The 201,377-nt window shown below is 72.4% G+C and carries 183 protein-coding genes, 1 tRNA gene, 2 rRNA genes, 2 pseudogenes and 1 riboswitch (1 of these 189 running past the window's edge); of the genes and pseudogenes, 111 read left to right on the top strand and 77 right to left on the bottom strand.

The window, feature by feature from the left end; translation table 11 throughout:
• The 5 genes from AMA02S_RS31635 to AMA02S_RS40795 form a co-directional block, all read left to right on the top strand.
• Window positions 1-108, top strand: a 23S ribosomal RNA gene (locus AMA02S_RS31635); the annotation flags it as partial.
• A gap of 179 nt (window positions 109-287) precedes the next feature.
• Window positions 288-404 (top strand): 5S ribosomal RNA (rrf, locus tag AMA02S_RS31630).
• A gap of 387 nt (window positions 405-791) precedes the next feature.
• Window positions 792-1,550 (top strand): hypothetical protein, encoded by a 759-nt coding sequence (locus AMA02S_RS43050; protein ID WP_169806915.1) that lies wholly within the window; start codon window positions 792-794, stop codon window positions 1,548-1,550.
• A complete protein-coding gene (locus tag AMA02S_RS31625) occupies window positions 1,535-2,545 on the top strand; it encodes a hypothetical protein (RefSeq protein WP_245667915.1) in 1,011 nt (336 codons plus the stop codon). The genes AMA02S_RS43050 and AMA02S_RS31625 overlap by 16 nt, the downstream gene beginning before the upstream one ends.
• A gap of 49 nt (window positions 2,546-2,594) precedes the next feature.
• The gene (locus AMA02S_RS40795) at window positions 2,595-3,266 is read left to right on the top strand and encodes a DUF3500 domain-containing protein (RefSeq protein WP_169806920.1); all 672 of its coding nucleotides are present in this window, start codon (window positions 2,595-2,597) and stop codon (window positions 3,264-3,266) included.
• Here the strand turns inward: AMA02S_RS40795 and AMA02S_RS31615 are convergent.
• The gene (locus AMA02S_RS31615; protein WP_067465550.1) at window positions 3,245-3,976 is read right to left on the bottom strand and encodes a TioE family transcriptional regulator; all 732 of its coding nucleotides are present in this window, start codon (window positions 3,974-3,976) and stop codon (window positions 3,245-3,247) included. The two genes, AMA02S_RS40795 and AMA02S_RS31615, sit on opposite strands and share 22 nt — an antisense overlap.
• A gap of 58 nt (window positions 3,977-4,034) precedes the next feature.
• On the opposite strand from AMA02S_RS31615, the gene AMA02S_RS31610 reads away from it, so the two are divergent.
• Window positions 4,035-5,237: an erythromycin esterase family protein gene (locus AMA02S_RS31610; RefSeq protein ID WP_067465547.1), complete on the top strand. Its 1,203-nt coding sequence runs from the start codon at window positions 4,035-4,037 to the stop codon at window positions 5,235-5,237.
• Between the two features lie 112 nt (window positions 5,238-5,349).
• On the opposite strand, the gene AMA02S_RS31605 is transcribed toward AMA02S_RS31610, so the two are convergent.
• Both AMA02S_RS31605 and AMA02S_RS31600 read right to left on the bottom strand, forming a co-directional pair.
• Window positions 5,350-6,288: an MBL fold metallo-hydrolase gene (locus AMA02S_RS31605; protein WP_067465545.1), complete on the bottom strand. Its 939-nt coding sequence runs from the start codon at window positions 6,286-6,288 to the stop codon at window positions 5,350-5,352.
• An 86-nt stretch (window positions 6,289-6,374) separates the two neighbouring features.
• Window positions 6,375-7,718, bottom strand: coding sequence for a DUF1015 family protein (locus AMA02S_RS31600; protein ID WP_084265782.1), 1,344 nt, complete (start codon window positions 7,716-7,718; stop codon window positions 6,375-6,377).
• Between the two features lie 72 nt (window positions 7,719-7,790).
• Here AMA02S_RS31600 and AMA02S_RS31595 point away from each other — a divergent pair, with 72 nt between their 5' ends.
• Window positions 7,791-8,234 (top strand): tetratricopeptide repeat protein, encoded by a 444-nt coding sequence (locus tag AMA02S_RS31595; protein ID WP_067465542.1) that lies wholly within the window; start codon window positions 7,791-7,793, stop codon window positions 8,232-8,234.
• 67 nt (window positions 8,235-8,301) lie between these two features.
• Window positions 8,302-9,309 carry an HAD-IIA family hydrolase gene (locus tag AMA02S_RS31590; RefSeq protein WP_067465540.1) on the top strand — a complete coding sequence of 336 codons (1,008 nt, stop codon included), beginning with the start codon at window positions 8,302-8,304 and terminating at the stop codon, window positions 9,307-9,309.
• Here the strand turns inward: AMA02S_RS31590 and AMA02S_RS31585 are convergent, their stop codons facing one another.
• The gene (locus tag AMA02S_RS31585) at window positions 9,310-9,681 is read right to left on the bottom strand and encodes an SCP2 sterol-binding domain-containing protein (protein WP_369688416.1); all 372 of its coding nucleotides are present in this window, start codon (window positions 9,679-9,681) and stop codon (window positions 9,310-9,312) included.
• A gap of 85 nt (window positions 9,682-9,766) precedes the next feature.
• Between AMA02S_RS31585 and AMA02S_RS31580 the strand changes: the two genes are divergently transcribed.
• The 11 genes from AMA02S_RS31580 (at window position 9,767) to AMA02S_RS31530 (ending at window position 23,495) form a co-directional block, all read left to right on the top strand.
• Window positions 9,767-10,084: a hypothetical protein gene (locus AMA02S_RS31580; protein ID WP_067465538.1), complete on the top strand. Its 318-nt coding sequence runs from the start codon at window positions 9,767-9,769 to the stop codon at window positions 10,082-10,084.
• Entirely contained in the window at window positions 10,081-10,878 is a 798-nt protein-coding gene (locus AMA02S_RS31575) for a TlyA family RNA methyltransferase (protein ID WP_067465535.1), read from the top strand. Before AMA02S_RS31580 ends, AMA02S_RS31575 begins: the two co-directional genes overlap by 4 nt.
• A 100-nt stretch (window positions 10,879-10,978) precedes the next feature.
• Window positions 10,979-11,926, top strand: a complete 948-nt coding sequence (locus AMA02S_RS31570) for an NAD kinase (RefSeq protein WP_067465532.1) — start codon at window positions 10,979-10,981, stop codon at window positions 11,924-11,926.
• 58 nt (window positions 11,927-11,984) lie between these two features.
• Window positions 11,985-13,691 carry a DNA repair protein RecN gene (gene recN / locus AMA02S_RS31565; protein ID WP_067465749.1) on the top strand — a complete coding sequence of 569 codons (1,707 nt, stop codon included), beginning with the start codon at window positions 11,985-11,987 and terminating at the stop codon, window positions 13,689-13,691.
• Between the two features lie 112 nt (window positions 13,692-13,803).
• Window positions 13,804-15,042 (top strand): putative cytokinetic ring protein SteA, encoded by a 1,239-nt coding sequence (steA, locus tag AMA02S_RS31560; RefSeq protein ID WP_084265781.1) that lies wholly within the window; start codon window positions 13,804-13,806, stop codon window positions 15,040-15,042.
• Window positions 15,039-15,995, top strand: coding sequence for a copper transporter (locus AMA02S_RS31555; protein WP_067465529.1), 957 nt, complete (start codon window positions 15,039-15,041; stop codon window positions 15,993-15,995). Before steA ends, AMA02S_RS31555 begins: the two co-directional genes overlap by 4 nt.
• 4 nt (window positions 15,996-15,999) lie before the next feature.
• Window positions 16,000-17,049, top strand: coding sequence for a hypothetical protein (locus AMA02S_RS31550; RefSeq protein ID WP_245667914.1), 1,050 nt, complete (start codon window positions 16,000-16,002; stop codon window positions 17,047-17,049).
• A gap of 59 nt (window positions 17,050-17,108) precedes the next feature.
• Window positions 17,109-18,710: a murein biosynthesis integral membrane protein MurJ gene (gene murJ, locus AMA02S_RS31545; RefSeq protein WP_067465527.1), complete on the top strand. Its 1,602-nt coding sequence runs from the start codon at window positions 17,109-17,111 to the stop codon at window positions 18,708-18,710.
• Complete coding sequence (locus tag AMA02S_RS31540; protein WP_174551002.1) at window positions 18,703-19,941, top strand: glycosyltransferase family 4 protein; 1,239 nt, start codon at window positions 18,703-18,705, stop codon at window positions 19,939-19,941. Before murJ ends, AMA02S_RS31540 begins: the two co-directional genes overlap by 8 nt.
• A 271-nt stretch (window positions 19,942-20,212) precedes the next feature.
• Window positions 20,213-21,235, top strand: a complete 1,023-nt coding sequence (locus AMA02S_RS31535; protein ID WP_067465740.1) for a TerC family protein — start codon at window positions 20,213-20,215, stop codon at window positions 21,233-21,235.
• 61 nt (window positions 21,236-21,296) lie between these two features.
• Window positions 21,297-23,495, top strand: coding sequence for an acyl-CoA dehydrogenase family protein (locus tag AMA02S_RS31530; protein WP_067465524.1), 2,199 nt, complete (start codon window positions 21,297-21,299; stop codon window positions 23,493-23,495).
• 19 nt (window positions 23,496-23,514) lie between these two features.
• Here AMA02S_RS31530 and AMA02S_RS31525 read toward each other — a convergent pair whose 3' ends face one another.
• Entirely contained in the window at window positions 23,515-23,871 is a 357-nt protein-coding gene (locus AMA02S_RS31525; protein WP_067465522.1) for a hypothetical protein, read from the bottom strand.
• A gap of 89 nt (window positions 23,872-23,960) precedes the next feature.
• On the opposite strand from AMA02S_RS31525, the gene AMA02S_RS31520 reads away from it, so the two are divergent.
• Window positions 23,961-24,848: an AAA family ATPase gene (locus AMA02S_RS31520; RefSeq protein WP_067465519.1), complete on the top strand. Its 888-nt coding sequence runs from the start codon at window positions 23,961-23,963 to the stop codon at window positions 24,846-24,848.
• A 26-nt stretch (window positions 24,849-24,874) separates the two neighbouring features.
• Complete coding sequence (locus AMA02S_RS31515; protein WP_067465517.1) at window positions 24,875-26,272, top strand: VWA domain-containing protein; 1,398 nt, start codon at window positions 24,875-24,877, stop codon at window positions 26,270-26,272.
• Here the strand turns inward: AMA02S_RS31515 and AMA02S_RS31510 are convergent.
• Complete coding sequence (locus tag AMA02S_RS31510) at window positions 26,253-27,638, bottom strand: MFS transporter (protein WP_067465514.1); 1,386 nt, start codon at window positions 27,636-27,638, stop codon at window positions 26,253-26,255. The genes AMA02S_RS31515 and AMA02S_RS31510 overlap by 20 nt on opposite strands.
• A 110-nt stretch (window positions 27,639-27,748) precedes the next feature.
• Here AMA02S_RS31510 and AMA02S_RS31505 point away from each other — a divergent pair, with 110 nt between their 5' ends.
• Complete coding sequence (locus AMA02S_RS31505; RefSeq protein ID WP_067465737.1) at window positions 27,749-28,243, top strand: winged helix-turn-helix transcriptional regulator; 495 nt, start codon at window positions 27,749-27,751, stop codon at window positions 28,241-28,243.
• A gap of 17 nt (window positions 28,244-28,260) precedes the next feature.
• Here AMA02S_RS31505 and AMA02S_RS31500 read toward each other — a convergent pair whose 3' ends face one another.
• The 8 genes from AMA02S_RS31500 to AMA02S_RS31470 form a co-directional block, all read right to left on the bottom strand.
• A complete protein-coding gene (locus AMA02S_RS31500) occupies window positions 28,261-28,833 on the bottom strand; it encodes a TetR/AcrR family transcriptional regulator (RefSeq protein WP_084265780.1) in 573 nt (190 codons plus the stop codon).
• 88 nt (window positions 28,834-28,921) lie between these two features.
• On the bottom strand, window positions 28,922-29,257 hold the full coding sequence (locus AMA02S_RS31495; protein WP_067465509.1) for an SPW repeat protein: 336 nt from the start codon (window positions 29,255-29,257) through the stop codon (window positions 28,922-28,924).
• A gap of 197 nt (window positions 29,258-29,454) precedes the next feature.
• Window positions 29,455-30,258 carry a hypothetical protein gene (locus AMA02S_RS31490; protein WP_245667913.1) on the bottom strand — a complete coding sequence of 268 codons (804 nt, stop codon included), beginning with the start codon at window positions 30,256-30,258 and terminating at the stop codon, window positions 29,455-29,457.
• 24 nt (window positions 30,259-30,282) lie between these two features.
• Window positions 30,283-30,564: a hypothetical protein gene (locus AMA02S_RS42255; protein ID WP_157430922.1), complete on the bottom strand. Its 282-nt coding sequence runs from the start codon at window positions 30,562-30,564 to the stop codon at window positions 30,283-30,285.
• Entirely contained in the window at window positions 30,543-31,175 is a 633-nt protein-coding gene (locus tag AMA02S_RS31485; protein WP_218005181.1) for an MBL fold metallo-hydrolase, read from the bottom strand. Before AMA02S_RS31485 ends, AMA02S_RS42255 begins: the two co-directional genes overlap by 22 nt.
• The gene (locus AMA02S_RS31480; protein ID WP_067465504.1) at window positions 31,172-32,257 is read right to left on the bottom strand and encodes an S-(hydroxymethyl)mycothiol dehydrogenase; all 1,086 of its coding nucleotides are present in this window, start codon (window positions 32,255-32,257) and stop codon (window positions 31,172-31,174) included. The genes AMA02S_RS31485 and AMA02S_RS31480 overlap by 4 nt, the downstream gene beginning before the upstream one ends.
• Window positions 32,258-32,317: 60 nt before the next feature.
• Window positions 32,318-32,890 carry an ATP-binding protein gene (locus AMA02S_RS31475; RefSeq protein WP_067465502.1) on the bottom strand — a complete coding sequence of 191 codons (573 nt, stop codon included), beginning with the start codon at window positions 32,888-32,890 and terminating at the stop codon, window positions 32,318-32,320.
• Window positions 32,891-33,002: 112 nt separating this feature from the next.
• Window positions 33,003-33,668, bottom strand: coding sequence for an MBL fold metallo-hydrolase (locus tag AMA02S_RS31470; protein WP_067465499.1), 666 nt, complete (start codon window positions 33,666-33,668; stop codon window positions 33,003-33,005).
• Window positions 33,669-33,858: 190 nt separating this feature from the next.
• Between AMA02S_RS31470 and AMA02S_RS31465 the strand changes: the two genes are divergently transcribed.
• The 3 genes from AMA02S_RS31465 to AMA02S_RS31455 all read left to right on the top strand — a co-directional run bounded on the left by AMA02S_RS31465 (window position 33,859) and on the right by AMA02S_RS31455 (window position 38,968).
• Window positions 33,859-34,350: a hypothetical protein gene (locus AMA02S_RS31465; protein WP_157430921.1), complete on the top strand. Its 492-nt coding sequence runs from the start codon at window positions 33,859-33,861 to the stop codon at window positions 34,348-34,350.
• A gap of 4 nt (window positions 34,351-34,354) precedes the next feature.
• On the top strand, window positions 34,355-38,179 hold the full coding sequence (locus AMA02S_RS31460) for a tetratricopeptide repeat protein (RefSeq protein WP_067465495.1): 3,825 nt from the start codon (window positions 34,355-34,357) through the stop codon (window positions 38,177-38,179).
• A gap of 84 nt (window positions 38,180-38,263) precedes the next feature.
• Window positions 38,264-38,968: a Crp/Fnr family transcriptional regulator gene (locus AMA02S_RS31455; protein ID WP_067465493.1), complete on the top strand. Its 705-nt coding sequence runs from the start codon at window positions 38,264-38,266 to the stop codon at window positions 38,966-38,968.
• Window positions 38,969-38,990: 22 nt separating this feature from the next.
• Here the strand turns inward: AMA02S_RS31455 and AMA02S_RS31450 are convergent, their stop codons facing one another.
• Window positions 38,991-39,767: a maleylpyruvate isomerase family mycothiol-dependent enzyme gene (locus AMA02S_RS31450; protein ID WP_218005171.1), complete on the bottom strand. Its 777-nt coding sequence runs from the start codon at window positions 39,765-39,767 to the stop codon at window positions 38,991-38,993.
• Between the two features lie 107 nt (window positions 39,768-39,874).
• On the opposite strand from AMA02S_RS31450, the gene AMA02S_RS42250 reads away from it, so the two are divergent.
• The 4 genes from AMA02S_RS42250 to AMA02S_RS31435 all read left to right on the top strand — a co-directional run bounded on the left by AMA02S_RS42250 (window position 39,875) and on the right by AMA02S_RS31435 (window position 44,273).
• Window positions 39,875-40,078: an SbtR family transcriptional regulator gene (locus AMA02S_RS42250; RefSeq protein WP_157430920.1), complete on the top strand. Its 204-nt coding sequence runs from the start codon at window positions 39,875-39,877 to the stop codon at window positions 40,076-40,078.
• A 185-nt stretch (window positions 40,079-40,263) separates the two neighbouring features.
• Window positions 40,264-43,101 (top strand): excinuclease ABC subunit UvrA, encoded by a 2,838-nt coding sequence (uvrA, locus tag AMA02S_RS31445; protein ID WP_067465487.1) that lies wholly within the window; start codon window positions 40,264-40,266, stop codon window positions 43,099-43,101.
• 58 nt (window positions 43,102-43,159) lie between these two features.
• Complete coding sequence (locus AMA02S_RS31440; RefSeq protein ID WP_067465485.1) at window positions 43,160-43,579, top strand: Rieske (2Fe-2S) protein; 420 nt, start codon at window positions 43,160-43,162, stop codon at window positions 43,577-43,579.
• 100 nt (window positions 43,580-43,679) lie between these two features.
• Window positions 43,680-44,273: a Rieske (2Fe-2S) protein gene (locus tag AMA02S_RS31435; RefSeq protein WP_084265778.1), complete on the top strand. Its 594-nt coding sequence runs from the start codon at window positions 43,680-43,682 to the stop codon at window positions 44,271-44,273.
• Here the strand turns inward: AMA02S_RS31435 and AMA02S_RS31430 are convergent.
• Window positions 44,260-45,441, bottom strand: coding sequence for a mechanosensitive ion channel family protein (locus AMA02S_RS31430; RefSeq protein WP_067465482.1), 1,182 nt, complete (start codon window positions 45,439-45,441; stop codon window positions 44,260-44,262). The two genes, AMA02S_RS31435 and AMA02S_RS31430, sit on opposite strands and share 14 nt — an antisense overlap.
• Window positions 45,442-45,596: 155 nt before the next feature.
• On the opposite strand from AMA02S_RS31430, the gene uvrC reads away from it, so the two are divergent.
• From uvrC to whiA, 4 genes are read left to right on the top strand one after another with little or no spacing between them, the layout of a single operon-like run.
• Window positions 45,597-47,675 (top strand): excinuclease ABC subunit UvrC, encoded by a 2,079-nt coding sequence (uvrC, locus tag AMA02S_RS31425; RefSeq protein WP_067465479.1) that lies wholly within the window; start codon window positions 45,597-45,599, stop codon window positions 47,673-47,675.
• Entirely contained in the window at window positions 47,672-48,550 is an 879-nt protein-coding gene (gene rapZ / locus AMA02S_RS31420) for an RNase adapter RapZ (RefSeq protein WP_067465476.1), read from the top strand. Before uvrC ends, rapZ begins: the two co-directional genes overlap by 4 nt.
• 52 nt (window positions 48,551-48,602) lie before the next feature.
• Window positions 48,603-49,580, top strand: coding sequence for a gluconeogenesis factor YvcK family protein (locus AMA02S_RS31415; RefSeq protein WP_067465473.1), 978 nt, complete (start codon window positions 48,603-48,605; stop codon window positions 49,578-49,580).
• A gap of 60 nt (window positions 49,581-49,640) precedes the next feature.
• Window positions 49,641-50,621 (top strand): DNA-binding protein WhiA, encoded by a 981-nt coding sequence (whiA, locus tag AMA02S_RS31410; protein WP_021595674.1) that lies wholly within the window; start codon window positions 49,641-49,643, stop codon window positions 50,619-50,621.
• An 86-nt stretch (window positions 50,622-50,707) separates the two neighbouring features.
• Here whiA and AMA02S_RS31405 read toward each other — a convergent pair whose 3' ends face one another.
• Entirely contained in the window at window positions 50,708-52,546 is a 1,839-nt protein-coding gene (locus tag AMA02S_RS31405) for a heparinase II/III domain-containing protein (RefSeq protein WP_067465470.1), read from the bottom strand.
• Between the two features lie 305 nt (window positions 52,547-52,851).
• Between AMA02S_RS31405 and gap the strand changes: the two genes are divergently transcribed.
• The 5 genes from gap to AMA02S_RS31380 all read left to right on the top strand — a co-directional run bounded on the left by gap (window position 52,852) and on the right by AMA02S_RS31380 (window position 56,783).
• Complete coding sequence (gene gap, locus AMA02S_RS31400; protein WP_067465467.1) at window positions 52,852-53,856, top strand: type I glyceraldehyde-3-phosphate dehydrogenase; 1,005 nt, start codon at window positions 52,852-52,854, stop codon at window positions 53,854-53,856.
• A 74-nt stretch (window positions 53,857-53,930) separates the two neighbouring features.
• Window positions 53,931-55,118: a phosphoglycerate kinase gene (locus AMA02S_RS31395; protein ID WP_067465464.1), complete on the top strand. Its 1,188-nt coding sequence runs from the start codon at window positions 53,931-53,933 to the stop codon at window positions 55,116-55,118.
• Between the two features lie 3 nt (window positions 55,119-55,121).
• Window positions 55,122-55,916: a triose-phosphate isomerase gene (gene tpiA, locus AMA02S_RS31390; RefSeq protein WP_067465460.1), complete on the top strand. Its 795-nt coding sequence runs from the start codon at window positions 55,122-55,124 to the stop codon at window positions 55,914-55,916.
• Window positions 55,917-56,085: 169 nt separating this feature from the next.
• The gene (gene secG / locus AMA02S_RS31385; protein WP_067465457.1) at window positions 56,086-56,328 is read left to right on the top strand and encodes a preprotein translocase subunit SecG; all 243 of its coding nucleotides are present in this window, start codon (window positions 56,086-56,088) and stop codon (window positions 56,326-56,328) included.
• A gap of 80 nt (window positions 56,329-56,408) precedes the next feature.
• On the top strand, window positions 56,409-56,783 hold the full coding sequence (locus AMA02S_RS31380; RefSeq protein WP_067465454.1) for an RNA polymerase-binding protein RbpA: 375 nt from the start codon (window positions 56,409-56,411) through the stop codon (window positions 56,781-56,783).
• A gap of 67 nt (window positions 56,784-56,850) precedes the next feature.
• Here AMA02S_RS31380 and AMA02S_RS31375 read toward each other — a convergent pair whose 3' ends face one another.
• Window positions 56,851-57,831, bottom strand: coding sequence for an Lrp/AsnC family transcriptional regulator (locus AMA02S_RS31375; RefSeq protein WP_067465451.1), 981 nt, complete (start codon window positions 57,829-57,831; stop codon window positions 56,851-56,853).
• Between the two features lie 110 nt (window positions 57,832-57,941).
• Here AMA02S_RS31375 and AMA02S_RS31370 point away from each other — a divergent pair, with 110 nt between their 5' ends.
• From AMA02S_RS31370 to glyA, 4 genes and pseudogenes are all read left to right on the top strand, one after another.
• Entirely contained in the window at window positions 57,942-59,420 is a 1,479-nt protein-coding gene (locus AMA02S_RS31370; RefSeq protein WP_067465448.1) for an MFS transporter, read from the top strand.
• Between the two features lie 75 nt (window positions 59,421-59,495).
• Window positions 59,496-59,987, top strand: coding sequence for an Lrp/AsnC family transcriptional regulator (locus tag AMA02S_RS31365; RefSeq protein ID WP_067465445.1), 492 nt, complete (start codon window positions 59,496-59,498; stop codon window positions 59,985-59,987).
• 109 nt (window positions 59,988-60,096) lie between these two features.
• Window positions 60,097-60,912: pseudogene (locus AMA02S_RS45140) on the top strand (DMT family transporter); the annotation flags it as partial.
• A gap of 104 nt (window positions 60,913-61,016) precedes the next feature.
• Window positions 61,017-61,104, top strand: a riboswitch (ZMP/ZTP riboswitch).
• 56 nt (window positions 61,105-61,160) lie between these two features.
• On the top strand, window positions 61,161-62,432 hold the full coding sequence (glyA, locus tag AMA02S_RS31355; protein WP_067465440.1) for a serine hydroxymethyltransferase: 1,272 nt from the start codon (window positions 61,161-61,163) through the stop codon (window positions 62,430-62,432).
• Here the strand turns inward: glyA and AMA02S_RS31350 are convergent, their stop codons facing one another.
• The gene (locus tag AMA02S_RS31350; protein ID WP_067465437.1) at window positions 62,433-63,218 is read right to left on the bottom strand and encodes a class I SAM-dependent methyltransferase; all 786 of its coding nucleotides are present in this window, start codon (window positions 63,216-63,218) and stop codon (window positions 62,433-62,435) included.
• 119 nt (window positions 63,219-63,337) lie between these two features.
• Here AMA02S_RS31350 and AMA02S_RS31345 point away from each other — a divergent pair, with 119 nt between their 5' ends.
• The 3 genes from AMA02S_RS31345 (at window position 63,338) to AMA02S_RS31335 (ending at window position 65,893) form a co-directional block, all read left to right on the top strand.
• The gene (locus tag AMA02S_RS31345) at window positions 63,338-64,084 is read left to right on the top strand and encodes a carboxymuconolactone decarboxylase family protein (RefSeq protein WP_084265776.1); all 747 of its coding nucleotides are present in this window, start codon (window positions 63,338-63,340) and stop codon (window positions 64,082-64,084) included.
• A complete protein-coding gene (locus AMA02S_RS31340) occupies window positions 64,077-64,655 on the top strand; it encodes a GNAT family N-acetyltransferase (protein WP_067465434.1) in 579 nt (192 codons plus the stop codon). Before AMA02S_RS31345 ends, AMA02S_RS31340 begins: the two co-directional genes overlap by 8 nt.
• 137 nt (window positions 64,656-64,792) lie before the next feature.
• The gene (locus tag AMA02S_RS31335; RefSeq protein WP_067465431.1) at window positions 64,793-65,893 is read left to right on the top strand and encodes a hypothetical protein; all 1,101 of its coding nucleotides are present in this window, start codon (window positions 64,793-64,795) and stop codon (window positions 65,891-65,893) included.
• An 81-nt stretch (window positions 65,894-65,974) separates the two neighbouring features.
• Here the strand turns inward: AMA02S_RS31335 and AMA02S_RS31330 are convergent, their stop codons facing one another.
• Window positions 65,975-66,475: a MarR family winged helix-turn-helix transcriptional regulator gene (locus AMA02S_RS31330; protein WP_067465428.1), complete on the bottom strand. Its 501-nt coding sequence runs from the start codon at window positions 66,473-66,475 to the stop codon at window positions 65,975-65,977.
• Window positions 66,476-66,567: 92 nt separating this feature from the next.
• Between AMA02S_RS31330 and AMA02S_RS31325 the strand changes: the two genes are divergently transcribed.
• The gene (locus tag AMA02S_RS31325; protein ID WP_084265775.1) at window positions 66,568-67,662 is read left to right on the top strand and encodes an amidohydrolase family protein; all 1,095 of its coding nucleotides are present in this window, start codon (window positions 66,568-66,570) and stop codon (window positions 67,660-67,662) included.
• Here AMA02S_RS31325 and AMA02S_RS31320 read toward each other — a convergent pair.
• A complete protein-coding gene (locus AMA02S_RS31320) occupies window positions 67,651-68,415 on the bottom strand; it encodes a metallophosphoesterase (protein WP_067465425.1) in 765 nt (254 codons plus the stop codon). The genes AMA02S_RS31325 and AMA02S_RS31320 overlap by 12 nt on opposite strands.
• Window positions 68,416-68,590: 175 nt before the next feature.
• Between AMA02S_RS31320 and bioB the strand changes: the two genes are divergently transcribed.
• Window positions 68,591-69,727 carry a biotin synthase BioB gene (gene bioB, locus AMA02S_RS31315; RefSeq protein ID WP_067465422.1) on the top strand — a complete coding sequence of 379 codons (1,137 nt, stop codon included), beginning with the start codon at window positions 68,591-68,593 and terminating at the stop codon, window positions 69,725-69,727.
• On the opposite strand, the gene AMA02S_RS31310 is transcribed toward bioB, so the two are convergent.
• The gene (locus AMA02S_RS31310; protein ID WP_174551001.1) at window positions 69,724-71,211 is read right to left on the bottom strand and encodes a carotenoid oxygenase family protein; all 1,488 of its coding nucleotides are present in this window, start codon (window positions 71,209-71,211) and stop codon (window positions 69,724-69,726) included. The two genes, bioB and AMA02S_RS31310, sit on opposite strands and share 4 nt — an antisense overlap.
• Before the next feature lie 26 nt (window positions 71,212-71,237).
• Complete coding sequence (locus tag AMA02S_RS31305) at window positions 71,238-71,693, bottom strand: MarR family winged helix-turn-helix transcriptional regulator (protein ID WP_067465419.1); 456 nt, start codon at window positions 71,691-71,693, stop codon at window positions 71,238-71,240.
• Between the two features lie 57 nt (window positions 71,694-71,750).
• Here AMA02S_RS31305 and AMA02S_RS31300 point away from each other — a divergent pair, with 57 nt between their 5' ends.
• Window positions 71,751-73,259: an MDR family MFS transporter gene (locus AMA02S_RS31300; RefSeq protein WP_084265773.1), complete on the top strand. Its 1,509-nt coding sequence runs from the start codon at window positions 71,751-71,753 to the stop codon at window positions 73,257-73,259.
• A 40-nt stretch (window positions 73,260-73,299) separates the two neighbouring features.
• On the opposite strand, the gene AMA02S_RS31295 is transcribed toward AMA02S_RS31300, so the two are convergent.
• The 3 genes from AMA02S_RS31295 to AMA02S_RS31285 are packed head-to-tail and all read right to left on the bottom strand — an operon-like array spanning window position 73,300 to window position 75,677.
• The gene (locus AMA02S_RS31295; RefSeq protein ID WP_067465413.1) at window positions 73,300-73,983 is read right to left on the bottom strand and encodes a response regulator transcription factor; all 684 of its coding nucleotides are present in this window, start codon (window positions 73,981-73,983) and stop codon (window positions 73,300-73,302) included.
• Between the two features lie 41 nt (window positions 73,984-74,024).
• Window positions 74,025-74,453, bottom strand: a complete 429-nt coding sequence (locus AMA02S_RS31290) for a pyridoxamine 5'-phosphate oxidase family protein (protein WP_067465410.1) — start codon at window positions 74,451-74,453, stop codon at window positions 74,025-74,027.
• 60 nt (window positions 74,454-74,513) lie between these two features.
• Complete coding sequence (locus AMA02S_RS31285; RefSeq protein WP_084265772.1) at window positions 74,514-75,677, bottom strand: sensor histidine kinase; 1,164 nt, start codon at window positions 75,675-75,677, stop codon at window positions 74,514-74,516.
• Window positions 75,678-75,880: 203 nt separating this feature from the next.
• Here AMA02S_RS31285 and AMA02S_RS31280 point away from each other — a divergent pair, with 203 nt between their 5' ends.
• Window positions 75,881-77,446 (top strand): alpha/beta hydrolase, encoded by a 1,566-nt coding sequence (locus tag AMA02S_RS31280; protein ID WP_067465405.1) that lies wholly within the window; start codon window positions 75,881-75,883, stop codon window positions 77,444-77,446.
• Window positions 77,447-77,539: 93 nt separating this feature from the next.
• Here the strand turns inward: AMA02S_RS31280 and AMA02S_RS31275 are convergent, their stop codons facing one another.
• From AMA02S_RS31275 to tkt, 9 genes and pseudogenes are all read right to left on the bottom strand, one after another.
• Entirely contained in the window at window positions 77,540-78,736 is a 1,197-nt protein-coding gene (locus AMA02S_RS31275) for a L,D-transpeptidase (RefSeq protein ID WP_067465403.1), read from the bottom strand.
• 166 nt (window positions 78,737-78,902) lie between these two features.
• The gene (pgl, locus tag AMA02S_RS31270) at window positions 78,903-79,682 is read right to left on the bottom strand and encodes a 6-phosphogluconolactonase (protein ID WP_067465400.1); all 780 of its coding nucleotides are present in this window, start codon (window positions 79,680-79,682) and stop codon (window positions 78,903-78,905) included.
• 230 nt (window positions 79,683-79,912) lie between these two features.
• Window positions 79,913-80,824, bottom strand: a pseudogene (locus tag AMA02S_RS31265) (glucose-6-phosphate dehydrogenase assembly protein OpcA); the annotation flags it as partial.
• A gap of 2 nt (window positions 80,825-80,826) precedes the next feature.
• Window positions 80,827-82,353, bottom strand: coding sequence for a glucose-6-phosphate dehydrogenase (zwf, locus tag AMA02S_RS31260; protein WP_067465395.1), 1,527 nt, complete (start codon window positions 82,351-82,353; stop codon window positions 80,827-80,829).
• Window positions 82,354-82,555: 202 nt separating this feature from the next.
• The gene (locus AMA02S_RS31255; RefSeq protein ID WP_084265771.1) at window positions 82,556-84,205 is read right to left on the bottom strand and encodes a hypothetical protein; all 1,650 of its coding nucleotides are present in this window, start codon (window positions 84,203-84,205) and stop codon (window positions 82,556-82,558) included.
• Complete coding sequence (locus AMA02S_RS31250; RefSeq protein WP_067465392.1) at window positions 84,202-85,887, bottom strand: phosphoheptose isomerase; 1,686 nt, start codon at window positions 85,885-85,887, stop codon at window positions 84,202-84,204. The genes AMA02S_RS31255 and AMA02S_RS31250 overlap by 4 nt, the downstream gene beginning before the upstream one ends.
• A gap of 85 nt (window positions 85,888-85,972) precedes the next feature.
• The gene (locus tag AMA02S_RS31245) at window positions 85,973-87,628 is read right to left on the bottom strand and encodes a glucose-6-phosphate isomerase (RefSeq protein WP_067465389.1); all 1,656 of its coding nucleotides are present in this window, start codon (window positions 87,626-87,628) and stop codon (window positions 85,973-85,975) included.
• Entirely contained in the window at window positions 87,625-88,740 is a 1,116-nt protein-coding gene (gene tal / locus AMA02S_RS31240) for a transaldolase (protein WP_067465386.1), read from the bottom strand. Before tal ends, AMA02S_RS31245 begins: the two co-directional genes overlap by 4 nt.
• Before the next feature lie 124 nt (window positions 88,741-88,864).
• On the bottom strand, window positions 88,865-90,991 hold the full coding sequence (gene tkt / locus AMA02S_RS31235) for a transketolase (protein ID WP_067465383.1): 2,127 nt from the start codon (window positions 90,989-90,991) through the stop codon (window positions 88,865-88,867).
• 611 nt (window positions 90,992-91,602) lie between these two features.
• On the opposite strand from tkt, the gene AMA02S_RS31230 reads away from it, so the two are divergent.
• The 3 genes from AMA02S_RS31230 to AMA02S_RS31220 all read left to right on the top strand — a co-directional run bounded on the left by AMA02S_RS31230 (window position 91,603) and on the right by AMA02S_RS31220 (window position 94,949).
• A complete protein-coding gene (locus AMA02S_RS31230; protein ID WP_084265770.1) occupies window positions 91,603-92,610 on the top strand; it encodes a heme o synthase in 1,008 nt (335 codons plus the stop codon).
• A 92-nt stretch (window positions 92,611-92,702) separates the two neighbouring features.
• On the top strand, window positions 92,703-93,914 hold the full coding sequence (locus tag AMA02S_RS31225; protein WP_067465380.1) for a PrsW family intramembrane metalloprotease: 1,212 nt from the start codon (window positions 92,703-92,705) through the stop codon (window positions 93,912-93,914).
• A gap of 48 nt (window positions 93,915-93,962) precedes the next feature.
• Window positions 93,963-94,949 carry a COX15/CtaA family protein gene (locus tag AMA02S_RS31220; RefSeq protein WP_245667911.1) on the top strand — a complete coding sequence of 329 codons (987 nt, stop codon included), beginning with the start codon at window positions 93,963-93,965 and terminating at the stop codon, window positions 94,947-94,949.
• Between the two features lie 38 nt (window positions 94,950-94,987).
• On the opposite strand, the gene polX is transcribed toward AMA02S_RS31220, so the two are convergent.
• The 5 genes from polX to AMA02S_RS31195 form a co-directional block, all read right to left on the bottom strand.
• Window positions 94,988-96,709, bottom strand: a complete 1,722-nt coding sequence (gene polX, locus AMA02S_RS31215) for a DNA polymerase/3'-5' exonuclease PolX (RefSeq protein ID WP_067465374.1) — start codon at window positions 96,707-96,709, stop codon at window positions 94,988-94,990.
• A gap of 51 nt (window positions 96,710-96,760) precedes the next feature.
• Window positions 96,761-97,600 (bottom strand): proteasome subunit beta, encoded by an 840-nt coding sequence (gene prcB / locus AMA02S_RS31210; RefSeq protein ID WP_067465713.1) that lies wholly within the window; start codon window positions 97,598-97,600, stop codon window positions 96,761-96,763.
• Between the two features lie 84 nt (window positions 97,601-97,684).
• A complete protein-coding gene (locus tag AMA02S_RS31205) occupies window positions 97,685-98,623 on the bottom strand; it encodes an EamA family transporter (RefSeq protein WP_067465371.1) in 939 nt (312 codons plus the stop codon).
• Window positions 98,624-98,626: 3 nt separating this feature from the next.
• Complete coding sequence (locus tag AMA02S_RS31200; protein ID WP_067465368.1) at window positions 98,627-99,430, bottom strand: ABC transporter permease; 804 nt, start codon at window positions 99,428-99,430, stop codon at window positions 98,627-98,629.
• A complete protein-coding gene (locus tag AMA02S_RS31195) occupies window positions 99,427-100,353 on the bottom strand; it encodes an ABC transporter ATP-binding protein (RefSeq protein ID WP_067465366.1) in 927 nt (308 codons plus the stop codon). Before AMA02S_RS31195 ends, AMA02S_RS31200 begins: the two co-directional genes overlap by 4 nt.
• 162 nt (window positions 100,354-100,515) lie before the next feature.
• Between AMA02S_RS31195 and argF the strand changes: the two genes are divergently transcribed.
• The 12 genes from argF (at window position 100,516) to AMA02S_RS31135 (ending at window position 111,676) form a co-directional block, all read left to right on the top strand.
• A complete protein-coding gene (gene argF, locus AMA02S_RS31190) occupies window positions 100,516-101,517 on the top strand; it encodes an ornithine carbamoyltransferase (RefSeq protein ID WP_067465363.1) in 1,002 nt (333 codons plus the stop codon).
• Window positions 101,518-101,536: 19 nt separating this feature from the next.
• Window positions 101,537-102,472: a carbamate kinase gene (gene arcC / locus AMA02S_RS31185; RefSeq protein WP_067465360.1), complete on the top strand. Its 936-nt coding sequence runs from the start codon at window positions 101,537-101,539 to the stop codon at window positions 102,470-102,472.
• Complete coding sequence (locus tag AMA02S_RS31180; protein ID WP_218005170.1) at window positions 102,469-103,950, top strand: amino acid permease; 1,482 nt, start codon at window positions 102,469-102,471, stop codon at window positions 103,948-103,950. Before arcC ends, AMA02S_RS31180 begins: the two co-directional genes overlap by 4 nt.
• Complete coding sequence (locus AMA02S_RS31175) at window positions 103,943-104,920, top strand: universal stress protein (RefSeq protein WP_084265769.1); 978 nt, start codon at window positions 103,943-103,945, stop codon at window positions 104,918-104,920. The genes AMA02S_RS31180 and AMA02S_RS31175 overlap by 8 nt, the downstream gene beginning before the upstream one ends.
• 204 nt (window positions 104,921-105,124) lie before the next feature.
• Window positions 105,125-105,898: a helix-turn-helix transcriptional regulator gene (locus AMA02S_RS31170; RefSeq protein ID WP_439951617.1), complete on the top strand. Its 774-nt coding sequence runs from the start codon at window positions 105,125-105,127 to the stop codon at window positions 105,896-105,898.
• The gene (gene sufB / locus AMA02S_RS31165; RefSeq protein ID WP_067465357.1) at window positions 105,895-107,307 is read left to right on the top strand and encodes a Fe-S cluster assembly protein SufB; all 1,413 of its coding nucleotides are present in this window, start codon (window positions 105,895-105,897) and stop codon (window positions 107,305-107,307) included. Before AMA02S_RS31170 ends, sufB begins: the two co-directional genes overlap by 4 nt.
• Window positions 107,307-108,443, top strand: coding sequence for a Fe-S cluster assembly protein SufD (gene sufD, locus AMA02S_RS31160; RefSeq protein ID WP_067465354.1), 1,137 nt, complete (start codon window positions 107,307-107,309; stop codon window positions 108,441-108,443). The genes sufB and sufD overlap by 1 nt, the downstream gene beginning before the upstream one ends.
• Entirely contained in the window at window positions 108,440-108,757 is a 318-nt protein-coding gene (locus AMA02S_RS31155; protein WP_067465351.1) for a non-heme iron oxygenase ferredoxin subunit, read from the top strand. Before sufD ends, AMA02S_RS31155 begins: the two co-directional genes overlap by 4 nt.
• 15 nt (window positions 108,758-108,772) lie before the next feature.
• Window positions 108,773-109,537: a Fe-S cluster assembly ATPase SufC gene (sufC, locus tag AMA02S_RS31150; RefSeq protein ID WP_067465348.1), complete on the top strand. Its 765-nt coding sequence runs from the start codon at window positions 108,773-108,775 to the stop codon at window positions 109,535-109,537.
• A complete protein-coding gene (locus AMA02S_RS31145; RefSeq protein ID WP_067465345.1) occupies window positions 109,534-110,796 on the top strand; it encodes a cysteine desulfurase in 1,263 nt (420 codons plus the stop codon). The genes sufC and AMA02S_RS31145 overlap by 4 nt, the downstream gene beginning before the upstream one ends.
• A gap of 80 nt (window positions 110,797-110,876) precedes the next feature.
• Window positions 110,877-111,335: a Fe-S cluster assembly sulfur transfer protein SufU gene (gene sufU, locus AMA02S_RS31140; RefSeq protein ID WP_067465342.1), complete on the top strand. Its 459-nt coding sequence runs from the start codon at window positions 110,877-110,879 to the stop codon at window positions 111,333-111,335.
• Entirely contained in the window at window positions 111,332-111,676 is a 345-nt protein-coding gene (locus AMA02S_RS31135) for a metal-sulfur cluster assembly factor (protein ID WP_067465339.1), read from the top strand. The genes sufU and AMA02S_RS31135 overlap by 4 nt, the downstream gene beginning before the upstream one ends.
• Window positions 111,677-111,732: 56 nt before the next feature.
• Here the strand turns inward: AMA02S_RS31135 and AMA02S_RS31130 are convergent, their stop codons facing one another.
• Both AMA02S_RS31130 and AMA02S_RS31125 read right to left on the bottom strand, forming a co-directional pair.
• Window positions 111,733-112,185, bottom strand: coding sequence for a Uma2 family endonuclease (locus AMA02S_RS31130; RefSeq protein WP_218005169.1), 453 nt, complete (start codon window positions 112,183-112,185; stop codon window positions 111,733-111,735).
• Window positions 112,186-112,225: 40 nt separating this feature from the next.
• Window positions 112,226-112,801 (bottom strand): hypothetical protein, encoded by a 576-nt coding sequence (locus AMA02S_RS31125; RefSeq protein ID WP_067465333.1) that lies wholly within the window; start codon window positions 112,799-112,801, stop codon window positions 112,226-112,228.
• A gap of 133 nt (window positions 112,802-112,934) precedes the next feature.
• Between AMA02S_RS31125 and AMA02S_RS31120 the strand changes: the two genes are divergently transcribed.
• Window positions 112,935-114,110: a sensor histidine kinase gene (locus AMA02S_RS31120; RefSeq protein ID WP_067465330.1), complete on the top strand. Its 1,176-nt coding sequence runs from the start codon at window positions 112,935-112,937 to the stop codon at window positions 114,108-114,110.
• Complete coding sequence (locus tag AMA02S_RS31115; protein WP_067465327.1) at window positions 114,107-114,784, top strand: response regulator; 678 nt, start codon at window positions 114,107-114,109, stop codon at window positions 114,782-114,784. Before AMA02S_RS31120 ends, AMA02S_RS31115 begins: the two co-directional genes overlap by 4 nt.
• A 68-nt stretch (window positions 114,785-114,852) precedes the next feature.
• On the opposite strand, the gene AMA02S_RS31110 is transcribed toward AMA02S_RS31115, so the two are convergent.
• The gene (locus AMA02S_RS31110) at window positions 114,853-115,980 is read right to left on the bottom strand and encodes an EAL domain-containing protein (protein ID WP_245667910.1); all 1,128 of its coding nucleotides are present in this window, start codon (window positions 115,978-115,980) and stop codon (window positions 114,853-114,855) included.
• A gap of 117 nt (window positions 115,981-116,097) precedes the next feature.
• Entirely contained in the window at window positions 116,098-116,493 is a 396-nt protein-coding gene (locus tag AMA02S_RS31105) for an ABC transporter permease (RefSeq protein ID WP_067465324.1), read from the bottom strand.
• An 86-nt stretch (window positions 116,494-116,579) separates the two neighbouring features.
• Here AMA02S_RS31105 and AMA02S_RS31100 point away from each other — a divergent pair, with 86 nt between their 5' ends.
• The 3 genes from AMA02S_RS31100 to AMA02S_RS31090 are packed head-to-tail and all read left to right on the top strand — an operon-like array spanning window position 116,580 to window position 118,635.
• The gene (locus tag AMA02S_RS31100; RefSeq protein WP_245667909.1) at window positions 116,580-117,218 is read left to right on the top strand and encodes an AIM24 family protein; all 639 of its coding nucleotides are present in this window, start codon (window positions 116,580-116,582) and stop codon (window positions 117,216-117,218) included.
• Window positions 117,218-117,871 carry an AIM24 family protein gene (locus AMA02S_RS31095; RefSeq protein ID WP_067465318.1) on the top strand — a complete coding sequence of 218 codons (654 nt, stop codon included), beginning with the start codon at window positions 117,218-117,220 and terminating at the stop codon, window positions 117,869-117,871. Before AMA02S_RS31100 ends, AMA02S_RS31095 begins: the two co-directional genes overlap by 1 nt.
• A gap of 8 nt (window positions 117,872-117,879) precedes the next feature.
• A complete protein-coding gene (locus tag AMA02S_RS31090) occupies window positions 117,880-118,635 on the top strand; it encodes an AIM24 family protein (RefSeq protein ID WP_067465703.1) in 756 nt (251 codons plus the stop codon).
• Between the two features lie 75 nt (window positions 118,636-118,710).
• Here AMA02S_RS31090 and AMA02S_RS31085 read toward each other — a convergent pair whose 3' ends face one another.
• Window positions 118,711-119,481: a VOC family protein gene (locus AMA02S_RS31085; RefSeq protein ID WP_067465315.1), complete on the bottom strand. Its 771-nt coding sequence runs from the start codon at window positions 119,479-119,481 to the stop codon at window positions 118,711-118,713.
• Between the two features lie 285 nt (window positions 119,482-119,766).
• On the opposite strand from AMA02S_RS31085, the gene AMA02S_RS31080 reads away from it, so the two are divergent.
• The 3 genes from AMA02S_RS31080 to AMA02S_RS31070 all read left to right on the top strand — a co-directional run bounded on the left by AMA02S_RS31080 (window position 119,767) and on the right by AMA02S_RS31070 (window position 122,740).
• On the top strand, window positions 119,767-121,365 hold the full coding sequence (locus tag AMA02S_RS31080) for an ABC-F family ATP-binding cassette domain-containing protein (protein ID WP_067465312.1): 1,599 nt from the start codon (window positions 119,767-119,769) through the stop codon (window positions 121,363-121,365).
• 116 nt (window positions 121,366-121,481) lie between these two features.
• Window positions 121,482-121,694 carry a helix-turn-helix domain-containing protein gene (locus AMA02S_RS31075; protein ID WP_021596738.1) on the top strand — a complete coding sequence of 71 codons (213 nt, stop codon included), beginning with the start codon at window positions 121,482-121,484 and terminating at the stop codon, window positions 121,692-121,694.
• Between the two features lie 209 nt (window positions 121,695-121,903).
• Entirely contained in the window at window positions 121,904-122,740 is an 837-nt protein-coding gene (locus tag AMA02S_RS31070; RefSeq protein WP_084265766.1) for an enoyl-CoA hydratase/isomerase family protein, read from the top strand.
• 104 nt (window positions 122,741-122,844) lie between these two features.
• Here AMA02S_RS31070 and AMA02S_RS31065 read toward each other — a convergent pair whose 3' ends face one another.
• Window positions 122,845-124,767 carry a Xaa-Pro dipeptidyl-peptidase gene (locus AMA02S_RS31065; protein ID WP_245667908.1) on the bottom strand — a complete coding sequence of 641 codons (1,923 nt, stop codon included), beginning with the start codon at window positions 124,765-124,767 and terminating at the stop codon, window positions 122,845-122,847.
• Between the two features lie 267 nt (window positions 124,768-125,034).
• On the opposite strand from AMA02S_RS31065, the gene AMA02S_RS31060 reads away from it, so the two are divergent.
• Window positions 125,035-127,032: an ABC transporter ATP-binding protein gene (locus AMA02S_RS31060; protein ID WP_067465306.1), complete on the top strand. Its 1,998-nt coding sequence runs from the start codon at window positions 125,035-125,037 to the stop codon at window positions 127,030-127,032.
• On the opposite strand, the gene AMA02S_RS31055 is transcribed toward AMA02S_RS31060, so the two are convergent.
• Window positions 127,008-127,976 carry a sulfotransferase family protein gene (locus AMA02S_RS31055; RefSeq protein WP_067465303.1) on the bottom strand — a complete coding sequence of 323 codons (969 nt, stop codon included), beginning with the start codon at window positions 127,974-127,976 and terminating at the stop codon, window positions 127,008-127,010. The genes AMA02S_RS31060 and AMA02S_RS31055 overlap by 25 nt on opposite strands.
• A 486-nt stretch (window positions 127,977-128,462) precedes the next feature.
• Here AMA02S_RS31055 and AMA02S_RS31050 point away from each other — a divergent pair, with 486 nt between their 5' ends.
• Genes AMA02S_RS31050 through AMA02S_RS31040 form a run of 3 tightly spaced genes read left to right on the top strand, consistent with a single transcriptional unit; the run spans window position 128,463 to window position 131,535 of the window.
• Window positions 128,463-129,518 carry a S66 peptidase family protein gene (locus AMA02S_RS31050; RefSeq protein ID WP_245667907.1) on the top strand — a complete coding sequence of 352 codons (1,056 nt, stop codon included), beginning with the start codon at window positions 128,463-128,465 and terminating at the stop codon, window positions 129,516-129,518.
• Window positions 129,515-130,405 carry a DUF1444 domain-containing protein gene (locus tag AMA02S_RS31045; RefSeq protein WP_067465300.1) on the top strand — a complete coding sequence of 297 codons (891 nt, stop codon included), beginning with the start codon at window positions 129,515-129,517 and terminating at the stop codon, window positions 130,403-130,405. Before AMA02S_RS31050 ends, AMA02S_RS31045 begins: the two co-directional genes overlap by 4 nt.
• Window positions 130,406-130,410: 5 nt before the next feature.
• Window positions 130,411-131,535, top strand: coding sequence for a glycerate kinase (locus AMA02S_RS31040; RefSeq protein ID WP_067465297.1), 1,125 nt, complete (start codon window positions 130,411-130,413; stop codon window positions 131,533-131,535).
• Here the strand turns inward: AMA02S_RS31040 and yczE are convergent.
• Window positions 131,494-132,147 (bottom strand): membrane protein YczE, encoded by a 654-nt coding sequence (gene yczE, locus AMA02S_RS31035; protein ID WP_245667906.1) that lies wholly within the window; start codon window positions 132,145-132,147, stop codon window positions 131,494-131,496. The two genes, AMA02S_RS31040 and yczE, sit on opposite strands and share 42 nt — an antisense overlap.
• 93 nt (window positions 132,148-132,240) lie before the next feature.
• Between yczE and yczR the strand changes: the two genes are divergently transcribed.
• Window positions 132,241-133,713 (top strand): MocR-like transcription factor YczR, encoded by a 1,473-nt coding sequence (gene yczR / locus AMA02S_RS31030; protein WP_067465294.1) that lies wholly within the window; start codon window positions 132,241-132,243, stop codon window positions 133,711-133,713.
• A gap of 37 nt (window positions 133,714-133,750) precedes the next feature.
• Here the strand turns inward: yczR and AMA02S_RS31025 are convergent, their stop codons facing one another.
• From AMA02S_RS31025 to AMA02S_RS31015, 3 genes are all read right to left on the bottom strand, one after another.
• A complete protein-coding gene (locus AMA02S_RS31025; RefSeq protein ID WP_067465291.1) occupies window positions 133,751-134,185 on the bottom strand; it encodes a CBS domain-containing protein in 435 nt (144 codons plus the stop codon).
• Between the two features lie 399 nt (window positions 134,186-134,584).
• Window positions 134,585-137,017, bottom strand: coding sequence for a citryl-CoA lyase (locus AMA02S_RS40790; protein ID WP_084265765.1), 2,433 nt, complete (start codon window positions 137,015-137,017; stop codon window positions 134,585-134,587).
• 39 nt (window positions 137,018-137,056) lie between these two features.
• Window positions 137,057-137,662, bottom strand: a complete 606-nt coding sequence (locus AMA02S_RS31015; RefSeq protein ID WP_067465288.1) for a TetR-type transcription factor C-terminal domain-containing protein — start codon at window positions 137,660-137,662, stop codon at window positions 137,057-137,059.
• 225 nt (window positions 137,663-137,887) lie between these two features.
• Here AMA02S_RS31015 and AMA02S_RS31010 point away from each other — a divergent pair, with 225 nt between their 5' ends.
• The 6 genes from AMA02S_RS31010 (at window position 137,888) to tcuA (ending at window position 145,213) form a co-directional block, all read left to right on the top strand.
• Window positions 137,888-138,700 (top strand): MaoC family dehydratase, encoded by an 813-nt coding sequence (locus tag AMA02S_RS31010; RefSeq protein WP_067465285.1) that lies wholly within the window; start codon window positions 137,888-137,890, stop codon window positions 138,698-138,700.
• Window positions 138,697-139,551 (top strand): alpha/beta fold hydrolase, encoded by an 855-nt coding sequence (locus AMA02S_RS31005; RefSeq protein ID WP_218005168.1) that lies wholly within the window; start codon window positions 138,697-138,699, stop codon window positions 139,549-139,551. Before AMA02S_RS31010 ends, AMA02S_RS31005 begins: the two co-directional genes overlap by 4 nt.
• Window positions 139,552-139,567: 16 nt before the next feature.
• The gene (locus AMA02S_RS31000) at window positions 139,568-140,932 is read left to right on the top strand and encodes an MFS transporter (protein WP_067465283.1); all 1,365 of its coding nucleotides are present in this window, start codon (window positions 139,568-139,570) and stop codon (window positions 140,930-140,932) included.
• Window positions 140,929-142,419, top strand: coding sequence for an aldehyde dehydrogenase (locus AMA02S_RS30995; protein ID WP_067465280.1), 1,491 nt, complete (start codon window positions 140,929-140,931; stop codon window positions 142,417-142,419). The genes AMA02S_RS31000 and AMA02S_RS30995 overlap by 4 nt, the downstream gene beginning before the upstream one ends.
• A gap of 113 nt (window positions 142,420-142,532) precedes the next feature.
• Complete coding sequence (locus tag AMA02S_RS30990; RefSeq protein ID WP_169806919.1) at window positions 142,533-143,675, top strand: zinc-binding dehydrogenase; 1,143 nt, start codon at window positions 142,533-142,535, stop codon at window positions 143,673-143,675.
• Between the two features lie 38 nt (window positions 143,676-143,713).
• Complete coding sequence (gene tcuA, locus AMA02S_RS30985) at window positions 143,714-145,213, top strand: FAD-dependent tricarballylate dehydrogenase TcuA (RefSeq protein ID WP_067465277.1); 1,500 nt, start codon at window positions 143,714-143,716, stop codon at window positions 145,211-145,213.
• Window positions 145,214-145,269: 56 nt separating this feature from the next.
• Here the strand turns inward: tcuA and AMA02S_RS30980 are convergent, their stop codons facing one another.
• The 6 genes from AMA02S_RS30980 to AMA02S_RS30955 all read right to left on the bottom strand — a co-directional run bounded on the left by AMA02S_RS30980 (window position 145,270) and on the right by AMA02S_RS30955 (window position 151,407).
• On the bottom strand, window positions 145,270-146,895 hold the full coding sequence (locus tag AMA02S_RS30980; protein ID WP_067465274.1) for a phytoene desaturase family protein: 1,626 nt from the start codon (window positions 146,893-146,895) through the stop codon (window positions 145,270-145,272).
• A gap of 28 nt (window positions 146,896-146,923) precedes the next feature.
• On the bottom strand, window positions 146,924-148,684 hold the full coding sequence (locus AMA02S_RS30975) for an SDR family oxidoreductase (RefSeq protein ID WP_067465272.1): 1,761 nt from the start codon (window positions 148,682-148,684) through the stop codon (window positions 146,924-146,926).
• Between the two features lie 108 nt (window positions 148,685-148,792).
• A complete protein-coding gene (gene fdhD / locus AMA02S_RS30970) occupies window positions 148,793-149,605 on the bottom strand; it encodes a formate dehydrogenase accessory sulfurtransferase FdhD (RefSeq protein ID WP_067465269.1) in 813 nt (270 codons plus the stop codon).
• A 53-nt stretch (window positions 149,606-149,658) separates the two neighbouring features.
• Window positions 149,659-150,270, bottom strand: a complete 612-nt coding sequence (locus AMA02S_RS30965; protein ID WP_174551000.1) for a trimeric intracellular cation channel family protein — start codon at window positions 150,268-150,270, stop codon at window positions 149,659-149,661.
• Window positions 150,271-150,319: 49 nt separating this feature from the next.
• Entirely contained in the window at window positions 150,320-150,514 is a 195-nt protein-coding gene (locus tag AMA02S_RS30960) for a DUF3099 domain-containing protein (RefSeq protein WP_067465264.1), read from the bottom strand.
• 50 nt (window positions 150,515-150,564) lie between these two features.
• On the bottom strand, window positions 150,565-151,407 hold the full coding sequence (locus tag AMA02S_RS30955) for an NAD(P)H-binding protein (RefSeq protein WP_067465261.1): 843 nt from the start codon (window positions 151,405-151,407) through the stop codon (window positions 150,565-150,567).
• An 80-nt stretch (window positions 151,408-151,487) separates the two neighbouring features.
• On the opposite strand from AMA02S_RS30955, the gene AMA02S_RS30950 reads away from it, so the two are divergent.
• Window positions 151,488-152,426, top strand: coding sequence for an AraC family transcriptional regulator (locus tag AMA02S_RS30950; RefSeq protein WP_067465258.1), 939 nt, complete (start codon window positions 151,488-151,490; stop codon window positions 152,424-152,426).
• 27 nt (window positions 152,427-152,453) lie between these two features.
• Here AMA02S_RS30950 and AMA02S_RS30945 read toward each other — a convergent pair.
• A tRNA-Sec gene (locus AMA02S_RS30945) sits at window positions 152,454-152,549 on the bottom strand.
• A gap of 266 nt (window positions 152,550-152,815) precedes the next feature.
• Here AMA02S_RS30945 and selD point away from each other — a divergent pair.
• Complete coding sequence (gene selD, locus AMA02S_RS30940; RefSeq protein ID WP_067465254.1) at window positions 152,816-153,808, top strand: selenide, water dikinase SelD; 993 nt, start codon at window positions 152,816-152,818, stop codon at window positions 153,806-153,808.
• A gap of 71 nt (window positions 153,809-153,879) precedes the next feature.
• A complete protein-coding gene (locus AMA02S_RS30935) occupies window positions 153,880-154,149 on the top strand; it encodes a GlsB/YeaQ/YmgE family stress response membrane protein (protein ID WP_067465251.1) in 270 nt (89 codons plus the stop codon).
• Here the strand turns inward: AMA02S_RS30935 and AMA02S_RS30930 are convergent.
• Both AMA02S_RS30930 and AMA02S_RS42245 read right to left on the bottom strand, forming a co-directional pair.
• A complete protein-coding gene (locus AMA02S_RS30930; protein WP_067465248.1) occupies window positions 154,146-156,035 on the bottom strand; it encodes a propionyl-CoA synthetase in 1,890 nt (629 codons plus the stop codon). The two genes, AMA02S_RS30935 and AMA02S_RS30930, sit on opposite strands and share 4 nt — an antisense overlap.
• 84 nt (window positions 156,036-156,119) lie before the next feature.
• On the bottom strand, window positions 156,120-156,419 hold the full coding sequence (locus AMA02S_RS42245) for a hypothetical protein (RefSeq protein ID WP_157430917.1): 300 nt from the start codon (window positions 156,417-156,419) through the stop codon (window positions 156,120-156,122).
• 134 nt (window positions 156,420-156,553) lie between these two features.
• Between AMA02S_RS42245 and AMA02S_RS30925 the strand changes: the two genes are divergently transcribed.
• The 6 genes from AMA02S_RS30925 (at window position 156,554) to AMA02S_RS30900 (ending at window position 162,089) form a co-directional block, all read left to right on the top strand.
• Entirely contained in the window at window positions 156,554-158,248 is a 1,695-nt protein-coding gene (locus AMA02S_RS30925; protein WP_067465245.1) for a SelB domain-containing protein, read from the top strand.
• Between the two features lie 89 nt (window positions 158,249-158,337).
• Window positions 158,338-159,531, top strand: a complete 1,194-nt coding sequence (locus AMA02S_RS30920; protein ID WP_067465242.1) for an RtcB family protein — start codon at window positions 158,338-158,340, stop codon at window positions 159,529-159,531.
• Between the two features lie 265 nt (window positions 159,532-159,796).
• Window positions 159,797-160,600, top strand: a complete 804-nt coding sequence (locus tag AMA02S_RS30915) for an SAM-dependent methyltransferase (protein WP_067465239.1) — start codon at window positions 159,797-159,799, stop codon at window positions 160,598-160,600.
• Between the two features lie 181 nt (window positions 160,601-160,781).
• On the top strand, window positions 160,782-161,078 hold the full coding sequence (locus tag AMA02S_RS30910; RefSeq protein ID WP_157430916.1) for a hypothetical protein: 297 nt from the start codon (window positions 160,782-160,784) through the stop codon (window positions 161,076-161,078).
• A 10-nt stretch (window positions 161,079-161,088) separates the two neighbouring features.
• Window positions 161,089-161,421 (top strand): PadR family transcriptional regulator, encoded by a 333-nt coding sequence (locus tag AMA02S_RS30905; protein WP_067465233.1) that lies wholly within the window; start codon window positions 161,089-161,091, stop codon window positions 161,419-161,421.
• Window positions 161,418-162,089: a hypothetical protein gene (locus tag AMA02S_RS30900; RefSeq protein WP_067465230.1), complete on the top strand. Its 672-nt coding sequence runs from the start codon at window positions 161,418-161,420 to the stop codon at window positions 162,087-162,089. The genes AMA02S_RS30905 and AMA02S_RS30900 overlap by 4 nt, the downstream gene beginning before the upstream one ends.
• 5 nt (window positions 162,090-162,094) lie before the next feature.
• Here AMA02S_RS30900 and AMA02S_RS30895 read toward each other — a convergent pair whose 3' ends face one another.
• The 5 genes from AMA02S_RS30895 to AMA02S_RS30875 form a co-directional block, all read right to left on the bottom strand.
• A complete protein-coding gene (locus AMA02S_RS30895; protein ID WP_157430915.1) occupies window positions 162,095-162,802 on the bottom strand; it encodes a nucleotidyltransferase domain-containing protein in 708 nt (235 codons plus the stop codon).
• Window positions 162,803-163,115: 313 nt separating this feature from the next.
• On the bottom strand, window positions 163,116-163,802 hold the full coding sequence (locus AMA02S_RS30890) for a response regulator transcription factor (RefSeq protein WP_067465228.1): 687 nt from the start codon (window positions 163,800-163,802) through the stop codon (window positions 163,116-163,118).
• A 10-nt stretch (window positions 163,803-163,812) separates the two neighbouring features.
• Window positions 163,813-165,978 (bottom strand): MMPL family transporter, encoded by a 2,166-nt coding sequence (locus AMA02S_RS30885; protein ID WP_084265763.1) that lies wholly within the window; start codon window positions 165,976-165,978, stop codon window positions 163,813-163,815.
• 164 nt (window positions 165,979-166,142) lie between these two features.
• Window positions 166,143-167,660, bottom strand: a complete 1,518-nt coding sequence (locus AMA02S_RS30880; RefSeq protein ID WP_157430914.1) for a sensor histidine kinase — start codon at window positions 167,658-167,660, stop codon at window positions 166,143-166,145.
• A gap of 9 nt (window positions 167,661-167,669) precedes the next feature.
• The gene (locus tag AMA02S_RS30875) at window positions 167,670-168,476 is read right to left on the bottom strand and encodes an alpha/beta hydrolase (RefSeq protein WP_067465225.1); all 807 of its coding nucleotides are present in this window, start codon (window positions 168,474-168,476) and stop codon (window positions 167,670-167,672) included.
• Window positions 168,477-168,667: 191 nt separating this feature from the next.
• Between AMA02S_RS30875 and moaA the strand changes: the two genes are divergently transcribed.
• Genes moaA through AMA02S_RS45135 form a run of 3 tightly spaced genes read left to right on the top strand, consistent with a single transcriptional unit; the run spans window position 168,668 to window position 170,681 of the window.
• Window positions 168,668-169,657: a GTP 3',8-cyclase MoaA gene (moaA, locus tag AMA02S_RS30870; protein ID WP_067465681.1), complete on the top strand. Its 990-nt coding sequence runs from the start codon at window positions 168,668-168,670 to the stop codon at window positions 169,655-169,657.
• 6 nt (window positions 169,658-169,663) lie between these two features.
• Window positions 169,664-170,281: a molybdenum cofactor guanylyltransferase gene (gene mobA, locus AMA02S_RS30865; RefSeq protein WP_067465223.1), complete on the top strand. Its 618-nt coding sequence runs from the start codon at window positions 169,664-169,666 to the stop codon at window positions 170,279-170,281.
• 46 nt (window positions 170,282-170,327) lie between these two features.
• On the top strand, window positions 170,328-170,681 hold the full coding sequence (locus tag AMA02S_RS45135; RefSeq protein WP_084265761.1) for a DUF6457 domain-containing protein: 354 nt from the start codon (window positions 170,328-170,330) through the stop codon (window positions 170,679-170,681).
• 53 nt (window positions 170,682-170,734) lie between these two features.
• On the opposite strand, the gene AMA02S_RS30855 is transcribed toward AMA02S_RS45135, so the two are convergent.
• Window positions 170,735-170,965 carry a hypothetical protein gene (locus AMA02S_RS30855; protein ID WP_067465220.1) on the bottom strand — a complete coding sequence of 77 codons (231 nt, stop codon included), beginning with the start codon at window positions 170,963-170,965 and terminating at the stop codon, window positions 170,735-170,737.
• A gap of 64 nt (window positions 170,966-171,029) precedes the next feature.
• Here AMA02S_RS30855 and AMA02S_RS30850 point away from each other — a divergent pair, with 64 nt between their 5' ends.
• Complete coding sequence (locus AMA02S_RS30850; RefSeq protein ID WP_067465219.1) at window positions 171,030-172,466, top strand: DHA2 family efflux MFS transporter permease subunit; 1,437 nt, start codon at window positions 171,030-171,032, stop codon at window positions 172,464-172,466.
• On the opposite strand, the gene AMA02S_RS30845 is transcribed toward AMA02S_RS30850, so the two are convergent.
• Complete coding sequence (locus AMA02S_RS30845) at window positions 172,429-173,781, bottom strand: FAD-dependent oxidoreductase (protein ID WP_067465218.1); 1,353 nt, start codon at window positions 173,779-173,781, stop codon at window positions 172,429-172,431. The two genes, AMA02S_RS30850 and AMA02S_RS30845, sit on opposite strands and share 38 nt — an antisense overlap.
• Window positions 173,771-174,571, bottom strand: coding sequence for a tryptophan 2,3-dioxygenase (locus AMA02S_RS30840; protein ID WP_067465217.1), 801 nt, complete (start codon window positions 174,569-174,571; stop codon window positions 173,771-173,773). The genes AMA02S_RS30845 and AMA02S_RS30840 overlap by 11 nt, the downstream gene beginning before the upstream one ends.
• Window positions 174,572-174,684: 113 nt before the next feature.
• Between AMA02S_RS30840 and AMA02S_RS30835 the strand changes: the two genes are divergently transcribed.
• Window positions 174,685-175,809, top strand: a complete 1,125-nt coding sequence (locus AMA02S_RS30835; RefSeq protein ID WP_067465216.1) for an alpha/beta hydrolase — start codon at window positions 174,685-174,687, stop codon at window positions 175,807-175,809.
• On the opposite strand, the gene AMA02S_RS30830 is transcribed toward AMA02S_RS30835, so the two are convergent.
• A complete protein-coding gene (locus AMA02S_RS30830) occupies window positions 175,799-176,320 on the bottom strand; it encodes a MarR family transcriptional regulator (protein WP_067465214.1) in 522 nt (173 codons plus the stop codon). The two genes, AMA02S_RS30835 and AMA02S_RS30830, sit on opposite strands and share 11 nt — an antisense overlap.
• Before the next feature lie 89 nt (window positions 176,321-176,409).
• Between AMA02S_RS30830 and icmF the strand changes: the two genes are divergently transcribed.
• Both icmF and AMA02S_RS30820 read left to right on the top strand, forming a co-directional pair.
• Entirely contained in the window at window positions 176,410-179,628 is a 3,219-nt protein-coding gene (icmF, locus tag AMA02S_RS30825; RefSeq protein ID WP_067465678.1) for a fused isobutyryl-CoA mutase/GTPase IcmF, read from the top strand.
• Window positions 179,625-180,455 (top strand): helical backbone metal receptor, encoded by an 831-nt coding sequence (locus AMA02S_RS30820; RefSeq protein WP_067465212.1) that lies wholly within the window; start codon window positions 179,625-179,627, stop codon window positions 180,453-180,455. The genes icmF and AMA02S_RS30820 overlap by 4 nt, the downstream gene beginning before the upstream one ends.
• Before the next feature lie 25 nt (window positions 180,456-180,480).
• Here AMA02S_RS30820 and AMA02S_RS30815 read toward each other — a convergent pair whose 3' ends face one another.
• Together AMA02S_RS30815 and AMA02S_RS30810 are read right to left on the bottom strand one after the other, a co-directional pair.
• Window positions 180,481-181,632 (bottom strand): acyl-CoA dehydrogenase family protein, encoded by a 1,152-nt coding sequence (locus AMA02S_RS30815; RefSeq protein ID WP_067465209.1) that lies wholly within the window; start codon window positions 181,630-181,632, stop codon window positions 180,481-180,483.
• 520 nt (window positions 181,633-182,152) lie between these two features.
• Complete coding sequence (locus AMA02S_RS30810; RefSeq protein ID WP_281181938.1) at window positions 182,153-182,554, bottom strand: DUF3099 domain-containing protein; 402 nt, start codon at window positions 182,552-182,554, stop codon at window positions 182,153-182,155.
• Window positions 182,555-182,567: 13 nt separating this feature from the next.
• Between AMA02S_RS30810 and AMA02S_RS30805 the strand changes: the two genes are divergently transcribed.
• The gene (locus AMA02S_RS30805) at window positions 182,568-182,780 is read left to right on the top strand and encodes a dodecin (RefSeq protein ID WP_067465203.1); all 213 of its coding nucleotides are present in this window, start codon (window positions 182,568-182,570) and stop codon (window positions 182,778-182,780) included.
• A gap of 76 nt (window positions 182,781-182,856) precedes the next feature.
• Here the strand turns inward: AMA02S_RS30805 and AMA02S_RS30800 are convergent, their stop codons facing one another.
• Together AMA02S_RS30800 and AMA02S_RS30795 are read right to left on the bottom strand one after the other, a co-directional pair.
• Entirely contained in the window at window positions 182,857-184,230 is a 1,374-nt protein-coding gene (locus tag AMA02S_RS30800) for a metallopeptidase TldD-related protein (protein WP_067465676.1), read from the bottom strand.
• A 5-nt stretch (window positions 184,231-184,235) separates the two neighbouring features.
• Window positions 184,236-185,735, bottom strand: a complete 1,500-nt coding sequence (locus AMA02S_RS30795) for a TldD/PmbA family protein (protein WP_067465674.1) — start codon at window positions 185,733-185,735, stop codon at window positions 184,236-184,238.
• Window positions 185,736-185,878: 143 nt separating this feature from the next.
• Between AMA02S_RS30795 and AMA02S_RS30790 the strand changes: the two genes are divergently transcribed.
• Window positions 185,879-186,583 carry a beta-ketoacyl-ACP reductase gene (locus AMA02S_RS30790; RefSeq protein WP_067465200.1) on the top strand — a complete coding sequence of 235 codons (705 nt, stop codon included), beginning with the start codon at window positions 185,879-185,881 and terminating at the stop codon, window positions 186,581-186,583.
• A 4-nt stretch (window positions 186,584-186,587) separates the two neighbouring features.
• On the top strand, window positions 186,588-187,376 hold the full coding sequence (fabI, locus tag AMA02S_RS30785) for an enoyl-ACP reductase FabI (RefSeq protein ID WP_067465197.1): 789 nt from the start codon (window positions 186,588-186,590) through the stop codon (window positions 187,374-187,376).
• 310 nt (window positions 187,377-187,686) lie between these two features.
• Here the strand turns inward: fabI and AMA02S_RS30780 are convergent, their stop codons facing one another.
• The gene (locus AMA02S_RS30780; protein ID WP_245667904.1) at window positions 187,687-189,636 is read right to left on the bottom strand and encodes a helix-hairpin-helix domain-containing protein; all 1,950 of its coding nucleotides are present in this window, start codon (window positions 189,634-189,636) and stop codon (window positions 187,687-187,689) included.
• Between the two features lie 58 nt (window positions 189,637-189,694).
• Window positions 189,695-190,648 carry an aldo/keto reductase gene (locus tag AMA02S_RS30775; protein ID WP_067465194.1) on the bottom strand — a complete coding sequence of 318 codons (954 nt, stop codon included), beginning with the start codon at window positions 190,646-190,648 and terminating at the stop codon, window positions 189,695-189,697.
• 275 nt (window positions 190,649-190,923) lie between these two features.
• Here AMA02S_RS30775 and AMA02S_RS30770 point away from each other — a divergent pair, with 275 nt between their 5' ends.
• Entirely contained in the window at window positions 190,924-191,742 is an 819-nt protein-coding gene (locus AMA02S_RS30770; protein ID WP_067465191.1) for an undecaprenyl-diphosphate phosphatase, read from the top strand.
• Between the two features lie 60 nt (window positions 191,743-191,802).
• Here the strand turns inward: AMA02S_RS30770 and AMA02S_RS30765 are convergent, their stop codons facing one another.
• On the bottom strand, window positions 191,803-193,137 hold the full coding sequence (locus AMA02S_RS30765; protein WP_084265760.1) for a tetratricopeptide repeat protein: 1,335 nt from the start codon (window positions 193,135-193,137) through the stop codon (window positions 191,803-191,805).
• Window positions 193,138-193,388: 251 nt separating this feature from the next.
• Here AMA02S_RS30765 and AMA02S_RS30760 point away from each other — a divergent pair, with 251 nt between their 5' ends.
• Both AMA02S_RS30760 and AMA02S_RS30755 read left to right on the top strand, forming a co-directional pair.
• Window positions 193,389-193,616 (top strand): hypothetical protein, encoded by a 228-nt coding sequence (locus tag AMA02S_RS30760; protein WP_067465185.1) that lies wholly within the window; start codon window positions 193,389-193,391, stop codon window positions 193,614-193,616.
• Window positions 193,616-193,858: a hypothetical protein gene (locus tag AMA02S_RS30755; protein WP_067465182.1), complete on the top strand. Its 243-nt coding sequence runs from the start codon at window positions 193,616-193,618 to the stop codon at window positions 193,856-193,858. The genes AMA02S_RS30760 and AMA02S_RS30755 overlap by 1 nt, the downstream gene beginning before the upstream one ends.
• Window positions 193,859-193,946: 88 nt before the next feature.
• Here the strand turns inward: AMA02S_RS30755 and AMA02S_RS30750 are convergent, their stop codons facing one another.
• On the bottom strand, window positions 193,947-195,131 hold the full coding sequence (locus AMA02S_RS30750) for a serine hydrolase domain-containing protein (protein WP_084265759.1): 1,185 nt from the start codon (window positions 195,129-195,131) through the stop codon (window positions 193,947-193,949).
• A gap of 84 nt (window positions 195,132-195,215) precedes the next feature.
• Between AMA02S_RS30750 and AMA02S_RS30745 the strand changes: the two genes are divergently transcribed.
• The 6 genes from AMA02S_RS30745 to AMA02S_RS30720 form a co-directional block, all read left to right on the top strand.
• Window positions 195,216-195,569: a response regulator transcription factor gene (locus tag AMA02S_RS30745; protein WP_067465170.1), complete on the top strand. Its 354-nt coding sequence runs from the start codon at window positions 195,216-195,218 to the stop codon at window positions 195,567-195,569.
• 9 nt (window positions 195,570-195,578) lie between these two features.
• A complete protein-coding gene (locus tag AMA02S_RS30740; protein WP_067465167.1) occupies window positions 195,579-196,208 on the top strand; it encodes a TetR/AcrR family transcriptional regulator in 630 nt (209 codons plus the stop codon).
• Window positions 196,205-197,785 (top strand): AMP-binding protein, encoded by a 1,581-nt coding sequence (locus tag AMA02S_RS30735; protein ID WP_084265758.1) that lies wholly within the window; start codon window positions 196,205-196,207, stop codon window positions 197,783-197,785. The genes AMA02S_RS30740 and AMA02S_RS30735 overlap by 4 nt, the downstream gene beginning before the upstream one ends.
• Window positions 197,782-198,570 carry an enoyl-CoA hydratase/isomerase family protein gene (locus tag AMA02S_RS30730; RefSeq protein ID WP_067465164.1) on the top strand — a complete coding sequence of 263 codons (789 nt, stop codon included), beginning with the start codon at window positions 197,782-197,784 and terminating at the stop codon, window positions 198,568-198,570. Before AMA02S_RS30735 ends, AMA02S_RS30730 begins: the two co-directional genes overlap by 4 nt.
• A 168-nt stretch (window positions 198,571-198,738) precedes the next feature.
• Window positions 198,739-200,073: an amino acid permease gene (locus AMA02S_RS30725; protein WP_169806918.1), complete on the top strand. Its 1,335-nt coding sequence runs from the start codon at window positions 198,739-198,741 to the stop codon at window positions 200,071-200,073.
• A protein-coding gene (locus AMA02S_RS30720) for a CocE/NonD family hydrolase (protein ID WP_067465158.1) crosses the window boundary here: on the top strand, window positions 200,060-201,377 show its 5' portion. Its footprint extends 482 nt past the window's final position; only the first 1,318 of its 1,800 coding nucleotides appear in the window; the start codon lies at window positions 200,060-200,062; its stop codon lies off the right edge, out of view. The genes AMA02S_RS30725 and AMA02S_RS30720 overlap by 14 nt, the downstream gene beginning before the upstream one ends.

Below are 201,377 nucleotides of genomic sequence, written 5' to 3'. Positions count from 1 at the left end.
CCTTGGTGGGGTAAGGCCCCCGGTAGACGATCGGGTTGATAGGCTGGAGATGGAAGCGCGGTAACGTGTGGAGTCGACCGGTACTAATAGGCCGAGTGGCTTGAACACACGATACGTTCAACCCGAATCGCTGTGTGGTGTTCGCGTCCCTGTGTGGTTCCTGGAAAACAACCGGGAACCCGCGTTGATACTTTGATTCTTTGTTTTTTTGATGTGTGAATACCGAGCCTGGTCTCGGATGCCTGGGTTTGCCTGCCCCTTTGTTTGTGGGGGTGGTGCGTGAGGCGTTCGGTGGTTTTGGCGAGGGGGAAACACCCGGTCCCATCCCGAACCCGGAAGTTAAGCCTCTCAGCGCCGATGGTACTGCATGGGAGACTGTGTGGGAGAGTAGGACACCGCCGGACTTATATTGGTCGAGGGTCGCCCCGATTTATGGGGGCGGCCCTCGACGCATGTGTTGGACCTGCCAAAGTAGGCTGTAAGTGTCCAGGAACCACCATCAAGAACAGTGACGGACGTGATGAGCGCGGAAGACGACGGCCGCAGCGACGACAACCGCGGGCAGCGGGGCGACAACGGGGGGCGCAACAAGCCTGGCCGTCGTGACGGCAACGCTCGTGGCGGTCCAGGTGGCTCCGGAGCACGCAAGGGCGGTGGGCCTCGCGGGGCCGCGCCTCGTGGCAACGCATCCCAAGGGGGTCGTGGTCGGCCTGGGGGCGGAAGCTGGAAGGACCGAGACGCACGCGGTCAGCGTGATGAGCGGCGGCCGAGCCGTCCGTTCAAGCGTTCCGATGACCGCCGCACCGACTCCCGTGAGGGACGCCGGCCTGACGAGAATCGTGAGAGGCGCTCCGGTGGTCCCCGTACCGGTCAGGGCGGTCCGCGCACTGGTCAGGGCGGTCCCCGCACTGGTCAAGGTGGTCCCCGTACCGGTCAGGGTGGTCCGCGCGCCGGTCAGGGTGGGGAGCGTCGTGAAGGGCGCTTCAGCGGTTCTCGGGGTGGCCAAGGTGGTAGTAGTCGTTTCGGTAGCCCGCGCACCGGTCAGGGGGGCGGCGAGCGCCGTGACGGCCGTTCTGGGCCGCCACGCGAAGCGCGCGGCGGCGGAGGCCGTGAGGGACGCTATGGTGCACCGCGTGGTGAGCGTGGCGAACGCGGTCCGCGTCAAGAAGGAGGTTCCGGTGCGCCGCGTGGTGAGCGTGGCGAACGCCGTGAGGGTCGCTATGGCGCGCCGCGCACCGATCGAGGTGGCGAAGGGCGTGGCGGACGTCCCGGAGCTCAGGGTGGTGAGCGTCGCGAGGGGCGCTACGGCGCTCCACGTTCCGGTCAGGGTGGCCGAGGCGGTCAGGGTGAGCGTCGGTCCGGGGGACGGAAGTTCGAGGGGAAGCGGGAAGGGCGTCCTGGCGAGAGAGCTGGGGGGTTCAAGGGACGGGACGGGAAGCGTCCCCAGCAGGGTGGGCGTTCTTACGGACCTCCTCGCGACCGTGTCCGCTCGGACGAGCGTGAGCGGCCCGCGCCGAAGCATGATGACCCGCTGTTGCCCGACGAGGTGACGGGCGAGGAACTGGACGCCGACGCGCGTGTGGAGCTGCGCACGCTGCCGAAGGAACTGGCGACCAAGGTCGCCCGTCATCTCGTGATGGCCGGGCAACTCGCCGAAGAGGACCCGGAGAAGGCGTACAAGCACGCGCGTGCGGCGCGGCGGCTCGCGTCCCGGGTGGGGATCGTCCGGGAGGCGGCGGGGCTGGCCGCCTACCATGCGGGGGAGTGGGCGGAAGCGCTCGCCGAGCTGCGCGCCGCACGGCGGCTTAGCGCGGGCAGCGACTCCTACCTGCCGGTGATGGCGGACTGCGAACGCGGTCTCGGACGTCCTGAGCGTGCCCTGGAGCTGGTCAAGTCGCCGGAGGCGGCGAACCTGGACCCGATGGGCCGCGTTGAGCTGTGCATCGTCGAGTCGGGTGTGCGCCGCGACCTCGGCCAGTACGGGGCGGCGGTGGTGACGCTCCAGATTCCCGAGCTTCGCGACCGGCGGCTGCGACCATGGTCGGCGCGGCTGTTCTACGCCTACGCCGACACACTGGTGGAGGCCGGACGAGGGGAAGAGGCGTCCGACTGGTTCGCGCGAGCCGCGGCGGCCGACCGGGACGGCGAGACCGATGCCGCCGAGCGTTACGCCGAACTTGAGGGTTTGCACATCCTCGACACCGAGGACGCCGACGGCGGGAGCGCCACGGAAGAACCGGGTATCGTCCTCGAAACCACAGACGTGGACGAGGCGACCGGCGGTGAACCTGCGGACGAGCCGGTCGATGATTCTGCGGACAGGCCCGTTGACGAGGACGTCGACGAGCCCGCTGACGAGGACCCTGAGGAGCCCGTCGAGAAGCCCTCAGACGCGGCGCCTGAGATCGTCGCGGCCACTGCCATCGAGTTCAAGCCCGCCGAACACGAGGGGCCGGACGTTTCCGCGGAGGACGCGCCGGAGGCCCCGGCCGTGTTTCTGGAGCCGAAGCGGGCAGAGGATGAGGAGCCGCCCTCCGGATCTTGACGGGGGCGGCACATTCGCCGGTTGTGCGCCTTGGACGGAGGCGCCTGCCATGGCGGCCGAGACGGAGATGGCCGCGTGCCACCACCTCGGCGTGCACTGCTTCATCGTCGGCCCGCAGATGGTCCTCACCCCAACCTTCATCGGCGCCGAGCCCACCGAGGCCGACCGCGGTACCCACAAGGGCCTGCGCCTGTTCGACGAGCAGCGGACGGCCGGACTCGACCTGCGGCGCAGCTTGCACCCTGAACAGGCACGTCAAGCCGTTCTTTACACCTCGATCCGCCTACAGGACCTGCCCGCCGAACTCGCCGACCCGGTCAACGGCAGGCACCTGGGTGGCGCCGCCCAGGACAACCGGGTCATTCCCTACACGGGGCTACCGGCCAATCGAGCGGCATCTCGACGACACGCACATCGCCGTCCACACCATCGTGCGCACCCCCAACGGCGGCGACTACGGGCGCGACCTGCTGCGCCGACACCTCGCCCGCCACCATCCACAGCAACGCATCGGACGCTGACCCCTCGCCCGCCCCAGACCGCGTCACCGTGGTCCGATACGCACACCGCAGCGGAGCGATCCGCGACCGGCAGCCCGGTTTCTCACCGTGAGGGGATGGTCTCGTGGACGTTCGGCGGTGACCGCTACCGTTACCGCGCCGAAGCTCGACGACCCGCGGTTCGCCTGGTGGCCGACGTTCACTCGCGTCCGCTGAGGTAGGCGTCCAACTCGGCGGCGCCGGTCAGCATCGCGCGCCCGCGGGCGGACAGCCGGCCATGCCAGTCGCGCAGGGCGCCCTCCAGCGGCTCCAGCCCGCCGGCCGCCCGCACCTGGGCGATCAGCGGGGCGATCTGCTCCAGGAGGTAGCCGCCCCGCCTGAGCTGGTGGGCCAGCCGGGCGTCCCGCACGTCGGTCTCGTCGTAAACGCGGTACCCGGTCAGCGGGTCACGGCGCGGGCGCACCAGCCCTGCGCGCTCCCATTTGCGGAGCGTCGCGGGCTTGATGCCGAGCTTGCCTGCCAGCGGCCCGATGAACGTGCCACCGGTCCCCGGCCCCGAAGCCGGCTTGGACGTCGCGGTGGGCTCCAGGTCCCGGAGGGCGTTCTCCACGGCCTGGAGAGTCCGGCGGTCGTCGAGAAGTTGGGCGTGACTCTCGTCGATCAGGCGGAACGCCTGGTCGACCGCGTCCTGGTTCACCGCCTGCATGATCGAGGTCGCCGTCCGGTGGCCGTGGCCGGGCACGAGGGCGAGGAACGCGCGCAGAGCCTGCGCGTGCAGCGGGGTGTAGGTGCGGTAGCCGTGGGGTGTGCGACCGGCGGCCGGAAGGACGCCGTTCTCCTCGTAGTTCCTGATCGCCTGTGTGGACAGACCGTGCTCGCGTGCGAGGTCGACCGGCCTGAGCCGTCCACCGTTTTGAGAGTACCGTTCCATTGGCCTGCTGGTATCGCGGAAAAGTTTCAACCGAAGGTTCAACGATACCGTTCAAGGTATGGCTACTGACATCACCGACACCGTCCATGCCGTCGAGGTCAATGCCGTCATGAGGCTGCTTCCGGCCCGGCCACGGCTGCTCGCGCTGGGCGAGCCGACCCACTTCGAGGACACTCTGCTCGACCTGCGCAACGAGCTCTTCCGGCAGCTCGTCGAGCAGGAGGGCTATCGGACGATCGCGATCGAGAGCGACTGCCTGATGGGCCTGGTCGTGGACGACTACATCAACTCGGGCACGGGCACCCTGGATGAGGCCACGGAGCGCGGCTTCAGCCACGGGTTCGGCGCGTCCGCGGCCAACCGTGAGCTCGTGCGCTGGATGCGCGCCTACAACGACGACCGGCCCGCACCTGAGCGGGTGCACTTCGCCGGTTTCGACGGCCCGCTGGAGATCACCCACGCCGCGAGCCCTCGGCAAGCCCTCACCGCACTCCACGGCTACCTCGCGGCCTGGACGGACGCGCGCATGCTCCCCTGCGCCGCGGAAAGGCTCGACCACCTATGCGGCGCAGAAGACCCCTGGACGAATCCCGCCGCGATGATGGACCCGTCCCAGTCTGTGGGGCGGTCGGCCGAGGCAAGGGAGTTGCGGTTGCTTGCGGACGATCTGGTGGCGCTCCTTGATGCGCAGACGCCACACCTGACCGCAGCGTCCTCGCGGACGGACTGGGATCACGCGCGCCTGTCCGGGCGCACCGCAGTCGGCCTGCTGCGTTACCACTATTGGATGGCCGACACGTCCCCGGGCCGTATGACGTGGCTGTGCGCTCTGCGGGATTCGATGATGGCCGCCAATCTGCTAGCCGTCGCCGAGCGGGGCCCGGCGCTGGTACACGCCCAGAACGGGCATCTCCAGCGGGACAAGAGCAGGATCCAGATGGGCGGCCAGCCGGTGGAATGGTGGAGCGCTGGCGCGATCGTCAGCGCTCAGCTGGGCGAGGGGTACGCCTTTGTCGCCACGGCCCTCGGCACGATCCGTCACCGCGGCGTGGATGTCCCGCCCCCGGACACCATCGAAGGGCTCCTGTACGCGCTCCCCGAGGACCGATACGTCGTCGACTCTCGCCGACTGGCCGCTGTCATCGACGACATGCCGCCCGCTCCGCGCGTGTCCCCCTGGTTCGGCTACTCCCCACTGGAGCCGGCCCATGTGGCCAGCACCGACGGGATCGTGTTCCTCAAGGACGTTCCACAGAGCTGAGCTCTGTCTCGCAGCCCCGGCCCCTGGTGACCGTGCCTGGGCGAGTGTGACATCGCTTCGCGATCTGCCCGCGCGGCTGAGACCACTGCGAGGCACCCCAGGCGCCCGGTGGTCACGCGTGTCGGTCGAGGGCGTGCATGATCCCGGCGACGTTGCTCTCGGCGCTGTTGAGGATCTCGTACTTGGCGGCGAGTTCCGGATCGACGTCCTCGCGCGTGATGGCGTAGCGGTCCCTGGTGCGGTCGGTGACCATCGCGACGGCGTGGTCGAGGTCGAGGCCCCGGTCCCGGGCGTCCCGGACGGTGTCCACCCAGATCCGCAGCTCCTCCGCGGACCGTTCCAGGGTGTCACGCACCGTGGAGACAGGCCCGTAGTGTGCGAACAGGAGCCGCTGCGGTCCGAGCGACCGGAAGGTGTCGAGCGACCTCAGGGCGGTGTCCAAGTCGAAGTCCGGAGGCGGTGTCGCGGGACGGATGTCCGCGGTCTCGGGGATATAGATACCGGCGGCGTCGCCCACGTACAGGTCGCCGGTCAAGGAGTCAATCAGCCCGACGTGGTGCTTGGCGTGCCCGGGCGAGTAGTGCGACTCCAGCCGCCGTCCGCCGCCGAGGTCGATCACGCCGGTGTCCTCGACGGCGCGGATCCGGGTGGCCTCGGTCGGCTTCAGTTCGCCGAAGAGGCTGTCGAGGCTGTCGCCGTACACCATGCGGGCGCTGCGCATCAGTCGCTCCGGAGAGGCCAGGTGCCGTGCGCCCTTCTCGTGGACGACGACCTCGGCGTCCGGGTACATCTCCGCGATGTCGCCCACGCCGCCGGCGTGGTCGAGGTGGATGTGCGTCACGACCACGCTTGCCAGGTCGCCGGGGCCGACGCCCAGTTCGGTCAGGGCCGGCTGGACGACGGGCGCGGACCCGGCCGTCCCGGGCTCGACGAGGCAGGGCCGGTCGGAGCGGATCAGGTAGCCGGCGGTGATGCCGCTGAAGCCCGCCATCCGGGTGTCGATCTCGTAGACGTCCCCGCCGAGCGGCGTGATCGTGGTCGTGGTGTCCATGGGACGATCATCTCCGCTGGACGGGTCGGGGACCACCGCTCAGCCGGGCCGGCCGCCCACCGGGTGGATGCAGGCGATCTTGCCGATCATCGGTCGCTTCCGGGTTCGAGGAGGCGCAGGACGAGGCCAGTGCGGGGCTTCGGGCCGAACGAGGTGGACTTGCGCGGCACCCGCTCGCCGCCGCCCGCGACGGCGAGGACGTCCTCGACCCTGAGGGGATTGAGGACGACCGCGGTGCCGCCGGTGCGGCGGGCGCGGGCGATGGCCACGGACGGGTCGTCGTGCACCACCTCGATGGCGTTCTCGTTCTCGGGGACGTTCCACACGCCGCCGATGAGCACGTGGTCGAGGACGGCGGTGTCGAGGCCGCGCCACCGCGTGGAGTGCCCGGCGGGCATCGTCCGTCCGAGGACGGACGGGTCGGGGGCGGTGAGCAGGTGCAGCCCGTCGCCGCCGCCCAGCAGGAACGCCGGACGGGGTGCCGCGGCGAGGGCGTCGAAGGCGGCGGTCTCGTCGTGAATGTCGGTGACGTGGAACACCGTGCGGGCCTTCTCCAGCGCGGTGCCCGGGGGAAGGCTCGGCAGGACGCGGTGGATGGCGCCGAGGTGCGGGGGGTAGCGGGTGGAGTCCACGAGGAGCGCGAGGCCCCGGTCCCAGGGGCCCGGGCCGTCTCCGGCGGCGTGGTGGCGGGCCTGGAGCGCGCGGTAGGTGGCGTAGCGGTGGTGACCGTCGGCGATGAGGGCCTGCCGGTCGCGCAGGTCGGCGGACACGCGGGCGTGCAGGGCCGGGTCGGTGATCGGCCAGAGGCGGTGCGACAGCCCGTCGTCCGTGCGGAAGTCCAGCAGGGGGTGGGTCCCGGTGGCGTTGTCGACGATCCGGGCGGTGTCGCCGCCGCCCTCGTACACCAGGAAGATCGGCTCCAGGTTGGCGCGTGCCGCCGACATCAGCGCCAGCCGGTCCCGTACCGGGCCGGGGAAGACGTCCTCGTGCGGCAGCACGACCCCGTCCGACTCCGCGCGGAGCCCGAGCGCGCCGATCAGGCCGCGTTGCAGGACCGTCCCCTCCCCAGCGGCCTCGTAGACGTAGAGGGCGGGTCCGGGGTCGACCGTGAGCGCGCCCTCGGCGAGCCACCGGCGCAGCAACTCGGCCGCCTGGTGATAACTCTCACCTGCGGCGCGCGGCATGTTCAGCCGGACGATGTTGTGTCCGCCGCTCGCCATCAGCAGCCGAGCGGCTGGCTGGTCGATCAGGTCATAAGGGGGCATCGTCACGGAGGCCAGGTCACCCACTGTCTCTGGGACGAAGCGGACGCCGCGGAACGGGGCCAGTTCGAGGCCGCCACCGGTCCGCGGTCCCGCGGTCCCGAAGATCCGGGCACTGAACTCTTCCGGCCCGAGTCCGGAGGGGAGGTCGTCTATCACTGTGGGCATGGTAATCATCGGGGGCTCTGTGTCCAGCCGCCGGGTACCGTCGGGGTGATCAGAGTCCGAGGGGAGGTCCACATGAGCGGTCAAGGACCGGGACGACCGGCGGATTCCCCGGGGGACGACCCAGCCGGGCATCCACCCGCTCCCGACGGCGGGGTTTACGAGTGGTACACGCGGGGGCTGGAACTGTTGCGGGCAGGCAGTGCCTCCGCCGCGCTGCAGCTGCTGGCACGGGCCGCCGACGCCGAGCCGCAGTCGCACAGCATCCGCGAGGCCCTTGGCCGCGCGCAGTTCGGGGCCCGGCAGTTCGAAGCGGCGGCCCAGAGCTTCCGCTGGATCGTCGAGGAGGAGCCGGCGGAGGACTACGCGCGGTTCGGCCTCGGACTGGCGCTCAGCCGGATGGGCGACTTCGAGGGCGCCGTCGAGCACCTGGCGCTCGCGGCGGCGATGCGTCCCGACAACAAGGATTACGAGCGGGCCCTCCGGCACGCCAGGGCCACCCTGGCGTCCCGCCGCTGACCCGTGGACACCCGGTGCCCGTTCACCCCCTGTACATAAGCGAGGAGCACGATGAAGGCAGGCCGCGTTGAAGGGCAGTGACCGTCCTCTGTGCGAGGCGTACGACGTCGCATTGCTCGATCTGGACGGTGTCGTCTACATCGGCCGGCGTCCGGTGCGCGCGGCGCCGGAGTCGCTCGCCAAGGCCCGCGCGGCGGGGCAGCGATTGGCGTTCGTCACCAACAACGCCTCCCGGACGCCGGCCGCGGTCGCGGAACTGCTGTCGGACGTGGGCGTCCCCGCGTCCCCCGACGACGTGGTGACCTCGGCGCAGGCGGCGGCCCGGCTGCTCGCCGAGCGGCTGCCCGCCGGCGCGAAAGTGCTCGTGGTGGGCGGGATGGGGCTGCGGCAGGCCCTGTACGCGCAGGGGCTGCGGCCGGTGTCCCGCGCGTCCGAAGAGCCCGCCGCGGTCGTGCAGGGGTTCTCACCGGGCATCGCCTATGACCAGCTTTCCGAAGGGGCACGGGCGGTCAGCGCGGGTGCCCTGTTCGTGGGCTCGAACGGCGACCTGACCATTCCGGGCGGGGACGGGCCGCCGAATCCGGGCAACGGGTCGCTGCTGCGGGTGATCAGCTCGTCCACCGGCGTCGATCCGATCATCACGGGCAAGCCGGAGCGCCCGCTGCACCAGGAATCGATCCGGCGCACCGGTGCGCGGCGGCCGCTGGTGGTGGGTGATCGCCTCGACACCGACATCGAGGGCGCCCACAACGGCGGCGCCGACAGCCTGCTGGTGTTCACCGGCGTCACCGACCCCCTCCAGGCGCTCACCGCCCCGCCCCGGCAGCGCCCGACCTATGTCGCCTCCGACCTGACCGGGCTGCTCGTCCCGCATCCCGAGCCGGTCCGCGACGGTGAGGGCCACCACTGCGGCGGCTGGACGGCCCGCGGGGACGGCGGCCGGTTCACGCTCTCCGGCTCAGGCGACCCCTACGACGGGCTGCGCGCCCTGGCGAGCGCCGCCTGGGCGGACGGTGGCCGGCCGACGGCGGAGGCCCTCTCCGGTGCGCTGGACGCCCTCGCCCCGCTCCGCTGATCACAGCAGCCTGCGGAGCCGGAGCAGATCGAAGATGCTCGCCTCGATCTTCAGCCGCCCCGTGGCCCAGGCCTTGGCCGGGTTCAGCTCGTCGCGGGCCAGCGCGACCAGGTCGTCGCTGTCCACGGTGAGCCGGACCTGGGCGGACCTCGGGTCGTCGTCGGGGACGAAGCCGTCCAGGCCCCCGGCGTGCAGGCGGGTCCGGAAGGCCAGCCCGAGGTCGGGGACCCAGCAGCTGATCGTCCGCTCCACGACGTGCTCGGCGAGGTGGTCGGCGTCCACATCCGCCAGTCGCTCGGCGATCCGGCCGAGCGCCGCCCGGCAGTCCTCCTCGTTCGCCATGGTCAGGGCGTTCTCCCGTTCGGTCGACAACGATGTCGTGATGGGACGGTAGCGTTCTGACCGAGACCGGAGCGACTCGGTGCGCGCGCCCGGGTGCGACTGGGAGGTAAACGTGATGTCCGACGAGGAGCGGGGCCCGGAGGGGGAGCCGGAGGAGATCCCCGCCGCACCGCTGCCCGAGCCCACCGGTGACCCGCGCGTGGACGCCGCCCTGGCCCGGCTCGGCGACCTGCCCGGACGCCCCGTCCCCGAGCATGTGGAGGTCTTCGAGGACATCCACCAGCGGCTCCAGGACCTGCTGGCCTCCGCCGATCAGGACGACCCCGCGACCACTGGTGAGGGCCGGCCCGAGTCCGCCGGCCCGGTCCCGCCCGTCCAGCCGCGCCCCGCGTTCCCCACCGCCCTGCGCCCCCGTCCCGGAAACCCGGCGTGACCAGGCGGCGCCTGGACGCGGAGCTGGTGCGCCGCAAGCTCGCGCGGTCGCGGGAGCACGCCTCCCAGCTCATCGGCGACGGCCGGGTGCGGGTCGGCGGGCAGCGGGCGGGCAAGGCGGCCACGCAGGTCGAGGCCGGCGCCGCGATCGTGGTGGACGAGGCCGACGCGGGACCCGAGTACGTCTCGCGGGGTGGCCACAAACTCGCCGGCGCGCTCGCGGCGTTCACCGGCCTGGCGGTCGAGGGCCGCCGCTGCCTCGACGCGGGCGCCTCGACGGGCGGGTTCACCGACGTGCTGCTGCGCGCCGGCGCCGCGCACGTGGACGCGGTGGACGTCGGCTACGGGCAGATCGCCTGGTCGCTGCGGACCGATGAGCGTGTCACCGTGCTGGAGCGGGTGAACATCCGCGATCTGGAGCCCGGCATGCTCGGCGGCCCGCCCGGCCTCGTCGTGGGCGACCTCTCCTTCATCTCCCTGAAACTCGTCCTCGGCCCGGTGCAGCGCTGCGCCGCCCCGGACGCCGACTACGCGATCATGGTCAAGCCGCAGTTCGAGGTCGGCAAGGACCGGGTCGGAGCGGGCGGCGTCGTCCGCGAGCCGGAGCTGCGCGCCGAGGCGGTGCGCGGGGTGGCCGCGCACGCGCTGACTCTCGGGCTGGGGGTGCGCGGCGTGACCGCGAGCCCCTTGCCGGGCCCGTCGGGCAACGTGGAGTACTTCCTCTGGCTGCGGGCGGGGGCCCCGCCGCTGGACGAGGCCGACCTGGCGAAGGCCATCGCCGAGGGCCCGCAGTGAGCGTCCCGGGGACGCCGGCCGTACAAAGGGCGTTTGTACAGACGGCGGCCGTACACCGGGACGCTCCGGGGAGTGACGTGCCGGGGAGTGGAGCGAAAGTATGAGCACAAGGTCGGTGCTGGTCGTGACGCACACCGGGCGCCCCGAGGCGGTCCGCAGCGCCCAGCTCGTCATCGAGCGGCTCAGCACGGCGGGGATCGCCGTCCGCGTGCTGGAGAACGAGGCCCGCGACATCGGCTGCACGGGCGTGGACGTCATGCCCGGCAACGCCGCGGCCGCCGAGGACGCCGAGGTCGTCATGGTCCTCGGCGGAGACGGGACGCTGTTGCGCAGCGCCGACCTGACCCGCGGCTCCCGTACCCCGCTGCTCGGCGTCAACCTCGGGCACGTCGGGTTCCTCGCAGAGGCCGAGCGCGACGACCTCGCCGCGACCGTCGACCGCGTCGTCGACCGCCGCTACGACGTCGAGGAGCGGATGACGATCGACGTCACCGTCCGCCGCAACGGGTCGGTCATGGGCACCACCTGGGCGCTGAACGAGGCGAGCATCGAGAAGGCCGAGCGGGAGCGGATGCTGGAGGTCGTCGCCGAGATCGACGGCCGTCCCCTGTCGAACTGGGGCTGCGACGGCGTCGTGTGCGCCACGCCCACCGGGTCCACCGCCTACGCGTTCTCCGCCGGCGGACCGGTGGTGTGGCCGGAGGTCGAGGCGATGCTGGTCGTCCCGATCAGTGCCCACTCCCTGTTCGCCCGCCCGCTGGTGGTGTCGCCGCGGTCGCTGGTGGCGGTCGAGGTGCTGGACGGCACGCCCCGCGCCGTCCTGTGGTGCGATGGCCGCCGCACGCTCGACCTGCCGCCGGGGGCGCGGGTGGAGGTCCGCCGGGGCGTTGAGCCGGTGCGGCTCGCGCGGCTGCATCTCACTCCCTTCACCGACCGGCTCGTCACCAAGTTCGGGCTGCCCGTGACGGGGTGGCGGGGGCGTGTGCGGCAGCCGTCCCACCCCTCGCTCACCGCGGACGGGGAGGCGTCGGACGGGCAGAGGGGATAATCTCCACAGGCGCTGAACGGGGATCTGTTTGCGGAGGGTTGTGACGCTGGTGCGCCCGATGATCGATGAGGTGCGGATCCAGGGCCTCGGCGTGATCGACGAGGCCGTACTCGATCTGTCGCCGGGGTTCAACGTCGTGACCGGGGAGACCGGCGCGGGCAAGACGATGGTCGTCACCAGCCTCGGGCTGCTGTTCGGCGGTCGCGCCGACCCGCAACGGGTCCGGCCGGGCGCCGGGCGCGCCACCGTGGAGGGCCGGATCGTCGTCGACCCCGGTGGCCGCGTGGTCGACCGCGTCGAGGAGGCCGGCGGCGAACTGGACGAGGGCGCGCTGATCGTCACCCGGTCGGTGTCGGCGGAGGGGCGCTCCCGCGCCTTTCTCGGCGGCCGGTCCGTCCCGGTGAGCCTGCTGATCAACCTCGCCGACGACCTGGTGGCCGTGCACGGGCAGTCCGACCAGCAGCGGCTGCTCCAGTCGGCGCGGCAGCGCGGCGCGCTCGACCGGTACGCGGGCGGCGCGCTGACCAAGCCGATGCGCGCCTACACCAAGGCCTACCAGCGGCACCGCCAGGTCGACGCGCTGCTGGAGGAGCTGACGACCCGGGCGCGCGAGCGCGCCCAGGAGGCCGAGCTGCTGCGGTTCGGGCTGGAAGAGATCGAGAAGGTCGAGCCCAAGGAGGGCGAGGACACCGAGCTGGCCGCCGAGGAGGAGCGGCTCGGGCATGCCGACGCGCTGCACGGCGCCGCCGAATCCGCGCACGAGGCGCTGCTCGGCGACCCCGCCGCCGCGTTCGAGGCCGCGAACGTGGTGAGCCTGCTCGGCACGGCCCGCAACGCCCTGGACGCCGTCCGCGACCATGACCCGGAGCTGGCCGCGCTCGCCGATCGCCTCGCCGAGGCCGGCTACCTCGTCTCCGACGTCGGCACCGACCTGGCGTCCTACGCCGAGTCCGTCGACGCCGACCCGGCGCGGCTCGCCGCCGCCCAGGGCCGGCGCGCCGAGCTGACCGCCCTGACCCGCAAGTACGGCGGGACGGAGGGGACGGTGACGGAGGTGCTGGAGTGGGCGCGGAGGTCGGCCGCCCGGCTCACCGAGCTGGAGGGCGACGACGACCGCATCGAGGAACTGCGCGCCGAGCACGCCGAACTGGCCGAGCGGCTCGCCGCCGAGGCGGGCGAGCTGACCGCCGTCCGCACCCGCGCCGCCGAGCGCTTCTCCGGCGCGGTCACCGAGGAGCTCACCGCGCTCGCGATGCCGCACGCGCGCGTGCACGTCACCGTCGGCCGGTCTCAGGACTACGGCCCGCACGGCCTCGACGAGGTGGAGGTGCGGCTCGCGCCGCACCCCGGGTCGCCGCCGCTGCCGCTGCACAAGGGCGCCTCCGGCGGCGAGCTGTCCCGGGTGATGCTGGCGATCGAGGTCGTGTTCGCCGGCGCCGACCCGGTGCCCACCTTCGTGTTCGACGAGGTGGACGCGGGCGTCGGCGGCAAGGCGGCCGTCGAGATCGGCCGCCGGCTGGCCCGGCTGGCCCGCAACGCCCAGGTGATCGTCGTCACGCACCTGCCGCAGGTCGCCGCCTTCGCCGACCAGCACCTGCTGGTGGAGAAGTCCGACGACGGCACCGTCACCAGCAGCGGCGTCACCGCCCTGGACCGCGAGGGCCGGGTCCGGGAGCTGTCGCGGATGCTCGCCGGGCTGGAGGACTCCGAGCTCGGCCGCGCCCACGCCGAGGAACTGCTCGCGATGGCCGCCGAGGAACGCTGATCGGGCGAACGGCGATCGGGGGAGTGAAAACTACAGAGGGTGCGCGAACGGACACGCCTGGACGTCCGGCCCTGCCCATGTTCACCGCCGCCCTCTGGCAGGATGGTCGGTGATGAACGACCCGTCTCCCACCACCGAACGGCGCGTCCGGCTGGCCCAGAAGCTGCCGCGGCGCGTGCTCGCGCTGGGGCGCGGCCGCGATGACGGCCGGACGGGTGTCAGCGCCGTCGCCCGGCTCGACCGCCGCACCAAGGACCTCACCAAACGGCTGCAGCCCGGCGAGGTCGCCGTGATCGACCACGTCGACCTCGACCGCGTCAGTGCCGAGGCGCTGGTGTCATGCGAGGTCGGGGCCGTGGTGAACGTCGCGCCGAGTATTTCCGGCCGCTATCCCAACCTCGGTCCGCAGATCCTCATCGAGGCCGGCATCCCGCTCGTCGACGACGTCGGCCCGGAGATCTTCAGCAGGCTCGCCGAGGGCGACCAGGTCCGCGTCGAGGAGTCCACGGTGTACCGCGGCGAGGACGTCGTCGCCAAGGGCACCGCGCAGACCGCCGAGACGGTCGAGACGGCGCTCACCGACGCCAAGGCGGGCCTCGCCAGCCAGCTGGAGGCGTTCGTCGCCAACACGATGGAGTACGTCAAGCGCGAGCGCGACCTGCTCATCGACGGTGTCGGCGTCCCCGACGTGACCACCAAGCTGGCCGGCCGGCACGCGCTGATCGTGGTCCGCGGCTACCACTACCGCGAAGACATCGCCACCCTGCGGCCCTACATCCGCGAGTACCGTCCTGTGCTGATCGGGGTGGACGGCGGCGCCGACGCGCTGCTGGAGGCCGGCTACCGGCCCGACATGATCGTCGGCGATATGGACTCGGTCTCCGACGACGCGCTGACCTGCGGCGCCGAGATCGTCGTGCACGCCTACCGGGACGGCCGGGCGCCAGGCCTGAAGCGGGTGCACGAGCTCGGCACCGAGGCGGTGGTGTTCCCCGCCACCGCCACCAGTGAGGACATCGCGATGCTCCTCGCCGACGACAAGGGCGCCACGCTCATCGTCGCGGTCGGTACCCACGCCAACATGGTCGAGTTCCTCGACAAGGGCCGCGCGGGCATGGCCAGCACGTTCCTCACGCGGCTGCGCGTCGGCAGCAAGCTCGTCGACGCCAAGGGCGTCAGCCGGCTCTACCGCAGCCGGATCTCCACCTGGTCGTTGCTGTTCCTCGTCCTCGGCGCCTTCGTCGCCATCGTCACCGCCGTCGCCATGTCACCGGCGGGGGACGTCCTCAGTCCCCTGCTCGCCGACCGCTGGCACGCCTTCGTCTTCTGGCTGACCGGACTCTTCACGTGATCGATTTTCGCTACCACCTCGTCTCCATCGTCGCGATCTTCCTCGCGCTGGCGCTGGGCATCGTGCTGGGCTCCACCACCCTGTCCAACTCGGTGAGCGACACGCTGCGCCAGCAGGCCAACTCGGCGGCCAAGTCCGCGCAGCAGGCCCGCCTGGACAAGCGGCGGATCGAAGGACAACTGCGGGGTGAGAAGCAGTTCGCCGCGGGGCTGGCGCCGCAGCTCGTCGCCGACCGGCTCAAGGGCCAGTCCGTGGTGCTGATCGAGACGCCGGGTGCCAGCAACGACAGCATCGAGCAGCTCAGCGAGCTGGCGAAGAACGCCGGCGCCGCCGTCACCGGCCGCGTCACCGTCCAGAAGAAGCTCCTGGACGACGAGCAGCGTGACACCGTCGACGAACTCGCCAGCCAGCTCAAGGGCGACGGTGTCGAGTTCCCGGCCGATGCGGACGCCTACACCAAGGCGGGCGCGGTGCTCGCGGGCGCCCTCGTCACCAAGGACGCCGCCAAGACCGGGCGCGAGGACGCCTCCGGTGGCGCGGTCCTGAACGGCTTCAAGCAGGCCGGGTACGTCACCACCAGCGGCAAGCCCGGGCAGCACGCCACCCTCGCGGTGATGGTCGCGCCGTCCGCCGCCTACGCCTACGAGGGCGGCGACGAGGACAACAAGGCACTGATCTCCCTGGCGACCGCACTGGACGCCGCCGATCGCGGTACCGTCGTCGGTGGCCCGACCACCTCCGCCGAGGAGGGCGGGCTGATCGCGGCGCTGCGCGACTCGGGCGCCAAGGACGAGGTCTCCACGGTCGATGCCGTGGACAGCTCCTCCGGTCAGGTCGTGGCGATCCTGGCGCTGCAGAACGAGATGGGCGGCAAGTCCGGACAGTACGGCACGGGCGACGGCGCGAGCGGCTACCTGCCCTCGCCCGCGCCCACAGCGGGGAAGAACGGGTGACCTGATGGACCGACGCATCGCCTCCGGCCCGGTGCGGGGTGCGCGGCTGCTGGCCGGCGCGCTGCTGGGCGCCGCCGCCGCGCGCGCCGCCTACACCGCGCTGACGCGCCGTCCCCCCGGCCTGAACGGGCTGCCGGGCGAGGAGGTGTGGGGGCGCACCAACCACCGCGGTGAGCCGGTGACCCTGCTGGAGGGGCCCGCGTTCGTGGCGGGCGCCGCCGCCGGCGGGCTGCTGACCCCCGGCCTCGGCGGCCGGACGCGCGCCGCGGTGCTGCTCGCGGGCGCCGGGTCCGGCATCCTCGGCGGCTACGACGACCTCGCCGGGTCCGCCTCGTCCCGCGGCTTCAAGGGGCACCTCGGAGCGCTCGCCCGCGGTGAGGTCACCAGCGGCGCGGTGAAGATCCTCGGCATCGGCGCGACCGGTCTGGCCGCCGCCGCGCTCGCCGGGTCGCCCGCTCCGTCCCGGACCGGCCGCGCGTTCGACACGCTGGTGAACGGTGCGATCGTCGCCGGCGGCGCCAACCTGATGAACCTGTTCGACCTGCGGCCCGGCCGCGCCATCAAGGTCGGTGTCATCACCGGGACGCCGTTGGCGCTGACCGCGTCCGGCTCGGCCGTCGTGGCCGCGCCGCTCGGCGCCGCCGCCGCGCTGCTCGGCGAGGACCTCGCCGAGCGCGCCATGCTCGGCGACACCGGCTCCAACGCGCTCGGCGCGCTGCTCGGCCTCGCCGCCACCCGGCTCGGCCGCGGGCCCCGGCTCGCCGTCCTGGCCGGGCTCGCCGGCCTGAACGCCGCCAGCGAGTTCGTTAGCTTCACCAAGGTCATCGCGGCGAACCCGGCGCTGAACCACATCGACATGCTCGGCCGCCGTCCGGCAGCTCCCGCCAAGGGCACCGCCTCCGGCGGGACGGTTCCGGCACCCACCGACAGCGCTTCGTCCGAGAGCGGCTCCGATGCGGAGATCTCCGATGCCGAGATCTCCGGCGCGGACGAGCCGTTCGTGCCGAGGCAGGCGGGCTCGTCCAGCAACGGCGTCGCCGCCGACCCGGCGTAGGCCGCCCCGGCAGCGCCCCCCGCCGCGTCCACCGCCACGTGTCCCCTCGCGCCTCCTCCATGCGCCGCCTCACCGGCGGCCTCGCCGGCGCCGCCGTCGTCATCGGGGTCATCACGATCCTGTCGAGGCTCGCCGGGTTCGGCCGTACCTACGCCTTCTCCCAGACGGTCACCACCTCCTGCCTCAGCCAGGCGTACTTCACCTCCACGCAGTTCCCCAGCATCGTGTACGAGATCGTCGCGGGCGGCGCCCTCGCCAGCATGGTCGTCCCGGTGCTGGCCGGGCCCGCCGAGCGCGGCGACCGAGAGGAGGTCCGCCGGATCGGCTCGGCGCTGCTGACCTGGATCGTCGCAGTGATGGTCCCGCTGTCGGCGCTGATGGCGCTGGCCGCGCGTCCGATCATGGAACTGCTGGTGGGCGGCGATCTGAAGGGCTGCGAGCGCGGGCAGATCGTCGACGTCGGCGCGACCATGCTTGCGGTCATGGCACCACAAATGATCATGTACGGGCTGGCCGTTGTGTTGTACGGGCTGCTGCAGTCGCACCGCCGGTTCGTCGCGCCCGCGTTGGCACCGCTGATGTCCAGCCTCGTCGTGATCGGCGCCTACCTGGTGTACGCGCCGCTCGGCGACGGCTACGAGAACGACCTGGCCGGGCTGCCGCTGGACGCGGAGCTGACCCTGTCGATCGGGACGGCGCTCGGCGGCGTCGCGATGGCCGCGACGGCGGGTGTGGCGGCGTGGCGCCTGCGGCTCGGGCTGCGACCCACGCTCCGCTTCCCGGACGGGGTGGCGCGGCGGGTGCGGCGGCTCGCCCTCGCCGGTCTCGCCACGGTCGCGGCGCAGCAGCTGTCGGCGCTGCTGGTCGTCCGGCTCAGCTATGAGGGGACGGGCGGCGCGCTCGCCAACTACCAGTACGCGTGGGCGGTCTACCTGCTGCCGTGGGCGATCCTGGCGGTGCCGATCGCGACCAGCGCGTTCCCGCTGCTGTCGGCGCGGATGAGCGCGGGGGAGCAGGACCGGTTCGACCGGGTCACCGCCGCCACCACCCGCGCGGTGATCCTGGTGTCGTGCGGCGGTGCCGCGGTGCTGGCCGCGGTCGCGCTGCCGGTGTCGGTCGTGTTCAACCCGGGCGACCCGAGCCAGCAGGACGTGTTGTCGCGCGCCGTCCTCGCGTTCGCGCCCGGGCTGCTCGGCTACGGGCTCGTCGCCCACCTCGGGCGGGTGCTGTTCGCCTGCCACCGGGGGCGGATGGGCGCGCTCGCCGTCGTGGCGGGGTGGCTGGTGGTCATGGCCGCCGACGTCGCGCTGGTGCTGTCGGTGGACCGGCAGTGGGTGGTCGCGGCGCTCGGTCTCGGCAACGCGGCCGGCATGACCGTCGCCGGCGCGCTGCTGCTGGGCACGCTCGTCCGGGCCCGGGGATCCGCTGCGGTGCGCGGCGTGCCGCGGGTGCTCGCGGCCGGGCTCGCGGGCGGCGCCGGGGGAGGCGCCGCCGGATACGCCGCCGCCGCGGCCTTCGGCACCGGCGGGCAGGCCCGCGGCGCCGCCTCCGCTGCTCTCGCCGCCGTGGTCGCCGCCGCGGTGTTCCTCATCATCGCGTTCGTGATCGACGGCCGGGACCTGCGGGCCGTCCTCAGCCGGAAGGTCACACGGAATGCCTGACAAGCCGATACCCGAAGAGCCGGTGCTGCGGAACGGTACGACGAGCGTGGACGGGCTGCGCGTGGCGCTCGTCCTCGGGACGAGCGCGGGCGGGGTCGGACGGCATGTGCGGTCCGTCGCCGCCGGGCTGGTGGCCCGCGGGGCGCGGGTGCTGGTGTGCGGGCCCGCCGCGACCGAGGAGGCGTTCGGGTTCGTGGCCGGCGGCGCCCGTTTCGCCGAGGTCGACCTGGCCGACCGCCCGCGCCCGGCGCGCGACGCTCGCGCGGTCGCGCGGCTGCGCGGTCTGCTGCGCGACGCCGACGTCGTGCACGCCCACGGGCTGCGCGCGGGCGCGCTCGCGGTGGCGGCGTCCGCGCGCGTCGCGCCCGGTCCGCTGCGGTTCTCGCGGGGCGGTGCGCCCCTGGTCGTGACGTTGCACAACGCGGTCATCACCGGCGGGCGAACGGCCGCGATCCACGGCGCGCTGGAACGCGTCGTGGCGCGCGGCGCGGCCCTGGTCCTCGGTGTCTCACCCGATCTGGAAGAGCGGATGCGTGCCCTCGGTGCCCGGTCGGTGGGGCACGCGCTCGTCCCCGCGCCGGCGCCGCTGGCGCAGCCCGGGCCCGCCGCCCGCTCCGACGTTCGCGCCGCGCTGGGGGTGGGGGAGCGGCCGCTGATCGTCACTGTCGGCCGGCTCGCCGCGCAGAAGGGCCTGCCGACCTTGCTGGACGCGGCGCGCGGCTGGGCGGGCCGGACCCCGCCGCCCCTCGTCGCCCTGGCCGGCGAGGGGCCACTGGAGGATGAGTTGCGCGCGCGCATCGAGGCCGAGGACCTGCCCGTCCGGTTGCTGGGGCGCCGCTCCGACGTCCCGGCGCTGCTGGCCGCCTCCGACGTGGCCGTGGTGCCGAGCGTGTGGGAGGGGCAGCCGCTGATCGTCCAGGAGATCCTGCGGGCGGGACGGCCGCTGGTCGCCACGCGCGTCGGCGGGATCCCCGACATGGTCGGCGTCGGTGCCCGACCCGCGAACGGGCCGGGGCTGCTGCACGGACCCGAGAGCGAGGCGGCGCTGCTGGTGCCCGCGGGCGACGTGGGGGCGCTCGAACGCGCGGTGAGCCGTGTCCTGGACGACCCGGTGCTCGCGGTACGGCTCGGCTCGGCCGCAGCGCAGCGGGCCGCTCTGCTGCCCGGCGAGGACGACGCCACCGACCAGCTCGCGGGTCTCTACCTGGAGTTGAGGGCCGCCCGTCGTTGACCGGTGGCCGGGCGCCGGGCGCCGGTGGGAACCGGCGGCGATCGGGCCTCGGACGCGGCCTCCGACGTTCCGGTTCGCGAAACGATCGGAAACGTCTGCGGAGCGGGAACCCCACCAGGGCGTCGCGCGTTGGACAGGACAGTGGAGGGGAGTATCCCCGCGCGCGGTTCTCGTCAGCACGGTCGGTCCATACCGGCCCGGGGCCGTAGCCCTCGTCCCTCAGGGCGGGAGAGACCTCCGGCGCTCTTTCATGTCCGCCGGAGGTGTCACGTTGTCCGTCTCTCCTTGGGTGTGGGCCCTGACCTTGGCAGGGATCCTCGCCGTCATCGCCGCCGACCTGTTCCTCATCCACCGCAATGACACGCGGGAGTTCACCACCCGCCGCGCCGCGTTCTGGTCGGTGATCTACATCGGGCTCGCCGTCGCCTTCGGCGCCGGAGTCTGGGTCTTCTCCGGCGGCGAGTACGCCGCCCAGTACTTCGGCGGTTTCGTCACCGAGAAGAGTCTCAGCGTCGACAACCTCTTCGTGTTCATGGTGATCCTGACGCGGTTCGCCGTGCCCAAGCACGCCCAGCACACCGTTCTGATGGCGGGTATCGTCATCGCGCTGGTGTTGCGCGGGTTGTTCATCGCGGTCGGCGCGGCGGCCATCGCCACCTTCACCTGGGTGTTCTTCATCTTCGGCGCGTTCCTCATCTGGACCGCCTACGGTCTGGTGCGCGGCGGCGGCGAGGACGAGTTCAAGGAGAACGGGCTGCTGCGGTGGGCCAAGCGCGTCATCCCGACGTCGGAGGAGTACGACGGCACCCGCTTCCTCGTCCGCCGGGACGGCCGCCGCATGGTGACACCGCTGCTGATCGTGATGATCGCCATCGGGTCCACCGACGTGCTGTTCGCCCTGGACTCGATTCCGGCGATCTTCGGGCTGACCACCGAGCCGTACCTGGTGTTCACCGCCAACGCGTTCGCGCTGATGGGCCTCGTCCAGCTGTACTTCCTGCTGGGCGGCCTCACCGACCGGCTCGTCTACCTCGGCCACGGGCTGGCGTTCATCCTCGGCTTCATCGGCGTCAAGCTGATCCTGCACGCGCTGCACGAGTACGGCGTGGCGTGGGCGCCCGACGTGCCGATCTGGCTGTCCCTCGCGGTGATCGCCGGGACCCTGGTCGCGACCACCGTCGCAAGCCTCGCCGCCGGTCGCCGCGCCCTCGACCAGGGCGGGCAGACGTCCCCGGCGGACAGGCCCGGCGACGCGGAGGCCGAGCCCGCCGCGGAAGGCCCCCCCGTGCCGTAGGCACAGAATCAGAATCCTGTTCTAGAATCTGTGTCATAGGGGTTCGAGGAGAGGGTGACGCATGGCCATCGGGCTGACCGAGGAGCACGAGGCGCTCGCCGACTCGGTGCGGGGGTTCATCGAGCGCAACGTGCCGGCGACGGTCGTACGGGCCGCCCTGGAGGCGGACGAGGAGACCAGGCCGGCGTTCTGGCCGGCCCTGGCCGAGCAGGGCCTGCTCGGCCTGCACCTGGCGGAGGAGCACGGCGGGCAGGGCTACGGCCTGCTGGAACTGGCCGTAGTGCTGGAGGGGCTGGGCCGCGCCGTCGCGCCCGGCCCGTTCCTGCCCACCGTGCTGGCGAGCGCGGTGATCGACGCCTGCGGCAACGCCAAGGCCCGTGCCGAGTTGCTGCCCGTCCTCGCAGACGGCTCCAGGACCGCCGCCGTCGCCCTGGAGGGCGGGTTCACCGGCCGCCGCGACGGCGACGCGCTCGTCGTGACCGGTACGGCGGCCACCGTGCTCGGCGCAGCGCTCGCCGACGTCCTGGTCCTGCCGGTCGCCTGCGAGGACGGCGAGCGGTGGGTCGTGGTCGATGCGGCCGACCTGACGGTCACCCCCGTCGAGGCCAGCCTGGACCGCGTCCGCCGCGTCGCGTCCGTGGCGGCGGACGGGATCGGCGTCGCCGCCGACCGGATTCTGGACGGCCTCGGCACCGCCCGGGTCCGCGACCTCGCCGCCGCGCTGTTCGGGGCCGAGGCCGCCGGGCTCGCCGGCTGGCTGGTGACCACCGCGGCCGAGTACGCCGGGGTCCGCGAGCAGTTCGGTCGGCCGATCGGGCAGTTCCAGGGCGTCAAGCACAAGGCCGCCCGCGCACTGACCGCGCTGGAACAGGCCCGCGCCGCCGCCTGGGACGCGGCGCGCGCCCTGGACGAGGACGCGGCCGACTCCGGGTTCGCCGCCGCCGTCGCGGCCGTCATCGCCGTGGAGGCGGGCGTGCGGACCGCCCGCGACGCCATCCAGATCCTCGGTGGCATCGGTTTCACCTGGGAGCACGACGCGCATCTCTACCTGCGCCGCGCCGGAACGCTGCGGGCGCTGCTCGGTCCCGCCAAGGACTGGGCCGCGACGGTCGCCGCCCTCGCGCTGGACGGCGGTCGCCGCCCGGTGGAACTGGAGCTCGACGAGGGCACCGGGACGCTGCGCGAGCGGATCCGCGCCGAGATCGCCGTGCTCGCGGCGATCGACGATCGGGACGAGTTGCACGCCGCGATGGGAGACGGGGGCTGGACCGCTCCGCATCTCCCCGAGCCGTGGGGGCGCGGGGCCGGGCCCGTCGAGCAGATCCTCATCCAGCAGGAGCTGCGGGCCGCCAAGGTCAGGGCGCCCAACCTGATGATCGGCGCCTGGCTGGTGCCCTCCCTCGTCCGGTACGGGACGCAGGAGCAGAAGGAGCGGTTCCTGTGCCCGACGCTGCGGGGTCAGCTGTCGTGGTGCCAGCTGTTCTCCGAGCCGGGTGCGGGCTCCGACCTGGCCTCGCTGTCGATGCGGGCCGAGCGGGTCGAGGGCGGTTGGCGGCTCACCGGGCAGAAGATCTGGACGTCCATCGCGCAAATGGCCGAATGGGGTTTCTGTATCGCGCGCACCGACCCCGACGCGCCCAAGCACGACGGGATCACCTACTTCCTGGTGGACATGAAGTCCGAGGGCGTGGACGTCCGCCCGCTCAAGGAGCTGACCGGCGAGGCCATCTTCAACGAGGTGTTCCTCGACGGCGTGTTCGTCCCGGACGACCGGGTCGTCGGCGAGGTCGGTCAGGGGTGGCAGGTCACGCGCAACACCCTGTCGAACGAGCGGGTGTCGCTGTCGACCGGCGGCGGCCTCGGCATGGGCGTCCCCGAGCTGCTGGCGTTCTTCGCCGGCAGGGACCTGGACGCGGTCGCCGCGGCCGAGGTCGGCGGGCTCCTCGCGCAGGGGCAGTCGATCGACCTGCTCGGCCTGCGCACCACGCTCAAGCAGCTGAACGGCGTGGAGCCGGGCGCCGAGGCCAGCGTCCGCAAGCTGCTCGGCGTCCAGTTCAACCAGGACGTCGCCGACTACTGCTGGGCGGCGCAGGGCGCGGCGGCGGCCACCGAGGTGCCGATGGCCGAGAGCGGCGTCATCGCGCGCGCCATGCTGTTCAGCCGCGCGATGACGATCTACGGTGGCACCACCGAGGTGCAGCTCAACATCATCGGCGAGCGGCTGCTCGGCCTGCCCCGCGACCCCGAGCCGGGCAGGTGAGGCGGCCGTGCGGATGCGATCAGAAGCGGCGCGGCCGGTAGGTGTAGGTGACGTTCACCAGCACGATCATCGTGCAGGTGAACAGCAGTCCCGGGAGCCCGGCGTTCACCACGGCGATGGCGCTGAGCGGGATCGCCGCCAGCAGCGACAGCACCGCCATCGCCAGGCTGTGGTCGCGCTCCCCGGTGAAGCGGCCCGGCTTCGGCGGACCCGCCGCCGGCGCGGCGCGGCCGCCCGTGCGGACGGCGAGCGACTCCTCGATACGGTCCACGACCGTCTCCAGGAACGCCTCGTCGTAGTCGGGGCCGAGCTCGCGCCGGGCCGCCAGCGCCGCCTTGAGGTCCTCGCGGGGCAGGCGTGGGGTGGTGGTCGTCATACCTCGGTTATAGGCAACCGCAGGCGTCGCCTGCGTCACCCCCCGGGGCGAACCGGTACCTACCCCTCAGGGATGAGCCGGAGCAGGGCATGACCGTCGATGACGATTTCGTCGGCGGGTCGTTCACCTCGCCGGCCGATGCGGGCCGGAGGCTCGCCGAGGTACGCTACCTCGCGGACGAGGCCATCGCGACGACCGTGTACCTGGCGCAGGCGCTCGGCAAGCCGCTCCTTGTGGAGGGACCGGCCGGGGTCGGCAAGACCGAGCTGGCCAAAGCCGTCGCCGCGGCCACGGGTGCCGCGCTGATCCGGCTCCAGTGCTACGAGGGTCTGGACGAGGCCCGCGCGCTCTACGAGTTCAACTACAAGAAGCAACTCCTCGCCATCCAGGCCGCCCCGGCGGACCGTGCCTGGCAGGAGACCCACGACGACATCTTCTCCGAGGAGTTCCTCCTGGAGCGGCCGCTGCTGGCGGCGATCCGGCGGCCCGACCCGACCGTCCTGCTGATCGACGAGGCGGACAAGGCCGATGTCGAGGTCGAGGGGATGCTGCTGGAGGTGTTGTCGGACTTCCAGGTGACGATCCCCGAACTCGGCACGGTCGCCGCCGTCCGCCGCCCCTTCGTGCTGATCACCTCCAACGCGGCACGGGAACTGTCGGAGGCCCTCAAGCGCCGCTGCCTCTACCTGCACCTGGACTACCCGCCCCCCGAACGGGAGCGCGACATCGTCCTTGCACAGGTCCCGGGAATCGAGGCGGAGCTGGCCGAGCGGCTCGTCCGCACCATCGGCACGCTGCGCGCGTTGGAGGTCAAGAAGGCGCCGTCCATCGCCGAGACCGTCGACTGGGCCCGCACCCTGCTCGCCCTCGGCCTGGACGAACTGGACGAGGCCGCCATCGCGCGGACGCTCGGGGTCGTGCTCAAGCACGCCTCCGACCAGGACCGCGCCGTGCGGGAACTGGGTCTGAAGGGCTGACCGGAACGCCGAACCGCGGAGCTGACATGGCCTCTCTCATCGACCGCCACACCGGTTTCGTCGCGGCGCTGCGCGCGGCGGGACTGCCGGTGTCGGTCGCCGAGGGCCTGGACGCCGTGCGCGCCATGCGGGCCGTGGACCTGCTCGACCGCGGCGCGCTGCGCGCTGCCTACGCGGCGACCGTGGTGAAGCGGCCCGCGCACCGTCCGACCTTCGACACGCTGTTCGACCTGTGGTTCCCGGCGGCCGTCGGCGACGGCGCGCGGGCGGTCCGGGACCCGGACCGCCCGCCCCGCACCCTGGACGGGGCCGGGCGTCCCGTCCCGCCGGCGCTGGACCCCGAGGTGCAGGCCCGCCGCACGGAACTGGCCGAGATCTTGCTCACCGGCGACGACGCGGGCCTGCGGCAGTTCGCGCGGGGGGCCGTCGCGGAGTACGGGCGGACTCCCGGCCAGGAGTCCTGGTTCTCCTCCAGCGTCCTGCGCGCGATGTCACCGGAGACCCTCATGGCGGGGCTGCTCGCCGCCGTCCTGAACGGGCGGGAGCGCGGCGGCATGGCCGAGCGCGTCGCGCGCCGGACGTTCGGCGACCGCATCTCCCGTTTCCAGGACCTCGTGGCGGCCGAGGTCCGCCGCCGCATCGCCGAGGACACCGGCGTCGCGCGGACGGCGCGCCTGGCCGTGAGGCCGCCGTTGGAGCGGCTCGACTTCACCTCCGCCAGCCGGGCGGACATGGCGGCGCTGCGGCGCGAGGCGTACCCGCTCGCGCGCCGGCTCGCGTCGCGGCTCGTCCAGAAGCAGCGGCGGGGCCGCCGCGGGCGGCTCGACTTCCGCCGGACGGTGCGCGCGTCGCTGGCCAGCGGGGGCGTGCCGCTCACCACCCACCACCGGCCGCGCCGCCCGCACCGGCCCGAGCTGGTCGTGCTGTGCGACGCCAGCGACTCGGTGTCGGCGTTCGCGCATTTCACGCTGCTGCTGACGTTCGCGCTGCGAGAGCAGTTCGCCCGGGTCCGCGCGTTCGCCTTCATCGACACCACCGACGAGATCACCCGGTACTTCGCGCCCGGCGCGGACGTCGCGGACGCGATGACCCGGCTGGCCGCCGAGGCCGATCTGGTCTGGATTACCGGCCGCTCCAACTACGGCCACGCCTTGGAGGTCTTCGCGGACCGGTACGGCGACGCCGTCGGGCCGAAGACCACGCTGCTCGTCCTCGGCGACGCCCGGTCCAACTACGGTGACCTGGCGTTGCCGGTCCTGCGGACCATGGTGGATCGCGCCCGCCACGCGTACTGGCTCAACCCTGAGCCGCGCGGCCAGTGGGACACCGGCGACTCCGCCGCGTCCCGATACGGCGACCTCGTCCCCATGTACGAGTGCCGCAACCTGGTGCAACTCGCGGCGTTCATCGAGGAGTTGGCCTGAGCGCGACCGCCAGGGCGGCCCCGGCCAGCGCCACGACCGCAGAGACGAGCATCGCGATGTTCGTGCCGTGCGCCAGCCCGGACGGCCCGTCCCCGGACCCGGTGGCGATGGCGCCGACGATCGCGACGCCCACCGACGCGCCGATGTAGCGGGCCGTGTTGTTGGCGCCCGACCCCATGCCGGCCCGGTCGGCGGGGACGCTCTCCACGGCGAGCCGCGCGAGCATCGCGTTCGCGAGACCGCTGCCGACGCCGGACACCGCCAGGCCGGGGACGAGGCGCCACCAGTGCGCGTCCGGCGCGAGCCCGAGCATCGCCACCTCGCCCACCGCGCTGAGCGCCAGCCCGGCGCCGAGAAGCTGGCCCGCGGGCAGCCGCGACGGCAGGCGGCGCGCCTGGAGCGCCGCGACGAACGACAGCCCCGACCAGATCGCCAGCACCAGTGCCGAGGCGAGCGGGGACAGCCCGAGGACGACCGTCATCACCGTGGCCAGGTAGCTCATCACCCCGATGACGGCCAGCCCGGTGACCAGCGCGCCGGTGATCGACAGCAGGAACGCCGGCCGGCGGAACAGCGCGAGGTCGAGCATCGGCCGCCGGCGCCGCACCTCGATCGCGGTGAACGCGGCCAGCAGCACCGCCGACGCCGCGAACAGCACGAGGAGGGCCGGGCGGGTCCAGCCCGCCCGCCCCCATGTGATCGCCGCGACCAGGGCCGCGACACCCAGGCTCAGCGTGGCGAGGCCGGGCAGGTCCAGGCCGCGTGGGCGGGCCGCGCGGGACTCCGGCAGCGTACGGGCCGCCGCGAGCAGCGCCACCGAGGCCGCGGCCGCCACCCAGTACCAGACCCGCCAGCCCCCGGCCGAGGTCGTCCCGGCCGAGGCGATCGGGCCGAGCGCGATGCCGAGCCCGAGCATCGCGCCCCAGACGCCGGTGGCGTGGGCGCGGCGCGGTCCCGGCTCGAAGGCGGCGGCGACGATGCCGAGCCCGGCGGCCAGCAGCGCCGCGCTCGCCGCGCCCTGCACGATCCGCCCGATCACGAAGACCAGCGCGGTGGGCGCCACGGCGCAGGCGACGCTGGAGGCGGCGAGCGCTCCGGCGCCGAGCGCGAACACCCGGCGGCGCCCGTGGTCGTCGGCCAGGCTGCCGAGGGCCAGCAGCGCCGCCGCGAGGCCGAGGCTGATCGAGCTCATCAGCCAGATACGGGCCGTCCCGCCCGCGTGCAGCCCGTGCGCGGTGTCGGTCAGGACCGCCATCGGCGCGGTGTAGTTCATCAGCGCCAGCAGTGTGGCGGCGGCCGGCAGCGCCAGCGCGGCGGTGGAGCCCGGCGCGCGGTGCCCGGCGCGAGGGGTCGCCAGAGTCGTCATGCGGTCTCCCTGTTCCACGAACCGATTCGGTTCAGTGAATGAACTCAACTGGGCGACCGTAACATGATCTGGTTCGGTGATTGAACCTCGGGGGCGATAGTGTGACCTTCATGGCACTCGGCAAGGACTACGCCGCGCAGGACTGCTCGCTGGCCCGGGCGCTGGAGGTCGTGGGGGAGCGCTGGACCCTGCTGATCGTCCGCGACGCGATGTACGGCGTGCGCCGGTTCAGCGACTTCCTGGCCCGCCTGGACATCCCCCGCGCGGTGCTCTCGGCACGGCTGCAGGTGCTGGTGGAGACCGGCGTCCTGATCAAGGACGGGCACGACTACGTGCTCACCGAGATGGGCAAGGAACTGTTCCCCGTCGTGCACACGCTCTCACGCTGGGGTGAGCGGCACCTGTCCGCCGAGGTGTGCCGCATTTTCGTCCACGTCGAGTGCGGCACGCCGGTGGAGACCGACGGCACCTGCCCGTCGTGCAGCCGTCTCGTCCCCATGGACGACCTGGAGATCCATGCCGGCCCCGGCGCCCTGTACCGCGACGACCCGGTCAGCGTCGCCCTGCGCTCCCCGCACCGGCTGATGGAGCCGGTCCGTCTCTGACCTGGTACGGCTTCGCGTCAGGCGCCGAGCGCGCGGGCGATGAGGTCGGCCACGGCGTCGGGGTCCATGTGCTGGCCGGTGAGGGAGGCCAGGTTCTCCTGGTAGATCAGGACGGCGGTGAAGGTGGCGGCCGCGACCTCCAGCCGGGCCTGGTCTCCGCGGGCGCCGGGAAGGGCCAGTTCGAGGGCGTGCCGCGCACGCCGGAACACCTCGCCGTTCAACCGTCCGAGCCTCTCCCGGACGGACCGGTGCGTGTCGGCCTCCCGGAACAGGATCCGGCGCATCGCGGGCGAGGCGTGCAGCGGGAGGCGGCGCGCCAGCCGCGACAGCGTGCCGGCGGGGTCACCCGGCAGCGCCTCGACCGCCCCGTCGGGCAGTTCCTCGACGAACGTCCGCTCGTCGACGAGGGCCAGCAGCACGTCGATCTTCTGCGGGAAGTAGTGGAACACCAGGCCCTTCGGGACCTGTGCGTGCCCGGCGATCCGGGCGGTGGAACTGGCCTCGTAGCCGCGGTCGGCGAACAGCGCCTCGGCCGCGTCCAGGATCCTCGTGCGCGAGTCGGCCGTGCCGGTCCCGCCGGATGCGCTCATCGGCTCCGCCCCCGAACGGCCGCTGGGCCCCAGGGCGCTCGCGCGCCCGGGGACCATGACTCGGTCTCTGTGTCGGTCTCTGTCTCGGTCAGGCCGCGGCCTTGCCGCCGCGCGCCTGGGTAGCTCCCCACACGCCGACGATAGTCGCGACGCCGCCCGCGATCCATGCGGTCCACGCACCGGCGTCCTGGCCACTGAAACCGAACGCCCACGGCGCCACGAAGATCAGCAGTGCGAACGCGGTCGCCGTCCAGGCCGTGGGCCCGGCCGCGCCGAGCAGCGCGTACAACCCCGCGGCCGTCAGCAGTGCGCCGAGCACCATGAGCGGTTGCTTACCGGCGTCGTCGGCCCACAGTTCGGGGGCCAGGAGCGCGGCGAGGCCGGCCAGGAAGGCCACCCCGTCCTGCCATGCGAACCTATCCATCCGCCACCTCCAGTATGGAGTTATCGTCCTCCTCGTGATTCCCTGATTGACCGCCCGGTCAATCTTTCCCGGACGCCCGTTCGATAGCGCCCCGGAGTGAGGTCGTCGGGACGTGGGGAAAGCTGGACGGGTCATGATGGGACGACCGGATACCCCGCACCTCATGGAGCGCCCATGGGACGCCTGTGCTCACTGCGTTACGAGGACGGGCCGATCGTGGCGCCGCGCAGCGTCGTGTAGAACGGCGACTCGGCCAGGCGAGATCCGGTCTCCTCACCGATGTAGACGTCGGCGTGGTCCTCGCCACCGTAACCGGGGCGGAACAGATCGGTGACCGTCCAGCGGGCCTTCTGGAACTTCCGGCACACCTTCGCCTCGACCGGGTGTCCGTTCCCCTCCCGCCCGCAGTCGGTGATCACGAAACGGCGGCCCCGCGCGAGGACGGACCTGTCCGCCGCCGCGGACGTCCAGGCGCGCAGCGGGCGGCCCGCCGAGTCGCGCGTGGTGTCGTCCAGCCAGAAGCCGACGCTGGACGACCAGTTGAGGTAGCGGCCGCGCTCCGGTCCGGACGTGATGCGCCCGCTGCCCTCCGTCTGGATCACCTTGAGGAAGTCCTGCGGATAGGAGCCCAGGGGATCCTTCCCATGCGAGCAGTGGAACTTCAGGCAGCCGCGCACGGCCTTGGGCTTGCCGCGGTAGAGGCTCTGCAACGCGGTGTAGTACGTGGTGATGCGCCACTTGCCGGGCCGCCCGAGGGGCCGGCCGTCCGGAGTGGCGGACGCCGCCGCGCTGGGAGACATCGCCGTGGGGGAGGCCGAGGGCGCCGGGCCGGGTGCCGAGGCGGGCGCGGTCGGGACGGTCGCCGTCGGCGGCGGGACTTCCAGTTCCCCGGACGCTCCCCGAGCGCTGCGCCCGCATCCCGCCGCCGCGCTCAGCAGCACGGCCGCGCACAGCATCACGGCCGTACGGAGGGGTGGCGCGAGCGGTGTCCTGGGCTGCATCCCACCCCCAAGCTCGCCGTGGAACTAGCTCACCGTGGAGCCCCGCGAAGGCTCCGCCGCCACCGGGGACCCTATCGCGGCGCTCGTGCCCGGGCGGCCCGGCAGCGAGAAGCTGAGCCGTCCCGCGATGGGCATGCCGAAGAACGCGCCGATGCCCTGCGGGACGAGCAGGAGCCCGGCCGAGAGCGCGCCGTGTCCCTTGACCTGCTGGTAGTAGAGCGGGATCAGGAACTGACAGCACGAAGGCGGCGCTCCTCCCGGGGGCGCCGCCTCACGTGGGCCGATCAGTGACCGCGCGCTATCCACTCCTCCAGATGCGGTGCCTCGGCGCCGACGGTGGTCGAGTCGCCGTGGCCCGTGCGGACGACGGTCTCGGCGGGCAGCGTGAGGAGCCGCCCGCGGATCGAGTCGATGATGGTCGGGAAGTCGGAGAACGACCGGCCGGTCGCACCCGGCCCACCCTGGAACAGGGTGTCGCCGGAGAAGACCGTCCCGAGCGCGGGGACGTGCAGGCAGACCGCGCCAGGGCTGTGCCCCGGTGTGTGCAGGACGGTCAGGCCGGTCCCGGCGACGGTGACGACCTGGCCGTCCGCCAACGCGCCGTCCGGGGCGGTCCCCGGGTGGCACTGCTCCCACAGCATCAGGTCGTCCGGATGCAGCAGGACGGGCGCTCCGGTGCGCGCGGCGAGCTCGGGTGCCGCGTCGATGTGATCGTCGTGGCCGTGCGTGGACACGATGGCCACCAGCCTCCGGCCCCCCACCGCCGCCGCGATGGCCTCGGCGTCGTGCGCGGCGTCGATGACGATCGCCTCCGCGTCGTCCCCGACGATCCAGACGTTGTTGTCGACCTCCCAGGTCCCGCCGTCCAGCGAGAACGTCCCGGACGTCACGACGTGGTCGACGCGGGCGCCCATCAGAGGACCACCACCGAGCGCAGGACGTCGCCGTGGTGCATCTTCTCGAACGCCGCCTCCACACCGTCCAGCGCGATCGTCTCGGACACGAACGCGTCCAGGTCGAGCCGCCCCTGGAGGTAGAGCTCGATGAGCATCGGGAAGTCCCGGGACGGCAGGCAGTCTCCGTACCAGGACGACTTCAGCGACCCGCCGCGGCCGAACACCTCCAGCAGCGGCAGCTCCAGCCGCATCTCCGGGGTCGGGACGCCGACGAGCACGACCGTCCCGGCGAGGTCCCGCGCGTAGAAGGCCTGCCGGTAGGTCTCCGGGCGGCCGACCGCGTCGATGACGACGTCCGCGCCGAAGCCCCCGGTGAGGTCCCGCACGGCCTCGACCACGTCGGCGTCCTTGGCGTGGACGGTGTGCGTCGCGCCGAGGGACGTCGCGGCCGCCAGCTTCCGCTCGTCCAGATCGATCGCGATGATCTTCGCCGCGCCCGCGAGCCGTGCTCCGAGGACCGCCGCCGATCCGACGCCGCCGCAGCCGATGACCGCGACCGAGTCGCCGCGCCCGACCCCGCCGGTGTTGATCGCCGCCCCGAGCCCGGCCATCACGCCGCAGCCGAGCAGCCCGGCCACCGCCGGCTTGGCGGCCGGGTCGACCTTGGTGCACTGCCCCGCGGCGACGAGCGTCTTGTCCGCGAACGCGCCGATGCCGAGCGCCGGGGACAGTTCGGTGCCGTCCTCCAGGGTCATCTTCTGCGCGGCATTGTGCGTGTCGAAGCAGTACCAGGGCCGTCCGCGCCGGCACGCGCGGCACTGCCCGCACACCGCGCGCCAGTTCAGGACGACGAAGTCGCCCGGCGCGACCTCGCTCACCCCGGCGCCCACCGACTCCACCACTCCGGCGGCCTCATGCCCGAGAAGGAACGGGAACTCGTCGTTGATCCCACCCTCGCGATAGTGCAGGTCGGTGTGGCAGACCCCGCACGCCTGCACCTGGACGACCGCCTCCCCGGGCCCCGGGCCCGGGACCGTGACCGTCTCCATCCGCACCGGCTCCCCCCGCCCCGGTGCGACGACCCCCCGTACCTGCTGCGCCATGCTGCCGCCTCTCGTCGAATCCGTGCTCTACGACCCTATAGATGCGTCGGTTCGTCGCGCTCAGCCGAAGCGGATGACCTCAAGCTTGTCGGCGGCGTCACGGTCCAGGACGGTGACGCCGGCGGCGGGCGGCACGGCGCCGCCGCGCGCGCGTTCCACCAGCGGCAGCCAGCGCCGGCAGTGCCGGGCGAACGTGGCGCCGGTGACGACCCGCCCGCGCGCGACCTGTCCGGCACGCGCGGTTTCGGGGTCGACGTCGATGAGGACGAGGTGCACCTCGCCGCCGCGCAGGCGGGCCAGCAGGGCGAAACAGTGCAGGATGTGCGGCCAGGTGCCGCGGGTGTGCGCGACGACGCCGTGGCCGCCGGCGACCGCGCGGCCGATCCGCCACACATGCGTCGCATGGACGAGGGGGGTGCGCAGGCGCGGGGGGAGCGGGCGCAGGAAGCGTGCCCACCAGTTGCGGGACTGCCGCGAGTCGATCACCCGGACGTCGCCGAACGGGACCGGCGCGGTCTCGTCGCCGCGCAGCCGGTAGATCCGGTTGAGCAGGGTGCTCTTGCCCGCCCCCGGGAGCCCCGCGACGAGCACCAGCGAACCGGCGGGGAAGCGCAGAGCCGGTCCCGGGTCCACATCAGTGGGTTCGTGGATGGTCCATCTCCTGGTTCGGCCCCGAGGTCGGTGGGAGTGTAGTTGGAGAAACGAACACTCCACACCCGTTGTTCCTCGGTCCGCCAGGCGGCGGTCACCAGCCGCGGGAGCGCCATTCGGGCAGCGAGGGGCGCTCGCGGCCGAGCGTCGAGTCCTTGCCGTGACCAGGGTAGAACCAGGTGGTGTCGGGGAGGCGGTCGAACACGCGCTCCTCCACGTCCGCCAGCAGTTGCTTGAAAAGCGTCGGGTCGCCCCAGGTGTTGCCGACGCCGCCGGGGAACAGGCTGTCGCCGGTGAACAGGTGCGGGGTCGCCGCCAGCTCGCCGCCCGCGTCGTACAGCAGCGCGATCGAGCCGGGCGTGTGCCCGCGCAGGTGGATGACCTCCAGCGTCGCGCGTCCCACCCGGATGGTCGAGCCCTGCTCGACGGGCTCGGTGACCGGCTCGGGCAGCGCCTCGGCGTCGCGGGGGTGCGCGACGACCGGCGCGCCGGTCGCCCGCGCCACCTTGCCCAGCGCCATCCAGTGGTCCTGGTGACGGTGGGTGGTCACGATGCGGGCGAGCGGCCTGTCTCCCAGCAGCTCCAGCAGCCGGGACGCCTCGTTGGCCGCGTCGACGAGCAGCTGCTCCCCGGTGGCGGTGCAGCGCAGGATGTAGGCGTTGTTGTCGTAGGGGCCCACCGCCACCTTCGTGACGGCCAGGCCCGGCAGCTCCCGGACGTCGGGGCGGCCGCCGGCCTCGACGTTGCCCGTGTAGCTCATGAGTCCTCCCGCCGGGTGGTCAGGGGTTCCATCCTCCACCATCGGCCGCCGTGGGCACCGGCGGGTGGTCCACTGAGTGGAATGCGTCACCAGACTCAGCCAGTTCGTGCGCCTGCGGACGGACGTTTCACCCTTGTTGCCCCACCATGGTTTGTGGAAGATCAGATCGACCCGTGAGGACGGTGACGCGTTGGTTACTGCATTCCGTCCCGGACAGGGCGGGGAGGCGCCGGAGGACATACTCGGGCACGCCTGCGCCCTGGTCCGGCTCTGCGGCCAGGACGCCGTGATCGCCGCGGTGCTGCTCGCCCTGGTCCTGGTGGGGACCGTGACACGACTGGCGGCGGGCCTACCTGGTGCCGTCGCGCTGGCGCTGCTGCCGGTAGTGGCGGGGACGTTCGCGGTCTCGGCGGTGTATGCGATCCGGTCCCGGCGGACCCTGGTGTCGGTGCTCGGGCAGGTGCGCGGCAGCACGGGCTCGCCCGTCGACCCCGGCGTGCCCTGGACGCCGTTCGGCTCGTCCGCCGTGCTGGACGAGCGGGTCCGCGACGTGCAGCTGCGCCGGCTGCTGTCGGCGGCGCACCGCTGCGGGGAACTGTCCTGGCAGGCCCTCGCGTGGGCGGTGACGACCGCCGTGTTGTTCCTGTTCTGGACACTGGCGACGGCCATGGCGGGCGGGTGAGCGGGTGATCGACCACGATGTGCGGCCGGGCAGCTTCTGGGGGCTGCTGTCCCCGACGGACCGGCAGGCTCTGCGGGCGATGGGGCGGCGCACCGACATCCCGCCGGGCGGGATGCTCTGCCATCAGGGGGTGACGGCCCCGGCCGTGTACGTGGTCTTCAAGGCGGCGCCACGCGCGGCGAGCAACGCGGTGGCCAAGGAGTTCGTCGACTCCAGCGAGGGCGACGAGTCGATCATCGACCTGTTCGGGTCGGGCGACCTGGTCGGTGTGCTCGGTCCCTGGGGGCACCCGCAGCGCGGGACGGTCGCCGCGTTGGACCAGGTCGCCGCGCTGCGCGTGGACCGCGGCAAGTTCCGCAGCCTGCTGGCGGCCAGCCCGCAGGTCGCCGAGGCGATGATGCACACCGTCTCCGAGGCCGTGACCTATGGCGGCAGGCGACACGCGGTGCGGGCGGCCGAGCACCCGCAGCGCCTGGCCTACCACCTGCTGGAGCTGGCCCACCGGTTCGGGGAACGCACCACACGCGGTACGGAGATCCCGCTGAGGCTCAGCCAGGCGGAGCTGGCCAACTGGGCCGGGATCTCCCGCGAGACGCTGGTGCGCTGGTTCCGGTTGTGGCGGGAGAAGGGCATCCTCGACCGCAAGCCGCGTCCGCTGACCGTCCTGGACAGGGAGAAGCTGCGCCGCGCGGCCAGCCCGTGGGGTGACGAGTGGCCGGTCGCCGCGCACGACCACGGCCCCCACGTCCCTCTAGGACGGCCTGAACCGGCGCCTGTTGCGGGCGCCGGAATCGCCGCGCGCGCGCCCGTGCGCATCGAAACCCCTGGCGGACGGCCACCCGGAATGCACCTCCCGGCAGACAATCCATTCTTCGCCGGACGGAATGTGAGCCTTGGCAAACTGGACATGCTGGTGGCGCAGGCGGAGTGGCCGCGCGCGGTGGTCGTCCAGGGGATGGCGGGTGTCGGTAAGACGACCCTGGCCCTGCACTGGGCGCACCGGGTCGTCGACCGGTTCCCCGACGGGGTCGTGTTCGCCGACCTGCGCGGGACGACGCGCAGCCCGGTCACGCCGGCCGAGGCGATGGGGCAGGTGCTGCGGGCGGTCGGGGTCCCCGGCCACCAGCTCCCGCGGACCGAGTCCGAGCTGGCCGCGCAGTGCCGGTCGCTGCTGGCCGACCGGCGGATGCTGCTGATCCTGGACAACGCCGTGCGGCCCGAGCAGGTCCGGCCGCTGCTGGCGGGGACGGCGTCGGGGCTGGTGGTGGTGACGAGCCGGCGTCGGCTGCCCGCCCTCCTGGAGGGTGCCGACGTCCGGACGCTGGAGCTGCGGGAGATGGTGACCCAGGAGGCCGTGGACCTCATCGCGGGCGTCCTTGGCCCGGCCGACGAGCGCGTCCGCGACGAGCGGCGGGCGGTCGAGCGGCTCGCCCGCGAGTGCGGGCACCTGCCGCTGGCGCTCGCCGTGATGGCCGGGAAACTGGCGGAGAACCCGGGCGAGTCCATCGCCGAGACCGTGCGGGAGCTGACCGCGCGGGACGGGCGGACCGCGCCGCCGTACGGCGCGGGCGTGCCCGGCGCGGGCCTGCACGCGGGCCCCGCCGTCGGTCCGGAGCTGCAGAGCGTGCTCAGCCCCACCTTCGACGTCGCCTACCGGGGGCTGCGCCGCGACCAGCGCGAGGCGTTCCGCCGGCTCGGCCTCATCGCCGGACCCGACTTCACCCCGACCGCCCTCGCCGCGCTGCAGGACCGGACGGTGGAGGAGTCCGGCGAGTGCCTGGAGGGGCTGCGGCAGGCGTACCTGGTGCACGACGTCGGCCCGGGCCGGTACCGGATGCACGACCTGCTGCGCGATTTCGCCCGCGAGCGGGGCCTGCGCGAGGACGCCGACAGCGACCTGCTCGCGGCGCAGCGGCGGCTGCTGGCCGGGTATCTCGCCGAGGCGCGGGAGGCGGGCGCGGCGCTCGCCGGGCGCCGCCGTCCGGTCGTCCACGGGGGCCGCGGGGAGGATGTGACCCGGCCGCGTCCCCCGGACGCGTCGGAGCGGGCGGCGGGCTTGGCGTGGTTCGAGGCCGAGCGCCGCAACCTGGTCGCCGCCGTGCGCCAGGCGGCGCGGCTCGGGCTGCACCGCACCTGCTGGGAGCTGGCCGACGCCCTGTTCGACTTCCTGGAGTTCCGGCGCTACAGCGAGGACAACATCGCCGTCCACCAGGTGGGCCTGCACGCCGCCCGCACCGAGGAGGACTGGGCCGCGGCCGCCGTCATGCTGCACAACCTGGCGGTCGCGCATCTGGAGCTGGGCAACTCCGTCCCGGCCATCGGCTACGGGGAGGACGCCCGCCGCGGGTTCCGTGCCGTCGACCCGCCCGACCGGTACGGCGAGGCCGCCGTGCTGGCCACCCTCGCCGATGTCCATGCCGCCCTGGGCCGTTACCTGACGGCGATCCAGCACGCGCGCCGCTCCCTGGAGATCTACCGGGACCTTCAGGACGACGGCGGCGTCGCCAAGGGGCACGACACCCTCGCCCGTGCGGGCCTTGGCCTCGGCGACTACGAGAACGCGCTGCACCACGCGGGTGAGGCGCTGGACGCGCGCCGGCGCCTCGGGGACCAGCCGGGCGTGGCCGAGACCCTGCTCACCCTGGCGCAGGTTCACCGGCGCCAGGGAGACGTGCACGAAGCGGTCTCGCACGCACTGGAGGCTCTCTATCTCCGGCAAGAGCAAGCGGATCGGCACGGCGCTGCCCAAGCGCTCACCGAGCTCGCGCGAATGAACGCCTCGCTCGGCCTGCGCGACATGGCGCAGCGGGACGCCGACCAGGCGTTGCGCGCCTACCGGGCTTTGGGTGCGCGGCACGGAGAGGCGCGCGCGCTGACCACGCTCGGGATGCTGAGCTGCGACGCCACCCGCTTCGCCGAGGCGTTCACCTACTGCGGGCAGGCACTGCGCCTGCACCGCGACATCAGCGACCGGCACGGCGAAGCCGAGACGCTCGCGCAGATCGGGATCGTCCACTGGCGCCTGGGCCGCTACCGGGAGGCGCGCGAGCACCTGCTGCGGGCACTGGAGATCCGCCGCGAGATCGGCGACCAGCACGGCGAGGCCCACGACCTGGAGCACCTGTCGGTGGTCATGCGCCGGCTGGAGCGCCCCCAGGAGGCGTTCGTCCTCGGCCTGGAGGCCCTGGACCTGTGGCACCACCTCGGCGCCCAGGCCGGTCTCGCCGGCACCCTCGGCAGCCTCGCCCGCACCTACCTGCGGCTCGGTCTGCCCGCCGACGCCGAACGCGCCGCGCGGCAGGCCCTCCAGATCCGCCGCGACACCGGCGACTCCTACGGCATGGGCGTCGGCATGGACACCTTCGCCGCCGTCCTGCGCCGCAGCGGCCGCCCCGAAGAGGCACTCCAGATGGAGCTGGACGCGCTGCACCTGCTCGGCGAGGTCGGCGACCGGCACAGCGAGGGCACCGCCCTGGCCCACCTCGCCGGCATCTACCTCGACCTCGGCCGCGCCGACGAAGCCCTGGAGACCGGGCGCCGCGCGCTGGAGCTGGCCACCGAACTCGGCGACACCCGCGAGCAGGCCTACGCGCTGCACACCATGGCCTGCGCGTCCCAGACGCTCGGCAAGCACGCCCGCGCCACCCAGCACTGCCACGCCGAGATCGCCATTCGCCGCGACATGGACGACCACCGCGGCCAGCGGCAGGCGCTGGACCTGCTGCGCGACTCCCACCTGGCCCTCGGCGATCAGGCCGCCGCCGCCGACTGCGCCCGCCGCGCGCGGGCCCTCGACAAATGGCTGGAGGATCTGTTGCTCGACGTGTGACGAAAGACGCAGTCCGTCGCCGCACCGACGCGTTGACTGGAGTCGGGGCGTACCGCCCCTGCCCGGATCCGGCGAGGAGGCGAGATGGAGACCACGCGGTTCTGGGACGCGCTGCCCGTCCGGGCGCGGGAGGCGCTGCGGCAGGCCGGCGCCACGGCGATGATCAGACCAGGCGCGTTCCTGATGCGCGAGCACACCCGCGCGTCCCAGGTCTTCGTGCTGCGCGCGGGCGTGGTGAAGGTGTGGGTGGACCGTGACGGCGAGGTCGCCATCCTCGACATCCTTGGCCCCGGCGACCTGGCGGGCGAGTTGGAGGCGGTGGACGGCGGGACCCGGCACGCCAACGTCGAGGCGCTCACCCCCGTGGAGGCGCTCGTCCTGCCCGCCGCCCGCTTCCGGACCGTCCTCGACGACCACCCCGGCGCCGCGTGGGCCGTGGCGGGCGTCCTGGCCGAACGCCTCCGGGACGCCGACGAGCTGCGCATCGCCCATTTCCCCGACGATCCCGAGCGCCGTCTGGCGAGCCGTCTGCTGCGGCTGGTCGACCGCCTCGGCTCACCGCTCAAGGAGGAGCAGCCCAACGGCGTGACCCGCGCCCTGGAGGGCGGCTACCAGGTCCAGGTCCCCGTCACCCAGCAGGACCTCGGCCGCTGGGCCGGGATGGGCCGCCGCAAGGTCGCGCAGATCCTCGCCTCCGCCCCCGTCCGCGGCCGCATCACCGTCGCCCGCAACATGATCGTTGTCCGTTCCGTCGACGCCCTGCACGCCCTGGCACGCCGCGAGGAGTAGCCCCGACCTCGGACGAGCTCGTTCAGAAACCGGCCGGATGGTGGGGCCACGGGGGCGGTGCGGGGAGCGGGCCGTCCGGGCGTAGGGCCACACCGGCGCCGGACGAGCGGCCGCTCAGCCAGCCCAGCAGCGCCCGGCCCGATCCGGACGCCTCGGGGCCGCCGGGCGCCCAGCCGAGCTCCGCCGACTCCCCGGAGTCGGTGGCAATGAGGCGGTGCCCGGCGAGGCCCCCGCGGTGCTTCTCCGGGAGCGCCGACAGGTCGTCGAGCGTGCTGGTCAGCGCCCAGCGCACGTAGGACTCGGGCCAGTCTGCGGGCCCGTAGCCCGCCGCGAGGTCGACGTGGTGGGCCTCCACCTCGTGCCAGCGCCGCATCACGCTGAACCACGCCGGGTGCGGCCAGCCGGGCATCGCCCGGACCGGAGCGTTCCACACGTCCTTCGGCAGTGTCCGTGCCTGCTCGGAGAACCTCGCCGCGGTGGCCCGCAGGTCGTCGATCATCTCGTCGCGGCCCCGCCGGGCGCCCTCCTCCAGCGCCGCGTTGCGCGCGTCCACGCTGGGGTACTGCGGTAGCTCTACGCCGGTCCGTGCCCATTCGAGCAGGTTCCACAGGGAATCGGCGTTGCGGGCGATATGCGTCGCGACATGGCCGCGGCTCCAGCCCGGTAGCGCGGACGGTGCGCGCACGTCCTCCTCGGTCAACGCGGACAGTGTCGCCGCGATGCGCTCCACGCCCGAATCCAGCTCGCCGATGACGTTCCGCCACTCCATCGAGGCCCTCTCGTCCGCAGGAGGCTCCATCCTGTCGCACCCACCGCACCGGTGCCAGGGGACAACGACGATCATGGAGCTGCCCGCCCGCGCGACCTGCCACCTCCGCGACGCTGCTCGGCAGCCTTCCCGACCCCGTGCCCTCGACGGGTGGCTCACCCCAACGCCGCTGCCATCGCCGCGCGTGCTGGATCGCCGTCCGTCCCGATGTCCGCCTGGACGAGGTCATGGCCCTGGTCACCGCCACCGGTCACGGCGCCCTGGCCGGCGGCTGGTCCGACGACCTCCGGCGCCGGACACTGGCCCTGGTCTTGACCGCCCTTCGCCCCGCCACCTCCTAGTTGTGGTGGCGGGCGGTGTTCGAACACGTGTACGGTGCGAGGGTGCCGCCGGGGGCCGCGAAATGCGGCGGCGGGCACCGCTGTTGATGGACTCGGGGGATCCTGTCGGAGTCACTTCTGTCGGAGCCCCTGGCTAGCCTTGATGCCGCCACCACCGCGCCCAGAAGAGGAACCGGAAGTACGCCGTGCATGACCGACTCATCGTGCGTGGAGCACGCGAGCACAACCTGAAGGACGTCTCGCTCGACCTCCCGCGGGACTCCATGATCGTGTTCACCGGTCTGTCGGGGTCCGGGAAGTCGAGCCTGGCGTTCGACACGATCTTCGCCGAGGGCCAGCGCCGGTACGTCGAGTCGCTGTCGGCCTACGCCCGGCAGTTCCTCGGCCAGATGGACAAGCCCGACGTCGACTTCATCGAGGGGCTGTCGCCCGCGGTGTCCATCGACCAGAAGTCGACCAGCAAGAACCCCCGGTCGACGGTCGGGACGATCACCGAGGTCTACGACTACCTGCGGCTGCTGTACGCCCGGATCGGGCATCCGCACTGTCCCGAGTGCGGCCGCCCGATCAGCAGGCAGGCGCCGCAGCAGATCGTCGACCGGGTCCTGGAACTGGAGGAGGGCACGCGGTTCCAGGTGCTCGCGCCCGTCATCCGCGGTCGCAAGGGCGAGTACCTGGAGCTGTTCCGCGAGTTGCAGTCCAAGGGCTACTCGCGGGCGCTGGTCGACGGCCGGATGGTCCGCCTTGACGAACCGCCCAAGCTGAAGAAGCAGGAGAAGCACGACATCTCCGTGGTCGTCGACCGTCTCGCGGTAAAGGACACCGCGCGGCAGCGGCTCGCGGACTCGGTGGAGACCGCGCTCGGCCTCGCCGGCGGCACCATCGTGCTCGACTTCGTCGACCTCGACGAGGGCGACGAGCACCGGACGCGGATGTACTCCGAGCACCTGTACTGCCCGTACGACGACCTGTCGTTCGAGGAGCTGGAGCCCCGGTCCTTCTCGTTCAACTCCCCGTACGGAGCCTGCCCCGACTGCACCGGCCTCGGGACGCGCATGGAGGTCGACTCCGAGCTCGTCGTCCCGGACGGGGAGCTGACGCTGGGCGAGGGTGCGATCCAGCCGTGGTCCAACGGGCATGTCAGCGACTACTTCCTGCGGCTGCTGTCGGCTCTGGGCGACGCCATGGGCTTCGACCTCAACACGCCGTGGGACGACCTGCCCGCCAAGGCGCGCAAGGCCGTCCTCAACGGGCACGAGACCCAGGTCCACGTGCGCTACAAGAACCGGTACGGGCGGACGCGCTCGTACTACACCGCCTACGAGGGCGTGATCCCCTACATCCAGCGGCGGCACGCCGAGTCCGAGAGCGACTCCAGCAGGGAGAAGTTCGAGGGCTACATGCGGGAGATCCCGTGCCCGACCTGCCAGGGGGCCCGGCTCAAGCCGGTCGTGCTCGCGGTCACCATGGGCGGGATGTCCATCGCCGAGGTCGCCGCGATGCCGATCGGCGAGGCCGCCAAGTTCCTGCTGGCGATGGAGCTGAACGAGCGCGAGACGCACATCGCCGAGCGGGTGCTGAAGGAGATCAACGCCAGGCTCGGGTTCCTCCTGGACGTCGGGCTGGACTACCTCACCCTCGACCGGGCGTCGGCGACGCTCGCGGGCGGTGAGGCCCAGCGGATCCGGCTGGCCACCCAGATCGGGTCCGGGCTCGTGGGCGTGCTGTACGTCCTGGACGAGCCGTCCATCGGCCTGCACCAGCGCGACAACCACCGGCTGCTGGAGACGCTGCTCCGGCTGCGCGACATGGGCAACACCCTGATCGTCGTCGAGCACGACGAGGACACCATCGCCGCCGCCGACTGGGTCGTGGACATCGGCCCCCGTGCCGGCGAGCACGGTGGCGAGATCGTCGTGTCCGGCACCGTCGACGACCTGCTGACGTCGGAGGACTCGCTCACCGGCGCCTACCTGTCGGGACGCCGCGAGATCGCCGTCCCGCAGATCCGCCGTCCCCGGGCGAAGGGGCGCGAGGTCACCGTCAAGGGGGCCCAACAGAACAACCTGCGCAACGTGGACGTGGCGTTCCCGCTCGGCGTCCTCACCGCGGTGACGGGCGTGTCGGGATCGGGTAAGTCCACCCTGGTCAACGACATCCTCTACAACTCGCTGGCCAAACAGCTGAACGGGGCGCGTACCGTCCCCGGCAAGCATCGGCGGGTCAACGGCGTCGACCAGCTCGACAAGGTCGTGCACGTCGACCAGTCGCCGATCGGGCGGACGCCTCGGTCCAACCCGGCCACCTACACCGGCGTGTTCGACCACATCCGCAAGCTGTTCGCGCAGACCACCGAGGCGAAGGTGCGCGGCTACCAGCCCGGCCGGTTCTCCTTCAACGTCAAGGGCGGCCGCTGCGAGAACTGCTCCGGCGACGGCACGATCAAGATCGAGATGAACTTCCTGCCGGACGTCTACGTCCCGTGCGAGGTCTGCCACGGCGCCCGCTACAACCGGGAGACCCTGGAGGTGCACTACAAGGGCAAGACGATCTCCGAGGTGCTCGACATGCCGATCGAGCAGGCCACGGAGTTCTTCGAGCCGATCAAGGCGATCCACCGGCATCTGAAGACGCTCAACGACGTCGGCCTCGGCTACGTCCGTCTCGGCCAGCCCGCGCCGACCCTGTCGGGCGGCGAGGCGCAGCGCGTCAAGCTGGCCTCGGAGCTGCAGAAGCGGTCCACCGGCCGGACGATCTACGTGCTGGACGAGCCGACCACCGGCCTGCACTTCGAGGACATCCGCAAGCTCCTCGGCGTGCTGAACGGCCTGGTCGACAAGGGCAACACCGTGATCGTCATCGAGCACAACCTGGACGTCATCAAGACCGCCGACTGGATCATCGACATGGGCCCCGAGGGCGGTTCCCGGGGCGGCACCGTCGTCGCGACCGGAACGCCCGAGGACATCGCGAAGGTCGAGGCCAGCCACACCGGCCAGTTCCTCACCAAGATCCTCGGCTGACCGGCCAGGACGGCGGGTCGCCGCGCGGTCACGCGGAGCCGTCCTGGATCATGGGCGCATGACTGATGAGGTGACCCCCGGGGCCGGCCCCGGGATCGGGCGCCGCACGGCGCTGTGCTGCGCCGGGGCCGCCGGGGCGATGCTGCTCGCCGGCTGCGGTGGCGGTGACGAGAAGCCGAAGGACCTGTCGGGCAGGGAGATCGCGAAGGCCGCCGACATCCCGGTCGGCGGGGGGAAGATCTACCCCGACACCAAGGTCGTCGTGACGCAGCCGACCCAGGGCTCGTACAAGGCGTTCACCGCCGTCTGCACGCACCAGGGCTGCACGGTCGGGTCGGTGTCCGGTGGGCTGATCAAGTGCCCCTGCCACGGCAGCGAATTCACGATCGCGGACGGCTCCGTCCAGCGCGGCCCGGCCAAGAGCGCGCTCAAGGAGTACCCGGTGCGGGCCGAGGGCGGCGGCATCGTGGTCATCTGACGGATGATCACCGAGTTGGTTCGGAATTGAACCTTCGTCGTCGCGCGTACGTGCTTTCCGGTAACAGATCGCGACCAGAGCGCGCCGGAGGGCGGAGAGCATGGCACAGGGTTCCGAGACGAAGGCGAACAGGGAGCGGGCGGCGGACGGGGCGGCGGTGGAGGCGGTGCCGGCGGCTGATCCGGTGGCCGGCGACGCGGCGGACGCGGCGCCGGTCCCGTCACCGGCCACGGGCAACACCCGCCGGGGGCTCCTCATCGGCGTCGGGCTCGCGGGCGTCGCCGGTCTTGCGGCGGCGTGCGGCGGGTCGGACGACTCGTCCGGTGGATCGGGGAGCGGCGACACCGGGAGCGCCGGCCAGAGCCCTTCTCAAGGCGGGTCGGACGGCGGTGCCGCCGGCGCGGGCGGCAAGGCGCTCGCCTCGTCCGCGGACATCCCCGTGGGCGGCGGCAAGATCTTCGAGGCCGAGAAGGTCGTGGTGTGCCAGCCGACGCAGGGCGAGTTCACGGCGTTCTCCACGACCTGCCCGCACCGCGGCTGCCCTGTCGGGTCGGTGTCCGGCGGCACGATCAACTGCCCCTGCCATGGCAGCAAGTTCAAGATCGCCGATGGCTCGGTGGCGAACCCTCCCGCGAAGGAACCGCTGAAGGAGCGGAAGGTCACCGTGCAGGGCGGCAAGATCATGCTCGCCTGAGGGGCTCCGCGCGCACGGGGCCGTCCCGCGGCGGGGCGGCCCCGTCGCCGATCCGGTCGCCGGTCCCGTCACCGGCCTCGCTCTCGTCCGAGGAGCCGTCCGAGGGGCCGTCCGGGGTCTGCTCCAGTGATCCGCCGGAGCCGGTGCGGAAGCGGGGGAGCGCCTCGGGATGGGCGGAGCGGATGTGGGCGACCAGGTGCTCGCGCACGTCGCAGCGCAGGTCCCAGGCGCTGGCCGAGTCGGCGGCGCTCATCATGGCGCGCAGCTGGACCAGCCCGTTCGGCAGGACGTCCACCGCCTGCAGGACCCATTCGCGGCGATCCCACAGCGGATGGTCCCGGAGCATCGCGTACAACTCGGTCCGCAGCTCCTCGATGGGGACGGTCCAGTCCACGTGCAGGTCGACCGAACCGAGGACCCGGCTGCTGTGCCGCGTCCAGTTCTCGAACGGCTGCTCGGTGAAGTGGGAGACCGGGAGGATGAGCCGCCGGTCATCCCACAGGCACACCACCACGTACGACAGCGTCAGCTCCTCGACGCGCCCCCACTGGCCCTGGACGACCACGACATCGTCCAGCCGCAGCGCGTCGCTGAACGCCAGCTGCAGCCCGGCGAGCAGGTTCCCGAGCGTCGGGCGGGCCGCGATCCCGACGACCAGGCCCGCGACCCCGGCGGAGGCCAGCACGCCCGCGCCGACCGCCCGCACACCCGGGAAGGTGAACAGCGCGGCGCCCACCGCCAGCACCACGATCACCATGGCCGCGATGCGGCGCAGCAGCATCATCTGGGTGCGCGCCCGCCTCGCCCGCCGGTTGCGCTCGCCCTCGATGCGCATGAGCCGCGCCAGCGGCGGGTCGGTCAGCGCATAGGTGATCCTCAGCACCAGCCACGTGGTGGCGCCGATCGCGGCGATGCGCACCGCCTGCCGGACGGGGCCGTCCGCGCCCTCCGGCAGCAGCCGGTACGGCATCGCCGTGCTGGCGCTGACCACCACCGCGAACACGAAAGCCGGCGCGGTGCAGCGCCGGGCGACTCGTCCCGCGCCCGGCCAGCGCGACGACATCCGGTGGCCCGCCAGCAGCCGCCGGCCCCCTTCCACGACGATCACAGACGTGGCGACGACGGCCGCCAGAGTGATCCATGCCCACAACGCGGACATGTTGCCCATTACCTCCTCCGAGCGTGCGGATACTCCCGTTCGGGCATCCCTTTCCGTTCCCTTTGCGGTCATCCGGGTGCATGGGGGAGACATCCGTCACCCGGCGGACGCCCCGGCGGCCCGCGCGCGTCCGGCGTGTCGGTGGGGCCCACTAGGCTTTTACCGTGGCAGATCCGGCGACCTACCGACCCGCCCCGGGCTCCATTCCGGAGTCGCCCGGGGTGTACCGATTCCGTGACGAGCATGGCCGGGTCATCTACGTGGGCAAGGCCAAGAGCCTGCGCTCGCGGCTCAACTCCTACTTCGCCGACTACTCCTCGCTGCACCCGCGCACGCAGACGATGGTGCAGACCGCGGCGCGGGTCGACTGGACGGTCGTCGGCACCGAGGTCGAGGCGCTCCAGCTGGAGTACTCCTGGATCAAGGAGTTCGATCCGCGGTTCAACGTCCGTTACCGCGACGACAAGTCGTATCCGTATCTCGCCGTCACCCTCAATGAGGAATTCCCGAGGGTGATGGTGATGCGGGGCGCGAAGAAGAAGGGCGTGCGCTACTTCGGGCCGTACTCCCACGCGTGGGCGATCCGGGAGACGGTCGACCAGCTGTTGCGCGTGTTCCCCGTCCGGACGTGCAGCGCCGGCGTGTTCAAGCGGCAGCACCAGCTCGACCGGCCCTGCCTGCTCGGCTACATCGGCAAGTGCTCGGCGCCGTGCGTCGGTCGCGTCTCGCCGGACGAGCACCGGCAGCTCGCCGACGACTTCTGCGACTTCATGGCGGGCAACACCACCCGTTTCATCAAGCGTCTCGAACGCGACATGCGTGAGGCGGCGGCGTCCCAGGAGTACGAGCGCGCCGCCCGGCTCCGCGACGACGTCCGCGCGCTGGAGCGCGCCCTGGAGAAACAGGCGGTCGTCCTCGCCGACTCCACCGACTGCGACATGATCGCCTTCGCCGAGGACGAGCTGGAGGCGGCCGTCCAGGTCTTCTACGTGCGCGGCGGGCGGATCCGCGGCCAGCGCGGCTGGGTCGTCGACAAGGTCGAGGACGTCACCACCGCCGACCTCGTCGAGCACTTCCTGATCCAGATCTACAGCGAGAGCGACTCGGTGCCCCGCGAGGTGCTGGTCCCGGCGCTGCCGCCGGAGGCGGAGGCGATGACCGAGCTGCTGGGCGAGCAGCGCGGCGGGCCGGTCCGGCTGCGCGTCCCGCAGCGCGGCGACAAGAAGACCCTGCTGGAGACCGTCGCGCGTAACGCGCACGAAGCGCTCAAGCAGCACAAGACGCGCCGCGCCAGTGACCTGACCACCCGGAGCCGCGCGCTACAGGAGATCCAGGACGCGCTGGAGCTCGACGACGCGCCGCTGCGCATCGAGTGCTACGACGTCTCCAACCTGCAGGGCACGAACGTCGTCGCCTCCATGGTCGTGTTCGAGGACGGGCTGGCCCGCAAGAGCGAGTACCGCCGGTTCACGATCAAGGCCGTCGAGGGCCAGGACGACGTCCGCTCCATCCACGAGGTGATCACCCGCAGGTTCCGGCGCTACCTCGCCGAGAGCGAGAAGCTGGGCGAGCTGGACGCGTTCGCCGATCCCGCCGACGAGCCCGCGGGCGGAGCCGGCACGCCGTCCCCGCGGGCGGAGGGCGGCGTGGACGGCGACGGCGCGCACCAACCGATCGATCCCGAGACCGGCAGGCCCCGCAAGTTCGCCTACCCGCCGAACCTGGTGATCGTCGACGGTGGCCCGCCGCAGGTGGCGGCGGCGCGGAAGGCTCTGACGGAGCTGGGCGTCGAGGACATCGCGGTCTGCGGCATCGCCAAGCGGCTGGAGGAGATCTGGCTGCCAGGCGAGGACGATCCGGTGATCCTGCCGCGCAACAGTGAGGGCATGTTCCTCGTCCAGCGGGTCCGTGACGAGGCGCACCGGTTCGCCATCACCTTCCACCGGCAACGGCGCTCCAAATCCATGACGGTGAGCGAACTCGATAACGTTCCGGGTCTGGGACCGGCACGGCGCGCGGCGCTACTGAAACACTTCGGATCGCTGAAACGACTGAAGGAGGCGACGCCCGAGCAGGTCGCCGAGGTCCCCGGAATCGGGCTGCGCAGCGCGGAGGGCATCGTCGCCGCGCTGAACGGCCCGCCCGGCACGGCCCAGGCGGGTGACGGTGCCACGGACACGGGCGCCGCAGGCACGGGCGCCGCAGGCACGGGCGACGGGGAGCACAGGGGGAGACGGGAATGAGCGGCGAGACGAAGATCCCGGACATCGTGATCGTCACCGGCATGTCGGGGGCGGGGCGGAGCACGGCGGCCAAGTCGCTGGAGGACCTCGACTGGTTCGTGGTCGACAACCTCCCACCGGGGCTGCTGGCCACGATGGCCGACCTCGGCGGCCGGGTGAAGGACGCGGTGCCCCGCATCGCCGTCGTCGTGGACGTGCGCAGCCGCGCCTTCACCGACGACCTGCACTCCTCGATCGCCGAGCTGGAGGCCCGCGGCGTCCACCCGCGCGTGGTGTTCCTGGAGGCGAGCGACGCCGACCTGGTGCGCCGGTTCGAGAGCGTCCGCCGTCCGCACCCGCTGCAGGACGACGGGCGCCTCGTCGACGGCATCGCCCGCGAGCGGGAACTGGTGCGGGAGGTCCGCGCCGAGGCCGACCTGGTGATCGACACCAGCGGGCTGAACGTGCACGAACTGCGCAACAAGATCATCGGGTTCTTCGGCAACGACACCGGAGAGTCCAGCCTGCGCGCCACGGTGGTCTCGTTCGGCTACAAGTACGGCCTGCCCGTCGACGCCGACCTCGTCGTCGACTGCCGGTTCCTGCCGAACCCGCACTGGGTGCCCGAGCTGCGCCCGAAGACCGGCCGCGACGGCGCCGTCCGCGACTATGTGCTCGGCCAGCGCGGCGCCAAGGAGTTCCTGGACGCCTACTCCGAGGTGCTGCGGCTGCTGGCCGACGGCTACGAGCGCGAGGGCAAGCACTACGTGACGCTGGCCGTGGGCTGTACCGGGGGCAAACACCGTAGTGTGGCCATGGCGGAACAGATCGCCGCCCGGCTGAGGGACGAGGGCATCGACGTACAGGTCGCCCATCGTGACCTCGGCCGTGAGTGAGACCCGTGGCTGAGACCCTGCCCGGGTCCCGGACAAGGAGAGAAGCGGCACGGTGAAGCCCCTCGGCCCGAAGGTCGTCGCGCTCGGCGGGGGCCACGGCCTGTACGCCTCACTGTCGGCGCTGCGCCGCGTCACCGACCGGCTGACCGCGGTCGTCACGGTCGCCGACGACGGCGGTTCCAGCGGCCGGCTGCGCCGCGAACTCGGCGTGCTGCCGCCCGGTGACCTGCGGATGGCGCTGGCCGCGCTGTGCGGGGACGACGAGTGGGGGCAGACCTGGCGGGACGTGGTACAGCACCGGTTCCGCAGCGAGGGCGACCTGCGGGACCACGCCGTCGGCAACCTGCTGATCGTCGCGCTGTGGGAACTGCTCGGCGGTGGTGAGCCCGGTGGGGTGCCGTCCGGTTCGACCGTCGCCGGCCTGGACTGGGTGGGCCGGCTGCTCGGCGCGCACGGCCGGGTGCTGCCGATGGCGGCCGTCCCGATGGACATCGTCGCCGAGGTGCGCGGCGCCGACCCCGCCCGCCCGGACGAGATCAGTCACGTCAAGGGGCAGGTGGCCTGCGCGAAGACGCCCGGGAGCGTGCTCGGGGTGTCGCTCGTCCCCGCCGACCCGCCCGCGTGCCCGGAGACGCTCGCCGCCGTCGAGGACGCCGACTGGATCGTGTTCGGCCCCGGGTCGTGGTTCACCAGCGTTCTGCCGCATCTGAAGGTCCCGGCGCTCGCCCGCGCCCTCACCTCGGCCCGCGCCCGCCGCGTCGTCGCGCTGAACCTCGCGCCGCAGCCCGGCGAGACCGACGACTTCTCCCCGCAGACGCATCTGGAGGTGCTGCAGGCACACGCGCCCGACCTGAGCGTGGACGTGGTCATCGCCGACTCCGGCGTGGTGGACGACCCGGACGCCCTCGACAAGGCCGTCCAGGAACTCGGTGGGCGGCTCGTCCTCGCCGGTGTCGCCGCCGACGACGGCTCGCCACGTCATGATCCCGCCCTACTGGCCCAAGCCTTCGTACAGATATTCAGTGAGTGACGTCCGGCCGGGCCGTCATCGGCGAGACTGCTGGAAGTCCGATAGGGGGAGGGTTCATCTATGGCGATGACCGGTGTGGTCAAAGACGAGCTGAGCAGGCTCACGGTGCTGAAGCCCTGCTGCCGCAAGGCCGAGGTCTCGACGCTGCTGCGCTTCGCGGGGGGTCTGCACCTGGTCAGCGGGCGCATCGTGATCGAGGCCGAGATCGACACCGGGGTGGCGGCACGGCGCCTCATCAAGGACATCGCGGAGGTGTTCGGGCACACCTCGGAGGTGGTGGTGCTCGCGCCGAGCGGGCTGCGCAAGGGCAACCGCTACGTCGTCCGCGTGTTCCGCGACGGTGAGTCCCTCGCGCGGCAGACCGGGCTCATCGACAACAACGGCCGTCCCGTCCGCGGGCTGCCCCGGCACGTGGTCGCGGGGGCGGCCTGCGACGCCGAGTCGGCCTGGCGCGGAGCGTTCCTCGCGCACGGATCGCTCACCGAGCCGGGCCGGTCGATGTCGCTGGAGGTGACGTGCCCCGGCCCGGAGGCGGCGCTCGCGCTGGTCGGCGCGGCCCGCCGGCTGAAGATCCACGCCAAGGCGCGCGAGGTTCGCGGCGTCGACCGGGTCGTGGTCCGCGACGGCGACGCGATCAGCGCGCTGCTCACCCGGCTCGGCGCGCACGACAGCGTGCTGGCCTGGGAGGAGCGGCGGATGCGCCGCGAGGTGCGGGCGACCGCGAACCGGCTCGCCAACTTCGACGACGCGAACCTGCGCCGCTCGGCGCGCGCGGCGGTCGCGGCGGGCGCGCGGGTCGCCCGCGCACTGGAGATCCTCGGCGACGACGCGCCCGAGCACCTGGTGAACGCGGGCCGGCTGCGGCTGGAGCACAAGCAGGCGTCGCTGGAGGAGCTCGGCCAGCTCGCCGACCCGCCGCTGACCAAGGACGCCATCGCCGGACGGATCAGGCGGCTGCTCGCCATGGCCGACAAGCGGGCCGGTGACCAGGGCATTCCCGGCACCGAGGCGAACCTGACCGCCGACATGCTGGCCCCCTGACCCGCGGTGCCGGTCATTGGCGATCGCCGATGACCGGCACGCCGTGGTCAGGGGCCGTGGTCAGGGGCCGTGGTCAGGGGCCGTGGTCAGGGGATGCGGCGGAGTGCCCCGTCCGGTGCGGCCTCGAAGATGAGGCGGCCGCCGCCTAACGCCGCCTCCACCCGCACCCCGCCATCCGGGAGCGGCCGCACCCGCACGCTCGGCCGCGCCTCGCCGCGGACCGGCACGATCAGCGTCAGCATCCGCACCTGGGATCCCTGCGCCGGAAGCGACACCACCGGCGCGGGGATCGTCTTGCGTGCGGACGGGACGACCCACCCCTGCGGCGGGTCGAGGCTGCCCCGGACGACCGTCGCCGGCAGCGGCACCGTCCCGGGCAGCGGGATCCGCAGGAAACAGACGCTGACGCGGTCGCCGGCGCCGGCGTGGCCCGCGGTGGCGACGGCGCCGCTCCCGTCCGGGACGGCGGTGAACGCGGCGGGCAGGTGCCAGAGCTGTTCCACGCGGCGGGGAGCGGTGGAGCGGGCCTCGTCCAGCACGACGAGCGCGTCGGGGTCGGCGGCGGCGAGCACCGAGCGGGACCTGACCGTCCCGGTGAAGGCGGTGTCGGAGAACCGGAACGTGTCGGCGCCGCGCTGGAACCGGTGCGCGGTCAGGGCCGTCGCCACGCCCTCCCGGAACGGTATGCCCCGCACGACGAGGGTGTTGTGCGCCTCGGGGGAGCGCAGCCACGTGTTCCAGGCCGGGTCGCTGTAGCCGATGTGACCGCTCGGGACGAGGATGTCACGGCCGAGAGTGTGGAAGGTGAGGGCCATGTGGTCGTTCTGCCCGTGGGCGTACCGGCCCGGCCCGAAGCGCGCCGTGTAAGACATCTCGTCGGTGAACGCGCGGTCCCTCCCGCCCCACCCGGAGCGGCCCATCACGTAGCCGGCCTGGTAGACGCGCGCACGGTGCGCGGGCCGGGAGCCCTGGACGCCCTTCGTGGCCACGTACCGGATCGGGCCTCTGCCGGGTGACCCCACCCGGGACACCGTCGCCGCGTACGACTCGCCGAGCTGGAGCAGGTCCCCGGCGGGCGTGGTCTGGAACGCGATGAACTCGTCCAGCAGAGCGTGCCGCCGGGTCAGCTCTGCCGGGACCGGCCGCCCGCACGCGCGTATCACCCGGAACGCCAGCCGCCACCGGCTCCGGTTGTAGACGGCGTAGTGCGTCGACTGCTCGTTGTTGGCGCCCTCGGCGTCGATGGCGGGCGACGCGCCGCCGGGCGGGGCGAGCACCGCGTCGAGCAGCCGGCGGTACCCGAGGTCGGCGAGGTCGGCGCGGCCGATCCCGCAGCCGGCCGTCATGAGGATCATCGACTCGTCGGTGCCGTGGTTCCAGGGGCCGGAGTAGTGCTCGGGGCGGGCGAGCCACTCGGCGTGCCGGGCGATGGCCTCGTCCAGCCAGCGCCCGCCCTGGTACTTGCGCAGGCAGACGAGCGTGGCCAGGCGGAACTTGGTGCCCTCGGCGATGGCATCGCGCCGGTCCGCGCCGAACCGCTGGGGGAGGTCGTTGTCGGCGATCCAGTCCCGCGCGAGGGCGGCGGCCGTGTCCAGGGCGCCGCGGTCCCGTGTCCGCGTGTACTCCTTGATCGCGCCGCCGAGCCATTCGAGGGAGTGGAGCCACAGCTGCCAGGTCCGGTCGTTGTAGGGATCCAGGCCCCAGTCCACGTCCGTTCCGGTGGCGATGCGCACGGGCGCCGTGCCGGGCGTCCGGAACAGCCCCGCGCGGACCTGCGCCACCGGGTTCAGCGTGTCCAGACCGTTGAAGCCGAGGCATTTCGCCTTGTCCGCCGTTCCCACCGGGGTGCCCGGCACGGCGGTCGCGGGCGAGGGCTTGGCTTGCCCGGCAGGCTCCGCGCAACCCGCGGCCAGCGACAACGCCACGACGGCGCTTCCAGCGCGGCGGATCCCTACCGAAGATCGTATGTACACACGTCAAAGACACATCCTGGGGCCCTCCGGTTGACCCGCCACGGTGACAGGTGGGTGAACGCTCGGCGACGGTACGGAACGTACGCGGTGTGCGCGCGCAGGCGAAGAGGGGATTCGCCCCCGCAACTCCCCACGCAGCCGGTGTCGGGCTACCCGCGGGTCATTGGATAGGGTCGAGCGCAGGGGGAGACCCCGGTTCGAGCTAAGAGGACGGCCCGGTCACACCGGGTAAAACGACGTATGAGGAGAGCCGTTCCGTGACCATCCGAGTAGGCATCAACGGGTTCGGCCGGATCGGCCGTAACTTCTACCGCGCCGTGAAGGCGAGCGGGGCCGACATCGAGATCGTGGCGGTCAACGACCTGACCGACAACGCCACCCTCGCTCAGTTGCTCAAGTACGACAGCATCCTCGGCCGCTTCCCCGAGGAGGTGCGCGCCACCGCGGACGAGATCGTCGTCGGCGGCAAGGCGATCAAGGCGTTCGAGGAGCGCGACCCCGCCAACCTCAAGTGGGGCGATGTCGGCGCCGACATCGTCGTGGAGTCCACCGGCTTCTTCACCGACGCCAAGAAGGCCAAGGTGCACGCCGACAACGGCGCCAAGAAGGTGATCATCTCCGCGCCGGCCAAGAACGAGGACCTCACCGTCGTCCTCGGCGTCAACGAGGACCGGTACGACCCGGCCGCGCACACGGTGATCTCCAACGCGTCCTGCACCACCAACTGCCTGGCGCCGCTGGCCAAGGTGCTGCACGACAGCTTCGTCATCGAGAAGGGCCTGATGACGACGATCCATGCCTACACCCAGGACCAGAACCTCCAGGACGCCCCGCACAAGGACCTGCGCCGCGCCCGCGCCGCCGCGATCAACGTCGTGCCGGCCTCCAGCGGCGCCGCCGTCGCCATCGGCCTGGTGCTGCCCGAGCTGAACGGCAAGCTGGACGGCTTCGCGATGCGCGTCCCCGTGCCGACCGGCTCGGCGACCGACCTCACCGCGACCCTGTCCCGCGAGGTGACGGTGGACGAGGTCAACGCCGCGTTCAAGGCCGCCGCCGAGGGGCCGCTCAAGGGCTACCTGACCTACACCGAAGACCCGATCGTCTCCAGCGACATCGTCACCGACCCGGCGTCCTGCATCTACGACTCCGGGCTGACCAGGGTCATCGGCGACCAGGTGAAGGTCGTCGGCTGGTACGACAACGAGTGGGGCTACTCCAACCGGCTCGTCGACCTCGTCAAGCTCGTCGGCTCGCAGCTCTGACCCGCTGACCGCGCCGTGGCCACCCCCCGGGGCGGGCCGCGGCGCGGCCGTATCCGGAAGGACAACGCATCCCGATGCGCACCATTGACGATCTGGACGTCGCCGGTAAGCGGGTGCTCGTCCGGTCGGACCTGAACGTCCCGCTGGAGGACGGGCAGATCACCGACGACGGGCGGATCAGGGCCGGCCTCCCGACCATCGAGGCGCTGCGGACGAGGGGCGCCAAGGTCGTCGTCTGCGCGCACCTCGGCCGGCCCAAGGGTCAGGTCAGACCCGAGCTCTCGCTGGCCCCCGTCGCCGAGCGGCTCGGTTCCCTGCTGGGCGCCGACGTCGCGCTCGCCGACGACGTCGCCGGCGACTCGGCCCGCGCCACCGTGGACGGCCTCGCCGACGGCGACGTCGCGCTGCTGGAGAACCTGCGCTTCGAGCCGGGCGAGACCAGCAAGGACGACGCCGAGCGCGGCGCGTTCGCCGCCCGCCTCGCCACCCTCGCCGACCGCTACGTCGGGGACGGGTTCGGCGCGGTGCATCGCAAGCACGCCAGCGTCTACGACGTCCCGGCGCTGCTCCCGCACGCCGCCGGCGGGCTGATCGCCGCCGAGGTCGCGGTGCTGCGCAGGCTCACCGAGGACGTCGAGCGGCCCTACGCCGTCGTCCTCGGCGGGTCGAAGGTGTCCGACAAGCTCGGCGTCATCGACAGCCTGCTCGGCAAGGCCGACCGCATCCTCGTCGGCGGGGGCATGGTCTTCACCTTCCTCAAGGCCCAGGGCCACGAGGTCGGCCAGAGCCTGCTCGAAGAGGACCAACTCGGCACCGTCCGCGAGTACCTGCGGCGCGCGGAGGAGACCGGCGTGGAGTTCGTCCTCCCCGTCGACATCGTCGCCGCGACCGCGTTCGCCGCCGACGCCGAGCACGGGTCCGTCCCGGCCGACGCGATCCCCGCCGACCGGCTCGGGCTGGACATCGGCCCCGAGTCCGGCAAGCTGTTCGCCGCACGCCTCGCCGACGCCCGGACGGTGTTCTGGAACGGCCCCATGGGCGTGTTCGAGATGGAGCCCTACGCGAACGGCACCCGCGCCGTCGCCCAGGGCCTCATCGACTCGGGTGCGTTCACCGTCGTCGGCGGCGGCGACTCCGCCGCGGCCGTCCGGCGGCTCGGTTTCGACGAGAGCTCCTTCTCCCACATCTCGACGGGGGGCGGCGCCAGCCTCGAATACCTCGAAGGCAGGACGCTCCCCGGCCTGCAGGCCCTGGAGGACTGACCGATGGCCCCCGTCACCCCTTCCCGCAAGCCGCTCATGGCCGGCAACTGGAAGATGAACAAGAACCACCTGGACGCGATCCTGCTCGTCCAGAAGATGGCGTTCGCGCTCAAGGAGGCCGACTACGAGGCCGTCGACGTGGTCGTGCTGCCACCGTTCACCGCGCTGCGCTCGGCGCAGACGGTGATCGAGGCCGACCGCTACGCGATCCAGTACGGGGCGCAGGACGTCTCGCAGCACGCCTCCGGCGCCTACACCGGCGAGATCGCCGCGTCGATGCTGGCCAAGCTGGGCTGCTCCTACGTCGTCGTCGGGCACTCCGAGCGCCGCCAGTACCACGCCGAGGACGACGCGGTCGTCAACGCCAAGGCCAAGGCCGCGCTCGCCGCCGACATCACCCCGATCCTGTGCGTGGGGGAGGGTCTCGACGTCCGCAAGGCCGGCGAGCAGGTCCCGCACGTCCTCGCGCAGCTCGACGGCGGGCTCGACAAGCTCACCGCCGAGCAGGTCCGCCGCACCGTGATCGCCTACGAGCCGGTCTGGGCGATCGGCACCGGGGAGGTCGCCACGCCGAAGGACGCGCAAGAGGTGTGTGGCGCCATCCGGACGCGAATCGCCGAGCTCTACGACGGCGGAGTGGCCGACCAGACGCGTATCCTGTACGGCGGCTCGGTCAAGGGGAACAACATCGCCGGGATCATGGCGCAGTCCGATGTGGACGGTGCCTTGGTCGGTGGTGCCAGCCTCGACCCGGGAGAGTTCGTCAAGATCTGCCGGTACCGGGATCTCCCCGTCTGATCACAAACTGATCAATTCTGTGTGACATGGGAGTTCTTGCCGTACCAGGGGAGACTTCGACGTACCCTTCGTAGCGGACGGGTAAACCCGTCCGGCTCGACCCTCCGTCCTTGAACGACAGACAAGCCCCGCTCCCCGCGGGTCTGGCCAGAGAAGGCGCTGAAGAACTGTGATCATCGCAACCTCTATCGTGCTCATCGTCACCAGCCTGCTGATGGTGGTCTTCGTCTTGATGCACAAGGGCAAGGGCGGCGGCCTTTCCGACATGTTCGGGGGCGGCATCTCGTCGTCGCTGGGCGGATCGTCGGTTGTGGAGCGCAATCTTGACCGGCTGACCGTTGGCGTCGGCGTCATCTGGTTCGCCTCGATCGTCGTCCTCGGGTTGCTGTTCAAGCACAAGGGCGTCGGCTGAGCCTTCTGTTCCATACGTACGAGCGCCGCGCCGCCCTCGAGGTCACGGGTGGCAAGGGCAAACTGAGCGAGGAGTAGTCCGTGGGTAGTGGCAACGCGATTCGGGGCAGCCGCGTCGGGGCCGGTCCGATGGGAGAGGCGGAGCGCGGCGACGCCGCCCCCCGCGTGTGGGTGACCTTCTACTGCGCCAACAGGCACGAGACCCGCCCCAGCTTCGCGACCGACGTCGCGGTCCCCGAGACGTGGGACTGCCCACGCTGCGGGTTCCCCGCGGGTCAGGACTCGGAGCACCCGCCGGCTCCGCCGAAGACCGAGCCGTACAAGACGCACCTGGCCTATGTGAAGGAGCGCCGCAGCGACGAGGACGGCGAGGCCATCCTCGAAGAGGCGCTCGCCAAGCTCCGCCAGAAGCGCGCCGCCGTCAAGAGAGCACTGGAGGCCGCGGGCCGCAGCTGACCGGTCCCGTACTCCACGCGCATGGCCCCCGCCGGGGGCCATGCGCTTGTCATGTCACGCGCCGTCCTCACTTCACATGGCCGGGCAGGACGCTGCCGACGCCCTTGACGTTCCGCGCGATGGGCGTGGTCTCCACATGCCCGACGTCGGGCAGGGCCGCCACCCGCTCGGTGAGGTAGCGGTAGATCTCCCGGGAGTCGCGGCAGACGATGGCGACATTGAGGTTGGCGGGGCCGGTCGTCGCGGCGACGAACACCGCCTCGGAGTGGGCGGCGAGAGCCCGTCCGGTGACCTCCAGCCCGGCGGGCGGCACTGTGATCCACAGCCGGGCGGCGGCTCGGAAGCCGACGTAGCGCAGGTCGAACTCGGCGTAGTACCGCAGCGCGCCGGTGGCCCGCAGGTGATCGATACGGCGGCCGATCGTGGACGGCGACCAGCCCGTCGCCGCGGCCAACTCGGCGTGCCCGGCCCGGCCGTCCCGGGCCAGCACCTCCAGCAGGGCCCGGTCGCCGGGATCGGGCGGCTCGGTCGCGGCGGTCTCCTCCGCCGGCTCGACGGCGGGCCGCAGCCGCCGCGCCTCGTCCGGGGTGAGCGCCCCGAGGAAGCGCACCCGGCGCGGTGAGCCGTAGAAGGTGTGCAGGACACGGTGCGCGGCCACCGCGATGACCCGGTCGGTGCGCGGCAGCGCGTCCAGCAGGATCTGCTCGCTGTCGTCGGCGGTGACGGGCCGGACGATGCAGAGGATCTCGGTGCCGCCGGACACGAGCTGCACCCAGATCGTGTCTGGCCGGCGCGCCAGTGTGGCGGCGACCCCCTGGACGGCGCTCGGTGCGCACTGGAGCCGGACGATCCAGCGGCCGTGGTCGGCGCCGGGTACGCCGACGACCCGGAGCAGGCCGGCCGAGCGGAGCCGCCGGTAGCGGCGCGCCACGGTCTGGTCGGAGACGCCGAGGACGTCCGCGATCCGGTTGAACGGCGCGCGGCCGTCGAGCTGGAGGGCCTCGATCAGCCGGCGGTCCAGTTGATCGGCTTGAGCGGAAATCACCATCTGAGGCTACGTCATGTCGAAAATCATGGAGTTCGGAGCCGTTGAGTGGATTCTGGGCGTTCTCGCGGTGAGTGTTGTCGGATCCGAGAACGACGACGAAGGGATCCGCGATGGGCAGGTGGGGGCCGCTGACGGCCGTGTGCGCGGGAACGTTCATGCTGCTGGTCGACGTCAACATCGTGACCGTGGCGCTGCCCGAGATGGCGGTGGGCCTCGGCACGTCCTACGGCGCGCTGCAATGGGTGATGGACGTCTACGCGCTGGTGCTGGCCGCCGCGCTGCTGGCGGCGGGCGGGCTCGCCGACCTGGTCGGGCGCCGCCGGGTGTACGTGGCGGGGCTGGCGGTGTTCACGCTGGCGTCGCTGGCCTGCGGGGTCGCGCCGGCCTCCCCGGCGCTGATCGCCGCGCGGGCCGTGCAGGGCGCCGGCGCGGCGGCGATGTTCGCCACGACCGTGGCGCTGGTGAACGCCTCCTACCAGGGCCGCGACCGGGGCGTGGCGTTCGGTGTGTGGGGCGCGGTCAGCGGCGCCGCGGCCGGGGCCGGGCCGGTCATCGGCGGGCTGCTGACCGCGCACCTCGGCTGGCGATGGATCTTCCTGGTGAATCTGCCGGCCGGGGCGGCGGCGGTGGTGCTGGCGCTTCGCGTGCTGGCGGAGTCCCGCGACCCGGCGGCCCGGCGGATCGATGTGCCGGGCGTGGTCTCCTTCGCCGCGGCCGCCGCGACCCTCACCTACGCGCTGACCCGCGCGGGCGAGGCGGGCTGGCGCTCGCCCGCCGTGATCGGCACGGCCGCGGCGGGGCTGCTCGCGCTGGCGGTGTTCGCCGCGGTCGAGGCCGGGAACCCGCACCCGCTGCTGGACCTGCGGTTGTTCCGCGGCCCTTCCTTCACCGGGATCATGATCGCCTCGCTGGTGCTGTCCGGCGCGGCGTTCTCCTACCTGCCCTATACCTCGCTGTGGCTGCAGACGGTCCAGGGCCAGGACGCGGTCGCGGCCGGTCTGGTGCTGCTGCCGATCAGCGGCCTGTCCTTCGCGGTCTCCGCGCTGGCCGGGCGGTTCCTGAACGGAGTCTCGCCCCGCTGGACGGTCGGTGCCGGGATGCTGCTCATCGGGTTCGGGACGTTGGGCCAGGCGGTGCTGGCGGCCGGCTCGGGTTGGACGGCGCTGGTCCCCGGGCTGGCCGTCACCGGTGTGGGCGTCGGACTGGCCATGCCGACCGTGACGGCGGCGGCGATGGCCTCGGTGCCGCCCGAACGCGGCGGGATGGCGGCGGGCGCGGTCGGGACCGTCCGGCAGCTCGGCTACGCGCTTGGCGTCGCGGTGCTCGGGAGCGTCTTCCGCACTACGATGGAACGTTCCCTCGAACACCGGGTTCCCGACGGGGACGCGGCCGCGCACGCTCTCACCGGCGGCCGGGCGAGCGGCGTCCCGCAGGCCGCCGCGCACGCGGCCTTCGCGTCCGGGCTGAACGCCGCGTGCGCGACGGCGGGGGTGGTCGCGTTGGCCGCGGGTGTGGCCGCGCTCGTCCTGATCCGCCGTCCCGCGTCCGCGCCCGTGCCGGCGACGCCGGTGGCCGCGCCGGTCGAATAATCTTCGGTGGACGGGGTGTCAGAGCGCGTTTCCGCGTGCGGGAGTTCGGCACCCGCCGACGATGGGAGGGACCTTATGGACGCGGTGGACCAGGCGATCCTGCGGCGGCTGCAGCGCGACGGGCGCCAGACGAACCGGGAGCTCGCCGAGGCGGTCGGGATCGCCCCGTCCACGGCGTTGGAGCGCACGAGGGCGCTGCGGTCGCGCGGCGTCATCACCGGCTTCCACGCGGCGGCCGACCTGGAGCGGCTCGACCGCGGTGTGCAGGCGCTGATCTCGATCAGGATCCGGCCGCAGTCGCGGGAGGCGATCGAGTCGGCCCGCGACAGCATGGCCGCGATGCCCGAGGCCGTCGGAGTGTTCGTGGTCACGGGGAACGAGGACCTCCTGGTCCACGTGGCCGTGCCGAGCACCGCGTACCTGCGGGACTTCGTGCTCGACCGGCTGGCCCGCCGCAAGGAGTTCGTGGACGTCCGCACCACCGTCGTCTACGACTACGTCCAGCCGGTCGAACAGGCCGAACTTCCGTCACCTGAGCGACGGGAGCGCCGAACGTCCTACAGCTAGCCACCAGAGACTGGCCCTGTGCCCGAATAGGTGACGGTGCTGACAGCCCAGACCGAATGAAGAGCGGTCGTGAACGTAATGGACCGCACGTTCTCCTAGCGTCGGGGCCATGGACCGATGGAACAACTCTTCGGGAGTGCTGCTGGTGCTCGTCGCGGGCATTCTGTGGGGGACGGTCGGACCGGCGCAGGCACTGGCCGAACCGTCCGCGAGCCCGGTCGCGGTCGGCGGTGCGCGGATCCTCGGCGGCGGCCTGGTGCTCGCCGCCGTGGTGCTCGCGACCCGTCCCCGGACGTTCCTCACCCTCGCGCGTGGGCCGCTGGCACGGGGGACGTGGCCGCCGCTTGCCGCAGCGACCACCGCGACCGGCACCTTCCAGGCGTCGTTCTTCAGCGCGGTGGACCGCACCGGCGCCGCCGTCGCGACCGCGGTCGTGTTCGGTCTGGCGCCGGTGTCGACGGGCCTGTGCGAGCGGATCGTCCTCGGGAGCGCCCTCGGACGCCGCTGGTGGGCGGGGACGGCGTGCGCGGTCGGCGGCGTCGCACTGCTCATGGTCCCCGGACCGCAGGTCCACGCCGACCCCGTGGGGATCGGGCTCAGCCTCGTCGCCGGGACGTGCTTCGGCGTCTACACCGTGTCCGCCAAGGTCCTGACCCGGCAGGACGTGGGCATGACCGCCGCGGTCTCGGTCACGCTTCTCGCCGGTGGCACGGCGCTGCTGCCGTGGATGCTCGCGGAGACGCCGAGACTCGCCGCACCGCGCACGGCCGCGCTCGTGGCCTGGCTGGGGATCGCCGCCACCGCCGCCGCGTACACGGCCTTCGTCGCAGGCCTCCGGCGGGTGAGCGCGGCGACCGCGGGGACGCTCAGCCTCGCCGAGCCGCTGGTGGCCACCGGCATCGCCGTCGCCGTCCTCGGCGAGCGGATGTCGGTGCCGGTCGGAGCCGGGTCCCTGCTCCTGTTGGCCGGGCTTGTCATCGTCTCGTTCCCCGCGCGGACGCCGCGCCCGGCGGGCCGGGATCGCTATGATGGCGCCAACGCGACTGGCGCAGTCAAGGTGGAGACAACCACCGGGAAGCGACACTAGTTCCGCACACCGCGCGCCTGGGTGTACGGGTCCCCACCCGCCGGGGCGCCCGAAGCGAGCCCGGCGCGAACAGTGCGGAGGCAGTCATGCACGAACCGGCCGTTCCCCACCTGCGGGACCAGGACCCCGAGATCGCCGGACTGGTCGAGGCCGAGGCCCGGCGCCAGTTCGAGAAGATCCGGCTCATCGCCTCGGAGAACTATGTCTCGCCCGCCGTGCTGGAGGCCACCGGCACGGTCCTGACCAACAAGTACTCCGAGGGCTACGCGGGCAAGCGCTACTACGAGGGCCAGCAGAACGTCGATCCGATCGAACTGCTCGCCATCGAGCGGGCCAAGGCCCTGTTCGGCGTCGAGCACGCCAACGTCCAGCCGTACTCCGGCTCGCCCGCCAACCTCGCGGTGTACATGGCGTTCCTGGAGCCGGGCGACACGGTGATGGGGCTGTCCCTGCCGATGGGCGGTCACCTGACGCACGGCTGGTCGGTGTCGGTCACCGGCAAGTGGTTCCGGCCGGTCCGCTACGACGTGCGCGCTGACACCGGACGGGTCGACATGGACCAGGTCCGCGACCTCGCGCTCAAGGAGCGGCCGAAGCTCATCTGGTGCGGCGGCACCGCCGTCCCGCGCACGATCGACTTCCCGGCGTTCGCCGAGATCGCCCGCGAGGCCGGAGCGGTGCTGGCCGCGGACGTCGCCCACATCGCGGGCCTGATCGCGGGCGGCGCCCATCCGTCCCCGGTGGGCCACGTCGAGGTGATCTCCACGACCACGCACAAGACGTTGCGCGGCCCGCGGGGCGCGATGATCATGTCGTCCGCGGAGCACGCCAAGGCGGTCGACAAGGCGGTCTTCCCCGGCCTTCAGGGCGGACCGCACAACCACACCACCGCGGCCATCGCCGTGGCGCTGAGCGAGGCCGCCCGCCCGGACTTCGCCGGGTACGCGCGGCAGATCGTGGTGAACGCCAAGGCCCTGGCGGCGGCGCTGCTGGAGCGCGGCTACGACCTGGTCTCCGGTGGCACCGACAACCACCTCATCCTGATCGACCTCACGAACAAGGGCGTCCCGGGCAAGGTCGCCGCGCAGGCGCTCGACCGGGCCGGCATCGAGCTGAACTACAACGCCGTCCCGTTCGACCCGCGCAAGCCCTTCGACCCGTCCGGGCTGAGGCTCGGCACCGCCGCGATCACCACCCGCGGGTTCACCGAGGAGCGGATGCCACGCGTCGCCGGCTGGATCGACGAGGTCGTCCAGGCCGCCGCCAAGCAGGACGAGACGGTCGTCGAGCGGGTCGCCGGCGAGGTCCGCGAGACGCTCGCGGCCTACCCGATGCCCGGTTGGGCTCCCGCACCCTGATCACACGGGACGCAGCACGGTGATCATGCGCCACGCGCCGGGGTCGGTGAGCGGCACGGTGTCCGCCCCGGCCCCGAAGTCGCCGTACCGGCCCGCGACGCCCAGCCCGCCCGCGAGGCGGATCGCGGCGTCCAGCTCGGTGGCCGTCCAGAACCGGTAGGGGACGACATCGCGGATCACCCGGTCGCCGTCGATCGTCACCGTCACGTGGTCGTCGGCGATCTGGGTGACCGGGTCGAGGCGGTCGGTGGGCTCGCCCCACCGGACGGTGGCCTGGACGCCGTCGCGCTCGACCGTCCAGCCGGTGCTGACGCTCGGGTCGTCGCCCAGCCGGTCGCGCGGGTGCGACATCTCCACGATGTAGAGCCCGCCGGGGGACAGGTGCGCCGCGACGCGCCGCAGGTGCGCGACGAACGCGTCCAGGGTCATCAGGTGGGACGTGGAGTCGAGCATGGTCACCACGAGGTCGAAGCGGCGACCCAGGTCGAACCGGGTCATGTCGTCCTGGACGACCTCCAGGGCGACCCCGGCGCGGCGGGCCTCGGCGGCGGCGTAGGCGCACATCGCCGGGTTCAGGTCGAGCGCGGTCGCGGTCAGTCCGCGGCGCGCGAGTTCGCGGGCATGCTCGGCGGGCCCGGCGGCCAGTTCCAGCACCGTCCGGACGGGACCTGCGCTCTCGGGGCGATGCTCGGCGCACCACCGGAGCAGGACGCCGGCCTCGGCGGGCACGTCGCGGAACGAGCACGCCAGCTCGTACGCCCAGGGGTCGTCATAGATGCCGTTCACCGGGACATCCTCCCAGCGGGGCCCGGGTGTCACGCCACCGCTACGTCATCGTGCGTGCGGGGTTTCACATTCCGGACGAGGGGTTGAGGCGGCCGCCCTGACGCCCTAGCGTGCGGTAAGTGATCGACCCCGCGAACGGTGAGTATGTCAATGACCGACACGCCGATGATCGACGGAGGCGCGAGCCGTTCGCGACCCGCCTCCCGCTGCTGTTCCCCGGCTCCCTGGGTGAGGAGCAGCGTGCCGTCTACGAGGCGGTGACCGGTGGTCCCCGCGCCGGCCGCGCCCCGGCCGCCGCGACCGACGACCCTTCGACGCCGCCCCCCACGGGCGCGGACGCCCTTGCGGCGTCGCCGGACTTCCGCTTCGTCGACGGCGCGGGACGGCTCCTCGGTCCGTTCAACGCGATGCTCTACAGCCCCGCCGTCGGGCTGCCGCTGCAGGACCTCGGAGCGGCGTTGCGGTTCCGCACCGCCTTCACCCAGCGGGAACGGGAGATCGCGACGTTGGTCGTGGCCGCGTACCTGCGCTCGGACTTCGAGTGGTACGCGCACGAGCGGGTCGGCCGCCGCGCCGGCCTGGAGGAGGACGAGCTGTGCGCGCTGCGCGAGGGCCGCGCGCCCATGTTCGCCGACGTCCGCGAGCGGGTCGTGTACGAGGCGGTCCGGCAGCTCGCCGCCGAGCGGGACCTCGGCGACGCGGTGTTCACCGAGGCGGTGGCGACCCTCGGCCGGTCCGCCCTCGTCGAGCTGGTCACGCTCGTCGGCTACTACTCGACGCTGGCATTGCAACTGCGGGTGTTCCGGGTGGGCGTACCGGACGGCGAGCCCGCGCCGGACTGGCCACCGGAGGAGGAGCATGAGTGAGGTGCTGCGGACCGGACGGCTCGCGCTGCATCCGGTGAGCATGAGCGACCACCGTGCGCTGCTGGCGCACTGGACGGGCCCGCTCGTCCGGCGTCACCTGTTCGACGACATGGTGATCTCGCCCGTCCAGGTCACCGAGATCATCGCTGCCAGCCAGCGTGACTTCGCGGTCGAGGGCTACGGGCTGTGGACGCTGCGGCCGGGTCTGCGCGGCTCGGTCGACCCGTACGGCGGCCCGCTGGTAGGGGTGGCCGGGCTCCGCCGGCACGACGGCCCGCTGCACAGCGCCGTGGACGTCGAGATCCTCTACAGCCTGGAGCCGGACCGGTGGGGCCAGGGGCTGGCCGTCGAGGCGTCCCGCGCGGTGCTCGGGTACGCCTTCGAGGTGGTCGGGCTGCACCGCATCACCGCCGAGATCGACGCCGGCAACACCACCTCGGCCGCCGTCGCCGAGCAGCTCGGCATGCGGCCGTGGCGGGCCGGTCCGGACGGTCCGGACGGCGCGTCCTACGTGGCCGCCGACCGTACCCACTGGCTCGGATCCCGCCGTGGCATCGACGCCGTTCCCTGACCCGTGTCCTGACCCGTTCCCTGACCCCGTCCCTGGAGCCCGCCGTCCTTCGGCCGCGCGTCCGGACGGCGATACGGTGCGATCACCGCTCGCTGGAAACGCGGCGGAATGTCAGGGGCACCTGCGATGATCCGGGCATGGTCAACACGACGTACCGGAGCCTGGCGGGCCGGCTGGCGGAGCTCGGCATGGTGTCCGAGGACGAGGCCACGGCGGCGCTGGCGGCCCTCGGCGAGCCGCCCCCCGACCTCGACGACGAGCCCGAGGAGGCCGACGTCCTGGACGTCCTCGACGAGTGCGGCCTGGTCGTGTGGGCGCCCGCCGGGGACGTCGACGATCTGGAAGAGGGCTACCGGGAGATCCTGGAGAGCGCCGCGCAGTGCGGCGGCGGCCTGTCGGTGGCCGGCGTCGAGCTCGTCGAGGACGAGGACGGCGAGGAGAGCCTGCATTTCCTGCGCGACGGCGAGCCGGTGTGGTGGGTCCTCGAGCACGAGTCCGGCGAGCAGCTCGACCTGCTCACCGTGATGGAGTGCATCGACGACCTCGAACCCGGTGGCGCCGACCCGCGGATGTTCTACGCACTACCGGGGGAGGAGCACGACGAGGACGACGTGTACGTCCTCGCGACCCCGGAGCAGGCGCGGGCGCTGCACGACGAGTTCGGCCTCGACCTGGAGGGCCTCGACCGGGTGAAGCAGCCGCACACCGAGCCTCCCTCGGCCGAGCCGGGCACGCTCGACTGGTACATGCAGAGCGACCGTGGCCGCATGACGGGATCGGCCCGTGACTTCCTCGACCGCTGGACGTCCGGAATGGACGCCGCGCTCGCGCGATGGCGGGCGGAGTACCTCCCGGCGGACTTCCCCTTCGACTTCTCGCCCGGCTCCCTGGACGCGCTGGAGCCGCTCGTCCTGGAGCGCCTCGCCGACTGGGACTCCGTCATCGTCGCCGGTAACGACCCGTTCGTGTCGGGCGCCGTCCGCTACCTGGGCGAGTCGATGCTGCGGGAGGTCCCGAGCCGCTGGGGCTACCAGGACCTCGGTCTGTCCGACTCCTACGACCGCATCCCGATGATCCGCTCGAACACGCCGCAGGGTTTCACGCAGACGGTCGTCCCGCTGCACCGCATCGCCGCGCTGGCCAAGGAGCGCGAGCGCGGCATGCTGGCCGAGTCGTCCCGTTTCCTCCAGGACGCCGTCGACTCCCACCGCAAGGCCGTGGCCGCCCGCCGCGCCTGACCGCTCCCGGAACCGGCTGGTCATCGTCGCGCCATGCTTACCCGAGCCGTGTTCCCGCATGTCGTGCTTCGTGTGCTCACACTAGGGACGATCTGCGTCGTCGCCGGTCGAACCTTCGCGCGCGCGGACCACGATGTCGGTGAGCAGTGAGACGAGCCGGTCCCGGTCGTCCGCGCCGAGCCGGCCGAACAGCCGGGCGCTCACCACCGTGGCCGCCTCCGCCGACGCCCGCGCGAGCCGCTGCCCTTCGGCGGTCAGCTGGATCGCGTAGGCGCGGCGGTCGTGCGACGCGCGGTTGCGGACCGCGAGACCCAGCCGCTCCAGCTCGTCCATGATCCGGACGACGGCGGACTTGTCCAGGCCGAGCAGGGCACCGAGCCGCCGCTGGCTGGTGGGCCCCTGCCGGTCGAGTGTGGCCAGTATGCCGAAGTGCCGCGTCTCGATTCCGAGCGGGCGCAACTCGGCGTTCAGCGCCGACCGGGCGGCGTCGTGCGCGGTCGCGAGAAGGAGGCCGAGCGCGGGGTCGTCGGCCCGGGGGTCGCCGAGCGCCGTCGGCCGGCGCTCCGGAGATTCGTTGTCCACGTCCCGAGTTTAGGCGCGATCAATATAGTCTCGAACGAGACAGTCTCATATACTCCTTCTGGGCGGCTTCGACGCGAACGTTGGGAGAACCGATGCACCCCCAAGAAGGCGACCAGCCGTCCGGGCCGGGCAGGCGGGGCGTGGTGCGGACCGCCGCGCTGGCCACCGTGGTCGGCGCCGTCACCGCCGCCGGGCTCGGTCCCGCGCGGACGGCCCGTGCCGGAAACAGCCTGCGTGGCGGCCGGATCGACACCCACCACCACGCGCTTCCGCCCGCGATGCGCCGATGGGCCGTCGAGCACGGCCTGCTGCCGCCCGAGGGCGGGCCGCGGTGGGCCGACTGGGACCTGGCGCGGACGTTGGACACGATGGACGCCAACGGGACCGCGGCGGGCGTCGCCTCGGCGCCCGCGCCGGCCGAGGCGTTCCGCGACCGCAAGCTGGCCCAATCGGGCACGCGGGTGTTCAACGAGTCGATGGCCGACCTGGTCAGGGAGCATCCCACCCGGTTCGGCTTCTTCGCCTACCTGCCGCTGCTCCACGTGGACGTGGCACTCCAGGAGACGGCCTACGCGCTGGACGAGCTGGGCGCCGACGGCGTCCTGATGATGGCCAACGCGGACGGCCGCTACCTGGGCGACTCCGCGTTCGAGCCGCTGTTCGCCGAGTTGGACCGGCGGCGAGCCGTGGTCTTCACCCATCCCGTGGGCCTCGCCGACGCCCGCCCCCTCCCCGGGATCGAGGAGTGGGTCGCCGACTTCATGCTCGACACCACCCGTACCGCCCTCAGCCTCATCACCGCGGGCACCCTCGACCGGCACAAGCGGATCTCGGTGATCCTGCCCCACGCCGGCGGTTTCCTGCCCTACCTCGGCGGACGGGTCGAGCAGGCCGGCCGGCTGGGCGAGGGGCCGAGACCCGAGGCGTTCCGGCGGGCCGTCCGGCGCTTCTACTACGACTCCGCGATGCCGGCCTCCCCGTACGCGACCCCGACCCTGCTCGCGGTCGCCGGGCACCGGCGCCTGCTCTACGGCACGGACTGGCCGCAGGTCCCGGCCGGCGAGGTGGGCCGGACGACCGCGCTGCTGGACCACGACCCGGCCCTGGACGCGGGGGCGCACGCCGCCGTCAACCGTGAGAACGCCCTGCGCCTGCTCCCGACCCTCGCCAGGAGGCTACAGAACTGAGTCACCCCGACCGTCCGTGCCTGGCCGTTCGAACGTGCGGTAGTGCGTGGTCAGCCGCCGGTCCTCGGCCAGGGCGTGGAAGGCCACCCCTGGTGGCGCCGCGTAGTCGACGACGCCCTTCTGACCGGGAAGGGTGAGCGTGGAGACGACTCCAGGCGCCACCAGGAGAGGCCGTCCCGCGAACGTGGTGGCCGCCGCCGTGTGCGCGTGCCCGCACAGGATCGCCACGACCTGCGGATGCCGCGCCACGACGTCCGCAAGCCGGTCCTCGCCGAACTGCCGGATCTCGTCCACATACGGGATGTGCAAGGGGACCGGGGGATGGTGGAAACAGACGAACGCGGGGGTCTCCGGCTCGGCGGTCAGGACGGTGTCCAGCCAGCCGAGCGTGTCCTTGTCGAGGAGCCCGTGGTCCTCGCCGGGGACGGTCGAGTCGCACATCGCGACCACCACGCCCGCGATCTTGTGCACCCGGTTCACCGGCCCGGTTTCCGGCGGCTCACCGAGCAGGACCTCCCGGTACGGTCCGCGGACGTCGTGGTTGCCGGGGCAGACGAGCACGGGGAACCGGGACGTCAGGATCTCGCGGGCCCGTGTGTACTCGGCCGGCTCGCCGTGGTCGGCGATGTCCCCCGTCACCAGGATGGCGTCGAGCGGCAGGGCGTTCAGATGGCCCATGACCCGTTCGGCGCGCTCGGCGGCGCGGTCCCCACCGTCCAGATGGAGGTCGCTGAGCTGGGCAAGAACGATCATGAGGCGAATCTAGACGGGGACTGGCCGAGTCTGAAGATCCAGTTCCATGGCAGTGGACTGGACCAATTCCGGATCGGACCTTCACCACGGACTCCTTGCGAACAAACTGTGATCGTCGGGTTTGTCGGCTGGGCGCCTTGGCCCCTCGGGACCGCTCCGGCGAGGATCGTCCACCATGAGCCTTCTCGAAACGCTGGCCGACAAGGGGTTGCGGCGGGAGCCGCCGACGCGGGACGAGGCGCTGGCGCTGCTGGCGACCTCCGACGACGACCTGCTCGACGTCGTGGCCGCGGCGGGCCGCGTGCGGCGCCACTGGTTCGGGCGCCGCGTCAAGCTGAACTACCTGGTGAACCTGAAGTCCGGGTTGTGCCCCGAGGACTGCTCCTACTGTTCGCAGCGGCTCGGCTCGAAGGCCGAGGTGCTCACCTACACCTGGCTGAAGCCGGAAGAGGCGGCGGACGCCGCCGCGGCGGGGATGGCGGCGGGCGCCAAGCGGGTGTGCCTGGTCGCCAGCGGCCGCGGCCCCACCGACCGGGACGTGGACCGCGTCGCCGACACCATCGCCGCGATCAGGGACCGGCGGCCGGACGTCGAGATCTGCGCCTGCCTCGGCCTGCTGCGCGACGGCCAGGGGGAGCGGCTGCGCGACGCGGGCGCCCACGCTTACAACCACAACCTGAACACCTCTGAGGAACAGTACGCCGACATCTGCACCACACACGGTTTCGCCGACCGAGCCGACACCGTCCGCCGGTCGCGGGATGCTGGCCTGTCGGCGTGCTCGGGGCTGATCGCCGGCATGGGGGAGAGCGACGAGGACCTGGTGGACGTCGCGTGCGCGCTCCGCGAGCTGGACGTCGACTCCGTCCCGGTCAACTTCCTGATCCCGTTCGAGGGCACCCCGCTCGCCGGCCGGTGGGAACTGACACCGCAGCGCTGCCTGCGCATCCTCGCGATGGTCCGCTTCGTCTGCCCGGATGTGGAGGTACGGCTCGCCGGCGGCCGCGAGATCCACCTGCGCAGCATGCAGCCGCTCGCCCTGCACATCGTCAACTCGATCTTCCTCGGCGACTACCTGACCAGCGAGGGCCAGGCCGGGAAGGCCGACCTCGACATGATCGCGGACGCGGGCTTCGAGGTGGAGGGCGAGGACGTCCCCACCCTGCCCGGCCACCGCCGCGAGGGCACAGACCATACCCCCGAGACCGAGACCGAGACCGAGACCGAGACCGGGGCCGAGCCGGCCTCCCGCGCCGACCTGGTCACCGTCCGCCGCCGCGGCGCCGGGACGCCCCTGCCACCCAACGCCTAGAGCCCCGCCGCCCCCGACGGCTCGGGCTCGTCTGCCTCCGATGAGCCGATCCACGAACCGTGGAAGCCCACCGGGACGCCGCGTGGCAGATCCACGGTGGCGACCGGTCCGGCGGGCAAGTCCGTGGCGTCCAGGACGAGGAGCCGTGAGGCGGTGCCGTCGCGGGTGGTGGCGATGGCGATGAGCCAGCCGCCGTCCTCGTCGCGGCGGGCGTGGGCGGGAACGAAGACCGCCTCGCCGATCATCGTGTCGGGGCCCAGGTCATGGCAGGTGGTCGTGCCGCTGGAGGTGTCGTACTTGACGATCGCGCACTCGTCCGGGCTGAGGGGTTCGGTGCCCGCGACCGAGTAGACATAGCGGGCGGGACGGCCGGTGCGGTCGTCGTCGAGGGTCGGGAACTCCACGGCGCGGTCGTCCAGCGGCTGTTCGGTCGCGGTGCCGCGGGCGGGGTCCAGGGTCCAGCGGTGAAGGCGGGCGCGCCCGACGGCCGGCGCGGACGGGCCGGGCGGCTCCCTGGTCCGCGACAGCAGGTCCCACAGAGCCGTGAACTCGCCGGGGGAGTACCGGACGGCGTCCAGGACGATCCGTCCCGCCACCTCGTGCGCGTTGGCGACGTGGAAGACGAAGCAGGGGTCGATCTCGAACCATCGGACGGGCGCGTCCGGGAGGTCGTGGCGCATGACGCCGAGGCGGGCGCCGTACGCGTCGTCCCAGCCGTAGGGCATGCCGCGGCCGACGAGGCCGAGTTGAAAGGTCATCGGCAGGTCGAGCCAGACGACGTGGTGTTCGGTGATGGCGAAGTCGTGCATCATCGTGCCCGCCGGGACGGCCACCTCACGGCTGTGGACGAGATCGCCGCGCGCGTCGAGCCGGTGGTAGGTCAGGAACGGCGGCCGCATACCGTAGCCGAAGAAGTGCAGGTCGCCGGTGGACGGATCCTGCTTGGGGTGCGCGGTCATGGCCGTGGTCAGGCGCCCGCCGAAGTCGCACGGGCCGAGGGTGGCCAGATCGGGGGTGACCTCCTGGGGGAAGCCCACCTCGACCAGCGCGAGGACGCGACCGGCGTGGTGAATGACGTGCGTGTTGGACGAGGGCGCGGTGAGGTCGATGGTCCCGTCGGGACCGACGAGCGAGCGGCCCTCGAAGATGCCCGTCCGCACCCAGCGGTTGCGGTACCACTCGGCGCGGCCGTCGCGCAGGCGCACTCCGTGGAGCATGCCGGGGCCGGTCTGGAAGTGCGTGCTGGTCATGCCCGGCAGGGCGTTGGGGCCGTTGCGGATGTACCGTCCGTCCAGGTCGGGCGGTAGCGCGCCGGAGACCGGCAGGTCGCACGCGTCGATCTCGTCCGGTACGGACCTGAGGTAGCCCGGCAGGTCGTAGGTCGCGACGGTCTCGGCATCGATCACCGCAAGCCCCGTTCGGCCGGACGGCGCCCCGCGCGCCGCCGAGAACACCAGGCTCGGCCTTCCGGCGCCGGATGTCATCCTGTTTTCCGTGCGCCGCGGGGCCGTCAGTTCTCGTAGGTGTGGACGAAGCGGGCCAGGAGGCGGGCGAACTCGGCCTGCTCCGCCTCGGTCCACCCGGCCATGGCCTTGGCGAAGTGGTCCTGGCGGGTGCGGCGGGTGGCGTCGACGACCGACCGGCCGGCGGCGGTGAGCTCCAGGTGGATGCGGCGGCCGTCCTCCTGGGAGGCGACCCGCCGGACGTAGCCGAGCTTGACCGTCTCGGCGACGATGCGGCTGCCGCGGGAGGCGTCGACGCCGAGCCGGGCGGCGACGAGGCCGACGCTCATCTCCTGGCCGTCGTGGTCGGGTCCCTCGTCGATGACGTCGACGACGTGCAAGACCTGGACGTCCACCGGAAGGTTGTGCTCCCGGATCGCCGCCTTGCCCAGCCGCTGCCGCGACATGCCCCGGCGCAGCTTGACCATGCTCCGCTCGACGGCGTCCACCGCCTCCTCGCTCATGGCCGCCAGTCTACCCCGCCCTGTTGCGCTGCTCATCTAGATGTGACTAGCATTTTAATGCTGAAGTCAATTAACTGCGAGGTGCACATGATGGGGCGACGGGACCGGCTGCTGGTGTTCGGCGGGCTGATGCTCGCCGGGCTCATGTCCTCGCTGGACGCGACGGTGCTCGGCACCGCGCTGCCGGCGATCGTGGGCGACCTCGGCGGGCGGGACGGGCTGGCGTGGGTGTCCACCGCCTACGTGCTGGCCACCAGCGTCACCGTTCCGCTGTCGGGACGGCTCGGAGACCTCTTCGGACGCAAGCCCGTCTTCCTGGCCGGGCTGCTGGGGTTCCTCGCCGGGTCGGCGGCCTGCGGGGCGGCGCCGTCCATGGGCTGGCTGATCGCGTTCCGCGCCGTTCAGGGCGCAGCGGCCGGCTGCCTGATGAGCTCGATGTTCGCGCTGTCGGGCGAGCTGTTCGAGCCACGGGAGCGGGCGAGGTACCAGGGCTACTCGGCGGCGATCTTCGCGGTGTCCGCCATCGCGGGACCGTTGATCGGCGGATTCCTCACCGACCACGCGTCCTGGCGGTGGGTGTTCTACGTGAACCTGCCGCTCGGCGCGGTGGCGCTCGCGACGACGCTGCTGTTCCTCCGGCTGCCCCGGCCGGAGCGACGGCCGCGGATCGACTACCTCGGCATCGGGCTGCTCGGCGCGGCGGTCACCTGCTTCACCCTGTTCACGAGCTGGGCCGGGACGAGGCACGGGTGGGACTCGCCGGTCATCCTCGGACTCGGCGCCGGCGCGGTCGTGCTGTTCGCGGTGTGGGTGTTCGCGGAGCGGCGGGCGGCCGAGCCCGTCATCCCACCGGAGTTGTTCCGCGACCGGTCGTTCAGCGTGGCCTGCGTCGTCGCCGCGGTGGGCGGCGCCACCGGATTCGGGCTGGCGACCTACCTGCCGATGTTCTTCCAGGTCGTCGGGGGAGTGGGGGCGACGGAGTCGGGACTGTTGCTGCTCCCGATGATGATCGGGCTGCTCGCCGCGTCGATGGGCGCGGGACGCCATATCGCCCGGACGGGCCGGTACCACCGGCTGCCCGCGGCGAGCATGCTGATCAGCGCGCTCGGCGTGGCGCTCCTGGCGACGATGGACGTCCACACCGGGTTGGTCACGGCGGGGCTCTTCATGGCGATCCTCGGGTTCGGCGCCGGGCTGTCGCAGCAGGTCGTGGTCCTCATCGCGCAGAACGCGGCGCCGCGCCGCGACCTCGGCGCGGCGAGTTCCGGGGTCTTCGCGACGAGGATGCTGGGGACGGCCGCCGGCATGGCGGTGTTCGGCGGCATCGTGTCGAACCGTTTCGCCGAGGAGGTCGCGAGCCGGGTGCCGGACGGGCGGGTGCCGCCGTTCGAGGACGCCGTCCGCCCGGAGGTGCTGGGCACACTCCCGGCTCCGGTCAGGGACGGTGTCGCGGAGGCGTTCGCGCGGGCGTTCTCCGACCTGTTCCTCGCGGGGTTGCCGCTGCTGGCGGCGGGCGCCGCCGCGGCGGTGCTGCTGCGGAACGTCCCGCTGAAGCCCCGCGAATGACCTCGCACGCGCCCGACCGGCCCCCGCGGCACGGCGCGGGTCAGTCGGGCCGGCCGGCGGAGTCGGTGATCGCCGCGTCGTGGACCAGCAGGGCGATCTGCACCCGGTTGTTCAGCTCCAGCTTCGTCAGCAGCCGCGACACGTACGCCTTCACGGTCGCGACGCTGAGCGACAGGTCCCGGCCGATCTCGCTGTTGGTCCTGCCGCGCCCGACGAGGGCCGCGACCGCCCGCTCGCCCTCGCTCAGCCGGCCGAGCAGTTCGCGGGCGCGGTCGCGGCGCGGATCGACGCCGGCACCCGCGACATAGGTCATCATCTTGCGCATCACGGCGGGCGACACCATCGGCTCGCCCGCCGCGACCTGCCGGATCGCCCGGACGATCTCCGGCGGCGGGGTGTGCTTGAGCAGGAACCCGCTCGCCCCGGCCCGCATCGCGCGCAGGATGTGCTCATCGGTGTCGAAGGTCGTCAGGATGATGATCTCGGGCGGTTCGCGGCGGGTGCGCAGCCGCTCGGTGGCCGCGAGTCCGTCCAACCGTGGCATCCGGATGTCCATCAGGACGACATCGGGCCGGTGGGCGTTCACCGCGGGCACGACCTCGGCGCCGTCGGCGACATCCCCCACCACCTCCAGGTCCCCGGCGCTCGCCAGCATCATCGACAGCCCCGCCCGCACGAGCGCGTCGTCGTCCACGATGAGCACGCGGATGGGTGGTGAGTCCATCCCGTCACTCTACGGCCCCGGACGCCTTCGGACCGCCCGGATCACGGCTCGCCCAGGCGGCGGCCGCTCACCTCCGTCGCCGCCAGCCGGAACCACGCCTCCCGCTCGCCGCCCGGCCACGGATCGACCCGCACCGCCTTGTCGCGCTCCTCGTCCGACAGCCGGTGGGCGCCGCCGCGCAGCAGCACGCTCCACCCCTGCCGGCTCGTCTCCTCGATGTGATCGACCTCGAACGCCGCCCGGACGTCACCGCCCGTCACGGCCGTCAGCAGGCTGCGGTTCAGCCGTCCCGACACCGAGGTCCGGAAGATCACCGATTCGCCGTCGACGGCGTAGTTGACCGGGACCACCGTGGGCCCCTCGCCGTCGTCGTAGGCCACCCGCCCGATGCCGCCCGGGGCGATCAGGCGCAGGCACTCCGCGCGATCGAGCTCTTCCAGAAGGGGTCTCGCGGACGACTCAGATGCCATGTCCTACCCCATGCCCCCCACCGCCGCGGCCCATGCATGACGGATGCGCGAGATCGATCACTAGGGGAGGGGCAGGCGTGCGCGCAGCCGGAACCGGCCGCCGTCGGTACGGCCGTGCTCCAGCGTCCCGCCCAGCGTGGCCACCCGCTCGCCGAGGCCGACGAGCCCCGCCCCGGCACCGGGCAGCGGGCGCGGCGGCGGGCCGGGCGCCAGCGCGTTGACGATCTCGATGGTCAGGGCCGTCCCTCCGGACAGGTCCAGCACGACGCGCACGGGGGCGCCGGGCGCGTGCTTGCGGGCGTTGGTCAAGCCCTCCTGGACGATCCGGTAGGCGTGCCGGCCCACCCGCGCCGGGACGGCCGCCGGGTCGGGGACCCGGTCGTCCAGGGTCACCCGCGCCCCGGCGCGGCGCGACTCCCCGACCAGCGCCGCCACGTCGTGGAGCGTGGGCTGCGGGCGCTCGGGGTCGTCGCCGGGCGGGCCGCCGTGCACGTCGTCGCGCAGCACCCCGATCACCTCGCGCAGGTCCTCCATCGCCTCGTAGGCGCTCTGCCGGATGATCCCGGCGGCCTCCCGCTGGTCGGCGGGCGCGTCCGGGCGGAACTCCAGCGCGCCCGCGTGCACCGCCAGGAGCGAGATCCGGTGCGCGAGGACGTCGTGCATCTCGCGAGCGATGCGCTCGCGTTCCAGCAGCCGGGCCTCCTCGACGCGCAGCCGCTGCTCCGCCTCGGCCGAGCGCGCCCGCTCCCGCAGGGACTCGATGAGCTGCCGCCGGGAGCGCACCAGCATGCCGGTGCTGACCAGCGCCCCGTACATCAGCCCGAAGGTGAGGACTCCCTCGCGGAACTCGCGATCGGACAGGGGCGAGAGCCAGAACACCATGACGAGCACGAGCATGTTCGTGAGGGCGACCATCAGGGACGTGCGCCAGGGTCGGTGGACGGCGACGGAGAACACCGCGAGCGCGGCCGAGCCGAGCGCCGTGGAGGCCAGCACCTGCCCGGCCATCATCGCCACCGCGACCGGCACCGGGTGGCGGCGGCGGAACAGCAGCAGGACGACCCAGGTGACCGCGCCGATCGTCACGTCCCGCGAAACGGCGATCTTCTCCGGATCGGGAAAGTCGTTCAGCGACGCCTGGAGCATCACCAGCCCGAGCGCCACGGCCGCGGCCGTGACGCCCACGTCACCGAGCCAGTCGCGCCACGATCGCCGGAGGTCCACCTGCTCAACGCTATCGACTGCCGTCCCGTCCGGCAGTAGGCGCAGGTCGGGAGCCTCGTGACTTAGGTCGGTACCGTCCCGGCGCCGATGGCGCGGGGGCGTACATGGGGCTTGCCCCAGTTCGCCCGTGCGGCTGTCCCGAGGCGCGTCCGGGGTGATCGCCGCACTGCGCGGACGACCCCGGCCGCATAGCGTCAGAGCACATGACAGACACAGAACCCAGACGGAGCAAGGGCGCCCGGCGGGCGGTCGCGCTGTTCGCCGGGGGCGCCGTGATGGCCGGCACCGCGGCCCTGCCGGCCCCGGCGCGGGCGTGGGAAACGTCCGGAGGCGGGGGCCTTGGGCGCTTCTACTCCCAGCACCCGCAGTGGAAGGCGTGCACCCTCGGCCCCGACGACCAGGTCGGCCGGGAACTGGACGAGGCCGGTGCGCGGTGCGCGGACGTGACCGTCCCGCTCGACTACGCCCGGCCCGGCGGACGCACGATCAAGATCGCGATCTCCCGGCTCCCGGCGTCCGACCGCGAGCACCGGATCGGCACGATGATCCTCAACGGCGGCGGTCCCGGTCCGGCGATCGACATGCCGCCGTACATGCGCGGGATCATGGGCGAGGCGGGGCCGCGCTACGACCTCGTCGGCATGGACCCGCGCTCACTCGGCCGCAGCGCGCCCGTCGACTGCGGCTGGCCCAGCGGCACCTGGATCAAGTCGGCGGGGGAGGACCGGGCCGGGTTCGATCGGGCCGTCGCGTTCGCCAAGGACCTGGCGGGACGGTGCGCACGGACGAACGGCGACGTGCTGCCCCACATCAGCACCCGCAACATCGCCCGCGACATGGACATCGTCCGCGGCGCGCTCGGTGAGCGGAAGGTCGCCTACAACGGCGCGTCCTACGGCACCTATCTCGGGGCCGTCTACGCGGCGATGTTCCCCGGCCGACTGGCCCGGACCGTCCTGGACAGCTCGGTCGACCCGGCGCGCTGGGGACCCCGGCTGCTGATGGGGACCGAGACCGCGAACGAGCGGGCGCTCGGCGACTGGGCGGCCTGGACGGCGGAGCGGAACGCCCGGTACGGGCTCGGAGACACCCGCGCCGAGGTGCTCGCCACCGTGCGCGGGATCCTGCGAGCCTCCGCGCGCGAGCCGCTGCACGTGGGCCGGCACCGCGTGGACGATGGAACGGTCCCCGTCGTGCTCTTCGACAACCTCGGCACCGACGAGGACGCGGCGCGGGCCGACCTCGCCGAGTCCGTCCGGGTGCTGCGGAAGGCCGCCGCGGAGGGGGCGGCAGAGCCGACCAAGGCGCTGGACGAGGAGCTGGCGTTCCTGCTGACCGGCGCCGAGTCGCGCTATGGCAGCGGCCAGAGCGCGATCCTGTGCGGAGACGCCGCGCCGGTCCGCGACCCGGAGGTCTACTGGCGCGATGTCCAGCGGCACCGGAAGGACAGCCCGTTCTTCGGCGCCCTCGCCTACAGCGTCAACCCCTGCGTGTTCTGGCCGGTACAGCCCCGCGAGGAGCCGGTGAAGGTCGGTGGTCACGTGCCCGCGCTGATGGTCGCGGCGACCGGTGACACCCGCACCGACTACGCGAGCAACGTGGGCCTGCACCGTCTGCTGGACGGCTCCCGAATGATCACGCTGTCCGCGAACGTCCACGCGCCCTACCAGCGCGGCTACCCGAACGCCTGCGTGAACGACCGGGTCAACGGCTACCTCGCCACCGGCCGCCTGCCCGAGCACGACCTCACCTGCGCTCCACAGCGCTGACCTGCGCATCCCTACGCAGTGCTGATCTGTGCATAGCTGAGTCGCACGAAGCTGACGTGCGAGCGGGCGGCGTCCGGCCGGGCGCCGCCCGCGTCAGTTCAGCGGGGCGCCGGTCACCGGGGCTCCGAGCGCGCTGCCCGCCAGCCACGCGTCCCAGGACTTGGCCCACGGCGTGGGGCCGTTGCCGAACTGGAGCCGCCGGGAGGTCCCGGTCACCTTGATGACATCGCCGCGGTTGGTGAAGTCGAAGAACCACTTGGCGTCCGACGGTGAGGCGTTCACGCATCCGTGGCTGACGTTGTCGTTGCCCTGCGAGTCGGTGGACCACGGCGCCGAGTGCACGAACGTCCCGCTGTAGGTCATCCGGACGTTCCATTTCGTCGGGATGCGGTACTCGCCGGGGTCGCCGGTGGTGGCCGAGTCCATGACGATGTGCGCCGCCTTCTCCTGCGCGATCATCGTCCCGCTGTAGCTGTCGTGGCCGGGCTTTCCGAGGCTGACCTTCATGGTCCGGACGGTCGCGCCGCCGTTGGTCACCGTCGCGCGGTGCTGCTTGGCGTCGATGGTGGTGATGTGCCGGGGGCCGACCGTGAAGGTGAGGGTGCGGTCCCTCATGCCGTACATGCCCTCGCCCGCCTTGAGGCCCGCCAGGTGCGCGATGACCTTCACCTTCTCGCCGGCGGGCCAGTAGTCGCGGGGCCGGAAGTCGACCTCCTTGTCGCTGATCCAGTACCAGGCGCCCTGGACGGGCTTGGACATCCGCACCTCAAGGGCGCGCTCGACGGCGGACTTGCCCTCCTTGGTGCTCACCGGTCTGGACAGCAGCAGCTGGACCGGCATCCCGACGCCGACGGTCTCGCCCTCCAGCGGCGACATGCCGCTCTCCAGCTTCTTGCGCGGCGTGAGCGTGGTGAACGTGGACGTCGCGGTGACCTGCGCCCCTCCGTCGCCGCTGCCCCGTGCCGTCACCGTGTAGGTCGTGGCCGGGCGCAGGTTCGACGCCGACTTCCAGGACGTGCCGTCCGCGGCCAGCTTGCCCGCGGCCTTCTGGTTCTTGCCGTAGGTGAGGGTGACACTCGTGAGCTTCCCCTTGTCGGCCTTGACGGTGACGGGCTGCTCGGGAGCGACCTGCCTGGTCCCGGTCGCGGGGGTGATGGCGAGCTTGGCGGGTTCCCTGGCGTCGCCGCCGCTTCCGCCCTTGCCGCCGCCTCCGGACGAGCATCCGGCGGCGGCGACGGCCACCGCCGCGATGATCGCCGCGCTCGCCGGTCCGACTCGGCCCTGGAGCACTTCGGACCCTCCTCTTCACTCGACGCGGGTCTTCCCTGTGAGGGTATGCACGGTTTCGTCGAATAAATGCGGATGTGTCGATAGCGTTCGCCCGCCGCGCCGCCCTCCGGCCACCCACCAGCACCGCGCGGCCCGAGCCTCCGTGCCGCGCGGCACCGCCATGACCTCAAGAGGAGGCGCTCCGCCCGGCGCCCGGCGGCAGCTCCGACGCGGCGTCCCGGTCGAGCAGGAAAAGCGTGCGCTCACGCCCGCGCGCGCCCGCGACGGGCGCCTGCTCAGACGTCGGCTCTGTCAGCCCCAGCCGGACGGCCTTCGCCTTCGACGCGCCCGCGGCGAGCACCCACACCTCGCGCGCCGCGCGCAGGGACGCGAACGTCAAGGAGATCCGGGTCGGTGGCGGTTTCGGCGCGCCGAGCACCGCCACCACCGGGCGCTCGTCCCGCAGCGCGGGCATCCCGGGGAACAGGGACGCGACGTGCGCGTCCGGCCCGACGCCCAGCATCAGCACGTCAAACGACGGGACCGGGCCGTGGTCCGCGGGGCGCACCGCCGCGCGCAACTCGGCGGCGTACCGCGCCGCGGCGGCGTCAGGGGCGTCGCCGTCCGCCCCGTCCGACGGCGCCATCGGATGCACCCGCACTGGATCCACGGGCACATGGTCGAGCAGCGCCGCCCGGGCGCCGGTCTCGTTGCGCTCGGGGTCGCCGGACGGCAGGAAGCGCTCGTCCCCCCACCACACGTCGAGGTTCCGCCAGTCGACCGCGTCCCGCGCCGGCGAGGCGGCGAGCGCGGCGAGCACCGCCGTGCCCACGCCCCCGCCGGTCAGCACGACCGACGCCGACCCGCGCGCCGCCTGGGCGTCGGCGATCCGCGTCACCAGCCGCGCCGCGACAGCCGCGGCGAGCACGTCCTGGTCGCGGTGGATCACGATGCCGGGGGGCGTCACGCGTCCCCCGCCGGTCTGCCGTGCCCCGGCTTCCTCGCCGTCGGCTTACCCCCGGGTGGCCGAGGAGCCGCGGGCTTGGGGGCCGACGGCTTGGGCGTCGCGGACCGCGGCGCCCCGTCCGGCGCGGCGGGACGGCCACTCTCCTCGGCCTCCCGCCCCGCGGCCTCGGTCGTGGCCGCCTCGGCCGTGGCCGACACCGGCTCGCTCGCGAGGCCCTCGCTGGTCGCGCCGCCCGCCAGGTCCTTGGCGAACCGTGCCGCCGCCTCCTGGTAGACCTCGTCGGGGTCGAGGCGCCGCAGCTCTTCGGCCAGCAGTTCGGCCATCGGGCGCCGCACCAGCGACACCTGGCGGTCGGGCTGTCCGGGACGGCACAATGTCGCGACGCGTCCGTCCGGGCGGTGCAGCACGATGTCGCCGCCCGTCGTCGTCAGCTTCACGCCGGTGATGCCGGGGCCCTCGGAGACCGTCCGGTCGACGGCGACGCCGAGCCGGATCGACAGCCACGCCGCCAGCAGCTCCGCGCTCGGGCTGTCGGGCTCGGCGACCACCTCGCCGGACACGATCTCCTCGTGGTCCTGGTCGAGCGCCGCCGCCAGCAGCGACCGCCACGACGTCAGCCGCGTCCAGGTGAAGTCGGTGTCGCCCGGACGGTAGCCCTCGGCGAGCTGGGCGAGCGTGCCCAGCCGGTCGCGGGCCGCGTAGGAGTCGGTGACGCGGCGCTGCGCGAGCCGCCCGAGCGGGTCCATGGCGGGCTGTTTCGGCACCTGGCCGCCCGGCCACCACGTCACCACCGGGGTGTCGGGCATCAGCAGCGGGACGACCACCGAGTCGGCGTGCTCGGCGAGCGGCCCGTACATGCGCAGCAGGACGGTCTCCCCGGGGCCGGTCTCGCCCATCCGGATCTCGGCGTCCAGCCGGGAGGAGCTACCGCGCGGATCGCGGGAGATGACGGTCAGCACCCGGCACGGGTGCTCGCGCGCCGCCTCGGTGGCCGCGCGGACCGCGTCGTACTGCGCCGACTCGTCCGTCACGATGATCAAGGTCAGCACCATGCCGACGGCCGGGCCGCCCATCAGGTGCCGCGCCTGCGTCAGCGCCTCCTGGATCCGGCGCGTGGAGGTGCCGGTGAGATCGATGTTCATCGTTAGAGTCGCCTCCAAGAACGCCCGTCACGCGCCATCAGTTCGTCGGCGCTGTCGGGCCCGTAGCCGCCGGACCGGTACTGGTCGAGGCTGCCCCGCTCCGCCCAGTACTCCTCGATCGGGTCGAGGATCTTCCAGGACAGCTCGACCTCCTCCTGGCGCGGGAACAGCGGCGGGTCGCCGATCAGCACGTCCAGCAGCAGCCGCTCGTAGGCCTCGGGGGAGGACTCGGTGAACGACTCGCCATAGGCGAAGTCCATGTTGACGTCGCGGATCTCCATCGAGGTGCCCGGCACCTTCGACCCGAACCGCACCGTGATGCCCTCGTCCGGCTGCACGCGCATCACCAGCACGTTCTGCCCGAGTTCCTCGGTGTCGGTGTGGGAGAACGGCAGGTGCGGCGCCCGCTGGAACACCATCGCGACCTCCGTCACCCGGCGGCTGAGGCGCTTGCCGGTGCGCAGGTAGAACGGGACGCCCGCCCAGCGGCGGTTGTCGATCTCCAGCTTGACCGCGGCATAGGTCTCGGTACGGGAGTCGGCGGGGATGCCCTCCTCCTCCAGGTAGCCCTGGACGCTCACGCCGCCCTGCCAGCCCGCGGCGTACTGGCCGCGCGCGGTGGACTGGGCGAGGTCGCCGGGCACCCGCACCGAGGAGAGGATCTTCGCCTTCTCCGCGCGGACGGCCTCGGCGCTGAACGACGTCGGCTCCTCCATCGCCGTCAGCGCGAGCAACTGCAGCAGGTGGTTCTGGATGACGTCGCGGGCCGCGCCGATGCCGTCGTAGTAGCCGGCACGCCCGCCGATGCCGATGTCCTCGGCCATCGTGATCTGCACGTGGTCGACAAACGAGCGGTTCCAGATCGGCTCGTACATCGTGTTGGCGAACCGCAGCGCCAGGATGTTCTGGACCGTCTCCTTGCCGAGGTAGTGGTCGATCCGGAAGATCGACTCCTCGGGGAACACGCGGTGGACGGTGTCGTTCAGCTCCTTGGCGCTCGCCAGGTTGTGCCCGAACGGCTTCTCGATGACGACCCGCCGCCAGGCGCGCTCCTTGCGCTCGGCCAGCCCGCTGCGCTGCAGCTGCTCGACGACCTGTGGGAAGAACTTCGGGGGAATCGACAGGTAGAAGGCGTAGTTGCCGCCCGTCCCGCGGTTGTCGTCCAGCTCCTTCACGGCCATCGCGAGCGTGTCGAACGCGCCCGGGTCGCTGAACTCGCCGGGGACGAAGTGCATGCCCTCCGACAGGTGCGTCCACACGTCCTCGCGGAACGGGGTCCGGGCGTGCGCCTTCACCGCCTCATAGGCGATCTGCCGGAAGTCCTCGTTCTCCCAGTCGCGGCGCGCGAACCCGACGAGGGAGAAGCCCGGCGGAAGCAGCCCCCGGTTCGACAGGTCGTAGATGGCCGGGAGGAGCTTCTTGCGCGCCAGGTCCCCGGTGACCCCGAAGAGCACGAGCACGCACGGCCCGGCCACCCGCGGCAGGCGCTTGTCCCGCGGGTCCCGAAGCGGATTGGCGGTGTAGGTCACGTGGCGGCCCCCTCTGCAACTGCGTGGACCGTTCCTGCCCACTGTCCCGTCCTGATATCGCGGCCCGCCCCGGGTGGACGGCCCGCTCTGCACTCACTGCGCATCCTGATATGACCACGCATTTCGTGTTGACGACGTGTCAAGCCTTGTGCTGATGCGACATGGGGCATCGCGAACATGGGTGTCGCCGCCGGCGGCGCGCTCATGCCCCTCCTCGGGCGGAGTCGAGCAGCCGGGCGAGTCCCGCCCAGCGGTCCTGCAGGTGCAGCCGGACCACCGGGCGGCCGTCTCCGCGCGCCGCACGGGCGTCGCCGAGGGCCTGCGCGAGCTGGAGCATGCCCAGCCGGTGGTGCCGGTCCGGGACCGGAACGTCGCGGACGACGTTACCCGTCACCAACAGGTATACGCCCTTCTCCCGGAGATCATTCCCGAACGCGGGGTAACGGCACCCCCAACTGACGGTGACGGGCCGGGCGCACCGCGAGGCGAGCAGCGCCGCCAGCCGCCGGACCTGCGCACCCTGCCCGCGCGCCTCATCGGCGTCGAGGTAGGCGACGATCGCCAGGTGCTCGTCCGGGCCGACCCGCCGGGCCAGCCCGTCCAGCAGCGGCGTCAGACCGGGCGCCTCCGCGAGCGCCGCGTCGGTGGTGTACGCCTCCACGGCGCTGCCGGGTTCCCCGTCCACCACGAGCGGCTCGCCCGTCCCGCCGTCGAGGGTCGGCGTGGCCGGGTGGGCGGGTGGCGCGAGCGGGTCCAGCTCCAGCAGGTAGGCGGCCACGGCGGCGGCGTACTCCCACACGACCAGCTGCGCGGCCAGCGGCCCGGAGACGGTGGCGTCGTCCTGGCGCGGGCGTCCGTCGAGCGTCACCAGGAACAGGTCGTCTGCCGGCGCCAGCGGCAGCCCCCCGGCCTGCACGATCGGCATGATCCGTCCGTGCACGGCCTCGTCCAGCAGGTGCCCGATCCAGGACGCGACGCCCGGGAGGCCGGCGGGGTGGCCGCCCAGCACGACCGTCCGGCGACCGGCGCGCGCCGCGCCGCCGAGGATCGCGCCGAGCACCAGTCCCGGATTGTTCTCCGGCCGGGTCAGCGACGGCAGGATGGCGGCGGCGCCGTCCAGCAGCGCCGTCGCGTCCGCGCCGGCGAGGGCGGCCGGCACCAGTGCGTAGGGGGACAGGGCACCGAAGGCGGTCGGGGCCGGCGCCTCGATCACGGCATGCCCGGCCTCGGCGGCGAGCTTGGCCGGCGCCGCGCCCGGCGCTGCCACCGTGACGAACCGGCGCGCGATCTCGGCGGCGGACAGGCCGAGTTCCGCCAGCATCCTCAGCAGGATCCGGCGGAGCGTCTCGGTGCCGGCGTCGTCGCCGGTGACCACGACCATCGTCCGGGCGAGCCGCTCCGGGTCCTCGCCGATGCGCACCAGCGGGCCCGGCTCCGGGCTGTCCAGCACGGTGAGGGAACCAGGCGGTTCGAACGGACCGGTCGCATCGAGCGGGTCCAGGGGACCGGACACGCTGGAGGCATGCCGGACGATCGCCTCCGCGGCACGTGCGGGAGCGCCGCGGCCGAGCAGCAGCACCTCGGTCAGCCCGTCCTCGCGCGCCCGGTCGCGCAGTTCGGCCGCGCGGTCCAGTACCGCCCGCGCCGGACCCGGCTGGCCGGGCCAGCACAGCGTCCTGCCCTCCGCCTCCGCGGCGGCCGATGACGGCCACAGCGTCGCCTCCTCCGAGGCGAGCCGGACGGGCACCTGGTCGATCCACAGGCGTCCGAGGACGCGCTCGGCCGCCTCCCGGAGCATCCCCCGGGCGGTGATCGCCGTCTCCCCCGAGACGACCGCCGTGAAGCCGGTCACGTTCCGCGTCCCACTCCCGCCACCGCCCGCACCGCCTCGGTGAGCAGGCCGGCGCCCTCGACCGGATCGCGCAGGTGCATCCGAAGGACGGGCAGGCCGCGATTGCGCAGCGCCCGCACCTCGGCCAGCGCGCGCGCCATCTGGAGCTTGGCCAGGCTGTAGGGCCGTCCGGGCACGGGGTGCTCGGCCAGCGAGTCGCCCGGCGCGGGATCGCCGGTGATGACGAGGAACGCACCGTTGCCCGGCCCGTCCTTGTGGATGGGGCCGGTGGCGTGCGGGTAGGCGGGACCCGGGCCGTACACGACGGGACGGCCTGCCGCGCGTGCGAACGACGGGGCGAGGTAGCGGCCGGAGAAGTCGCCGGACAGATACGTCACCACCGACAGGTAGCCCTCCGAGGGCACCGCCGCCGTCAGCCCGCCGAGGACCGTCCGCAGATCGGCGCCGGGCGGCCACGGGAAGTCGGCGTGCACCTCGATGCCGTCCTCCACGTACACCGGCGGCTCGGCCGCCAGCGGGCCTCCACGCGCCTTCCGCAGCAGCGCCGCCGCCTCGTCCTCGGTCTCCTGGACGGACGTTCCGCCCGGTTCGAACGGGTTGACGCCGAGCAGCCACCCGGAGACGGCCGTCGCGTACTCCCACAGCAGGAACTGCGCCCCCAGCGGCGCCCACACCGACGTGTCGGCGTCCTCCTGCGCCGCCGACCGCGGGTTCAGCGCCACACCATGCACATCCGGGAAGGTGCCCTTGACACCGGGCGGCTCGAACGCGAGCACGCCCCGTCCCCGCTTGCCGGTGCCGACCGCGAGGAGCTGGGAGATCCACGCCCCGAGCGCGCCGGGCCCGCTGGGCTCGCGCAGCATCACCTTGTTCCGTGCGATCCCACCGGGGCCCTGCTGCGCGCTGCCGCCGAGAATTGCGCCGAGCAGCAGTCCGGGGTTGTCCTCGTCCTTGGACAGCGACGGCACCAGCGACGCCGCCTCGTCCAGCAGCGCCTCGGCGTCGGCGCCCGCGAGCACCGCGGGCACCAGCCCGTACGCCGACAGCGCGCCGAAATGCCCCGGCAGGTACGGATCGGTCAGCCCGATCCGGTACCCGCACTGCCGTGCGAAGTCGTGCAGCGGACTCCCATGATCGGTGATCACCAGGAACCGGCTTGCGATCTCCCGCTCGGACAGTCCCCGCTCGCGGAACGCTCCCGCGAAGATCCGGCGGTAGGCGTCGCCCTCCAGGGACACGCCCACCTTGCTGGCCAGCACGACGAGTGTCCGGTCGAGCCGCTCCAGGGCGAACGCGAGCCCGGCGGTGTCACTGCCGTCCAGGACGGTCAGCTCGCCGCCCGGCCGGTCTGGCGCGTCCTGGCGTCCCACCGAGGCGGGCACGTGCGCCTCCACGATCGCCTGGGCGGCCAGGCTCTCCGCCCCCACCCCGATCAGCACGATGTGGTCGAGGCCCGAGTAGCGCGCCTCGGCGACCAGCCCGTCCACCTGCTTGAGCAGCCCGCGGGAGGCGAACGGCAGGTCCAGCCATCCCAGCCTGCTGTGGTCGACCGCGCGCCGCCCCCACAGCCGCGGGTCCTTCGCGGCGAGCGCGCCGGGGACGCCGCAGCCGACGAGGTAGTCCCTCGCCTGCAGCGCCGAGTCCAGCACGTCGCCGCGCGTCAGTACGTCGAATCCGGACACCGTTCCCTCCTCCCCCCATCGTTCCAGGAGAGAAAGGGCATCCGCGACCATCTCCCACGATCTTCTGCCCACAGGTGAATACGGCTCAGGCCAGGGCGTCCCTCAGCTGGGCGAGACCCTCCCCGCGGTCGCGGAGGTGGAGCCGCACGGCCGGACGCGCGAGCGAGCGCAGGACCCGCAGGTCACCGAACGCCTGGGCCAGCTGAAGCTCACCCAGGGAGTAGGGGCGCCCCGGGACCGGGACGTCGGTGGTGACAGCCCCGGTGATCTGCAGGAACGCGCCGTTCTGCGGGCCACCCTTGTGATACTGGCCGGTCGTGTGCAGGTGCCGCGGGCCCCACCCGAACGTGACGGGAGCCGGGCGTTTGCGGAGCTTGGCGCCCCGCGTGGCCAGCAGCGCCCGCAGGTCGGCGGCCCCGGCTTCGCCGGTACGGTCCAGGTAGGCCAGGACGGCGAGGTAGCCGTGCTCCGGGACGGCGTCGAGGAGCACCTCCAGGGCGTCGGTGAGGTTCTCCGCGCCCCTGAGCAGCTCCGCCGGCGCGTGCACCTCCACCGCGCCCGCCACCAGGGCCGGCGGTGTCCGGACGACCGTCGGCGCCGCGCCCTCCTCCGAGCGCAGCAGCGCCGCGGTGGCCGCCGCAGACTCGCCGACATCGGGCTCGGCGAACGGGTCCACCCCGATCACCCGCGCCGCGACCGCCGTCGCGTACTCCCACAGCAGGAACTGCGCGCCGAGTGGGCCCGCGACGCTCAACCCCGCCTCGCGGCCCGGCCCCGGCTCGTCCGGGCGGCGGCCGAGAATGACGCGCCGCACCTCACCGGTCAGCTCGAAGCCGGGAGAGTCGACGCCCTCCACCACGACCGGCAGCATTCCCTTGCCCTGTTTGCCGGTGGCCCCCGCCACCAACTGCTCGGCCCACCCGCCGAACCCGGCGAGGCCGGAGCCCTGGTCGGCGATGATCAGTTTGTCGCGGTGAGCGAGCACCGAGGAACCGAGGGCCGCGCCCAGCGCGAGGGCAGGGTTGTCGTAGGGCTGACGCAGCGCGCCCGCCAGCCCGGACGCCTCGTCCAGCAAGCCGCCGAGGTCCACTCCGGCGAGCGCGGCGGGGACGAGGGCCTGCGCGCCGAGCGCGCCGAACCGGCCGTCCACGTCCGGTTCGGACTGCACGACGGGGTGGCCCGCCTCGCGGGCCGCGCGTTCCAGCGGCGATCCGGCGTCCGCGACGACGACGAACCGGCGCGCCAGCGCGTCGCCCGTGACCCCCGCGTCGGAGAACGCCCCCGCGAAGACGCGGCGGAGTGTTTCGGCCTGGAGGCTCTCGCCGGCCACGACGACGAGCGTCCGGTCCAGGCCCGTCGCGAGGACGCCCGACACCTCGTGCGGATCGGTGGTGTCCAGGACGGTCAGCTCCACCCCCGCCGTCCGGCAGATGGCCTCGGCGGCGAGCGCGGCCCCACCCGCCCCGGCCAGCACGACCCGGTCCAGGCCGGCGTCGCGGGCCTCGTCCGCGGGCCCCGCCAGCCGGGCCGCCAGCGACCGTGAGGTTTCCGGCAAGCCCAGCCAACCGAGGCTGCGGGCGGCCAACGGGGCCGCGTCCGGACCCCAGAGTTTGGAGTTGCGCGACGCCAGTGAACCCGGCACCCCGTCGGAGACGAGCCGGTCCAGGACCGTCTCGCCCTCCTCGACGACGGCGCCGCGGATGGTGACCGAGATCCCCCCGGCGGTCACCACCGAGGTCACGCGCCGGCCCTCGTGGCTTTCAGCTCACCGGCGATGCTCTCCAGCAGTTCCTTCCAGGAGGCCGCGAACTTCTCGACGCCCTCGTCCTCCAGGACCCGGACGACGTCGTCGTAGTCCACACCGGCGTCCTTCAACGCCTTCATGTGCGCGCGGGCGTCGTCGTAGGCGCCGCGGACGGTGTCGCCGCGCACCTGGCCGTGGTCGGCCTCGGCGACCAGCGTCGCCTCCGGCATCGTGTTGACCACCCCGGGCGCGACGAGCTCGTCCACATACAGGGTGTCGTTGAGGTCCGGGTCCTTCACACCGGTCGACGCCCACAGCGGACGCTGCGGGCGGGCACCGGCGTCCTTCAGCGCCGTCCAGCGGTCGGTGCCGAACCTCTCCTCGTACAGCGCGTACGCCAGCCGGGCGTTCGCCAGGCCGGCCTTCGAGCGCAGGGCCTTCGCCTCAGCCGAGTCGATCTTGTCGAGGCGCTTGTCGATCTCGGTGTCCACCCGGCTGACGAAGAACGACGCCACCGACGCGATCTTCGACAGGTCGTGTCCGTTCGCGCGGGCCTGCTCCAGGCCCGCGAAGTACGCGTCGATGACCTTGCCGTAGCGCTCCAGGGAGAAGATCAGCGTCACGTTCACGCTGATGCCCTCCGCCAGCGTCGCCGTGATCGCGTCGAGCCCCTCCTCGGTCGCCGGGATCTTGATGAACAGATTCGGCCGGTCCACCAGCCACCACAGGGCGCGCGCCTCGGCGACCGTCTTGGCGGTCTCGCGGGCCAACCGCGGGTCCACCTCGATCGAGACGCGGCCGTCGAGCCCGTCCGTCCGGTCGTAGACGGGGCGCAGCACGTCGCAGCCCCAGCGGATGTCATAGGTGGTGATCGCGCGGGACGCCTCCTCGACGTCCACGCCGCGCAGCGCCAGGTCACGGACCTGCTCGTCGTAGGCCGATCCCTTGCTCAGCGCCTTCGCGAAGATCGTCGGGTTGGACGTGACGCCGACGACGTGCTTGTCCTTGACCAACTCCGCCAGGTTGCCCGTCCGCAGCCGCTCGCGGCTGATGTCGTCGAGCCAGATCGACACGCCCTCGTCCGAGAGCCGCTTCAGACTGTCACTCATCGCCTTCTCCTCGTCATCGAGTTCTCACCGGGGACCGTCCACGGCGTCCCGGCCCAGGCACCGTCGCGCGAGCGCGCCACCTGTCCGGTGGGGCGGGCCCAGGCCGGGACGGCCGTGAACACGGTCAGCTGCCGGTGGTGAAACCGCGCCCGGCGTCCTGGACGCCGGCCTTGATCAGGCTGGCCTTCGCCGCCGCGACGACCCGCTCGGAGGTGATCCCGAACTGCAGGAACAGTGTCTTGTAGTCGGCGGACGCGCCGAAGTGCTCCAGGCTCACCGACTCGCCGACGTCGCCGACGTAGCCGCGCCAGCCGAGCGCGATCCCGGCCTCGACCGAGACGCGGGCCCGCACTCCCGGCGGCAGGACCTCCTGCCGGTAGGCGTCGGTCTGCTCGTCGAACCACTCCACGCACGGCATCGAGACCACCCGCGTCGGGGTGCCCTCGGACTGCAGCGTCCGCCGGGCCTCCAGTGCGAGCGAAACCTCGCTGCCCGTCGCGATGATGATCACCTCGGGGCGCCCGCCCTCGGCGTCCGCCAGCACGTAGCCGCCCTTGGCGACGCCGTCCGCGGACGCGATCTCGCCGCCGCGCTCCAGCGTCGGCAGCTTCTGCCGGGTCAGCGCCAGCCCCGCCGGGCGGTCGGTGTGCTGGAGCACCGTCCGCCACGCGACGGCCGTCTCGTTCGCGTCGGCGGGGCGGACCACGTCCAGGCCGGGGATAGCGCGCAGCGCCCACAGGTGCTCGACCGGCTGGTGGGTGGGACCGTCCTCGCCGAGGCCGATCGAGTCGTGCGTCCACACGTAGGTGACCGGCAGCCGCATCAGCGCCGCCAGCCGCACCGCCGGGCGCATGTAGTCGCTGAAGATCAAGAACGTGCCACCGTACGGGCGGGTGCCGCCGTGCAGCGCGATGCCGTTGCAGATCGCGCCCATCGCGTGCTCGCGGACGCCGAAGTGCAGCGTGCGGCCGTACCGGTCGCCGGGGAACTCCTTGGTCTGGAACTCCTCGGGGATGAAGGACGGCTCGCCCTTCATCGTCGTGTTGTTGCTCTCGGCGAGGTCGGCCGAACCGCCCCACAGCTCCGGCAGCACCGGCGCCAGCGCGGTCAGCACCTCACCGGACGCGGCGCGGGTCGCGAGGTCCTTGCCCGCCGCGAACTCCGGGAGCGCGCTCTCCCAGCCCGCCGGGAGGGTGCGGGCGGAGATCCGGTCGTACTCGGCGGCGCGCTCGGGGTTCGCCGCCCGCCATGCCTGGAAGGCCGCGTCCCACTCGGCGTGGTCGGCGCGGCCGCGGGTGGACACCTCGCGGGAGTGCGCCAGCACGTCCTCGGGGACGTGGAAGGTCTCCGCCGGGTCCAGGCCGAGGATCCGCTTGGTCGCGGCGACCTCGTCGGCACCCAGCGCGGAACCGTGGATCTTGCCGGTGTTCTTCTTGTTGGGCGCCGGCCAGCCGATGATCGTCCGCAGCGCGACGAAGGACGGGCGGGACGTCTCGGCCTTCGCCGCGGCGAGCGCCGCGGCGAGCCGGCCGACGTTCTCCTCGTAGTCGCCGTTCTCGGTCCAGTCGACGCTGTGCACGTCCCAGCCGTACGCCTCGTACCGGGCTCGCACGTCCTCCGACAGCGCGATGGCCGTGTCGTCCTCGATCGAGATGTGGTTGTCGTCGTAGAGCAGCACCAGGTTGCCGAGCCGCTGGTGCCCCGCGAGCGCGCTCGCCTCGTGGGTGATGCCCTCCTCGATGTCGCCGTCGGACGCGAACGCCCAGATGGTGTGGTCGAAGGGGGATTCGCCCTGCGGCGCGTCCGGGTCGAACAGGCCGCGCTCGCGGCGCGCCGCCATCGCCATGCCCACGGCGTTCGCGACACCCTGGCCGAGCGGTCCGGTGGTCGTCTCCACCCCGGCGGTGTGCCCGTGCTCCGGGTGGCCGGGGGTGAGGCTGTCCCACTTGCGCAGCGACTTGAGGTCGTCCAGCGTCAGCGGGTAGCCCGACAGGTAGAGCTGGATGTACAGGGTCAGGCTGGAGTGCCCGCAGGAGAGCACGAACCTGTCCCGGCCGGGCCAGTTGGGGTCCGTCGGGTCATGCCGGAGGAATCGCTGGAAGAGAAGGTAGGCGGCTGGTGCGAGGCTCATGGCGGTCCCTGGGTGACCGGAGCCCGCCTCCTCGACCGCGTCCATGGCGAGGGCGCGGATCACGTCCGTCGCCCGCCGGTCCAGGTCGGACCATTCAAACGTGCTGTTGTCCCCACTCACGGAACGCCAGGCTCCTCTCGAACCGCTCTCTGGAACCACTTGTCAGCGATGCCACTTGCCAGTGATGTGCCTCGCGCGGACGCCGGGCGCGTCTTCCGCGGCGGCCTCCATGGGCGAAACGCCCGGCGGCGCCGTGCGTCTTCCCTTGGGCCCCTCGCGACCGTCGTCCGCATGGTCGGCGAAGATCATGCCGCGCCTGCTGCGAGCCTATCGCGCAAGCGGCCCGTCGCAGGCAGGACGGGACAGAAGGCGCACGAGCCGGGACATGCCTGACCGGCGCCGCGTCCCGCCGACCGGTCCGCCCCGCTTCGCCCGACCCTTGCCCGATCGGCTCGTGGCTAACCTTCCGTACGGGTGAACTCGATGAGGGCATCTCTTCCGGAGAGGGCAGGCGCCCTCGCACCGCCTCTCACCTGATTGCGCCCGCCTGTCGGCGCCCCGGTGATGGACCCGCCGAGGGGGCGGACTACAGTGATGGCGCGGCGGACGGCAGTCGCCGCGGTATCTTCACCAAGCCGAAGTCGCACCCAAGCCGAAGCCGGCCCGGATCGCGGGGGGCACCGCCGAGGCGGCGCGCGATTTCCCATCCCTAGTTGGACGTGGACCCGATTGTGACGGTGCTCAGTAACAAGCGCGGGGTCGAACTCGACGAGCAGGTGCCGGGGGCGCCCGCGGGCCCCCTCGAAGCGGTGGCCGGTCCGGTGGCCGCCGGGCGGTCCCTCAGCGGGGTGCGAGCGCTCGGCGCGAGTGTGCGCGCCTACGTGGCGCTGACCAAACCGCGCGTCATCGAGCTGCTCCTGATCACCACGATCCCGGTGATGTTCCTGGCGGAGCGGGGCGTCCCGCGGCTGTCGACCGTCCTGCTGACGCTGGCGTTCGGCACGATGTCGGCCGGCGCCGCCAACGCGATCAACTGCTACATCGACCGCGACATCGACGCCAAGATGCGCCGCACCCGGCGCCGGCCGCTCGCCCGCCACCAGGTCACCCCCGCCCGCGCCCTGATCTTCGGGATCACGCTGGCCGCGCTGTCCACCGCCGGGTTCCTCGTCGCGGTGAACCCCCTGGCGGCGGTGGGCTCGCTCTTCGCGATCCTGTTCTACGTCTTCGTGTACTCGCTGCTGTTGAAGCGGCGCACCTCGCAGAACGTGGTGTGGGGGGGCATCGCGGGTTGCATGCCCGTCCTCATCGGGTGGGCCGCGGTCACCGGCGGCGTCGCCTGGACCCCGTTCGTGCTGTTCGGCGTCGTCTTCCTCTGGACACCGCCGCACACCTGGACGCTCGCCATGCGCTACCGCGAGGACTACGCGGTCGCCGAGGTCCCGATGCTGCCGGTCGTCGCCACCGAGCGCCGCGTCGTCACCGAGAGCCTCGTCTACACCTACGCCACCGTGGCCTGCTCCCTGCTGCTGTGGCCGGTGGCCGGGATGGGCCCGGTGTACGGCGGCGTCGCCGTCGTGCTCGGGCTGGTGTTCCTCGCCGAGGGACACCGGTTGCTGAAGGCCGTCCGCGCCGGGGTGACCGGCGTCCACCTTCGGCCGATGCGCTTCTTCCACCTCTCCAACGTCTACCTCGCGCTGCTGTTCACCGCGGTCGCCGTCGACCCGTTGCTCCACTGAGCCTTACCGGCGGACCCAGCCGCCAGGCACTCGTCACCTTCGGTGCAGGGACGTGCTTCGCGCTCCACCCGACGTGCCGATACGCTCGCGTCATGGCGCGTGTCGATCCGAAGGCGGTGCTCGAAGGGCGCATCCCGGGCAGGCCCCCCGTCGCCCTCATCGCGGGACTGACCGTCTCGGGACTGTGCGCGGTCATCGCGCTCGGCATCGACGCGCTCTACGGTGGCGCCGGGTTCTGGGTCGGCCTCCTGCTCGCGATCATCCCGATTCCGCTGCTGGTCGCCCTCGCGCTCATGCTGGACCGGCTGGAGCCCGAGCCGCCGCGCGCCCTGATCTTCTCGTTCATGTGGGGCGCGGGCGTCGCCGTCCTCGGCGCACTGATCCTCAACACGCTCGGCCTCCTGTACGTGACCGTGCCGATCTTCGGCGAGCAGAAGGGCCACTTCGTCAGCGCCACCTTCGGCGCCCCGCTGATCGAGGAGTCGCTCAAGGGCGCCGTCCTGTTCGGCCTGCTGTGGTTTCGCCGCAACGAGATCGACGGCTTCGCCGACGGGCTCATCTACGCCGCCATGGTCGGGCTCGGCTTCGCCATGATGGAGAACATCACGTACTACATGCGGGCCTACGACGGCGGCGGCGCGCAGCAGCTCACGTCGGTGTTCGTCCTGCGCGGCCTGATAGCGCCGCTCAGCCACCCGCTGTTCACCTCGATGACCGGCCTCGGCGTCGCCTATGCCGCGACGCACCGCAAAGGCCAGATCCTCGCGCCCGTCGTGGGCCTGCTGGGCGCGATGCTGCTGCACGGCCTGTGGAACGGCGCCACCACCTTCGGCCTCGGCGGCCTCGGCATCGTGTACGTGCTGGACTTCTGCGTCCTGGTCGCGCTGATCGTCATCGTCTCGGTGGAGCGGCGCCACACCGTCCGGCGCATCGAGACGTACCTGCCGATGTACGAGGGCACCGGACTGGTGACGCCGCAGGACGTGCGGATGCTGCGCTCGATCCCGTCCCGCCGCGCCGCCCGCCGCTGGGCCCGCTCGGTCGGCGGCGCGCCCGCCGGCCGCGCCATGGTCGACTACCAGCTCGCCGCGACCGAGCTGGCGCTGCTGCACAAACGCGCCGACCGGGGCGTCGCCGAACCGCACTGGTTCGCCGCCCGCCGCGAGGCCCTGCTCAACCTGATGTCGCTGGCCAGGCAGGCGTTCCTGCGCACCCCGCCGCAGGCGCGGCAGAGCCCGCCGTGGGCGCCGGAGGGCCCGTCCGGATTCCTCCCGCCGCGCGCCCCGGGCCCGTACGGCGGGTGACCGGGGGGCGGGTCACGGGCGCGGGCACCCGCCCATACGATGGTCACCGTGTCCGAACGATCCCCGAACCCGCTGACCCGAGCACGCGACGCCGTCTGGCGCCCCACGCCCGGGTCGCTGCGCCTCCTGGCCCTGCTCGGTGTGATCGGCAACGCGGCGATCGTCGCCACCGGCGGCGCCGTCCGGGTCACCAAGTCGGGGCTCGGCTGCCCCGAGTGGCCCCGCTGCACCGGTGACAGTCTCGTCCCGACGCACAGCCCGGAGCACCCCGCGCTGAACATGACGATCGAGTTCGGCAACCGGATGCTCACGTTCGTCGTGCTGGCGGTCGGCGTGCTGGTCTTCGTCGCCGCGCTGCGCCTGCGGCCACGCCGCAAGGACCTGGTCTGGTGGGCGCTGGCCCAGCCGATGAGCGTCGTCGCCCAGGCCGTGATCGGCGGCATCGTCGTGCTCACCGAGCTGCACCCGGCGTCGGTCTCCCTGCACTTCCTCGTCTCGCCCGCCCTGCTGGTCTTCTGCGTGATCCTCTGGGTCCGCGCGGGGGAAGGCGAGGCGCCGCCCCGCCCCCTCGCGCCGATCCGGGTCCGCCGCCTCGCCGCCGGCCTCGTGGCCGCCTGCGCCGCCGTCCTCGTCGCGGGCACGGTCGTCACCGGCACCGGCCCGCACGCCGGGGACGCCGAGTCCCGCCGCTGGGGCTTCAACATCGAGGACGTCACCCGCGTGCACAGCGCCCTCGCCTGGATCACCGTCGCGCTGACGGTCCTCACCGCCGTGGCGCTCCACCGCACCGGCGCCCCACCGGCCGCCCGCCGCCGCGTCCACGAACTGATCGCCCTGGAACTCGCGCAAGGCGCGGTCGGCTACATCCAGTACTTCATGGGCGTCCCGGGGCCGCTGGTGGTCCTCCACATGCTCGGCTCCGTCCTCATGTGGATCGCCGCGTGGCGCCTCGTCTGCGCCCTGCGCGACCGGGGCACCGCCCCGGCACCCCGCACACCCGAGCCCACAGCAACCGAGGCCCCCCAGCCCGCGTGACGCCCGCTGGTGGTTGACCAGCGCCGCCCCCTGAAGGCTCAGCGCGTTTCCTGGAGGAAGGCGCGGAGGCGGGGGAGGGGCCAGGTGTTGATGACGTCGTCGGTGGTCAACCACCCTCGCTGGGCGGTGCCCACGCCGTAGCGGATGTTGGCGTGGTGGCCGACGGAGTGGGCATCGGTGTCGATCGCGAACACGACGCCGAGCCGCTTGGCGCGGCGGATCAGGTCGGCGGGCAGGTCGAGACGGTCGGGGAACGAGTCGATCTCCATGGCGGTGCCGGTACGGGCGGCGGCGCGGAAGACCTCGTCCCAGTCGGCGTCCACCGGGGGGCGGCGACCGATGCTGCGGGCGGTGGGATGGCCGATCACGTGGACGTGGGGGTTCTCGCACGCGCGGACGAGGCGGCGGGTCATGGCCTTCTGGTCCTGCGTGAAGTGGGAGTGGACGGAGGCGACGCAGACGTCGAACCCGGACAGGAAGTCCGCGTCCCAGTCGACCTCGCCGTCCGGGTCGATGTTCAGCTCGGTGCCGTGGAGCAGCACCAGGTCGGGGTAGCGCTTCTGGAGCTCGGCGACCTGGTCGCGTTGGGCGAGCATCTTCTCGTCCGTCATGCGCTGCATGACCAGGTTCGGCGCGTGGTCGGTGATCGCGTAGTACTCCAGCCCGCGGGACGCGGCGGCGGCGACCATCGTCTCCAGGGGCGCGGTGCCGTCGGTCAGGTCGGTGTGGCTGTGCAGGTCACCTCGCAGGTCGTCGACCGTGACGAGGGCGGGCAGGGTGCCCTTGAGCGCGGCCTCGATCTCGCCGGTGTCCTCCCGGAGGGTGGGGTGGATCCAAGGCAGGCCGAGGCGCTCGTAGACCTCCTCCTCGGTCTCGGAGACGATCAGATCGCCGGACTCGGCGTGGAACAGGCCGTACTCGGAGAGCTTGAGGCCGGCCTTGACGGCGATCTCGCGGGTGCGGATGTTGTGGGCCTGGGAGCCGGTGAAATATTGGAGGGCCGCGCCCCAGGACTCGGGCGGCACGACCCGCAGGTCGACCTGGAGGCCCTTGGTGGTGCGGATCGAGGTCTTCTTGTCGCCGCCCGCGACGACCTCGGCGACGAACGGCAGCGCGATGAACGCCGCCATGATCGGATGCGGGTCGCGGGACGCGGCGAGGACGTCGACGTCGCCGATCGTCTCGCGCATCCGGCGCAGCGATCCGGCGTGCGCGCAGCGCTCCACCTGCGGCAGCCGGGACAGCGCGGCGACGACCTCGTCGGCGACGCCGGCGGCGGCGTTGACCAGGACGCGCTCGCCGGAGCTGCGCATCAGCTCGATGCCGCGCAGAATGTTCTCCTCGGTCTTGGTGCCGAAGCCCTTGAGCCCGGCGAGCCGGCCGGCGGCGATGGCGGCGGCCAGCTCGTCCACCGAGGAGATGCCGAGCTGCTCGTAGACGGCCAGCGCCTTCTTCGGGCCGAGGGTCGGGATGGCGGTGAGGGCCCGGACGCCCGCGGGGATCTGTAGGCGCAGTTCCTCGACCTGGCGGATCGTGCCCGTGGTCTTGTAGTCGAGGACCTTCTTGGCGATGGCCTCGCCGACCGAGGGGATCGCGCGGAGCCCGGCGAGGTCGAGGCCCGCGATGTCGTCGGGGTGCCCGGCGATGGCCCGCGCGGCCTTCTCGTACGCCCGGATCTTGAACGCGTCGCCGCCCGTGATTGAGAGCAGGTCCGCCAGTTCCTGGATGAGGGCCGCAGCCTCGTCGTTCGCCCGTGCCATACGGGCGAGTCTACGAGCCGGGTCCGACGTTCTCCGAGATCGGCGGGGTGCTCAGCGCAGCGGCGCGACCGGGCCGCCGGGGGCGGTCAGCCGGCCTTCCAGGACCTCACCGGCGATCGCGGAGACCTCGTCCTCGGGCAGGGCGCGGTAGCCGTCCTCGGTGACGACCGCGATGGTCGGGTAGATGCGTCGTGCCGGGTCGGGGCCGCCGGTGGCGGTGTCGTCGTCGGCGGCGTCGTAGAGGGCCTGGACGCAGACGGTGGCCGCGTCCCGGATCGACAGGTCGGGCCGGTAGAGCTTCTTCAGGGCACCCAGCGCGTACGGGGAGCCGGAGCCGTCGGCGTGGAAGCCGCGGGCCTCCTGCGGGGCGCCGGTGATGTCGTAGGTGTAGATCCGCCCGGTGTCGGCGCCCGCCTCGTAGCCGGCGAACAGCGGGACGACCGCGAGGCCCTGCAGCGCCTGCGCGAGGTTGGCCTGGATGACGGCGCCGAGGCGGCGGGCCTTGCCCGGCAGCGACAGCGGGACGGTCTCCATCTTCTCGTAGTGCTCCAGCTCGACCTGGAAGAGGCGCACCATCTCCAGGGCGAGCCCGACCGTGCCCGCGAACGCCACAGCCGAGTACTCGTCGCCGCGCTGGACCTTCTCCAGCTCCCGGTAGGCGATCCGGTTGCCCTGCGTGGCCCGGCGGTCCCCGGCCATCATGACCCCGCCCGGGAACGTCAGCGCCAGGACGGTCGTGCCGTGCGGCAGCTCGGGAAGGGTCCCGGCGTCCGGCACCCGGTTGACGGGCAGCAGGTCGGGGGAGTGGACGCGCAGGAAGTCGACGAACGACGCCGACCCCGCCTCGAAGAACTCGGGCGGGATTCCCTGGTCCTCGGTCCGGCCGGCCACGGCGGCTCCTCTCCGTTCGACGATCGTCCCCACCGATCCTTGCACGACGCCGAGGGCGGTCGCGACCCGGCGGCGCGCCACGGGTCAGACCTCGGGCGCCTCGGGCGGGTCCTTCTGGCTCCGGGTGGCACCTGCACACGCCACGATCACGCAGCCGATCGCGAACCATTGGCGTCCGTTGAGGACCTCCCCGAGGATCGTCACACCGACCAGCGCGGCGACGGCGGGCTCCATGCTCATCAGGATGCCGAAGACGCGGGCGGGCATCCGCCGCAGCGCCTCCAGCTCCAGCGAGTAGGGGATCACCGAGGACAGCAGGCCGACGCCGACGCCGATCAGCAGCAGCTTCGGGTCGAGCAGGGCGGCGCCGCCGGACGCGACGCCCAGCGGCAGGACCGCGACCGTCCCGACGACGCTGGCCAGGGCGAGCCCGGTGGAGCCGGAGAACCGCCGGCCGGTGGCGGCGGTGAGCAGGATGTAGGCGGCCCAGCACCCCCCGGCCAGCAGCGCGAACCCGATGCCCACGAGGTCGATGTCCCCGCCGCCCTTGGCCAGCAGGACCACGCCCGCGCCCGCGAGCGCGGCCCAGAGGAGGTCGCGCGGACGTCGGGACGCGACGATGGCGACCATCAGCGGCCCGAGGAACTCGACGGTCACCGCCACCCCGAGCGGGATGCGGGAGAACGACTGGTAGATCGAGAAGTTCATGAGCGCCAGCGCCAGCCCGAATCCGGCCGCGACGGCCAGGCTGGAGCGGGAGTGATCGCGCAGCACCGTCCGCAGCGCCTTGCGGGCCAGGAACGCCAGCACGATCGCCGAGGTGAGCAACCGTATCGTCACGACGGCGCTCGGCGGCATCCGGTCGAACAGGTGCTTGGCCAGGCCCGCCCCGACCTGGACGGAGATGATACCGACCAGGATCAGCGCGGGCGGCGGCACCGAGCCGAGCGACAGCGTCCGGCCGCGTCCGGCCGCCCGGGCCGCGCTGCCGAAGGACGGGCCGGGCGCCTCAGCGAGTGCCACCGATCACTCCCATTCGAAGAACCGGGCCGCCAGGGCGAGCCCCGCGACGGCCCATGCGGCCAGGACCAGGAGCGGCTTGCCGGGGAATGCGGCGCCGTCCTGCAGGACTTGCCGCAGACCGTCCGCCAGCGCCGCGACGGGCAGCAGCTCCAGCACGTTCCGTACCCCGCCCGGGAACTTCTCCAGCGGGAACACCACACCGCCCACGGCCAGCAGCAGGATGTAGACGAGGTTGGCGGCGGCGAGGGTGGCCTCGGCACGCAGCGTCCCGGCCATGAGCAGCCCGAACCCGCTGAACGCGGCGGTGCCCACCAGGATCAGCGCGAGCGCCGACACCGGGTCGCCGTGCGGGTGCCAGCCCAGCGCCAGTGCGACCGCGCAGATCACCGCGGCCTGGAGCGCCTCGACCGCCACGACGGTGAGGGTCTTGGCGGCGATGAGCCCACCGCGCGGCAGCGGCGTCGCGCCGAGTCGCTTGAGCACGCCGTACCGCCGCTCGAAGCCCGTTCCGATCGCCTGCCCGGTGAACGCGGTGGACATCACCGCCAGCGCGAGGATCCCGGGGGCGAGGAAGTCGATGCGGCGGCCGGCGCCGAGATCCAGCAGGGACGTGGCGCTGAACAGCGTGAGCAGCACCACGGGGATGATCAGCGTCAGGAGGAGTTGCTCGCCGTTGCGCAGCAGTGTCCGGAGCTCGTAGCCGGCCTGTGACAGCACCATCCGCGACAGCGGGGCGGAGCCCGGCGCCGGAGTGAGGTCCAGCGGGACCGCCGGGGCGCCGGCGCGGCGCGGTGTCGTGGCGGTCATGAGCGCAGCTCCCGTCCGGTCAGCTCCAGGAAGACGTCCTCCAGCGTGCGGCGTTCGATCCGCAGGTCCTCGGTCAGGACGCCGTGCGAGGCGCACCAGGCGGTGACGGTGGCCAGCAGTTCGGGCCGCACGTCCGCCTCGATCATGTAGTGCCCGGCGGGTGACTCCTTGGCGGCGCTTCCGGCGGGCAGGGCCGCCAGCAGCTCCTCCAACCCGAGCCCGGGACGGGCGCGGAAGCGCAGTTGCCGCTCGGCGCCGGTGAGGTCGGCCGGGGCGCCCTCGGCCACGACCCTGCCGTGATCGACGATGACCACCCGGTCGGCGAGGCGTTCGGCCTCCTCCATGTTGTGCGTGCTGAGCACCACCGACACGCCCGCGGCGCGCAGGGCCTCGATGAGCTCCCAGGCGGCGTGCCTGGCCTGCGGGTCGAGCCCGGTGGTGGGCTCGTCGAGGAACACCAGCTCGGGCCGCCCCACCACGGCGACCGCCAGGGAGAGCCGCTGCTGCTGGCCGCCCGACAGCCGCCGGAACGGGGTGCGGGCGTGCTCGGTGAGGCCGAGCCGCGCGAGCAGCGCGTCCTGGTCGAGGGGCGAGGAATGGAACGAGGCGACGAGCCGGAGGAACTCGGCGGCGCGCGCTGTGCCCGGCACGCCGCCCGACTGCGGCATCACGCCGACCCGCGGCCTGAGCGCCCGCGCGTCGGCGGCCGGGTCCAGGCCGAGTACGCGGACGGTCCCGGCGTCGGCGCGGCGGAAGCCCTCGCAGATCTCGATCGTGGTGGTCTTGCCGGCCCCGTTGGGCCCGAGCAGCGCGGTGACGGCGCCCCGGGCGGCGCTGAGCGACAGGCCGTCCACGGCCGTCACCGTGCCGTAGCGCTTGACGAGCGAGTGCAGCTCGAGCGCGCCGTCTGCGGGGGGTGTCATGCAGATGAGTTTAGGTCTGGGTCTGGGCTGTCCCGCGCCGGTACCGCCGCCGGCGCGTTTCCGACGCCCGGGCGCCGGGTAGCTCACCGCCCGTACGGGTCGTACGCCATGGGGCTCGTCCCCCCGAACATCATGAGGCGCACCAGGGACGGAGACGGGGCCATGGCCTACAACCTGCGGGGTCGCAGCTATCTCAGGGAGCTGGACCTCTCCCCGCGGGAGTTCGGGTTCCTGCTCGACCTCGCGGCCGAACTGAAGGCGGCCAGATACGGCGGGACGGAGCAGCCGCGCCTCACCGGCAGGAACGTCGCGCTGATCTTCGAGAAGACGTCCACCCGTACCCGCTGCGCCTTCGAGGTCGCCGCGCACGACCAGGGCGCCCACGTCAGCTACCTCGACCCGGGCCACTCCCAGATCGGGCACAAGGAGTCGATGAAGGACACCGCCCGGGTGCTCGGCCGGATGTACGACGGCATCGGCTACCGCGGGTCCCGGCAGCGGCTCGCCGAGGAGTTGGCCGATCACTCCGGGGTGCCGGTGTGGAACGGCCTGACCGACGACTGGCACCCCACGCAGATGCTCGCCGACATGCTCACCATGCGCGAGCACAGCGACAAACCGCTGCGTGAGGTCACCTACGCCTACCTGGGCGACGCCCGTTCCAACATGGGGCGCTCCTACATGGTGACCGGGGCGCTGCTGGGAATGGACGTCCGGATCGTCGCGCCACGGGCCCTCTGGCCGGACGAGGACCTGGTCGTCAAGCCCGCCAGGGAGGCTGCGGCCGGCACCGGCGCCGAGATCACCCTCGTGGAGGACGTCACGGAGGGCGTCCGCGGAGCCGACTTCGTCCTCACCGATACCTGGCTGTCCATGGGCGAGCCCAAGGAACTGTGGGACGAGCGGATCGCGCTGCTCAGGCCGTACCAGGTGAACACCGGGGTTCTGAAGGCGACGGGCAACCCGTGGGTGAGGTTCATGCATTGCCTTCCCTCGTTCCACAACCGGGAGACGGCGGTGGGGGAGGAGATCTTCCAGAGGACCGGCCTGGACGCGCTCGAGGTCACCGACGAGGTCTTCGAGTCGGGAGCCTCGATCGTCTTCGACGAGGCCGAGAACCGGATGCACACGATCAAGGCGGTCATGGTCGCGACGCTCGGCTGAGCGGGGAGGGCGGGAAGGGATGCGCGTACTGGTCGCGCTCGGTGGGAACGCGCTGGTCAAGCGGGGGGACACGCCCGACGCCGATCTCCAGCGGGCCAACGTCATGAAGGCCGTACGCGCGCTCGCACCGCTCGCGGAGCGGCACGAGCTGATCGTCACGCACGGCAACGGACCGCAGGTCGGGGTCCTGTCCCTGGAGAGCGTCAACGACCCCGAGCTGACCAGGCCCTACCCGCTGGACACCATCGGCGCCGAGACCCAGGGCATGATCGGCTACTGGATGCTCCAGGCACTGCAGAACGCGCTGCCCGGCCGCCAGGTCGTCGCGATGATCAACCAGACGCTCGTCTCGGCGGTCGACCCGGCCTTCGCGAATCCCACCAAGTTCGTCGGCCAGGTGTACCCGCGGGACGAGGCGGAGCGCCTCGCCGAGAAGTACGGCTGGACGATCGCACAGGACGGGGACAGCTGGCGCCGCGTGGTGCCCTCGCCGCAGCCGCAGCGGGTGATCGAGACCCGGCTGATCAGGCAGCTCGTCCGCAGCGGGGCGGTCGTGGTCTGCGCGGGCGGCGGCGGGATCCCGGTGTTCCGCAACGACGTCGGGCAGCTGGAGGGCGTCGAGGCGGTGATCGACAAGGACCTCACCGCGTCCGTCCTTGCCGAGACCCTGGAGGCGGACGCGCTGCTGATCCTCACCGACGTGCCGAGGGTGATGCGCGGTTTCGGCACGCCCCAGCAGGAGGAGATCGGCCACACCACGCCGTACGAGCTGCGCGACGAGAAGTTCCCCGCCGGGTCGATGGGTCCGAAGGTCGAGGCCGCGGCGGGGTTCGTCGAGCGGACGGGTGACATGGCCGCGATCGGGATGCTCGACCAGTGCGTCCAGATCCTCGAAGGGACGGCCGGGACGATCGTCACACCGAACGCGACCTGGCCGTTGGCCAGCACGCTGTGACCGCCACGACGGGGGAGGGGCCCGGGCCCGGCGTCCTGCGGGGCCTGTTCCGGACGAAGTCCGTCGACCGGATCGTCGCCGAGGGCGGGCACGGAGAGGGCGGCGAGCTCCGGCGGACGATGAGCCTGCTACAGCTCACGCTGTTCAGCGTCGGTGCGACGCTCGGAACCGGCATCTTCGTCGTGCTGGGGGAGGCGGTGCCGAAGGCGGGTCCCGCCGTCGTGCTGGCGTTCGTCCTCGCGGCGGTCACCGCCCTGTTCTCCGCCCTCTCCTACGCCGAGCTGGCCGGGACGATCCCGGTGTCCGGGTCGTCCTACTCCTACGCCTACGCCACGCTCGGCGAGTTGGTGGCGTGGGTGTGCGGCTGGTGCCTGCTGCTGGAGTACGCCGTCTCGGTGTCGGCGGTCGCGGTCGGTTGGGGCTCCTACCTCAACGAGTTCTTCGGCAGCGCGCTCCACTTCACGATGCCCGCCGCGATCAGCAACTCCCCGGGTGAGGACGGCGGGATCGTCAACCTCCCCGCCGTGGTCGTGGTCCTGATCGCCACGTTCCTGCTGCTGCGTGGCACGTCCGAGAGCGCCACCGCCAACACGATCATGGTGTTCCTCAAGATCGGGGTGCTGGTGTTCTTCTGCGTGGTGGCCTTCACCGCGTTCGAGGGCGGGAACCTCACCCCGTTCGCGCCGATGGGCTGGGCCGGGATCAGCGCCGCCGGATCCAAGGTGTTCTTCTCCTACATCGGCTTCGACGCCGCCTCCACCGCGGGTGAGGAGGCCCGCAACCCCCGCCGTGACCTGCCGCTCGCCATCGTCCTGTCGCTGGCCATCGTGACCACCGTCTACGTGCTGGTGGGGCTCGCGGCCGTCGGCGCGATGCACTGGGAGCAGTTCGAGCTGAGCGGTTCCGAGGCGTCCCTCGCGCGGGTGCTGGACGAGGCGACCGGGCGGTCGTGGCCGTCCATGATCCTTTCTCTGGGCGCCGTGATCGCCATCGCCAGCGTCGTCCTCACCGTCATGTACGGGCAGACCCGCATCCTGTTCGCCATGTCGCGCGACGGCCTGGTGCCGGACGTGTTCCAGAAGGTCAGCCCCAGGCGCGCCGTCCCCGTCGCCAACACCCTCATCGTGGCGACCTTCATCTCCGTGCTGGCCGCGCTCATCCCGCTCGGCCGGCTCGTGGACGCCACCAGCATCGGGACCCTGTTCGCGTTCGCACTGGTCAGCGTGGGCGTCATCGTCCTGCGCCGGACCAGGCCCGAGCTGCCTCGCAGCTTCCGTACCCCGCTCTACCCGCTCACCCCGCTGCTCGGCGTCGGGTTCTGCGTGTACCTGATGGTCGGCCTCGGCGGGGTGACCTGGCTCGTGTTCCTGCTGTGGACGCTCGTCGGGCTGGCCGCCTACTTCCTGTACGGGCGCCGCCACTCGCGGCTCGCGACGGGCGCCGGGCCGACCGGCACCGGGAAGGACTCGCGTGAGTGATCCGGACGGCATGAGCGTCCTCGTCGGCTACTCGCCCGACGAGCGCGGCGAGGACGCGCTGGCCCTGGCCGCGCTCGTGCTCCGGGCCGGCGGCGGGCCGCTGACCGTGGCCAACGTCCATCCGCCGGGCTGGCGCACGCGCGGCCCCGGCTCCGTGGACGCCGAGTGGGTCGCCTACCTCAAGGAGCGGTCGGACGTCGCGCTCGCCCGAGCGGCCGAGCGACTCGACGAACTGGAGGTGCCTCGGGACCGCGTGACGCTGCGGGTGCGGGCACACCGGGGCAGCGGGCGCGGCCTCATCGATGTCGCCGAGGACGTCGGCGCCGGCCTCGTGGTGATCGGCTCCGCGCCGCGTGGTCGGCGCGGCCGGATCGCGATCGGCAGTACCGCCGATCAACTGCTGCACGGCTCGCCCGTGCCCGTGCTGCTGGCGCCGCGCGGGTACGCCGCGGAGGCACCACCGCGGTTCGAGCGGCTGACCGTCGCCTACTGGCACGCCTACTGGCGCCGCCAGGACGCGGGCGGCCCGCTCGCCGCGGCGGCCGGGATCGCGGAGCGGCTGGGATTGCCGGTGCGGCTTGTCACGCTGGTGCTGAGGCCGCCGGGCCTCGCGGCCCGGCTCCCGCACGCCGATGACCTGATGGCCCGGCAGCTCGCGCAGGCGGAGGAGGACCTCGCGCAGGCCGCCGCCCTGTTCGCGGACGGGGCGGACGTGGAGACCGAAACGGCTGCCGGGACCGGCATCGCCACGACCCTCGCCGGCCTGGACCTGGTGCCCGGCGAGGTGCTCGCCTGCCTGTCCAGCCACGACGGGCCTCTCCGCACGGTCTTTCTCGGCGAGGGTTCCGGCAAGATCGTCCGCGCGGCGCGGTGCCCGGTGCTGGTCCTGCCGCGCGGAGCGGCCCTGCCCCCGGCCCGGCCGCCCGTTCCGCCGCAGGGTCACGCCGTCCCTGGCGATCGTACAAATTAGGTAAGGCTTACCTGCGTGAGGCAAGACATCGGCATTCCGCTGTTTCAATGGAAGGAATTACGGCACACTGATGTTGTGAAAAACGTGAGCGAGGGACAGAGGAGCACCGAGGCCGCCACCGCGCGGCCTGTCGGCGTGCCGTCATCCCCTGCTCACGGCGGGACTGGGGGGCCGGCGAGCGCTGGTATCCCACCGGGTACGGCGCTGTCGGGCCCGGCCCTGTCAGGCGCCAACGCCGAGCGCGACACCCGCGCCCGCGTCGCCCGCTTGATCCTGGAGCACGGCCCGGTCACCGCCTCCACCCTAGGGGAACGCGTCGGCCTCACGCCCGCCGCGGTCCGCAGGCATCTGGACGCGCTGCTGGCCGAGGGCATGATCGAGGTTCGCCGGGCCAGGCCCACGCAGACCCGGCGCGGCCGGGGCAGGCCCGCCAAGTGGTTCGCCATCACCGACGCCGGGCGCAGCGCGTTCGTGCACGCCTACGACGACCTCGCCACCAGTGCCCTGCGCTTCCTCGCCGAGACGGCCGGTGACCACGCGGTCGCCGAGTTCGCGCGGCGGCAGATCGCCGACCTTGAGCGGCGCTACCGCCCCGTCGTGCAGGCGGCCCCGCCGCATCAGCGGGTCCGCACGCTCGCCGAGGCGCTGTCGGGCGACGGCTACGCGGCCGCGGCCGCCAAGGCGCCGCAGGGCTCCGGCGAGCAGCTCTGCCAGCACCACTGCCCGGTCGCGCACGTCGCCGCGGAGTTCCCGCAGCTGTGCGAGGCCGAGACCGAGGCGTTCAGCAGGCTGCTGGGCACACCGGTCCAGCGGCTGGCCACCATCGCCCACGGCGACGGCATCTGTACCACCCACGTCAGCTCCCGGTCGCTGTGCGGGCCGGGCGCGGGAGGCGTCGCCCCGCGGGGGGACGCGGGGGATCGGTCCCCCGAAACGACATTGAACACTGACGAGGAGTCCGGGAGGACACCCCTATGACTACGGCAGCCCACCCCGAGCTGGAGGGGCTCGACAGGTACAAGTTCGGCTGGGCCGACTCCGACGCCGCCGGCGCATCCGCCCGGCGCGGCCTGAACGAGGATGTCGTCCGCGACATCTCAGGCAAGAAGGGCGAGCCGGACTGGATGCTCGACCTGCGTCTCAAGGGGCTGCGGCTGTTCGACAAGAAGCCGATGCCCACCTGGGGCTCGGACCTGTCGGCGATCGAGTTCGACAACATCAAGTACTTCGTCCGCTCCACCGAGAAGCAGGCGGCGTCCTGGGAGGACCTCCCCGAGGACATCAAGAACACCTACGACAAGCTCGGCATCCCCGAGGCGGAGAAGCAGCGCCTCATCGCCGGCGTCGCGGCCCAGTACGAGTCCGAGGTCGTCTACCACAAGATCCGTGAGGACCTTGAGGAGAAGGGCGTCATCTTCCTCGACACCGACACCGGCCTGAAGGAGCACCCGGAGATCTTCCAGGAGTACTTCGGCTCGGTGATCCCGGTCGGCGACAACAAGTTCGCCGCGCTGAACACCGCCGTCTGGTCGGGCGGCTCGTTCATCTACGTCCCGCCGGGCGTGCACGTGGAGATCCCGCTCCAGGCCTACTTCCGGATCAACACCGAGAACATGGGCCAGTTCGAGCGGACGCTGATCATCGCCGACGAGGGCTCCTACGTCCACTACGTCGAGGGCTGTACCGCCCCGATCTACAAGTCGGACTCGCTGCACTCGGCCGTGGTGGAGATCATCGTGAAGAAGGACGCCCGCGTCCGCTACACGACGATCCAGAACTGGTCGAACAACGTCTACAACCTGGTGACCAAGCGCGCCGTCGCCTACGAGGGCGCCACCATGGAGTGGGTCGACGGCAACATCGGCTCCAAGGTCACCATGAAGTACCCGGCGATCTACCTGCTGGGCGAGCACGCCAAGGGCGAGACCCTGTCGATCGCGTTCGCCGGCGAGGACCAGCACCAGGACGCCGGCGCCAAGATGGTGCACGCCGCGCCCAACACCTCCTCCAGCATCGTCTCCAAGTCGGTGGCGCGGGGCGGCGGCCGCACGTCCTACCGGGGCCTGGTGCAGATTCAGGAGGGCGCCGAACGCAGCAAGTCCACCGTCAAGTGCGACGCGCTGCTGGTCGACCAGATCAGCCGGTCCGACACCTACCCCTACGTGGACGTCCGCGAGGACGACGTGGAGATGGGTCACGAGGCCACCGTCTCCAAGGTGTCGGAGGACCAGCTGTTCTACCTGATGAGCCGCGGCCTCACCGAGGACGAGGCGATGGCGATGATCGTGCGCGGGTTCGTCGAGCCGATCGCGCGCGAGCTGCCGATGGAGTACGCCCTGGAGCTGAACCGGCTCATCGAGCTGCAGATGGAAGGAGCCGTCGGCTGATGGGGCTCGACACCGGCCCTCTGTCGACGCTGCACAAGAAGGCGTCGTACGAGGTGGGCGATTTTGATGTGCCCACGGGACGCGAGGAGGAGTGGCGGTTCACCCCGCTGCGCCGCCTGCGCGGGCTGCACAACGGTACCGCCGACGGGCACGGCAAGATCCTGCTGGAGGTCGAGGCGGCGCCCGAGGTGACCGTCGAGACGGTCGGCCGCGACGACCTGCGTCTCGGCCGGGCCTACGTGCCCGCCGACCGCGTCAGCGCGCAGGCGTGGACGTCGTTCGCGCACGCCACCGTCGTGACCGTCCCGAAAGAGGCCGTCGCCTCGGCGCCGACCGTCCTGCGGCTGCGCGGCGAGGACGCCTCGTCCGCCGCCTACGGGCACACCACCGTGATCCTGGAGCCGTTCGCCGAGGCCACCGTCGTGTTCGCGCACCGCGGCTCGGCGACCTACGCCGACAACGTCGAGTTCGTCGTCGGTGACGGCGCCCGGCTCTCGGTGATCAGCCTGCAGGACTGGGCCGACGACAGCGTCCACGTCTCGCACCAGCACGCCCGGCTCGGCCGCGACGCCCGGTTCGTCTCGCACAACATCACGCTCGGCGGCGACCTCGTGCGGCTCTCCCCGTCCGTCTCCTACGACGCGCCCGGCGGCAACGCCGAACTGTACGGGGTGTACTTCGCCGACGGCGGCCAGCACCTGGAGCACCGCCTCCTGGTCGACCACGCGGTGGCGAACTGCCGCAGCCGCGTGGACTACCGGGGAGCGCTCCAGGAGCAGGACGCGCACGCCGTCTGGATCGGCGACGTGATCATCCGGGCGGAGGCCGAGGGCACCGACACCTACGAGCTGAACCGCAACCTCGTCCTCACCGACGGGACCCGCGTCGACTCGGTGCCGAACCTGGAGATCCTCACCGGCGAGGTGACCGGCGCGGGGCACGCCTCGGCGTCCGGCCGGCTCGACGACGAGCACCTGTTCTACCTCCAGGCCCGCGGCATCACCTTCGACGAGGCGCGCCGCATGGTGGTGCGCGGCTTCCTCGGCCAGCTCATCGAGCGCATCGAGGTCACCGAGGTGCGCGAGAAGGTCCGCGACGCCATCGAGGCGGAGCTCGACCGGGGGGTCTCCCGATGACCTACGTCCGGGTGTGCCCGTTCGCCGACGTCCCCGCCGACGGCGCCCTCGGCACCGAGATCGAGGGGACGCCGGTCGCGATCGTCCGCAGCGGCGAGGACCTGTTCGCGCTGAACGACATCTGCTCGCACGCCGAGGTCTCCCTCTCCGAGGGCGAGATCTACAACGGCACCATCGAGTGCTGGCTGCACGGGTCCTGCTTCGATCTGCGCACCGGCAAGCCCACCAACCCGCCGGCCACGCAGCCGGTCGCCATCTACAAGGTCAAGGTCGAGGACGGCGACGTCTACGTCTCGCTCGGCTCCGACGACTAAGGAATAGCAAGCACTATGGCCACGCTAGAGATCCGCGACCTCCACGTCTCCGTCGCCGACGGCTCCGACGGGACGAAGGAGATCCTGCGCGGGGTCGACCTGACCGTGAAGGCCGGCGAGACCCACGCGATCATGGGGCCGAACGGCTCCGGCAAGTCGACGCTCGCCTACGCCGTCGCGGGGCACCCCAAGTACGAGGTGACCTCCGGCGCGGTCACGCTGGACGGCGAGGACGTCCTCGGCATGTCGGTCGACGAGCGCGCCCGCGCCGGGCTGTTCCTGGCGATGCAGTACCCGGTGGAGGTCCCCGGCGTCTCCGTCTCCAACTTCCTGCGCTCGGCCGTCACCGCCGTCCGTGGCGAGGCGCCGAAGCTGCGCGAGTTCTCCAAGGAGATGAAGAAGGCGATGGACGACCTGTCCATCGACCCGGTGTTCGCGCAGCGCAGCCTGAACGAGGGCTTCTCCGGCGGAGAGAAGAAGCGGCACGAGATCCTCCAGCTGGAGATGCTCAAGCCGAAGGTCGCCATCCTGGACGAGACCGACTCCGGCCTCGACGTCGACGCGCTCAAGGTCGTCTCCGAGGGCGTCAACCGCTTCGCCTCCGGCGACACCGGCGTCCTGCTCATCACCCACTACACGCGCATCCTGCGCTACGTGAAGCCCGACTTCGTGCACGTCTTCGCCGGCGGCCGCGTCGTCGCCGAGGGCGGCCCGGAGCTGGCCGACGAGCTGGAGAACGAGGGCTACGAGAAGTACGCGAAGGCGGGCGCATCCCTATGAACCTGCTGCCCGAGGAGCTGAAGAAGGACTTTCCGCTCCTTCAGCGCACCGTCCGCGGCGGGCGTCCGCTGATCTACCTCGACTCGGGTGCCACGTCGCAGAAGCCCGTCCAGGTGCTGGACGCGGAGCGCAGGTTCTACGAGCGCCACAACGCCGCGCCGCACCGCGGCGCGCACCTGCTGGCCGAGGAGGCGACCGAGGCGTACGAGAACGCGCGCGCCTCGATCGCCCGGTTCATCGGCGCGACGCCTGGCGAGATCGTGTTCACCAAGAACGCTACCGAGGGCGTCAACCTGGTGGCGTACTCGATGAGCAATGCCGCCACCGCGGGCGAGGAGGCCGCGCGGTTCCGCGTCGGCCCCGGCGACGAGGTCGTGGTGTCGGAGATGGAGCACCACGCCAACCTGGTCCCCTGGCAGGAGCTCTGCCGCCGCACCGGCGCCACGCTGCGCTGGTTCGGCATCACCGACGAGGGACGTCTGGACCTGGACGGCCTGGACTCCCTCGTCAACGAGCGCACGAAGATCGTCGCGCTGACGCACCAGTCGAACGTCCTCGGCACCGTCCCGCCGATCGAGCGGATCACGGCCCGCGCGCGCGAGGTCGGCGCGCTGGTCCTGCTGGACGCGGCCCAGTCCGTCCCGCACCAGCCGGTGGACGTCCGCGAGCTGGACGTCGACTTCCTCGCCTTCTCGGGGCACAAGATGCTCGGCCCGACCGGCATCGGCGTGCTGTGGGGCCGCCGCGAGCTTCTGGAGGTCATGCCTCCGTTCATCACCGGCGGGTCCATGATCGAGATCGTCCACATGGAGACCACGACGTTCCTGCCGCCGCCGCAGCGGTTCGAGGCCGGTGTGCCGATGACCGCGCAGGCGATCGGCCTCGGCGCGGCCTGCGACTACCTCGCCGACCTCGGCATGGACAGCGTGCACGCCCACGAGGAGGCGCTGACCGCCTACACCCTCGAACGGCTCAGCGAGATCCCCGGCGTCCGGATCGTCGGCCCCGGCACCACCGAGGCCCGCGGCGGTGCCGTCTCGTTCACGGTCGCCGACATCCACCCGCACGACGTCGGTCAGGTCCTGGACGACCTGGGCGTCGAGGTCCGCGTCGGCCACCACTGCGCCTGGCCGATCTGCCGCCGCTTCGGCATCCCCGCGACCACCCGCGCCACCTTCTACCTTTACAACACCCTCGCGGACGTGGACGCGCTCGCCGACGGGGTACGCCATGCACAGAAGTTCTTTGATACCCCCTGACCAGGGGGCCCAGGGGGGCGCCCCTCCTGGCAGGAACAGCCTGATGGATGCCCCGGTTGTAGCGAGAAAGAAAGGATGACATGCAGCTCGAGGCGATGTACCAGGAGGTCATCCTGGACCATTACCGCAACCCTCATCACAAGGGGCTGCGGGAGCCGTACGAGGGCGAGGCGCACCACGTCAACCCGACCTGCGGCGACGAGGTGACGCTGCGCGTCCACCTGGACGGCGCCGGCCAGGACGCCGCGGTCGCCGATGTCTCGTACGACGCCATGGGCTGCTCGATCAGCCAGGCCAGCGCCTCGGTGATGGCCGATCTGATCATCGGCAAGACCGTCAAGGAGGCGATGGCGGTCGGCGAGGAGTTCCTGGCGCTGATGCAGTCCCGCGGCCAGGACGTCTCGCCCGACGAGGACGTCCTGGAGGACGCCATCGCCTTCGCGGGGGTGTCCAAGTACCCCGCCAGGATCAAGTGCGCCCTGCTCGCCTGGATGGCGTGGAAGGACGCGACCGCCCGCGCACTCGGAGAGGCATCATGACCGACACCACGGAGACGACCGACACCACCGAGACCGCCGTCCCCGAGGAGGAGATCCTCGAAGCCCTCAAGGACGTCGTCGACCCCGAACTCGGCATCAACGTCGTCGATCTCGGCCTGGTGTACGGCGTCAACCTCGCCGACGAGGTCGCGACCCTGGACATGACCCTCACCAGTGCCGCCTGCCCGCTCACCGACGTGATCGAGGATCAGGCCCACAGCGCCCTGGAGGGCCTCGTCAAGGACGTCAAGATCAACTGGGTGTGGCTGCCGCCGTGGGGCCCCGACAAGATCTCCGACGAGGGCCGCGACCAGCTCCGCGCCCTCGGCTTCAACGTCTGACCCAGCACTTCGTCCGACCCACCGCTTCTGAGGCCGCGTCCACCAAGGACGTGGCCTCAGGTGTACCTGAGGAACTCGGACGTATCGAGCGGGGCGCCGTCCATGCACAGGACGCCCTCAATGGGCTGCTCGAACTTCGTCGTCACGATCCGCTCGTAGGTGCCCTCACTCTTGATGGGCTCGGTGTATAGCACGCACACACCGTCTCTCGGATCGACCAACAGGTACTGGGGCGCGCCCGACATGGCGTACCGGCGCCGCTTGCCCTCGTAGTCCTCGCGATAGTTCCGCTGGGAGACGACCTCCACCAGCAGTTCGGTCTCATGGGCCCACGGCTTCGCGCCCGGAGCCAGCGGCTCCGGCACGATGATCAAGTCGGGGATGGGCTCTCTGGGCTCGTCGCCTACCGACTCGAACTTGGCGAAGGTAAAGCCCTTCGTCTCGGCGAACTCCGCCAGTTGCTCCAGCGCTTTGGCGCAGGTCTCCTCGTCGAACACTCTCACCTCCACGCTCAGAACCTGCCTCTCAGCCTACTGTCCGACGCGCTCGTCAGCTTGGCCGTGAGCGCTCTGCGGCGTTCCGCGTAGCGGTGTTCTTGGGCTTGGACGGCCAGAGCGTGTAGGTGATCGGCCACAGTGACCAGATCGCCAGGATCGTGCCGAGGCGGAGGGTCCAGCCGGTGAGCTGACCGGTGCGGTCGGGGTCGTCCACGAGGACGATCATCAGGAGGAGGATCCCGCAGGACAGGGCGGTCGCGGTGACGGCCTTGGCGAACTCGCGCCACTCGTAGCGAGTGCGTGCCCAGCCGTGCTTGGGCTTGCCGCGCGGCGGGGGGCCGCCCGCGAAGCGGTGCGCGAAGCGCTCGTCGGCCCAGCGGACCATGCTGTGGCCGAACGCGACCGAGTAGCCGATGTAGGCGGCCGCCAGGCCGTGGCCGAAGCCCGCGGTCGCGCCGCCGCGCAGGTCGATCACCGTCACCGTCAGGAGCACGACGTCGACCAGCGGAACGCAGAGGAGCAGCGCCGCGCCGGTCCGGCGCATGCGCAGCGGGTACCGGGCGACGAGCCCGGCGGCGAGGACGACCCAGAAGCCGATCTCGCATCCGGCGATGACTGCGAGGAGCATGTCCCCATGGTCGCCGTGCGGAGGGGCCCGCGGCCTCGTCTGGGGTGAGGTTTCGTGGGTCCTCCGAAGGATGTACGCCGGGCCCTCAGCAGGTCGGACGCGGGAACCGGGCAGAGGATGCTGAGATGGGGATGTGCTCGCGATCCGCCGCCTGACCACCCGCCAGGACGCCCTCCTCGCCCTCGCGGGGCTGGCGGGCGGGCTGGTCATGATCGCTGTGCACGGGTACACGACGTGGGGACGGCACTGGGACCCCTCTCCCTGGTGGCGGCTCATCCCGCTGCTCGGGTTGTGCTCGACGATGCTCCTGCGGCGGACGGCGCCGCTGACGTCGCTGGCGCTGGCCACGCCGTTCAACGTCGCAGACGTGATCATGGGACCCAGCTTCGCCACGGCGGTGATCTACGGGGACACGCTGTACGCGGCCAGCCTGTACGGGCGGCGCCGGACGGCGGAGTGGCTGCTCGGGACCACCATCGCCGGGACGCTGGCGGCGGGGTCGGGCGCCGGTCTCGCCCTGGGCGAGGTGCCGGTCGGTGTGCTGGGCGCAGCGGTCGCCGGCGTGACGTGGGTGGCGCCGGTGCTGACGGCGATGGCCGTGCGCGAGCACCGGTTCACGGCGGAGTCCGAGCGGCAGCGGGCCGAGCAGGTGGCGCGGCTGGCCGAGATGGACCGGCGGGCCGCGGTGGGCAACGAGCGGGCCCGGATGGCCCGCGAGCTGCACGATGTGATCGCCAACCATCTGAGCGCCGTCGCCCTGCACTCCTCGGCGATCCTGAAGGTGCGCGACCTGGACCGGGCGGGTCTCGACCGGGCGATGGAGGTCATCCGGGAGAACAGCGTCCAGGGCCTCGCGGAGATGCGCCGGATGATCGGCCTGCTGCGGGACGGCGGGGAGGAGGACCCTCCGTCCGCGCCTCGGCTCGCCGAGGTGGGGCGGCTCGTCGAGCACACCGCGCGGTCGGATTTGTCGGCGTGCCTGGAGGTCGTGGGCGAGCCACCGCCCGAGCTGCCGGCCGCGGTCGAGCTGGCGGCGTACCGGATCGTCCAGGAGTCGCTGACCAACGCGCTCAAGCACGCCGGGCCCGGGCACGCCGAGGTGCGGGTCGAGTACGCCCGGGGACGCGTGGTGATCGAGGTGCTGAGCCCGCTCGGGCGGGACGGCGCGCGGCTGCCGGGGACCGGCAGCGGGCTGATCGGGATGCGGGAACGGGCCGCGATGCTGGCCGGGGAGTTCGCCGCCGGGCCGGTGGACGGCCGCTGGCGGGTGCACGCGGAGCTGCCGCTGGACTTTGAGAGGACGCCATGATCGAGGTGCTGGTCGCCGACGACCAGGCGGCGGTGCGCGCCGGGCTGGTGCTGATCCTGGGGGCGGCGCCGGACGTGCGGGTCGTCGGCGAGGCCGCCGACGGGGAGGCGGCGGTGGCGCTGGCCCGCGAGCTGCGCCCCGATGTGGTGCTCATGGACGTGCGGATGCCCCGGCTGGACGGCATCAGCGCGACCCGGGAGATCGCCGGCATCGTGGACGTGCTCGTGCTGACGACCTTCGACCTGGACGAGTACGTCTTCGGCGCGCTGCGGGCGGGCGCGGCGGGGTTCCTGCTCAAGGACGTCGACGCCGACCGGCTGGTGGAGGCGGTGCGGACCGTGGCGGCCGGGGAGGGGATCATCGCCCCGCGGGTCACCCGCAGGCTGATCGGGGCGTTCGCGGCGCGGCCCGCCGCACCGCCCGGGGGGCCGGGCCTGCACGACCTCACCCCGCGTGAGCGTGAGGTCTTCGGCTGTCTCGGCGAGGGGCTGTCCAACGGGGAGATCGCGCGGCGGCTGGACATGGCCGAGACCACCACCAAGACTCACGTCAGCCGCATTCTGGGCAAACTGGGGCTGCGTAGCCGCGTCCAGGCGGCCATCCTCGCGCAGGAGACGGCCGCCGGCGGGTCGCCGGGCCCGGGTGGCCACAACGGATCACCCGGGCCCGTCTGACGCCCCAGCGTCGCTCTCAGAGGACTCTCCGGCGGGCCGCCGTCAGTCGACGGCCGCCCGGGACCGGCTCAGGGGGACAGGCTGCGGATCAGGTCGGCCACGCGGACGATGCCGAGGCAGCGCCCGACCTCGTCCACCACGACCAGGTCGTCGTAGACCCGTTCCTCCTCCTTCCCGGCCGCCCGGAGCGCCGCCACGGCCGGAACCGTGCGCGGCACCGGACGGGGCGGGTCGGCCAACCGCGCCGCCGGCCGGTGGGCGTGCAGGGCGTGCCCGTACGCGCCGGACAGCCGCAGCAGGAACCGGGTCCGGTCCACCGTCGAGCGGGGCCGCTGCCGCTCGTCGACCAGGATGACGCTGGTGATGCCCGTCTCGGCGTTGAGCACGTTCAGCACCTCGTCCGCGGTCGCGGTGTGCGGCAGGGTCACCGCAGGCAGCGTGAACTCCGAGACGCGCGGGCCGAGCCCGAGGTCCTGCGGCGTCGGTTCGTCGCGTGCGGCGACCGGCACGGTGATGGGCATCCCCGGCCGCCACTCCGGCGGTGCGAGCGCCGGCCCCTGGACGAGCCGGACGCCCAGCTCGCGCAGGTGCACCACCTGGTCCTGCGTGGCCAGCCCGGGCGCCAGGACGTGCGTGCCGAGCCGGTGCGCCAGCTCCACCAGGCTCGCCACCAGCGCCGAGCGGCGTGGCTCCGCGCGGGCCCTGCGGGCCAGCTCGGGATCGAGTTTCAGTAAATAGGACGCGCCGTCCACCAGCAGGTCCAGCGGCGCATGCCCGGCGCCGAGGCCCGCGAGGCCGACGAGGTAGCCGGCCCGCCGCAGCCCCGAGAGGGCGGCGGCGACGGTCGGCCGTTGCGCGGGCGGGAAACCGCCCGCGACGCAGATGATGAACTCTTGTGGACGCCGTCCCGTCTCCCCGAGCCCGTGATGCAACTCGCCGAGGAAGGCGTCTCCGTGGGTCAGGGTCTCGGCCCGCAGGCCGATCTGCAGCGGAAGGGGGGTGCCCAGGTCCGCTGTCGCTCGGGCCGCCTCGACCGCGCGCCGGACGTCGTCCGCCGCGGGATCGACCCGTGGCGACGGACTGGACGCGGCGGGCGGGCCCGCGTGCGTCTCCACGGCCACGACGGTGCCGGTGCCGAGATCGACCACCGGATGGAACACCGCACGCGCCGGGAGCAGGACTTCAACGGCTGACACAGCCGCATCATGTCCCCCCTACTCCCCCGAAACGGTAGTTGTCAGGAGAAGTTAACCAACAATTCGCCGGGCATCAGCGCAGGTCGCGGTGCATGTCACGGGATGCGGCCCATCCGATCACAGCCCGCGCCCGCCGGCGAGGGCTGACAGCAGATACGTCGCGCCCGCGAGCGCCGCGAGCCAGGCGTAGACGGTGATGTCGGCGCCGCGCAGCGCCTGCACCACCAGCGCCCCGACCACCGCCACGGTGAGCACGTCGCCGGTCATCGCCGCCGCCCGCAGGTGCGCGCGTGCCCGGTGGCCCGAGCCGAAGCCCTCGCTGAGCGGCAGCGCGGGCTCGTTGCGCCGGTACGCCAGGTACGCCGAGTACCCGATCAGGGCGGCGAGCGCGACGAGGGCCGTCCCGGACCGCCCATCGGCGGCCAGCACGACCCCGACCACCACCCCCGCACCCAAGACGAGCCCGGGTACGGCCCACCGGCTGAGGCTGCGGCGTTCGGGAGCGATCCACATGAGGACATATCCTTCCTGATCCGCGGACGCAACGGACCGGCAACGCGCCGGTGCGATCAGGCCAGGTGCCGGTATGTTCTCCGTCCGTGGCGCAATTTCGAATGAACGGCTCGAAAATGCTCGCCGTCGATCTCGCGGGGGAGACCATCCGGGCGCTGAACGGCTCCATGGTCGCCTACGAGGGGCAGATGGCGTTCAAACGGCAGGGCATGACCGGGGGCGAGGGCCTGCGCGGGGCCCTGAAGCGGAAGATCGCCGGTGAGGGGATGACCCTCATGGAGATCACTGGGCAGGGGACGGTGTACCTGGCGAGCGAGGCGACCGAGGTCACGCTCGTCCAGCTCGCGGGCGACACGCTTTTCGTGGAGTCCGACAGCCTGCTGGCACTGGACGGGAATCTGAAGACCGGCGTCCAGTTCATCGGCCTGCGGGGGATGGGCACGGGGCAGGGCCTCGCCACCACCAAGGTCGACGGGCACGGCACGGTCGCGGTGCTGTCGGACGGGCCCGCGATAGCGCTGGAGGTGACGCCGCAGATGCCGCTGTGCGTCGACCCGCACGCCTACGTCGCCCATCACGGGCAGCTCCAGCAGGACGTCGTCACCGACGTCAACTGGCGGACGGTGCTCGGCCAGGGATCAGGGGAGAGCGTGCAGTTCCGGTACCAGGGCCACGGCCTGGTCTACGTCCAGCCCGCCGAGCGCGGCGGAATCTTGGAGATCTGATGCCGGGATACCAGTCGATCAACTCCAAGATGCTCCAGGTGCCGGTCGGTCCGGGGCAGGAGGTCTACAGCAAGCGCGGCGCCATGCTCGCCTACGCCGGGCCGGTGTCGTTCGCGCCGTCCGCCACCGCCGGGCAGGGCATCGGCGGCACCCTCGGGCGCGCCGTCGCCGGCGAACGGACCGCGATGATGCACGTGACCGGCCAGGGCACCGTCATGTTCGGGCATGGCGGGCTGCACGTCACCGTCGTCGACCTGAACGGCGCCGACAACCTCTACGTCGAGGCCGACCGGCTGCTGGTGCACGACGCGACCCTCCAGGTCGGGACGATGTTCATGGGCGAGCAGGGCGGCGTCCGCGGCGTCATCCGCGGCGCGGTCACCGGCCAGGGGCTGTTCACCACGACCCTGGCCGGGCACGGGTCGTGCGGGCTGCTGTCGCACGGCGGCGTCATGGAGTTGCCGATCAGCCCGCAGCGTCCCGTCCACGTCGATCCGCAGGCGTACGTGGCGCACCGCGGTCAGGTGCAGAACAAGCTCACCACCGCGGTGGGGCTGCGGGACCTGATCGGACGCGGGTCCGGCGAGGGCTTCCAGCTGGAACTGAGCGGCTCCGGTGTCGTCTACGTCCAGGCCAGCGAGAGGAAGATCTGACCGTGAGCATGTTCGGCACGCAGACCTGGAACGCCGGGACGCTCCCGTCCAACGACAACGTCAACCCCTACGCCTTCAGCGTCGACCTCAACGGGCAGTGGTTCGCGCAGAAGGGCAAGATGATCGCCTACTACGGGCAGATCAGGTTCGAGGCGCTGTCGGCGGGCCCGCTGGACGCGCTGGTCGCGCACACCTTCAACTCCCCGCTGTACGCGCACGACTGGATCGTCGCGCAGGGGCAGGGCAAGCTCGTCCTGGCCGACCGCGGGTTCGACGTCAACTCCTTCGACCTGGACCAGGGGAACCTCACCGTCCGGGCCGGGAACCTGCTGGCGTTCGAGCCGGGCCTGGAGCTCAAGCAGTCGATCATCCCGGGGTTCCTCACGCTCATCGGGACGGGACGGTTCGTCGCCGCCTCCAACGGGCCGGTCCATTTCGTCGAACCGCCGATCAGGGTGGACCCGCAGGCGCTGCTCGGCTGGGCCGACTGCCCGTCCCCGTGCCACCACTACGACCACTCCTACATGCGCGGCGCGTTCGGCGCGGCGCGGATGATCTTCGGTGTCGGGGGATCCTCGGGTGAGGAGCACCAGTTCGACTTCTCCGGGCAGGGCACCGTGCTGATGCAGTCGTCCGAGGTCGTGATGAACGAGGACGTCCTGCTGCGGGACCTGGAAGGCCAGATCGGCCTGGTCGGCACCTCCGGGCTCCAGCGGCTCCAGCACACGATCTCCCAGCGGCTGTCCGCCGAACGCCAGGGCTGACCCCTGCGGCGTCCCGGGGCTCCGCACGTGCGGAGCCCCGGGACACCGGGCCGTCCGGAGATCACGCCGCCGGTGTCACGACCCCGGGGTGGGCGCGGTCTTCATCACCCGGAAGGGGACGCCGAACGGGTCGCGGACCGTCGCGATGCGTCCGTAGGGGGTGTCCTGCGGCTCCTCGTCCACGGTGCCGCCGCCCGCCCGTACCCGCCGGACCGCCTCGTCGGCGTCGGCGACGTCGAAGTAGGTGACCCAGGACGCCGTGGCCGCCGAATCCCCGAGGATGCCGCCGATGAAGCCGCCGTCGGGACGACGCAGGGCGGTGTAGTCCATGTCACCCGGGACGGGCTCCAGCCCGTAGTCGAACACCGACGTGTAGAAACCGCGGGCGGCGTCGGCGTCCGACGTGATCAGATCGTTCCAGACCAGCGTCCCGGGCTCGTTGACGTAGGCGCTGCCGACCATGGCCTGCCCCTGCCAGAGGCCGAACTGGCCGCCCTGCGGGTCCTTCACGATCGCCATCCGGCCCTGCCCCATCACGTCCATCGCGGGGTGGACCACCTCTCCGCCCGCCTTGGTGACGCGGTCGACGACCTCCTCGGCGTCGTCGGCGGCGAAGTAGACACTCCACCAGAAGTCGGTTGCCTCCTCGTCAGGGTTCTGCATCATCCCGGCCACGGGCTCCCCGCGCAGCGTGCACATGTTGTAATGCCCGCCCTCGGCGCCGACGTCCTGGAACTGCCACCCGAAGAGCGTCCCGTAGAACGTCTTCGCCCGGTCCAGGTCGGGGATGCCGAGGTCGAGCCACGTGGGCGTCCCGGTCGGCGCGTTGCTCGTCACATGGGTCATCTGGCCACCATTCCTCGATGCCGGGGCCGGGTTCCGACTCCGGGTCCGTTGCCGCACGCCCGTACCTCCACCATCCTGGCCTCTCGGCGGTCGTTCACACATGTGTTCGGACGGATCCGTAAGGTTCGGCCATCGTGGACGGTCGGGGCAGTACGTCACGTACACTGATCAGATGGTTTCGCTCCCGAGCTGACAGGCCGCCCAGGCGCGCCCCGGTCGCAGGACCGCGCGGCGCGCTGTTTTGCGCCTGTCCATCGAGCCGTCCGTCAGGGGAGCCCTGTCACTGTGATCATCGCGAACGACATCGAGCTGCGCGCCGGGTCCCGGCTGCTGATCGAGACCGCGTCCTTCCGGGTCAACCCCGGCGACCGCGTGGGCTTCGTCGGCCGCAACGGCGCCGGTAAGACCACCCTCACCAAGGTGCTGGCGGGGGACGCGCTGCCTGCGCAGGGGAGCGTGACGTCCTCGGGCACGATCGGCTACCTCCCGCAGGACCCCCGTGGCGTCGACCTTGAGGAACTGGCGCGCGACCGCATCCTGTCCGCGCGCGGCCTGGACGAGGTCATCCGCAAGCTGCGCGCCGCCGAGGAGGCGATGGCGGCCGCGTCCGCAGCCGACCGCGACAAGGCCGTCCGGCGCTACGGGCGGCTGGAAGAGCGGCTGCACGTCCTGGGCGGCTACTCGGCTGAGGCGGAGGCCGCCTCCATCGCCTCCAGCCTGGGCCTGCCGGACCGGGTGATGACCCAGCCCCTCGGGACGCTGTCGGGCGGTCAGCGGCGGCGTGTGGAGCTGGCCCGCATCCTGTTCTCCGACGCCGACACCCTGCTGCTGGACGAGCCCACCAACCACCTGGACGCCGACTCGATCGTCTGGCTGCGCGACTTCCTCAAGTCCCACCAGGGCGGCCTGGTCGTCATCAGCCACGACGTGGAGCTGCTGGACGCGGTCGTCAACCGGGTGTTCCACCTGGACGCCAACCGCAGCGTGATCGACATCTACAACGTCGGCTGGAAGAAGTACCTCGACCAGCGCGAGACCGACGAGCGGCGCCGCAAGCGCGAGACGGCCAACGCCCACCGGCAGGCGTCGGCGCTGCTGTCGCAGGCCGACAAGATGCGGGCCAAGGCGACCAAGGCCAAGGCGGCGCAGCAGATGGACCGCCGCGCCCGGCAGCTCCTCGCCGGGGTGGAGGGCGAGCGGCAGGCCGACAAGGTCGCCAAGATCCGCTTCCCGGATCCGGCCTCCTGCGGCCGGACTCCGCTCACCGCGGAGGGTTTGTCGAAATCGTACGGATCTTTGGAGATATTCACCGACGTGGACCTGGCGATCGACCGGGGCAGCCGCGTCGTCGTGCTGGGCCTGAACGGCGCGGGCAAAACGACCCTTCTCCGCATGCTGGCGGGGGTCGACAAGCCCGACACGGGCGCCGTCGTGGCCGGTCACGGCCTGCGCATCGGCTACTACGCGCAGGAGCACGAGACGCTGGAGGTCGAGCGCTCGGTCCTTGCGAACATGCAGTCCGCCGCACCCGGGATGGCGCCGGTCGAGGTCCGCAAGATCCTCGGCTCGTTCCTGTTCTCCGGCGACGACGTGGACAAGCCCGCGGGGGTCCTGTCGGGCGGGGAGAAGACCCGGCTCGCCCTGGCGATGCTGGTGGTGTCGAGCGCCAACGTCCTGCTGCTGGACGAGCCCACCAACAACCTCGACCCGGCCAGCCGCGAGGAGATCCTGGCGGCGCTGCGAACCTTCGCCGGAGCCATCGTGCTGGTGACCCACGACGAGGGCGCCGTCGAGGCGCTGCGGCCGGAAAGAGTGATTTTGCTGCCGGATGGTGTCGAAGACATCTGGAGTGACGAGTTTGCTGATCTGGTGGCACTTGCGTGACCTGCGGACTGCCTTCCGCAGATCTTTTCTGGCCGAGTGGGTAGCCGAACGCGCGGGAATGACTGATCATGGCGGGGGATAACGCAGCGGTCACCACATCACTACGGGAGGTACTCGTGGCCGAGACCCTTAAGAAGGGCACCCGCGTGACCGGTGCCGAGCGCGACAAGCTGGCGGCGGACCTCAAGAAGAGGTACGACTCCGGCGAGAGCATCCGCGCCCTGGCAGCCGCCACCGGCCGCTCGTATGGGTTCATCCACCGGATTCTGACCGAGTCCGGCGTCAACCTGCGCGGTCGCGGCGGCGCGACCCGGGGCAAGAAGTCCTGAACGGACACCGACCCCCGGATGAGCGCACCGCCTGATCCGCCGTCGCGGCCGGCCCAGTAGGGTTCGGTCGCGGCGGCGGACGGGATGGGTCCCGCCCCGTGGACGGCGGGGCGGGCCCCAGTGCGCCCCCATGCGTCCTTCCCTCCCGCCTGGCGGCTGGGCCTCTGGCCCGTCACCGACAGGACAGGTCACAGCGGAGAGGGAGCGCCATGGCGGACGCGAGTGCGGATCGGCGACCGGAATCGGTCACGGCCGAAGGCGAGGCAGACCTGGCAGGGGTCGACCTGGCCGGGGCCGGGCTGCGACTGGACGTGGACGGCGCCGTCGCGACCGTCACGCTGAACCGGCCCGAGCGGCGCAACGCCCTGACGTTCGCCACATGGCGGGGACTCGCCGCCATCGGCCGGTCCCTGCCGTCCGATGTGCGCGTCGTCGTGCTCCGCGGCGAGGGCCCGTCCTTCTCCGCGGGCATCGATCTCGCCCTGTTTTCCAATGCCGGGCTCTCCGGTGACGGCGAGGGCTTCGCCGACGGCTCCGATGCCGAGGCCACCGATCGATTCATCGCCGAGCTACAGGAGGGCTACACCTGGCTGCGGCGCGCCGACATCGTCACGATCGCGGCCGTGCACGGCCATGCCATCGGCGGCGGCTTCCAGCTCGCGCTGGCGTGCGACATCCGCGTCGTCGCCGACGACGTGAAGTTCTGCATGAAAGAGCCCGCGCTCGGGCTCGTCCCCGACCTGACCGGCACCAAGCCGCTCGTCGAGATCGTCGGCGTCCCGCGCGCCCTGGAGCTGTGCCTCACCGCCCGCACCGTGCAGGCCGAGGAGGCCGCCCGGCTGGGTCTGGCCGAGACCGTCGTCCCGCGCGAGGGCCTTGACGCCGCTGTCTCCGACCTGGTCACCGCCCTGCTGGCGGTGAACCCGGGGGCGGCCGCCGCCACGAAGCGGCTGCTGTGGCAGGCCCCGGAGAACACGCTTGAGCAGCAGTGCGCCGCCGAACGCCACGAGCAGATCGGCCGCCTCCGCGAGCTGTTCGCCCGCTGAGCCCTGGTGGGCCCGTCGAGCCCTGTCCATCACAGGCAGGTCGAGGCGGGTCGTCGTCAGGGCGACTGCCAGAACGACGACCCGCCGCGGGCGGACGGATTCGGTTACCGGCGGGACTCGCGGGCCAGCGGAAGGAGCAGCTTGCTGACGCCGGGTGTGAGGGCGACCTTGGTGCCCGCCGGGTAGCGGAGCGTGTAGTCGTAGTCGGTGGACAGGACGATCACGCCGAGCCGGTGCCCGGCCTTGACGATGTAGTCGGTCGGCTCGAAGTCCCAGCGGAACTTGTACGCCTTGCCGGGTTCGAGCGGGTCGGTGTGGCTCGGGCTGTGCCGGTTGCGCGCGTCCAGCCATCCCCGTGTGATGACCTTGAACGGGGCGGTCTCGGTCAACAACGCCTGGCGGGTGGTGCAGCCGTCATCTCCCGGCACGCCCTGGCCGTAGCAGACGCGCTCACCGGTGTCGCGGCGGGCGCCGGTCGTGCGGGTGTCGGTGCCGTAGTCGACGAGCAGCGCCGTCAGGTACGGCGACCGTCCGTCCAGCGACGCCTTGACCGACATCCGCGGGATGCCGTTGACGCGGAGCGGCTCCTCCAGCGCGGGCGTGAGGTAGGCCAGCCGGTTGGGGTCGGCCTTGTCCTCGTTCACCAGCAACTGCTCGGCGGTCCGGGTCTTGCCCGCGTCCACGAAGCGCTGGGCGTCACCGTGGCGGGGACGGCCGCCGAGGATGCCCGGCTGGCCGGACTCACCGGCGTTCAGACTGAACGGGACCGTCCGGGTGCCGGGGACGGGCCAGTCCTTGGCGGTCTCCCACTGGCCCGGGGCACGCTCGATGTCGACCCGCGGCTCGTTCTCGATGCCGTTGCGGAGGTCGTACAGGTACCGGTCGAACCAGGCGTGCGTCTGGCGCAGCCACTCCTCAAGGCGCCAGCGGAACGGCGTCGCATGGTTGGCCTGGTGCAGCCACAGCTTGCGCGGCACCCCGGCCTCCTTCAGCGCGTTCCACCACTGGACGGAGTTCTTGACCTTGACGTTCCAGTCGTTCAGGCCGTGCACCACCATGACCGCGGCGCGGACCTTCCTGGCCTGGTCGACGTAGTCGCGCTGCTCCCACACGTCGCTGTAGTCGCCGGTCTCTCGGTCCTGGCGGGCCGCGATGTCGTCGATGACCTTGCCGCAGACCTCGGGGTTCTTCCGGGTGAGCACGATCTTGGCCATGACGTCCAGGTCCTCGCCCTGGTAGCCGCCGGGCGCGAGGACGCCGCCGTTGGCCCGGTAGTAGTCGTACCAGCTCGAAATGGCCGCGATCGGCACGATGGCCTTGAGGCCGCGGACACCGGTGGCGGCGGCCATGTTCGGCAGCGTCCCGTTGTAGGACTGGCCGATCATGCCGACGTTGCCGGTGGACCAGCCCGCCTGGACCGGCGTACCGTCCGGTGCCCAGCCCTTCGCGCGGCCGTTCAACCAGTCCACCGCGGCCTTGGCGCCCGCCTGCTCGTCGCGGTCGCCCGCGGTCGGGCAGCCGGTGGACCCGCCCGTCCCGATGCTGTCGAGGTTCGCGATGGCGTATCCGCGTGGAAGGAAGTAGTTGTCGTAGTAGCCCGGGAAGACGTCGGCCACGTTCCGCTTGCCGTTGGCCAGCGCCCGCGCCTGCGGGTCGTCGATGTCGACCGGGTGGTTCGGGATGTTGAGGGTGCCCGCCCAGTACGGGCTGGCCTCCAGGATCGTCGGGACCTTGAGCCCGGCGGTGTCGGTCTCCTTCGGACGCATGATCCGCATCTCGACACGGTCGCGGACTCCGTCGTGGTCGCTGTCGGCGGTGGTCTCGATGCTGACGGTCTGGGTGACCGCGTCGGCACGGGAGAAGATCGGCTGTGTCCGGCCGTCCTTCACCGTGACCTTCAAGGCGGGCTCCGGGGAGCGCGCCGGCCTTGTGGGCGCGGCGGCACCCGCGGGGAGTGCGGTGGTGGCGAGCAGCGCGGCGGTGAGGGTGATCATGCCGGCGCCGCTTCGCAGGAAGCGTCGTCTCACTTGGGGGCTCCTGGGGGGTATGAGCCGGAGGTTGCTGATCACTCTTACTACCGGTACCGCGGGAAGTCCATAAGATCACCCGCCGGCGGTGCCGGGTGCGCGGCGGGTGGACCTCGCGCCGGCTGCGGGTTACGCCGTGAGCGGAGCGGGGAAGCGCGACGGGGGAGGGGACGTTGATCCTTCCGGAGACTGAGATGCTTACTTGATTACGCACTTGCCCGCCCGGCTCTGAGGGCGGGCAGCGACCCCTCGGAGGCGCTTGTGGGGATGCCGGGATCGCCGGGCAACGGCTGGCAGGTGATGGCCTCGTTCCGCCGGGACGGGTCCGTCACCCAGCAGAAGCTCAAGCCCGGCACCGTCAGGCGGATCGCCGGCTACGCGCGCCCCTACGTTCGCGAGCTGGTCCTGTTCCTCGTGCTGAACACCATCGCCGCGGTGATCGTCGTCGCGAACCCGCTGCTGCTCAAGTCGATCATCGACCGCGGCATCGTGCCGGGCCGGCAGGATCTGGTGATCTGGCTCGCGGTCGCCGTCGCCGGGCTCGCGCTGCTGGAGGCGGTGCTCGGCCTGGCCCAGCGCTGGTACTCGGCGCGCATCGGCGAGGGACTGATCTACGACCTGCGCACGCAGGTGTTCGGGCACGTCCAGCGCCAGCCCGTGGCGTTCTTCATGCGCGCCCAGACGGGCTCGCTCGTCAGCCGTCTCAACAACGACGTCATCGGCGCGCAGCGCGCCCTCACCACCACCCTGTCGTCGGTGGTGTCCAACGTGATCAGCCTGATCCTGGTGCTGGTGACGATGCTGATCCTGTCCTGGCAGGTGACGCTGATCGCGTTGCTGCTGCTCCCGATCTTCATCCTGCCCGCCAAGTGGGTGGGGCGGCGGCTGTCGCGGATCAGCCGCGAGCAGATGGTGCTGGACGCCGAGATGAGCTCGCTGATGACCGAACGGTTCAACGTGGCGGGCGCGATGCTCGCCAAGCTGTACGGCCGCCCGGCCGAGGAGGAGGTGAACTTCTCCCAGCGGGCCGAGCGGGTCCGGGACATCGGCATCGTCGCCGCCATGTACGGCCGCGTGTTCTTCACCGCCCTGACGCTGGTCGCGGCGCTCGCCACCGCCATGGTCTACGGCATGGGCGGCTTCCTCGTCGTGGACGGCGGCCTCGAACTCGGCACGCTCGTCGCCCTCGCGACCCTGCTGACCCGTATGTACGGACCGCTGACCGCGCTGTCCAACGTCCACGTGGACGTGATGACCGCCCTGGTGAGCTTCGACCGCGTGTTCGAGGTGCTCGACCTCAAGCCCCTCATCCGCGACCGCAAGGACGCCCGCACCCTGGGCGAGACGCAGGGCACCCCGCAGACACAGGGCACCCCGCAGGCGCAGGACGGACCGCAGGCGCAGGACGGGCTCACCGCGCGGCCCGCCGCTCCGGCGATCGAGTTCGACCACGTCCGGTTCGCCTACCCGTCGGCCGAGGAGGTGTCGCTGGCCTCGCTGGAGTCGATCGCGCGGACCGACACCGCCCCCGCCCGCGAGGTCCTGTTCGACGTGGACTTCACCGCGGCGTCCGGGCAGCTCGTGGCGCTGGTCGGGCCCTCCGGCGCGGGCAAGTCGACGATCACGCACCTGGTCTCGCGGCTCTACGACGTCTCCGGTGGCGCGATCCGGATCGGCGGGACCGACGTCCGTGACGTCACGCTCGATTCGCTGCGCGGCGAGATCGGCGTGGTGAGCCAGGACGCGCACCTGTTCCACGACACCATCCGCGAGAACATGCGCTACGCCCGGCCGGACGCCACCGACGCCGAGATCCTGGAAGCGCTGGAGTCCGCGCAGGTCGGCGGGCTGATCGCGTCGATGGCCGAGGGCCTGGACACGGTCGTGGGCGACCGCGGGTACCGGCTGTCGGGCGGCGAGAAGCAGCGGCTCGCGATCGCCCGGCTGCTGCTGAAGGCGCCGTCGGTGGTCGTGCTGGACGAGGCGACCGCGCACCTGGACTCCGAGTCCGAGGCGGCGGTGCAGCGTGCCCTGCGGACGGCCCTGGCCGGGCGCACCTCCCTGGTGATCGCGCACCGGCTGTCCACCATCCGGGAGGCCGACCAGATCCTGGTGATCGAGGGCGGGCGGGTGGCCGAGCGGGGACGCCACGAGGAACTGCTACTGCGCGGCGGCCTCTACGCCGAGCTCTACCGCACGCAGTTCGCCCGCCAGGACGGCGGCGCGGAGGAGACCGGCAGTCAGGCGTCCGCGGCCAGCCGGTAGCCGAGCCGCCGCAGCTCGGTGCCGGCGACCTTCTCCACCTGGGCGGCCTGCCGGGGCGACAGCCGCTCGCGCCAGGTGCCGACCCCGTGCTCGTCGGCGGCCCACGCGCCGGACCTGACCAGGCCGGACAGGACCGACTTGGAGATCGCCGCGTCCAGGTACTCCGACACCTCGGTCGCGACCCGGTGCGGCCGCGCCGCGAGGTCCTCGTACCGGATGGTGAACAGCTGCTCCTCGGGGACCTGCTGCCGGAGCCGCGCGCTGAGCCGTACCGACCCGCGCCAGCGCAGCGCGCACTTGACGGCGGGTGCGGCGCTCGGCCACCGGTTGCGCTCGGTGTGGTCCTCGACGCCGAGGAACGGGTTCGGGAACACCGCGTCCAGATTGGCGAGCCCCGGCTTGAACCAGGCCATGCAGCGGGCGTCGTCCAGCATGTCGGCGACCGCGTCCCGGCCGTCCCTGATCACCTGGAGGAGTTGGGCGTCGGGGAAGGCGTCCAGCAGGACGTCCGCGCTGTAGATCAGGTCGGGGGAGGCGTCGGCGAACCGCACGATGTCCGCGGGCTGGACGCAGGGGCCGGGCTGATCACCGTCCCGGGCGGGCTGCCCGGGAGGGGCGGGTTCGGCCGGCGGCAGCCCGCCCAGTTCCCGGCATTCGGGCGAGCATTCCGCGCACGCCCGCGCGGAGATCTGCCAGGTTTCGGCGTAGGCGTCGCGCAGGACGCGGGCCGCGCCCTGGCCACGCTGCGTGGCGATCGACGGCTGCCGGGCGAAGGCGTAGGTGACCCGCAGGACGCCGGGGCGGCCCGTGGTCAGATGGAAGCCCGGCGAGCGTTTGACCGCACGCGCCAGCAGGTCCGCACCGGAGTGGGGTGCGCCCAGAACGAAGACCGGGCGGCGGACCTTGGTGCCGTTGATCACGAGGATGTGCGGCGTCGATCTCATACCGGAACAAGTTTGGCACCTTTTGAGGGCCGAGGGACCGTGACCCTCCGTGCGGTCTGACCGAAATCCCGGGAAGGGACGCGGCGTGAGCCGGCGTAACTCGGATGTGAATCGGATGTGAATCGGATGCGAATACGGCCGCGAATACGCGCCCGCAGCAGGCTTTCCGGGCCTAGCCTTGGGGGATGGACGCTCCCCAGATGCCTGCCTGTCCTCACCGGCGGGCCGAGTCTGACGCGGCAGTCGCCGGGCTCGCCGCCCCGGCCGAATTCGGGGGGACTGGCCGGGCAGGGGCGCTGACCACGGCGAACATCGAGGGCGCGCTCCGGCGGCGGGGGTCAGGGCCCGGCAAAGGCGGACCGGCCGCGTGCCGGGCGCCCGGAAACGCGAGATGATCTGTTGGCGGGTCGTGACCGGTCGCCCCTTCCGCTGGCGTCCGGATCCTGACAAGCTCTATGCGTCGCGGTGCGAGGAGGGATCGGGTTGATGAGCGGGGGCGCCCGCGCGGAGGTGGCCGACGAGTCATCTCACGCGCCCGCCGTCGGCATGCCCGACGGGCGGGCTACACAGCACGAAGCTCGCCGATACAGGGCGTTGCGGCCCGGCGACCGGGTCGCGGTCGTCGCGCCCAGCGGCCCCGCCGAGCCGGCGAGGCTGGAGGCGGGCTGCGCGGTCCTGCGTGATCTCGGCCTTGACGTCGTGGTCGGAAAGCATGCCCTCGACCGAGTCAACCTCGGCGCGGCCGGCCCCCTCCGGGACGACTGGCACCAGCTCGCGGGCGGTGACGCCGACCGTGCCGCTGACCTCGCCGCCGCCTGGTCCGACCCCAGCGTTCGCGCAGTCGTGTGCGCGCGCGGCGGCTACGGCGCCACCCGCGTCCTGGACCACCTCGACTGGGACGCGCTGGCCGCCGTCACCGGGCCGGACCCCAAGATCCTGCACGGATCCAGCGACATCACCGCGCTGCATGTCGCGTTCGGAACGCGCCTGGGCGTGACCACCTCGTTCGGACCGATGACCGCGGGGCGCATCGCCGACCTCGGCCCGGCCGCGACCGGCGCCGACGACGTCCTCACCCGCGACGGCCTGCGGGCGGCGCTGTTCGGCACCGACCAGGACGTCCTGACCGGGACCCACGCACTCGCCCCGGGCCGGGCGGAGGGCCCGCTCACCGGCGGAACCCTCACGCTCCTCACGGCGCTGCTGGGCACCCCCTACGCGCCGCCGCTGGCCGAGGGCCGCATCGTCTTCCTGGAGGACGTGTCCGAGGCGCCGTACCGAATCGACCGGATGCTCGTCCAGTTGCTCCAGGCGAGGTGGTTCGACGGGGCGGCCGGAGTGGTGCTCGGTTCGTGGGAACGGTCCGGCGACCCCGCCGAGCTGGACGCGGTGTTCTCGGCGCGGCTCGGGCCGCTCGGCGTGCCGGTCCTCGCCGGCGTTCCCGCCGGGCACGGCCCACGCCAGCGCACCCTGGAGCTCGGCGCCCCCGCCCTGTTGGACGCCGAAGCACTCACCTTGCGAGCGCCGGGAGGTGCGCGATGAGGGGACGGCACGCCCGTCCCGTCCCGGGGGACGACGGGACCCTGGAGACGCTGGTGGTGCTGGTGGCCGAGAGCCTCGGCTATTCCTGCCGCCGCTACCCCGGGGAAGTGATCATGCTGGAGGGTGCCAACCGGTTGCCCGTCAGCCTGCGCGACCTGCGCCAGCTGGCGCGCCTGGTGCCCCGCGACGACTGGCCCGCTCTGGTCTCCGACCAGGTCACCACGATCGTCACCGCGATGGAGGAGCCCCTCGACCTGTCCGACTTCGACCTTGCCCAGCATCTGCTGCGCACCCGCATCCACCCGGTCGAGGCCGACAACGGCGGGTTCGCCGCCCGGCCCTTCGCCCCCGGGCTGATCGAGGTCGTGGTCGTCGACACCCCCACCAGCGTCCGGACCGTCAGCAACGAGGAGATGCACGGCTGGCCGGTGTCCGGCGACGCGCTCTTCATGCTCGGCCGCGCGAACGTGCGCGGGGACGGGGCGCTCCAGCACGACGAGCAGGAGCTCGGCGGCGTCCGGGTGTCGGTGCTGCACGGCTGGACGTTCTACGCGGCGACCCACCTGGCGTGGCTGGAGGAGTATCTGCCGATCGGCCCCTACGGGGCGCTGGTCATCGCTCCCAACCGCAGCCTGATCGTTGCGCACTCGCTGCGGATCGCCGAGAACTCCCCGCGTGCCCGCTACCGGGCGGCCGTCGCCGCCGCCCACGAGCTCCAGGCGCAGGCCCACCGCGCCTACGAGGAGGGCCCGGGATCGCTCAGCCCGCACCTGTACTGGTGGCGGGCGGGGGAGCTGACGTTGCTGGAGACCCGGTACGAGGGCGACACGCTGGTCCTGCCGGAGGAGTTCGCCTCCGTCCTCACCGCTCTCGCCGCGGAGCACTGACCCGCGTGCGCGTTGTCATCGCGCCGGACTCGTTCAAGGGCAGCCTGTCCGCGGCGGCCGTCTGCGCCGCGATCGAGGCCGGGGTGCGCCGCGCCGCACCCGCCGCGGACGTGGTCGCCGTGCCGATGGCGGACGGCGGTGAGGGAACGCTCGACTGCTTCCTGGCCGCCCGCGGCGGCGTGCCGGTGGAGGTCGCCGCCACCGATCCCCTGGGACGCCCCGTCACGGCCCGCTACGCGCTCTCGGGCGACGGGTCGTCGGCGGTCGTCGAGCTCGCCGCCGCGTCCGGGTTGCCGCTCGTCGAGGACGTCCCGCCCGACCCGCTGGGCGCCTCGTCCACCGGCACCGGCGAGCTGATCGCCGATGCCGTCCGGCGTGGTGCCCGCGACGTGCTGGTCTGCGTCGGCGGCAGCGCGAGCACCGACGGTGGCGCCGGCCTGCTGGGTGCGCTCGGCATGCGTTTCCTCGACGTGTCCGGCGGCGGGCTGCCGCCGGGCGGCGCGGCGCTGGCCCGGCTGGAGCGCATCGACGACTCCGGTGTCCCCGCCGAGGTCCGCGCCACCCGCGTGCGTGTCGCCTGCGACGTGACGAATCCGCTCGTGGGGCCCTCCGGCGCCGCGGCGGTGTTCGGGCCGCAGAAGGGCGCGACGCCCGCCCAGGTCCGCGAGCTGGACGCGGCGCTCACCCGGTTCGCCGACGTCCTCGCGGCCCGCTCGGGCGTCCGCGTCCACGACCTTCCCGGCGCGGGCGCGGCCGGCGGGACCTGCGGCGGTCTCGTCGCCGCACTCGGCGCCGAGCCGGCCCCCGGCGCGGCCCTCGTCGCCGAGGCCGTGGGGCTCCCCGCTGCCCTCACCGGGGCCGACCTGGTCATCACCGGCGAGGGGCGGGTGGACGGGCAGTCCGCGGGCGGCAAGGTCGTCTCCGCGGTCGCGACCCTCGCCAGCGAGCGCGGCGTGCCCGCCGTGGCCCTCGCCGGAGGTGTCGCAGGCCCGCTCGGAGGGCTCCACGAGCTCGGCCTCACCGCGGCGTTCAGCCTCGCCGACGGTCCGCGCACCCTGGACGAGCTGAAGTCCGAAGCGGCGCCCCTTCTAGCGGCTCTGGCAGACCAGGTGATCCGTCTCCTCAGGTAGATGACCGCCGTGCCAGGCGGGTTCCGGCGCGGGCTTGTCGACCGTCAGGACCGGGAGGAAGACGTGCGTGAGGGGACCGATGGCCACCGCGTAGAGGACCGTTCCGATCCCGACCGTCCCGCCCAGGAGCCAGCCGGCGGCCAGAACCGTCAGCTCGATGCCGGTGCGGACGACGCGGATCGAGCGTCCCCGCGCCGCCAGGCCCGTCATCAGGCCGTCGCGGGGTCCGGGGCCGAGCCCCGCGCCGATGTAGCAGCCGGTGGCGAAGCCACCGACGAGAACGGCCGCGACCAGGTACGCCCACCGGGCCGCGAGGCCGCCGGGATCGGGCAGCAGCCACAGGAACAGGTCGGCGAAGGCCCCCAGGAGGACGACGTTGCAGATCGTCCCGAGGCCGGGCCGTTGCCGCAACGGGATCCAGCCGAGCATCACCAGCGCGCCCGCGATGACGATCCACGCACCGATCGACAGGCCGAACCGGCGGGACAGGCCCTGGTGGAGGACGTCCCACGGGTCGTTGCCCAGGCTGGACGAGACCTGGAGGGCGATCCCGAGCCCGTACAAGGCCAATCCGGCGTGTAGCTGCACCAGACGGCGTACCATCAAGGCCATTGTCGCGCTCCATGCTCATGTCGTCGCCTGATGGCTCCATGGTGGCGGACAGTGGCCTGGTATTTGCAGGGCCAATATGTGAAAGTGGTCTGTATGACCATGCGTTACGTGAACGGTGTGCAGCTGGCCCGGCTCCTCGGTGACGTGCCGCGCGAGCGCCCCGTCTACGCGGCGCTTGCCCAGGCGGTGCGCGGGCTCGTTCTGGACGGGCGGCTCGCGCTGCGGATGCGTCTGCCGGCCGAGCGCGACCTGGCCGCCGCGCTCGGCGTCAGCCGCACCACCGTGACGGCGGCCTACGATCGGCTCCGCGAGGAGGGCTACATCGAGAGCCGCCAGGGCGCGGGGAGCTGGACGGCACTGCCGCCGTCCGGGATGTCGGGCGCCGAACCCCGCCCGCGCCCGGGGGCGACCTCCAGCGGGCGTTTCGGCAGGGCCCACCTGCCGCCCGGCGGCGGCTTCATCGATCTCGGCTGCGCCACCCCGGGCGCCCCGAAGATCTTCGAGGAGGCGGTCGCCGCGGCCGTCGCCGAACTGCCCCGCTACAGCGCGGGCCCCGGGTACGAACCGGCGGGGCTGGCGGGACTGCGCGAGGTGATCGCCGCGGGGTACGCGGCGCGCGGCGTCCCCACCCGCGCCGACCAGATCGTCGTCACCACCGGCGCACAGCACGCCTTCACGCTGCTGACACACTCGCTCGTCGAGCCCGGCGACCCCGTCATGGTGGAACGGCCGACCTATCCCCACGCCCTGGGCGCGCTGCGCCGCCGCGGCGCCCGGCTCGTCCCGGTCGGCGTGAACGGGGGCTGGGACGTCGAGCTGGCCGCGGCAAGCATGCGGCAGGCCGCCGTCCGGATGGCCTACATGATCCCCGACTTCCACAACCCGACCGGCCATCTGATGACCGGGGAGGACCGCGCGGCGCTGGTGGAGGGGGCCCGCCGCGCCGACGCCTTCCTCGTCGTGGACGAGACGTTCGCCGACCTCGCCCACGACCCGGACGCGCCGCGCGAGCCGCCGGCCGCCGCGTTCGACACCGGCGGCCGGGTGATCACGATCGGGTCGGCGTCCAAGCTGCTGTGGGGCGGGCTGCGCATCGGCTGGATCCGCGCGACGGCGCCGCTGGCCCGCCGCCTGGTGCTGGCCCGGGAGCCGTTCGACATGGCGAGCCCCGTCCTCGACCAGCTGATCGTCCAGGAGTTGCTGCTGCGGGTCGAGGAGGTCCGGGCCGAGCGGGCGGCGAGCCTGCTACGGAGCCGCGATGCCCTCGCGGAGGCGCTGCGCGAGCTGCTGCCCGGATGGGAGTTCCGGCTGCCCGCCGGCGGGATGTCGCTGTGGGTACGGATCGGCGCGCCCGTCGCGACCCTGGTCGCCGAGGCGTCCGAGCGCTCGGATGTGCGGGTGGTGCCGGGCCCGGTGTTCGGCGTGGACGGAGTCCTGGAGGACTACGTCCGACTCCCGTACGTGCTGCCACCTGCCACTTTGCGCACGGCGATCGAGCGGCTCGCCGGGGCCTACCGGGAGGTCCAGGCGGCCCCGGCCGGGCGTCCCCTGCCCGCCTACGTCTGATCCCCGCGTCGGACGCAGGCGGCGGGACGAGGGCGGGTCAGGGCGCGCGCTGGATGTAGTCGACCAGATGCTCGCGCTCGCTCTGCAGTTCGTCGATCGCGCTCTTGACCACGTCGCCGATGCTGACGATGCCGGCGAGCCGGCCGTCCTCCACCACCGGCACGTGCCGGAACCGGTGCTCGGTCATCGTGTGACGCAGGTCCTCCACCTTGTCGCCGGGGCCGCAGCTGCGGACCTCCGAGGTCATGATCTCCGAGACGGGGCGGTCCAGCAGCGCCGCGCCGTGCTCGTGCAGGCGCCGCACGACGTCGCGTTCGGACGCGATGCCGGCGATCGAGGCGCCGTCGGGCGACACGACCGCCGCCCCGATGTTGTGCTCGGCCAGGACGGCGAGCAACTGCCGCACGGTGGCGTCCGGCCGGACCGTGGCCACCGTGTCTCCCTTCCTCCGCAGGATGTCGCGAATCCGCATGCCTCACGCTCCGCTGCCGGTTCGGACCCGGGGGACGACGGCCGCCGGGGGCCGGTCGCCGGGCTGTGTCCTGCCAAGGTCGCACGTTCCGGCCCTGAGGAAAACCCCGTGGCGGTAAACCCTCTGGCGGCGACATCGGCATAAATGTCGTAAATGGGGAACCGTGCGAGGGTGAAAACGACGCTCAGGACCGCGGGTCTCGGCGGTCGCCGCCGGCTACTTCCTCGGCGCCGCGCTGATGATCGCGGCGGGGATCGTCGAGCTGCTCATCGGGGTGGAGGCCGCCCGTAGATCGCTGGAGGACGTCGCGCGTCCCCTGTCGGCCGAAGAGGCGCCGGCGGGCGCGGGCTAGCAGCTGCGGTGCCGGCCAGGAGCGGTGCCGGTCACGAGCGGTGCCGATCAGCCGCGGTGCGACGTCGACCGGGCCTCCGCGTCGTTCCACACGGGTTTCGCGAGAGGACGCTCCCGATCCTCGAGGAGGTGGCCGACCAGCCCGATCGCCCGTGCCATCACGCCGAGGCCGCGGGCCACGTTCCAGGGCACCCGCAGGGTGCTCGCGATCGCTCCGATCGCGCCGGTCGCGTTGATCGGGAGCACCGTGCCGGTGGCGTCCTCGGCGCGTGCCCGGATCGTGCGGAACAGGCGTTCGTTGGCATCGTCGAGACCGTTCTCCCGTGCGATCTCGAACAGGCGCTCCGCCCGGGGGTCGTTCGGCTTGTGCACGGGATGGCCGAGGCCGGGGATGCTCTTGCGCGCCGCACGCGACTCGTCGACGATCGCCTGGGCGTGCTTGCGCAGCAGGGTCTCGTCGCGTTGCCAACCGTCGTCGGGCAGGGACTGGCAGATCCTCGCCGCGCCTTCGATCGTTCCAACGAACGTGTCGCCGAGTCCGAGCAGACCGGCGGCCACGGCGCCCTGGAGCGACTCCGGGGCGCCGAGCGCCGTGAGGCGCGACACCAGTGCGCTCGGCGTCAGACCGTGCTCGACGAGGGAGACCACCAAGGAGTTGAAGACGATCGACTCCTGGGCCGTGGGAAGGGTCTTGAACAGTTCGAGGTAGGCGAAGTCGCCCAGGTTGACCTTGCCCAGCAGGTCGTGCGGGAGGTCATATCCGTGGACGACGACGCGGTCGGGGGTGGCCCACGCGATGTCGGATCGGATGGGCTGGGGTTCGGGAGAGCTCATGAGACCGTCCTTGTCGCGAAAGGTGGGCGTGGGGATTCCGAGTGCCCACGCCGCCTTGGCGCGGAGCTTGTCCTTGCGGATCTTGTCGCCGTTGGCGCTCGCGGTGGTGGGGAAGTCGTCGACGACGCGGACACGGGTGGGCACCTTGAAACTCGCGAGGTTCGCTCTGCAGTGGGCGACCAGGTCCTGTTCCGAGGCGGTGGCGCCCTCGCGCACCTGGACGAAGGCGACGGCGAGATCGTCTCCGCTCCGATGGTCCCGGACGCTGACGACGTGCGCCTGGGCGACCGCCGGGTGGCCGTTCAGCGTCGACTCGATGTCGGCGGGGTTGACGAGGTAGCCCTTCAGCCTCATCGCGTCGCCCAGGCGCGACCGGTACTCGAACGACCTGCCGTCGGCCCTGGTACATCCCACGTCGCCGGTGCCGAACCAGCCGTCCTCGGTCCTCGAGTTGGCGGTGGCATCGGGATTGTTCAGGTACTCAACGAACAGCGTGTCACCGCGGAACTGGAGTTCCCCGTCCTCGCCCGGCGGCAGCACGGTGGTGTGGTCTTCGGTGGAGACCGCGCGCACCTGCATCGCCGCGTCGACGAGCATTCCGCCCGGGACCGTGCGGGTTCCGGCATCCGAGTTCGGCGGCCATTTCCCGGCGAAGGCGAACAACTCCGACGAGCCGTAGACGTTGAACGCGGCGATGCCCAGTGTGGCGGCGGACGAGACGATGTCGGAGATCGCCGTTCCGGCCGTCACCACGGTCCGCAGCGTGCGCGGTTCGATCCGCCGGAAGGTGTCGTCCTCCAGCAGTTCGCGCAGGGGGCCTTCCGCGCTGACGAGGTAGTCGACGGCGTGCGAGGTGATCGCGTCGACGATGCGCCCCCGGTCGAACGCGGGCAGGAGCACGGCCGTGGTCCCGGCGGCGATCCCGGCGATGAACGGCACGAAACCGAAGGTTCCGTTCAGGGAGAGGACGTTGAGCTGGGTGGAGTGCTCCGGCAGGTTCTCGCGGTCGGCGACGGCGTTCGCGTGGAGGGTGACGGTGTGGTGCGTGTGCACCGCGAGCTTCGGAGCCGACGTCGTGCCGGAGGTCCCGAAGGCGATCAGCGGGTCGTCCGGGCGGGCCGTCGCCTGGCCCGGTCCGTTCGACGAGGCGACTTCGGCGAATTCCATCGTCCGGACGGAGTCGGGGAGCGGACCTTGCGGCGGGGGCCCGACAGTGATCAACCATTCCAGCTTGACGGACTCCGGCGCTTCGCGGATCCGCTGCCAGACGTCGTCGAGCCGCCGCCCGAAGTCGATGCCCTCGAACATCGGGGCGGTGATCAGGCCGCGCGCCCTGCTGGTCCGGAGCAGATGGTAGATCTCGTTCGCCCGATAGCGGGTGTTGAGCGGAACGAGCAGCACACCGATCTTCGCCGCGGCGAAGAACACCGTCGGCCACTGCCGGCAGTTCGGGAGGTACAGGGCGAGGGCGTCGCCGCGCCGGAAACCGAGGGCGGCCAGGCCCGTCGCGAACTTGTCGACGTCCGCGAGCAGTTCGGAGAAACTGCGGGATCGACCGCCTTCGACCGCAGACTCGTCGATGACCGCGGCGGCGTGCGGCCGGCGTGTCGAAGATCGGGCCAGCAGGTGGTAGACGGTCTCGGTCACGGTCGTTCCTCTCGAATCGGCGCGTCGACACGCTGACTTTCAGTGATGTTCGACAAGCCGGGTGGCGTAATGGGCGAACTGCTCGGCTATCTGGTCTTTGGTCATCGGGCCGTCGGGGCGATACCACTCGGCGATTCCCGCGCACATGGTCAACAGGTTCCTGGCCACGTCGTGGGGATAGGGGGTATGGAACTCGCCCGCCCGCATCCCGTCCTGCACGATGTTCTCGAAGATCGCCTCAAGCCGGTCGCGGGCGATGACCAGCCGTTTCCGTGCGTCGTTGTCCAGGTACCGCAGCTCCGTGTGGGCCACGAGCGCTTCCAACGGATGTTCGAGGATGTAGGTCACGTAGGCGCGGGTGGCCATCTCAAGCCTGTCCACCGCCGTCGGGCCCGCCGCCGAGACCGCCCACTCCGTCTCGGTGAGGTGGTTGTAGTTGGCGGTCTTGAGCAACTCGACCAGCAGGTCCGATTTCGACGGCGAGTGGTTGTACAGGTTCGACAGGCTCATGCCCGCCCGGTTCGCGATCTCGCGCATCGACGCGCCGTGGAAGCCGCGCTCGGCGAACGCCTGGAGAGCGCTGGCGAACACGACCTCGCGAGAGGCGACCACCTTCGTCTGACGCTTGGAAGAACGTTCGTTCATGTGAAGATACTGCTCCTGCTTCGGCCTTCCGTCAAGCACTTGCCCTGATCATGTGGGTCGTCAAGCTGCTGGTGAAAGAGTTGTTGACGAGCTGAGCATCTGCGGCTACCGTCCTGAACGAACGAACGTTCACTAGATCGACGAACGGACGACGCTGTGACATCACCGCCTTCCGCCACGCCGGATCCGGCGCCTTCGCTGTATCTGGAGGACTTCCGGCTCGGTATGCGTCACCGCAGTGGCGACTGGATCGCCGACGCCGGGGATCTGCGGGCCTTCGGCGAGGTCTCCGGCGATCTGCACCCGATGCACCTGGACCCGGAACGCGCGGCCACCTCCGGCTATCCCGGCCTGGTCGCGCAGGGTCCCCTCGGCCTCGCGCGGTACTTCGGCACCCTGCACGAGAGCGGGATCGTGGCCGACACCGTCCTCGGGCTGCTCGACACCCACTGGCGCTACCTGCTGCCGGTGACCACCGACACGAAGATGCACTACGAGACCACGGTGACCTCGGTCCGGCGGACCAGTGCCGGCGACCGGGGCGTGGTGGATCGGCATATCGAGCTGAAGGACGACGCCGGACGCGTGCTCCAGTGGGGGACCAGCGCGTTCCTGGTGCGCGCCCGATCGTCCACCGCCGGCGCCGGGGAGGCGGCCGCCGCGCCCGTGACCCTTGAGTGGGGCAGAGCGCTGGCCGAACGCCTCGCCGCCGACGCGGACTTCGCGGCGAGCGCGCAGCTGTTCGACGGCTCGATCGCGCTCGCCTCGGAGAAGAACACGATCCAGTTCCGCATCTACCGGGGCGAGATCCTCGAGGTCACCCGGCGTACTCCCGCCGGCCCGACCTTCACCGTGCACGGCACCGAGCGGGCGTGGGCCGAACTGCTCACCGCCGATCGCAACGACTTCGTCGTCCGCGCCCATCGCGGCGAGTTCTCCGCCGGCGGCAACGCGTACGTGTACCTGCAGATGACCAGCACACTGCACCGCCTCGTCGAGACCGCCCGCACGATGACGTCCTTGGAGGCACCCCGGTGACATCCACAGCCGGCACCCCGGAGCCCGCGCCGGCCGCGATCTCGGGTACCGCCCACTACTTCCCGCTCTGGGGACGGACCGCCTTCGCCGAGTCCTACGGTGCGGGTGAACCGATCCTGTGCGTCCATTCGGCGGGCCAGAGCGGAGCCCAGTGGCGCGCCGCGGTCGGTGGTCTGGCCGCCCGCGGATACCGGGCCGTCGTGGTGGATCTTCCTGGCCACGGGCGGTCGGAGATGCTCGACGCCGGGCCCGTCACCGACCTCGGTGTCTACGCGCAATGGTGCGTCGAGGTCATCGACCATTTCCGCCTGGCGGATCCGTACGTGGTCGGATGCTCGATCGGCGGAAAGATCGCGCTGGACATCGGCACCCGCATCCCGAACCGGCTGGCCGGGATCGTGGCGATGGCCGCGGACGCCCGCAACGACGGCCAGAACGAGGCCGGCCTCAACCGCGCGCTGCACGACACGGTGTCGCCGAGCCGTTCCGACCGAACCTACTACGGCACCCTCGCCGCCTGCGGCGCCGCCGTTCCCGGTGCACGGGCCGAGATCATCGCCCGGATGCACCGGCGCGAGGACCCGCAGGTCTCCACCAGTGACCTGATCGGCTGGGCCCGCCACGATCTGCGGGACCGCCTCGCGCGCATCACCTGCCCGTGCCACGTGGTCGTCGGCGCTGACGACTTCTGGATGGACGCGGACTCGGCCGAACGCACCGCCGCCGCCATCCCCGGCAGCGGGTTCACCGTCCTCGACGGCATCGGCCACTACCCGATGGAAGAGCTCGACGACTTCGCCGCCGTGCTCGACGACTGGCTTCACCCCGGCAGCCCGCCGGACCTCACCTGACCCGGAAGGTTCAACGATGGACTCCATTCCGTCGGACACATCGGACACCGCGGTCCGCAGTCGACGCGCCACCCGCGGCGCCGCCATCGGCTTCGCGATCGACTGTTACGACATCTACCTGCCCGTCATCGCGCTGGCGCCCGCGCTGCACTACTTCATGGCCAAGGACGTGGCGTCCGGCACCAGCGCCCTGGCCAACGGCCTCGTCTTCGCCGCGACGCTGCTGGGCAGGCCCCTCGGCGCCGTCATCTTCGGCACCGTCGCCGACACCGCCGGCCGGCGCAGGGCGACGCTGATCGCGATGTACGGCAGCGCGGCCGGGACGCTGCTGCTCGCCTTCGTCCCGTCCTACTCGGCCATCGGCTTCGCGTCGATCGGGTTGCTGATCGCCCTGCGGTTCGCCACCGGCGTGTTCCTCGGCGGCCAGTACACCGGCGCGATCCCGCTGGCGATGGAAAGCAGCCCGGTCCGCAAACGCGGACTCTACGGCGGCTTGATCACGATGGGGTTCCCCATCGCGTTCTGCATCGTGTCGCTCTTCACCTACCTGCTGCTGAGAGCCACCGGCGGTTCGGGCGGCGGCGATGGCGGCTCGGCATACGAGGTGTGGGGCTGGCGCATCCCGGTCGTCGTCGGCGCGTTCGCGACCTTCGCGTTCGCCGTCTACTACGGCCGCACGGTCCAGGAGTCGCCCGCGTTCCTCAAGGTCGAGGTCAAGAAGGTGAGTCCCGCGCGGCAACTCGTGCGCGGAACCGCGGCCAGGAGCCTTCGCCAGGTCTTGATCATGATGACGGGCGTCTGGATCCTGTCGAACGCCACCTCGGCATCGTTCCCGGTGACGCTGCGGTCACTGGACGGGGTCTCCTCCCAGCGCGGTACCGCGATCATCGTGGTGGCGCAGCTCTTCCTGATCGCGGCGTATCCGCTGTCCGGAGCCCTGAGCCAGCGGATCGGGCGGCGTGTCTTCCTCGCCTGGTGCGGCGGCCTGGGAGCGGTGGTCGCGCCGCTGTTCTACCTCGCCGTCGTCAACGAGGTGGCTACGTCGTTCGCGGGTCTGGCGGCACTGACCACCGGACTCGTGCTCAGCTCCATCTGCTGCTTCGGCTGCACAGCGGCCTACATCTCCGAACGGTTCCGCACCGAACTGCGCGCGACCGGCTACGGGATCAGCTACAGCTTCGCCATCATCGTCCCTGCCTTCTACGCCTTCTACGAACGAGGGCTGGCGCACTTCATGGAGGCCGCCCACACGACGGTCGTCCTCTATCTGGTCGGCGGGGCCCTGCTCCTCATCGGTGCGTTGCTCGGACCCGAGACCAAGGAGGGCGTGCTGACCCCCGTCGAAAGAGCGGAGGCGAAAGTCGTGGAGGACGTGACGTGACCGGCATCGCCAGCGTCATCGAGAACACGAACCTGCTGATCGGCGGGCACTGGGTGCCTCCGATGTCCGGACGTACGATCGCCTCGATCGACCCGGCGACCGAGGAGGTGTGGGCGACGGTGCCCGAAGGCTCCCGGCCCGACGTCGACCTCGCCGTCGCCGCGGCGCGCGACGCCTTGGGCGGGCCGTGGTCACGGCTCACGGCCACGCAGCGCGGACGACTGCTCCACGTCCTGTCCGACCTCCTCGAACGCGACGCCGAAAGGCTGGGCCGCATCGAGACGAGGGACAACGGGAAACCGTTGCGGGACACGGTGGGCGAGGTCCGGCGCGCGGTGCAGTGGCTCCGGTATTTCGCCGGTGCGGCCGACAAGGTCGAAGGCACCGTCGTGCCGTACCAGACCGATACGCACGCCTTCACCCGCGTCGAACCCGTCGGTGTCGTCGCCGCGATCACGCCGTGGAACTCGCCGATCAGCCTCTACGCCTGGAAGCTCGGACCCGCCCTGGCCATGGGGAACACCGTGGTGCTCAAGCCGTCCGAGCTCACGTCGGTCTCCGCGATCGCACTCGGGAGGCTCATCGTCGAGGCCGGCTTCCCCGGCGGCGTCGTCAACATCGTCCCCGGGTTCGGGAACGACGCGGGGACGCACCTCGTCGGGCACCCCGGCGTCGACAAGGTCTCGTTCACCGGCAGCTATCCGACGGCGCAGGCGATCATGAAGGCGGCGTCCACCGGGCTCAAGAGAGTGTCGTTCGAATGCGGGGGAAAGTCACCGCACATCGTGTTCGCGGACGCCGATCTCGACCGCGCCGCGACGGTGGCGACCCACAGCGCGTTCCGTTCCACCGGCCAGTCCTGCTCGCTCGGGTCCCGGCTGTTCCTCCAGCGCGAGATCTACCCGGAATTCCTCGACGCGATCGTCCGGCGAACCGAGCGGATCCGTGTCGGTATGCCGCTGGACCCCGCGACGCACATCGGCCCGCACACCTCCGCCGAACAACTCGCCAAGACGCGGCACTACCTCGACGTCGGTCGCGCGGAAGGCGGCCGAGTCGTCACCGGAGGCGGACGACCCGAAGGCTTGGATAAGGGCTACTTCGTTGAGCCCACCATTTTCGAAGGGCTCGACAACAGGTCGACCGTCGCCAGCGAAGAGGTGTTCGGCCCGGTCCTGACCGTCATCCCGTTCGGCGACGAGGAGGAGGCGGTACGCCTGGCCAACGACACCAGCTACGGGCTGGTCGCCGGCCTGTGGACCCGTGATGTCTCCCGCGCGCACCGGGTCGCGGCCCGGTTGGAGGCAGGGACGGTGTCCGTCAACACCTTCCGGCCCGTCCACTGGACGCTTCCCTACGGTGGTTACAAGTCCAGCGGCCTTGGCAGGGAGAACGGGCTCGCCGTGCTGCGCGAGTACACCGAGATCAAGAGCGTCGTCATCGACTACTCCGACGCCGAGCCCGACGACCCGTTCGCCGCCGCATGACCGCCCGCCGCATGACCGCCCGCCGCATGACCGCCCGCCGCATGACCGCCCCACACATGACCGGCCCACACATGACCGGCCCACACATGATCGCGGAGGACAGGAGCACGACGATGACCCCTGACACGATCGCGACGCGGACCAGCCGGGCGGCGGTCTTCCACGGCGTCGGCTCGGGCCTGCGCATCGAGGAGGTTCGGGTCACCGGCCCCGGTCCGCGGGAGGTGCTGATCGAGGTCGCCGCCTGCGGCGCGTGCCACAGCGACGTCCACAAGCTTCAGGGGCACGGCACGGTCGCGGCTCCGAACATCTTCGGACACGAGGTGGCGGGCGTGGTCCACACCGTCGGGGCCGGCGTGGACCATGTGCGACCCGGTGACCGCGTCGCCTGCACGTTCCTCGTACCGTGCGGTGCGTGCGCGGCGTGCCGGTCCGGCGCCGAGGACAACTGCGGCCCGTTCCGGACGATGATGCAGGCGAAGGGGCTCCGCTACGACGGAACGCCCAGGTACTACGAACTCGACGGCACCCCGCTGCGCGCGTCGGGCGTCGGCGGGCTCGTCGGAATGGTCGCGCTGCCGGCGGGAGCGGTGTTCCCGCTGCCGGGCGGGTGGCCCGAGACGATCCCCCTCACCGACGTCGCCGTGCTCGGGTGCGCGGGGCTGACCGCCTACGGCGCGGTGAACCGGGCGGCGAAGGTGCGGCCGGGTGCCAACGTCGTCGTCCTCGCGGCCGGCGGCGTCGGCCTGTGCACGGTCGCCCTCGCCAGGCACGCCGGCGCGAACACCGTCACGGTCAGCGACGTGCGGGACGAGTCGCTCGCCGCGGCGACGGGATTCGGCGCGACCGGCACCGTGCACGCCGACGAGAAGGACTTCGCCGCCAAGGTCGGTGAACGTGCCGGGGGAGCGCCGATCGACGTCGTGTTCGACACCATCGGCACTCCGGGAACGATCTCGCAGGCCCTCGACATCGTCGGGATAGGCGGCACCGTGGTCGTCTCCGGTCTCGCCGGAACCGGGGGGCCCGGCCGGATCGAGAACCTGAACGGGTTCGTGCGCAACAAGATCACCCTCGTCGGGTCCTACGCCGCGGTTCCGGGGGAGGACATGCCGAAGCTGCTCGAAGCCGTACGTGACGGCGCGCTCGATCCGGTACTGCTCGTCTCGGCGCGCTTCCCGTTCGACCGGGCCGAGGCCGCCTACGACGCCGTCGCGTCGGGCACCGTCACCGGCAGGGCCCTCATCGAGTACTGACCGTCCGCTCTGCCCGCAACGGATTCCAGGAGTCACACGTGCCCACCGAAACACCCGATTCCGGCGACCTTCCGACCCTCCACACCGAGGTGCTCGTGGTGGGCGGAGGCAACGCCGGCTTCACCGCCGCACACGCCGCGATCGCCCGGGGCCGCGCCGTCGTCCTGCTCGAGAAGGCCGAGGAGCACGCCGCCGGTGGAAACAGCTACTACACGGCCGGTGCGACGCGCATCGCCCACAACGGGTTCGCGGACATCGCAGACATCGTCGATCCCGACGAACGGCATGCGGTCACCGTGGTGCCGCCGTACCCGGCCGAGCAGTACGCCGCGGACCTGGCCAAGGTCACCGACGGCCGCAACGACCCCGATCTGACGAAGGTCCTGGTCGAGGAGAGCCTGGAGACTCTGCGGTGGCTCAACGGACGCGGCCTGCGGTACCGCCTGATGTACGAACGGCAGGCGTATGAACGTCCCGATGGCAGCTACCTCTTCTGGGGCGGACTCCACATCGGGAACACCGGTGGGGGTGAAGGGCTGATGGCGGACCACACCCGTGTCGCCGTCGAGGAAGGCGTGATGATCCGCTACGGCCACGTCGTCGAGGACCTCATCATCGCCGCAGGCGCCGTCGTCGGCGTGCGGTACCGCACCACAGAGGGACGTGCCGGGGAGGTGAGGGCACAGAGCACGATCCTGGCGGCCGGCGGTTTCGAGTCATCCGCGCAGATGAGGAGGAAGCACCTCGGTCCCGGATGGGAGAACGCCAAGGTGCGCGGGACGCCCTGCAACACCGGCACCCTGCTGGAAGCGGCCCTGGCGATCGGCGCCCGCCGCGGCGGCGACTGGAGCACCTGTCACAGCACCGCATGGGACGCCCTGGCCGACCACAACGAGAGCAACCGGGCGTTGACCAACAGGCTCACGCGACAGTCGTATCCGCTGGGCATCGTGGTCAACAATCGCGGCGACCGTTTCCTCGACGAAGGCGCCGACTTCCGTAACTACACCTACGCGAAATACGGGCGTGAGATCTTGGCGCAGCCCGATTCGATCGCCTACCAGCTCTTCGACGCCACCCTCCGGCCGATGTTGCGCACCGAGGAATACGACATGCCCGGCGTCTCGGTGTTCGAAGCCGCCACGATCGAGAGCCTGGCCGAGAAGATGGGCGTCGACGCGGAGAGACTCGGCAGGACCGTCTCGGAATTCAACGCCTCGATCGACAGATCGATCACGCTGGACCCGAATGTGCTGGACGGACGCGCGGCCCGTGTCGAGCCGCCGAAGAGCAACTGGGCCTCACCGATCGAGACCGGCCCGTTCTACGCCTACCCGGTCACCTGCGGTATCACCTTCACGTTCGGCGGGCTCGGTTCCGATACCCATGGCCGAGTCCTCTCGGAACGCGGAAACCCCATCCCCGGGCTGCTGGTCTGCGGGGAGATGCTCGGCGGCCTGTTCAGCGGGAACTACCCCGGAGGGTCCGGGCTCGCGGCGGGCTCGGTGTTCGGCCGCCGCGCGGGAAGCATCGCCTAGAGGCGCTACCCACGGGACCTGCCCGGGACCTGCCCGTGGCCGGCGTCCAGACGTCGCTAGGTCAGCAGGCGGCGTAGCGCAGCCAGGCCCGGTGTGAGGACGAGGCGGCCGGCGGGGCCGTCGTGGGCCAGCGCGGCGCGGGCCGCGTTGGCGCCGCACGCCCCGTGCACCCCGCCGCCGGGATGCGCCGACGCCGACGCCAGGAAGAGCCCGGCGACCGGCGTCTCGGCCCGCCCGAGGCCCGGGACGGGGCGCAGGAAGAGCTGCTGGTGTGCCAGCGCGGTGCCACCGTTCAGGGCGCCGTTGCGCAGGTTGGCGTCGTGCTGGCCGAACGCGGGCGGCGCGATGATCCGCCGGTCCACGACGCGGTCGCGGAAGCCGGGCGCCAGGCGTTCGAGGGCGGCCTCGATCCGGCCGGCCATGGCGTCGCGCTCCCGCTCGTCCCAGGCGCCGGTGATCCCGTCCGGGCCGGCGTCGCCCCTGACCCGGTGGGGGACGTGCGTGTACGCCCAGACCGACTCGGTGCCCGCGGGGGAGCGGGTCGGATCGGCGGTGGTCATCTGACCGAGCAGCGCGAACGGCTCGGACGGGACGTGCCTGGTCGCGAGCTGCGCGCTGTACTCGGTGAGCGCGTCCATCCCGGGGGACAGGTGCACGGTCCCGGCCCGTCCGGCGCCGGGGGACGCCCAGGGGATCGGGCCGGACAGCGCCCAGTCGACCTTGAACGTCGCGTGGTCCCAGTCGAAGCGCCGCATGTCCGCGCGGAGACCCGGACGATCACGGGAGGGCACGTCCGACCAGTCCACCAGGCCGCCGTAGAGCGCGGGCGCCGACACGTCGGCCAGTACCGCCCTCGCGCCCCGCACCGCCTCCCCGGATGCGGTGCGCACGCCCAACGCGCGCCCGTTGCGGACGACGATCGAGGTGACCTCGGTCCCGCAGCGGACCCGCCCGCCCCGTGCCTCCAGCCGCCGGACGAGCGCCGCCGTCAGCGCGCCCGCGCCCCCCTCGGGCACCGGCCAGCCGTCCCGCTGCCCGGCCATCGCCAGCAGCCACCCGAACCCCGAGCCGCCCGTCGTCTCGGGGAACACGTCGGTGTGCAGGGCCGAGCCCGCGAGCAGCAGCGGTCCGCCCGGCCCGGTGAACTCCTGCTCGCCCAGACCGCGCACCGGCATCGCCAGCGTCCGCAGGACGCGCAACCCGCCGGCCCGCCGCGCCGCCGTGACCAGCGGCAGCGCCGCCCGGACGGGCGGGAACGGGCTGAACAGGGCCCGCAGCAGCGCCTCGCCCATCTCCTCCCACAGCCCGTACAGCCGCAGCCACGCCTCCCCGTCCCCGTCCCCGAGCGCGTCGAGGCCCTCGGCGGTCGCCCGCGGGTCACGTTCCAGGACGGCGCAGCGGCCGTCCGGTAGCGGGTGGGCGAGGACGGCCGGGGCGTGCCTCCACCGCAGCCCGTGTCGTTCCAGGTCGAGCGCCCGCATGGCCGGGGACGCCACGCCGAGCGGGTAGAAGGCGCTGCACAGGTCGCTGACGTAGTCCGGGTGCACGCCCCGGTCGCTGCGCACCGCCCCGCCGGGCTCTGGCTGCGCCTCCAGGACCTGCACGTCCCAGCCCGCGTCGGCGAGCATGTTGGCCGCGACCAGCCCGTTGGGCCCGGCTCCGATGACCACCGCGTCCGCCATACCGATCAGCTTAGGGGCCGGGCCCGCCTCAGCCGACGTCGAGGCGGGCCAGCAGCCGCATCGCGCGCGGCGACACGCGCGAGGCCAGGTAGGCGAGGCGGGCCTCCGGCGTGACCGGGACCAGAGCCTTGTCGTCCCGGACGGCGGCGACGATTTGGTCCGCCACCTCCTGCGGGCCGAAGCCGCGGCGCGCGTAGGCGCGGGCGGCGCGCTCCCTGCTGCGCGCCTCCTGCGCGTCGTCGGCGCCGACGAACCGAGACGTCCGCGTGATGTTGGTGTCGACGATGCCCGGGCAGATCGCGCTGACCCCGATGCCCTTGCCCCTCAGTTCGGCGCGCAGGCACTCCGACAGCATCAGCACCGCGGCCTTGCTGGTGGCGTAGGCGGGCAGGGTCCGGGACGGGGTGAACGCGGCGGCCGATGACGTGTTGACGATGTGGCCGCCCTGCCCCTGCTCCGCCATTCGCGCGGCGAACAGCCGGGAACCGTGGATCACGCCCCACAGGTTGACGTCCAGGACCCTGCGCCAGTCGTCGGCGGTGTGGTCGAGGAAGGCTCCCGCCACCCCGATCCCGGCGTTGTTGACCACGACGTCCGGGACGCCGTGCCGATGCAGGACGGACACGGCGAAATCCTCCATCGCGGTCGCGTCGGACACGTCCACCTGGAAGGCGTGGCCGGGCGTCCCTGCGAGGCCGGCCAGCTCGGCGGTGCGCCGCGCCGTGCCGAGATCGAGGTCGGCGGCGACGACCTCCGCGCCGCGCCCGGCGAACGCCAGCGCGGTGGCACGGCCGATGCCGCTGCCCGCGCCCGTCACGACGACCAGCGATCCCTCGAAGGGGCGGCGTCCCCGCCCGACCTTGGCGCGGCGCAGCGCCCTGGTCTGGGCGGCGGTGAGCGGCCCGCCCTCCACGCCGGTGATGTGCTCGGCCACCCAGCGCGCGATGACGTCCGGGTGGCTGCGCGGCACCCAGTGCCCGGCGACGATCGGGCGCAGCGACAGGTTCGGGACGTGCTCCGACAGCCCGCCCACGAGGTGCGGCGAGACGAACAGGTCCCGGGTCGGGACGACGACCTGCGTGGGGACGTCCGTCCGGCGGTCGCGCGGCCTGCGCAGCCGCCGCAGCATGTTCGCCCGGTAGAGCCCGACGCCGGCCGCGCCGTCGCGCGGCATCGTCCTGGCCGGATGCCCGTCGCGGGCGGGGACGCCCTCGCCCCGTTCCAGGGCCCGCGTGAACGGCCCGGACAGCCCGGCGCGCCACAGCAGCTCGGGCAGCACCGGTGTCTGGAAGAGGTAGATGTACCAGGACCGGACGCCTTGTCCCGCCGCCCGCTTCAGGTTGGCCGGGGTCGGGCGGGCCAGCCCGCGCCGCGTCCAGCGCGCCACGTGGTCCAGGCAGGGGCCGGAGATGGAGGTGAAGGAGGCGAATCGCTCCGCCATCGTGCAGACCGCCTCCCACGCCTGGATTGAGCCCCAGTCATGCCCCACCAGGTGCACCCGGCGGCCGGGCGCGGCGGCGTCCAGCACCGCCCGCATGTCGGCTATCAGATGGTCGAAGGCGTATTTTTCGCGCCCGTACGGCCGGGACGAGGCCCCGGCACCGCGCACGTCGTACCGGACGACGTGGTAACGGTCCGCGAGCCGCTCGGCCACCTCGTCCCACACCGCGTGGGTGTCGGGATAGCCGTGGACGAGCAGGACGGTCGGCCGCGACCGGTCGCCCTGCTCGTACACGGCGAGGTCCACCCCGTCGCCTCGAACCCACCGTACGGTCTTCGCCGCGCTCATGCCGCCCTCCGGGAGCGGGCGCGGGCGAGCACACAGTTATTGGACACGGTGTTAATTAACCGCCCGGAGGGGTGACAGGTCAAGGTGACGCGCACCACTGGTCCGTGCTCAGGTGGCGATGCGCTCCGCGCCCGCGTAGACGTTCATCGTCTCTCCGCGCAGGAACCCCACCAGCGTCATCCCGGCGTCCTCGGCGAGATCCACCGCCAGGGACGACGGCGCCGACACCGCCGCCAGCACCGGGATCCCCGCCGTCATCGCCTTCTGCGTCAGCTCGAACGACGCCCGCCCGCTCACCATCAGGACCCGCCCGCCGAGGGGGAGCAGCCCCTCGCGCAGTGCCCACCCCACCACCTTGTCGACCGCGTTGTGCCGCCCGACGTCCTCCCGGACGGCGAGCAGCGCGCCCGCGGCGTCGAACAGCCCGGCCGCGTGCAGCCCGCCCGTCCGATCGAAGACCCGCTGCGCCTCCCTCAGCCGTTCCGGCAGCGACGCCAGGACCGCGGGTGTCAGCCGCACCGGGTCGTCCGCCACCGGGTAGGGCCGCTCGGCTCGCAGCGCCTCGATGCTCGACTTCCCGCAGACACCACAGGCACTGGTCGTGGTGAACGCGCGCGTCATCGAGTCGTCCGGCGGCGCCACCCCGGGCGCCAGCGTCACGTCGAGGGTGTTCTGCTCCTCGGTGTCGGCGCAGTAGCGCATCGCCGTCAGGTCATCGGCGCCCCCGATGATCCCCTCGGCCGCCAGGAATCCCGCGACGAGGTCGAAGTCGTGCCCGGGCGTCCGCATCGTGATCGTGAGCGGCTTGCCCGCCACCCGGATCTCCAATGGCTCCTCGACGGCCAGCGTGTCTGGCCGCCGCCCCCGCGTTCCGGTGGTGCTCAGCCTCAGCACTGGCCTGCGCACGGTGATCCGCCCCATGACCGTGACGTTACCCCCCGGAACCTGGAGGAGACGAAATGCCCTGGTCCGTCCTAGTCCGGGACGCCGCGGGGACGCGGCGCGCGCCAGCCGTACCGCATCGCCATCAGCCGCAGCCCCGATGCCAGCACCGCGGCGCCCGCGGTGACGACACCGCCGTGCAGGTCGGCGGTGTAGGCGACCGCCATCACCGCCGCTCCCAGCATCGCGGGCAGCGCGTACAACTGCCGGTCGTACAGCACCGAGGGGATCTGCCCGCTCAGCATGTCCCGCAGGACACCGCCGCCGACCGCGGTGACCACGCCGAGCAGCACCGAGTGCAGTGGCGACAGCCCGTGCTCCAGCGCCTTCAGCGTCCCCGTGACGCAGAACAGCCCGAGCCCCGCCGCGTCGAACAGCAGCACCGCCGGCAACAGCCGTGTCACCTGCGGATGCCAGAAGAACACCAGCACCGACGCCGACAGCGGCACCAGCACGTAGCCGAGGCTCGTGAACGCGGCCGGCGGCACCGCCCCGATCAGCAGATCCCGCAGGATCCCGCCGCCGAGCGCGGTGATCTCCGCGAGCACCACCATCCCGACGACGTCCAGCCGCTGCCGCACCGCCGCCAGCCCGCCGGACACGGCGAAAACGAAGATCCCCGCCAGGTCCAGAGCCCCGGCCACCCCGGGCCCCGTCACACCGCGCCCCCGCGCGCCGGGGCCTGCCCGGCGCTCACCTGTCGCGCCGGTCCGTCCGATCGATGTTCCAGTTGGCCACCACCGCGGCGAACGGCGGGATCACCGCCGCCACCACCGACATCGCGACGGCCGCGGGCGGCGAGAACCGGCGGACGACCGCCCAGGCGAGCACGAAGAGCGTGAGGCACACCCCCATCATGATCCCGTACACCATCTTGCGCCGCCTCATCCCCCCACGCTACGCCGCGCGCCCGGCCCCGGACGTGGGGCGTCCGGTGGTCAGGCCGGCCATCCGCCTGCGGCGGCGGTGGATTCGGCGAACTCGGCGAAGGTGCGCGGTGGGCGACCGAGCGCACGCCGCACCCCGTCGGAGACGTACGCGTCCCTGCCCTCCCTGAGCGGCTCGATGACGTCCGCGAAGGCTTCGGCGTCCGGGGCCGGCACCCCCTGCGCAACGAGTTCGGCGACATACTCCCCGGCGGAGAGCGGCACGTACCGGATCTCCCGGCCGGCGGCCTCGGAGATCGTGGCGACCGCCTCGCTCAGCGTCACCGCCCGAGGGCCGGACACCTCGTAGATCTGCCCCGCGTGCCGGTCCTCGGTCAGCGCGGCGACGACCACCGCGGCGATGTCCTCGGCATCGACGAAGCTGGCGGCCCCATCGCCGGCGGGCAACCGCAACTCCCCGGTCCGGATGGCGTCGGCGAAGAAGCCTTCGCTGAAGTTCTGCGCGAACCAGCCCGGCCTGCTGATCGTCCACTCCAGACCGCTGTCCCGCACGGCGGCCTCGCTGTCGATGATGCCCTCCAGGACACCGCCGCTGTCCTTCGCGTAGCCCGGCACGTCGATCCCGCGCCCCGAGGCCAGCACGATCCGCCGCACCCCATGCCGCACCGCCCGTTCGATGAACGGGCGGACAAGCTTGGTGCCGTCCAGTTGCACGATGTAGGCGGACCGCATGCCTTCCAAGGCGGCGTCCCAGGTGCCCGGGTCGGTCCAGTCGAAGGTGTGCTCGCCGCCCCGCGCCGCCGCGCGAACCGGGAGTCCCTGGGCCCGCAGTTGGTCGACGACGCGGCGCCCGGACTTGCCGGTCGCCCCGGTCACCAGAATTGAATCAGCCATGCCCCCAGTCAACCGGCGAGCCGCGAGACGCTCCATGGCTGTAGAGCTCCCTTTGATGTCTGAGCGTCTACACTGCGGTCGTGGACGCGATGTCGGATCTGTTGGCAGGGGTTCGGGCGCGCGGCGCGGTCTTCCGGCAGGCGATCATGCGGCCTCCCTGGGCCCTGCGGATGGCCAGCGGCGCCCCGCTGACGCTGGCCACGATGCTGCGCGGCCATGCCTGGATCGTCCCCGACGATCACGTGCCGGTGCGCATCGAGCCCGGCGAAATCGCCGTCATCCGCGGCGATGTGCCCTATACGGTGGCCGACGACCCCGCGACAACACCCGCATTGGTGGTCACCAGCGCCGACTACTGCCCGACGGTCGAGGGCCTTGAGCCCGCCTCCGGCCCCGCCCGAACCTGCGGCACGCTTGTCGACGGGTCCGCCGTGCTCCTCAGCGGGGCCTTCGAGCGCCGGGGAGAGCTCAGCGAGCGGCTCCTGCGGGCCCTGCCCGCCGTGCTGATCGTCCCGGCCGGCCCGTCCGCGTTGACGGAGATGGTGGCCGGTGAGGTCATCACCGACCGGGCGGGACAGCAGCTGGTGCTGGACCGCCTGCTGGACCTGATGCTCGTCTCCGCGCTGCGCAGCTGGTTCGACAACCCCGACACCAACGCCCCGGCCTGGTGCCGCGCGCTGGACGACCCGGTGGTGGGTGCCGCCCTGCGATTGCTGCACGACGCCCCCGCCCACGCGTGGACGGTGGCGGACCTGGCGACCAGGGTGGGGGTATCACGTGCGGCGCTGGCCCGGCGTTTCACCGCGCTGGTCGGCGAACCGCCGATGGCCTACCTGGCAGGCTGGCGGATCGCCCTGGCCGCGGACCTGCTGCGCGAGACCGACCAGACGGTGGACACGATCGCCAAGAAGGTGGGATACGCCAACGCCTTCGCCCTGAGCGTGGCGTTCAAGCGCCTGCGCGGCACGCGCCCCAGCGATCACAGAAACCAGGAAGCCCCGCAATGGCGACCCGGATGAGGCCAAGCCTCGCGATCGAATAGGTGGTGGCGGAGGCGTACGGGGATCGAACCCGCCGTCCCGAGGTCCTCGGGACCATCGATTTTGAAGATCGTGGAGGCCACCAGGCGCTCGCACGCCTCCGTGGGCGATCTTAGTTGTCGAGGGCGTCGATCGCGTCCGTGTACCCTCGTCCGGTCTGGGGCTGCCGCCGTGCCGCGCGGTGGGCGGTGCCCACGGGGTCTACGGTAAGTGGTGACTTGCAGGTCAGAATCGCCTCACGTCGAACCGTGTTCGGACAACGGTGACGGCGCGATTCCCGCAGGCCTGGGCAGGGGAAGGCCGCTGGGTGACCGTGTCCGTACCGTCCGTTTGTTGATCAGTTGTAATGGTTGTGGGTAAATCTCCGGGTGAACCGCCTCGTCCCGCCTGCCCGTCTCACGCAGTACGCCCACGGCGGGGGCTGCGCGAGCACCATTCCCCCGGGTGAGCTGGAACGGGTCGTGGCCGGCCTCACCGGCGGTGGGGACGCCCTGGTCGTCGGCGGCGACGACGGCGACGACGCGGCCGTTCTGAGGGTCGGGGAGGGCCGGGCCGTGGTGTCCGCCGCCGCCTTCTTCCCGCCGGTCGTCGACGACGCCTACGACTGGGGACGCGTCGCCGCCGCGAACGCCCTCTCCGCCGTCTACGCGGTCGGCGGTGAGCCGCTCATGGCGCTGAGCCTGCTCGGCTGGCCGCGGGACGCGCTCCCGGCCGAGTTGGCCCGCGAGGTGCTGCGCGGCGGGCGGGACACGGCGGCGCTCGCCGGCTGCCCGGTCACCGACGGCCACGGCGCCGACGACCCCGAGCCCAAGTACGGCCTGGCCGTGACCGGTATCGCCGACCTCGACCGGCTACTGCGGCTGGACGCGGGCCGTCCCGGCGTGCCGCTCTCGCTCACCAAGCCGCTCGGACTCGGTGTGCTCAACGCCCGGCACAAGGCGACGGGCGAGGTGTTCGGGCACGCGGTCGAGACGATGGCCGCGCTCAACGCGGACGCGTCGCTGGCGGCGCTGGAGCGCGGCGTCCGCTGCGCCACCGGCGTCAGCGGGTTCGGGCTCCTCGGGCACCTCTACAAGCTGGCGCGGGCCGCCGGGGTCAGTGCGGTCGTGGACGCCAAGGCGGTGGAGTACCTGGACGGGGCGCGCGCCGCCGTCCGGGACGGGTTCGTCCCCGGGGCGACCAGGCGGAACCTCGCGTGGGTGACGCCGCACACCGACTTCGGCCGGATCGCCGAGGAGGAACGCCTGCTGCTGGCCGACGCGCAGACGTCCGGCGGGCTGCTGGTCGCGGGGGAGGTGCCCGGCGCGCCGGTGATCGGGGAACTGGTCGGCCGGGGCCGCCGCACGCTCCGGGTGCGCTGACGTCTTCGCAGGTCGTGTCTATGATCGCGAAGCGGGTAGGTCACCTTTCGGACGCGATCGAAGGAGCCGGCATGACCATCGGGGGGATCTCCGCCGCCATCGTCCTGGGCGCCGTCATCGGCGTGCTCGGGCGGCTGATCATGCCGGACCGGCGCAGCATGCCCGGCTGGCTGCTGGTCGTGGTCGGCATCGTCGCGGCCATCGCGGGGACGGCGCTGTCCCACCTGTTCGGGCTGGAGCGGCGCGGCTGGGACTACTGGGAGACGGTCTTCCAGATCCTGCTGGGCGCGCTCGGGGTGTACCTCGTGGCGGCATTCTGGCCGAAGTCGGGGACCCGCTAGTCCCGCGCCGGCGGGCGCAGGACCGGGCGGAGGCCGTCCAGGACGGCCGCGTCCTCGATCGTGGACGGGACGGTGACCTCCTGCCCGTCGGCGATACCGCGCATGACGCCCCGCAAGATCTTGCCCGACCGCGTCTTCGGCAGTGCCGGGACGACCGCGATCTCCTTGAGCGCCGCGACGGGGCCGACCTGGTCGCGCACCATCCGCACCAGCTCGGCGGCCAGCTCGTCCGCCTCGGCGAGCACGCCGCTCTTCAGCACGACGAGCCCGCGGGGCACCTGGCCCTTGAGCGCGTCGTGGACGCCGATCACCGCGCACTCGGCGACCGCGGGGTGCGCGGCGATGACCTCCTCCATCGTCCCGGTGGACAGCCGGTGCCCGGCCACGTTGATGACGTCGTCGGTGCGGCCCATGACCCACACGTAGCCGTCCTCGTCGATGTGCCCGCCGTCCCCGGTCAGGTAGTGGCCCGGGTGCCGGGTGAGGTAGGACTCGACGAACCGCTCGTCGTCCTGCCACAGGGTCGGCAGGGTGCCCGGTGGCAGGGGGAGCCGCAGCGCGATGTCGCCGTCCTCGCCCGGCGGGACGGACGCGCCGTCCGGACCGAGGACGCGCACGTCGTAGCCGGGGACCGGCACCGAGGGGGACCCGGCCTTGATCGGCATCGGCTCCAGGCCGCGCAGGTTCGCCACGATCGGCCAGCCCGTCTCGGTCTGCCACCAGTGGTCGACGACGGGCCGCTCCAGGACGCGGGACGCCCAGCGGTAGGTGTCGGGGTCGGTCCGCTCCCCGGCGAGGAACAGCGTGTCCAGCGCGGACAGGTCGTACCCGGCCAGCAGGGCGCCCTCCGGATCCTCCTTCTTGATCGCCCGGATCGCGGTCGGCGCGGCGAACAGCGCCTTGACCCGGTGCTCGGCCGCGACACGCCAGAACGCCCCCGCGTCGGGCGTGCCCACCGGCTTGCCCTCGTACAGGACGGTCGTGCAGCCGGTGAGGAGCGGCGCGTACACGATGTAGGAGTGCCCGACGACCCAGCCGACATCGGACGCGGCCCAGAACACGTCGCCGGGGCCGACCCCGTAGACGTTCTCCATGGACCAGCGCAGCGCCACCGCGTGCCCGCCGTTGTCGCGGACGACGCCCTTGGGCCGCCCGGTCGTCCCGGACGTGTACAGGATGTAGAGGGGGTCGGTGGCCGCGACCGGCACGCACTCGGCGGGCTCGGCGCCCGCGACCGCCTCGTCCCACTCCACGTCCCGCGGCCGGACGAGGTCGGCGTGCAGCTGCTCGCGCTGCCGGATGACGCACCGTTCGACCTTGTGCTTGGCCAGTTCGAGCGCCTTGTCGAGCAGCGGTTTGTAGGGCACGATCCGGCCGCCCTCGATACCGCAGGACGCCGACACGACCGCCTTGGGTCGAGCGTCGTCGATCCGGACGGCCAGCTCCCGCGCCGCGAACCCGCCGAACACCACCGAGTGGACGGCGCCGAGGCGGGCGCAGGCCAGCATCGCCACGACGGCCTCGGGCACCATCGGCAGGTAGATGATCACGCGGTCGCCCCGGTCGACGCCCAGCGCGCGCAGCGCCCCGGCGAACCGGGAGACGAGGTCGGTCAGCTCGTGGAAGGTGTAGGTGCGAGCCGTCCCGGTGACCGGACTGTCGTAGATCAGCGCGGCCTGGTCGCCGCGCCCCTCCTCCACGTGCCGGTCCAGGGCGTTGTCGCAGGTGTTCAGCTCCCCGCCGGTGAACCACCGGTAGAACGGCGGCGCCCCGTCGTCCAGGACGCGGTCGGGCGGGACGAGCCAGCGGATGTCCCGCGCGGCCAGCCCCCAGAAACGGGTCGGATCGGCGATGCTGCGCTCGTACGCGGCCGCGTAGGCCCCCATTTCGTTCCTCCCGGTGCGGGTTCCCCTGGCCCCAATCCGCATTTCGGGGCGCACACCTATAGGGCACGGCGCGGGTGCCGTTCGTCAAGGCCCCGCGCCGTCACGATCGTCCGCGCCCATGGTCAGCCGGGCCTGCGGCGCGGGTGCCGCAGCCCGTGCACGACGGCGACCAGGGCGGCCAAACCGCGCCGGCGGCGACGATCCAGAAGCACGGCTCGTAGGCCCGGCGATCGCGAACAGCTCGTGGGTCTCGTCCACCGGATGCTCGACGACTTCGAGGCGCACCGCGACCGACTCGACGCCCCCGGCGGCCAGGAACGGGACGTGACCAGGCCGAAGACCCGCCGTCACCACCGGATCGCGGCGCCTCGTGAGATTTGCCATCTCGCAGTGTGAGCCCGATCGGGTTTCCCTGTCGGCCCAGCGTCCTTAGGGTTGCCTTCCGTGGACCTTCGTCTGCACAACCCCCGCACCGCGGCGCCCCGGGCCGTCCCCCATCTCGTCCGGGGACGTCGCCGATGCAAGTAGTCGCCACCGCCGGCCATGCCGGTCACGGCAAGTCGGCGCTCGTACGCGCCCTCACCGGCATGGACCCGGGGGAGCCCGGGCAGCCTCCCGGCCGCGCCTGGACGGACCTGCCCTCGGGCGGCCGGGTCGCGTTCGTGGACGCCCCCGGCGACGAGCGGTCCGTCCCGGCCGTGCTCGCCGCGGCGGGGGCGGCGCCCGCCGTGCTGTTCGCCGTCGCCGCCGACGAGGGCTGGCGCCCGCAGTCCGGCGAGCACCTGGCGGCGCTCGACGCCTTCGGCGTCCGGCACGGCGTCCTGGCCGTCACCCGGTCCGACGCCGCCGACCCGAGGCTCGCGCTGCGCCAGGCCCGCGAGCGGCTCGCCGGGACCTCGCTGCGCGGCATCGAGACCGTCGCCGTCAGCACCGTCACCCGAGCCGGCATCGACGATCTGGTGGCCGCCCTCGGCCGGCTGGAGGGCCGGGTCCCGGTCCCCGTCCCGGACGCCCCCGTCCGGCTGTGGGCCGACCACACCGACGGCGCCGGCGGGTTCACCGTCGTCACCGGCACGCTCGGCGCCGGGACGATCCGGACCGGCGACGAGCTGCTCCTCGTGCCCTCGGGCGAACGCGCCCGGGTCGAGACGGTCGAGTGCGGCGGCGAGCCCCGCCGCTCGGTACGCGGTTTCGCCCGGGTCACCCTGACCCTGCGCGGCGGGGGCCCGGTGACCGCCGTCGTCAGCCCCGGCCGCTGGACCCACACGACCTGCGTCGACGTCCGCACCCGCTTCAGCGAGGCGGCCGGACGGCTCGCGCGGCAGATGACCCTGCACATCGGCGCCGCCGCCGTCGCGGTGCGGCTGCGTCCGCTCGGCCCCGACACGGCCCGGCTGACCCTCAACGCGCGGCTGGCGCTGCACGTCGGTGACACCGGCCTGCTGCGCGACCCCGTCCGCCGCACCGTCGCCGGCGTGAGCGTGCTGGACGTCCGCCCGCCGACCCTCGTCCGCCGCGGCGCGGGGGCGGCGCGTGCACGGGAACTGGCGTCGTGGCCGGACCGTCCTGGCGGCGCGGTGGTCCTGCGCCGGCACGGCCTGCTCCGGCGGTCCGAGCTCGAGCTGATGGGCTGCGCGCCGCCGAAGGACGCGGTCGCCCTGGACGGCGACTGGTACGCGGACCCGGCGTACTGGCGGTCGCTTCACGGACGCCTCGCCGAGGAGGTGGCCCGGCATGCCGCCGATCGGCCGCTGGCCCCCGGTGTCTCGCTGGAGACCGCCCGGCTGCGCCTCGGCCTGCCGACCCGGCGGCTGACCGCCGCGCTCGTCCGACCGCCGCTGCGCCTGTGGGCCGGGCGCGTCCACGGCCCCGCCCCCGCCATATCGGCGGGCATCGCCGCCGCCGTGGACCGCCTCCGCGCCGATCTGGCGCGGGCACCGTTCGAGGCACCCTGCGCCGAGCGCCTCGCCGAGCTCGGCCTCACCGGCGGCGCCCTCGCCGCCGCCGAGCGCGCGGGCGCCGTCCTGCGCCTCGCAGACGGCGTCGTCCTGTTGCCCGGCGCGGACCGGGAGGCGCTGCGGATCCTCTCAGAGCTGCCCCAGCCGTTCACCCCAGGCCAGGCCGGCGACGCGCTGGCGACCAGCCGCCGCGTCGCCGTCGCCCTGCTGCGGCATCTGGACGGGCTCGGATTCACCGAACGCCGCCGGTCATGATGTCCGCGCCCGCGGGAAAACCCTTTGAAACGCACCCCCCGTTTCTGGCGTCATAGATCACGGTTCGGATCCCACACCGAGGAGAAGGCATGCCGTTCCAGACGCTCAAGGGCGGCCGTGTCCCCATCCGGATGTGGGCCGACCCCGACACCGTCGAGGACATCGCCCTCGACCAGCTCCGCAACGTCTCCGCCCTGCCATGGGTGGCGGGCCTGGCGGTGATGCCGGACGTCCACTACGGCAAGGGCACGACGGTCGGCTCGGTGATCGCGATGCGGGACGCGGTGTCCCCGGCCGCGGTCGGCGTCGACATCGGCTGCGGGATGACCGCGGCGAAGTCGTCCCTCACCCTCGACGACATGCCCGACGACCTCGCCGGAATCCGGCACCGGCTGGAGAAGGCGGTCCCCGTGGGCCGCGGCGCGCACCGGCAGGCGGTCGACCCGTCCGGGCTCTCGAACCTGAAGGAGCGCGGCTGGTACGACTTCTGGAAGGCGTTCGACGACCTGCACCCGGCCGTGCAGGCGCGCCTCAGCCGCGCGCGCAAGCAGATGGGGTCGCTCGGCGGCGGGAACCACTTCCTGGAGCTGTGCGCGGACGACGACGGCGCGATCTGGCTCGTCCTGCACTCGGGGTCCCGCAACATCGGTAACGAGCTCGCCGAACACCACGTCGAGGCCGCCCGCAGGCTCCCGCACAACCAGGACCTCCCGGATGCCGACCTCGCGGTGTTCCTCAGTGGCACCGCGAAGATGGACGCCTACCGGCACGACCTGTTCTGGGCACAGGAGTACGCGCGCCGCAACCGTGCGGTCATGATGGCGCTCGCGCAGGAGGTCGTGACCAAGCGCTTCGGAGAAGGCCGCTGCCGCTGGGGCGAGGTCATCTCCTGCCACCACAATTACGTGGCGGAGGAGGAGTACGACGGCGTCGAACTGCTCGTCACCCGCAAGGGCGCGATCCGCGCCGCCGCCGGCGACCTCGGCATCATCCCCGGCTCGATGGCGACCGGCACCTACATCGTCCGCGGCCTCGGCAACGAGACCGCCTACAACTCGGCCTCGCACGGCGCGGGCCGCCGGATGAGCCGCACCAAGGCCCGCAGAAGCTTCACCGTGGAGGACGTGGTCGAGCAGACGCAGGGCGTCGAATGCCGCAAGGACAGCGGCATCATCGACGAGATCCCCGCCGCCTACAAGGACCTGGAGTCGGTCATCGAGGCCCAGTCCGACCTGGTAGAGGTAGTAGCCCACCTCCGCCAGCTCATCTGCATCAAGGGCTAGTTCTCGGAGCTACGCCCTCAAGGCGCCCCAGAGCTCCCGCCCGGGAGCTCTGGGGGCGCCCGGTTGCACGAGCTTGCCGCGCTAGTCGAACGGCTCCATCATCTCGACGCCCTCGTGGCTGTGGCTGCGGAGCTGGATCGGCCGCGCGGTGATCCTGCGGGAAGGGACGTTCACGTTAACGGCGACGCTTTGGTGCTGGCCGGTAGAGGCATTGCCATCGACGAGGGGTAAGGTCCTCTTACGTGTTCGCATCCGAGGAGAAGTCATGAGTTCGAACCCGAGGATCGACACCACCGTGCCGCATTCGGCGCGGGTCTGGAACTTCCTGCTCGGCGGGAAGGACAACTATCCCGTCGACCGGCAAGCGGGCGAGAAGGTCTTCACGACCTTTCCGGGGATGGTCGACATGGCCCGCCACTCCCGGCACATGCTCATCCGAGTGGTGCGGTACCTGGCCGGGGAGGCGGGGATCCGACAATTCCTCGATATCGGCACCGGGCTGCCCACGATGGACAACACCCATGAGGTCGCCCAGCGGATCGCACCGGACGCCCGCATCGTTTACGTCGACAACGATCCGCTGGTGCTGGTGCACGCCAGGGCGCTGCTGACCAGCAGCTCCGAAGGCGCCACCGACTACATCGAAGCGGACGTCCGCGACCCCGACGCCATCCTGGCCCACGCCACCAGGACCCTCGACCTCACCCGTCCGGTGGCGCTCATGCTCATGGGCATCCTGGGGTTGGTGGACGACTACGACCTCGCCCGATCGATCGTCAAGCAGCTGATGGCGGCCCTGCCGGAGGGCAGTTACCTGGCGATCTACGACGGCACCGACACCGATCCGGCCTACATGGAGGCCATCCGGGCCTACAACGCCGGTAGCGGCGCGGTCTCCTACACGCCCCGCAGCCCCGCGGACATCGCCCGCTATTTCGAGGGCATGGAGGTGGTCGAGCCCGGTGTCCTGCCCGTGACACAGTGGCGGCCCGAAAGCACTCCCTGGGGCGAGGCGCCCGAGGTCGCCTGCGTGGGCGGCGTTGCCCGCAAGGGTCCGTCCAGGGCATAGCAGCCTCCGCAGGATCGCTGCCCTGTCGCATGCGACGGGGCAGCGGCGAAGGCCCATGTGACGCAAGCCGGTCTGGCCGGCCATTGGACGCTCACTTTCCCGCCAGGGTTGCCCTCGGTCCCTTGTCCCAGCGCTCCAGCTATGTAGAGTACGAGTATCCGATGCTGGGGGTGCGAGGGCGATGAGCGTACCGGCCGGAGACGGGCCCAAGAGGCGGTGTGGGGCGCTCTTCTCGACTGATGTCCTGGTCGTCGGTGTGATCGTCATGGTCGGGGTCGTCGTGGCCGCCGTGGCGATGGTGTTCCCGGTCATCGGGCTGCCGGTCGGCGTGGGGACCGCGGTGATCGGATTGCTGTACGGGATCTACCACAACACCCGGATGCGCCGCTCCCAGGCGCAGATCGTCGGCGGGCGCGGCGACCCGCGGGGCGGTGAAGGGCATGGGCTCGCCGGTGCGGAGGGTGGGAAGCGTGGCTAAGGGCCCGCGGATGACGTTGCAGACCCAGATGGTGCTGCGCCAGGCCCTGCTGGAACCGGCACGCGAGTGGTACGGACTGGAGATGGTGCAGGCCACCGGCCTGCCCTCGGGCACGGTGTACCCGATCATCACGCGGCTGGAGGAGTGCGGCTGGATCGCCTCCCGCTGGGAGGACGCCGCAGAGCACGAGGACACGGGCCGCCCACGCCGCCGCTACTACGAGCTCACCCCTGAGGGAACCCAGGCCGCCCGCCTCGCCCTGGCCAAGGCACACCAGAACCGCGCCACCACACCTGTCCCGTGGGGCAGTCTGCGCCCCGGCACTCCTGGAGCCAGCCCATGAACCCCCACCGGCAGCAGGCCGCACCGGACCACTTCGCCGACACTCTCCTTCCCGCGGCGCGTGCTGCGGCCGACGCGGTGAGCGCGGCGGACGCGGCGGCGCGTGCGGCGGCGGGTTCGGCGGACGGAGTGGGGGCGGTGTACGCGGCGTCCAGAGCGCGTGCCGTGGCGACCGCGGCGGACGCGGCGGCGGACGCGGCTGCCGCCGCGGCCCGTGCGGTGGGTGCGCCGCGTGCGCTGGACGCGGCCTTCGCGGCCGTCCGCGCGGCGGATGCGGCACGCACGGCGGTACGCGCGGCGACCGCGGCGCGTGCGGTGTACGTGGCGGCGGACGTGAGCACGATGCTTCAGGCGGAGCACGCGGCCGTGGCGGCGCTGGGGGAGTGCGAGCGGGTCTTCACCCTGATGGCGCCGGGGCCGGTGGCCGCGACGTGGCCCGGCCGCAGGACCGACGCCCGGCGATTAGGGCGGGGGTCGGAGCGGCTGGTCGCGGTGGCGGTGCTCACGCTGCCGGTTACGCAGCGAGCCCGGTTCCGGGAGGAATGGGTGGGGCTGCTCACCGAGTTGCCCTCCCGGCGCGCACGGGCCCGGCAGGCGTGCTCTTTGCTGGCCGGGGCACCGCGGCAGAGCTGGGTCCTCCGCCGCCCCATGTCGCATGGACGCGCCTGAGCGCGTCATGCGATGTCGTGGAGGTGCGCGGCGCGGACGTCGTGCAGCCACTCCTCGACACGGGCGCGGTCGGGCTTCTCGGGCAGCGGAGTGCGGGCGGCGGCGAAGCCTTCTTCGGCCTCGGACAGGACGCGACGCGCCCTGGTGAGGTCGCCGCCGGCCACCCGCTCCCCGAAGTCGAGGTACCACTGCGGGTCGGGCAGCCGGACGTCGAGCGTTCCGCTGCGGTACAGCAGCAGCCCTTGGTGGACGAGGCGGGCGAGGTGCCGGGCGTGCTTGGCGGTCTTCTGCCTGGTTCCGGCGTTGAACGAGCCGTCCCCACGGGACTCCATCCGGCGGAACTGGGACACGGCGTAGCCGAGATAGGCGTCCTTCACGCGGCGCGCGGACAGGAACGCCTCCCGGATGCCGATGAGCTGCCCGCCGAGTGGCGTGCGGGTCTCGTACAACTCGTCCGGCAGCCAGAGCAGTTCGGTGACCGTGGGGTTCATGCTCAGGCACAGCGTCGCGTACTTGGCGGCCTCGTGGAACGTCACGTCCGGTTCGGTGGTGACGATGGTCGCCTGGCGTCCGGTGGGCGGGGCCAGGCCGTGGAAGGCGATGGTCGGCGAGGCGTAGACGCCGAGCCGGTCGATGTCGGAGCCGGGACCGGCCAGGCCATAGGCGGTGGACCCCACAATGCCGTACAGGAGCACGTTCGCCGGATCCGCCATGCCTTCCATCATGGCGGAGTCGGCGGTGGTCCGGCATGTCATTTTCATCGTTGTGGGCTTCGCCGCTCCCAGTAGGTGAGGAATAGCGAATTGTGCAGCGCAGGCCAATGCTGTCGTCGCCGGTGGCATCGGCAGAAATTCGCTTGCGGCGCCTGGTTATGGTTCCTCTCTGGATCGAATTGTCTGCATGAAGGGCTGAGAGGTGGGGAAACGGCAGCGGCCGGGGACCACGGCGCGCTTCAGCACCAACCGGTTTCACGACACCTGGCACGTGCTGTCGGACCGGCATGGCGCGGGTCCTGGCCAGGCCGGGCTAGGCGAGCGGGCGCCGCAGCACGTAACCGACGCCGCGGACGGTATGGATGAGCTTCGGCTCGCCGGCGTCGACCTTGCGCCTCAGGTAGCCGATGTAGGACTCGACGATGCCGGCGTCGCCGCCGAAGTCGTAGTCCCACACCCGGCCGAGGATCTGCGGCTTGGACAGGACATGGTCGGCGTTCTCCATCAGGTAGCGCAGCAGCCGGAACTCGGTGGGGGACAGCCGCACCGGCTCCCCGCCCCGGACGACCTGGTGGGAGTCGGGATCCAGGCTCAGGTCGGCGACGGTCAGCAGCCCGCCGGGGCCGCCGCCGGTGCGCCGCAGCACGGCGCGGATCCGGGCGATCAGCTCCGGCAGGTCGAACGGCTTGGTGACGTAGTCGTCGCCGCCGGCGGTCAATCCCCTGACCTTGTCGGACGGGTCGTCCCGCGCGGTGAGGAACAGGACCGGCAGCGGGCCGCTGCGCTCGCGCAGCCGGCCGATGACCGAGAAGCCGTCCAGGTCGGGCAGCATCACGTCCAGCAGCACCAGGTCGGGCCGCTCCCGGGCGGCCGCGGCCACCGCCTCGTTCCCGGTGGCCACGGCCGTGACGGCGAAGCCGGCGAACCGCAGGCTGGCGGCCAGCAGTTCGCGGATCGTCGGCTCGTCGTCCACCACGAGCAGCCGCGTGCGCTCCTCCATGATCCAGAGACTACGGTGTGCGCTGCTCCACCGGCTCCGGGACGGGGCACAGCGGCGGCGGCTCGTCCCCGTGCCCGGGCCACCAGGCGCGGTGCCCGATGAGGGCGGTGACGGCGGGGGTGAGGAACAGCGCCATGAGGAACGCGGCGACCGCGATGCCGAACGAGATCGCGAAGCCGACCTCGACGAGCGCCTTGTTGCCCGCGAGCGTCAGCGCGGCGAACGAGCCGCACAGGATCAGCCCGGCGGCGGCGATCGTCGGCCCGGTGTGCCGGATCGCGGCGGCCAGCGCCGGCCGGGGCGCGAGCCCCTCGCGGGCCTCCTCCCGCAGCCGTGCCATGATCAGGATGTTGTAGTCGGTGCCGAGCGCCACGACGAACATGTACATGATCAGCGGTAGGTGGAACAGCAGGCCCGGTTCGCCGCCGACCTTCTGGAACAGCAGCGTCGCGGCGCCGAGCGTGGCGCCGAAGCCGAGCCCGACGGTGGCGAGCAGGTACCAGGGCGCGATGACGCTGCGCAGCAGCAGCGCCAGCACGATGAAGATGAGCGCGGCGGCGGCCGGGAACACGACCGAGTAGTCCCGGTTCATCGCGCTGCGGATGTCGACGAAGACCGCGGTGCCGCCGCCGACCAGCACTCGCGTCCCCGGCGGGGCCGCCTCGTGGGCGGTGCGGCGCAACGGCCCCCGGACGGTGTCCAGGGCCTTCGCCGACTCCGGCGCCACCGACAGGACGACCGCGAACCCGGCCGTCGTCCCGTCGCGGCTGACCTCCGGCGGTGCGACCTCCCCGACGCCGTCCACGGACTTCAGCCGGGTGGCGAACCGGGCCAGGGACGCCTGGTCGAGGTCCTTGCCCTGGACGTACACGTGGGTCGGGTCGGTCGCGCCGGCAGGCAGGCCCCGCTTCAGGTCCTCCAGCGCAACACGCGACTCCGCCGAGGACGGCAGCGCGCCGGACGCGAGGTCGAAGTCGGGCTTGAAGCCGAACGAGCCCACCGCGAGGATCGCGAGGACACCGCCGGTGACCGCGGCGTACACGGCCGGACGGCGGGCGAGCGAGCGGCCGAACCGGGCGAACCGCGCCGCCTCGGGCTCGCGCCGCCAGGCGCGGGACGGCCAGAAGACCTTCGTGCCGAGCAGGGAGACGACGGCGGGCACGAGCGTCAGCCCGCCGAGCAGCGTCACCGTCACGGCGATGGCCAGCGACGGCCCCCAGGACCGGAACAGCGACAGCGACGACAGCGTCATCGCCAGGAACGCGATGATCACGACCCCGGCCGCCGAGGTGATCGCCTCGCCCACCCGGGCGAGCGCGCCGACCATGGCGGTCTTCGGGTCGTCGCCGGCGCGGAGCCGCTCCCGGTACCGGAACATCAGGAACAGGATGTAGTCGGTGCCGACGCCGAACAGCACCACGATGAGTAGTTGCGAGGCCGAGCTGTCCGCGCGGAGGCCGAGGGCCCGCACGGTCGCGGCGATCAGCCCGTTCGCGACCTGGGAGAGCACCGCCAGCACCAGGATCGGCAGCAGTGCCGTCACCGGGCTCCGGAAGATCAGCAGCAGCAGGACGAGGATCAGCGCCAGTGTCGCGATCATGACGAGGGCGTCGGCGTCGCCGCTGGCCTCCTGGTCGTCGAGCGTCGCGGCGGCGGCGCCGGTGGTGCGGGCCCGCAGGCCCGTGCCGCCGGTGAGCCGGTCCAGCTCCGCGCGCAGCGCCTGCACCGCGTCGGCGGCCTCGGGGCTGCTCGTGCCGACGTCGCCCGGCAGCCGGACGCCGATCGTCTGGACGAGCCGGTTCGGCGCGGGCGGGGCCGCCACGAGCCCGGCGATGCCGTCGAGGTGGGCGGCTTCGGCCGACCTGGCGAGGCCGGTGACACGGGCGGAGTCGGCGGCCGACAGCGGTCGCCCGTCAGCGCGGCGGACGACGATCACCGCGGCCGGCGTGAACGCCTCGGGGAACGCCGTCTCCTGGACCTGCTGCGCCTTGGCGGACTCGTAGTGACCGGGCAGGAAGTCGCTCTCGTCGCTGCTGGTCGGGAGGCCGGGGGCGAGCGCGACCACGGCGATCGCGGCCACCACCCACACCGCGATGACGCGCCACGGGTGGCCGACCACGAACCGGCCCAGCCGGGCGAAGGGGCCCGTCTCTCCTTGGGTTTCGTTGGTATTCACGCGGATCAGGTTCGCGTTGCCGCCCGCCCGGCGGCTGGGAGCGGGCCGGGCGCCGGCTGGGCGTGAGAGGCTCCCATCCCGCCACGCTCCGTGAGGGGTGCTGGTGGCCGGAGCGCACTCCGCCGGAGCTCCCAGGAAGTTCCCAGGAAACTCACGGCCACCGTTCACCCCGGCTCGGCGTCCTCCTCCAGGACCGGCAGCGAGACGCGGAACGTCGACCCGCGCCCGGGTTCGGTGTCCAGCTCGATCCGGCCGCCGTGCGCGGCGACCAGCGACCAGGCGATGGACAGGCCAAGGCCCGCGCCGCCGTTCCCGCCCCGCCTGCGGGAGGCGTCCGCGCGGTAGAACCGGTCGAAGACACGCTCCGCCTGGCCGGGCGCGAGGCCGGGTCCCTCGTCCTCGATCTCCAGGACGGCCCGGCCGTCGCGCGCGCCGACCCCGATCCTGATCCGGCCGCCCGCCGGGGTGTGGGCGACGGCGTTGCCGACGAGGTTGCCGACGACCTGCCGGAGCCGCTCCTCGTCCCCCAGCACCGGCGCGGCGCCGGGCGGCCCGCCCCCCGGCCCGGTGAGCTCGATCGGGCGGGAGGGGTCCAGCGCGCGGACGTCGTGCTGGGCGTCGGAGGCGAGCGTCCGCAGGTCCATCGGGCCGAGGTCCATCGGCGGGGCGCCCTCCCCGGATCCGTGCCCGTCCAGCCGGGCGAGGAGCAGCAGGTCCTCGGTCAGGTTCGCCAGCCGGGCCGCCTCCCCCTCGATGCGGCGCATCGTCCGGTCCGGCTCGTCCGGCCCGGACAGCCCGCCCATCCGATGCAGCTCGGTGAACCCCTTGATGCCCGCGAGCGGCGTCCGCAGCTCGTGGCTGACGTCGGCGACGAACCGCCGCATCCGCGCCTCGGACGCGGCGCGGGCGGCGAACGCGGCGTCGAGCTGGGCGAGCATGCCGTTCAGCGCCGCCGACAGCCGCCCGATCTCCGAGCCTGGCGGCGCGAGGTCGGGGATGCGGTGGCCGAGGTCGCCGGCCGCGATGGCCGCGGCCGATCCCTCGATCCGGCGCAGCGGCCGCAGCCCCGCCCGGATCGCGAAGAAGCCGAGCCCGGCGAGAGCGGCCAGCACCGCACCGCCGGTGACCAGGCTCGTCACCCGCATCCGGGCGAGCGTCGCGTCGATGTCCCCGCACGGCGCGGCGACGACGACGCTCCCCACGCCCGGCAGGCTCGCGTCGGAGACCGGCACCGCGATGGCCCGCCACCGGTCCGAGCCGCCTTCCCCGGGCGCGTCGAACGGGCGGCCGCGGCGGCGTGCCACCTCCGCCGTGTCGAGGGCGGGCAGCCGCGGGCCGGGCCTTCCCTGGATCCCTGGGCGGTAGATCACCTGGGCGACGCCGCCGTCCGGGCGCAGAAAGACCATGTAGGAGAACCCGAGGATGTCGAACACCGGGGTGAGCCGCCGCGGGTCGGGCGTGGTGCGGGTCCCGTCGTCCGGCAGCATCGGGCGGGCCGCCATCACCCGCGCCGTGGCGGAGATCCGGTCGTCGATCCGCTCGGTCTGGTAGCGGCCCAGCGCGCCGATCATCACGGTGGCGCCGATCGCCAGCCCCGCCGCGACCAGCGCGGTCGTGATCGCCAGCAGCCGGGCGCGCAGGGAGGTGCGGGTCAGGCGCCGCAACGCCGTCCTCGCGGGCATCCGCCGGCCTCAGGCTAGGACGCGGTCGACGAACGCGGTGACGTCGCCGAGCACCTCGGCGCGGTTGGTCTCGTTGAAGACCTCGTGCCGGGCGCCCGGGTAGTGCCGCTCGGTGAGGCGGTCCCCGCGGACGGCCTCGACGCCGATCCGGCTGTCCTCCGGCCGGACCAGCTCGTCGTCGGTCCCGTGCACGTACAGGACGGGCAGCGCGCCAAGCGAGCCGTGCCCGTTGACCCGCCGGAGGGCGGTGTCCAAGGCCCGGACCGTGGCCTTCTTGAACGGTCCGTGCCACACGAGCGGATCCTCCACGTACGCCTTCCCCACGGAGGCATCGCGTGACAGCGTGGACGGGTCGATCGGCGCGTCGGGCATCTCCTCCAGCGGGAGCAGCCCGTCCACGACGTGCCAGCGGCCCAGCACCGGCCCGGACAGGACCAGCGCGGCGAGCCCCGCGCCGTGGAGCTGGGCGTACCGGGTGGCGATCAGCCCGCCCATCGAGTGGCCGATCATCACGACCGGCAGCTCCGGGTGGTCGCCGCGGGCCGCCGCCACGACCGTGCGGACGTCGGCGACGACGTCCTCATAGTCCTCGATCAGGACGCGGTCGCCCGCCGAACGGCCGTGCCCCATGTGGTCGGGCCCACAGACCGCAGCGCCGTGCCGCACGAGCGCGTCCGCGACGTGCCCGTAACGGCCGAGGTGCTCGCCGTACCCGTGCACGAGGACGGCGATGTAGCGGGGGGCGTCCGCCGCCCAGATACGCGCCGTGACGGCGCCCCGCGTCCCGGCGAACTCCCACTCCCGCGGCGTTGTCACTCCTGACCTCCCACGATCGGAACGCGTCGTCGACGATTTTCCAGCAGGCAGGGCGATTCTCCAGCACGACGGACCGCCCCCGCATCGCGCGATGCGACGGATCGTCATTCACCGGAATAGTCTGGAACGACTGACCGTGAACCAACGGCGACCCGCGAGCCGGGCCGCCGGGCAGCAGAGAAGGGGTGCCCGTGCTTGTCGACACCTTCGGCCGCACCGCGACTGACCTGCGGGTCTCGCTCACCGACCGGTGCAACCTGCGGTGCTCGTACTGCATGCCGCCCGAGGGGCTGGACTGGCTGCCCAAACCCGAACTGCTCACCGACGACGAGGTGCTCCGGCTCGTCGGCATCGGCGTCCGCGACCTCGGGATCACCGAGGTCCGCTACACCGGCGGCGAGCCGTTGCTGCGGCGCGGCCTGCCCGGCATCGTGCAGGCCACCGCCGCGCTCGCACCGCGTCCCCAGGTGTCGCTGACCACCAACGGCATCGGTCTCGACCGGCTGGCCGCGCCGCTCGCCGACGCGGGCCTGGACCGGGTGAACGTCTCCCTCGACACCCTCGACGCCGCGACGTTCAAGCGGCTGGCGCACCGCGACCGGCTCGGTGACGTCCTCGCGGGCCTCGCCGCGGCGCGGGCGGCGGGCTTGGCGCCGGTGAAGATCAACGCGGTGCTGATGCGGGGGATCAACGACCACGAGGCCGTCCCGCTGCTGCGGTACTGCCTGGAGCACGGCTACCGGCTCCGGTTCATCGAGCAGATGCCGCTGGACGCCCAGCACGGCTGGAAACGCGACGACATGATCACCGCCGACGAGATCCTCGACCGGCTGTCGGCCGCGTTCACGCTGACGCCGGACGAGGCGCACGCCCGCGGCAGCGCCCCGGCCGAGACGTTCCTGATCGACGGAGGGCCCGCGACGGTCGGCGTGATCGGCTCGGTGACCCGTCCGTTCTGCGGCGCCTGCGATCGCGTCCGGCTCACCGCGGATGGGCAGATCCGCAACTGCCTGTTCGCCACCGAGGAGTCCAACCTCCGCGACGCCCTGCGCGGCGGTGCCGCCGACACCGTGCTCGCCGACCGCTGGCGCGCCGCCGTCCGCGCCAAGCGCGCCGGTCACGGCATCGACGATCCGTCCTTCCTCCAGCCGTCCCGCCCGATGTCGGCCATCGGCGGCTGACCTCGGATGGCGTTCGACGCGGTGGTGCTGGCCGGGGGCCGCGCCCGGCGGCTGGGCGGGTCGGACAAGCCCGCCGAGCCCGTCGGGGGACGTCCTCTCATCGCGTGGGTGGCCGCCGCGGCGGCGGACGCGTCCCGGTTGATCGTCGTGGGGCCGCCTCGGAGCATCCTGCCGGGTGCCGTGCTCGTCCAGGAGGATTCGCCAGGTGGGGGACCGGTCCCGGCCCTACGCGCGGGGCTCGCCGAGGTCCGGGCGGACCGGACGGCGCTGCTGGCCGCCGACCTGCCGTTCCTGCGCCCCGCCCACCTCGCCCAGCTTGTCGCCGCCGCGCACGGCCGCAACGGCGCCGTGCTGGTGGACGGGGACGGCCGCGAGCAGTGGCTCGCCGGCTGCTGGCGGACGGACGCGCTCCGCGCCGCTCTCGCCGGGTACGCGGGAGCGTCCCTGCGCGGGGTGCTCGGCCCGCTGGAGCCGGTCGCGGTCGCGCTGCCCGCCGGGCCCCGCCCGCCCTGGTACGACTGCGACACGCCGGAGGACCTGGCCCGCGCAGAAGAGCTCGCCGGGCCTGTCCCCGGTGGGAGGACTACCTCCCACACTTCACCGAACGGTCCGGACGCGCTTTGACCGTGCGAGAGTGGGCACCGCGTATGACGACGCGGAAGGGGGACACATGTCGGTTCTTGAGGACTGGATGAAGGCGGCCTGCCTCGAACTGGGCTTGGAGCGCGGCGACATCGACCGTGACCTGGTGCTCGACCTGGCCCGCGACGTCGCGCACGGCGTCGCCCGGCCGGGCGCGCCGCTCACCGCGTATCTGCTGGGCCTCGCGGTCGGTCGCGGCGTGCCCGCGCGGGACGCCGCCGCCCGGCTCACCGAGCTCGCCGAGGGCTGGGAGGCCGCGGCACCCGAGCCCGCGCCGTCCGTCGCCGGATCAGACGCGGTGTCCTCGGCCCCCGAGGCCGCGCACCCGGCCTTCGATGCCGTGCCGGGCCAGGCCCCGCCGCCCGTCCTCGACGAGGTATAGCCGGGGCCTGCTGCAGAGTGTCCTCGGCTGTCGCGCTGCTCGTGGAGCACTGTCTAGGCCCCTCCGCGGTCGGCGACCGGGACGACGTCGCGCAGGAAATCGCGGCGGTCCAGGAACGCCGAGAGGCTCTGCCGGTGCTCGTCGCAGGCCAGCCAGATCTTCCGGCGGTCCGGCGTGTGGATCTTGGGGTTGTTCCAGCGCAGCGCCCAGACGGCGTCGGCGCGGCAGCCCTTGGCCGAGCACTGGAGCTCCTCGGGGCCGGTCTCCGGCGCGGATTCGGTCATGCGGCCACTCTGACATAGCGGGCGACCGCGTTTGACCGGGCCGTCTCCGGATAGGACCCGGCTCGTGCGCACCGGGACCACGGCCGCGTCCGGACACGGCGTCGGCGGGCGGCGCCGCTGGCGGGCGCTCTCGGTGTGCCTGGTCGCGGCGTTCATGACGCTGCTGGACGTCAGCATCGTCAACGTGGCGCTGCCGTCGATCCGGGACGGCCTGCACGCGTCCGATGCCGGGTTGCAGTGGATCTTGTCGGGGTACGCGCTGACGTTCGGGCTGATCCTGGTGCCGGCGGGGCGGTTCGGGGACGCCCGCAGCCGCCGGGCGGTGTTCATGGCCGGGCTGGCGCTGTTCACCGCGTCCAGCGCCCTGGCGGGGATCGCGCCGGGCATCGGCTGGCTGATCGGTGCGCGGTTGGTCCAGGGCGTCGCGGGCGGCATCCTGAACCCGCAGGTTGCCGGCTTCATCCAGCAGCTCTTCCAGGGCGCCGACCGGGGGCGGGCGTTCGGCCTGCTCGGCGGCGTCATCGGCATCGCGACTGCCGTCGGGCCGCTGCTCGGCGGTGCCCTGATCGCCCTGGCGGGCCCGGACGAGGGCTGGCGATGGGTGTTCTACGTCAACGTCCCGGTCGGGCTGGCGGCGCTCGTGCTGGCGTGGCGGCTGCTGCCCGAGCCGATCTACGGGGAGCGGCAGGGGCTCGACCCGCCCGGGGTGCTGCTGCTCGGGGCCGGCGTGCTGTGCGTGCTGCTGCCGTTCGTCCAGGAGCAGCAGTGGCATGGGGCCCTGAAGTGGCTGCTGGTGCTCGCGGGCGGCGTGCTGATCGCCGCCTTCGTGTTGTGGGAACGCCGGACCGGGACGCCCATGGTGGACCTTGGCCTGTTCCGGCTGCGTTCGTATGCGCTGGGCGCCGCGATAGCGCTGCTCTACTTCGCCGGGTTCACCGCCGTCTTCTTCATCTTCACCCTCTACCTCCAGAACGGGCTGCACTACAGCGCGCTGGAGGCCGGCCTGGCGATCACCCCGTTCGCGGTCGGGTCGGGGGTCGCGGCGACCATCGGCGGGCGGGTCGTCTCCCGCTACGGGCGCCCGCTCGTGGCCGCGGGGCTCGGCGTGGTCGTGGTCGGCCTGGTCGCCGCGTGGATCGCGGTCGAGCTGAGACCTGGAGGCGGGGTGGGGTGGGCGACGGCGCTGCCGCTGCTGGTGGCGGGCATCGGGAGCGGCATGGTGATCTCCCCCAACCAGACGATCACGCTGTCGGAGGTCCCCTACACCGAGGGCGGCAGCGCCGCCGGAGTCCTGCAGACCGGGCAGCGCGTTGGCACCGCGACGGGCATCGCCGCCGTCGGCTCGGTGTTCTTCGCCACCGTCGCCGGGACGCGGGGGGACTGGGCCGCCGCGTTCCGGCACGGTCTGGTCGTCATCCTGGGTTTCGTGCTCGCGGCGCTGGGCGCGGCGGTCGTGGACCTGGTCACCGGCCGCGACGATGGCGACGGACGCGCGGAATGAGGGCCCGCAGCCCGAGCCCGAGGGCCGTCCCGGCGCCGACGACGGCGAGGGCCAGCACACGGTTCTGGCGCCGGATACGGGACGGGATCTCCGCGTACGGGATCGTGGAGAACGACACCAGCTCGTACCGGGAGACGTAGCGCCCGGCCAGGCGCCGCTCCAGTGCATGGGTCGCGAACTGCTTGGCCCGGTAGACCGGCGAGGACACGCGGTCGCGCATCTCGATGAAGTTGTCCAGCGCCATCTCGGCGATGGCGTCGGTGTTGGCCTTGCGTCGCTCCTGGTAGAGCGAGAGCGCGCGGGGCCAGTGGCCGTCCGTCTCGGCCAGGCACCGGTCGATCTCGATGCAGTCCTCGAACGCGCAGTTGGCGCCCTGCCCGAAGAACGGGACGATCGCGTGGGCGGCGTCGCCGAGCAGCGCCACGATCGCGCCGTCCCCGTACCGTACCCACGGCCAGCACCGGACGGTGACCAGCGACCCGACCGGGTTCCGCTGGTAGTCGTCGACGAGGTCGGGGATGAGGCCCGCCACGTCCGGGTAGTGCTCGGCGAAGTACGACGTGACCTTGCCGGGCGAGTCGAGCGCGGCGAAATCGGACTTCTTCCAGAACAGCGTGCAGGTGAACGACCGGTCGAGGTTGGGCAGCGCGATCATCATCGAGGTGCCGCGCGGCCAGATGTGCAGCGCGTCCGGGTCAAGCGCGAACTCCCCGTCCCGCGGCGGGACGGTCAGCTCCTTGTAGCCGTGTTCGAGGAAGTCGGTCTCACCGTCCGGCCGCAGGGAGTCGCGGACGGCGCTGTAGGCGCCGTCGCCGGCGAGGATGACGTCGGCGGGCTCGGTGCTCGGACGGCCATCGGCGTCCTCCAGCAGAAGGGCCCCGGCCTTGGTGTCCACTCCGGTGACGCGCCGGGAGAACACGAGCGTCACACCGGGCGTGGCCTCGGCGGTCTCCAGCAGGGACCGGTTCAGCTCGGCGCGGCTGATGGAGTTGATGTGGCGCTCGCCGTCGGCGCTGTAGGGCTGGAAGTTCGGGTCGCCGCCGCGCGGGTGCACCATCCGCCCGTGCATGGGCAGCGCCTGCTTGAGCGACTGGTCGCGCAGCCCCACCTGCTCCAGCGCCGCCAGCCCGCGGGCGGAGATCGCCAGGTTGATGGAGCGGCCGCGCTCGGCCCCCGCGACCCGTGGGTCGGGGCGCCGCTCGTACACCGTGACCTCGACACCGCGGCGGCCGAGCAGGACGGCGAGCAGGCAGCCCGCGAGCCCCGCGCCGACGATGGCGATGCGCCCGCCGTGGCCTCCGTCGTCAGGCCCCATGAGAGGGGACCTCCTCGGTCTGGGAGCGGACCTCCCAGAGGTCGGGGAAGGCGGGGGAGAACAGCGTGGAGCGCAGGTAGTCGGCACCGGCGGACCCGCCGGTGCCGATCTTGGCGCCGATGGTCCGCTCGACCATCTTCAGGTGCCGATACCGCCACTCCTGGATGCCCTCGTCCACGTCGACGAGGGCCTCGCACACCTCGGCGGCGGGCCCGTTCTCGTCCGCGTAGACGGACAGGAGCACCTTCTGGACGCCCGCGTCGGGCTCCCACGTCGTCGAGGTGTCCCGGGAGAGGGCCTCCGCCGGGACGGGGTGGCCGCGTCCGGCGAGGTAGCGCAGCAGGGAGTCGAACAGCGACGGGCGGGCGAGCGCGGCCTGGAGCCGCTCGTCGTCACGCAGGTCGGAGGCGGGGAAGGCGCGGCGGCCGAGCACCGCCTCCAGTTCGCGGAACTGCGCGCTCTGGAAGCCGCTGGAACTGCCGAGGGCGTCGCGGAAGGACGCGAACTGCCGGGGCGTCATGGTCTCCAGGACGTCCAGCTGACCGACCACGGTCTTGAGGATCTTGGCGATGCGGCGCGCGGTGTGCAGCGATCCGGCGCTGTTGCCCTCCTCCAGCCTGCGCTGGAGCAGGGCGGCCTCGTGCAGGATCTGCTTGAACCACAGCTCGTAGACCTGGTGAATGATCACGAACAGCAGCTCGTCGTGGGCCTGGGTCTTCGGTTCCTGGCACGACAGGAGCTTGTCGAGCCGCAGATAGCCGCCGTACGTCATCGTCGGCGAATCCGCCATCACCGCCTCCTCGCGACACCGCAGATGTGATTCGCAGATGTGACTCGCAGCATAAGCGAATCTCGTACCCTCAAGATCAGAACGTGATTCGGCCCGGGTGGGGAGGGGCGCGGATGGGCGAGGCCGGAAGCGGGTGTCTGCGGGAGTTCGTGGGATCGCCGTCGCCGCTGGTCGGTAGGGCGGGCGCGGGCGGCCACCCCTGCCAGGGCGTCTACCACCGGCCCGTGGGGGAGCCACCGAAGACCGCCTTCATCGCGGCCCACTACGACGTCGATTTCTCCGAGCACTACATGGCCGAGCACCTGGCCGCCCGAGGGTACGGATTCCTCGGCTGGAACACCCGCTTCCGCGGGAACGGGGCCTACTTCCTGCTGGATCATGCCCTCGCCGAGATCGGCGTCGGGGTCCGCTGGCTCCGCGAGCGCGCGGGCGCCGAGCAGGTCGTCCTGCTCGGCAACTCGGGCGGCGGCTCGCTGATGGCCGCCTACCAGTCGCAGGCCGTCGCGCCCACGATCACGCCGGTCGCCGGGATGCGGCCCGTTCCCGCGATCGAGGACCTGCCGCCCGGTGACCTGTTCATCGCGCTCGCCGCGCACGCGGGACGTCCCGAGGTGCTCACCGCCTGGATGGACCCCTCGGTGACGGACGAGACCGACGCCCTGTCCGTCGATCCGTCCCTCGACCCCTTCGACCGGGACAACGGCCCTCCCTACAGTGCCGAATTCCAGGCCCGCTACCGCGCCGCCCAGCGTGCCCGCAACGAGCGCATCACCGACTGGGCCCTCGGGAGGCTGGACGAACTGAAGGAGACCCGCGCCCGCGACGCCTTGTTCACCGTCCACCGCACCTGGGCGGACCTGCGGATGATCGATCCGACGATCGAACCGTCCGACCGCAAGCCCAACCGCTGCTACCTGGGCGACCCGCGCCGGGCCAACTACGGCGTGTTCGGCATCGCCGCCCTGTGCACGCTGCGGTCGTGGCTGTCGATGTGGAGCCTGCGCACGTCCCAGTGCACCGCCGCCCGGCATCTCGCACGCGTCACCGTCCCGTCCCTGGTGATCCACGCCACGGCGGACGAGGGCGTCCACGACGTCGACGCCCGCGCGATCGTCGGGGCGCTGGCGGCGCCCGACAAGACTGTCGAACGCGTCCGGGACGGCCATTACCTCCTCGGTTCGCGGCCCGAGGTCGCCGACATGATCGACTCCTGGGTCCGCGCGCGCCTCACGAGCTGAGGTCGCCGGCCGAGACGCGGACGGCGCGCAGCGCGGTGGCGATCCGGGCGGCCTCGGCGGCGGGCAGGTCCGCGATGCCGAAGCCGGACTCGTTGAGCGCCGCCGTGGCCTCCTCGGCGAGCTCGCGCCCGGGACCGGTGATCGTCGCGAGGACGACCCGGCGGTCGGCGGGGGAGGGGCCGCGGCCGACCAGGCCGCGCTGCTCCAGGCGCCCGATCACGTTGGTGACCGACGCGGGGTGGACCATGAGGCGGGTGCCCATCTTGCCCATCGGAAGGGTGCCGGTCCGGGTGAAGGCGAGCAGGCGCAGGGCCTCGTAGGCGGCGAAGGTCAGCCCGTACGGCTTGAGAACGGCCTCGATGCGGCTCAGCAGGAGCTGCTGGGCGCGCATCACCGAGGTGACGGCCGCCATGTGGTCGGCGTGCTCGGGCCAGCGCGTGCTCCACTGGCGGTGTGCCTCGGCGATGGGATCGGCGACCGAGGCGGGTGTCGGGTCGGGCTTGTCGGGCATCGCCCGAGCGTATGTGTCCTTGACCGGATCGCGCACGGAAACTATTTTAACTTCCAAATATTGGATGTCCAAGGTTTGGGGTGGAGACGGTGACGGGGCAACTCCACGCGCCGGTGCATCCGGTGCGCTTCGTAACGGCGGCGGCGCTGTTCGACGGGCACGACGCGGCGATCAACATCATGCGGCGCATCCTGCAGTCCCAGGGCGCCGAGGTGGTGCACCTGGGCCACGACCGCTCGGTCCGCGAGGTCGTCGACGCCGTCCTGGAGGAGGACGCGCAAGGCGTCGCGGTCAGCTCCTACCAGGGCGGGCACGTCGAGTACTTCGAGTTCCTGTCGCGCAGCCTGAAGGAGGCCGGCGCCGAGCACGTGAAGGTGTTCGGCGGGGGCGGCGGCGTCATCGTGCACGAGGAGATCACCCGGCTGTCGGACGCGGGGGTGCGGATCTTCTCGCCGGAGGACGGCCAGCGCCTCGGCCTGCCCGGAATGATCAACGAGCTGGTGCGCGACTGCGACGTGGATCTGGCCGCCGAGCCCGCCCCCGTGGACGGGGTGGTCGCCGGGGACCGGCGGGCCCTCGCGCGGGCCATCACCTGCCTCCAGGCCGGAAAGCTGCCGGACACCGATCGCGCCCTGCTCGCCGAGGCGGCCGGGAAGCGGCGCGTGCCCGTGCTCGGGATCACCGGTACGGGCGGCTCCGGCAAGTCCTCCCTCACCGACGAGCTGGTGCGGCGCCTGCGCGTCGACCAGCAGGACAAGCTGCGCGTGGCGGTGCTGGCCGTCGACCCGACCCGGCGGCGCGGCGGCGGCGCGCTGCTCGGCGACCGCATCCGCATGAACGCCCTGGACGGCGACCACGTCTTCTTCCGCTCGCTGGCCACGCGCGGCGCCCGCGAGCTGCCCGAGAACATCGAGGACATCGTCGGCGCCTGCAAGGCCGCCGGGTACGACCTGGTGATCCTGGAGACGCCGGGCATCGGCCAGGGCGACGCCGCGATCGTCCCCCTGGTCGATGTGTCCCTGTACGTGATGACACCCGAGTTCGGTGCCGCGTCCCAGTTGGAGAAGATCGACATGCTCGACTTCGCCGACGTGGTGGCGATCAACAAGTTCGAGCGGCGCGGCGCCGCCGACGCGCTGCGCGACGTCGCTCGTCAGATGGTCCGCAACAGGGAGGCGTTCGGTCGGCGGCCCGAGGAGATGCCCGTCTACGGCACCAGCGCCGCCACGTTCAACGACGACGGCGTCACCGCCCTCTACCAGCACCTGGGCGGGTTGCTCAGCGAGCACGGGCTGCATCTGGAGCCCGGCATCCTTCCCGAGGCGGTGACGAAGACCTCCACCGGCGCCGCCACGATCATCCCGCCCGCTCGCGTCCGGTACCTGTCGGACATCGCCGAGACGGTGCGCGGGTACCACGCCGACACCGCCCGGCAGGTCGAGGCGGTCCGGCGCGTCCAGCGGCTGGACGAGGTGCGCGCGGAGCTGACCGACGCGGCCGAGGTCGAAGGGCTGCTGGAGCGGGCCCGCCGGGACGTCAACCCCCGCGACGCCGAGCTGGTCGAGGGCTGGCCGGCGGTCGTGGAGTCGTACTCGGGGGACGAGCAGGTCGTCCGTATCCGCGACAAGGAACTGCGCACGCCGCTGACTCGCGAGTCCCTGTCGGGCAGCCGGATCCCGCGCGTCGCGCTGCCCCGTTACACCGACCACGGGGAGTTGCTGAGGTTCCTGCGGTCGGAGAACCTGCCCGGGCGGTTCCCGTTCACCGGCGGGGTGTTCCCCTTCAAGCGCGACAACGAGGACCCGGCGCGGATGTTCGCGGGGGAGGGCGACCCGTTCCGCACCAACCGCCGCTTCAAGCTCCTGTCCGAGGGCCAGCCAGCGACCCGCCTGTCCACCGCGTTCGACTCGGTCACGCTGTACGGCCGTGACCCGGACGAGCGTCCGGACGTGTACGGCAAGGTCGGCACGTCCGGGGTGTCTATCGCGACGCTGGACGACATGAAGGCGCTGTACGACGGGTTCGACCTGTCCTCGCCCACCACGTCGGTGTCGATGACCATCAACGGGCCGGCGCCGACGATCCTGGCGTTCTTCCTCAACACCGCCATCGATCAGGGGATGGACGCGTTCCGCGAGGAACACGGGCGTGACCCGTCCGCCGAGGAGGCCGGGCAGGTCCGCGCGCGCGTGTTGTCGACCGTGCGCGGAACCGTCCAGGCCGACATCCTGAAAGAGGACCAGGGGCAGAACACCTGCATCTTCTCCACCGAGTTCTCGTTGCGGATGATGGGCGATATCCAGGAGTGGTTCATCGCCAACGCCGTCCGCAACTTCTACTCGGTGTCGATCTCCGGCTACCACATCGCCGAGGCCGGGGCGAATCCCATCAGCCAGCTCGCGTTCACGCTCGCGAACGGGTTCACCTACGTCGAGTCCTACCTGGCGCGTGGCATGGACGTGAACGACTTCGCGCCCAACCTGTCGTTCTTCTTCTCCAACGGCATGGACCCGGAGTACAACGTGCTCGGACGCGTCGCCCGCCGTATCTGGGCCGTGGCCATGCGCGACCGGTACGGCGCCAACGAGCGCAGCCAGAAGCTGAAGTACCACGTGCAGACCTCCGGGCGCTCCCTGCACGCGCAGGAGATGCACTTCAACGACATCCGCACGACGCTCCAGGCGCTCATCGCCATCTATGACAACTGCAACAGCCTGCACACCAACGCCTATGACGAGGCCGTCACCACTCCCACCGCCGAGTCCGTCCGGCGGGCCCTCGCGATCCAGCTGATCATCAACCGCGAATGGGGGTTGGCGATGAACGAGAACCCGCTCCAGGGGTCGTTCATCATCGACGAGCTGACCGATCTGGTCGAGGAGGCGGTGCTGTCGGAGTTCGACCGCATCAGCGAGCGCGGCGGCGTGCTTGGCGCCATGGAGACCGGCTACCAGCGCGGCCGCATCCAGGACGAGTCGATGCTCTACGAGCAGCGCAAGCACGACGGCTCCCTGCCGATCGTCGGTGTCAACACCTTCCGCAGCCCCGTCGCCCACGACGGCACGCCCGAGACGATCGAGCTGGCGCGCGGGACCGAGGAGGAGAAGCGCTCGCAGCTCGACCGGGTCCGCGGCTACCAGGACGCGCACCGCGGCGACGCGGAGGCCGCCCTCGCCGCGCTCAAGGACGTGGCGGGCTCGGGTGGCAACGTGTTCGCCGGCCTGATGGACGCGGCGCGGGTGTGCAGCCTCCAGCAGATCACCGACGCGTTCTTCGAGGTCGGCGGCCAGTACCGGCGCAACGTATGACGCGTGCCCCCACCGGCAGAACCGGCACGGTCCGGGACGGCACGGTCCGGGACGACACCGGCGCGCCGGTCCCCGTCCCGGACCGGGTCCGCCGGGTCGTCTCGCTCGTCCCGTCGCTGACCGAGACCGTCGCGGACGCCGCCCCGGGGCTGCTCGCCGGGGCCACGGACTGGTGCACCCATCCGGCGGACCTGGACGTGCCGCGCGTCCGGGGCACCAAGAACCCCGACCTGGAGCGGATCGCCGAGCTGCGGCCCGACGTCGTCCTCGGCAACACCGAGGAGAACCGGCCCGCCGACGTCGAGGCGCTGCGGGCCACCGGCGTCCCGGTCTGGATGACCGAGATCCGCACCGTGGACGAGGCCCTGCCGTCCCTGCGCCGGATGCTGACCGAGGCCTGCCGCGTCCCGGCGCCCGCCTGGCTGGACGAGGCGGACCGCGTCTGGGCGCGCACCGCGCCGATCTGGCCGGACGGCCCGCGCGCGGCCGTCATCCCGATCTGGCGGCGGCCGTGGATGGTCGTCGGTCGCGACACCTTCACCGGCGACGTGCTGGCGCGGCTGGGCGTCGCGAACGTCTACGCGGGTCACCCGGACCGCTACCCGAAGATCCCGCTGGCGGAACTGAACGCGGCGGGCGCCGGCCTGGCCGTCCTGCCCGACGAGCCCTACCGGTTCAGCGCCGACGACGGCCCGGAGGCGTTCCCGGGCCTGGACGCGGCGCTCGTCGACGGCCGGTACCTCACCTGGTACGGCCCATCGCTCGTGGACGCCCCGTCCGTGCTCACCCGTCAGTTGTCGGCCGCCCGCCGGTACCGGGCCGGCTGAAGGCGGGGCGCCGCCGGGCGGGCGCTCAGACCTGGATGTCCTTGGCGATGATCGTCTTGAGCACCTCGCTGGTGCCGCCGTAGATCCGGGCGACGCGGGCGTCGGCGTACAGCCGCGCGATCGGGTACTCCAGGATGTAGCCGTAGCCGCCGTGCAGCTGGAGGCATTTGTCGACCACGCGGGCCTGGACCTCGGTGCAGAACAGCTTGGCGATGGCCGCGTCGGCGGAGGTGAGCTCTCCGGCGTCCAGCGCCTCGATCGCCCGGTCCACCAGGGACCGGGCGGCCTCCACCTCGGTGGCGCACTCGGCGAGGACGAACTTGGTGTTCTGGAACGAGGAGACGGTTTTGCCGAAGACCGTCCTGTCCTGGACGTACCTGCGGGCGAACTCGACCGCCGCGGCGGCGGAGGCGTAGGAGGCGGTGGCGATGCCGAGCCGCTCCTCGGCCAGGTTGTGGGTGAGGTACTCGAACCCGCGGCCCTCCTCGCCGAGCAGGTCCTCGGCGGGGACCCGGACGTCGGTGAACGACAGCTCGGCGGTGTCGGAGCTGCGCAGCCCGATCTTCTCGAGCTTGCGCCCGACCGCGTAGCCCTCGCTGGCGGTGTCGACCGCGAGGATGGACAGGCCCGCGCGGCGGTCCTCGGGCGTGGCGGGGGACGTGCGGGCCACCACGAGGACCCGGTCGGCGAGGACGCCGCCGGTGATGAACGTCTTGGCGCCGTTCAGGACGTAGTGGTCGCCGTCCGCTCTCGCGGTGGTGCGCATCCCGGCCAGGTCGGAGCCGGTGCCGGGCTCGGTCATCGCGATGGCCGTCATCATGTCGCCGGACACGAACGGCGGCAGCCAGCGCTTCTTCTGCTCGGGCGACCCGTACTTGAGCAGGTAGGGCAGCACCAGGTTGACGTGCACGCCGTAGCCGCCGAAGCTCACGCCCGCGCGGGCGCACTCCTCGGAGATCACCGCCTGGTACTTGAAGCTCGTCTCGCCCGCGCCGCCGTACTCCTCGGGGACCTGGACGCCGAGGACGCCGAGCTCGCCGAGCTGGTTGTAGAAGGCGCGCGGCGGGTGGCCCGCGTCCTCCCACTCGCCGAAGACGGGGGCGACCTCGGCGGCGATGAAGGCCCGGATCGTCTCCCGGAACGCCTCGTGGTCCTCGTTGAACAGGGTGCGGCGCACGCGGTGCCCCTTCCGGATGCGGAACCTTCCGAACGCTAACGTAACTCGAATCTTATTCTAGTAACAAACGTCCAGGTCGAAGCCGTGGCCGCGGCGAAGAGCCCGGCCACCGCGGGTGGGACGGGCGTTGGCTCGGATCTCGGCCGGACGTCACGGGCCGAAGGTCCCGCAAGGCGGAACGTTCTTGACTCGCCGTCTGTCGGGCGACGCGTCGCGGCGGGAATGGTTCGGCGGGGACGAGTTTCGGCTTGTGGCCGGACCAGGCCAAGGTTGGGTCTATGCAATTCTCAGCGGATGTGCGTGGCCTCCACGGCCGGGGTCAAGGGCGACCTGCGGGCCGGTCAAGGAAAACCCCCGGACATGAAAAGCGGCGCCGGGTGGATACGGGGGCAATCCACCCGGCGCCGCATCATCGGTGTTCCGACGGGGGCCCGGAACACCGGCACGGGCGCTCCGACGGGGGACCAGAGCGCCGGTACAAATCGTACACCGAAACCCCCCGCGGTTAGTCAAGAGAATGTCACGACCCGATTTCCGGTCGTTGTCCGGAAACCGGCTTCTGTGCGGTCCTTGTGGGATCACCGGCGGGTTCTTCGAACCGGGCGGAAGGAACCGGTTCGCGGCCACCGTTCGCAAAGATCACACTCACGTACGGCAGGAAGAGGGCGCCGGCGATGAGAATGCCCACGAGCCACAGCGGGGCGCCCGCCACGGCGGCCAGGACGGCGCCGATGAAGCAAACCGTTCGGATGCCCATGGACACCAGGTAGCGCCGCTGCCGGTGCCCGATGTCCTCCGACATCGGGCGCGGCGCGTCCGTGACCGTGTAGACCTCGGTCTCGGGTCTCCGGCGGGGATTGACCTTCACGATTCCACGGTAAGCCCATGGAGTCCGGCAGGCGACAGCAGGTCGCCACGACATCGGGAGGAACGCGATGACCGATCGCACATATCGGGTGACCGAGATCGTGGGGACCTCGCCCGAGTCCGTCGACTCCGCCATCCGCAACGGGATCAGGCGTGCCGCGCAGACGCTGCGGCACCTGGACTGGTTCGAGGTGACGGAGGTCCGGGGCCAGATCGAGGACGGAGAGGTCGCCCACTACCAGGTCGGCCTGAAGCTCGGATTCCGCCTGGAGGACGACTGAGACGCGCTCCCCGCCCGGCGGACGGCAGAGGCGTGGCCCGCCGGGGCCGCCGACATCGGCGGCCCCGGGCGGGCTCTCAGGACGCCTGGGAGACCGTCGACATGTTGAAGTCGGCGACGCGGAGCGGCGGCATCGCGGCGCGGGTGAAGTAGTCCGACCACTCGCGGGGGAGGGTCCTGCCGGTTCTGCCGACCTCGGCGAGGCGCGACAGCAGATCCACCGGGCTCTCGTTGAACCGGAAGTTGTTCACGGCTCCGACGACCTCGCCGTCCTCCACCAGGAACACGCCGTCGCGGGTGAGGCCGGTCAGCAGCAGGCGCTGCGGATCGACCTCCCGGATGTACCACAGGCACGTCAGCAGCAGCCCGCGCTCGGTCCGGGCGACCATGTCCTCCAGGGAGGCGCCGCCCTCCGGCCCCGCCATGATCAGGTTGTCGGCGGGCGGGGTGAGCGGCAGCCCGGTCCGCTGCGCCGAATGCCGGGTCTGGGTGAGCGAGGTGAGCGCCCCGTCGCGGATCCAGTCGGTGGCGCCGAGGCCGAGACCGTTGTCGAACACCGACGACTCGCGGCTGGAGGCGTGCGCGATCACGAACGGGGCGCACTCCAGGCCCGGCGCGGCCGGGTCGCTGGACAGCGTGACGGGCAGGCTCGCCAGTTCCTGCCCGACGCGGGTGCCGCCGCCGGGGGCGCTGAAGACCGTCCGGCCGTCCTGGGCGTCGCGGGCGCCCGCCGACCAGTACAGGCAGATCATCAGGTCGGCGACCGCGGTGGGCGGCAGGATCGTCTCGTACCGCCCGGCGGGCAGGTCGACGCGCCGCTCGCCCCACCCGAGCCGCCGTGTCAGGTCGCCGGTGAGGGCGCGCACGTCCACGTCGGCGAAGTCGCGGGTGGACACCCCCGACCAGGCGGACCCGCCGGCCCCCTTGGCGTTGAGCTCCAGCAGCCCGGTCGGCTGGTCGTGCCGGAGCCGCAGCCCGGCGGAGTTGCCGAGGAACGTGGAGGTCACCATGTGGTTGGCGAACCCGTACAGCCGCCGGTCGGCGGCCTCCGCCTCGGCGAACGCCTCGCCGAGCGCGGGCGCGACGCCCTCGAAGACGCCGATGCCGGTCTCGGCGGGGCCGTCGTCCCAGCCGCCAGCCGGGCCCTCGGTGACCAGCGGCGCGGCGTCCTCGGCGGGCTCGTTGGCGGCGGCGTCGGCCTCGGCCGCGCGGACCAGTTCCTCGATGCCGTCGGCGTCGACGGCGGCCCTCGACACCACGCCCGCGGCGACACCGTCCCCGGTCTCGCGCAGCGCGATGACGGTGAGGCGGCTGGAGCGGGTGACACCGTTGGTGGTCAGGGTGTTGCCCGCCCAGCGCAGGTTCGCGGTCCCGGACTCGTCGGCGATGACGACGCAGCCGTCCGTGCGCGACAGGGCGAGGGCCCGCTCGACGGCGTCCTGCGGCCTGATCGTGCTCACTGGCCGGCCTCCTTCAGCGCGTTGAGGATGTTGACGCCGCGAAACAGCGCCGCCGGGCAGCCGTGGCTGACCGGCGCGATCTGCCCCGGCTGGCCCTTGCCGCAGTTGAACGCGCCGCCCAGCACGTACGTCTGCGGGCCGCCGACGGCCTCCATGGAGTTCCAGAACTCGGTGGTGCTGGCCTGGTAGGCGACGTCGCGGAGTTGCCCGGCCAGGCGACCGTTCTCGATCCGGTAGAAACGCTGCCCCGTGAACTGGAAGTTGTGCCGCTGCATGTCGATCGACCAGCTCTTGTCGCCGACGATGTAGATGCCGCGCTCCACGCCGGAGATCAGCTCGTCGATGGACGGCCCGTCCTCGGCGGGGCGCAGCGAGACGTTCGCCATCCGCTGGATCGGCATGCTGGCCGAGGAGTCGGCGAACGCGCATCCGTTGGAGCGGTCGGCGCCGGTGAGGCGGGCGATGCGCCGGTCGGTCTGGTAGCCGGTGAACAGGCCGCCGGAGACGATGTCGAACGACTGGGTCTGCACGCCCTCGTCGTCGTAGCCGATGGTCGCGAGGCCGTGCTCGGCGGTGCGGTCCCCGGTGACGTTCATGACCTCGGACCCGTACTGCAGCGTGCCGAGCTTGTCGGGCGTGGCGAAGGAGGTGCCCGCGTAGGCGGCCTCGTAGCCGAGCGCGCGGTCCAGCTCGGTGGCGTGCCCGATCGACTCGTGGATGGTCAGCCACAGGTTGGAGGGATCGACGACGACGTCGTAGCGTCCCCCCTCGACGGAGGGCGCCGCGAGCTTCTCGGCGAGCAGCTCGGGGATACGGGCCAGTTCGCCGTCCCAGTCCCAGTGGGTGCCGGTCAGCCACTCCCACCCGTACCCGGCGGGCGGCGCGAGGGTGCGCATGGTGTCGAACCCGCCGTCGGCGATGCCCACGGCGTTGACGACGGGATGCAACCGGACGCGCTGCTGGGTGGTGACGGTCCCGGCGAGGTCGGCGAAGAACTTGTTCTCCTTGACCTGGAGGAGGGTGGCGTCCACGTGGTCGACGCGGTCGTCGGCGAGCAGCCGGCGGCTCCAACCGGCCAGCAGCGCGACCTTGTCCCCGGTCGGCACCTCGAACGGATCGGTCTCGTAGGCCGAGACCCACGTCCGTTCGCCGTGGACGGGTTCGGGCGCCAGCTCGATGGGCTCGCGGTTGACGGCACTGGCGACGGCGGCGACCTCGACGGCCTGGGCGGCGACGCGGGCGGCGCCGGCGGGCGTCAGGTCGATGCCGGCGGCGAAGCCCCAGGTGCCGTCCTTGACGACGCGGACCGACAGGCCCACGTCATCGGCGTCCAGGGCGGTCTCCAGGGCCGCGTCGGCGAGGCGGAGGGTCTGGCTGCGGATGCGCTCCAGGCGGAAGTCGGCGTGCTGCGCGCCCAGCTCCCGGGCCCGGCTCAGCGCCGCGTCGGCCAGTGCGCGCAAGGGGAGCGCGGTAAAGGCGGGATCGATGTCATGCACCTTCAGCAACCTACCCCTCGCACCTGCGGAACGGCCCGAACAAACCCAGGTGAGCGGATCTTGTCGGGTCGGCACATCCTCTTCCCGATGGCGGGCCGCTAATGTCCCTTGCTGTCGTCGCAGAAGCCAACGAGAGGGTCGTGATGAGTCGCTCTGTCCTCGTGACCGGCGGTAACCGGGGCATCGGCCTGGCCATCGCCCGCGAGCTGGCCGCCGGGGGTGACGCGGTCGCCGTCACCTACCGGTCCGGGGAGCCCCCCGAGGGGTTGTTCGGCGTGCGGTGCGACGTGACGAGCTCCGTGGACGTGGACGCGGCGTTCGGCAAGGTCGAGGCCGAGCACGGCCCCGTCGAGGTGCTCGTGGCCAACGCCGGGATCACCAAGGACACCCTCCTGGCGATCATGAGCGAGGAGGCGTTCACGTCCGTCCTGGACACGAACCTGACGGGCGCGTTCCGGGTCGCCAAGCGCGGCGTGAAGGGCATGATGCGCAAGCGCACCGGCCGGATCGTGCTGGTGTCGTCGGTGGTGGGCCTGCTCGGCTCGCCGGGGCAGGCGAACTACGCCGCGTCCAAGGCCGGCATGGTCGGGTTCGCGCGGTCGCTGGCCCGCGAGATCGGCTCCCGGGGCATCACGGTGAACGTGGTCGCGCCCGGGTTCGTCGACACCGACATGACCGCGGTGCTGACCGAGGACCAGCAGAAGTCGATCACGGCGGCGATCCCGCTGGGCCGCATCGCGCGGCCCGAGGAGGTCGCCAAGGCCGTGCGGTTCGTGGCGAGCGAGGACGCCGCCTACATCACCGGGGCCGTGATCCCGGTGGACGGCGGCCTGGGGATGGGGCACTGAGGTCATGGGAATTCTCGAAGGCAAGCAGATCCTGGTCACCGGCGTCCTGACCGACAAGTCGATCGGCTTCCACATCGCGCGGGTGGCGCAGGAGCAGGGCGCCCGCGTGGCGCTGACCGCCTACCCGCGTCCGACCCTCACCCAGCGCACCGCCAAGCGGCTGCCGTCCGGCCCGGACGACCCGCCGCCGGTGCTGGAGCTGGACGTGACCAGCGTCGAGCAGCTCGACGGTCTGGCCGACGCGCTGCGCGGCCACGGCTTCGACCGTCTGGACGGCGTCGTGCACGCGATCGCGTTCGCGCCGCAGACCGCGCTCGGCGGCAACTTCCTCGACACGCCGTGGGAGGACGTGGCGACCGCCGTCCATGCCTCCACGTACTCGCTGAAGTCGCTGACGATGGCGTGCCTGCCGCTGATGAAGGACGGCGGCTCGGTCGTCGGCCTGGACTTCGACGCCAGCAAGGCGTGGCCGGTGTACGACTGGATGGGCGTGGCCAAGGCCGGGCTGGAGTCGTGCTCGCGCTACCTCGCCAAGTACCTCGGCCCGCAGGGGATCCGCTGCAACCTGGTCGCCGCGGGACCGCTCGCCACGATGGCCGCCAAGAGCATCCCCGGCTTCGAGGGACTGACGGACATGTGGCCACAGACCGCCCCGCTCGGCTGGGACCTCAAGGACAGCGAGCCCACCGCCCGCGCCTGCGTGGCGCTGCTGTCGGACTGGTTCCCCGCCACCACCGGCGAGATCATCCACGTCGACGGCGGCCTGCACGCCATCGGCGGCGCGTACGCCTAGTCCCCCTCAACGCAGACCGGGCCGGTCAGGGGCGAGGGCGGCGGCGGGGGGCGGGGCCCGCGACGCTGATGTTGAGGGCGGTCACGGCTCCCGCTACGCCTGCCGCGGCGGCGACCCAGGGTATTTGGTCGCCCTCGTGCCGGGAGGCCGCCACGGGGGAGATGAGGCGCGTCTGCGGGCCGTCTCCCGCCGGGCCGCCGTGCGGGTCGGAGGCGGCCAGCGGGGCGGGGGCAGGCTCGCCGGCGCGCCTCCGCCGCTCGGCGCGTGGACGGGCCGCAGCCCCTCCACCAGCGCTGCCGCACCACCGGCTTCACTGCACCACGAGCCTCGCCAGCTGGGTGCGCCGCTCAGGCACGCCCGTCTCCCGGACGGCGCGCGCCAGCGCCGGACCGGCGGCCTGGACGACCGACAGGTGCCGCCGCGCGAGCCCGAAGGCCGCGGCCACCAGCGGCCGTGACAGCCCCTCGGGGGACATCACCGCGACCACGGCCGGGCGGGGCGTCCCGCGCCCGTGGGCGACCGTCACGGCCCAGCCGTGCCGCAGCCGGGACGCCTCCGCGGGCGCGAGGGTCGCCATCCCCCCGGCGAACTCGACGTCCAGCCCGTGCGCGCCGCCGCCGAGCACCACGCCGGTCTCGCCGACGGCCGCCTGGGGGAGGGGCACGGCGACCACGACGCGGTCACCCGGGTCCATCCCGGCGAACTTGCCCGGGCCGGGGTTCAGCCGGGCCTTGAACGCCGCGTTCAGGGCCGTCGCGCCCGCCTCGCCGCCCGCGGTGGACGCGACGACCTGGACGTCCTCCGGCGGGATGCCGAGCGCGCGCGGGATCGAGTCTGTCAGGAGCTGGACGGCGCGGTGCACCGCCTCTGCGGCGTCGGCCGCCGGGACGATCACGACCTCCCGGCCGGGTGCCTCCACCGCGACCAGCTCGCCGTCCCGCACCGCCGCGGTGAGCGCGCCGAGGGGCCCGTCCGGCGGCGCGGTGTCCAGCACGACGACCGGGACGGTCTCGGACGCCTCCAGGTCGTCCAACGGGCGGCCAGGTCCGGCCGGCGGCGGCGCGCCCACCTGCGCGCACAGGACGAGGTGGGTGCCGTCAGCGCACGCCTCGGCCAGCACCGCGCACAACTCGACGTCGAACGTGGACGCGTCGGTGACCAGGATCAGGTCCAGCTCGAAGGGCCGCTGCTCGCCGCGCCCGAACATGACGGCGCCCGGTGCCGCGGACGGGGCGTCCTGGGGCTCCAGCAGCCGGTGCAGGCTCGTGACCGGGGGACCCTCGCCCGCATCGGCGGTCAGGTCGGCGGCGGCCCGGTCGGTGGGGGTGACGACGGCGGCGCGGACGCCCCGGCCCGCGGCGGCCGAGGCGATGTCCAGGGCGGTGCGCTCGACGTCGCCGGGCGCCCCGCGCAGGACGCTGACGCCGGTGCGGAGCGCGGCGGTGAGGGCGAGGGAGCGATCCTCGGGCAGCCCGGCGCGCAGTTCCCTGACGGCGTCGTCCTCCAGCAGTGGCGTCGCGGTGAGCGTCAGCCGCTGGAAGCCCTCGGCCGCGGTCTCCTCGGCCAGCGCCCACCGGGCCAGGCCGAGCGTCTCCTCCGGCTCGGGGACGTCGGCGTCCTCCTCGAAGTCCTCCCCGTCGGGGTCGAACTCGGGCTCCTCGGTGAGCACCAGCACGTCCGCCTCGTCCAATGCGGCCTCGACGGCCGCACGTGGATCGCGGACCTGTAGGCGCTCCAGCGCGGTGGTCACGTCCCCGGCCGGGGTGATCGTGTGCCCTTCGCGGGCCGCCTCGGTCAACAGATGCGCGACCAGGGCGCGGCCCCGCCGAAGGTCCTCGGGGCGCGCGTCCTGCCCCAGCAGCCGCTGGGCGAAGTGGTCGGCCTGCCGGGGCAGGACGCCGGGGATGCGCAGCAGCCGCCACGGGTCGGCGCGCAGCAGGGCCGCGGCGCCCGGGCCCAGCCGGGCCGCCGCGCGGGCCGCGAACGGCGCCGGGACGCCCGTCTCGGCGAACAGTTCGGTGAGGGCGGCGAGCCCTTCACGGGCGTCCGGCGCCGCCTCGGGGGGACGCGGCGGAGCGGGCCGCGCGCCACGCTCGGCGTCGGCGGCCTGAGCGGCCTGCGTAGCCGCGCGCATGACCTCCGCGGCGCGCGCCGCGCGCTCGGCCGGCGCGTTGCCGGAGGGGTCGGTGTCGTGGGGCCTGCTGTCGTGGTGCGGTTCGGTGTGGGAGTCGGTCACGGGCTTCCCGTCGCGGGTGGTCACGGTTGGCAGTGGACCGTCCTGAGCGTGCCACGGACGGCCGGGCTGGTCACGGATGCGGTCATGGATGCGCCGGTGACATGTCGGACACGTCGTCCAGCGCGTCGCGGATCTCGCCGGGGAGGGTCAGCTCGTCGGCCTCCAGGATGGCGGTGAGCTGCGCGGCCGTCCGGGCGCCCACGATCGGAGCGGCGACCCCGGGCCGGTCGCGGACCCACGCCAGCGCCACGCCGAGCGGGGACGCGCCAAGGCCCTCCGCGGCGGTCACCACCGACTCCACGATCCGGGCGCACTCCTCGTCCAGGTACGGCTGGACGAAGTCGGAGAAGTGCGGCGCGGCGGCCCGCGACCCGACGGGGATGCCGGTGCGGTACTTGCCGGTGAGGACGCCCCGCCCGAGCGGCGACCAGGGCAGCAGCCCCGCCCCCGCGTCCAGCACGGCCGGGACGACCTCCCGCTCGATGTCGCGGCGCAGCAGCGAGTACTCCAGCTGCGCCGACACCACTGGGGCGCGGCCCGGCCAGGACTTCTGCCAGGCGGCGGCCTTGGACACCTGCCAGCCCGCGTAGTTCGACACGCCGACGTAGCGGGTCCGGCCGGAGGCGACCGCCTCGTCCAGCGCCGACAGCGTCTCCTCCAGTGGCGTCGCCGGGTCGTACACGTGCAGCTGCCACAGGTCGACGTGGTCGAGGTCCATCCGGTCGAGGGACGCGTCCAGCGCGCGCAGCAGGTGCCGGCGGGAGCCGTCGTAGCGGCCGTTCGGTCTGATCGCGGCCTTGGTGGCGACGACGAGACCGTCACGGTCCACCAACTCGCGCAGCAGGTGCCCGAGGATCCGCTCGCTGTCGCCGTCGCTGTAGACGTCGGCGGTGTCCACCAGCGTGCCCCCGGCCTCCACGAACGCGACGAGCTGCGCCGCCGCCTCGTCCGGCGCGGTGTCCTGCCCCCAGGTCATCGTGCCGAGGCCCAGCCGGGACACCAGCAGTCCGCTCCGCCCGAGGTGACGCTCCTTCATAGGCGGTAAATCTAGCGGTCATCGCGGACGGCCCTCCCGGCGGTCACCACCCGTGACCACCCCCTCCCCGCCGCCGGGCGGGTGACCAGAACATGAGCGGAAGATGTCCGGGAGGGGGCTCGATCGTGGCCAGGTGTGGCATTTGTGCAGGTGAAAAGTAGGGAATCGGGGCCGGCCGTCCCGGCCTGCCCCCCGCGCCGGCGTCCGGCCGCTACCCTTCCTAGGGGATCGGGCGCCGTGGCCCATCTCGCACTCTGGGAGGGGACGCGCCGCCTGTGAACGTCGTGGAAGCGACCGTGCTCGGAATCGTCCAGGGACTCACCGAGTTCCTGCCGATCTCCAGCTCGGGTCACCTGTTGTTCGTGCCCAAGCTGCTCAACTGGGACGACCCGGGTGCGCCCTTCACCGCCGTGATCCAGCTCGGCACGATGGCCGCCGTCATCATCTACTTCTGGCGCGACCTCGTCCGCATCCTCACCACCTGGACCAAGAGCCTGTGGACGCCCGACCTGCGTCCCCATCAGGACGCGCGGATGGGCTGGTACATCGGCCTCGGCACCATCCCGATCTCGGTGTGCGGGCTGGCGTTCAAGGACTTCATCGAGGAGCCGGCCCGCAACCTGTGGATCAACTCCACCTCGCTGATCGTGATGGGCCTGCTGCTGATGGTGGCCGAGTGGGCCGGCATCAGGAAGCGCGAGGTCGCCGACCTCAACATGCGCGACGGCCTGCTGATCGGCGCCTTCCAGTGCCTGTCGCTGATCCCCGGCTCGTCGCGGTCGGGGTCCACCATGACCGGTGCGCTGTTCCTCGGGTACACGCGGGAGGCCGCCGCGCGGTATTCCTTCCTGCTGTCGATCCCGGCCGTCGTCCTGTCGGGGGCGTTCGAGATGCGCAAGGCGTTCGACGGATCGCTCCAACTGGTCCCCACGGTGGTCGCCACGCTCGTGTCGTTCGTCGTCGGGTACGCGTGCATCGCCTGGCTGCTGAAGTTCCTCACCCGCCATTCGATGATGGTGTTCGTGTACTACCGCGTCGCGCTCGGCGGCATCCTGCTCGGCCTGCTCGCCGCGGGAACCATCTCCGCCACCTGACCGCGAGCGCAGCACCCCGGGCCCGAGTGCGGCGTTCGCGTCCTCAGGACGAGCGGGCGGTCAGACTCCGGCGGTCAGGGCGCGCAGTTCCCGAGCGGCGGGAAGCGCCCGGGCCCGCTCGTCCGGCAAAGCCCTGATGATCTCGTTGGCGATGCGGCGGCGGGCGGTGCTGTTCGGCATGGCCTGCATGCTCTCGATGGCGGAATCCAGCCCATCCGAGGTCTCGTGCTCGTGCACGAGGCTCAGCGAACGCATGAGCTTGAGGTTCACCCGCGTGCCGCTCCGCTCCGGCGGCAGCAGTTGCAGGCCCTGGTCGATCGCCGCCTTCGCCTGCGCTGTTTTCCCGAGCACCGAGTAGACGAAGGATTCGCTGAATCGCAAATAGTCCTCCGGCCAGCCGCGGGGCGAAATATGGTCCGCGGTTACCTGGTCAGGAAGGGCAGCGTGGACGCGCCGCAGCTCGACTAGGGCTTCCTCGGCTCCATCCGCGTCGCCCTGGTCGGCGAGCACCTCCGCCCGGGTCTGAAGCGCGGTCGCTAGTCCAACGCTGGGCGTGCCTCCCGCATTTTTCAGGGCATCATCGATCAGCCGGGCTACGGCCGTCGAATCCCGCCCCTCCCAGGCGGCGCGGGCGGCATGGTACGCACGGACCCAGGTGGCCAGGCCGCAATCCTCCGATTCGTCCGCTGCGCGGATCGCGGTCTGGAAGCAGCGGCGTGCGCCGCGAATGCGTCCCATGTCGGACAGTTCCTGGGCCATATAGGCACTGATCTCGGCGCTGGATCGCAGCAGTTTCTGCCGTGCCAGCCACCGGCTCTCCCGCCGCAGGGCTGTGCCGAGCGCGAGAATATCCGCGGCCAGGTCGCCGACCAGTGCACCGGTCGGCTCGACCCAGATGGCGCGCGAGTGCTCCCATGCGCAGTCCTGCCAGTGGTTCACGTCGACGTCCGCCCGTTCGGACAGTGCCTCTTCAATGCCGGACAGGACGGTGGACAACGCGTCGGTCGGCAGCGCTGCGCCCGCGCCGAGCGCGGTGACGAGTTCGAGGAGTGCACGGCGTTTCACGGCATCGTCCCCACCGTCGGCAGAAGGGCTCTGGCCCACTCTACCTATCGGGGTGCTCTGCGATTTTTGTGTCATCGGTTGGGGTGGAAAGAGGACGTCCGGTTCGACATTGAACGCGGAGGCGTAGGCGCCTGCCCAGTCCCTCGGGAAATGCCTGCCCGACTCCCAGCGGGCGACCTGGCGGGCGAGACCCTTGACCTGGAGGGTGGTGGGTTCCTGGATACCCACCGCAGTGTAGAGCCGCCGGGCCATGTCCCATTTTCCCCAGCCACGTGACCCGCGTTCGGTTTCCAGCCTGACGGCCCATTCGGGACGGAAGTCCTCGCTCATGTCGCACACCCTTCTGGGGCAGCCCGGGGGAGGGGAGCAGGGGACACGGAGCACCCCCCACGCTCGCCCACCGTCTCGTCGTCACCCATCGTGAACTATCCGCGCACTGTGCGTCATGGATTCACTGGGATCGGAGGGCTTGTCCCGGCGCGGCATTGAGAACCGGGCGGGCCCGCACAACAGAAGCGACCCCGGCCCGGCGCGCGAACGCCCGGGAGTTCCGGGGCCTGACCGGAAGGGAGGTCCGGCCTATGGGCACGGTACCGCCGTCGGCGGACGCGGACGCGGAGAAGGCCGCGTTGCGTGCGGAGTTCGGTGAGTGGAGCATCATCCACACCACCGATACCGGGCGCTGGTGGGCGACCCGGGTGACCCTTGTCAGCGAGGATCTGTCCCGCGTCGAGGGCGCCACCTTTGACGCCGACACCGCCGAGGGGTTGCGCGACCTGCTGCGCGAGCACGCTGGGGGGTCGTTGTGATGACCTGGTCGCAGGCTCCTGTCGACACGGCGGTGGCGGCTCTGGTGGCACGGCAGGCGGCGCCGGCGCCGGACGTCCGCGTGCCTGAGGGCATCCAGTACTGGTACGGGCGGGCGACCGGGCATTGGTTCGCGGTCGTGCCGTGGCCGTGGGCGCGGTGCGGGGCCCGGCTGGTGGAGGCCGGTACCGAGGGCGCGCTCGCCGTCGAGGTGCGGCGGCTGCTCGTCCACGTCGGCTGGTGAGGTCACCCCGGCCATGTTCGCGTCACGGCGTCAGACCGTAGAGGGCCGCGTCATTCCGGCGCGGCCCGCTGCTTTTCCGCCGCTCCTGTCAGCCGGTCTGACTCCCGCAGGGACCTGCAGGCGGCTTGCCGATGCTCGCCAGGAGGGCGTCCTGGACGAACTGGTTCCATTGCCGCCCGGCCACCGGCTGCGCCTGGGTGAGGGTGCCGGTGACCGCGACACGCTTCTTCGGCACGTAGAACTGGAACGCGCCGAAGAAGCCGCCGTGCCCGTAGGCGGTCTCGCCTCCCACGGTCGTCCGGGCGAGGCCCAGTCCGTACGACTCGCCGGCCTTGATGCTCTGCGGGCTGGGGCGCAACATCGCGTGGAGCGTCGCCGGACGCTGGAAGACCCGGCCCTCGAACAGCCCGCGCATGAACCGGTTGAGGTCGGTGCCCGTGGAGACCAGGCCGCCCCCGCCGAACGTGTCGAACGTCGGGTTGTAGTCGTAGGTGTCGCGGTCGCCGAGGTAGTTGTGGGCGCGTGGGCCGCGGTGCCCCTCCCACCATTCGAGATAAGTGCGGTCCATCTTCAGCGGCCGTAGCAGCAGCGACCGGTACAACCGGTGCAACGGCTCGCGGGCGGCCTTCTCGATGACGAGTCCCGCCAGGACGTAGCCGGTATCGGAGTAGTGGTAGCCCTGGGCGGGAGCGAAGTAGGGCTTGCCCGATCGCAGTGCCCAGTCCACTAGTTCCCGCGGTTTCCAGGTCTTGTACGGGTGGTCGAGGACGTACTGGAACCATTCCTCGTTCTCCACGTAGTCGTAGACCCCGGCGGTGTGCTCCAGGAGTTGCCGGACGGTGATCCGCGAGCCGTACGGGATGCGCGCGACCAGCGCCGGGTCCAGATAGCGGCCGATGGGGGCGTCCAGGCGCAGCTCGCCGCGCTCGGCGAGCCGGAGCGCGACGGTGGCGGTCATGGTCTTGGTGACGCTGGCGGTTCGGAAGGCGTCGGCGGTGCGCAGGGCCCGCCCGCCCAGGACGTAGACGCCGGCCGCGCCGTTGAAGCTCCGGCCGGGTCCGGTCACGGTGAGGATCGCGCCGGGCACGGGCGGCGCGACGACGCCGTCCAGCAGGCAGCGGAGCCGCACGTCCGTGACGGTTCGGCTCACGGCGGGGACGGGCGCCGTCCGGGCCGAGGCCGGGACGGCGAGGCCGCCGCCGAGTACCGCGCCCGCCAGGATGGCACCGACGATCCTTACTCTCTGGCCCTGAAGACTATTTTTTAACCGCATGACCAGAATTCAATCCAGGTGGTATGAGTTGAGACAAGAGGTCCGCGCGAATCCTGCGGTTTCCCGCACCGAGGAGGTGCCGCCATGCCCGACTCCGGCAGCGACGATTCCGGCAGCGACGACGCCGGCAGCGACGACGCTGGCTGGGGCGACTCCCTGCTCCCCCGGGAGCGCGAGGTGCTCGCCCTGATGGCCGAGGGCTGGTCCAACACCGGCATCGCCGACCAGATGTACGTGTCGCTGAGTGCCGTCGAGAAGCATGTCACCGCGGTGTTCGCCAAACTCGGGCTGCCCGCGTCGGCGGCCGGCAACCGCCGGGTCCTGGCGGTGCTGCGCTACCTCGCGGCGAACGGCCGGGCTGGACAGTGGGCCGCGCCGGGTGGGGGAAACCGCACAGTCGCCGGTCAGGGCTTGCCTCGTGGTGGCCCCCGAGCTTGAATTCTGGCCATGCGGTCAAAAATTGATCAGGACGGCCAGAAGAAGACCTCGTTCATCGAGGAGGCCCGGCGGCGGCAGATCGTGGAGGGCGCCATCGGCACCATCGCCAGCGCCGGGCTGCCGCAGGCGTCGCTGGCCCGGATCGCCCAGGACGTCGGCGTCAGCAAGGGCGTGATCTCCTATCACTTCGCCGGCAAGGACGAGCTGATCGAGCAGGTCATCAACGCCCTGTTCGCCGAGACCAACCGGTTCATCAAGGACCGGGTGGACCGGGCACCGGACGCCCCGCGCCGGCTGCGCGCCTTCATCGAGGCCAGCTTCGAGTTCATGGCGGCCAACCGCACCAACTTCGTCACGCTGGTGGACATCTGGGGCAGCTTCGGGTCGCCGGAGGCCAAGCGTCGTTTCAACGCCGACATGTACGACCCGTGCCGCCACCACCTGGAGGGCATCCTGCGCCGCGGTCAGGACAGCGGCGACTTCCGCGACTTCTCGCCGGGCACGCTGGCCGCCACCGTCCAGGGCGCGATCGACGGCGTGATGCTCCAGTGGGTCTTCGACGAGGAGGCCATCGACCTCGCCGACTGCGCCACCGAGCTGGTGACGATGTTCGACCTGGCGACCCGGCGGCGGGCATGACCGCCGCGCCGCCGTCCGGCCGGAGCCGGGCCGAGCACGTCGCGGGAGGCCTGGGCGGGTTGCTGCGCGCCCGCGCCGAGACCGCCGGCGACCGGGTGCTGTTCCGCTTCGCGGGTGTGGAGACCACCGTCGCGCAGGTCGAGGACCGTGCCAACCGGCTGGCGGAGGTGCTGGCCGGGCACGGCGTCCGCCGCGGCGACCGGGTCGCGGTGATGCTCACCAACGGCGTCGGCTTCCCCGTCGCCTGGCTGGCGATCGCCAAGCTCGGCGCGGTGATCGTCCCGCTGAACCCCGGCTACCGCAGCGCCGACCTCGCCCACATCGTCGGGGACTCCGGCGCCGGGCTTGCCCTGGCGGGCTCGGCCGCGGCCGCGAAGTCGCTGCTGGCGCTGGGCTTCGGCGAGGTCGGGCTGCTCGACCCCAGCGACGCGGGACCCGCTCCCGAACCCGTCGGGGCCGCCTTCGACGCGGGCGCCGAGCTGGCCGCCGCGTCCGGCGTTCCCGACCTGCCCGGCGTCGGCTGGGACGACCTGGTCAACCTCCAGTACACCTCGGGGACGACCGGGTTCCCCAAGGGCTGCATGCTGACCCACCGCTACTGGCTCCACCTGGCCGAGCTCGCCGCCGACGTCGCCGCCGTGACGCGGGACGACGTGGACCTGACCGCGCAGCCGTTCTACTACATGGACCCGCAATGGAACACGGTGCTGTGCCTGCTGACCGGCATCCCGCTGGTGATCCTGCCGCGGTTCTCCGCCTCGGGCTTCTGGCCGTCGGTCCGCGACCACGGCGTGACCTTCTTCTACGTCCTCGGGACGATGCCGCTGCTGCTGCTCAAACAGCCGCCCGACCCCGAACTCGACCGGGCGCACCGTGTCCGGCTCGTCCTGTGCTCGGGGATCACGCCCGCCGTGCACGCCGCCATCGAGGAGCGCTGGGGCGCGCCCTGGCGGGAGGCGTACGGCAGCACCGAGGCGGGCGTCGTGCTGACCGTCCGGCCCGAGGACACCGCCTGCGTCGGCACCGGCGCGATGGGACGTCCCGTCCCCGGCAAGCAGGCCAAGGTCGTCCGCGAGGACGGGGCCGACGCCGCCGACGGCGAGGTCGGCGAGATCGTGGTGCGCGGCGAGCCGATGCTGACCGGCTACTGGAACCGCGACGAGCCGCTGCTGCGCGACGGCTGGTATCCCATGGGCGATCTCGGTTACCGGGACGCTCGCGGTCACTACCACCTGGTCGGACGGCTCAAGGAGATGATCAGGCGCGGCGGCGAGAACATCGCCGCAGTCGAGGTGGAGGCGGTCTTGACCGGCCATCCGGCCGTGCGCGCCGCCGCCGTCGTCCCGGTACCCGACGAACTGCTCGGCGAGGAGGTCAAGGCGTTCGTGCAGGCCGCCGAACCCGTCGAGCCGCACGAACTGGTGGCCTACGTCCGCGCGCGGCTGGCCGACTTCAAGACACCGCGGTACGTGGAGTTCGTCGAGGCGTTCCCGATGACGCCCTCCGAACGCATCGCCAAGCACCTGCTGCCCACCGCGCCGGGCGGCGGCTACGACCTCCGGGAGGAAACCCGATGAGCACCGATCTGCGGGTCCGCCGCGCCGGCTCGGCCCTGGTGGTCGCCTTCGACCGGCCCGAGGTGCTCAACGCCTTCCGGCGGCGCACCTACGGCGAACTGGTCGCCGCTCTGGACGAGGCCGCCCGCGACGACGCGGTGGGCGCGGTGGTGCTCACCGGCACCGGCCGCGCCTTCTCGGCCGGCACCGACCTGAAGGAGGCCGGCGCGCAGCTGGCCGCCGGGTCCGACGCCGACCTGGTCGAGCAGACCGCCGCGCTCCAGGACCTCACCCGCCGCTTCACCGGCCACCCCAAGGTGATCATCTCGGCGGTCAACGGGATCGCGGTCGGCGTCGGCGTGGAACTGGCCATCGCCAGCGACCTGCGGCTGGCCGGCCGCGCCGCCTCGTTCGCCTTCAAGGAGGTGCACCGCGGCCTTTTCCCGAGCAACGGGGTGCTGTACTCGCTGCCCCGCCTGGTCGGTCACGGCCGAGCGGTGGACCTGCTGCTGTCCGGCGAGACCCTCGGCGCCGCCGAGGCGTACCGTGCCGGGCTGGTCAGCCGGCTGGTCCCCGACGCCGATCTGCTCGACGCCGCGCTGGAGCTGGCCGAACGCGTCTCCGCCGCCGCTCCCACACCGATCCGCCTGATCAAGCAGGCCATGCAGCGGGTCTGGGAGCTGGACCTGGAGGAGGTGCTCGACCTGGAGACCGAAGGGCTGCTGACCTGCCTGCGCGGCCGGGACGTCCTCGAAGGCGTCCGGTCCTTCACCGAACGGCGCCCCGCCGTCTACCACGGCGACTGACCGCCCCGCGGCGGCCCGCGAGCCGCCCGTCCCGCCCCCCCGCGATCAACGGGGCCCGGCCCCGGGCCGGGCCCCTGACCTCCCCTACCCGAAAACAGCAGGGAGCCGAACGCCATGACCGGGCACGACAGCGGGGGATCGCTCCACCGCGGACTCAAACGACGGCACATGACCATGATCGGACTCGGCGGCGTCATCAGCGCCGGGCTGTTCGTCAGCAGCGGCAAGGTGATCGCCGACACCGGCCCGGCGGCGCTGGTCGCCTACGTCCTCGGCGGCCTGATCGTCATCCTGGTGATGCGGATGCTCGGCGAGATGGCCGCCGCGCGGCCGTCGGCGGGCTCGTTCGCCGACTACGCCCGCACCGCCCTCGGCCCGCGCGCCGGGTTCCTGGTGGGCTGGTGCTACTGGCTGTTCGCGGTCGTCGCGGTCGCGTTCGAGGGCGTGGCCGGCGCCAAGCTGCTGCACTCCCTGTCCAGCGGCGTCCCCGTGCTGCCGACGGCGGTCGCGCTGCTGGCGGCGCTCACCGCCGCCAACCTGGTCTCGGTGCGGCTGTTCGGCGAGACCGAGTTCTGGCTGGCCTCGGCCAAGATCGCGCTGATCGTGGCGTTCCTCGGCGCCGGGACGCTGTACGTGCTCGGCCTGTGGCCCTCCGACGGCGCGGGCACCGGCCTCGCCGCGCTGACCGACCACGGCGGTTTCGCCCCCAAGGGCTGGGGTGCGGTCCTCACCGCCCTGGTCACCGTGCTGTTCTCCTACTTCGGCGCGGAGATCGTCACCATCGCGGCGGCCGAGTCGGCCGAACCGGCCAAGGAGGTCGCGCGGGCCACCCTGCGGGTCGTCTGGCGGGTGCTGATCTTCTACGTCGGCTCGGTGCTGGTCATCCTGGCGGTCGTGCCGTGGAACCGCGTCCCGGCCAACGGCACCGACAGCCCGTTCGCCACCGCCATCGCCGAACTCGGCGTCCCCGGCGCGGCGACCCTGATGACCTGGGTCATCCTGGTCGCGGTCCTGTCGGTGATGAACGCCGCGCTGTACGCGGCCTCACGCGTCCTCGGCGCGATGGCCGTCCGCGGCGACGCCCCGGCGGCGGCGGCCCGGGTGCGCGCGTCCGGGGTGCCCGCGCCCGCGCTGCTCGGCGGCGCCGTCCTCGCCCTGCTCCTGATGACCGCCGCGTCCGCGGCCGGCGACGACGCCTTCGACCTGCTGATCAACACCGCCGGGCTGCTGGTCCTGGTGCTCTACGTCTTCGTGGCGCTCAGCCAGCTGCGGCTGCGCCGCCGCATGGAGGCGGAGTCGCCCGAGCTGCTCCGGCTGCGGATGTGGGGCTTCCCCTGGCTGAGCCGCGTCGTGGTGGCGCTGCTCGTGCTGGCGTTCGCCGCCGTCGCCTCCTCCGCCGACGCGCTGCCGGTCGTCGCCGCGGTAGCCGTGGCCGTCGGCGGCACCCTGCTGGCCTACGAGATCAAGTCACGACGTAAGGAGACCACCGATGCCGTTGCGTAAGCTCACCGCCGCCGCGCTCAGCGTCCTGTCCGTATCGGTCCTCGGCTCCCCGGCCACCGCCGGGACCGACGACCGGCCGGCGTTCCGCTCCCTGTACGTGAGGGGGGACGGAACGCGCCTCGCCGTGGACGTCTGGCTGCCGCCCCAGGCACGCCGCGGCCGCGTCCCGACCGCGCTGCGCACCACCCGCTACTGGAGAGCCTCCGACGGCGATCCCCGCGACCCGTCCGGCAACGGTGAGGCCGCCCGCTGGGCCGCCGCGGGATACGCGCTGGTGCTGGTCGACGCCCGCGGGACCGGCGCGTCGTTCGGCGACCGCACCACCGAACTGTCGGACGCCGAGATCGCCGACTACGGCCGGATCCTGGACTGGATCGCCGCGCAGCCCTGGTCGACCGGCCGCGTCGGCATCTACGGCGGCTCCTACGAGGGCGACACCGCCGAGCTGACGGTGCGCCTGGCCAACCCGCACCTCACCGCGGCCTCACCCCGGTTCAACGACTACGACCCCTACGAAGACCTGGTGCGGCCCGGCGGCGCGGAGATGAGGATCATCTACGACTGGCTGCTGGCCAACCGGGCGCTGGACGGCATCGACGGGGCCGTCTGCGAGCTGGCCGCCCAGCAGAACGTCCCGTGCGAGGAGTTCGCCGCCGAGTTCGGCCGGCCGCGTCCGGTGGACGGCCCCACCGGACCCGCCCTGGCCGCCGCCGCACAGCGCGAGCACCAACGCAACCTCGACCTCGCCCAGGTCATGCCGAAGGCCCCCTACCGCGACGACCGCGTCCAGGGGTTCTCCTGGCTCGGAATGGCCACCGCGACCTACCGCAAGCAGATCTCCCGCTCCCGCGTCCCGCTCCTCGTCCCCGCCGGATGGCTGGACGCGGCCACCGCGAACGGCGCGCTCTCCCGTTTCCTGCGCTTCGGCAACCCCCAGCAGGTCGTGCTCGGCCCCTGGAACCACGGCGCCTCCCACGACGCCGACCCGTTCAAGCCCCAGGCGACGCCGGTGGCGCCCACGCAAGGGGAGCAGTTCACGGAGCTGGTCGCGTTCTTCGACGAGCACGTGAAGCGGGCCACCCGCACGCGGGCCAAGAGCGTCCGCTACTTCACCCTCGCCGAGAACCGCTGGCGCACCACCACCGTCTGGCCGCCCACCGGGACCACACGCCGTACCTGGCACCCCGCGCCTGGCGGGGCCCTGACCACCGTCCGGTCCGCCGGCCGCGACCACCACGAGATCGACCCGAACGCCACCACGGGCCCGGGGAGTCGCTGGAACACCAACCTCACCGAGGACGACG

Origin of the sequence: Actinomadura macra NBRC 14102 (assembly GCF_001552215.1) — a bacterium.
GTDB classification, from domain to species: domain Bacteria; phylum Actinomycetota; class Actinomycetes; order Streptosporangiales; family Streptosporangiaceae; genus Spirillospora; species Spirillospora macra.
Note: the sequence above shows the minus strand (reverse complement) of the source record. Positions and strands in the feature narration are given on the sequence as shown.

Bases quoted from the DNA above. Each gene is read 5' to 3' on its own strand.
- AMA02S_RS43050 (WP_169806915.1), top strand. From the start codon at position 792: ATGACCGCCGCACCGACTCCCGTGAGGGACGCCGGCCTGACGAGAATC.
- AMA02S_RS40795 (WP_169806920.1), top strand. From the start codon at position 2,595: ATGGCGGCCGAGACGGAGATGGCCGCGTGCCACCACCTCGGCGTGCAC.
- AMA02S_RS31615 (WP_067465550.1), bottom strand. From the start codon at position 3,976: ATGGAACGGTACTCTCAAAACGGTGGACGGCTCAGGCCGGTCGACCTC.
- AMA02S_RS31610 (WP_067465547.1), top strand. From the start codon at position 4,035: ATGGCTACTGACATCACCGACACCGTCCATGCCGTCGAGGTCAATGCC.
- AMA02S_RS31605 (WP_067465545.1), bottom strand. From the start codon at position 6,288: ATGGACACCACGACCACGATCACGCCGCTCGGCGGGGACGTCTACGAG.
- AMA02S_RS31600 (WP_084265782.1), bottom strand. From the start codon at position 7,718: ATGCCCACAGTGATAGACGACCTCCCCTCCGGACTCGGGCCGGAAGAG.
- AMA02S_RS31595 (WP_067465542.1), top strand. From the start codon at position 7,791: ATGAGCGGTCAAGGACCGGGACGACCGGCGGATTCCCCGGGGGACGAC.
- AMA02S_RS31580 (WP_067465538.1), top strand. From the start codon at position 9,767: ATGTCCGACGAGGAGCGGGGCCCGGAGGGGGAGCCGGAGGAGATCCCC.
- AMA02S_RS31570 (WP_067465532.1), top strand. From the start codon at position 10,979: ATGAGCACAAGGTCGGTGCTGGTCGTGACGCACACCGGGCGCCCCGAG.
- recN (WP_067465749.1), top strand. From the start codon at position 11,985: ATGATCGATGAGGTGCGGATCCAGGGCCTCGGCGTGATCGACGAGGCC.
- steA (WP_084265781.1), top strand. From the start codon at position 13,804: ATGAACGACCCGTCTCCCACCACCGAACGGCGCGTCCGGCTGGCCCAG.
- AMA02S_RS31550 (WP_245667914.1), top strand. From the start codon at position 16,000: ATGGACCGACGCATCGCCTCCGGCCCGGTGCGGGGTGCGCGGCTGCTG.
- murJ (WP_067465527.1), top strand. From the start codon at position 17,109: ATGCGCCGCCTCACCGGCGGCCTCGCCGGCGCCGCCGTCGTCATCGGG.
- AMA02S_RS31540 (WP_174551002.1), top strand. From the start codon at position 18,703: ATGCCTGACAAGCCGATACCCGAAGAGCCGGTGCTGCGGAACGGTACG.
- AMA02S_RS31530 (WP_067465524.1), top strand. From the start codon at position 21,297: ATGGCCATCGGGCTGACCGAGGAGCACGAGGCGCTCGCCGACTCGGTG.
- AMA02S_RS31525 (WP_067465522.1), bottom strand. From the start codon at position 23,871: ATGACGACCACCACCCCACGCCTGCCCCGCGAGGACCTCAAGGCGGCG.
- AMA02S_RS31520 (WP_067465519.1), top strand. From the start codon at position 23,961: ATGACCGTCGATGACGATTTCGTCGGCGGGTCGTTCACCTCGCCGGCC.
- AMA02S_RS31515 (WP_067465517.1), top strand. From the start codon at position 24,875: ATGGCCTCTCTCATCGACCGCCACACCGGTTTCGTCGCGGCGCTGCGC.
- AMA02S_RS31510 (WP_067465514.1), bottom strand. From the start codon at position 27,638: ATGACGACTCTGGCGACCCCTCGCGCCGGGCACCGCGCGCCGGGCTCC.
- AMA02S_RS31505 (WP_067465737.1), top strand. From the start codon at position 27,749: ATGGCACTCGGCAAGGACTACGCCGCGCAGGACTGCTCGCTGGCCCGG.
- AMA02S_RS31500 (WP_084265780.1), bottom strand. From the start codon at position 28,833: ATGAGCGCATCCGGCGGGACCGGCACGGCCGACTCGCGCACGAGGATC.
- AMA02S_RS31495 (WP_067465509.1), bottom strand. From the start codon at position 29,257: ATGGATAGGTTCGCATGGCAGGACGGGGTGGCCTTCCTGGCCGGCCTC.
- AMA02S_RS31490 (WP_245667913.1), bottom strand. From the start codon at position 30,258: ATGCAGCCCAGGACACCGCTCGCGCCACCCCTCCGTACGGCCGTGATG.
- AMA02S_RS31480 (WP_067465504.1), bottom strand. From the start codon at position 32,257: ATGGCGCAGCAGGTACGGGGGGTCGTCGCACCGGGGCGGGGGGAGCCG.
- AMA02S_RS31470 (WP_067465499.1), bottom strand. From the start codon at position 33,668: ATGAGCTACACGGGCAACGTCGAGGCCGGCGGCCGCCCCGACGTCCGG.
- AMA02S_RS31455 (WP_067465493.1), top strand. From the start codon at position 38,264: ATGGAGACCACGCGGTTCTGGGACGCGCTGCCCGTCCGGGCGCGGGAG.
- AMA02S_RS31450 (WP_218005171.1), bottom strand. From the start codon at position 39,767: ATGGAGCCTCCTGCGGACGAGAGGGCCTCGATGGAGTGGCGGAACGTC.
- AMA02S_RS31440 (WP_067465485.1), top strand. From the start codon at position 43,160: ATGACTGATGAGGTGACCCCCGGGGCCGGCCCCGGGATCGGGCGCCGC.
- AMA02S_RS31435 (WP_084265778.1), top strand. From the start codon at position 43,680: ATGGCACAGGGTTCCGAGACGAAGGCGAACAGGGAGCGGGCGGCGGAC.
- AMA02S_RS31430 (WP_067465482.1), bottom strand. From the start codon at position 45,441: ATGGGCAACATGTCCGCGTTGTGGGCATGGATCACTCTGGCGGCCGTC.
- rapZ (WP_067465476.1), top strand. From the start codon at position 47,672: ATGAGCGGCGAGACGAAGATCCCGGACATCGTGATCGTCACCGGCATG.
- whiA (WP_021595674.1), top strand. From the start codon at position 49,641: ATGGCGATGACCGGTGTGGTCAAAGACGAGCTGAGCAGGCTCACGGTG.
- AMA02S_RS31395 (WP_067465464.1), top strand. From the start codon at position 53,931: ATGCGCACCATTGACGATCTGGACGTCGCCGGTAAGCGGGTGCTCGTC.
- tpiA (WP_067465460.1), top strand. From the start codon at position 55,122: ATGGCCCCCGTCACCCCTTCCCGCAAGCCGCTCATGGCCGGCAACTGG.
- AMA02S_RS31375 (WP_067465451.1), bottom strand. From the start codon at position 57,831: ATGGTGATTTCCGCTCAAGCCGATCAACTGGACCGCCGGCTGATCGAG.
- AMA02S_RS31370 (WP_067465448.1), top strand. From the start codon at position 57,942: ATGGGCAGGTGGGGGCCGCTGACGGCCGTGTGCGCGGGAACGTTCATG.
- AMA02S_RS31365 (WP_067465445.1), top strand. From the start codon at position 59,496: ATGGACGCGGTGGACCAGGCGATCCTGCGGCGGCTGCAGCGCGACGGG.
- glyA (WP_067465440.1), top strand. From the start codon at position 61,161: ATGCACGAACCGGCCGTTCCCCACCTGCGGGACCAGGACCCCGAGATC.
- AMA02S_RS31340 (WP_067465434.1), top strand. From the start codon at position 64,077: ATGAGTGAGGTGCTGCGGACCGGACGGCTCGCGCTGCATCCGGTGAGC.
- AMA02S_RS31335 (WP_067465431.1), top strand. From the start codon at position 64,793: ATGGTCAACACGACGTACCGGAGCCTGGCGGGCCGGCTGGCGGAGCTC.
- AMA02S_RS31325 (WP_084265775.1), top strand. From the start codon at position 66,568: ATGCACCCCCAAGAAGGCGACCAGCCGTCCGGGCCGGGCAGGCGGGGC.
- AMA02S_RS31320 (WP_067465425.1), bottom strand. From the start codon at position 68,415: ATGATCGTTCTTGCCCAGCTCAGCGACCTCCATCTGGACGGTGGGGAC.
- bioB (WP_067465422.1), top strand. From the start codon at position 68,591: ATGAGCCTTCTCGAAACGCTGGCCGACAAGGGGTTGCGGCGGGAGCCG.
- AMA02S_RS31310 (WP_174551001.1), bottom strand. From the start codon at position 71,211: ATGACATCCGGCGCCGGAAGGCCGAGCCTGGTGTTCTCGGCGGCGCGC.
- AMA02S_RS31305 (WP_067465419.1), bottom strand. From the start codon at position 71,693: ATGAGCGAGGAGGCGGTGGACGCCGTCGAGCGGAGCATGGTCAAGCTG.
- AMA02S_RS31300 (WP_084265773.1), top strand. From the start codon at position 71,751: ATGCTGAAGTCAATTAACTGCGAGGTGCACATGATGGGGCGACGGGAC.
- AMA02S_RS31295 (WP_067465413.1), bottom strand. From the start codon at position 73,983: ATGGACTCACCACCCATCCGCGTGCTCATCGTGGACGACGACGCGCTC.
- AMA02S_RS31290 (WP_067465410.1), bottom strand. From the start codon at position 74,453: ATGGCATCTGAGTCGTCCGCGAGACCCCTTCTGGAAGAGCTCGATCGC.
- AMA02S_RS31280 (WP_067465405.1), top strand. From the start codon at position 75,881: ATGACAGACACAGAACCCAGACGGAGCAAGGGCGCCCGGCGGGCGGTC.
- tal (WP_067465386.1), bottom strand. From the start codon at position 88,740: ATGAGTGACAGTCTGAAGCGGCTCTCGGACGAGGGCGTGTCGATCTGG.
- AMA02S_RS31225 (WP_067465380.1), top strand. From the start codon at position 92,703: ATGGCGCGTGTCGATCCGAAGGCGGTGCTCGAAGGGCGCATCCCGGGC.
- polX (WP_067465374.1), bottom strand. From the start codon at position 96,709: ATGGCACGGGCGAACGACGAGGCTGCGGCCCTCATCCAGGAACTGGCG.
- AMA02S_RS31200 (WP_067465368.1), bottom strand. From the start codon at position 99,430: ATGACCGCCACGACACCGCGCCGCGCCGGCGCCCCGGCGGTCCCGCTG.
- AMA02S_RS31195 (WP_067465366.1), bottom strand. From the start codon at position 100,353: ATGACACCCCCCGCAGACGGCGCGCTCGAGCTGCACTCGCTCGTCAAG.
- argF (WP_067465363.1), top strand. From the start codon at position 100,516: ATGGCCTACAACCTGCGGGGTCGCAGCTATCTCAGGGAGCTGGACCTC.
- arcC (WP_067465360.1), top strand. From the start codon at position 101,537: ATGCGCGTACTGGTCGCGCTCGGTGGGAACGCGCTGGTCAAGCGGGGG.
- sufB (WP_067465357.1), top strand. From the start codon at position 105,895: ATGACTACGGCAGCCCACCCCGAGCTGGAGGGGCTCGACAGGTACAAG.
- sufD (WP_067465354.1), top strand. From the start codon at position 107,307: ATGGGGCTCGACACCGGCCCTCTGTCGACGCTGCACAAGAAGGCGTCG.
- AMA02S_RS31155 (WP_067465351.1), top strand. From the start codon at position 108,440: ATGACCTACGTCCGGGTGTGCCCGTTCGCCGACGTCCCCGCCGACGGC.
- sufC (WP_067465348.1), top strand. From the start codon at position 108,773: ATGGCCACGCTAGAGATCCGCGACCTCCACGTCTCCGTCGCCGACGGC.
- AMA02S_RS31145 (WP_067465345.1), top strand. From the start codon at position 109,534: ATGAACCTGCTGCCCGAGGAGCTGAAGAAGGACTTTCCGCTCCTTCAG.
- sufU (WP_067465342.1), top strand. From the start codon at position 110,877: ATGCAGCTCGAGGCGATGTACCAGGAGGTCATCCTGGACCATTACCGC.
- AMA02S_RS31135 (WP_067465339.1), top strand. From the start codon at position 111,332: ATGACCGACACCACGGAGACGACCGACACCACCGAGACCGCCGTCCCC.
- AMA02S_RS31125 (WP_067465333.1), bottom strand. From the start codon at position 112,801: ATGCTCCTCGCAGTCATCGCCGGATGCGAGATCGGCTTCTGGGTCGTC.
- AMA02S_RS31115 (WP_067465327.1), top strand. From the start codon at position 114,107: ATGATCGAGGTGCTGGTCGCCGACGACCAGGCGGCGGTGCGCGCCGGG.
- AMA02S_RS31105 (WP_067465324.1), bottom strand. From the start codon at position 116,493: ATGTGGATCGCTCCCGAACGCCGCAGCCTCAGCCGGTGGGCCGTACCC.
- AMA02S_RS31095 (WP_067465318.1), top strand. From the start codon at position 117,218: ATGCCGGGATACCAGTCGATCAACTCCAAGATGCTCCAGGTGCCGGTC.
- AMA02S_RS31090 (WP_067465703.1), top strand. From the start codon at position 117,880: ATGTTCGGCACGCAGACCTGGAACGCCGGGACGCTCCCGTCCAACGAC.
- AMA02S_RS31085 (WP_067465315.1), bottom strand. From the start codon at position 119,481: ATGACCCATGTGACGAGCAACGCGCCGACCGGGACGCCCACGTGGCTC.
- AMA02S_RS31070 (WP_084265766.1), top strand. From the start codon at position 121,904: ATGGCGGACGCGAGTGCGGATCGGCGACCGGAATCGGTCACGGCCGAA.
- AMA02S_RS31060 (WP_067465306.1), top strand. From the start codon at position 125,035: ATGCCGGGATCGCCGGGCAACGGCTGGCAGGTGATGGCCTCGTTCCGC.
- AMA02S_RS31055 (WP_067465303.1), bottom strand. From the start codon at position 127,976: ATGAGATCGACGCCGCACATCCTCGTGATCAACGGCACCAAGGTCCGC.
- AMA02S_RS31050 (WP_245667907.1), top strand. From the start codon at position 128,463: ATGAGCGGGGGCGCCCGCGCGGAGGTGGCCGACGAGTCATCTCACGCG.
- AMA02S_RS31045 (WP_067465300.1), top strand. From the start codon at position 129,515: ATGAGGGGACGGCACGCCCGTCCCGTCCCGGGGGACGACGGGACCCTG.
- yczE (WP_245667906.1), bottom strand. From the start codon at position 132,147: ATGGCCTTGATGGTACGCCGTCTGGTGCAGCTACACGCCGGATTGGCC.
- yczR (WP_067465294.1), top strand. From the start codon at position 132,241: ATGACCATGCGTTACGTGAACGGTGTGCAGCTGGCCCGGCTCCTCGGT.
- AMA02S_RS31025 (WP_067465291.1), bottom strand. From the start codon at position 134,185: ATGCGGATTCGCGACATCCTGCGGAGGAAGGGAGACACGGTGGCCACG.
- AMA02S_RS31015 (WP_067465288.1), bottom strand. From the start codon at position 137,662: ATGAACGAACGTTCTTCCAAGCGTCAGACGAAGGTGGTCGCCTCTCGC.
- AMA02S_RS31010 (WP_067465285.1), top strand. From the start codon at position 137,888: ATGCGTCACCGCAGTGGCGACTGGATCGCCGACGCCGGGGATCTGCGG.
- AMA02S_RS31000 (WP_067465283.1), top strand. From the start codon at position 139,568: ATGGACTCCATTCCGTCGGACACATCGGACACCGCGGTCCGCAGTCGA.
- AMA02S_RS30990 (WP_169806919.1), top strand. From the start codon at position 142,533: ATGACCCCTGACACGATCGCGACGCGGACCAGCCGGGCGGCGGTCTTC.
- AMA02S_RS30980 (WP_067465274.1), bottom strand. From the start codon at position 146,895: ATGGCGGACGCGGTGGTCATCGGAGCCGGGCCCAACGGGCTGGTCGCG.
- AMA02S_RS30975 (WP_067465272.1), bottom strand. From the start codon at position 148,684: ATGAGCGCGGCGAAGACCGTACGGTGGGTTCGAGGCGACGGGGTGGAC.
- fdhD (WP_067465269.1), bottom strand. From the start codon at position 149,605: ATGGGGCGGATCACCGTGCGCAGGCCAGTGCTGAGGCTGAGCACCACC.
- AMA02S_RS30960 (WP_067465264.1), bottom strand. From the start codon at position 150,514: ATGAGGCGGCGCAAGATGGTGTACGGGATCATGATGGGGGTGTGCCTC.
- AMA02S_RS30955 (WP_067465261.1), bottom strand. From the start codon at position 151,407: ATGGCTGATTCAATTCTGGTGACCGGGGCGACCGGCAAGTCCGGGCGC.
- AMA02S_RS30935 (WP_067465251.1), top strand. From the start codon at position 153,880: ATGACCATCGGGGGGATCTCCGCCGCCATCGTCCTGGGCGCCGTCATC.
- AMA02S_RS30930 (WP_067465248.1), bottom strand. From the start codon at position 156,035: ATGGGGGCCTACGCGGCCGCGTACGAGCGCAGCATCGCCGATCCGACC.
- AMA02S_RS42245 (WP_157430917.1), bottom strand. From the start codon at position 156,419: ATGGCAAATCTCACGAGGCGCCGCGATCCGGTGGTGACGGCGGGTCTT.
- AMA02S_RS30925 (WP_067465245.1), top strand. From the start codon at position 156,554: ATGCAAGTAGTCGCCACCGCCGGCCATGCCGGTCACGGCAAGTCGGCG.
- AMA02S_RS30920 (WP_067465242.1), top strand. From the start codon at position 158,338: ATGCCGTTCCAGACGCTCAAGGGCGGCCGTGTCCCCATCCGGATGTGG.
- AMA02S_RS30915 (WP_067465239.1), top strand. From the start codon at position 159,797: ATGAGTTCGAACCCGAGGATCGACACCACCGTGCCGCATTCGGCGCGG.
- AMA02S_RS30910 (WP_157430916.1), top strand. From the start codon at position 160,782: ATGAGCGTACCGGCCGGAGACGGGCCCAAGAGGCGGTGTGGGGCGCTC.
- AMA02S_RS30905 (WP_067465233.1), top strand. From the start codon at position 161,089: ATGACGTTGCAGACCCAGATGGTGCTGCGCCAGGCCCTGCTGGAACCG.
- AMA02S_RS30900 (WP_067465230.1), top strand. From the start codon at position 161,418: ATGAACCCCCACCGGCAGCAGGCCGCACCGGACCACTTCGCCGACACT.
- AMA02S_RS30895 (WP_157430915.1), bottom strand. From the start codon at position 162,802: ATGGCGGATCCGGCGAACGTGCTCCTGTACGGCATTGTGGGGTCCACC.
- AMA02S_RS30890 (WP_067465228.1), bottom strand. From the start codon at position 163,802: ATGGAGGAGCGCACGCGGCTGCTCGTGGTGGACGACGAGCCGACGATC.
- AMA02S_RS30880 (WP_157430914.1), bottom strand. From the start codon at position 167,660: ATGCCCGCGAGGACGGCGTTGCGGCGCCTGACCCGCACCTCCCTGCGC.
- mobA (WP_067465223.1), top strand. From the start codon at position 169,664: ATGGCGTTCGACGCGGTGGTGCTGGCCGGGGGCCGCGCCCGGCGGCTG.
- AMA02S_RS45135 (WP_084265761.1), top strand. From the start codon at position 170,328: ATGTCGGTTCTTGAGGACTGGATGAAGGCGGCCTGCCTCGAACTGGGC.
- AMA02S_RS30855 (WP_067465220.1), bottom strand. From the start codon at position 170,965: ATGACCGAATCCGCGCCGGAGACCGGCCCCGAGGAGCTCCAGTGCTCG.
- AMA02S_RS30845 (WP_067465218.1), bottom strand. From the start codon at position 173,781: ATGGGGCCTGACGACGGAGGCCACGGCGGGCGCATCGCCATCGTCGGC.
- AMA02S_RS30840 (WP_067465217.1), bottom strand. From the start codon at position 174,571: ATGGCGGATTCGCCGACGATGACGTACGGCGGCTATCTGCGGCTCGAC.
- AMA02S_RS30835 (WP_067465216.1), top strand. From the start codon at position 174,685: ATGGGCGAGGCCGGAAGCGGGTGTCTGCGGGAGTTCGTGGGATCGCCG.
- AMA02S_RS30830 (WP_067465214.1), bottom strand. From the start codon at position 176,320: ATGCCCGACAAGCCCGACCCGACACCCGCCTCGGTCGCCGATCCCATC.
- AMA02S_RS30820 (WP_067465212.1), top strand. From the start codon at position 179,625: ATGACGCGTGCCCCCACCGGCAGAACCGGCACGGTCCGGGACGGCACG.
- AMA02S_RS30810 (WP_281181938.1), bottom strand. From the start codon at position 182,554: ATGTCGTGGCGACCTGCTGTCGCCTGCCGGACTCCATGGGCTTACCGT.
- AMA02S_RS30805 (WP_067465203.1), top strand. From the start codon at position 182,568: ATGACCGATCGCACATATCGGGTGACCGAGATCGTGGGGACCTCGCCC.
- AMA02S_RS30790 (WP_067465200.1), top strand. From the start codon at position 185,879: ATGAGTCGCTCTGTCCTCGTGACCGGCGGTAACCGGGGCATCGGCCTG.
- fabI (WP_067465197.1), top strand. From the start codon at position 186,588: ATGGGAATTCTCGAAGGCAAGCAGATCCTGGTCACCGGCGTCCTGACC.
- AMA02S_RS30775 (WP_067465194.1), bottom strand. From the start codon at position 190,648: ATGAAGGAGCGTCACCTCGGGCGGAGCGGACTGCTGGTGTCCCGGCTG.
- AMA02S_RS30765 (WP_084265760.1), bottom strand. From the start codon at position 193,137: ATGAGCGAGGACTTCCGTCCCGAATGGGCCGTCAGGCTGGAAACCGAA.
- AMA02S_RS30760 (WP_067465185.1), top strand. From the start codon at position 193,389: ATGGGCACGGTACCGCCGTCGGCGGACGCGGACGCGGAGAAGGCCGCG.
- AMA02S_RS30755 (WP_067465182.1), top strand. From the start codon at position 193,616: ATGACCTGGTCGCAGGCTCCTGTCGACACGGCGGTGGCGGCTCTGGTG.
- AMA02S_RS30750 (WP_084265759.1), bottom strand. From the start codon at position 195,131: ATGCGGTTAAAAAATAGTCTTCAGGGCCAGAGAGTAAGGATCGTCGGT.
- AMA02S_RS30745 (WP_067465170.1), top strand. From the start codon at position 195,216: ATGCCCGACTCCGGCAGCGACGATTCCGGCAGCGACGACGCCGGCAGC.
- AMA02S_RS30740 (WP_067465167.1), top strand. From the start codon at position 195,579: ATGCGGTCAAAAATTGATCAGGACGGCCAGAAGAAGACCTCGTTCATC.
- AMA02S_RS30735 (WP_084265758.1), top strand. From the start codon at position 196,205: ATGACCGCCGCGCCGCCGTCCGGCCGGAGCCGGGCCGAGCACGTCGCG.
- AMA02S_RS30730 (WP_067465164.1), top strand. From the start codon at position 197,782: ATGAGCACCGATCTGCGGGTCCGCCGCGCCGGCTCGGCCCTGGTGGTC.
- AMA02S_RS30725 (WP_169806918.1), top strand. From the start codon at position 198,739: ATGACCATGATCGGACTCGGCGGCGTCATCAGCGCCGGGCTGTTCGTC.